Annotated in this window: 214 protein-coding genes, 1 tRNA gene, 1 other RNA gene and 7 pseudogenes (1 of these 223 running past the window's edge); 111 read left to right on the top strand and 112 right to left on the bottom strand. The window is 59.2% G+C overall.

What is annotated here, in order from left to right:
• Positions 1-178, bottom strand: partial view of a YecA family protein gene (locus KBY02_RS18020; RefSeq protein ID WP_003403224.1) — the start only. The gene continues 377 nt to the left of window position 1, outside the view; 178 of the gene's 555 nt are visible here — the first part of the coding sequence; it begins with the start codon at positions 176-178; the stop codon falls past the left edge of the window.
• 150 nt (positions 179-328) lie between these two features.
• Between KBY02_RS18020 and KBY02_RS18015 the strand changes: the two genes are divergently transcribed.
• From KBY02_RS18015 to KBY02_RS18000, 4 genes are all read left to right on the top strand, one after another.
• On the top strand, positions 329-538 hold the full coding sequence (locus KBY02_RS18015; RefSeq protein ID WP_002551573.1) for a TIGR02449 family protein: 210 nt from the start codon (positions 329-331) through the stop codon (positions 536-538).
• Positions 535-864, top strand: coding sequence for a cell division protein ZapA (locus KBY02_RS18010; protein WP_096127434.1), 330 nt, complete (start codon positions 535-537; stop codon positions 862-864). The genes KBY02_RS18015 and KBY02_RS18010 overlap by 4 nt, the downstream gene beginning before the upstream one ends.
• 30 nt (positions 865-894) lie before the next feature.
• Positions 895-1,073, top strand: a non-coding RNA gene (gene ssrS, locus KBY02_RS18005) — 6S RNA.
• 94 nt (positions 1,074-1,167) lie between these two features.
• Positions 1,168-1,779 (top strand): 5-formyltetrahydrofolate cyclo-ligase, encoded by a 612-nt coding sequence (locus KBY02_RS18000; RefSeq protein WP_225650664.1) that lies wholly within the window; start codon positions 1,168-1,170, stop codon positions 1,777-1,779.
• Positions 1,780-1,824: 45 nt separating this feature from the next.
• Here the strand turns inward: KBY02_RS18000 and KBY02_RS17995 are convergent, their stop codons facing one another.
• Positions 1,825-1,977 (bottom strand): hypothetical protein, encoded by a 153-nt coding sequence (locus KBY02_RS17995; protein WP_003317333.1) that lies wholly within the window; start codon positions 1,975-1,977, stop codon positions 1,825-1,827.
• Positions 1,978-2,170: 193 nt separating this feature from the next.
• Here KBY02_RS17995 and KBY02_RS17990 point away from each other — a divergent pair, with 193 nt between their 5' ends.
• Entirely contained in the window at positions 2,171-2,620 is a 450-nt protein-coding gene (locus KBY02_RS17990) for an EVE domain-containing protein (protein WP_103754367.1), read from the top strand.
• A gap of 6 nt (positions 2,621-2,626) precedes the next feature.
• On the opposite strand, the gene KBY02_RS17985 is transcribed toward KBY02_RS17990, so the two are convergent.
• Complete coding sequence (locus tag KBY02_RS17985) at positions 2,627-3,034, bottom strand: flagellar basal body-associated protein FliL (protein ID WP_003403230.1); 408 nt, start codon at positions 3,032-3,034, stop codon at positions 2,627-2,629.
• Between the two features lie 130 nt (positions 3,035-3,164).
• On the opposite strand from KBY02_RS17985, the gene KBY02_RS17980 reads away from it, so the two are divergent.
• Together KBY02_RS17980 and KBY02_RS17975 are read left to right on the top strand one after the other, a co-directional pair.
• A complete protein-coding gene (locus KBY02_RS17980) occupies positions 3,165-4,151 on the top strand; it encodes an NADPH:quinone oxidoreductase family protein (RefSeq protein ID WP_116893992.1) in 987 nt (328 codons plus the stop codon).
• A gap of 115 nt (positions 4,152-4,266) precedes the next feature.
• Positions 4,267-4,644 carry a hypothetical protein gene (locus KBY02_RS17975; protein ID WP_058823249.1) on the top strand — a complete coding sequence of 126 codons (378 nt, stop codon included), beginning with the start codon at positions 4,267-4,269 and terminating at the stop codon, positions 4,642-4,644.
• Between the two features lie 139 nt (positions 4,645-4,783).
• On the opposite strand, the gene KBY02_RS17970 is transcribed toward KBY02_RS17975, so the two are convergent.
• Positions 4,784-4,927: a hypothetical protein gene (locus KBY02_RS17970; protein ID WP_162886611.1), complete on the bottom strand. Its 144-nt coding sequence runs from the start codon at positions 4,925-4,927 to the stop codon at positions 4,784-4,786.
• 330 nt (positions 4,928-5,257) lie between these two features.
• On the opposite strand from KBY02_RS17970, the gene KBY02_RS17965 reads away from it, so the two are divergent.
• Both KBY02_RS17965 and KBY02_RS17960 read left to right on the top strand, forming a co-directional pair.
• A complete protein-coding gene (locus KBY02_RS17965; RefSeq protein WP_058399333.1) occupies positions 5,258-6,355 on the top strand; it encodes an IS630 family transposase in 1,098 nt (365 codons plus the stop codon).
• Positions 6,354-6,760, top strand: a pseudogene (locus KBY02_RS17960) (hypothetical protein); the annotation flags it as partial. The gene KBY02_RS17965 and the pseudogene KBY02_RS17960, both read left to right, overlap by 2 nt.
• A gap of 450 nt (positions 6,761-7,210) precedes the next feature.
• Here the strand turns inward: KBY02_RS17960 and KBY02_RS17955 are convergent.
• Entirely contained in the window at positions 7,211-7,846 is a 636-nt protein-coding gene (locus KBY02_RS17955; protein ID WP_032655409.1) for a hypothetical protein, read from the bottom strand.
• On the bottom strand, positions 7,843-8,508 hold the full coding sequence (locus tag KBY02_RS17950; protein WP_011266308.1) for an energy transducer TonB: 666 nt from the start codon (positions 8,506-8,508) through the stop codon (positions 7,843-7,845). Before KBY02_RS17950 ends, KBY02_RS17955 begins: the two co-directional genes overlap by 4 nt.
• 274 nt (positions 8,509-8,782) lie before the next feature.
• Here KBY02_RS17950 and glpT point away from each other — a divergent pair, with 274 nt between their 5' ends.
• Positions 8,783-10,132: a glycerol-3-phosphate transporter gene (glpT, locus tag KBY02_RS17945; RefSeq protein WP_003403247.1), complete on the top strand. Its 1,350-nt coding sequence runs from the start codon at positions 8,783-8,785 to the stop codon at positions 10,130-10,132.
• Here the strand turns inward: glpT and KBY02_RS17940 are convergent, their stop codons facing one another.
• The 6 genes from KBY02_RS17940 to KBY02_RS17915 all read right to left on the bottom strand — a co-directional run bounded on the left by KBY02_RS17940 (position 10,133) and on the right by KBY02_RS17915 (position 16,239).
• The gene (locus KBY02_RS17940) at positions 10,133-10,801 is read right to left on the bottom strand and encodes a gamma-glutamylcyclotransferase (protein ID WP_054092355.1); all 669 of its coding nucleotides are present in this window, start codon (positions 10,799-10,801) and stop codon (positions 10,133-10,135) included.
• A gap of 208 nt (positions 10,802-11,009) precedes the next feature.
• Positions 11,010-11,978 carry a CDP-6-deoxy-delta-3,4-glucoseen reductase gene (locus tag KBY02_RS17935; RefSeq protein ID WP_058399332.1) on the bottom strand — a complete coding sequence of 323 codons (969 nt, stop codon included), beginning with the start codon at positions 11,976-11,978 and terminating at the stop codon, positions 11,010-11,012.
• The gene (gene ubiD, locus KBY02_RS17930; RefSeq protein WP_003317344.1) at positions 11,978-13,444 is read right to left on the bottom strand and encodes a 4-hydroxy-3-polyprenylbenzoate decarboxylase; all 1,467 of its coding nucleotides are present in this window, start codon (positions 13,442-13,444) and stop codon (positions 11,978-11,980) included. The genes KBY02_RS17935 and ubiD overlap by 1 nt, the downstream gene beginning before the upstream one ends.
• Before the next feature lie 127 nt (positions 13,445-13,571).
• Complete coding sequence (rho, locus tag KBY02_RS17925; RefSeq protein WP_002551560.1) at positions 13,572-14,831, bottom strand: transcription termination factor Rho; 1,260 nt, start codon at positions 14,829-14,831, stop codon at positions 13,572-13,574.
• A gap of 231 nt (positions 14,832-15,062) precedes the next feature.
• Positions 15,063-15,413: a thioredoxin TrxA gene (trxA, locus tag KBY02_RS17920; RefSeq protein WP_003403255.1), complete on the bottom strand. Its 351-nt coding sequence runs from the start codon at positions 15,411-15,413 to the stop codon at positions 15,063-15,065.
• Between the two features lie 121 nt (positions 15,414-15,534).
• Entirely contained in the window at positions 15,535-16,239 is a 705-nt protein-coding gene (locus KBY02_RS17915; RefSeq protein ID WP_024643077.1) for a FadR/GntR family transcriptional regulator, read from the bottom strand.
• A 250-nt stretch (positions 16,240-16,489) separates the two neighbouring features.
• Here KBY02_RS17915 and KBY02_RS17910 point away from each other — a divergent pair, with 250 nt between their 5' ends.
• From KBY02_RS17910 to ppx, 5 genes are all read left to right on the top strand, one after another.
• Positions 16,490-17,275, top strand: coding sequence for a transporter substrate-binding domain-containing protein (locus KBY02_RS17910; RefSeq protein ID WP_011266305.1), 786 nt, complete (start codon positions 16,490-16,492; stop codon positions 17,273-17,275).
• A gap of 31 nt (positions 17,276-17,306) precedes the next feature.
• Positions 17,307-17,972, top strand: a complete 666-nt coding sequence (locus KBY02_RS17905; protein ID WP_003403260.1) for an amino acid ABC transporter permease — start codon at positions 17,307-17,309, stop codon at positions 17,970-17,972.
• Positions 17,969-18,619: an amino acid ABC transporter permease gene (locus KBY02_RS17900; RefSeq protein WP_032608017.1), complete on the top strand. Its 651-nt coding sequence runs from the start codon at positions 17,969-17,971 to the stop codon at positions 18,617-18,619. Before KBY02_RS17905 ends, KBY02_RS17900 begins: the two co-directional genes overlap by 4 nt.
• On the top strand, positions 18,606-19,340 hold the full coding sequence (locus KBY02_RS17895) for an amino acid ABC transporter ATP-binding protein (protein WP_003432251.1): 735 nt from the start codon (positions 18,606-18,608) through the stop codon (positions 19,338-19,340). The genes KBY02_RS17900 and KBY02_RS17895 overlap by 14 nt, the downstream gene beginning before the upstream one ends.
• An 803-nt stretch (positions 19,341-20,143) precedes the next feature.
• On the top strand, positions 20,144-21,646 hold the full coding sequence (gene ppx, locus KBY02_RS17890) for an exopolyphosphatase (protein WP_003403846.1): 1,503 nt from the start codon (positions 20,144-20,146) through the stop codon (positions 21,644-21,646).
• Here the strand turns inward: ppx and ppk1 are convergent.
• Positions 21,633-23,843 carry a polyphosphate kinase 1 gene (gene ppk1, locus KBY02_RS17885; protein WP_024643076.1) on the bottom strand — a complete coding sequence of 737 codons (2,211 nt, stop codon included), beginning with the start codon at positions 23,841-23,843 and terminating at the stop codon, positions 21,633-21,635. The genes ppx and ppk1 overlap by 14 nt on opposite strands.
• A 16-nt stretch (positions 23,844-23,859) precedes the next feature.
• Positions 23,860-24,870: a porphobilinogen synthase gene (hemB, locus tag KBY02_RS17880; RefSeq protein ID WP_058823230.1), complete on the bottom strand. Its 1,011-nt coding sequence runs from the start codon at positions 24,868-24,870 to the stop codon at positions 23,860-23,862.
• Between the two features lie 231 nt (positions 24,871-25,101).
• Here hemB and KBY02_RS17875 point away from each other — a divergent pair, with 231 nt between their 5' ends.
• From KBY02_RS17875 to KBY02_RS17855, 5 genes are all read left to right on the top strand, one after another.
• On the top strand, positions 25,102-25,764 hold the full coding sequence (locus KBY02_RS17875; protein WP_011266302.1) for a DedA family protein: 663 nt from the start codon (positions 25,102-25,104) through the stop codon (positions 25,762-25,764).
• Positions 25,765-25,950: 186 nt separating this feature from the next.
• Entirely contained in the window at positions 25,951-26,619 is a 669-nt protein-coding gene (elbB, locus tag KBY02_RS17870; RefSeq protein ID WP_003403852.1) for an isoprenoid biosynthesis glyoxalase ElbB, read from the top strand.
• Positions 26,620-26,741: 122 nt separating this feature from the next.
• A complete protein-coding gene (locus KBY02_RS17865; protein WP_003403854.1) occupies positions 26,742-27,800 on the top strand; it encodes a PA0069 family radical SAM protein in 1,059 nt (352 codons plus the stop codon).
• 207 nt (positions 27,801-28,007) lie between these two features.
• Positions 28,008-28,748: a carbonic anhydrase gene (locus KBY02_RS17860; protein WP_003414103.1), complete on the top strand. Its 741-nt coding sequence runs from the start codon at positions 28,008-28,010 to the stop codon at positions 28,746-28,748.
• A gap of 104 nt (positions 28,749-28,852) precedes the next feature.
• Positions 28,853-30,385 (top strand): SulP family inorganic anion transporter, encoded by a 1,533-nt coding sequence (locus KBY02_RS17855; RefSeq protein WP_003403858.1) that lies wholly within the window; start codon positions 28,853-28,855, stop codon positions 30,383-30,385.
• Positions 30,386-30,505: 120 nt separating this feature from the next.
• On the opposite strand, the gene KBY02_RS17850 is transcribed toward KBY02_RS17855, so the two are convergent.
• Positions 30,506-31,156 carry a hypothetical protein gene (locus KBY02_RS17850; protein WP_011266299.1) on the bottom strand — a complete coding sequence of 217 codons (651 nt, stop codon included), beginning with the start codon at positions 31,154-31,156 and terminating at the stop codon, positions 30,506-30,508.
• Between the two features lie 248 nt (positions 31,157-31,404).
• Here KBY02_RS17850 and KBY02_RS17845 point away from each other — a divergent pair, with 248 nt between their 5' ends.
• Both KBY02_RS17845 and KBY02_RS17840 read left to right on the top strand, forming a co-directional pair.
• Entirely contained in the window at positions 31,405-31,896 is a 492-nt protein-coding gene (locus tag KBY02_RS17845; protein ID WP_024652633.1) for a cytochrome c oxidase assembly protein, read from the top strand.
• 69 nt (positions 31,897-31,965) lie between these two features.
• A complete protein-coding gene (locus KBY02_RS17840) occupies positions 31,966-32,598 on the top strand; it encodes an SCO family protein (protein ID WP_024652634.1) in 633 nt (210 codons plus the stop codon).
• A gap of 6 nt (positions 32,599-32,604) precedes the next feature.
• Here the strand turns inward: KBY02_RS17840 and KBY02_RS17835 are convergent, their stop codons facing one another.
• From KBY02_RS17835 to KBY02_RS17815, 5 genes are all read right to left on the bottom strand, one after another.
• Positions 32,605-33,090, bottom strand: coding sequence for a hypothetical protein (locus KBY02_RS17835; RefSeq protein WP_080267181.1), 486 nt, complete (start codon positions 33,088-33,090; stop codon positions 32,605-32,607).
• Positions 33,091-33,107: 17 nt separating this feature from the next.
• Positions 33,108-34,340, bottom strand: coding sequence for a DUF6861 domain-containing protein (locus KBY02_RS17830; protein WP_225650663.1), 1,233 nt, complete (start codon positions 34,338-34,340; stop codon positions 33,108-33,110).
• A 546-nt stretch (positions 34,341-34,886) separates the two neighbouring features.
• Complete coding sequence (locus KBY02_RS17825) at positions 34,887-35,660, bottom strand: MetQ/NlpA family ABC transporter substrate-binding protein (RefSeq protein ID WP_003403866.1); 774 nt, start codon at positions 35,658-35,660, stop codon at positions 34,887-34,889.
• Positions 35,661-35,710: 50 nt separating this feature from the next.
• Positions 35,711-36,385 (bottom strand): methionine ABC transporter permease, encoded by a 675-nt coding sequence (locus KBY02_RS17820; protein WP_003317371.1) that lies wholly within the window; start codon positions 36,383-36,385, stop codon positions 35,711-35,713.
• Positions 36,385-37,392, bottom strand: coding sequence for a methionine ABC transporter ATP-binding protein (locus KBY02_RS17815; protein WP_011266296.1), 1,008 nt, complete (start codon positions 37,390-37,392; stop codon positions 36,385-36,387). The genes KBY02_RS17820 and KBY02_RS17815 overlap by 1 nt, the downstream gene beginning before the upstream one ends.
• Positions 37,393-37,699: 307 nt before the next feature.
• Between KBY02_RS17815 and katE the strand changes: the two genes are divergently transcribed.
• The gene (katE, locus tag KBY02_RS17810; RefSeq protein WP_011266295.1) at positions 37,700-39,850 is read left to right on the top strand and encodes a catalase HPII; all 2,151 of its coding nucleotides are present in this window, start codon (positions 37,700-37,702) and stop codon (positions 39,848-39,850) included.
• 152 nt (positions 39,851-40,002) lie between these two features.
• Here katE and KBY02_RS17805 read toward each other — a convergent pair whose 3' ends face one another.
• From KBY02_RS17805 to KBY02_RS17790, 4 genes are read right to left on the bottom strand one after another with little or no spacing between them, the layout of a single operon-like run.
• On the bottom strand, positions 40,003-40,719 hold the full coding sequence (locus KBY02_RS17805) for a PA5502 family lipoprotein (protein ID WP_024643073.1): 717 nt from the start codon (positions 40,717-40,719) through the stop codon (positions 40,003-40,005).
• A 38-nt stretch (positions 40,720-40,757) separates the two neighbouring features.
• Positions 40,758-41,546, bottom strand: a complete 789-nt coding sequence (gene znuB / locus KBY02_RS17800) for a zinc ABC transporter permease subunit ZnuB (protein WP_003341611.1) — start codon at positions 41,544-41,546, stop codon at positions 40,758-40,760.
• Positions 41,539-42,327 carry a zinc ABC transporter ATP-binding protein ZnuC gene (znuC, locus tag KBY02_RS17795; protein ID WP_011266293.1) on the bottom strand — a complete coding sequence of 263 codons (789 nt, stop codon included), beginning with the start codon at positions 42,325-42,327 and terminating at the stop codon, positions 41,539-41,541. The genes znuB and znuC overlap by 8 nt, the downstream gene beginning before the upstream one ends.
• Complete coding sequence (locus tag KBY02_RS17790; RefSeq protein WP_003425978.1) at positions 42,327-42,809, bottom strand: Fur family transcriptional regulator; 483 nt, start codon at positions 42,807-42,809, stop codon at positions 42,327-42,329. The genes znuC and KBY02_RS17790 overlap by 1 nt, the downstream gene beginning before the upstream one ends.
• Before the next feature lie 67 nt (positions 42,810-42,876).
• On the opposite strand from KBY02_RS17790, the gene znuA reads away from it, so the two are divergent.
• Complete coding sequence (gene znuA / locus KBY02_RS17785; protein WP_024643072.1) at positions 42,877-43,818, top strand: zinc ABC transporter substrate-binding protein ZnuA; 942 nt, start codon at positions 42,877-42,879, stop codon at positions 43,816-43,818.
• A 249-nt stretch (positions 43,819-44,067) separates the two neighbouring features.
• Here znuA and KBY02_RS17780 read toward each other — a convergent pair whose 3' ends face one another.
• On the bottom strand, positions 44,068-45,018 hold the full coding sequence (locus KBY02_RS17780; protein WP_011266290.1) for a homoserine kinase: 951 nt from the start codon (positions 45,016-45,018) through the stop codon (positions 44,068-44,070).
• A gap of 36 nt (positions 45,019-45,054) precedes the next feature.
• The gene (locus KBY02_RS17775) at positions 45,055-45,342 is read right to left on the bottom strand and encodes a DUF2782 domain-containing protein (RefSeq protein ID WP_003397794.1); all 288 of its coding nucleotides are present in this window, start codon (positions 45,340-45,342) and stop codon (positions 45,055-45,057) included.
• A 74-nt stretch (positions 45,343-45,416) separates the two neighbouring features.
• Between KBY02_RS17775 and polA the strand changes: the two genes are divergently transcribed.
• A complete protein-coding gene (gene polA, locus KBY02_RS17770; RefSeq protein ID WP_104652544.1) occupies positions 45,417-48,182 on the top strand; it encodes a DNA polymerase I in 2,766 nt (921 codons plus the stop codon).
• 241 nt (positions 48,183-48,423) lie between these two features.
• Here polA and yihA read toward each other — a convergent pair whose 3' ends face one another.
• A complete protein-coding gene (gene yihA, locus KBY02_RS17765) occupies positions 48,424-49,059 on the bottom strand; it encodes a ribosome biogenesis GTP-binding protein YihA/YsxC (protein WP_003341625.1) in 636 nt (211 codons plus the stop codon).
• A 293-nt stretch (positions 49,060-49,352) separates the two neighbouring features.
• Between yihA and KBY02_RS17760 the strand changes: the two genes are divergently transcribed.
• The 4 genes from KBY02_RS17760 to KBY02_RS17745 all read left to right on the top strand — a co-directional run bounded on the left by KBY02_RS17760 (position 49,353) and on the right by KBY02_RS17745 (position 53,826).
• Positions 49,353-49,997 (top strand): thiol:disulfide interchange protein DsbA/DsbL, encoded by a 645-nt coding sequence (locus KBY02_RS17760; RefSeq protein ID WP_003403888.1) that lies wholly within the window; start codon positions 49,353-49,355, stop codon positions 49,995-49,997.
• A 9-nt stretch (positions 49,998-50,006) separates the two neighbouring features.
• Positions 50,007-50,882, top strand: coding sequence for an endonuclease/exonuclease/phosphatase family protein (locus tag KBY02_RS17755; RefSeq protein ID WP_003414076.1), 876 nt, complete (start codon positions 50,007-50,009; stop codon positions 50,880-50,882).
• Positions 50,879-52,951, top strand: coding sequence for a GGDEF domain-containing protein (locus KBY02_RS17750; protein ID WP_011266287.1), 2,073 nt, complete (start codon positions 50,879-50,881; stop codon positions 52,949-52,951). The genes KBY02_RS17755 and KBY02_RS17750 overlap by 4 nt, the downstream gene beginning before the upstream one ends.
• Before the next feature lie 95 nt (positions 52,952-53,046).
• Complete coding sequence (locus KBY02_RS17745; RefSeq protein WP_024638977.1) at positions 53,047-53,826, top strand: N-acetylmuramoyl-L-alanine amidase; 780 nt, start codon at positions 53,047-53,049, stop codon at positions 53,824-53,826.
• Positions 53,827-53,879: 53 nt separating this feature from the next.
• Here KBY02_RS17745 and KBY02_RS17740 read toward each other — a convergent pair whose 3' ends face one another.
• Both KBY02_RS17740 and algB read right to left on the bottom strand, forming a co-directional pair.
• On the bottom strand, positions 53,880-55,667 hold the full coding sequence (locus KBY02_RS17740; RefSeq protein ID WP_024652529.1) for a KinB sensor domain-containing domain: 1,788 nt from the start codon (positions 55,665-55,667) through the stop codon (positions 53,880-53,882).
• 10 nt (positions 55,668-55,677) lie between these two features.
• Complete coding sequence (algB, locus tag KBY02_RS17735; RefSeq protein ID WP_003318895.1) at positions 55,678-57,024, bottom strand: sigma-54-dependent response regulator transcription factor AlgB; 1,347 nt, start codon at positions 57,022-57,024, stop codon at positions 55,678-55,680.
• 197 nt (positions 57,025-57,221) lie between these two features.
• Here algB and KBY02_RS17730 point away from each other — a divergent pair, with 197 nt between their 5' ends.
• The 4 genes from KBY02_RS17730 (at position 57,222) to KBY02_RS17715 (ending at position 59,266) form a co-directional block, all read left to right on the top strand.
• Complete coding sequence (locus tag KBY02_RS17730; RefSeq protein ID WP_003403902.1) at positions 57,222-58,061, top strand: BON domain-containing protein; 840 nt, start codon at positions 57,222-57,224, stop codon at positions 58,059-58,061.
• Positions 58,062-58,289: 228 nt separating this feature from the next.
• Positions 58,290-58,577: a hypothetical protein gene (locus KBY02_RS17725; RefSeq protein ID WP_225650662.1), complete on the top strand. Its 288-nt coding sequence runs from the start codon at positions 58,290-58,292 to the stop codon at positions 58,575-58,577.
• A gap of 54 nt (positions 58,578-58,631) precedes the next feature.
• Complete coding sequence (locus tag KBY02_RS17720) at positions 58,632-58,796, top strand: DUF1328 domain-containing protein (protein WP_002555679.1); 165 nt, start codon at positions 58,632-58,634, stop codon at positions 58,794-58,796.
• A gap of 2 nt (positions 58,797-58,798) precedes the next feature.
• Entirely contained in the window at positions 58,799-59,266 is a 468-nt protein-coding gene (locus tag KBY02_RS17715) for an inhibitor of vertebrate lysozyme family protein (RefSeq protein ID WP_104652540.1), read from the top strand.
• A 254-nt stretch (positions 59,267-59,520) separates the two neighbouring features.
• Here KBY02_RS17715 and KBY02_RS17710 read toward each other — a convergent pair whose 3' ends face one another.
• Positions 59,521-60,831, bottom strand: coding sequence for an ATP-binding protein (locus tag KBY02_RS17710; RefSeq protein WP_003403907.1), 1,311 nt, complete (start codon positions 60,829-60,831; stop codon positions 59,521-59,523).
• Between the two features lie 163 nt (positions 60,832-60,994).
• A complete protein-coding gene (gene ompR, locus KBY02_RS17705; protein ID WP_003318889.1) occupies positions 60,995-61,735 on the bottom strand; it encodes a two-component system response regulator OmpR in 741 nt (246 codons plus the stop codon).
• 299 nt (positions 61,736-62,034) lie between these two features.
• On the opposite strand from ompR, the gene KBY02_RS17700 reads away from it, so the two are divergent.
• From KBY02_RS17700 to gshA, 3 genes are all read left to right on the top strand, one after another.
• A complete protein-coding gene (locus KBY02_RS17700; protein ID WP_096127428.1) occupies positions 62,035-64,353 on the top strand; it encodes a Tex family protein in 2,319 nt (772 codons plus the stop codon).
• Positions 64,353-64,736: a PaaI family thioesterase gene (locus KBY02_RS17695; RefSeq protein WP_003314033.1), complete on the top strand. Its 384-nt coding sequence runs from the start codon at positions 64,353-64,355 to the stop codon at positions 64,734-64,736. The genes KBY02_RS17700 and KBY02_RS17695 overlap by 1 nt, the downstream gene beginning before the upstream one ends.
• 241 nt (positions 64,737-64,977) lie before the next feature.
• Positions 64,978-66,570, top strand: a complete 1,593-nt coding sequence (gene gshA / locus KBY02_RS17690; protein ID WP_032655393.1) for a glutamate--cysteine ligase — start codon at positions 64,978-64,980, stop codon at positions 66,568-66,570.
• A gap of 313 nt (positions 66,571-66,883) precedes the next feature.
• On the opposite strand, the gene argA is transcribed toward gshA, so the two are convergent.
• Entirely contained in the window at positions 66,884-68,182 is a 1,299-nt protein-coding gene (argA, locus tag KBY02_RS17685) for an amino-acid N-acetyltransferase (RefSeq protein WP_003403912.1), read from the bottom strand.
• 144 nt (positions 68,183-68,326) lie between these two features.
• Positions 68,327-69,475 carry an acetylornithine deacetylase gene (gene argE / locus KBY02_RS17680; RefSeq protein WP_003403914.1) on the bottom strand — a complete coding sequence of 383 codons (1,149 nt, stop codon included), beginning with the start codon at positions 69,473-69,475 and terminating at the stop codon, positions 68,327-68,329.
• Positions 69,476-69,638: 163 nt separating this feature from the next.
• Between argE (KBY02_RS17680) and KBY02_RS17675 the strand changes: the two genes are divergently transcribed.
• The gene (locus KBY02_RS17675) at positions 69,639-71,006 is read left to right on the top strand and encodes an inorganic triphosphatase (RefSeq protein WP_024638973.1); all 1,368 of its coding nucleotides are present in this window, start codon (positions 69,639-69,641) and stop codon (positions 71,004-71,006) included.
• 313 nt (positions 71,007-71,319) lie between these two features.
• Here the strand turns inward: KBY02_RS17675 and KBY02_RS17670 are convergent, their stop codons facing one another.
• Positions 71,320-71,790, bottom strand: coding sequence for an Lrp/AsnC family transcriptional regulator (locus KBY02_RS17670; protein ID WP_003305413.1), 471 nt, complete (start codon positions 71,788-71,790; stop codon positions 71,320-71,322).
• A gap of 125 nt (positions 71,791-71,915) precedes the next feature.
• Between KBY02_RS17670 and KBY02_RS17665 the strand changes: the two genes are divergently transcribed.
• The 3 genes from KBY02_RS17665 to KBY02_RS17655 all read left to right on the top strand — a co-directional run bounded on the left by KBY02_RS17665 (position 71,916) and on the right by KBY02_RS17655 (position 74,620).
• Positions 71,916-72,263, top strand: coding sequence for a hypothetical protein (locus tag KBY02_RS17665; RefSeq protein WP_003414052.1), 348 nt, complete (start codon positions 71,916-71,918; stop codon positions 72,261-72,263).
• Between the two features lie 110 nt (positions 72,264-72,373).
• Positions 72,374-74,158: a GspE/PulE family protein gene (locus tag KBY02_RS17660; protein ID WP_004408973.1), complete on the top strand. Its 1,785-nt coding sequence runs from the start codon at positions 72,374-72,376 to the stop codon at positions 74,156-74,158.
• 141 nt (positions 74,159-74,299) lie between these two features.
• Complete coding sequence (locus KBY02_RS17655; protein ID WP_002551535.1) at positions 74,300-74,620, top strand: DUF2388 domain-containing protein; 321 nt, start codon at positions 74,300-74,302, stop codon at positions 74,618-74,620.
• Between the two features lie 69 nt (positions 74,621-74,689).
• Here the strand turns inward: KBY02_RS17655 and gcvH are convergent, their stop codons facing one another.
• From gcvH to KBY02_RS17630, 5 genes are all read right to left on the bottom strand, one after another.
• The gene (gene gcvH, locus KBY02_RS17650) at positions 74,690-75,076 is read right to left on the bottom strand and encodes a glycine cleavage system protein GcvH (protein WP_011266273.1); all 387 of its coding nucleotides are present in this window, start codon (positions 75,074-75,076) and stop codon (positions 74,690-74,692) included.
• A 43-nt stretch (positions 75,077-75,119) separates the two neighbouring features.
• Positions 75,120-76,202, bottom strand: coding sequence for a glycine cleavage system aminomethyltransferase GcvT (gene gcvT, locus KBY02_RS17645; protein ID WP_032657075.1), 1,083 nt, complete (start codon positions 76,200-76,202; stop codon positions 75,120-75,122).
• A gap of 153 nt (positions 76,203-76,355) precedes the next feature.
• Positions 76,356-77,972: an ABC transporter permease gene (locus KBY02_RS17640; protein WP_024638969.1), complete on the bottom strand. Its 1,617-nt coding sequence runs from the start codon at positions 77,970-77,972 to the stop codon at positions 76,356-76,358.
• Positions 77,973-78,243: 271 nt separating this feature from the next.
• Positions 78,244-79,245 carry an extracellular solute-binding protein gene (locus KBY02_RS17635; protein WP_003403932.1) on the bottom strand — a complete coding sequence of 334 codons (1,002 nt, stop codon included), beginning with the start codon at positions 79,243-79,245 and terminating at the stop codon, positions 78,244-78,246.
• Positions 79,246-79,361: 116 nt separating this feature from the next.
• Positions 79,362-80,072: a Crp/Fnr family transcriptional regulator gene (locus KBY02_RS17630; RefSeq protein ID WP_024660280.1), complete on the bottom strand. Its 711-nt coding sequence runs from the start codon at positions 80,070-80,072 to the stop codon at positions 79,362-79,364.
• Positions 80,073-80,153: 81 nt separating this feature from the next.
• Between KBY02_RS17630 and KBY02_RS17625 the strand changes: the two genes are divergently transcribed.
• Positions 80,154-80,678, top strand: coding sequence for a DUF962 domain-containing protein (locus KBY02_RS17625; RefSeq protein WP_225650661.1), 525 nt, complete (start codon positions 80,154-80,156; stop codon positions 80,676-80,678).
• 47 nt (positions 80,679-80,725) lie between these two features.
• Here the strand turns inward: KBY02_RS17625 and KBY02_RS17620 are convergent, their stop codons facing one another.
• From KBY02_RS17620 to dadA, 6 genes are all read right to left on the bottom strand, one after another.
• Positions 80,726-82,657, bottom strand: a complete 1,932-nt coding sequence (locus KBY02_RS17620) for an acetyl-CoA hydrolase/transferase C-terminal domain-containing protein (RefSeq protein ID WP_003403940.1) — start codon at positions 82,655-82,657, stop codon at positions 80,726-80,728.
• Positions 82,658-82,958: 301 nt separating this feature from the next.
• The gene (locus KBY02_RS17615) at positions 82,959-83,282 is read right to left on the bottom strand and encodes a c-type cytochrome (RefSeq protein ID WP_225650660.1); all 324 of its coding nucleotides are present in this window, start codon (positions 83,280-83,282) and stop codon (positions 82,959-82,961) included.
• A gap of 25 nt (positions 83,283-83,307) precedes the next feature.
• Positions 83,308-83,856: a cupin domain-containing protein gene (locus tag KBY02_RS17610; protein ID WP_003314015.1), complete on the bottom strand. Its 549-nt coding sequence runs from the start codon at positions 83,854-83,856 to the stop codon at positions 83,308-83,310.
• 125 nt (positions 83,857-83,981) lie between these two features.
• Positions 83,982-85,055, bottom strand: coding sequence for an alanine racemase (alr, locus tag KBY02_RS17605; RefSeq protein ID WP_225650659.1), 1,074 nt, complete (start codon positions 85,053-85,055; stop codon positions 83,982-83,984).
• 74 nt (positions 85,056-85,129) lie between these two features.
• Entirely contained in the window at positions 85,130-85,483 is a 354-nt protein-coding gene (locus KBY02_RS17600; protein ID WP_003392569.1) for a RidA family protein, read from the bottom strand.
• Positions 85,455-86,756: a D-amino acid dehydrogenase gene (dadA, locus tag KBY02_RS17595; RefSeq protein WP_225650658.1), complete on the bottom strand. Its 1,302-nt coding sequence runs from the start codon at positions 86,754-86,756 to the stop codon at positions 85,455-85,457. Before dadA ends, KBY02_RS17600 begins: the two co-directional genes overlap by 29 nt.
• A gap of 157 nt (positions 86,757-86,913) precedes the next feature.
• Here dadA and dadR point away from each other — a divergent pair, with 157 nt between their 5' ends.
• Positions 86,914-87,402, top strand: a complete 489-nt coding sequence (gene dadR, locus KBY02_RS17590) for a transcriptional regulator DadR (protein ID WP_003314011.1) — start codon at positions 86,914-86,916, stop codon at positions 87,400-87,402.
• Between the two features lie 7 nt (positions 87,403-87,409).
• On the opposite strand, the gene KBY02_RS17585 is transcribed toward dadR, so the two are convergent.
• Positions 87,410-87,763 carry a YkgJ family cysteine cluster protein gene (locus tag KBY02_RS17585; protein WP_104683581.1) on the bottom strand — a complete coding sequence of 118 codons (354 nt, stop codon included), beginning with the start codon at positions 87,761-87,763 and terminating at the stop codon, positions 87,410-87,412.
• Positions 87,764-87,868: 105 nt separating this feature from the next.
• Here KBY02_RS17585 and KBY02_RS17580 point away from each other — a divergent pair, with 105 nt between their 5' ends.
• Positions 87,869-89,182, top strand: a complete 1,314-nt coding sequence (locus KBY02_RS17580; protein ID WP_011266264.1) for an NAD(P)/FAD-dependent oxidoreductase — start codon at positions 87,869-87,871, stop codon at positions 89,180-89,182.
• Positions 89,183-89,184: 2 nt separating this feature from the next.
• Here KBY02_RS17580 and KBY02_RS17575 read toward each other — a convergent pair whose 3' ends face one another.
• Positions 89,185-89,436 (bottom strand): DUF1127 domain-containing protein, encoded by a 252-nt coding sequence (locus KBY02_RS17575; RefSeq protein ID WP_003403956.1) that lies wholly within the window; start codon positions 89,434-89,436, stop codon positions 89,185-89,187.
• 175 nt (positions 89,437-89,611) lie between these two features.
• On the opposite strand from KBY02_RS17575, the gene KBY02_RS17570 reads away from it, so the two are divergent.
• Both KBY02_RS17570 and KBY02_RS17565 read left to right on the top strand, forming a co-directional pair.
• Positions 89,612-91,033, top strand: a complete 1,422-nt coding sequence (locus tag KBY02_RS17570) for a PLP-dependent aminotransferase family protein (RefSeq protein ID WP_024638964.1) — start codon at positions 89,612-89,614, stop codon at positions 91,031-91,033.
• Between the two features lie 72 nt (positions 91,034-91,105).
• Entirely contained in the window at positions 91,106-92,686 is a 1,581-nt protein-coding gene (locus tag KBY02_RS17565; protein ID WP_024638963.1) for a phospholipase D family protein, read from the top strand.
• Here KBY02_RS17565 and KBY02_RS17560 read toward each other — a convergent pair.
• Both KBY02_RS17560 and KBY02_RS17555 read right to left on the bottom strand, forming a co-directional pair.
• Positions 92,683-93,831, bottom strand: a complete 1,149-nt coding sequence (locus tag KBY02_RS17560; protein WP_104683580.1) for an MFS transporter — start codon at positions 93,829-93,831, stop codon at positions 92,683-92,685. The two genes, KBY02_RS17565 and KBY02_RS17560, sit on opposite strands and share 4 nt — an antisense overlap.
• Positions 93,832-94,080: 249 nt before the next feature.
• Positions 94,081-95,574 carry an aldehyde dehydrogenase gene (locus KBY02_RS17555; RefSeq protein ID WP_024661264.1) on the bottom strand — a complete coding sequence of 498 codons (1,494 nt, stop codon included), beginning with the start codon at positions 95,572-95,574 and terminating at the stop codon, positions 94,081-94,083.
• A gap of 239 nt (positions 95,575-95,813) precedes the next feature.
• On the opposite strand from KBY02_RS17555, the gene KBY02_RS17550 reads away from it, so the two are divergent.
• A complete protein-coding gene (locus KBY02_RS17550; protein WP_003403970.1) occupies positions 95,814-96,182 on the top strand; it encodes a cupin domain-containing protein in 369 nt (122 codons plus the stop codon).
• An 81-nt stretch (positions 96,183-96,263) separates the two neighbouring features.
• Here KBY02_RS17550 and rpmG read toward each other — a convergent pair whose 3' ends face one another.
• On the bottom strand, positions 96,264-96,419 hold the full coding sequence (rpmG, locus tag KBY02_RS17545) for a 50S ribosomal protein L33 (RefSeq protein WP_002551515.1): 156 nt from the start codon (positions 96,417-96,419) through the stop codon (positions 96,264-96,266).
• Positions 96,420-96,430: 11 nt separating this feature from the next.
• Positions 96,431-96,664 carry a 50S ribosomal protein L28 gene (gene rpmB, locus KBY02_RS17540; protein ID WP_002551514.1) on the bottom strand — a complete coding sequence of 78 codons (234 nt, stop codon included), beginning with the start codon at positions 96,662-96,664 and terminating at the stop codon, positions 96,431-96,433.
• A 364-nt stretch (positions 96,665-97,028) separates the two neighbouring features.
• Between rpmB and KBY02_RS17535 the strand changes: the two genes are divergently transcribed.
• Positions 97,029-98,615 (top strand): ABC transporter substrate-binding protein, encoded by a 1,587-nt coding sequence (locus KBY02_RS17535; RefSeq protein WP_032657067.1) that lies wholly within the window; start codon positions 97,029-97,031, stop codon positions 98,613-98,615.
• A 133-nt stretch (positions 98,616-98,748) separates the two neighbouring features.
• Here KBY02_RS17535 and radC read toward each other — a convergent pair whose 3' ends face one another.
• Positions 98,749-99,423, bottom strand: coding sequence for a RadC family protein (gene radC, locus KBY02_RS17530; protein ID WP_003403975.1), 675 nt, complete (start codon positions 99,421-99,423; stop codon positions 98,749-98,751).
• Between the two features lie 135 nt (positions 99,424-99,558).
• Between radC and coaBC the strand changes: the two genes are divergently transcribed.
• Genes coaBC through argB form a run of 4 tightly spaced genes read left to right on the top strand, consistent with a single transcriptional unit; the run spans position 99,559 to position 104,800 of the window.
• Positions 99,559-100,767, top strand: a complete 1,209-nt coding sequence (gene coaBC, locus KBY02_RS17525) for a bifunctional phosphopantothenoylcysteine decarboxylase/phosphopantothenate--cysteine ligase CoaBC (RefSeq protein WP_003403978.1) — start codon at positions 99,559-99,561, stop codon at positions 100,765-100,767.
• A 6-nt stretch (positions 100,768-100,773) separates the two neighbouring features.
• The gene (gene dut / locus KBY02_RS17520) at positions 100,774-101,229 is read left to right on the top strand and encodes a dUTP diphosphatase (protein WP_024641395.1); all 456 of its coding nucleotides are present in this window, start codon (positions 100,774-100,776) and stop codon (positions 101,227-101,229) included.
• 51 nt (positions 101,230-101,280) lie between these two features.
• A complete protein-coding gene (locus KBY02_RS26275; protein ID WP_024652152.1) occupies positions 101,281-103,866 on the top strand; it encodes a phosphomannomutase/phosphoglucomutase in 2,586 nt (861 codons plus the stop codon).
• 28 nt (positions 103,867-103,894) lie between these two features.
• Entirely contained in the window at positions 103,895-104,800 is a 906-nt protein-coding gene (gene argB / locus KBY02_RS17510; protein ID WP_002551508.1) for an acetylglutamate kinase, read from the top strand.
• A 330-nt stretch (positions 104,801-105,130) separates the two neighbouring features.
• Here argB and KBY02_RS17505 read toward each other — a convergent pair whose 3' ends face one another.
• Together KBY02_RS17505 and pyrE are read right to left on the bottom strand one after the other, a co-directional pair.
• Complete coding sequence (locus KBY02_RS17505; protein ID WP_111522337.1) at positions 105,131-105,763, bottom strand: DUF4124 domain-containing protein; 633 nt, start codon at positions 105,761-105,763, stop codon at positions 105,131-105,133.
• A gap of 10 nt (positions 105,764-105,773) precedes the next feature.
• Positions 105,774-106,415, bottom strand: coding sequence for an orotate phosphoribosyltransferase (pyrE, locus tag KBY02_RS17500; protein ID WP_003403990.1), 642 nt, complete (start codon positions 106,413-106,415; stop codon positions 105,774-105,776).
• Between the two features lie 82 nt (positions 106,416-106,497).
• Between pyrE and KBY02_RS17495 the strand changes: the two genes are divergently transcribed.
• Positions 106,498-107,277, top strand: coding sequence for an exodeoxyribonuclease III (locus KBY02_RS17495; protein ID WP_002551505.1), 780 nt, complete (start codon positions 106,498-106,500; stop codon positions 107,275-107,277).
• A 69-nt stretch (positions 107,278-107,346) separates the two neighbouring features.
• Here the strand turns inward: KBY02_RS17495 and KBY02_RS17490 are convergent, their stop codons facing one another.
• The gene (locus KBY02_RS17490) at positions 107,347-107,715 is read right to left on the bottom strand and encodes a DUF4870 domain-containing protein (RefSeq protein ID WP_024652647.1); all 369 of its coding nucleotides are present in this window, start codon (positions 107,713-107,715) and stop codon (positions 107,347-107,349) included.
• Positions 107,716-107,736: 21 nt separating this feature from the next.
• Complete coding sequence (rph, locus tag KBY02_RS17485) at positions 107,737-108,459, bottom strand: ribonuclease PH (protein WP_003313989.1); 723 nt, start codon at positions 108,457-108,459, stop codon at positions 107,737-107,739.
• A 312-nt stretch (positions 108,460-108,771) separates the two neighbouring features.
• Between rph and KBY02_RS17480 the strand changes: the two genes are divergently transcribed.
• The 6 genes from KBY02_RS17480 to KBY02_RS17455 all read left to right on the top strand — a co-directional run bounded on the left by KBY02_RS17480 (position 108,772) and on the right by KBY02_RS17455 (position 114,067).
• Complete coding sequence (locus tag KBY02_RS17480) at positions 108,772-109,635, top strand: YicC/YloC family endoribonuclease (protein ID WP_003344441.1); 864 nt, start codon at positions 108,772-108,774, stop codon at positions 109,633-109,635.
• Positions 109,636-109,648: 13 nt separating this feature from the next.
• Positions 109,649-110,293 carry a guanylate kinase gene (gene gmk, locus KBY02_RS17475; protein WP_003392601.1) on the top strand — a complete coding sequence of 215 codons (645 nt, stop codon included), beginning with the start codon at positions 109,649-109,651 and terminating at the stop codon, positions 110,291-110,293.
• 147 nt (positions 110,294-110,440) lie between these two features.
• Positions 110,441-110,704 carry a DNA-directed RNA polymerase subunit omega gene (gene rpoZ / locus KBY02_RS17470; RefSeq protein WP_003320174.1) on the top strand — a complete coding sequence of 88 codons (264 nt, stop codon included), beginning with the start codon at positions 110,441-110,443 and terminating at the stop codon, positions 110,702-110,704.
• 60 nt (positions 110,705-110,764) lie between these two features.
• A complete protein-coding gene (spoT, locus tag KBY02_RS17465) occupies positions 110,765-112,870 on the top strand; it encodes a bifunctional GTP diphosphokinase/guanosine-3',5'-bis pyrophosphate 3'-pyrophosphohydrolase (protein WP_225650657.1) in 2,106 nt (701 codons plus the stop codon).
• Between the two features lie 24 nt (positions 112,871-112,894).
• Positions 112,895-113,275: a RidA family protein gene (locus KBY02_RS17460; RefSeq protein ID WP_003367486.1), complete on the top strand. Its 381-nt coding sequence runs from the start codon at positions 112,895-112,897 to the stop codon at positions 113,273-113,275.
• A 54-nt stretch (positions 113,276-113,329) separates the two neighbouring features.
• Positions 113,330-114,067 (top strand): lipoprotein, encoded by a 738-nt coding sequence (locus tag KBY02_RS17455; protein ID WP_003313983.1) that lies wholly within the window; start codon positions 113,330-113,332, stop codon positions 114,065-114,067.
• A gap of 52 nt (positions 114,068-114,119) precedes the next feature.
• On the opposite strand, the gene KBY02_RS17450 is transcribed toward KBY02_RS17455, so the two are convergent.
• Positions 114,120-114,968: an SDR family oxidoreductase gene (locus KBY02_RS17450; protein WP_225650656.1), complete on the bottom strand. Its 849-nt coding sequence runs from the start codon at positions 114,966-114,968 to the stop codon at positions 114,120-114,122.
• Positions 114,969-115,177: 209 nt separating this feature from the next.
• Between KBY02_RS17450 and exbB the strand changes: the two genes are divergently transcribed.
• The 6 genes from exbB to KBY02_RS17420 all read left to right on the top strand — a co-directional run bounded on the left by exbB (position 115,178) and on the right by KBY02_RS17420 (position 121,899).
• A complete protein-coding gene (exbB, locus tag KBY02_RS17445; RefSeq protein WP_225650655.1) occupies positions 115,178-116,140 on the top strand; it encodes a tonB-system energizer ExbB in 963 nt (320 codons plus the stop codon).
• 3 nt (positions 116,141-116,143) lie between these two features.
• Positions 116,144-116,569 carry a TonB system transport protein ExbD gene (gene exbD / locus KBY02_RS17440; RefSeq protein ID WP_002551495.1) on the top strand — a complete coding sequence of 142 codons (426 nt, stop codon included), beginning with the start codon at positions 116,144-116,146 and terminating at the stop codon, positions 116,567-116,569.
• The gene (locus KBY02_RS17435; protein ID WP_003404009.1) at positions 116,566-117,312 is read left to right on the top strand and encodes an energy transducer TonB; all 747 of its coding nucleotides are present in this window, start codon (positions 116,566-116,568) and stop codon (positions 117,310-117,312) included. Before exbD ends, KBY02_RS17435 begins: the two co-directional genes overlap by 4 nt.
• 92 nt (positions 117,313-117,404) lie before the next feature.
• Positions 117,405-118,328 carry a hydrogen peroxide-inducible genes activator gene (locus tag KBY02_RS17430; RefSeq protein ID WP_002551493.1) on the top strand — a complete coding sequence of 308 codons (924 nt, stop codon included), beginning with the start codon at positions 117,405-117,407 and terminating at the stop codon, positions 118,326-118,328.
• Between the two features lie 11 nt (positions 118,329-118,339).
• The gene (recG, locus tag KBY02_RS17425) at positions 118,340-120,415 is read left to right on the top strand and encodes an ATP-dependent DNA helicase RecG (RefSeq protein ID WP_225650654.1); all 2,076 of its coding nucleotides are present in this window, start codon (positions 118,340-118,342) and stop codon (positions 120,413-120,415) included.
• Between the two features lie 86 nt (positions 120,416-120,501).
• Positions 120,502-121,899: an aminoacyl-tRNA deacylase and HDOD domain-containing protein gene (locus tag KBY02_RS17420; RefSeq protein ID WP_104683575.1), complete on the top strand. Its 1,398-nt coding sequence runs from the start codon at positions 120,502-120,504 to the stop codon at positions 121,897-121,899.
• A 62-nt stretch (positions 121,900-121,961) separates the two neighbouring features.
• Here KBY02_RS17420 and KBY02_RS17415 read toward each other — a convergent pair whose 3' ends face one another.
• Positions 121,962-122,363: a GFA family protein gene (locus tag KBY02_RS17415; protein WP_004408916.1), complete on the bottom strand. Its 402-nt coding sequence runs from the start codon at positions 122,361-122,363 to the stop codon at positions 121,962-121,964.
• A gap of 296 nt (positions 122,364-122,659) precedes the next feature.
• Here KBY02_RS17415 and KBY02_RS17410 point away from each other — a divergent pair, with 296 nt between their 5' ends.
• On the top strand, positions 122,660-123,967 hold the full coding sequence (locus KBY02_RS17410; protein WP_003313973.1) for a CitMHS family transporter: 1,308 nt from the start codon (positions 122,660-122,662) through the stop codon (positions 123,965-123,967).
• Between the two features lie 69 nt (positions 123,968-124,036).
• On the opposite strand, the pseudogene KBY02_RS17405 reads toward KBY02_RS17410, so the two are convergent.
• Positions 124,037-124,462: pseudogene (locus KBY02_RS17405) on the bottom strand (ATP-binding protein); the annotation flags it as partial.
• A 153-nt stretch (positions 124,463-124,615) separates the two neighbouring features.
• On the opposite strand from KBY02_RS17405, the gene KBY02_RS17400 reads away from it, so the two are divergent.
• Positions 124,616-125,233 (top strand): hypothetical protein, encoded by a 618-nt coding sequence (locus tag KBY02_RS17400; protein ID WP_104683573.1) that lies wholly within the window; start codon positions 124,616-124,618, stop codon positions 125,231-125,233.
• Between the two features lie 10 nt (positions 125,234-125,243).
• Here KBY02_RS17400 and KBY02_RS17395 read toward each other — a convergent pair whose 3' ends face one another.
• Both KBY02_RS17395 and KBY02_RS17390 read right to left on the bottom strand, forming a co-directional pair.
• On the bottom strand, positions 125,244-126,401 hold the full coding sequence (locus KBY02_RS17395; protein ID WP_197709717.1) for a DNA-methyltransferase: 1,158 nt from the start codon (positions 126,399-126,401) through the stop codon (positions 125,244-125,246).
• Positions 126,402-126,712: 311 nt separating this feature from the next.
• Positions 126,713-128,206 (bottom strand): YifB family Mg chelatase-like AAA ATPase, encoded by a 1,494-nt coding sequence (locus KBY02_RS17390; RefSeq protein ID WP_225650653.1) that lies wholly within the window; start codon positions 128,204-128,206, stop codon positions 126,713-126,715.
• Positions 128,207-128,604: 398 nt separating this feature from the next.
• On the opposite strand from KBY02_RS17390, the gene KBY02_RS17385 reads away from it, so the two are divergent.
• Entirely contained in the window at positions 128,605-131,997 is a 3,393-nt protein-coding gene (locus KBY02_RS17385) for a toxin VasX (RefSeq protein WP_225650652.1), read from the top strand.
• Positions 131,994-132,677, top strand: coding sequence for a hypothetical protein (locus tag KBY02_RS17380; RefSeq protein ID WP_060406332.1), 684 nt, complete (start codon positions 131,994-131,996; stop codon positions 132,675-132,677). The genes KBY02_RS17385 and KBY02_RS17380 overlap by 4 nt, the downstream gene beginning before the upstream one ends.
• Positions 132,678-132,692: 15 nt before the next feature.
• On the opposite strand, the gene KBY02_RS17375 is transcribed toward KBY02_RS17380, so the two are convergent.
• A complete protein-coding gene (locus KBY02_RS17375; protein ID WP_116829452.1) occupies positions 132,693-133,427 on the bottom strand; it encodes an SDR family oxidoreductase in 735 nt (244 codons plus the stop codon).
• A 235-nt stretch (positions 133,428-133,662) separates the two neighbouring features.
• Here KBY02_RS17375 and KBY02_RS17370 point away from each other — a divergent pair, with 235 nt between their 5' ends.
• Positions 133,663-134,580 carry an AraC family transcriptional regulator gene (locus KBY02_RS17370; RefSeq protein ID WP_225650651.1) on the top strand — a complete coding sequence of 306 codons (918 nt, stop codon included), beginning with the start codon at positions 133,663-133,665 and terminating at the stop codon, positions 134,578-134,580.
• Positions 134,581-134,595: 15 nt separating this feature from the next.
• On the opposite strand, the gene KBY02_RS17365 is transcribed toward KBY02_RS17370, so the two are convergent.
• Both KBY02_RS17365 and KBY02_RS17360 read right to left on the bottom strand, forming a co-directional pair.
• Positions 134,596-135,213, bottom strand: coding sequence for a hypothetical protein (locus tag KBY02_RS17365; RefSeq protein WP_225650650.1), 618 nt, complete (start codon positions 135,211-135,213; stop codon positions 134,596-134,598).
• Between the two features lie 238 nt (positions 135,214-135,451).
• On the bottom strand, positions 135,452-135,727 hold the full coding sequence (locus KBY02_RS17360) for an accessory factor UbiK family protein (protein WP_003401798.1): 276 nt from the start codon (positions 135,725-135,727) through the stop codon (positions 135,452-135,454).
• A gap of 417 nt (positions 135,728-136,144) precedes the next feature.
• Between KBY02_RS17360 and glnK the strand changes: the two genes are divergently transcribed.
• The 4 genes from glnK (at position 136,145) to sutA (ending at position 138,947) form a co-directional block, all read left to right on the top strand.
• Positions 136,145-136,483: a P-II family nitrogen regulator gene (glnK, locus tag KBY02_RS17355; protein WP_002555808.1), complete on the top strand. Its 339-nt coding sequence runs from the start codon at positions 136,145-136,147 to the stop codon at positions 136,481-136,483.
• 33 nt (positions 136,484-136,516) lie between these two features.
• A complete protein-coding gene (locus KBY02_RS17350; protein ID WP_003344468.1) occupies positions 136,517-137,854 on the top strand; it encodes an ammonium transporter in 1,338 nt (445 codons plus the stop codon).
• A 242-nt stretch (positions 137,855-138,096) separates the two neighbouring features.
• On the top strand, positions 138,097-138,522 hold the full coding sequence (locus KBY02_RS17345; RefSeq protein ID WP_003318084.1) for a secondary thiamine-phosphate synthase enzyme YjbQ: 426 nt from the start codon (positions 138,097-138,099) through the stop codon (positions 138,520-138,522).
• Positions 138,523-138,620: 98 nt separating this feature from the next.
• The gene (gene sutA, locus KBY02_RS17340) at positions 138,621-138,947 is read left to right on the top strand and encodes a transcriptional regulator SutA (protein WP_003401790.1); all 327 of its coding nucleotides are present in this window, start codon (positions 138,621-138,623) and stop codon (positions 138,945-138,947) included.
• Positions 138,948-139,017: 70 nt separating this feature from the next.
• On the opposite strand, the gene KBY02_RS17335 is transcribed toward sutA, so the two are convergent.
• From KBY02_RS17335 to lptM, 6 genes are read right to left on the bottom strand one after another with little or no spacing between them, the layout of a single operon-like run.
• On the bottom strand, positions 139,018-139,710 hold the full coding sequence (locus KBY02_RS17335) for an HAD family hydrolase (RefSeq protein WP_104683567.1): 693 nt from the start codon (positions 139,708-139,710) through the stop codon (positions 139,018-139,020).
• Positions 139,703-140,602, bottom strand: a complete 900-nt coding sequence (gene xerC / locus KBY02_RS17330; protein ID WP_003401781.1) for a tyrosine recombinase XerC — start codon at positions 140,600-140,602, stop codon at positions 139,703-139,705. The genes KBY02_RS17335 and xerC overlap by 8 nt, the downstream gene beginning before the upstream one ends.
• Positions 140,603-140,604: 2 nt before the next feature.
• Entirely contained in the window at positions 140,605-141,339 is a 735-nt protein-coding gene (locus tag KBY02_RS17325; RefSeq protein ID WP_011266243.1) for a DUF484 family protein, read from the bottom strand.
• 13 nt (positions 141,340-141,352) lie between these two features.
• Positions 141,353-142,183, bottom strand: a complete 831-nt coding sequence (gene dapF, locus KBY02_RS17320; RefSeq protein WP_003401768.1) for a diaminopimelate epimerase — start codon at positions 142,181-142,183, stop codon at positions 141,353-141,355.
• A gap of 5 nt (positions 142,184-142,188) precedes the next feature.
• Positions 142,189-143,436 carry a diaminopimelate decarboxylase gene (gene lysA / locus KBY02_RS17315; protein ID WP_003401767.1) on the bottom strand — a complete coding sequence of 416 codons (1,248 nt, stop codon included), beginning with the start codon at positions 143,434-143,436 and terminating at the stop codon, positions 142,189-142,191.
• 9 nt (positions 143,437-143,445) lie between these two features.
• A complete protein-coding gene (gene lptM, locus KBY02_RS17310) occupies positions 143,446-143,592 on the bottom strand; it encodes an LPS translocon maturation chaperone LptM (RefSeq protein WP_002555817.1) in 147 nt (48 codons plus the stop codon).
• Positions 143,593-143,830: 238 nt separating this feature from the next.
• Here lptM and cyaY point away from each other — a divergent pair, with 238 nt between their 5' ends.
• From cyaY to rnk, 3 genes are all read left to right on the top strand, one after another.
• Positions 143,831-144,163 carry an iron donor protein CyaY gene (cyaY, locus tag KBY02_RS17305; protein WP_003318093.1) on the top strand — a complete coding sequence of 111 codons (333 nt, stop codon included), beginning with the start codon at positions 143,831-143,833 and terminating at the stop codon, positions 144,161-144,163.
• A 2-nt stretch (positions 144,164-144,165) separates the two neighbouring features.
• Positions 144,166-144,402 (top strand): DUF1289 domain-containing protein, encoded by a 237-nt coding sequence (locus KBY02_RS17300; RefSeq protein WP_060409335.1) that lies wholly within the window; start codon positions 144,166-144,168, stop codon positions 144,400-144,402.
• A 134-nt stretch (positions 144,403-144,536) separates the two neighbouring features.
• Entirely contained in the window at positions 144,537-144,944 is a 408-nt protein-coding gene (gene rnk, locus KBY02_RS17295; RefSeq protein ID WP_003384923.1) for a nucleoside diphosphate kinase regulator, read from the top strand.
• A 131-nt stretch (positions 144,945-145,075) separates the two neighbouring features.
• On the opposite strand, the gene KBY02_RS17290 is transcribed toward rnk, so the two are convergent.
• From KBY02_RS17290 to KBY02_RS17260, 7 genes are all read right to left on the bottom strand, one after another.
• On the bottom strand, positions 145,076-147,922 hold the full coding sequence (locus tag KBY02_RS17290) for a class I adenylate cyclase (RefSeq protein WP_032657544.1): 2,847 nt from the start codon (positions 147,920-147,922) through the stop codon (positions 145,076-145,078).
• A 182-nt stretch (positions 147,923-148,104) separates the two neighbouring features.
• Positions 148,105-148,353 (bottom strand): TIGR02647 family protein, encoded by a 249-nt coding sequence (locus KBY02_RS17285; protein ID WP_003344490.1) that lies wholly within the window; start codon positions 148,351-148,353, stop codon positions 148,105-148,107.
• A gap of 216 nt (positions 148,354-148,569) precedes the next feature.
• Positions 148,570-148,845 carry a hypothetical protein gene (locus tag KBY02_RS17280; protein ID WP_003344493.1) on the bottom strand — a complete coding sequence of 92 codons (276 nt, stop codon included), beginning with the start codon at positions 148,843-148,845 and terminating at the stop codon, positions 148,570-148,572.
• 90 nt (positions 148,846-148,935) lie between these two features.
• The gene (gene gltP / locus KBY02_RS17275) at positions 148,936-150,267 is read right to left on the bottom strand and encodes a glutamate/aspartate:proton symporter GltP (protein ID WP_003401762.1); all 1,332 of its coding nucleotides are present in this window, start codon (positions 150,265-150,267) and stop codon (positions 148,936-148,938) included.
• 454 nt (positions 150,268-150,721) lie between these two features.
• On the bottom strand, positions 150,722-151,627 hold the full coding sequence (gene rimK / locus KBY02_RS17270; protein ID WP_003401760.1) for a 30S ribosomal protein S6--L-glutamate ligase: 906 nt from the start codon (positions 151,625-151,627) through the stop codon (positions 150,722-150,724).
• Positions 151,624-152,067 (bottom strand): ATP-dependent zinc protease, encoded by a 444-nt coding sequence (locus KBY02_RS17265; protein WP_172452248.1) that lies wholly within the window; start codon positions 152,065-152,067, stop codon positions 151,624-151,626. The genes rimK and KBY02_RS17265 overlap by 4 nt, the downstream gene beginning before the upstream one ends.
• 49 nt (positions 152,068-152,116) lie before the next feature.
• Positions 152,117-152,899, bottom strand: a complete 783-nt coding sequence (locus KBY02_RS17260) for an EAL domain-containing protein (RefSeq protein WP_003401743.1) — start codon at positions 152,897-152,899, stop codon at positions 152,117-152,119.
• A 167-nt stretch (positions 152,900-153,066) separates the two neighbouring features.
• Between KBY02_RS17260 and KBY02_RS17255 the strand changes: the two genes are divergently transcribed.
• From KBY02_RS17255 to KBY02_RS17245, 3 genes are all read left to right on the top strand, one after another.
• Positions 153,067-153,474 carry an RNA-binding S4 domain-containing protein gene (locus tag KBY02_RS17255; protein WP_024660786.1) on the top strand — a complete coding sequence of 136 codons (408 nt, stop codon included), beginning with the start codon at positions 153,067-153,069 and terminating at the stop codon, positions 153,472-153,474.
• Between the two features lie 177 nt (positions 153,475-153,651).
• Positions 153,652-154,554, top strand: a complete 903-nt coding sequence (gene hslO / locus KBY02_RS17250) for an Hsp33 family molecular chaperone HslO (RefSeq protein ID WP_104683566.1) — start codon at positions 153,652-153,654, stop codon at positions 154,552-154,554.
• Between the two features lie 179 nt (positions 154,555-154,733).
• Complete coding sequence (locus KBY02_RS17245) at positions 154,734-156,278, top strand: phosphoenolpyruvate carboxykinase (RefSeq protein ID WP_003367573.1); 1,545 nt, start codon at positions 154,734-154,736, stop codon at positions 156,276-156,278.
• 155 nt (positions 156,279-156,433) lie between these two features.
• Here KBY02_RS17245 and KBY02_RS17240 read toward each other — a convergent pair.
• The 3 genes and pseudogenes from KBY02_RS17240 to KBY02_RS17230 all read right to left on the bottom strand — a co-directional run.
• Positions 156,434-156,586, bottom strand: a pseudogene (locus KBY02_RS17240) (T6SS amidase immunity protein Tai4 family protein); the annotation flags it as partial.
• A 62-nt stretch (positions 156,587-156,648) separates the two neighbouring features.
• Positions 156,649-157,101, bottom strand: coding sequence for a hypothetical protein (locus KBY02_RS17235; RefSeq protein ID WP_024660789.1), 453 nt, complete (start codon positions 157,099-157,101; stop codon positions 156,649-156,651).
• Positions 157,077-158,381 carry a DUF6402 family protein gene (locus KBY02_RS17230; RefSeq protein WP_024660790.1) on the bottom strand — a complete coding sequence of 435 codons (1,305 nt, stop codon included), beginning with the start codon at positions 158,379-158,381 and terminating at the stop codon, positions 157,077-157,079. Before KBY02_RS17230 ends, KBY02_RS17235 begins: the two co-directional genes overlap by 25 nt.
• A 506-nt stretch (positions 158,382-158,887) precedes the next feature.
• On the opposite strand from KBY02_RS17230, the gene KBY02_RS17225 reads away from it, so the two are divergent.
• Positions 158,888-159,394, top strand: coding sequence for a GNAT family N-acetyltransferase (locus KBY02_RS17225; protein ID WP_024640782.1), 507 nt, complete (start codon positions 158,888-158,890; stop codon positions 159,392-159,394).
• 17 nt (positions 159,395-159,411) lie between these two features.
• Here the strand turns inward: KBY02_RS17225 and KBY02_RS17220 are convergent, their stop codons facing one another.
• From KBY02_RS17220 to KBY02_RS17200, 5 genes are all read right to left on the bottom strand, one after another.
• Positions 159,412-159,981: a hypothetical protein gene (locus KBY02_RS17220; RefSeq protein ID WP_060400388.1), complete on the bottom strand. Its 570-nt coding sequence runs from the start codon at positions 159,979-159,981 to the stop codon at positions 159,412-159,414.
• A 138-nt stretch (positions 159,982-160,119) separates the two neighbouring features.
• A complete protein-coding gene (locus KBY02_RS17215; protein WP_060400383.1) occupies positions 160,120-160,827 on the bottom strand; it encodes a hypothetical protein in 708 nt (235 codons plus the stop codon).
• A 130-nt stretch (positions 160,828-160,957) separates the two neighbouring features.
• Positions 160,958-161,407, bottom strand: coding sequence for a hypothetical protein (locus tag KBY02_RS17210; protein WP_225650649.1), 450 nt, complete (start codon positions 161,405-161,407; stop codon positions 160,958-160,960).
• Between the two features lie 441 nt (positions 161,408-161,848).
• Positions 161,849-162,562: a cupin domain-containing protein gene (locus KBY02_RS17205; RefSeq protein WP_225650648.1), complete on the bottom strand. Its 714-nt coding sequence runs from the start codon at positions 162,560-162,562 to the stop codon at positions 161,849-161,851.
• Positions 162,563-162,860: 298 nt separating this feature from the next.
• A complete protein-coding gene (locus tag KBY02_RS17200) occupies positions 162,861-163,718 on the bottom strand; it encodes a GNAT family N-acetyltransferase (protein ID WP_060409333.1) in 858 nt (285 codons plus the stop codon).
• 534 nt (positions 163,719-164,252) lie between these two features.
• On the opposite strand from KBY02_RS17200, the gene KBY02_RS17195 reads away from it, so the two are divergent.
• The 11 genes from KBY02_RS17195 to KBY02_RS17145 all read left to right on the top strand — a co-directional run bounded on the left by KBY02_RS17195 (position 164,253) and on the right by KBY02_RS17145 (position 177,287).
• Positions 164,253-164,921, top strand: coding sequence for a haloacid dehalogenase type II (locus KBY02_RS17195; protein WP_003401723.1), 669 nt, complete (start codon positions 164,253-164,255; stop codon positions 164,919-164,921).
• Positions 164,922-164,987: 66 nt separating this feature from the next.
• Positions 164,988-166,262 carry an NAD(P)/FAD-dependent oxidoreductase gene (locus KBY02_RS17190; protein ID WP_003401721.1) on the top strand — a complete coding sequence of 425 codons (1,275 nt, stop codon included), beginning with the start codon at positions 164,988-164,990 and terminating at the stop codon, positions 166,260-166,262.
• Between the two features lie 93 nt (positions 166,263-166,355).
• Entirely contained in the window at positions 166,356-167,993 is a 1,638-nt protein-coding gene (locus KBY02_RS17185; RefSeq protein WP_003401719.1) for an ABC transporter substrate-binding protein, read from the top strand.
• A 31-nt stretch (positions 167,994-168,024) separates the two neighbouring features.
• Positions 168,025-168,981 (top strand): ABC transporter permease, encoded by a 957-nt coding sequence (locus KBY02_RS17180; protein WP_003401718.1) that lies wholly within the window; start codon positions 168,025-168,027, stop codon positions 168,979-168,981.
• Positions 168,978-169,856 carry an ABC transporter permease gene (locus KBY02_RS17175; protein WP_011266231.1) on the top strand — a complete coding sequence of 293 codons (879 nt, stop codon included), beginning with the start codon at positions 168,978-168,980 and terminating at the stop codon, positions 169,854-169,856. The genes KBY02_RS17180 and KBY02_RS17175 overlap by 4 nt, the downstream gene beginning before the upstream one ends.
• A 1-nt stretch (position 169,857) precedes the next feature.
• A complete protein-coding gene (locus KBY02_RS17170) occupies positions 169,858-171,699 on the top strand; it encodes an ABC transporter ATP-binding protein (protein ID WP_096103692.1) in 1,842 nt (613 codons plus the stop codon).
• Positions 171,696-172,007, top strand: coding sequence for a (2Fe-2S)-binding protein (locus KBY02_RS17165; RefSeq protein WP_011266229.1), 312 nt, complete (start codon positions 171,696-171,698; stop codon positions 172,005-172,007). Before KBY02_RS17170 ends, KBY02_RS17165 begins: the two co-directional genes overlap by 4 nt.
• Entirely contained in the window at positions 171,986-173,395 is a 1,410-nt protein-coding gene (locus tag KBY02_RS17160; protein WP_225650647.1) for an NAD(P)/FAD-dependent oxidoreductase, read from the top strand. The genes KBY02_RS17165 and KBY02_RS17160 overlap by 22 nt, the downstream gene beginning before the upstream one ends.
• The gene (locus tag KBY02_RS17155; RefSeq protein WP_024652119.1) at positions 173,392-174,561 is read left to right on the top strand and encodes an NAD(P)/FAD-dependent oxidoreductase; all 1,170 of its coding nucleotides are present in this window, start codon (positions 173,392-173,394) and stop codon (positions 174,559-174,561) included. The genes KBY02_RS17160 and KBY02_RS17155 overlap by 4 nt, the downstream gene beginning before the upstream one ends.
• On the top strand, positions 174,558-175,715 hold the full coding sequence (argE, locus tag KBY02_RS17150; protein ID WP_129450094.1) for an acetylornithine deacetylase: 1,158 nt from the start codon (positions 174,558-174,560) through the stop codon (positions 175,713-175,715). The genes KBY02_RS17155 and argE (KBY02_RS17150) overlap by 4 nt, the downstream gene beginning before the upstream one ends.
• A gap of 114 nt (positions 175,716-175,829) precedes the next feature.
• On the top strand, positions 175,830-177,287 hold the full coding sequence (locus KBY02_RS17145) for an NAD-dependent succinate-semialdehyde dehydrogenase (RefSeq protein ID WP_003401704.1): 1,458 nt from the start codon (positions 175,830-175,832) through the stop codon (positions 177,285-177,287).
• A gap of 838 nt (positions 177,288-178,125) precedes the next feature.
• Here KBY02_RS17145 and KBY02_RS17140 read toward each other — a convergent pair.
• Positions 178,126-179,055: a 2-hydroxyacid dehydrogenase gene (locus KBY02_RS17140; protein ID WP_003401703.1), complete on the bottom strand. Its 930-nt coding sequence runs from the start codon at positions 179,053-179,055 to the stop codon at positions 178,126-178,128.
• 284 nt (positions 179,056-179,339) lie between these two features.
• Between KBY02_RS17140 and gabT (KBY02_RS17135) the strand changes: the two genes are divergently transcribed.
• The 4 genes from gabT (KBY02_RS17135) to KBY02_RS17120 all read left to right on the top strand — a co-directional run bounded on the left by gabT (KBY02_RS17135) (position 179,340) and on the right by KBY02_RS17120 (position 183,737).
• A complete protein-coding gene (gabT, locus tag KBY02_RS17135; RefSeq protein WP_024660334.1) occupies positions 179,340-180,644 on the top strand; it encodes a 4-aminobutyrate--2-oxoglutarate transaminase in 1,305 nt (434 codons plus the stop codon).
• A gap of 81 nt (positions 180,645-180,725) precedes the next feature.
• Positions 180,726-181,382 carry an HAD family hydrolase gene (locus KBY02_RS17130; protein ID WP_060406336.1) on the top strand — a complete coding sequence of 219 codons (657 nt, stop codon included), beginning with the start codon at positions 180,726-180,728 and terminating at the stop codon, positions 181,380-181,382.
• A 47-nt stretch (positions 181,383-181,429) separates the two neighbouring features.
• On the top strand, positions 181,430-181,918 hold the full coding sequence (locus tag KBY02_RS17125; RefSeq protein WP_002555947.1) for an Lrp/AsnC family transcriptional regulator: 489 nt from the start codon (positions 181,430-181,432) through the stop codon (positions 181,916-181,918).
• 322 nt (positions 181,919-182,240) lie between these two features.
• Positions 182,241-183,737: a methyl-accepting chemotaxis protein gene (locus KBY02_RS17120; protein ID WP_225650646.1), complete on the top strand. Its 1,497-nt coding sequence runs from the start codon at positions 182,241-182,243 to the stop codon at positions 183,735-183,737.
• A gap of 9 nt (positions 183,738-183,746) precedes the next feature.
• Here the strand turns inward: KBY02_RS17120 and KBY02_RS17115 are convergent, their stop codons facing one another.
• The 9 genes from KBY02_RS17115 to KBY02_RS17075 form a co-directional block, all read right to left on the bottom strand.
• Complete coding sequence (locus KBY02_RS17115; RefSeq protein ID WP_024641302.1) at positions 183,747-185,330, bottom strand: ABC transporter ATP-binding protein; 1,584 nt, start codon at positions 185,328-185,330, stop codon at positions 183,747-183,749.
• Position 185,331: 1 nt separating this feature from the next.
• Positions 185,332-186,354, bottom strand: a complete 1,023-nt coding sequence (locus KBY02_RS17110) for an ABC transporter permease (RefSeq protein WP_003437297.1) — start codon at positions 186,352-186,354, stop codon at positions 185,332-185,334.
• A complete protein-coding gene (locus tag KBY02_RS17105; protein ID WP_225650645.1) occupies positions 186,354-187,421 on the bottom strand; it encodes a microcin C ABC transporter permease YejB in 1,068 nt (355 codons plus the stop codon). Before KBY02_RS17105 ends, KBY02_RS17110 begins: the two co-directional genes overlap by 1 nt.
• 1 nt (position 187,422) lies before the next feature.
• Positions 187,423-189,306 (bottom strand): extracellular solute-binding protein, encoded by a 1,884-nt coding sequence (locus KBY02_RS17100; RefSeq protein WP_225650644.1) that lies wholly within the window; start codon positions 189,304-189,306, stop codon positions 187,423-187,425.
• Positions 189,307-189,449: 143 nt separating this feature from the next.
• The gene (locus KBY02_RS17095; RefSeq protein ID WP_225650643.1) at positions 189,450-192,275 is read right to left on the bottom strand and encodes a TonB-dependent receptor; all 2,826 of its coding nucleotides are present in this window, start codon (positions 192,273-192,275) and stop codon (positions 189,450-189,452) included.
• Between the two features lie 99 nt (positions 192,276-192,374).
• A complete protein-coding gene (locus KBY02_RS17090) occupies positions 192,375-192,776 on the bottom strand; it encodes an ExbD/TolR family protein (RefSeq protein ID WP_002555939.1) in 402 nt (133 codons plus the stop codon).
• The gene (locus tag KBY02_RS17085; protein WP_003425751.1) at positions 192,776-193,462 is read right to left on the bottom strand and encodes a MotA/TolQ/ExbB proton channel family protein; all 687 of its coding nucleotides are present in this window, start codon (positions 193,460-193,462) and stop codon (positions 192,776-192,778) included. The genes KBY02_RS17090 and KBY02_RS17085 overlap by 1 nt, the downstream gene beginning before the upstream one ends.
• Positions 193,463-193,536: 74 nt before the next feature.
• Complete coding sequence (locus KBY02_RS17080) at positions 193,537-194,361, bottom strand: energy transducer TonB (protein ID WP_412548790.1); 825 nt, start codon at positions 194,359-194,361, stop codon at positions 193,537-193,539.
• A gap of 1,201 nt (positions 194,362-195,562) precedes the next feature.
• Complete coding sequence (locus tag KBY02_RS17075; RefSeq protein ID WP_192875168.1) at positions 195,563-196,717, bottom strand: cysteine desulfurase family protein; 1,155 nt, start codon at positions 196,715-196,717, stop codon at positions 195,563-195,565.
• A gap of 543 nt (positions 196,718-197,260) precedes the next feature.
• Here KBY02_RS17075 and KBY02_RS17070 point away from each other — a divergent pair.
• Together KBY02_RS17070 and KBY02_RS17065 are read left to right on the top strand one after the other, a co-directional pair.
• The gene (locus KBY02_RS17070) at positions 197,261-197,731 is read left to right on the top strand and encodes an Lrp/AsnC family transcriptional regulator (RefSeq protein ID WP_096135499.1); all 471 of its coding nucleotides are present in this window, start codon (positions 197,261-197,263) and stop codon (positions 197,729-197,731) included.
• Between the two features lie 83 nt (positions 197,732-197,814).
• Positions 197,815-198,063: a hypothetical protein gene (locus KBY02_RS17065; RefSeq protein WP_003318137.1), complete on the top strand. Its 249-nt coding sequence runs from the start codon at positions 197,815-197,817 to the stop codon at positions 198,061-198,063.
• A 100-nt stretch (positions 198,064-198,163) separates the two neighbouring features.
• Here KBY02_RS17065 and KBY02_RS17060 read toward each other — a convergent pair whose 3' ends face one another.
• Together KBY02_RS17060 and KBY02_RS17055 are read right to left on the bottom strand one after the other, a co-directional pair.
• Positions 198,164-198,838: an HAD family hydrolase gene (locus KBY02_RS17060; protein WP_096135498.1), complete on the bottom strand. Its 675-nt coding sequence runs from the start codon at positions 198,836-198,838 to the stop codon at positions 198,164-198,166.
• Between the two features lie 228 nt (positions 198,839-199,066).
• The gene (locus KBY02_RS17055) at positions 199,067-199,888 is read right to left on the bottom strand and encodes a helix-turn-helix transcriptional regulator (protein WP_096135497.1); all 822 of its coding nucleotides are present in this window, start codon (positions 199,886-199,888) and stop codon (positions 199,067-199,069) included.
• A gap of 97 nt (positions 199,889-199,985) precedes the next feature.
• On the opposite strand from KBY02_RS17055, the gene KBY02_RS17050 reads away from it, so the two are divergent.
• Both KBY02_RS17050 and KBY02_RS17045 read left to right on the top strand, forming a co-directional pair.
• Positions 199,986-200,873, top strand: coding sequence for an SDR family oxidoreductase (locus KBY02_RS17050; protein WP_096135496.1), 888 nt, complete (start codon positions 199,986-199,988; stop codon positions 200,871-200,873).
• A gap of 94 nt (positions 200,874-200,967) precedes the next feature.
• A complete protein-coding gene (locus tag KBY02_RS17045) occupies positions 200,968-201,858 on the top strand; it encodes a hypothetical protein (protein WP_162886542.1) in 891 nt (296 codons plus the stop codon).
• A gap of 129 nt (positions 201,859-201,987) precedes the next feature.
• On the opposite strand, the gene KBY02_RS17040 is transcribed toward KBY02_RS17045, so the two are convergent.
• The 7 genes and pseudogenes from KBY02_RS17040 to KBY02_RS17010 form a co-directional block, all read right to left on the bottom strand.
• Positions 201,988-202,287, bottom strand: a complete 300-nt coding sequence (locus tag KBY02_RS17040) for a hypothetical protein (protein WP_003413920.1) — start codon at positions 202,285-202,287, stop codon at positions 201,988-201,990.
• A gap of 129 nt (positions 202,288-202,416) precedes the next feature.
• Positions 202,417-202,782, bottom strand: coding sequence for a histone-like nucleoid-structuring protein, MvaT/MvaU family (locus KBY02_RS17035; protein ID WP_003413918.1), 366 nt, complete (start codon positions 202,780-202,782; stop codon positions 202,417-202,419).
• A gap of 228 nt (positions 202,783-203,010) precedes the next feature.
• On the bottom strand, positions 203,011-203,448 hold the full coding sequence (locus KBY02_RS17030) for a GFA family protein (RefSeq protein WP_096135494.1): 438 nt from the start codon (positions 203,446-203,448) through the stop codon (positions 203,011-203,013).
• Between the two features lie 187 nt (positions 203,449-203,635).
• Positions 203,636-204,384: pseudogene (locus KBY02_RS17025) on the bottom strand (SDR family NAD(P)-dependent oxidoreductase).
• 58 nt (positions 204,385-204,442) lie between these two features.
• On the bottom strand, positions 204,443-205,207 hold the full coding sequence (locus KBY02_RS17020) for a hypothetical protein (RefSeq protein WP_225650641.1): 765 nt from the start codon (positions 205,205-205,207) through the stop codon (positions 204,443-204,445).
• Between the two features lie 148 nt (positions 205,208-205,355).
• The gene (locus KBY02_RS17015) at positions 205,356-206,510 is read right to left on the bottom strand and encodes an epoxide hydrolase family protein (protein WP_225650640.1); all 1,155 of its coding nucleotides are present in this window, start codon (positions 206,508-206,510) and stop codon (positions 205,356-205,358) included.
• Positions 206,507-207,427 carry an NmrA family NAD(P)-binding protein gene (locus KBY02_RS17010; protein WP_225650639.1) on the bottom strand — a complete coding sequence of 307 codons (921 nt, stop codon included), beginning with the start codon at positions 207,425-207,427 and terminating at the stop codon, positions 206,507-206,509. The genes KBY02_RS17015 and KBY02_RS17010 overlap by 4 nt, the downstream gene beginning before the upstream one ends.
• A 113-nt stretch (positions 207,428-207,540) precedes the next feature.
• Here KBY02_RS17010 and KBY02_RS17005 point away from each other — a divergent pair, with 113 nt between their 5' ends.
• Together KBY02_RS17005 and KBY02_RS17000 are read left to right on the top strand one after the other, a co-directional pair.
• On the top strand, positions 207,541-208,176 hold the full coding sequence (locus KBY02_RS17005) for a TetR/AcrR family transcriptional regulator (RefSeq protein ID WP_225650674.1): 636 nt from the start codon (positions 207,541-207,543) through the stop codon (positions 208,174-208,176).
• Between the two features lie 228 nt (positions 208,177-208,404).
• Entirely contained in the window at positions 208,405-208,623 is a 219-nt protein-coding gene (locus tag KBY02_RS17000; protein WP_003437240.1) for a hypothetical protein, read from the top strand.
• Positions 208,624-208,811: 188 nt separating this feature from the next.
• Here KBY02_RS17000 and KBY02_RS16995 read toward each other — a convergent pair whose 3' ends face one another.
• The 4 genes and pseudogenes from KBY02_RS16995 to KBY02_RS16980 form a co-directional block, all read right to left on the bottom strand.
• Entirely contained in the window at positions 208,812-210,170 is a 1,359-nt protein-coding gene (locus KBY02_RS16995; RefSeq protein WP_225650638.1) for an MFS transporter, read from the bottom strand.
• Positions 210,171-210,552: 382 nt separating this feature from the next.
• A pseudogene (locus tag KBY02_RS16990) lies at positions 210,553-210,754 on the bottom strand (hypothetical protein); the annotation flags it as partial.
• A gap of 215 nt (positions 210,755-210,969) precedes the next feature.
• Positions 210,970-211,176 carry a hypothetical protein gene (locus KBY02_RS16985; RefSeq protein ID WP_003344664.1) on the bottom strand — a complete coding sequence of 69 codons (207 nt, stop codon included), beginning with the start codon at positions 211,174-211,176 and terminating at the stop codon, positions 210,970-210,972.
• 56 nt (positions 211,177-211,232) lie between these two features.
• Positions 211,233-211,619, bottom strand: coding sequence for a hypothetical protein (locus KBY02_RS16980; protein WP_003344666.1), 387 nt, complete (start codon positions 211,617-211,619; stop codon positions 211,233-211,235).
• A gap of 1,135 nt (positions 211,620-212,754) precedes the next feature.
• Here KBY02_RS16980 and KBY02_RS16975 point away from each other — a divergent pair.
• The 4 genes from KBY02_RS16975 (at position 212,755) to KBY02_RS16960 (ending at position 217,763) form a co-directional block, all read left to right on the top strand.
• Complete coding sequence (locus KBY02_RS16975) at positions 212,755-213,033, top strand: hypothetical protein (RefSeq protein ID WP_225650637.1); 279 nt, start codon at positions 212,755-212,757, stop codon at positions 213,031-213,033.
• Between the two features lie 158 nt (positions 213,034-213,191).
• A complete protein-coding gene (locus KBY02_RS16970; protein WP_225650636.1) occupies positions 213,192-214,370 on the top strand; it encodes a hypothetical protein in 1,179 nt (392 codons plus the stop codon).
• Positions 214,360-216,126 carry an ATP-binding protein gene (locus tag KBY02_RS16965; protein WP_225650635.1) on the top strand — a complete coding sequence of 589 codons (1,767 nt, stop codon included), beginning with the start codon at positions 214,360-214,362 and terminating at the stop codon, positions 216,124-216,126. Before KBY02_RS16970 ends, KBY02_RS16965 begins: the two co-directional genes overlap by 11 nt.
• 164 nt (positions 216,127-216,290) lie before the next feature.
• Positions 216,291-217,763, top strand: coding sequence for an ATP-binding protein (locus KBY02_RS16960; RefSeq protein WP_225650634.1), 1,473 nt, complete (start codon positions 216,291-216,293; stop codon positions 217,761-217,763).
• 44 nt (positions 217,764-217,807) lie between these two features.
• Here the strand turns inward: KBY02_RS16960 and KBY02_RS16955 are convergent.
• From KBY02_RS16955 to KBY02_RS16940, 4 genes and pseudogenes are all read right to left on the bottom strand, one after another.
• Positions 217,808-218,162 (bottom strand): annotated as a pseudogene (locus tag KBY02_RS16955) (histone-like nucleoid-structuring protein, MvaT/MvaU family).
• Between the two features lie 64 nt (positions 218,163-218,226).
• A complete protein-coding gene (locus tag KBY02_RS16950; protein ID WP_225650633.1) occupies positions 218,227-218,424 on the bottom strand; it encodes a hypothetical protein in 198 nt (65 codons plus the stop codon).
• Entirely contained in the window at positions 218,378-219,238 is an 861-nt protein-coding gene (locus tag KBY02_RS16945; RefSeq protein ID WP_225650632.1) for a chromosome segregation protein SMC, read from the bottom strand. Before KBY02_RS16945 ends, KBY02_RS16950 begins: the two co-directional genes overlap by 47 nt.
• 104 nt (positions 219,239-219,342) lie before the next feature.
• Positions 219,343-219,419, bottom strand: a tRNA-Arg gene (locus KBY02_RS16940).
• Positions 219,420-219,442: 23 nt separating this feature from the next.
• Here KBY02_RS16940 and KBY02_RS16935 point away from each other — a divergent pair.
• The 6 genes and pseudogenes from KBY02_RS16935 to KBY02_RS16910 form a co-directional block, all read left to right on the top strand.
• Positions 219,443-220,828: an FAD-dependent monooxygenase gene (locus KBY02_RS16935; protein ID WP_225650631.1), complete on the top strand. Its 1,386-nt coding sequence runs from the start codon at positions 219,443-219,445 to the stop codon at positions 220,826-220,828.
• 45 nt (positions 220,829-220,873) lie between these two features.
• Positions 220,874-221,509 (top strand): LysE family translocator, encoded by a 636-nt coding sequence (locus KBY02_RS16930; protein WP_225650630.1) that lies wholly within the window; start codon positions 220,874-220,876, stop codon positions 221,507-221,509.
• Between the two features lie 286 nt (positions 221,510-221,795).
• Positions 221,796-223,238: an NADP-dependent succinate-semialdehyde dehydrogenase gene (gene gabD, locus KBY02_RS16925; RefSeq protein WP_003367662.1), complete on the top strand. Its 1,443-nt coding sequence runs from the start codon at positions 221,796-221,798 to the stop codon at positions 223,236-223,238.
• Positions 223,239-223,417: 179 nt separating this feature from the next.
• Positions 223,418-224,698 carry a 4-aminobutyrate--2-oxoglutarate transaminase gene (gene gabT / locus KBY02_RS16920; RefSeq protein WP_225650629.1) on the top strand — a complete coding sequence of 427 codons (1,281 nt, stop codon included), beginning with the start codon at positions 223,418-223,420 and terminating at the stop codon, positions 224,696-224,698.
• Positions 224,699-224,857: 159 nt separating this feature from the next.
• Positions 224,858-226,243 (top strand): response regulator, encoded by a 1,386-nt coding sequence (locus KBY02_RS16915; protein WP_225650673.1) that lies wholly within the window; start codon positions 224,858-224,860, stop codon positions 226,241-226,243.
• Positions 226,244-226,276: 33 nt separating this feature from the next.
• Positions 226,277-226,925: pseudogene (locus KBY02_RS16910) on the top strand (urea ABC transporter substrate-binding protein); the annotation flags it as partial.

The raw sequence follows: 226,925 nt of genomic DNA, 5'->3' as shown, positions 1-226,925 counted from the left end.
CTTGCGGCTCGGTTTCCAGCAGTTGCGACGCGTCGGCGAACCAGCCTTCGTTGTCGAAACCGGCAGCTGCGCAACTGCGCCCCAGCAACAGGCCATGCAGCTCGGCAGGAGATACCTGGTGACCGCCACTGTTGAGCAGAGTGGCGAACGCTTTGTACGGAGAATTCTGAATGGGCATGGGTAGCTAGTCGCCAAACGGCGCAATGTCTAGAATGAAGGCCTTGTATCCTAGACTATCCGCGCGACAAGATCACCCGGACGGCGGTTCGAGCTTGAGCACAAGCATCGCTCCCCCTGCCATTCATCAGAAAGTATTCAGTGGAAAACAATGGAAGACACCGACCTGCAAGCGCTGATGAAACGTGTGGAGCTGCTCCTGAAGTATGCCGAGCAACTTAAAGGCCAAAACGCACTCTTATTAGCTCAGGAAAAGACCTGGCGCGAGGAACGTGCCCAACTGATTGAAAAAAACGAAATCGCCCGGCAGAAGGTCGAGTCAATGATTTCGCGCCTTAAAGCCCTGGAGCAAGACTCATGAGCAATGGCAACAGCGTTACCGTTCAGATCCTGGACAAGGAATATTCGATCATCTGCCCTCAGGAAGAGCGCACCAACCTGGTCAGCGCCGCCCGCTATCTGGATGGCAAGATGCGTGAGATCCGCAGCAGCGGCAAAGTCATCGGTGCGGATCGCATCGCCGTGATGGCTGCCCTGAACATCACTCACGACCTGCTGCACAAGGAACATCTGCCTGACGTACAGACCAGCGGTTCGACCCGCGAACAGGTCCGCGATCTGCTCGACAAGGTCGATCTGGTGCTGGCGACAGACACGCCAGGCGCACCGGATTCAACTCGGGGCTGATTATTGCGGGGCATTTCTGTATACTCGCGCTGCTCCCTGGAGTGCTTGCCAGTCGGTCATGTCCCTGAGCCGATACGCACAACCACGGGGGTTGCACGTTGGGGTTGGTGTGCATGTCCGCTCGACGGAAAGCCTTAAAACCTCCTGCAATCTCCACCTTGAACTTTCGGGTTCAAGGGCTAAACCGACAGCGGTTCGTCGGGGAGTCCATATTCGGTCAGTTGCCAGCCCTGTTGTCTGGCAACGACGACCCCGCTCCGGCTTCAACCTCCTTTCCGGATCAGCCTGCATGACCTCCTGCTCATGATCAGCGCCCAATCACTCACACGTCCACAATTGCGCCGCCAGCTACGCAAGGCACGCAAAGCCTTGAGTCAAAGCCAGCAACGCGCAGCCGCACGGGATATTTACCGTCAACTGGCGCAGCACCCGCTGTTTCGGCGTGCCCGACATGTTTCGCTGTACCTGCCGATGGATGGCGAGATCGACCCGCGGCTGTTGCTGCGCGAAGCCCAGCGCCGCGGCAAGGCAACCTATCTGCCGGTGCTCAATGCCTGGCCGCGCACCCGCATGGTTTTTCAGCGTGTGCGTCCCGGCGAGACATTGATCCCCAACCGTTTCCGCATCCCCGAGCCGCGCATCGACCGGGCAAAGCAACGCCCTGTCTGGGCGCTCGATCTGATCCTGATGCCGTTGGTAGGTTTCGATGACGAAGGCGGTCGACTGGGCATGGGCGGAGGTTTCTACGACCGCAGCCTGGCGTACCTGGCGCGCAGAAAGACCTGGCGCAAACCGCTGTTACTCGGGCTGGCTCATGAATGTCAGAAAGTGGATCGACTGGCGCAGGCCAGTTGGGATGTACCGCTGCACGGCACGCTATCGGATAAAGGCTGGTATGTGACGCAGACTCTCTGATCGTTCAGCCAACAAGGCCATCAACGATCAGAGTACAGGCAGGGCTCAATGCCTGCCGGGGACTTTTTGCTGCTGCTGTGTGATCTCGACGGGAGCGTCGTCCTTGGTGGACCACAAGCTCTGTGCATAACCGGTTGTCACGACACCCAAGCCAAACAGAATAACCAGAATCCAGAGTAAATCAGGCTTGCGTTTCATTGACTGCCCTCCTTAGGCAAATCAATACGATGTCAGCATCGGTTTTGTGTAGGCCGTGCAACAGCGTGGAACTTTGAAGGGCGGCATTTTGCGGTAACGTGAACCAGTACGCAAATAGTGGCGCGAACCGATTGTCGGTTTGTCATCAAACTGTTCGAAACACCGTAAACCTTTTGTCTGTGGAGTGAGCACAATGGCCTATTGGCTGATGAAGTCCGAGCCTGATGAATTCTCGATCAGCGACCTGCAACGACTGGGCAAAGCGCGCTGGGACGGAGTGCGCAACTATCAGGCGCGCAATTTTCTGAGAACCATGGCACAGGGCGACAAGTTCTTTTTCTATCACTCCAGTTGCCCCGAACCGGGCATCGCCGGTATCGGCAAAGTCGCCAGGTCAGCTTATCCGGACCCCACCGCGCTGGACCCCCAGAGCCACTATCACGACGCCAAGGCCACGGAGGAAAAGAATCCGTGGAGTGCCATCGACGTCGAGTTCGTGGATATCTTCAAACACGTGCTGGGGCTGGGTTATCTCAAGCAACAAAGCCAGCTGGAGCAACTGCCTCTGGTACAAAAAGGCAGCCGGCTCTCGGTCATGCCGGTGACCGCCGAACAATGGGCGGCGATCCTGGCATTGCGCTGACGAACGTTATTGAACGATGAAGTTATTGAACAGCAAGTCTTCGACAATCGGCTTGCCTTCTTCATCGTTCATGACGCGCTGAACCTGCTTGAGCGCTTCCTGACGAATGTTTTCCTTCGCTTCGGCGCTGCTCATGGAATCGACGGTCTGCTGAGTGAACAGCGACACCAGTTGATTGCGGATCAGTGCGTCATTGCGCTTCACGGCGGCCTCGGCGTCGGCACCGGTTACACGCAAGGCAATGTCAGCCTTGTAGACACGCAGCTTGGGGCCGCCATCGAGTGCGTAGTTACCCACGAACGGAGGCGTCAGCGAGACATACGCCGCTTTTGGCGGGCCGCCTTCTTCCTTGGCTTCCTCTTGCGCCATGACAGGCAATGACAAGGCCAGCAACATCAGAATCCACGCTTTCACAGTCCACTCCTTAATACGGTTTGCCACGTAGCTTACAGCTTATGTGTGCTTATCAGGCAGGGCCATGCTTGTTGACCCGAGAACCCGCTTAACTGACTTTATCGGCCATTACCGGAAAAGGAATAGCCCGATGAAAGCCCTGTTATGCAAAGCCTTCGGTCCTGCCAGCACACTGGTACTCGAAGACGTCCCCGGCCCTGCGATCAAAAAGAACGAAATTCTGCTCGACGTGCACGCCGCCGGGGTCAACTTTCCCGACACCTTGATCATCGAAGGCAAGTACCAGTTCAAACCACCCTTCCCGTTCTCACCGGGTGGTGAGGCCGCAGGCGTGATAGCCGCCGTCGGAGAAAACGTCAGCCACCTGAAACCCGGCGACCGCGTCATGGCGCTCACCGGCTGGGGCAGCTTTGCCGAGCAGGTCGCCGTGCCCCACTACAACGTGCTGCCGATTCCGCAGGGCATGGAATTCACCACGGCGGCCGCATTCAGCATGACCTACGGCACTTCCATGCACGCCCTCACACAACGCGCCCGCCTGCAACCCGGCGAAACCCTGCTGGTACTCGGCGCATCCGGCGGCGTCGGCCTGGCCGCCGTGGAAATCGGCAAAGCCCTCGGCGCCCGCGTCATCGCCGCCGCCAGCAGCGCAGAAAAACTCGAAGTCGCCAGAAACGCAGGCGCCGACGAACTGATCAACTACAGCGAAACCAGCCTCAAGGACGAAGTCAAACGCCTCACCCATGGCAACGGCGCCGACGTGATCTACGACCCGGTCGGCGGCGACCTCTTCGACCTGGCCATCCGCAGCATCGCCTGGAACGGCCGCCTGCTGGTCGTCGGCTTCGCCAGCGGCCGCATCCCCGACCTGCCCGTCAACCTGACCCTGCTCAAGGGCGCTTCGGTGGTCGGCGTGTTCTGGGGCTCGTTTGCGCAGCGACAACCGCAAGACAACGCGGCGAACTTCAAGCAGTTGTTTGCGTGGTTTGAAGAAGGGAAATTGACGCCGCTGGTGTCGACGGTTTATCCGCTGGAAAGGGCTGGGGAGGCGATTGATTTGTTGGGGGGACGCAGGGCTGTGGGGAAGGTGGTGGTGTTGGTTGCGAAGAGTGCCTGATCCTACTCGTCAGCAGGGGAACGGGAACAGACCCTAGTAGATATGAGAGTAGGCAACTGCCTCTATTGGAGAGATTATGCAAGCGCACCATTTTCGGTGCTAAGAGAGGTGTGAAATGTCCCAGAGCTTATATATAGATATAATTAAAACAGCTATCTATGCTCCAATTGCAAACACACCTGGTCTAGATCCTAAAACCGCCTCCAGAATTATGACCGAAATAAGAACTGAAATAAGCAGTGAAACTAAATTCTCTGATCTAACCCGAAAGTACAAGAACATAAGTAAAATAGGCCTAGCCTACGCATCATTTGAAATCATGAGGCAGGACGACATTAAAATCCCTGAAAAACTTAAAGAGAACTATACTAAAGAATGGAACGACAACGACTATACTTACGCCTCCTTAAACCACATCAAACTTAATAGCACACTAGAAGACGAAATCGAAAAAACCAGCACCATTGGTGAGCTTGCCAAATTTCTAGAGTAACATGGAAAAATCAACGCAGTGGGTAAGATACATCTAAAGCCATCTTACTCACTTATATTTACTAACCTCAAAAATATCAGGACCTTTATATAGACATTAAACCCTTAATAGCTTCTACTGAAACTTCAATCAGAAATACCTAAGCTTTACCGACCAACTTACCGCGCATTGACGGATAGCCGGACTTTTCCCGAAATGAGCTAATTTTTTGAAAAACCCATGGGGAATTTATTTTTTTCGCATCATCTTCCCTATCAAACGCGCGCAATTCACCAATGCCCATCAGTGTTTCCGTGCCGTCCACAGATTCGACAACGCGAACAGCGCGGTCAACTGAGCCATGTCTTTCATCACCCCACGGAAGCGCACTTTAAAACAACCTGATACAGAGCACCTGGCGCAAACGGCCGCCCCGAAATAAAAAACACTAAAACCATCGGCGAACTTGCCGACCTTCTAAAGTAAATTTTATAAACCAATGCAGCGAGTGATGATGAACATATTAGTTCATCTTCGCCCGCGTCATCGCCGCCGCTAGTGTGCTGTTCGCGAAATAATTTTCTGTGCATTTCGTCTACACTTCAAACGTTATCCCTGCCTTGGAGAGCTTGCCATGAGCGCTCTGGACATCACACTTAGCCCTGAAGAAAAGACCGAGCTGAAACGACGGGTGCGCTCTGCCACCATTCCTCAGCGAGAAGGCCGGCGAGCACGGATTATTCTACTGGCTGCCGAAGGCGAAACCCGAGACAGCATTGCGCGATTGACCGGTTTTTCCTGCCCGACGATCACCGACTGGTGCCAGCGTTTCCAAGCACATCAGCTTGATGGACTGATCGACAAACCGGGACGCGGACGCAAGTCGCCTTTGCCTGCCGAGACAGTTCGCCGTGTCCTGGAACAGATCACCCGTCCTCGCATCGGAGAACCACGCTGGAGCTGTCGGAGCATGGCAAAGGCGGCGGGTATTTCCTCGACTACCGTCCATAAACTGTGGGCTGCCAATGATTTAAAGCCCCACCTGACGCGCACATTCAAGTTGTCCAACGATCCGCAGTTTGAGGAGAAATTCTGGGATGTGATCGGGCTTTATCTGGCCCCACCGGACAAGGCTTTGGTGTTGTGCTGCAATGAGAAAAGTCAGGTTCAGGCATTGGAGCGAACACAGCCGGGTTTACCTTTGGGCATCGGTCATATCCAGACTAGATCGCACGATTACACCCGCCATGGCACGGTCACGTTATTCGCCGCACTGGATTACCTCCAAGGAAAATTGATCAGCAGCATCGAGCGTCAGCACCGGCATCAAGAGTGGTTGGATTTTCTCAAGAAGATCAATAAAGAAACGCCCAAACACCTCCAGCTTCACCTGATCGTCGATAACTATGCGACCCACAAGCATGCTGCTGTGAAAGCGTGGCTGGCGAAACATCCTCGCTTTCATATTCATTTCACGCCAACCTCCAGCTCTTGGATGAACATGGTTGAACGCTTCTTTCGAGACACCACGGTGTATCTTCGCGAAGGCAGTTTTGCCTCGGTTCGCGAGCTGGAGAGCTCCATTACAGCGTTCATGGCGTTACGTAATGCTCAGCCGACCCGATACGTTTGGAACGCAAAGGGAGAGGAGATTTTGAACAAAATTCAACGGGCGCGTGAAGCACTTGAAACCGCAGGTAAAAAGCAAATTATTTCGAAAACAGCACACTAGGCTAGTAAAACTTGGTCGCCAACACGCAGAGCGCCTTGCCCAGGAAGCCGCACAACGCCAAGCCGAAGAAGCAGCGCGCGTAAGAGCCGACTCGCGGAAGAACAGGCTGCGCAGCAGCGAGCCATAGAGGCAGCGTTCCAGCTTGCACAGCGTCAGGTCGAAGAAGCCGAGCACGCATTGGCCCTACGCAACGCCGAGGAAGCTCGCGCTAAAGAGGCCGAATCCAACCGAGCGATAGAGATGACGTTCGGGCCTGAGGCGTCGCGAGAAATCGATAATGCGATCAAGGTGCTGATAGGCACTATCGAAATCGCGATCACCGACTTCTCGAATACGATCAGCGCTCACGGAGCGCTTGACATGAGTCAGCTTGAAGCGATTCAAAATATGAGCGCTGTTCACTGATCATTTCGCTGGAGGTGCCGGGTCAAGTCAGCACTGCTTTGACACCGGCACCACACGATAGATCTGACATTCTCCGGCAAATAATCCACCTGCCTGAAGGTCGGATCATTTGGTAACTGACGACGATATCCGGTTCAGACCTCCAGACTGAAACTCACTCAAAAGCAGGAGGATTACCTGAACTGTGGGAGCGAGCTTGCTCGCGAAGGCGTATTCACAAGGCAACAAACATTTTCGTTGCCATGCCCGCTCATGCTTTTCTGGAGACTTTACGTCCAATCTTGAATGTGGCTCATGGAGCGAATGGTGACGCGGAGCCTTAAGAAAGGCGCTCCCGCTGACGCGTGCGAAACGAGAGATATCCGTCGGCTGTACCGGCCCCTTCGTGAGCAAGCTCACTCCCACAAGTACGCGGCGCTCACGATGTCCGTAATCAATACCGCTCAACCCTTACAACGCCTTCCTCACATTCTCCGGCAAATAATCAACATACCTGCGCATCGGATTTTTTTGGCATTGAGCGACGATGCCCGGCGTCGCTTCCAGCAGCTCAAGAACCAGGGCCTGACGCTCGTCCGGTGTGAGAAACTGCTCTATGACCGGACTGCTCGACAGGTACAGTTCTGTCCGCATCAGCGCATCCGGCTTGACGTCCTTGCGCCATTTGCGTCCCTCGAACATTTCCGTATTCAGCTGCCAGCACAACACCTGCTTCAGCTCGACATTGGCTGCCAGCGGCGGGTTGGTATGTGGCCGCCCCGTGAAATTGAACGTGACCGTAACTGCTTCGCCCTCGGGATGAGAAGCAGACGGCTGCCAGGGTTCGAAGACCCACTGTTCGACAGCACTTCGGGTCAGGCTGATGAGCCTAGGATCGGGCGCGCCCAGCACTTCGAGGAAGCGCACGCCTCCATCGGCCTGAATGAAAACCCTGATACTGACACTGCGTTTTACGGAGGAACCAAGCATCGATGTCGGATAGCCCGGCTCAGGCATGTGCAAGGGCACAGGATAAGACGGCAACGCCTGTGCTCCCCCCGCCGAAAGCAACCCCGTAAGCATCATACAACCCAGCACGCAGCTCATTCGCTGCCCTCCGCTTGCTCGGCCAGCCCGACGATCAACGCCTTGATCGGCGCTGGCAGATAATCGCCGTACAGACGATCGGGATTGCTTCGGCAATTGCTGACCATCATCGGTATCGCGGCGCCCAGTTGCTCAAGCAGGACCTGGCGTTGGGGCTCGCTGCGCAGGTGGGCAACATGGCTGCCGAACAGCGCCTGCCCGGTGTACCAGAACACGTCGACCTTACTCAGTGGTTCCTTGGGATAGTCCTGGCGGGCGGATTTCACTTCGTGGTTCAGGTAGCCGCAGCGGATGTTTCCCAGGCCCACGGTCACTTCGGTGTTGAAGCGCCGATAGCCGTGGGAACCAAAAATGACGGGCACGGTGATCGTGGTCATGGGCGGCGCGCCGACTGTTCCGACCCAGGGTTTATAGCGCCATTGGCGGAGTGCCTGCTCCACCGCTGCGGCGAGCTGCGGATGCCCGCTCTCGACGGCCCGGACTTCACGAACCTGCCCATCGGACTTGATCCACAACTGGGCGCGGACTTTGCCTGCATAGCGGGTCTTGACCAGCTCAGGCGGAAAAACCGGTGTCGGCGTGTATATCGGCACCAGAAATGGCTCTGCAGCGCCGACGTGAGCGGCCAGTGCTGCGGTAATCATGAACGCGGTCATTCTCATTGTTGTAGGGGCTCATCGTCGTGGTGCACCTCCAGGGCGCGGTGATGACGATGGTATGAACCTGCCGACACATCAGTCAGCACACGACTTCCGATACGCCTGTAGGATCCATCCCAAATACTTGAAACACCTGTAAACATTTACGCAATGTTCGTAAAACAACAGCTGATTGCCTGCATTTCCTACAAAGAATCAGCCCGAAGGCACTGCTTTTTTCTGTAATGAAAATGTAATATTCGCATTCGCAAAAACAACAATAATCAGGAGCTTCTCCATGTTTGGGTTTTTCCGTCCTGCCAGGCATCAGGCACCCCTTCCCGAAGAAAAGGTCGACAGCACCTATCGGCGTCTGCGCTGGCAGATCTTCGCAGGCATCTTTATCGGCTATGCGGGTTACTACCTGCTGCGCAAGAATTTCTCGCTGGCGATGCCGTATCTGATCGACGAAGGCTACACGCGTGGCCAGCTGGGCGTGGCGATGTCTGCCATTGCCATTGCCTACGGCTTGTCGAAATTCCTCATGGGCATCGTTTCGGATCGCTCCAACCCGCGTTACTTCCTGCCGTTCGGCCTGCTGGTCTCTGCCGGGATCATGTTCATCTTCGGCTTCGCGCCGTGGGCGACGTCCAGTGTCACGATCATGTTCGTGCTGCTGTTCATCAATGGCTGGGCACAGGGCATGGGCTGGCCGCCGAGCGGGCGGACAATGGTCCACTGGTGGTCGCAGAAAGAGCGCGGCGGTGTGGTGTCGGTGTGGAACGTGGCGCACAACGTCGGCGGCGGCCTGATCGGCCCGCTGTTCCTGCTCGGCATGGGCTGGACCAACGACTGGCATGCGGCGTTCTACGTGCCGGCGGCGGTTGCGTTGCTGGTCGCGGTGTTCGCCTTCGCGACCATGCGTGACACCCCGCAATCGGTCGGCCTGCCGCCTATCGAGCACTACAAGAACGATTACCCGGAAGGCTACGATGCCAGCCACGAGGAAGAATTCAGCGCCCGGGAAATCTTCGTCAAGTATGTGCTGCGCAACAAGTTCCTGTGGTACATCGCCATGGCCAACGTGTTCGTTTACCTGCTGCGCTATGGCGTGCTGGACTGGGCACCGACCTATCTGAAAGAAGCCAAACACTTCACGGTCGACAAGACTTCCTGGGCGTATTTCCTCTACGAGTGGGCGGGCATTCCGGGCACGCTGCTGTGCGGCTGGATGTCGGACAAGATCTTCAAGGGCAATCGCGGCCTGACCGGCATGGTGTTCATGTTTCTGGTGACCATCGCCACGCTGGTGTACTGGCTGAACCCTGAAGGCAATCCGACCGTCGACATGATCGCGCTGGTGTCCATCGGTTTCCTGATCTACGGACCGGTGATGCTGATCGGCCTGCAGGCTCTGGAACTGGCACCGAAGAAGGCAGCAGGCACGGCCGCCGGCTTTACCGGGCTGTTCGGCTATCTGGGCGGGTCGGTCGCGGCCAGCGCAGCGATGGGCTACACGGTTGACCACTTCGGCTGGGATGGCGGCTTCGTGCTGTTGATCGGCGCGTGCATTCTGGCGATGGTGTTCCTTGCGCCGACGCTGCGGCACAAACAGGTCGCCAGCACATCTCGCGACACCAAAGGCTGATCAGGCAGTCTCTGACTTGCAGCGCTTGAGCCGCGCCTCCAGATTCAGGTCTGGCATGGCGTGGCTACGCAGGGCCTTGGCGGTCTGCTCGACGTACTCGCGGGTGGTTCCATAGCGCCCTCTGGCGCTGGCGAGCACCTGGCTCAGCACGCTGTCCGGCAAGTTGCCTGCGTAGCTGGGCAGATGCCGCTCCAGCACAAAGCCCAGGGCCTGTACCTTCCGGCCATCTTCAAGGCGGCAATTGAGCCAGTGCGGGCGATACGAGGGGTACGGCATCTCGCGCTCCCACAAGGCCAGCAGTGATTTTTCCAGGCATTCATCCGGCAGACGATACGCGAAGCCGGTGCATGAACCGCCACGGTCCAGACCGAATACCAGCCCCGGCACTTCCGGCGTGCCACGGTGTTCGTGCGACCAGAGGTAAAGTCCGCGGTGATAACCGTGCACTCGGGCGCGCTGGCTCTCCACGGCGGTGCACTCGGGACGCCAGATCAGTGAACCATAGGCGAACAGCCAGACCGGGCCGCCATTGTGACGACGCATGGTGGCGTTCATGGATGCGAGCAGTTGCTCGCGGGTAAGCTGTGGGCCCATATCGATAACGGGCGGATACGTCAGGCCAAGACCGTCATGCACTGCAGCGGCCAACTCGTTGATTGGATTCTCCATTTGCCTCCCTGACAGTCTGACTGCCAGTTTTTACCGAGCCCCGCCGACTCGCTCGTGGTTGAGCGGCATCAGGGTGTCGTGGTTCGGTTGTTGCCACAGGCCAAGGGCCTGCCTCTACTAAAAGTTGCCTGGCGACGAACAGGCATCGCCATCGGTTGTAATCAGTTAAAGCAATTTACACTCCACTCCTGCAGCCGTCAGTCCGGCATTACGGACGCGGTGCGTAGGCGAATACGTCTGCGCGCATCTGATGTGCATCCATTCCGGCGTCAACCAGGGCGTCCAGGGTTCCGTAGATCATCGCAGGCGAGCCGCTGGCGTAGACGTGAACGGCCGACAGGTCCTTGATATCCTCGCAAACCGCCTCGTGCAGCAGACCGCAACGCCCCTCCCAACCGCACAGGTCGCTGACGACCTTGTGCAGGAACAGGTTCGGCAGTTTCGCCCACTCATCCCAATGGCTGACCTGGTAGAAATCCTCGGGACGACGCACGCCCCAATACAGGTGCACAGGATGACTGAAGCCTGTGGAGCGACAGTGTTCCAACAAACTGTTCATTTGCGCCATGCCCGTACCGGCCGCGATCAGCACCAGCGGCCCGTCCGGCAGCTCGGCGAGGTGGGTGTCGCCAAAGGGCAGCTCGACCCGCGCCATGCGGTTGCGTTGCAGTTGTTCGATCAGGCTGCGCGCACTGTCTTCACGGGCCAGCACGTGCAGCTCCAGGTCGCGACCGCTGTGCGGCGCCGATGCGATGGAAAACGCCGACTTCTCGCCGTTCTCGCGCTCGATCATCAGGTACTGCCCGGCATGATAACGCGGCGGCTTGCCGGCCGGGGCGCGCAGGCCGACCCGCCAGACATCGCCACCCACCTCGACGCATTCGCTCAATTGGCAGGCAAAACTGCGCACCGGCAGTTCGCCCTTGGCCAACACGCAATCCCACAGCACTAAGCACTCTGTCAGCGGCTCGGCTACACAGGTATGAATTTCGCCGTGATCAAGCGTCTGCCCTGACTGCATCACCCGGCCTTCGACCAGCAGGGCTGAGCAGACATGGCAGTTGCCATTGCGACAGCTCTGCGGGCACTCGTAGCCCAGGCGTTGTGCCGCATCGAGTATCCGCTCGCCCGGCAGGGTTTCCAGCACCGCACCTGATGGCTGCAAGGTTACGCGCATCAGTCTATTCCCAACTGAGTCCAGATCTCGTCCACCCGGCGTGTGGTGGCTTCGTCCTTGACGATCGCCCTGCCCCACTCGCGGCTGGTCTCACCTGGCCATTTGTTCGTGGCATCCAACCCCATTTTCGAACCCAGGCCGGACACCGGCGAGGCGAAATCGAGGTAATCGATGGGCGTGTTGTCGATCATGACCGTGTCGCGCTTGGGGTCCATGCGCGTGGTGATGGCCCAGATCACGTCGTTCCAGTCCCGCGCATTGATATCGTCGTCGGTGACGATCACGAATTTGGTGTACATGAACTGGCGCAAGAACGACCAGACACCCAGCATCACGCGCTTGGCATGGCCGGGATACTGTTTCTTGATGGTCACCACCGCCATGCGGTACGAGCAACCCTCGGGCGGCAGGTAGAAATCGACGATCTCCGGAAACTGCTTTTGCAGAATCGGCACGAACACTTCGTTCAGCGCGACGCCCAGAATCGCCGGCTCATCAGGTGGACGACCGGTGTAGGTGCTGTGGTAGATCGGCTTGATACGGTGGGTGATACGCTCGACGGTCAGCACCGGAAAGCTGTCGACTTCGTTGTAATAGCCGGTGTGGTCCCCGTAAGGCCCCTCGTCGGCCATCTCGCCCGGATGAATCACACCCTCAAGCACGATCTCGGCGCTGGCCGGAACTTGCAGATTGCTGCCACGGCATTTGATCAGTTCGGTGCGCGAGCCACGCAGCAGCCCGGCAAAGGCATATTCGGACAGACTGTCCGGTACCGGCGTCACGGCACCGAGGATGGTCGCCGGGTCCGCGCCCAGTGCGACGGCCACCGGATAAGGCTCGCCGGGATGCTTGACGCACCAGTCGCGGAAGTCCAGCGCGCCACCGCGATGGCTGAGCCAGCGCATGATGATCTTGTTGCGACCAATGACCTGCTGGCGATAGATGCCGAGGTTCTGACGCTCCTTGTTCGGGCCTTTGGTGACCGTCAGGCCCCAGGTGATCAGCGGCGCGACATCGCCCGGCCAGCAGGTCTGTACAGGCAGCATGCCGAGGTCGACGTCATCGCCTTCGATGACGACCTCCTGGCATGGCGCATCCTTGACGACCTTCGGCGCCATGGCGATGACCTTGCGGAAGATCGGCAGCTTGGACCACGCGTCCTTCAAGCCCTTGGGTGGCTCAGGCTCTTTGAGGAACGCCAGCAGCTTGCCGATTTCACGCAGCTCACTGACCGCTTCGGCACCCATGCCCATGGCGACGCGCTCTGGCGTGCCGAACAGGTTGCCCAGCACCGGGATATCAAAACCGACCGGTTTTTCGAACAGCAGGGCCGGCCCCTTGGCACGCAAGGTACGGTCACAGATTTCAGTCATTTCCAGCACAGGCGAGATCGGCATCTGAATGCGTTTCAACTCTCCGCGCTGCTCAAGCTGCTGCACGAAATCCCTAAGATCTTTGAATTTCATTAACCCGGCCATTTATCCAATAGACGCACATCGTACCTGCTCCAGCCCGTCAAGGCAGCTAATCGGCGGCATGCAGGCAAAAAAAATGGTGCCCCGAAGGACACCATTTTTTGTTTCAGCCTGCCAGTTACTTGCGTTTCATGGACAGGAAGAACTCGTCGTTGGTCTTGGTCTGCTTGAGCTTGTCGATGAGAAACTCGATAGCCGCGACTTCGTCCATCGGGTGCAGCAGCTTGCGCAGGATCCACATGCGCTGCAGCTCGTCATCAGCGGTCAACAGCTCTTCACGGCGTGTGCCGGAGCGGTTGATGTTGATGGCCGGGAACACGCGCTTCTCTGCGATCTTGCGATCCAGAGGCAGTTCCATGTTGCCGGTACCCTTGAACTCTTCGTAGATCACTTCATCCATCTTCGAACCGGTTTCAACCAGTGCGGTGGCGATGATGGTCAACGAGCCGCCTTCTTCGATGTTACGCGCAGCACCGAAGAAACGCTTTGGCTTCTCGAGTGCGTGAGCGTCGACACCACCGGTCAATACCTTGCCGGAGCTCGGGATGACGGTGTTGTAGGCACGTGCCAGACGGGTGATGGAGTCGAGCAGGATGACGACGTCTTTCTTGTGCTCGACCAGGCGCTTGGCCTTCTCGATCACCATTTCGGCAACCTGTACGTGACGGGTTGGCGGCTCGTCGAACGTCGAGGCAACCACTTCGCCGCGCACGGTGCGCTGCATCTCGGTCACTTCTTCCGGGCGCTCGTCGATCAGCAGAACGATCAGATGCACTTCCGGGTTGTTACGCGTGATGTTCGACGCGATGTTCTGCAGCATGATGGTCTTGCCCGCCTTCGGCGGAGCAACGATCAGACCACGCTGGCCCTTACCGATCGGTGCGCACAGATCGATCACACGACCGGTCAGGTCTTCGGTGGAACCGTTACCGGCTTCCATCTTCATGCGAATCGTCGGGAACAACGGCGTCAGGTTTTCGAACAGAATCTTGTTCTTGGCGTTTTCCGGACGGTCGTAGTTGATCGTGTCGACCTTGAGCAGAGCGAAATAACGCTCGCCTTCCTTGGGTGGACGGATCTTGCCAACGATGGTATCGCCGGTACGCAGGTTGAAGCGGCGGATCTGGCTGGGGGAGACATAGATGTCATCCGGGCCGGCCAGGTAGGAAGCATCTGCAGAGCGCAGGAAACCGAAGCCGTCCTGGAGAATCTCCAGCACGCCATCACCGGATATTTCCTCGCCACTTTTGGCGTGCCGTTTGAGCAGGGAGAAAATGACGTCCTGCTTGCGCGAACGGGCCATATTCTCGATGCCAGCCTGTTCGGCCATTTCGAGCAATTCGGTAATCGGCTTTTGCTTGAGTTCAGTCAGGTTCATATGGGGAATGACGTAATCATGTATGGAGGGGGAAATTAAGCTTTTGGCTTAATGAGGCCGCGCCGCAGAAAAGGCGACAGGATCGCGTACTAAATCGAAAGGAGAGCGTCGGCGACGGCTAGCAGGGGGCAACGGAGAAGCCGTTGCGGGGCCGAATGTACCACCTGATTTTCCAGGCGTCTAGTACGACACCCGAAAAAAACCCCGCATTTTGCGGGGCTTTGAAACGTCTCAAACAGGTTTAGGAAGGTCGATACCGTTTCCTTCGAGAAACGCAGTCAGCTGCGACTTCGACAGCGCACCAACTTTGGTCGCTTCCACATTGCCGCCCTTGAACAGCATCAGCGTAGGAATACCACGAACACCATGCTTGGCAGGAGTGTCCGGGTTTTGATCGATGTTCAACTTCGCAACCGTCAGCCTGCCTTTGTAGGTGCTGGCGATTTCGTCCAGAACCGGGGCAATCATTTTGCAAGGGCCACACCATTCAGCCCAATAGTCAACAAGCACAGGACCCTGAGCCTCGAGTACTTCGGCGTCAAAGGTGCCGTCGGTGACGTGTTTGATAAGGTCGCTACTCATGGAAGTCTCCGAGGTCATAGGCTAAAAACGACGCTCATCATAGCGGTCCTTATGCTATTCAGGAAGCGAAGCTTCATTGAGTCTTGCTATCGTAGAACATGACTGAGGTTATGGCAGTAGCTCAGTTCGCGGGTGAAACGAAGACGATGCCGGTGCGCAGTGCCGCGCCACGAATATGGTCCTGCATGGCCTTTTGCGCAGGCCCTGACGCATGTCGGGCCAGCGCGCGAAGGATCTTGCGGTGCTCCTGCCAGGTCTCCATGACCCTGGCCGCCCGGATGAACGGCATCTTCTGGCTTTCCAGGAAGATGTCGGCCCCGGCAGTCACGATCCCGAGCATCGCCTGATTGCCGCTGGCGGCCAGAATGTGCCGATGAAACTCGAAGTCCAGCCGCGCCGCAGCCTCGAAGTCACCGGCCCGCAATTCCAGGCGCATGGCTTCGACGTTGTCCTCCAGTACATCGCGCTCGTCGGCGGTCAGGGTCACGGCGGCCATGCCTGCAGCGAAACCTTCCAGTGCATAGCGCAACTGAAAAGTGTCGGCCGGGGAAACCTGAGCTTCATAAGGCCAGGAAAAACCACCCGTGCGCTGTTCTGGTTCAGAAATCGACTGCACGAAGACGCCTTTGCCGGGCTGGACACTGACCACTCCGAGTGCGCTGAGCGACGACAAGGCTTCACGCAAGGACGCACGACTGACCCCCAGCAATACCGCCAGATCGCGTTGCGACGGCAGGCTTTCGCCGGGCTTGTACCCTTGCTCGGCGATCAATTTGCGAATGGCCCGGAGGGCTGATTCGGGTACTGCGAGTGAAGTGTGCGGCATCACTGTTCAGGCCAGTCAGTCCAGTAAAAATCCCTTTTATCCCCATCTCGAACATTCGGCAAGCGACGCCCAGCCCTGGGGCGGCAAGGCTTTAAAGCGCGCCAAAGCAGGGCGCGGCGCCGCTCAACTGGTCAGACCAGTAAGACCATAAACACGCTGCAAACCCTTATTCATGGCAGCTCAAGAGCGAATGGCATGCGCTGTGCACTGGAGACAGGCCAACACCTTTCGTTTCGCCCGGAGACTTCATATGACCAAGCGTTACAGCGCCCTGCTTACTGCATTGTTTGCCAGTCTGATGCTGAGCCAGACACCCGCCCACGCCAACGGCCTGGACGACGTTGTAGCGCGCGGCACCCTCAAGGTAGCCGTTCCGCAGGACTTCCCGCCATTCGGCTCGGTCGGCCCGGACATGAAGCCGCGCGGCCTGGACATCGATACTGCACAGCTGCTGGCTGACAAGCTGAAGGTCAAGCTGGAGCTGACCCCGGTCAACAGCACCAACCGCATTCCGTTCCTGACCACCGGCAAGGTCGACCTGGTGATCTCCAGCCTGGGCAAGAACCCGGATCGCGAGAAAGTCATCGACTTCTCGCGCGCCTACGCACCTTTCTATCTGGCGGTATTCGGCCCACCTGATTCGCCGGTCAAGGACATCGCTGACCTGAAAGGCAAGACTATCAGCGTGACCCGTGGCGCGATCGAGGATATCGAGCTGTCGAACGTTGCTCCCGAGGGCGCGACCATCAAGCGCTTTGAAGACAACAACTCGACCATCGCGGCCTATCTCGCTGGCCAGACTGACCTGATCGCCAGCGGCAACGTGGTGATGGTCGCCATCAGTGAGCGCAATCCCAAGCGCATTCCGGCGATGAAAGTGAAACTCAAGGACTCGCCGGTGTACGTTGGCGTGAACAAAGGTCAGCCGGAACTGCTGGGCAAGGTCAACGAGATTCTGAACGCTGCCAAGGCTGACGGTACGCTGGAAAAAGCGTCACAGAAATGGCTGAAGGACCCGCTACCCGCCGATCTCTGATCACTGCTTTTTTCGGTCACAGGATTCACCCATGGCTTATCACTTCGACTTCACACCGGTCCTGCAGAACCTCGACGTGCTGTTGCGTGGGGCTCTGTTCACGCTGGAACTGACGGCTATAGGCACCTTGCTCGGTGTCAGCCTTGGCATTGTCGGTGCCGTCGTGAGGGCCTGGAAGATCCAGCCCTTTGCGACGATCTTCGCCATCTATGTCGAGCTGATCCGCAATACACCGTTTCTGGTCCAGCTGTTCTTCATTTTCTTCGGTCTGCCGTCGCTGGGCGTGCAGATCACGGAATGGCAGGCAGCGGTGCTGGCGATGGTTATCAACCTGGGTGCCTACTCGACCGAAATCGTGCGGGCGGGTATCCAGGCGATTCCCAAGGGCCAGCTTGAAGCATCGGCTGCGCTGGCGATGAGTCGCTACGAAGCCTTTCGCCACGTGGTGCTGGTTCCGGCGCTGGGCAAGGTCTGGCCGGCACTGAGCAGCCAGATCATCATCGTCATGCTCGGCTCGGCAGTCTGCTCGCAGATTGCCACTGAAGAGCTGAGCTTCTTTGCCAACTTCATTCAGTCACGCAACTTCCGCTCGTTCGAAACCTACATCGTGACCACGCTGATCTACCTGGCCATGGCGCTGTTGATCCGGCAACTGCTGGCCTGGATCGGACGTCGCTACATCTCGAGGAACCGCTGATGGATTTCACCCTCTGGGACATCGTGCGCAATCTGCTGATCGGCCTGCAATGGACCGTGGCCTTGTCGCTGGTGGCCTTCATCGGCGGCGGACTGATCGGCTTGCTGATCATGGGCATGCGCACCTCGGAAAAATCCGGCCCGCGCGTGACCGCGAAACTCTATATAGAACTGTTTCAGGGCACGCCGCTGTTGATGCAGCTGTTTCTGGTGTTCTTCGGTGTCGCCCTGATGGGCCTGAATATTTCGCCCTGGGCGGCGGCGGCACTGGCCTTGACGCTGTTTACCAGCGCTTACCTTGCGGAGATCTGGCGTGGCTGCGTCGAATCAATCTCCAAGGGCCAGTGGGAAGCATCCGCGAGCCTGGCGCTGACCCCGTTCGAGCAGATGCGCTATGTGATTCTGCCGCAGGCGTTGCGCATCGCGGTCGCGCCGACGGTCGGCTTTTCCGTGCAAGTGGTCAAAGGCACAGCGGTGACGTCGATCATCGGCTTCACCGAACTGACCAAGACCGGCAGCATGCTGGCCAACGCTACGTTCGAACCTTTCATGGTCTATGGCTTCGTTGCTCTGGGCTACTTCATCCTGTGCTACCCCTTGTCGCTGTGCGCGCGCCATCTGGAAAGGAGACTGCATGCCTCTGCTTAGAATTTCCGCCCTGCATAAATACTATGGCGATCATCACGTGCTCAAAGGCATCGATCTATCGGTCGAAGAAGGCCAGGTCGTGGCGATCATCGGTCGCAGCGGCTCGGGCAAAAGCACCCTGTTGCGCACGCTCAACGGTCTGGAGTCGATCAACGATGGCGTGATCGAGGTCGATGGCGAATACCTGGACGCCGCACGCGCCGACCTGCGCACGCTGCGCCAGAAGGTCGGCATGGTGTTTCAGCAGTTCAACCTGTTCCCGCACCTGAGCGTGGGCGAGAACGTCATGCTGGCGCCGCAGGTCGTGCAGAAAGTGCCTAAGGCCGAGGCCGCCAAACTGGCGAGGAAGATGCTCGAACGCGTCGGCCTGGGCGAGAAGTTCGACGCCTTCCCGGATCGCCTGTCCGGTGGTCAGCAGCAACGCGTGGCGATTGCCCGCGCGCTGGCGATGTCGCCCAAGGTACTGCTGTGCGACGAAATCACCTCGGCGCTGGATCCGGAGCTGGTCAACGAAGTGCTCAGCGTGGTCCGCCAACTGGCAGCCGATGGCATGACCCTGATCATGGTCACCCACGAAATGCGTTTCGCGCGTGAAGTGGGCGACAAGCTGGTGTTCATGCACCAGGGCAAGGTGCACGAAGTGGGCGACCCGAAAGAACTCTTTGCCAACCCGAAAACCCCGGAACTGGCGAACTTCATCGGCACAGTGGAGCACGCCTGACGCTGAACGCAGAGCGTCCGGAACAGCATGTCCACGCGAAGCGATCAGCGTTATACACAAACCCCGAAGAGCCTGGAAAAGGGCTGAAGCGGCAGTGTCTGGCTGGACAGAAATCTTTGTGGGAGTGAGCTTGCTCACGAAGGCGTTGGTCCAAACACCATATCTCCGGGGGCTGCACCGGCCTCTTCGCGAGCAAGCTCGCTCCCACGAAGACTGTGTATTACGCTGAGCGCGGAGCATGTTGCGGGCACTTATCGTTCCTCACGCTCCGCGTGGAAATGCATTTCGTGACGCTCCGCGTCACAGCTACATGCTGTATCGGGCTGGACAGAAATCCTGGTGGGAGTGAGCTTGCTCACGAAGGCGTTGCTCCAAACACCATATCTCCGGGGGCTGCACCGGCCTCTTCGCGAGCAAGCTCGCTCCCACGAAGACTGTGTACATGCTGTATCGGGCTGGACAGAAATCCTGGTGGGAGTGAGCTTGCTCACGAAGGCGTTGGTCCAAACGCCATATCTCCGGGGGCTGCACCGGCCTCTTCGCGAGCAAGCTCGCTCCCACGAAGACTGTGTATTACGCTGAGCGCGGCGCATAGACAAGATGGCGTTCTTAGGGATACCTCTCGTTCCGCACGCTTTAGCGTGGCAATGCATTTTGGTGACGCTCTGCGTCACATGGCATTGATAGCCATACGCCACGCGCGCGAGTAATACCGGGTATTTCCGGTGCCTGAACAGCTTCGCGTTGGCGGCAGGCATGGATCGTGGCACGATGGTCCGGTTATCGAACCGGATTTCCTGACCATGCCGCACTCAACACCCAAGAATTTTTCACTGATCGCCGCTATCGACCTGGGCTCCAACAGCTTTCATATGGTTGTGGCAAAAGCCAATCAGGGCGAGATTCGCATTCTTGAGCGCCTGGGCGAGAAGGTGCAGTTGGCCGCTGGCATCGACGAAGAGCGCCAGCTGACCGAAGAATCCATGCAGCGCGGTCTCGACTGCCTGAAACGTTTCGCCCAGTTGATCAACGGGCTGCCGCCCGGTGCGGTGCGCATCGTGGGCACCAATGCCCTGCGCGAGGCGCGTAACCGCAACGACTTCATTCACCGCGCCGAAGAAATTCTCGGCCACCCGGTGGAAGTGATTTCCGGCCGCGAAGAGGCGCGCCTCATTTACCTGGGCGTCTCCCACACGCTGGCCGACACCCCGGGCAAACGTCTGGTCGCCGACATCGGCGGCGGCAGTACCGAATTCATCATCGGCCAGCGCTTCGAACCGCTGCTGCGGGAAAGCCTGCAGATGGGCTGCGTGAGTTTTACCCAGCGCTACTTCCGCGACGGCAAGGTGACACCGGCCCGTTACGCTCAGGCGTACACCGCTGCGCGCCTGGAAATCATGAGCATTGAACACGCGCTGCATCGCCTCAAGTGGGATGAAGCGATCGGCTCGTCAGGCACCATTCGTGCTATCGGTCTGGCGCTCAAGGCCAATGGTTACGGCGCTGGCGAGGTCAACGCCGAAGGGCTGGCCTGGCTCAAGCGCAAGCTGTTCAAGCTGGGTGACGTGGACAAGATCGACTTCGATGGCATCAAGCCCGACCGTCGCGCCATTTTTCCCGCAGGCCTGGCGATTCTGGAAGCCATCTTCGACGCCCTCGAACTCAAGCGCATGGATCACTGCGAAGGTGCCCTGCGTGAAGGCGTGCTGTACGACCTGATGGGCCGCCATCATCATGAAGACGTACGTGAACGCACACTCAGCTCGTTGATGGAGCGTTATCACGTCGATCTGGAACAGGCTGCACGCGTCGAAGCCAAGGCGCTGCATGCGCTGGAGCAGGTTGCCGAGAGCTGGGAATTGCAGCACGAGAGTTATGCCGAACTGCTGAGCTGGGCGGCCAAGGTGCACGAGATCGGCCTGGACATCGCCCACTATCACTACCACAAGCACGGCGCGTACCTGATCGAGCACTCCGACCTGGCCGGCTTCTCACGCGAAGACCAGCAAATGCTCGCACTGCTGGTGCGCGGTCATCGCCGTAATATTCCCAAGGACAAGTTCGCCGATTTCGGCGCTGAAGGCATCAAGCTGATTCGCCTGTGCGTGCTGTTGCGCTTTGCGATTCTGTTTCACCACATTCGCGGCACCCAGGAGATGCCGCGTGTGACGTTGCGTGCCGACGGCCCGAATCTGGACGCCGAATTCCCGAAAGGCTGGCTGGAAAACAATCAGCTGACTCAGGCCGACTTCGCGCTGGAAGCGGAGTGGCTGACCCGAGTCGGCATCGTCTTCAGCGTACGCTGAGGACCGGGTTGCTCAGGCGCTCCAAAAGGGTCGCCTGGGCGCTTCGCGGGTTCTGATTACCGGTCGGCGTGCTGCGCACGTAACGCCCGTCCGACTGCAACAGCCAGCTGTGGGTGTTGTCGGTCAGGTAGCTTTCCAGCTCCTTCTTTACACGCAGAATCAACTTCTTGCCTTCCACCGGGAAGCAGGTCTCGACGCGCTTGTCGAGGTTGCGCTCCATCCAGTCGGCACTCGACAGGAACATCTGCTCGTCGCCGCCGTTGAGGAAGTAGAACACCCGCGTGTGCTCCAGGAAGCGGCCGATGATCGAGCGCACATGGATATTGTGCGAAACCCCGGCGATGCCCGGACGCAGGCAGCACATGCCGCGCACCACCAGATCGATGCGCACACCGGACTGACTGGCCTTGTACAACGCCCGGATGATCTTCGGATCGGTCAGCGAGTTGAACTTGGCGATGATGTGTGCAGGTTTGCCATCGAGCGCAAATTGCGTCTCGCGGGCGATCATGTCGAGCATGCCTTTCTTGAGCGTGAACGGCGCGTGCAGCAGCTTCTTCATGCGCAGCGTCTTACCCATGCCGATCAACTGGCTGAACAGTTTACCGACGTCTTCGCACAAGGCGTCATCGGAGGTCAGCAAGCTGTAGTCGGTATACAGACGTGCGTTACCGGCGTGGTAGTTGCCGGTCCCGAGATGCGCATAACGCACGATCTCGCCCGCTTCGCGACGCAGGATCAGCATCATCTTGGCGTGGGTCTTGAAGCCGACCACGCCGTAGATCACCACCGCACCGGCGGCCTGCAGGCGGCTGGCCAGTTGCAGGTTGGACTCTTCGTCGAAACGCGCACGCAACTCGATCACCGCAGTGACTTCCTTGCCGTTACGCGCGGCATCGACCAGTGCATCGACGATTTCCGAGTTCGCTCCGCTGCGATACAGCGTCTGGCGTACCGCCAGCACGTGCGGGTCTTTTGCCGCCTGGCGCAGCAGGTCGACCACCGGCGTGAACGACTCGAAAGGGTGCAGCAACAGGATGTCCTGCTTGCTGACCACGCTGAAAACGTTTTCGCTGTTCTGCAGCAGCTTGGGAATGGCTGGCGTGAACGGCGGGTATTGCAATTCTGGGTGGCTATCCAGGCCGGTGATGCTGAACAGACGCGTCAGGTTGACCGGGCCATTCACCTGATACAGCTCGGACTCGTGCAGGTTGAACTGCTTGAGCAGGTAGTCCGACAGGTGTTTCGGGCAGGTGTCCGCCACTTCCAGACGTACCGCATCACCATAGCGACGCGAGAACAGCTCGCCACGCAGTGCGCGCGCCAGGTCTTCCACATCTTCGGAGTCCAGCGCCAGGTCGGCGTTGCGGGTCAGGCGGAACTGGTAGCAGCCCTTGACCTTCATGCCCTGAAACAGATCGTCAGCGTGGGCGTGGATCATCGACGACAGGAACACGAAGTTATCGCCAGGCCCGCAGACCTCTTCCGGCACCTTGATCACACGCGGCAGCAGACGCGGCGCGGGAATGATCGCAAGACCGGAGTCGCGCCCGAAGGCATCGATACCTTCAAGCTCGACGATGAAGTTCAGGCTCTTGTTGACCAGCAACGGGAACGGGTGCGTCGGGTCGAGACCGATCGGGGTGATGATCGGCGCGATCTCGTCGCGGAAGTAGCGTCGTACCCAGGCCTTGAGCTTGGCCGTCCAGTGACGGCGACGAATGAAGCGGACCTGATGTTTCTCCAGCTCCGGCAGCAGAATGTCGTTGAGGATCGCGTACTGACGATCCACATGACCGTGCACCAGCTCGCTGATCCTGGCCAGCGCCTGATGCGGCTGCAGACCGTCGGCGCCCGCCTGTTCACGGGCAAAGGTGATCTGCTTCTTCAGGCCTGCAACACGAATCTCGAAGAACTCATCGAGGTTGCTGGAGAAGATCAGCAGAAACTTCAGCCGCTCCAGCAACGGGTAGGACTCATCGAGCGCCTGTTCCAGAACCCGGATATTGAACTGCAGTTGCGACAGTTCACGGTGGATATACAGGCTGCTGTCGTCCAGGTTGGGCGCGACGATAGCGGGCACCAGAGCGGCGGGTGCCTCGATGGCCGGGATTACTTCGATGTCAGGTTCGACCACGGGCGTTGCCTCCGGGACATCGACTTGAACAGCGGCTTCGATGAGTGCTTCGGTATTCATGAATGTTCCTGTGAGGCTATTGCCCCTTCAACAGTTGAGCGGCGCGAACAGCAAAGTAGGTAAGGATGCCGTCGGCGCCGGCGCGTTTGAAGGCAGTGAGGGATTCGAGAATCACCCCTTCACTCAGCCAACCGTTCTGGATTGCGGCCATGTGCATCGCGTATTCACCGCTGACCTGATAAACAAAGGTCGGCACTTTGAACTCATCCTTGACCCTGTACAGAATGTCCAGGTAAGGCATGCCTGGCTTGACCATGACCATGTCGGCGCCTTCGGCAAGGTCGGCCGCCACTTCGTGCAGGGCCTCGTTGCTGTTGGCCGGGTCCATCTGATAGGAGGCCTTGTTGGCCTTGCCCAGATTCAGGGAGGAACCCACCGCATCACGGAACGGGCCGTAGTAGGCACTGGCGTACTTGGCCGAATAGGCCATGATCCTGACATTGACATGCCCGGCCAGCTCCAGAGACTCGCGGATGGCCTGAATACGACCGTCCATCATGTCCGACGGAGCGATCACCTGAGCACCGGCATCGGCGTGCGACAGCGCCTGCTTCACCAGCGCGTCGACAGTGATGTCGTTCTGAACATAGCCCTCTTCGTCGAGGATGCCGTCCTGACCATGCGTGGTGAACGGGTCCAGCGCCACATCAGTGATGACGCCCAGCTCCGGGAAACGGTCACGCAGGGCGCGGGTCGCGCGCTGGGCGATGCCGTCCGGGTTCCAGGCTTCGGCGCCGTCGAGGGATTTCTTTTCCAGCGGTGTCACCGGGAACAGCGCCAGCGCAGGGATACCCAGCGCGACCCAGTGCTCGGCTTCCTTGAGCAACAGATCCACGCTCAAGCGCTCGACGCCAGGCATCGAGGCGATGGATTCACGACGGTTTTCACCATCGAGTACAAATACCGGAAGAATCAGATCGTCGACAGTGACAACGTTTTCACGCACCAGCCGACGGGAAAAGTCGTCGCGGCGATTACGGCGCAGACGAGTGAGAGGAAACAGGCGGTTAGCGGGGGTAAAGCTCACGGCGAGACTCCTGAGCCCGCTTACGCGGGCAAGCGCGACAGTTATAAGCCGCCATTATGACCAATGTGTGACAGTCATGGTTCGACCTGCGACTGCACGTCGCGGTCGCGGCCTTTGAAGGGATAGGGCCATTGTGGTTGCAAGAATCTTTAACGTCGAGACACATATGGACACTTTCATGATTGCCTTGGGCGCGTTAGGCTGCGCGTTCATTTCGCCAGCATCCAGACAATGCTCCAGAATTTCTTGAACGAATTCGGCTACTTCGCCCTGTTCCTCGGCACCTTTTTTGAAGGCGAGACCATTCTGGTTCTTGCCGGATTTCTGGCGTTTCGCGGATACATGGACCTCAACATCGTCATCCTCGTAGCCTTTTTTGGCAGTTATGCGGGTGACCAGTTGTGGTATTTCATGGGGCGCAAGCATGGCCGCAAGCTCCTGGCGCGCAAACCTCGCTGGCAACTCATGGGCGACAAGGCGCTGCGGCTGGTCCGCAAGCACCCGGACATCTGGGTGTTGGGCTTCCGCTTCGTGTACGGCCTGCGAACGGTCATGCCTGTGGCCATCGGCCTGTCGGGCTATCCCCCCGGGCGTTATCTCCTGCTGAACGGTATCGGCGCGGCTGTCTGGGCCGCAGCGCTGGGTTCAGCTGCCTACCATTTCGGCGCGGTGCTCGAAGGCTTGCTGGGCAACGTCAAGAAATATGAACTCTGGGTGCTGGGCGCACTGATACTGCTGGGGCTGGCCCTGTGGATACGCCGACGCATCAAGAACGCCCGTATCGCCCGTGAAGAGCGTGAAGAAAGGAGCCGCTTCTGCGCATCGGCAGCGGCCTCCGACCTGGAGGAGCCGATCACCGTGCCCGTCGACCTGACGAAAAAATCCGACGAATAAACGCTCAGTCCCCCTCCCGAGCGCAGGCTGACAGGCCTCGCTCGGCGAAAGCGCGACCACCGCCCTCCCCATGCACCTTTGCACAACCAGCAATGCCTGAACTGAACACTCGGCCCGTTAAGCGATCAACTGAACAGACAAATTAAAACAAGCCTCAGGTTGATCGAGCAAAAGGAGCCGAAATCGATGCAGAAAAAAGTGGCTGTAATCCTCTCCGGCTGTGGCGTCTACGACGGTGCCGAGATTCACGAAAGCGTCCTCACCCTGCTGCGTCTGGATCAGCGCGGTGCGCAGGTTCAGTGCTTTGCGCCCGACATCACTCAGCATCATGTGGTCAATCACCTGACCGGTGAGGAAATGCCCGAGTCGCGCAATGTGCTGGTCGAGTCTGCGCGCATTGCACGCGGCGAAGTGAAGGACATCCGCGAAGCAAATGCCGAAGACTTTGACGCCCTGATCATCCCGGGCGGTTTTGGCTCGGCAAAGAATCTTTCCGACCTTGCCCTGCAAGGCCCGGCCTGCCAGGTCGAAGCCGGACTGCTGGAGCTCGCCGAGGCGTTTGCCGAAGCCGGCAAACCGGTCGGGCTGATCTGCATCACCCCGGCACTCGCGGCCAAGATCTATGGCCCCGGCGTTACCTGCACCATCGGCAACGACCCTGAAACCGCTGCGGCCATCACCAAAATGGGCGGCAGCCATGCGGAATGCGCCGTCGATGATATCGTCGAGGACGAAGCCCGAAAACTGGTCAGCACACCTGCCTACATGGTCGCCAAGAGCATCAGCGAGGCGGCCTCGGGCATCAACAAGCTGGTTGACCGCGTGCTGGAACTGACCCACGAGGGCGATGCCTGATCGGCGCCCTGCCTGCCCAAGGCACCGCCCGTCAGGCGGGCGGTGTTTTGCAGGCCGGCCATGGTGATTCATCCAGGCTTTATACTGTACTGTATGTATGAACAGTATATGAGTAATGCCCGATGTCCAGCCCCTATCCGGTTCGTGGCCGAGGTACTGCCAGCAATCCGCATAACCGCTTCGCACCCAGTCAGTCGGTGGCCGAAGATGATGGCTGGTATCAGGAAGTGCCGCTTACGCAAGGCACCCAGGTCACCAGCGAAACAGCCAAAAGCATCATTACCCGCAACAGCTCGCCGGATATCCCCTTTGACAGGTCGATCAACCCTTACCGGGGCTGCGAGCACGGCTGCATCTATTGTTTCGCCAGACCCAGCCACGCCTACTGGGACATGTCGCCCGGCCTGGACTTCGAGACCAAGCTGATCGCCAAGACCAACGCGGCGGCGCTGCTCGAGCAGCAGCTGTCCAAGCCCGGCTACCGCTGCGCGCCCATCACCCTCGGGGCCAACACCGACCCCTACCAGCCGATCGAACGTGAGTACCGCATCACCCGGGCGACGCTTGAAGTGTTACTGCGCTATCGGCATCCGGTCAGCATCATTACCAAAGGCTCGCTGATCCTGCGCGATCTGGATCTGCTGGCAGAGATGGCCAGGCTACGGCTGGTGTCGGTGTTCATCAGCCTGACCACACTGGATGACGAACTCAAATGTATCCTCGAGCCCAGAGCTGCGGCGCCCAAGGCTCGCCTGCGGGCCATTCGGGTATTGCGCCAGGCGGGTGTCCCGGTCGGTGTGCTGTGTGCGCCGATGATCCCGATGATCAATGACAGCGAGCTGGAGGCACTGCTGAGCGAAGCGAAGGCTGCAGGCGCCCTGAGCGCCAGCTACGTGATGTTGCGCCTGCCGCTGGAAGTCGCGCCGCTGTTCGACGAGTGGCTGAAGACGCATTACCCGCAACGCGCCGAGCATGTCATGAGTCTGATTCGTCAAAGTCGCGGCGGAGCCCTGTACGACAGCACGTTTGGTTCTCGAATGCGCGGCGAAGGACCGTTTGCCGACCTGCTGGCTCAACGCTATGCCCTGGCGATCAAACGGCTCGGATTGAACAAACGGGGTGGATTTGCACTCGATTGCGATGCGTTTTGTCCGCCGGGAGGGCAAATGTCGCTGCTGTGACGAACTTGGTACTATCGTGCAAACCCGCGTCCCAGAGCCATCGCATTCAGTTTCGTTTAAGCTTCGGCGATTAGTCTGTAACTCGGAGTGTCATCAGCGATAGCGCTCAAGGGATTTGTTCGTGATGCCCTTCAGAGAGGGATCACATCCGGCTCTGGTCAAACAGGCATGAAGAATCCACATCAATTCGTCAGAGAGGATGAAGACATGACAGACATCGGTAAACAGCATTCGGCTACGTCGTCCAGCACATCAAGCCATTCAGACAGCGCCGACGTAGCGTTGAAACATATCGTCGATGGCTTTGTACATTTCCGTAAAGAGGTCTTCCCCCAGCAGGAAGAACTGTTCAAGAAGCTGGCGACCGCCCAGTCGCCACGGGCCATGTTCATCACCTGCGCCGACTCGCGCATCGTGCCCGAATTGATTACCCAAAGCTCCCCGGGCGACCTGTTCGTGACGCGTAACGTCGGCAACGTCGTACCGCCGTATGGCCAGATGAACGGCGGCGTGTCCACCGCTCTGGAATACGCAGTGGTTGCACTGGGCGTGCAGCACATCATCGTTTGCGGACACTCTGACTGCGGCGCCATGCGCGCAGTGCTCAACCCTGACAGCCTGGACAAGATGCCTACGGTAAAAGCCTGGTTGCGCCATGCCGAGGTTGCCCGCACGGTGGTCGAGCAGAACTGCAGCTGCAGCGGCGAACTGGAAACCATGCAGGTCCTGACTCAGGAAAACGTGATTTCCCAGTTGCAACACCTGCGCACCCACCCTTCGGTCGCAGCGAAAATGGCCAGCGGCCAATTGTTCATTCATGGCTGGGTCTACAGCATCGAAACCAGCGAGATCCTGGCTTATGACGCCGAGCTCGATCGTTTCATACCGCTCGACGGTACGGGACCGACGCCGATGGCTTCACCGAAAGCACGCTTTTCAGCCGACTGATCACCAGTCCGACTGACGGCAAGCCCTTCTTTATCAGCTGATGGCGGCTGCGCAGGATGCGCGTCGCCCGTCTTGCCTCGTCTGAAGAATCCCGGAGAAGCGTCATGGGTATTACAGCATTGAAAACCGCTTTACCACGGGAGCTGCTCGCTTCCGTGGTCGTGTTCCTGGTCGCCCTGCCGCTGTGCATGGGGATCGCCATTGCATCCGGCATGCCTCCGGCCAAGGGTCTGATCACCGGCATCGTGGGCGGGCTGATAGTCGGCTGGATAGCCGGTTCGCCGTTGCAGGTCAGCGGTCCCGCAGCCGGTCTGGCAGTACTGGTTTTTGAAGTGGTACGCGAGCACGGCATGGCCATGCTGGGTCCTATCCTGGTACTCGCCGGATTGCTTCAGCTGCTGGCAGGTCGATTCAAGCTTGGTTGCTGGTTCCGGGTCACGGCACCTGCGGTGGTCTATGGCATGCTCGCCGGTATCGGCGTGTTGATCGTACTGTCACAGGCACACGTGATGTTCGACAGCGGTCCCAAACCCTCCGGGCTGGACAATCTGATCGCCTTCCCGTCCACACTGATCCAGGCCTTCGGGCCAGGCACCGGCATGCAGGCCGGTATGCTCGGTCTGGGCACCATGCTGATCATGTGGGGCTGGGAAAAACTCCGTCCGCAGTCTTTGCGCTTCGTACCCGGCGCACTGCTGGGCGTGGGTATCGCAACCGGTATCAGTCTGTTCATGGCCTTGCAGGTCAAGCGTGTCGAAGTGCCTGACAACCTGGCCGACGCCATCGACTGGCTTCGCCCGGCTGACCTGATGAACCTGGCCGACCCTGCCATTCTGGTGGCCGCTATCGTCGTAGCGTTCATCGCCAGTGCCGAGACGCTGCTTTCTGCCTCGGCGGTCGACCGCATGCACAGTGGCCAGCGTTCGGACTTCGACAAGGAGCTCAGCGCTCAAGGTGTGGGCAATATGCTCTGCGGCGTGCTCGGTGCATTGCCGATGACCGGCGTTATCGTACGCAGTTCGGCCAACGTCCAGGCCGGTGCCACCACGCGCTTCTCGACGATCTTCCACGGCCTGTGGCTGCTGGCGTTCGTATTGCTGCTGTCGAGCGTGCTGCAAAGCATTCCGGTCGCGAGTCTGGCCGGCGTGCTGGTCTACACCGGTCTGAAGCTGGTCGACCTGAAGGCATTTCGTGGTCTGGGCCGCTATGGCCGGATGCCGATGTTCACGTATGCGGCGACTGCTGTGGCGATCATCTTCACCGACCTGCTGACCGGTGTACTGGTCGGTTTCGGCCTGACCCTGGTGAAGCTTGCGTTCAAGGCTTCGCGTCTGAAGATCAATGTGGTCGAACTGGCGGGCGAGAAGGAATTCGAGCTGCGTCTGGTCGGTGCCGCAACCTTCCTCAAGGTACCGGCGCTGACTCAGGCACTGGGCACTATCCCACAGGGCAGCACGGTGCATGTGCCGTTGGGCAATCTGTCCTACATCGACCACTCGTGTCTGGAACTGCTGGAAGAATGGGGTCGTTCCAATGCCGCTCATGGCACCCGGTTGCTTATCGAACCGCGGGGCTTGAAGCGTCGTCTTGAAGGGCGGATCTACACCACAACGGGGATCGGCTCGGGCGCAGCCTGATAGTCGCCACCCTGTTATCACAGCTCTGGAAACATGGGAGCCGGATGGGTCTTCGCGTAGCAGCGGAGCGATATCCGGCTCCTTCCATTGCCGGCGAAGACAGTGATTCGGGCCTCTGAATCAGACCGCGGAGCGCTCCAGCTCCAGGCCGACGCCCAATTGCCGTGACAGGCTTGGCCAGCGCTGCCAGGCCGCTCCTGTTTCAGGGCTGATCAGCTTCTCGCGGTAGGCCTCGACCGAGTCCAGCGCGAAACTCTCTTCATCAAGCAACTCGTCGACGGCATGGTGAACCGCTTCGTCCAGCTGGTTGGCAAATTGCTCGCCGATCAACTGGTGGGCAATCACGCTGGCAACCGTGGTATTTGACGGTATCAGCGGCTGACCGAAATGCTTGATGTACAGGTCATTCACTTCCTCGACCAACCGGTGGGCCAGATAAGCCTCGTCCAGCAGGCTTTCCAGGCCTTCATGCCCATCCATGATGGAAGGTGGGGCCGCGAAAAAATGCTCGGCGATTTTCAGCACCGGCTTTATCTGACCTTCGATCCCGGCTTCCAGCGCGACCTCATGAGCTGCGTCCAGCAGATCGGGTACCAGATCGATGTAGGCCGTGACGAAGCGCGCCAGAACATCTTTCGCATCGACTTCCGGCAGGTGGATGGCAGGATGGAGATGTGGGAGCTTTTGTGCCAACTGTTGCAGCAAGTGGCCGGTCCGGGCCTCATGTTGATGGGCTAGTTGTATCTGCTCGCGCAATGCGGCGGTATTCATGGCTGCTGGGACTCCTGGAGGCGTCAGGCCCCGTGGTTGGTTGATGGAAAGTCATACGTTAGCTTGCTTAACTAAATGCCTAAGACGGTTTTGCTATATGTGACTCACATTTAGATACATTGGCTATATACCGCTGCCGTGCCCGGCCATGCGGGCGCGCTGCAGCTCGCGTTTTGAATAAGCAGGCTACTCTGAAGTCGCCCGCAGCTCTTTCGACACGCTGTCCGACATAAAAAAGTGAGCCACGCATGAGCCAGCCTCTTTTGTCCAAACGGCTCTTCCTGCGTTTGACGTGCTTAATAGTGATCATGCTGATAGGTGGATTGGCATTGCCGTCGCTCTATGGCGTGCTGACCGGACATGACAATGCCCTGCCGGGTGAGGACGCTTCGCGTCAGGTCGAAGTGCAGTTCACCGCCAGCAACGTTGCCGGGATGACCTGGGCGTTTTATCCACAGACCAGCCAGATGCAGGTCCATCCCGGCACGGTCAACGAGATGATCTTCATCGCGCAGAACCCGACCGACAGACCGATGAAAGCCCAGGCCGTCCCGGGTATTTCACCCGGAAAAGCGGCTGCGTGGTTTCACAAGACCGAATGTTTCTGCTTCACGCAACAGACATTGCTGCCGGGCGAGCGCATCGAGATGCCGGTGCGCTTCATCATCGACCGGGACATGCCCGACGATGTAAAACACCTGACGCTGGCCTATACGCTGTTCGATGTCACCACGCCCTAGACCTAGGCTCGGCGCGCAATATAGGCCATCATCCCCGGCCGCACGCCGATCACTACTCGCACTGACACCATGACCCGTACTCAGAAAAGCGTTTTCATTGCTGCCGCCATCGTCGCCCTGATTCTGGGTGTGATTCTCAGTCAGGTGCTGCCTGGCCGCAGCTCACAGGATCAGGCGGCGCTCAACGACGCCGGTATTGTCCTGCTCCCCAAAAGCCGCCAATTGCCGGCCCTGAGCATGACCGACCAGAACGGCGCGGCCGTGCCCCTTGATGGCTTGAAAGACCAATGGACGCTGATGTTCTTCGGCTACACCTTCTGCCCGGACATCTGCCCCACGACCCTGGCGCAGATCAAGCAGATCAGGTCCGAGCTGCCCGAAGAGACAGTCAAGCGCATGCGGGTAGTGCTGGTCAGCGTCGACCCGAACCGCGACACACCGCAGCAGCTCAAGCAATACCTGGGCTACTTCGACCCGCAGTACATCGGCCTGACGGCACCTGTCGCTGATATCCAGACATTGGCCAATGCCGTGAGCATCCCGTTCATTCCCGCAGACACCAGCAAACCTGACTACTTCGTCGACCACAGCGGTAACCTGGCCCTGATCGGCCCGGACGGCACGCAGCGCGGCTTTATCCGCGCACCGCTGAACAACAGGAAGCTGGTGAAGCAATTGCCGGGGTTGCTGGGAAGGGATTAGACCAGCTCAACCGCCGTGAGGCTTCCAGAGAATGGCATAAGGCAGCTCATTATCGATACTCGTAGGCGACCGAAAATAATAAACAGCCGATGAGCTTTCCAAACTCTTATGAACAAAGGCACCATCAGACATTACACGATAAGATGCGTATTCCATAAATTTCTGAGAGCCTTTGAAGTCTAAAGCTTCTCTTATCTGGCTGTAAGTACTGCCCGCACCAACCGGAAGCAATTCAGGCGGAGGCATACCTTCAGCGTTATCATCACCTTCAACATCTTTATAATAAGCTCTTCGAAATGCACGCTCACTGGCAGCCCAGTAAAAAGACAGCAAACAAAGTTTGCCATCTGTATCATCACTTGAGGCATCAACCAATAAATATTGCTCCTCTGAAACTTTATATGCATCGTCCTCCATCGGTAGAACGGATGCCTCCCGCACGTCGATAATTTCTCCGGCTTTCATCCTGCACAACGATACCCAATTTTGCATTCTCTTATGCCTCACACTTATTGCGGCCATTTTAATAGACGACCTTCAACCCTGCCAGCCTTAAGCGCTTTTTCTGCAGCTACTTTAGCTTGGCCCTCGGGCATGTTTCTGACAGAACTTATGATTTCTGCCTGCCACGCCTGTAACTTTGAAGGTGGTAAAGAAGCTGGATAGCTTCCGCCTGGAGCACGGTATTTTGCATCCCAAACAATCACTGAACGTGATGCTGGATCGTAGGTAATGTAATCTGCGCCTGGTAACGATGCTTTGCCTGGTGCTGATATAGGTATTTGTCCTGACTCAATCACTTGAGCCCAACCACGTGCCTCTCCGATTGCACCGTTCAATTCAGAATACGGACTGCGGCCGCTATTAACTTTTGCAAGGACTTCCGGTTCAGCTTGATTCATCGCATTGGCATTTGCTCCAGGGCGATCAGCTACCTGCTGCAGAGAGGATTCCGGTATATCAAACGGGCCTCGGCGCGGCTCCGGCTTTTGCAAATCATGACGTTTCTTGAGCGCGTCCTCGTGCTCCAGCATCCACTGGGCCAGTCGTTCTCCTTTGGGGCTGGCTCGCATTTCCTGTGCGAGGAGACCTGCGTTGCCTCGGCCACGTGTCAGGTATTCAACCACCGCCCCCAGCAACAGCATCACTACTTCCACGTGGCCTTTTGCAATGTCTTGAGTTGCGCTGTTCTGGGCGTACGGATCGTCACTCATGAACGGGTTATGTCCTCGCTCGCGAGGTCCTCGCCATGCTGTTTTAATGCCGCTCAAGTAATAGCCGATGATGCGCGGGAAGCCATCGACGACGTATTCGGCGATGGACTTAAGACCCAGCACTCCCAAAATGAACGTACTGGCCTGTAATCCCAGCGCAGTACCAAGAGCACCACCGGGATAAGCACCTATCCCGAAGAAAGCCGAGCCAACGCCTGCGCCGATCAAGCCTCCCGTAAACGCACTGCCCACTACAATCATGGCCATTTGCGCAACGACGTCGATCAAGTCCTTGATAATGATGGAGATGTCGAGGTCAGAGAAACGCCTTACCAATACGCGACCAGCCTCCCACTCGGCAAGGACAAACGCCCTTCTGACGCAGTCAAAACGACGAATGATCAGTGATCGCGAAGGTGCAGGTTCGTTAAGATGATTCCGAAAATGGCCGCCGGGCTGATACCCCATGTCGTGGTCCAGCCTCTGTCGCAATTCACTCCACGAAGGCAGCATACGGAAAAAGAACATTCAGCGTCTCCCTGACAACTCTTGATACAGCTAATGCGCAAGCAACCTAACAGAAGAAGTGCAAAAAAATCCGAGGGCCACGTGAAATCCGCAAAACTCGGAAAATTCTTACATTAGCTTGGGTTAATCAAAGGCCTACCTGTGCCCGGGCCTACGCAAGGCGTGCGGTGCAGGGATGAAGGGCACCTTAATCACCGTCCCCGCCTTACGTGCTCATTGTCATACTTGGATCAGAAAAGGCACGAAAAACGGCTTATGCCTGGGGGCGTGGGAGATTCAGGAGATAACGACAGCTGCAACGGGCTGCGAAGCGACTATAAGACCTGCTTCGGATTTGCCTGTCTTCCATCTTGCGAGGTCACGGCATGCAACTCCGCCTGCTCGTGCGGCCCGAAGCAGGCGTAATGGCTGCAATGTGACGCGGAGCGTCCCGAAGGGCGCTACCACGCAGAGCGTAGGAGCGATAGAGCGCTCCAGAATGCACCCGACGCTCTGCGTCGCAAGGGACGCAGAGCACTGGCGCGAGAACCGCAAGGTGCGATCAGATCAGAACGCCGGCAACACCGCGCCTTTGTACTTCTCGGCCAGGAAGGTTTTCACTTCCGGGCTCTGCAAGGCGGCTACCAGCTTCTTCATCGCGTCAGAATCCTTGTTGTCCGGGCGGGCGACGAGAATGTTCGCGTAGGGCGAATCGGCACCTTCGAGGATCAGCGCGTCCTTGGTCGGGTCAAGCTTGGCGCTCAGGGCGTAGTTGGTGTTGATCAGCGCCAGATCGACCTGAGTCAGCACGCGGGGCAGCGTGGCCGCTTCCAGTTCACGGAATTTCAGGTTTTTCGGGTTATTCACCACATCCGAAGGCTTGGACAGGATGTTGCCCGGTTCCTTCAGAGTGATCAGGCCTGCCTTGGCCAGCAGCAGCAAGGCGCGGCCTTCGTTGGTGGCATCGTTGGGCAGGGCGACATTGGCATCATTGGGCAGCTCTGCCAGCGTCTTGAACTTCTCCGAGTAAGCGCCGAAAGGCTCGATGTGAACCTTGGCCACAGCCACCAGATCAGTGCCTTTGCCCTTGTTGAACTCATCCAGGTACGGCTGGTGCTGGAAGAAGTTCGCGTCCATACGGTTCTGCGACACCTGCACGTTAGGCTGGATGTAGTCATTGAAGACCTTGATGTTCAGGTCCACGCCTTCTTTGGCCAGGGTCGGTTTGACGAACTCGAGGATCTCGGCGTGCGGCACGGCAGAGGCCGCGACGGTCAGGGTTTCGTTGGCCTGCGCGGACAAGGCGGTGACAGCGGCGAATATGGCCAATAGTTTTTTCATGCAACAACTCCTTTGGGCCCGCACAGGCGGGCCAATACCAACGGATTCGATCAACGATGTGTGAAATGCGCGACCAGTCTGTCGCCGATGGTCTGCAGAATCTGCACCAGCACCAGCAACAATACGACCGTCACGAACATCACATCGTTCTGGAATCGTTGATAACCATAACGGATCGCCAGGTCGCCCAGCCCGCCAGCGCCCACGGCACCGGCCATGGCCGTGAACGACACCAGCGCAATGGCGGTCACCGTGATCGCCGCCAGAATGCCGGGGCGCGCCTCGGGCAACAGCGCCTTGACGATGATCTGCCGAGTCGTCGCGCCCATGGCCTGCGTGGCTTCGATGATGCCGCGATCCACTTCGCGCAGTGCGGTCTCTACCAGACGCGCAAAGAACGGCGTGGCGCCGGCGATCAGCGGCGGCAAGGTGCCGAGGATACCCAGTGACGTACCGGTAATGATCTCGGTCAACGGCATCATCACGATCAGCAGGATGATGAACGGCAGCGCGCGCAGCATGTTGACGATCACCCCGACCGTCGCATACAGCTGCTTGTGCTCCAGCAACTGACGCGGCGAGGTGAGAAACATCAGCACGCCCAGCGGCAGGCCGAGCAGGATGGTGAAACCGAGCGATACACCGAGCATGATCAGCGTGTCGCCAGTGGCCACCCAGATCTCGTACCAGTCGACATTGGAAAACAGGTTCAGAAAAGCGTCCATCAGCGCAGCACCTCCATATGAACATCAGCGGCGGTGAAGCGCGCGAAGGCAGCGTCCATGTCGCCGCCGGTGACGGCCAGCGTCAACTGCCCGTAAGGGGTGTCCTTGATGCGGTCGATACGACCGGCAAGGATGCTGTAATCGACGCCGGTTTCCCGCGCTACCGTGCCGAGCAACGGCGCGTAGGTGGCCTCGCCCTGAAACGTCAGACGCACGATACGGCCTTGAACGTGAGCGAAGTCGTCACGCTGCTCGTTTTCGTCGATCTGCTCGTCTTCCTGCACAAAGCGCCTGGTCGTGGCGTGCTGCGGATGCAGAAACACATCAGCGACCTTGCCATGCTCGACAATCACCCCGGCGTCCATGACGGCCACCTGATCGCAGACGCGACGAATCACGTCCATTTCATGGGTAATGAGCACGATGGTCAGCTTCAGCTCGCGATTGATCTCGGCCAGCAGTTGCAGAACCGACGCAGTGGTCTGCGGGTCCAGCGCGCTGGTGGCTTCATCGCAGAGCAGGATTTTGGGCTTGGTAGCCAGTGCGCGGGCGATGCCGACGCGCTGCTTCTGGCCGCCCGACAGTTGTGCCGGGTACTTCTTGGCGTGATCGGACAACCCGACCCGTTCCAGCAATTCGGCCACGCGCTGGTCGATCTGCTTGCGCGGCATATCGCCTGCCAGGGTCAGCGGCATGGCGACGTTGTCGGCCACGGTTCTGGACGCCAGCAGATTGAAGTGCTGGAAGATCATCCCGACCTGTTGGCGGAAGCGGCGCAGGCCGTTGGCATCGAGCGCAGTGACGTCTTCGCCATCGACCACGATCTGTCCGCCACTGGGGGTTTCCAGGCGGTTGATCAGGCGCAGCAGGGTACTTTTGCCCGCGCCGGAGTGGCCGATGATGCCGAACACCTGGCCGCTGTCGACGCGCAGGCTGGTGGGGTGCAGGGCCGGTATTTCCTTGCCTGCCACCCGATAGGTTTTGTGGACGTTATGAAACTCGATCACGGAGCGAACCTTGTGGGGCGCGTTAAAAAATCAGCGCAGTGGCTAGAGCACCACCTGCTTCGTTACCTCGGCCGGATAAAGCCGGGCGCGCATTTTAGCCTGTCCGGCCCGCTGTGCTTAGCATTTATTTACCAGCTGTCCTGCGCAACGGGCATAACACGACCGTTGGTGATCGTATGCTGAAAATAAAAGGAACGGCTGTTTTTTGCTCCGGTCACTTCATGGATACCGTGATTTCCCGCTTACGCCAGGGAAGTCGTATTCAGCGAACCCAACTCAATGATTGGGGCGAGATAAGGAGTCTCTGATGGCTAGCAAGAACGCACCACCTGTAACCGAAACGCCCAAGAGCGAAATGGCAGGTACCGACACCCTGGACCGTGGCAACACCAACGAAAAGCTGGAAAGTCTCGAGCAGTTTCGCTCGGACGCGACCCAGCAGGCCCTGCGCACCAACCACGGCGTCAAGATTTCCGATAACCAGAACACCCTGAAAGTCGGCAGCCGCGGCCCATCGCTGCTCGAAGACTTCATCATGCGTGAAAAGATCACGCACTTTGACCATGAGCGTATTCCGGAGCGTATCGTCCACGCCCGCGGTACTGCAGCACATGGTTATTTCCAGACTTACGAAGACCATGGCGCCCTGAGTAAAGCGGGCTTCCTGCGTGATCCGGGCAAGAAGACCCCGGTGTTCGTGCGTTTCTCCACCGTTCAGGGCCCACGTGGCTCGGGCGACACCGTGCGTGACGTGCGTGGCTTTGCCGTCAAGCTCTACACCGACGAAGGCAACTTCGACCTGGTGGGCAACAACATGCCGGTGTTCTTCATTCAGGACGCGATCAAGTTTCCTGACTTCGTGCACGCGGTGAAACCCGAGCCGCACAACGAAATCCCGACTGGCGGCTCGGCTCACGACACCTTCTGGGACTTCGTGTCGCTGGTGCCGGAATCCGCGCACATGGTGCTGTGGACCATGTCCGACCGTGCGATCCCGAAAAGCCTGCGCACCATGCAGGGCTTTGGCATCCACACCTTCCGCTTTATCAACACCGAAGGTAAGTCGAGCTTCGTGAAGTTCCACTGGAAGCCCAAGTTCGGCGTGTGCTCGCTGGTCTGGGACGAAGCGCAGAAGCTGGCCGGCAAGGACACCGATTTCCACCGCCGCGACCTGTGGGAGTCCATCGAGATGGGCGACTACCCGGAATGGGAACTGGGTGTACAGATCGTTGCCGAGGAAGACGAGCACAAGTTCGACTTCGACCTGCTCGATCCGACCAAGATCATCCCGGAAGAACTGGTACCGGTTACCCCACTGGGCAAGATGGTCCTGAACCGTAACCCGGACAACTATTTTGCCGAGACCGAGCAGGTTGCCTTCTGCCCGGGCCACATCGTGCCGGGTATCGATTTCTCCAACGATCCGCTGCTGCAAGGTCGCCTGTTCTCCTACACCGACACGCAGATCAGCCGTCTGGGTGGGCCGAACTTCCACGAAATCCCGATCAACCGTCCGATTGCGCCGAACCACAACGGTCAGCGTGACGCACAGCATCGCACCACTATCGACAAGGGCCGCGCGTCCTACGAGCCGAACTCGATCGATGGCGGCTGGCCGAAGGAAACCCCTGCCGGCCCGGTAGATGGCGGCTTCGAGACCTACCCTGAGCGTGTTGAAGCGCACAAGGTGCGTGAGCGCAGCGAGTCGTTCGGCGATCATTTCTCGCAGGCCACCCTGTTCTTCCAGAGCATGAGCCACCACGAGAAAGAGCACATCATCGCGGCCTACAGCTTCGAGTTGGGCAAGGTCGAGCGCGAATACATTCGTGCCCGTCAGGTCAACGAGATTCTGGCTAACATCGATATGGATCTGGCCAAGCGTGTAGCCGCCAACCTCGGCTTGCCAGCACCGGCTGCCGGTACCGTACCTGCGCGTCAGACTTCGGTAAAAGAGTCGCCGGCGCTGAGCCAGGTCAACCTGCTGTCTGGCGATATCGTTTCGCGCAAGGTTGCCATTCTCGTGGCTGACGGCGTTGACGGCAAAGCGGTCGAAGCCATGAAAGCCGCGCTGACTGCCGAGGGCGCACACGCCAAGGTATTGGGCCCGACCTCCGCACCGGTCAAGACGGCTGACGGCAAGAGCCTGCCAGTGGACGCATCGGCTGAAGGCCTGCCTTCGGTCGCGTTCGACGCAGTCTTCGTGCCGGGTGGCAAGGCTTCGATCGAAGCGCTGAAAGGCGACGGCGTGGCATTGCACTTCATCCTCGAAGCCTACAAGCACCTCAAGGCCATCTCCTTTGCCGGAGAAGCCAAAGAGCTGCTGAGTCTGCTACGCCTGGAAGAAGATGCGGGCCTGCTGGAGGTATCCGATAGCACATCGTTCAAGCCGTTCTTCCACGCGATTGCTCAGCACCGTGTGTGGGATCGTGAAGCGAAAGCCAAGGCTGTTCCGGCTTGATCTGACGCTGCTACATCGCTCCCACGCTCCGGCGTGGGAGCGCCTTTCCGGACGCTCTCTCCGCCCGCTTATACTCCCGAACACTTGTCGTTCCTCACGCTCCGCGTGGGAATGCAGTTCTGGACGCTCTGCGTCCGCCTTCAAGGATCGACTCAGGACTTCGCTGGCGTGAGGATGATTTGAGCTTTTTCATTGCGCTCGATCTGTCGACGCAATTGCAGTTCGAAATCCGGATTGGCCTTGACCACCCGCTTGGTCAGCAACGTAGCCAGCCACGGATAGTCTTCGGTACGCGGCACCACCATCAGCACTTCACAGTTGAACGCTACGGTATCGGCTGCGATATCGTCGAGTTGACGACGCAATGCAGGCATATCGCCGATCTTGAGCTCAATCGTCGTGCTTTCTGCCGACGGGTCAATCAGTCTGGCAACCCTTCTGGCTTCGGCCGCTTTCAAATCCGCTTCGGCTTTTTCCAGCTCGGCCTTGCGCGCATGGGCAATGGCGCCGTTGACGCCACTGGTCAGCGCCGGTGCCTTGGGCATCAGGGCGCGTGCACGGCTCAGCGCAGAGGCCGCCGCGTTCATGTCGCCCTTCTGCAGGCTTATCTGACTGCGGCTCAGATAGGCTTCGGCCAGACGACGCTGAAAAGGCTCCAGACGGATGTCGGCAGGATTGGCAGTCTGCAACGCCGCCAATTGGTCCTCGGCCGTTGCCAGCTCATTGCCGGCGATGTTCTGCTCAAGCTGAGCGAATGCATCAGGCTGGGCCTCGGAGGCAGGCGTCTCGACAGTGGGCGCACTCTGGCAGGCACCCAGCAGGATGGAAAATGCGACAAGCAGCAGATAGCGTGGGGCGAACGGCTTCATTCCTGCGATTCTCTAGTTTGCGCAAAAAACGAGCAAGTCTACACCGCTCGCCTGGGTAGAACAAAGCTGAGCAAGAACAACGCCGCAGCCGATACCACTATAGACGGTCCGGCAGGGGTGTCCTTGAACCAGGACAATGATAGCCCGGCACACACGGCTATCACGCCCAACAGGCTCGCGCCCAGCGCCATTTGCTCCGGCGAACGGGCGTGACGCTGTGCCGCAGCTGCCGGGATGATCAACAGCGACGTAATCAGCAGAACACCGACGATTTTCATCGCAACCGCGATCACCACGGCGATCAGCAGCATCAAGGTCATGCGCAGTGTAGCAACCGGCAGGCCTTCGACCCGCGCCAGCTCTTCATGCACGGTCATTGCCAGCAGTGGGCGCCACAGCGCGACGATCAGCACCAGCACCAACGTGCTGCCGCCCAGAATCCAGCCCAGATCAGCCGGGCTGATGGCCAGCAGATCGCCGAACAGGTAGGCCATCAGGTCGATGCGCACTTCGTGCATGAAACTGAGCACCACCAGCCCCAGCGACAAAGTGCTTGGCGCGAGAATCCCCAGCAGCGTGTCCGACGCCAGCGGTTGGCGCTGTTGCAACGTGACCAGCAACACCGCCAGCAGCAGGCAGCCGACCGTCACCGCGATGGTCGGGCTGATGTCCAGCAGGAAGCCCAGCGCGACGCCGAGCAGCGCGGCGTGGGAAAGTGTGTCGCCGAAATACGCCATGCGCCGCCAGACCACGAATGATCCCAGCGGGCCAGCGACCACGGCCAGCGCAACGCCTGCGAGCAAGGCATACAGTAGAAAATCAGCCATGCTTACAGCTGTCTCCGTGAACGTGAGTGTGAGAGAGGGGTGCAGCGTCATTCACCACCGCGCCATGCAGATCGTGGGCGTGATCGTGATGGTGGTGATAGATCGCCAGGCTCTGTGCGTTCTTGCCGAACAGTTCGACGAACGCCGGGTCATGGCTGACCTGCTCGGGATGCCCGGAACAGCAGACATGGCGGTTCAGGCACACCACCTGATCGGTGGTGCTCATGACCAGATGCAGATCGTGGGAAACCATCAGCACGCCGCACCGGTGGCGGTCGCGCAGCCGGGTAATCAGGCTGTACAGCTCGGCCTGTCCCGCTACATCGACCCCCTGCACCGGTTCGTCGAGGACCAGCAACTCAGGCTTGCGCAACAACGCACGCGCCAGCAGAACACGCTGCATCTCGCCACCGGAAATGCCCTGAATCGGGCTGTCGATGACTTTCCCGGCGCCGACTTCTTCCAGCGCCGACGCTGCGGCCGTGCGATCCACACCGGGAACCAGACGCAGGAAACGCAGCACCGACAGCGGCAGCGTCTGGTCCACATGCAGCTTTTGCGGCATGTAGCCGACACGCAGTTTCGGCTTGCGCCAGACGGTCCCGGAGTCAGGCTTGAGCAGCCCCAGCACCGCACGCACCAGCGTGGTCTTGCCGGCACCGTTGGGGCCGATCAGGGTGACGATCTCGCCGGGTTTGACGCTCAACTGGATATCATCCAGGACGTTTTGTCCGGAAAGCGTAACGGCAACCTTGTCCAGACGTATCAATGCATCCGACATCAGGCGGCCTTGCAACCAGCGCATACGCCGACGATCTCGACCGTCTGGCCTTCGACCGCGAAGCCGACGCCTGCGGCGGCATCGACCACGGCATTGCTGATGGCCGGGTGCTGCAGCTCGATCGCCGCATGACACAGGCGGCAGATCAGGAACTGGCCCTGATGCGCATGAGTGGGGTGGTTGCAGCCCGTGAAGGCGTTGAGCGAGGCAATCCGGTGCACCAGACCGTTTTCCAGGAGGAAATCCAGCGCACGGTAAACCGTTGGCGGGGCCGCACGGCGACCGTCTTCATCACTCAGCACCGCAAGGATGTCGTAGGCACCCAGCGGCTTGTGGCTTTGCCAGACCAGTTCCAGCACACGACGGCGCAAGGTGGTCAGGCGCAGACCCTGTTTGGCGCACAGCGCATCGGCTTCGGCGAGGGCCGAATGCACGCAGTGAGAGTGGTCATGGGGGCGACTGGCCAGGGGAGTATTGGGCATGAGCAGCGACGATATTGGCTAGAGACGTTATTATGTTACCCGTTCCTGGCTGATATGAGTGATTCGAGTGCGCCGTCTTTTAAATCTTGCTGCTGTTTTCTGGGTCAGCCTGCTGATCATCTCCCCTGCTCAGGCCGAGGTCCGAGTGCTGACCAGCATCAAGCCTCTGCAGCTGATTGCGGCGGCTGTACAGGATGGCGTCGGTACACCGGAAGTGCTTCTGCCACCGGGCGCCTCACCGCATAACTACGCGCTGCGCCCGTCCGACGTACGGCGTGTACAGGAAGTCGAGTTGCTCTACTGGATCGGCCCGGACATGGAAACCTTCCTGCCGCGCGTCATTCAGGGCCGCAAACTGCCTGCGGTTGCCGTACAGACACTGCCGGGCATGCACTTGCGGCACTTTGGCGAAGACAACGCCTCGCATGATGACCACGAGCATGATCACGACAACGACGCAGACGAACATGACCACGACCACCGCCCCGGCAGTCTCGATTCGCACCTGTGGCTGTCGACCGTCAACGCGCGGGTGATCGCCGCAAAAATGGCCACTGACCTGAGCGCTGCCGACCCCGCCAACGCAGCCCGCTACGCCAGCAACGCCGAGGCGTTCAGCAAACGCCTCGATGCACTGGACGCCCGTATCAAGCAGCGTGTCAGCACAGTGGCAGGCAAGCCTTACTTCGTATTCCACGAAGCCTTCGATTATTTCGAAGAGGCCTATGGGCTCAAGCACGCCGGGGTATTCGCCATCGCCGCCGAGATCCAGCCCGGCGCCCAGCACGTCGCCGCCATGCGCGAACGCCTGAAAGCTGCAGGCAAGACCTGCGTATTCAGCGAACCACCCCTGCGCCCGCGCCTGGCCGAAACCCTGAGCGCCGGCCTGCCGGTCAAACTGGCCGAACTGGATGCACTGGGCGGCTACACCCCGGCCACCGCGCAGGGTTACGAGCAAGTCTTGCAGAAGCTGGCTGATGATTTGGCAGGTTGCCTGAGCAGTCTCTGACTGCCACCGCCCACATAGCAGCACTGCTGTGTGACGCGGAGCGTCACGAACTGCATTCCCACGCTGGAGCGTGAGGAACGATAGTCGTCAGGGATAACACTATCGTGCCCATGCTCCGCGTGGGCATGCCGGTCTGGACGCTCCGCGTCCTCTTGCGACGCAGAGCGTCACCAACTGCATTCCCACGCGGAGCATGGGAAAGAGAGTCAACCGTCCGACTAGTTCAGACTCGCGAAGACAGGTCTGGTCTCAGAGCGCAAACGGCAACGCAATATGCGCTTCCTGGCGCTCGGCCAGGCGGCGCTCGAACTCCGCAGGATCATGAATCAGCACATCCTGACCGGCGAAGGTTTCAGCGGCGATCAAACGTGACAGCCAGAAACGCACACAAGCGATACGCAACATGGTCGCCCAGAGCTTCGACTCCGCAGCCGTGAACGGTCGCAAGCCTGCATAGGCCCCCAGCAAGGCGCGCGCGCGGACAGCATCGAGCTGACCGTTTTCGCGGGAACACCAGTCGTTGAGGGTAATCGCCAGGTCGTACAACATCGGACCCGAGCAGGCATTGTAGAAATCGATCAACCCGGTCAGGTGCGTCCCTTCGAACAGTACGTTGTCGCGGAACAGATCGGCATGCAGATTGGCGCGCGGCAGCGCCATGATCTGCGGTTTGCACGCCTCGATCTCCTGAAGGCTCTTTTCAAGCAGCGCTCGCTGAGTCTCGCCCAAGTGCGACAGAAAATTGCGCCCCTCGCTCAGCATCCAGTCCAGACCGCGATCAGTCTTGCGCTCGACGATCTGCCCGCGGGTCGCCAGATGCAGGTTGGCCAGCAACTCGCCAATCTGTACACAGTGCTGGGTGTTCGGCTCGCTGATGTGCTTGCCTGGCAGACGCGGCTGCAAAAGCGCCGGTTTGTCTGCCAGCTCGCGCAGCGCCTGACCGTCGGTGGTGCGCAGCGCATAAGGCACCGGCAGATCGGCCTCATGCAGCACGTCGAGCAGTTCGATGAAGAACGGCATTTCCTGAACCGGACCGCGCTCGACCAAAGTCAGCACGAACTCGCCCTGCTCCAGACTGATGAAGTAATTGGTGTTTTCACTACCGGCAGCGATGCCCTGATAGTCAAGCAGACGGCCGAGCCCGTAAGGGGCGAGAAATGTTTCCAGCTCGGGCCGAGCCAGTGGGGTAAAAACGGACATATCAGGACTGCCAACGATTGAAGTGAATGTAGGGTGCTACCAGCTGAATATTTCCCACTGCGGGATCAGCATGTCCGGTTGGTCCGAACGAATGAAATTGGGGCTTGTACCATCGGCGCGCACCAGAAAATAGGGTTTGCCGTGTTTCGGGGTGATTTTAACCGCATACAGAAAGCCATTCTGGCGGTATTCCTGAATGGTTCTGTCACCGTCAGTGCGAATAGTAACGTCCGGCGCCGCTGAAGGTGGATCTTCTGCTGCAACAGCGAGCAAAGGGCAAAATGCCAACAGGCCGGTCAATATCAGTCGATTTACCTTGCACATGATAACCTTGTCCCTTTGTCGTCAATGGTCCGCGCATTCTAGCGCCGACCCCGCCGAAAAGGTTGATTCTGCTCATGACCCAAGCGCCACTCGTCCTGGTAGACGGTTCCTCCTACCTCTACCGCGCCTTCCACGCACTGCCACCACTGGCCACCTCCAAAGGATTGCCGACCGGTGCCGTCAAGGGCGTGCTCAACATGCTCAAAAGCCTGCGGCGCCAGTACCCGGACAGCCCGCTCGCCGTGGTGTTCGACGCCAAGGGCGGGACGTTCCGTGATGCGCTGTACAACGACTACAAAGCCAACCGGCCGAGCATGCCGGACGATCTGCGCGTGCAGGTCGATCTGCTGCATGCCTGCGTCAAAGGCATGGGCTACCCGTTTCTGTGCGTCGAAGGCGTCGAAGCCGATGACGTGATCGGCACGCTGGCACGCAGCAGCGCGGCGGCCGATCGTCCAGTGGTGATCTCCACCGGCGACAAGGACATGGCGCAACTGGTCGACGGCCACATTACCCTGGTCAACACCATGACCGGCAGCGTGCTGGATGTGGCGGGCGTGAAAGAGAAATTCGGCGTCGGTCCGGAGCACATCATCGATTACCTGGCGCTGATGGGCGACAAGGTCGACAACATTCCCGGCGTGCCCGGCGTTGGCGAGAAAACCGCGGTCGGTCTGCTGGTTGGCATCGGCGGTGGCATCAAGGAGCTTTACGAGAACCTCGACAAGGTCGCTTCCCTGCCGATCCGTGGCGCCAAGACCCTGGCCGCCAAACTCGAAGAACATCGTGAGATGGCCTTTTTGTCTTACGAACTGGCGACCATCAAGATCGACGTCCCGCTGGACATCGAGCTGGATCAATTGCATTGCGGCGAGCCTGACCGTGACACATTGATGGAGCTATACGCCGAGCTGGAATTCAAGAGCTGGATCGAAGACCTGCAACGCGACGCCAAGCGCGCCGGCCAGGAGCTGACCGTCGAAGAGCCGACCGCCGAAGCCAGGGAAGCCGCCTATGAAGTCATTCTTGAACAGGGCCAGTTCGATGCCTGGCTGAAGAAGCTGCAGGCCGCGCCGCTGTTTGCCTTCGTCACCCAGAGCAACGGCACTGATGCCCAGCGTGCGCAACTGGTCGGCCTGTCCTTCGCCATTCAGACCCACGAAGCCGCTTACATTCCGCTGACCCACTCCTACATGGGCGTGCCGCAGCAACTGGACCGCGACACGGTGCTCAAGGCGCTCAAGCCGCTGCTGGAAGACCCGGACAAAATCAAGGTCGGCCAGCACGCCAAGTTCGCCATCAACCTGCTTGCCAATTGCGCGATCGACGGCGATCAGGCTCAAGGCATCGACCTGCAGGGCGTCCGCTTCGACACCATTCTGGAATCCTACGTACTGGACTCCACCGCCACTCGTCACGACCGCGACAGCCTGGTGGCCAAGTACCTGACGCACACGCCGATCAATTTCCAGGAGATTGCCGGCAAAGGCGCCAAACAGCTGAGCTTTGACCAGATTGCCCTTGAACAGGCGGGCAATTACGCCGCCGAAGAAGCGGACCTGACCCTGCGCCTGCATGAAGTCTTCGACGCGCGGCTGGCCGCGATTCCGACCCTGCAGCCGGTATTGAACGATATCGAGATGCCGCTGGTGCCTGTCCTGGCGCGTATCGAGCGCCAGGGCGCGCTGGTCGATGCCAACCTGCTGGGCATCCAGAGCGTCGAACTGGGCGACAAGATGACCGCGCTGGAGCGCGAAGCCTTCGCCATTGCCGGCGAAGAGTTCAACCTCGGCTCGCCCAAGCAGCTGGGCGTGATTCTCTACGAAAAACTCGGCATGCCGATTCTCAGCAAGACCGCCACCGGCCAGGCATCGACTGCCGAAGCGGTGCTTGCCGAACTCGCGGAGCAGGATTTCCCGCTGCCCAAGGTGCTGATGCAATACCGCTCGATGAGCAAGCTCAAGAGCACCTACACCGACCGCCTGCCGGAGCAGATCAACCCGCGCACCGGACGTATTCACACCTCCTATCATCAGGCGGTGGCCGTTACCGGGCGCTTGTCCTCCAGCGATCCGAACCTGCAGAACATCCCGATTCGTACCGCTGAAGGCCGGCGCATCCGTCAGGCATTCGTGGCGCCGAAGGGCTACAAGCTGCTGGCCGCCGACTATTCGCAGATCGAACTGCGCATCATGGCGCATCTGGCCCAGGACGAAGGCTTGCTGCATGCATTCCGCAATGACCTGGACGTTCACCGCGCCACGGCGGCGGAAGTCTTCGGCGTCGAGCTGGAAAACGTCACCACTGACATGCGTCGCAGCGCCAAGGCGATCAACTTCGGCCTGATCTACGGCATGAGCGCGTTCGGCCTGGCCAAGCAGATTGGCGTGGACCGCAAGCAGTCACAGGCTTACGTCGACCGCTACTTCGCCCGCTACCCCGGCGTGCTGAACTACATGGAACGCACCCGCGCCCAGGCTGCCGAGCAAGGTTTCGTCGAGACCATCTTCGGTCGTCGCCTGTACCTGCCGGACATCAACGCCAAGAACCAGTCACTGCGCAAAGGCGCGGAACGCATGGCGATCAACGCGCCGATGCAGGGCACCGCTGCGGATATCATCAAGAAAGCCATGGTGGCGGTGAACGGCTGGCTGGACGAGTCCGGCCTGGATGCACGGGTAATCCTGCAGGTACACGATGAACTGGTGCTTGAAGTGCGCGAGGACCTGGTCGAGCAGATCAGTGAACAGATCCGTCCGCACATGAGCGGCGCAGCAGAATTGGCCGTGCCGTTGCTGGTAGAAGTGGGGGTTGGCAACAATTGGGACGAGGCTCACTGAGCCTGAAATGGCGAACCTGTACGCAGGTTCGTCAAATATTGTAGGAAATGTGAACTTTTCTTCACTGCTGGAACTTAACCGTTTGGACAGGAGTCAGACGTGTCGATTGGTTGAAAAATCGATCGTGCTCCTAGTTGTGTTAAGTGTTGGCAGTTATCCAGATCCCACCCTAAGGTCTGGACCTTAAGCCCCGGAACTTCCCCCTCCCCATGCGAAGTCCGGGGTCTTTTTTGCCTGCGATTTACTCCGCAGGTGCCTTGTCTTCCAGTTCCATCCAGTCGGCCAGCACGGTGTAGGCCTCTTCCAGCCCCATGCGCTTGGGGGCCGAGAACAACTGGATGCTCACTGCATCGCCCCAGCCTTTGCGAATCTCGGCCTGAACCTTGAGCAGCGTGTTCTTGGCCGCGCCGTAGGTCAGCTTGTCGGCCTTGGTCAACAGAATGTGCATCGGCATGTTGCTGGCGATGGCCCAATCCAGCATCAACACATCGAAGTCAGTCATTGGATGACGGATATCCATCATCAGGATCAGCCCCTTCAGGCTTTCGCGGCTGCCCAGATAGGCTTCCAGGTGACGCTGCCAGTGCAGTTTGAGCGGGATGGGCACCTTGGCGTAGCCGTAACCGGGCAGGTCGACCAGACGCCGATCTTCGTCCAGACCGAAAAAGTTCAGCAACTGGGTACGCCCCGGGGTCTTCGATGTACGCGCCAGGCTGGCGTGGGTCAGGGTGTTCAGCGCGCTCGATTTGCCCGCGTTGGAGCGCCCGGCAAATGCGACCTCAAAACCTTCGTCGTCGGGGCATTGGTCGACCTTGGCGGCGCTGAGCATGAACGTGGCCTGTTGGCACAGACCGAGGATGGGGTTTTTGAGTTGCATGTGATTTCCGGTGAAGACCTGCCTGCAAGGGGTGCGGCAGGAGGTGTCGGTTTCGTTTGGATGCGTGCGCATATAATGACACACCTGTCCCCCGGCCCACACTCACACCGTATCAGCCCGCCCTGACGGACGTGCTGGAACATTCAGACATGACCTGCTTCACTGCTTATGCAAAAAGGCCGTCCTCGGTCGCCCATTTTTACAACCTCAGCGTTACACTAACGAACTCAGGCTTTCGCGTCCGGTCGAAACACCGTCGCTTGAAGGCGATTCAATCTGCTCAGGAGTAAAGCATGCGTAATCTGATCATCAGCGCCGCTCTGGTTGCCGCCAGTCTGTTCGGTATGTCCGCCCAGGCCGCCACGCCCATCGAGGCCGGCAAGCAATACGTCGAGCTGGCAAGCGCTGTGCCTGTTGCCGAGCCAGGCAAGATCGAAGTCGTCGAGCTGTTCTGGTATGGCTGCCCGCATTGCTACGCATTCGAGCCAACCATCAATCCGTGGGTTGAAAAACTGCCGTCCGACGTGAAGTTCGTACGCATCCCTGCCATGTTCGGCGGCCCTTGGGACGCTCACGGCCAGCTGTTCATCACCCTGGACACCATGGGCGTCGAACACAAGGTTCACGCAGCCGTATTCGAAGCCATCCAGAAAGGCGGCAAGCGTCTGACCGACAAGAATGACATGGCTGATTTCGTCGCCACACAGGGCGTGAACAAGGAAGACTTCCTGAAGACGTTCGACTCTTTCGCAGTCAAGGGCAAGATCGCCCAGTACAAGGAACTGGCCAAGAAGTACGAAGTGACCGGCGTTCCGACCATGATCGTCAATGGCAAATACCGCTTTGACCTGGGTTCTGCCGGTGGTCCGGAAAAGACCCTGGAAGTTGCCGACCAGTTGATTGCCAAAGAGCGAGCGGCTGCCGCAGCCGCCAAGTAAGCGCACATCATGCGCCGCTGGGGCAAAGGCAGTACCCGTATCGTTGGCCTGCATGATCCGCAGGTCAACGAACATCATCTGCTGCAAAACGGCCTGCCGGAAGACGGCAGGCTGCGTTTGCTCAGTTTCAATATCCAGGTGGGTATCAGTACCCAGCGCTACCATCATTACCTGACGCGCAGCTGGCAGCACTTGCTGCCGCATGGCGGCAGGGCTGGCAACCTGCAGAAGATCGGCGACCTGATCAACGACTTCGATCTGGTGGCACTTCAGGAAGTCGACGGTGGCAGCATGCGCTCCGGCTTCGTCAATCAGGTCGAGCATCTCGCCCAGTTGGGTGGCTTTCCGTACTGGTATCAACAACTCAATCGCAATCTCGGGCGCCTGGCGCAGCACAGCAACGGTGTCTTGAGCCGTCTGCGCCCGACCAAGATCGAGGATCACCCGCTGCCAGGCCCGGCCGGGCGCGGGGCGATTCTCGTGCGTTTCGGTGAAGGCGAGGATGCCCTGGTCGTGGTCATGATGCACCTGGCGCTGGGGACCCGAACCCGAACCCGGCAGCTGGCGTACATTCGCGAACTGATCGGCGGTTATCGCCATCAGGTGCTGATGGGCGACATGAACACCCACGCCAATGACCTGCTGGAACACTCGCCGCTAAGGGATCTGGGCCTTTTGGCCCCGCAGATAGAAGCGACCTTTCCGAGCTGGCGGCCACAACGCTGCCTCGATCACATTTTGCTCAGCCCGACCCTGACGCTCGAGCGCGTGCAGGTGCTGGCGCAACCCATTTCCGATCACCTGCCTGTCGCTGTCGAGATTCGCCTGCCTGACTCACTGCGTGGGGACTCACTGCCTGTGCCCTCTGGTGGAAGCCTTGCATGAGCGACGACGCGGAGCGTTGGAAAGAAAAATACCTCAAAGGGATCGAGCAACAGGACACGCTCGAAAAGCGCTGGGATGCGCGGCTCGATTTGTTGCGACGCGGTCTGGTGCGCAGCAGTCTGGCGGCAGAGGGCTCTGACCGCGCCGTCGATGAATGCATGAAGGAAATGCGCGAAATCGTCCGCAAGGACGATATGGACGCGGGCCTGGCAGCCTTGATCCCGCGCCTCGAAAAAGCCGTACTGGACTCTGAACAACGCCGTGAAGTCAGGGCCGCGCAAATCAGTTCGGCACTGACCGCACTGGTTGCACAGCTGCAGTCACTGCCGCTGCCACGCGACGTACGCAAGCCGCTCAAGCGCTTTGCCAAGGAGCTTGAAGAGCGCGCCTCCCAGGCCCGTGAGCTGCCCCTGCTGCTTGGCGAGTTGAGCAATTTGCAGGGCCAGGCCCTGACCCAGATTGAAAAACCTGAAGAAGGTCCCCGTCAGGGGCTGCTGCAACGCCTGTTCGGTTCGCGCGAGGGTCACGGCCACGAGCCTCATCCTGAGGCGGCTCATCCCGAAGACGCCGCCTCCTCGGCGCCGGAATCGCATGAACCCGACGTCGCGCCGCAAGCAGCGAATACTTACGCCCCGCCAGACGCGTCTCCTGTCGAAGCCGAGGCCGTTGATTCCACTGCCGCAGCCGCCGTTGCCGCAGACAGCACGCCGCCAACGCCGGCCCCGGAAACCGATGCGCCTGCCGCAGTGATACCCGCCGTTGCGACGCCTGAAGAACCTGCGCCATCGACCACCGCTGCGGACATTGCTCCAGCACCAACAGAGGCCGTCGCCGAACCTGCACCGATCACTGTCGAACCCATCGATTTCGCGGATCTCCTGGCGCCTGTCCCATCAGTGCCCTACCAGCAGCGACCCGCGCCAATCGACGTGCCAGTTGAAGAACCCGACGCAGAGGCCGAGCAGCAGCCCGAGTCGGCAGAAGGCGAAGAAGGTTACGCGCTACCCTCCTCACCAGAGCCCAGCTATAGCTCGGTGGCGGCACACATTGAACAGACCCTGCTGGGCCTGCTGGACGACCTGACCCTGTCAGAGCACTTTCGCCCGCAGGTCGAGGACATGCAGTTACGCTTGAAGCATGGGCTTAACTGGTACGAATTGCTGCCGATCCTCGACGATCTGGCAGTGTTGATGCTGGCGATCAACAACGGCGGCCAACAGGAGTTCGGCACTTACCTCAAGCAGCTCAATGAACGGCTCGAATCGTTTCAGAGCCACCTGCAGGCCGCCAGTGAAGATCACGCCGAGGACCAGTCCACCGCGCGCGACCTGAACGAACAGTTGCGCGAACAGGTGGGCGGCCTGCAAAGCAGTGTTCAGGACGCCTCCGATCTGCCCAGCCTCAAGCGGGTGCTCGACAATCGGCTTGAGGCCCTGCTCGGCACCATGGATCACTACCAGCTCAAGCGCGATGCCCGCGAGCGCGAAGTGGCCTCGCGCCTGCAAGGTCTGGCGGCCCGCGTCGCGAGCATGGAGCAGGAGGCCCTGGGTTTCAGGACTCACCTGGAGGAACAGCGTCAAAAGGCCCTGATCGACCCGCTTACCGGACTGCCCAATCGTGCCGCCTGGGGCGAGCGCCTTGAACGGGAGATGGCCCGCTGGCACGAAGAAAAAAACAGCCTGCTGGTGTGCATTCTGGACCTGGACCATTTCAAACGCATCAACGATGGCTACGGGCACCTGGCTGGCGACAAGGTATTGAAGATCGTCGCCAATGTCCTCAGCAAACGCCTGCGCGCCGATGACTTCATGGCACGGTTTGGCGGCGAAGAATTTGTCATGCTGCTGCCTGCGACACCTCCTGCCACCGGGCTGAAACTGCTCGATGAACTGCGCGCCGCCGTCGAGTCATGCCCTTTCCACTTCAAGGGCGAACGAGTCACCATCACTGTATCCATCGGCATGACGGCCTTTCGTCCGTCAGAGCGGAGCGACACCGCCATCAAACGTGCCGACCAGGCGCTTTACAAGGCCAAGGAGAACGGTCGCAACCGCATCGAACAGGGCTGACTGAAACATTTTGACCTGAACAAATGGCTGGTGCCCCATGCTATTTGTATACATTTTGTTATGATGTTTCATTTCCTGCCGACGCTGCCGACCTCATGAAGCTGTATTTATCCGCCTTTCTCATGCTCCTCCTCACTGCCTGTGCCAGCGGCCCAAGGCTGGACACCAGCCATCCTTCGGTAAATTTCGATGGCCGTGCTCAGTACGTGGTGATGCATTACACCTCGACGTCGCTGGAACACTCGCTGCAATTACTGACGCATGGCGAGGTCAGCGCCCACTACCTGATCGGTGACGACAGCAAAGCCACCATCTACAAGCTGGTCGATGAAAACGCGCGTGCCTGGCATGCCGGCGAAAGCGAGTGGGAAGGCCGCACCTGGCTCAACTCCAGCTCGATCGGCATCGAGATCGTCAATCCGGGTTTCAAGGAAACGCCGACAGGGCGCCTGTGGTATCCGTATACCGAAGCGCAGACCCAGTCGATCATTGTCCTGCTCAAGGACATCGTCAAACGCAACAGGATCGACCCGAAACACATCATCGGTCATAGCGACATCGCCCCATTGCGCAAGCAGGACCCGGGGCCATTGTTCCCGTGGAAACGCCTCGCTGCCGAAGGTCTGGGGAACTGGCCGGATGAACGCCAGGTTGCCCAGCGTCAGGCACTGCTGGCAACTAACCTGCCGAGCATCACCTGGTTCCAGCAGCAGTTGGCGCGCCTGGGCTACAGCACCCCGCAGACCGGTGAGCTGGATGTCGCGACACGTCAGGTACTGGCCGCCTTCCAGATGCACTATCGCCCGGCACGCTTCGACGGCGAGCCGGACGCACAGAGCGCGGCCATCCTGCAGGTGCTCAATCACTCGAATTGAAACGTATGAAGGCTGATACTCAGTCAACCGATGAGGGCCTGGTGCTCAAGCCCTCAGAGCGGTAACGCCATATAGAACTGCGTGCCCTGCCCCGGCCGTGAATAAACGCCCATGCGTCCGCCGTGCAGCTGGACAATCTCCTTGCACAGCGCCAGCCCGAGCCCGGCGCCGCCTTTCTTGCGGCCGACCTGGACGAAGGGCTCGAAGATCCGCCCCTGCTGCCCATAGGCAATGCCCTCGCCGTTGTCTTCGACACTGATGATCGCCCGCTCGCCGTGGCGCCTGGCCTGCAAGCGAATCAGGCCGTTCGGCGGCGTGTGCCGCAACGCGTTGTCCAGCAGATTGTCCAGTACCCGCTCCAGCTGAGACTGATCGGCATGCAGGCGCGGCATCGGCTCCTGCATATCCAGCATCAGCACAATATCCTGCTCCTGGGCCTGATCCTCGAAGCGCGCCTTGGCTTCCTGCAGCAACGTTTCGATGGAGCACGGCGCGAGTTTGAGCTTCTGCAGACCGTTCTGGTAACGCGAGAAATTCAGCAGGTCATTGATGAGCTGCATCAGGCGCTGCATTTCTTCGGTGACCGTATTGAGCAGGTCGGCCTCGCGGGACTCAGGAGCGAAATGCAAACGCTCCTGAAGAAGGCCGAACGCCATGTGCATGCCCGTGACCGGGGTGCGCAACTCATGCGAGGCGCGCAGGACGAACTCGCTGCGTACCCGCTCGAAAGCACGCTGCTCGGTCACGTCGTGCAGCACCATCACCGCACCCAGGATGTGGCCCTTGGTGTGGCTGACCGGTGTCATGCTGTAGGTCAGCAGTCGCGACTCGCCGTCGATCTCGATGGCCAGGTCTTCCGGCGCGCGCTCCAGCGTTCCGCCCCGCAGCACCAGATGCAATTGCTCATCCAGCTCGGGACGGCCCAACGCCTCACCGAGACTGTGCCCGAGGCGACTCTCGTCCCATCCAAGCTGGCGCTGCGCAACAGGGTTGAGGTGCTCCAGGTGGCCCTGGCGATCAATCATCAACAGGCCATCGTCGATACTGTCGAGGACCGCCTGCAGGCGCTGCTGGCCCGCCAGAAGCTCATCGACGTTGGTCGCCTGATGCTGACGCAGGGCTTCGGCCATGATGCCGAAGCGCCGGGTCAGCAGGTTCATTTCGGCAGCCGAGGAAATGGGCAGCGTGACCTCGTAATCACCCTCGCCAATGCGATCGGCGGCCTTGGCCAGCGCCTCGATCGGCGCACCGAAACGGCGGGCGATGCCATGTGCGGTCACAAAGCCTATGCACAGCACCGCCAGCCCGACCAGGCCCAGCAAGCCGGCGATCCACAATGCTCGATCCCTGGAATTGATCTCGGCGTTGCTGATGTTCTCCAACGCCTTGCGATGCACATCCATCAGACCGTTACGCAGCGTGTCGAAACTTTCGCTCAATTGCGGGTTGCCGCGTATGCCTCGCGGATCATTGCCATACTGCTGCCAGGCGGCAATGAATCGCTGATAATCGCCCCGGGTCTTTTCAAAACCGTTGCGTACGTTTTGCTGGGTGTCCTGCACCGATCCTTGCTCCAGCAGCTCTTCGAACTGCTTCTGGATTCTGTCCAGCTCAACGTCATTGCGATTGGAACCGGTCATCAACACCAGTTGATCACCCATGTTCTGGCGCAACTTCAAGCCCAGATCGAGGATGGCGAAGTTATGCTGAATCAGTGATTCCTGAGTCCGGGCCATCTGCATGACACTGACGAGCCCCAGCAGCAGCCCGAGCAAAGCGACCGTGATAAGCGCCGAAATACTCAGAAAGAGACGGGTGCGCAACTTCATGGCCAGCTTCATTTGAGGTATTTCATAGGTTGTACTGTTTTCGTTTGCGGTAAAGCGTCGAAGCATCGATACCCAGCGTCTTGGCGGCCTGATCAAGGGTTTCACTGGTTGCCAGTACGGCCCCGATGTGTGCCTTTTCAAGCTCGTCCAGACTCAAGGCTGCCCCCACCCGCGGTGCGTTGTTGGTCGGTTGCTCAGCCATGCCCAGATGACTGACCTCTACGCGCTCCTGTGGACAGATGATGCTGGCACGCTCGATCACGTTGCGCAGCTCACGAATGTTGCCCGGCCAGCGGTAATTGAGCAGCGCCGCGCGGGCCTCCTCGCTGAAGCCGCGAGCCGGACGAGCGTACTCCTTGACGAAGCGCGCCAGAAAGCGATCCGCCAGGGTCAGAATGTCTTCGCTGCGCTCACGCAGGGCGGGCAGATTCAGGGTGATCACGTTCAGGCGGTACAGCAGATCCTCACGGAAACGTCCGCTGCGCACCATGTCCTCAAGGTTGAGGTTGGTGGCGGCCAGGATGCGCACGTCGGCACGTCGAGTCACCGGGTCGCCGACGCGCTCGTATTCCTTGTCCTGAATGAAGCGCAGCAGCTTGGGCTGCAGCGTCAGCGGGAAGTCACCGATTTCGTCGAGGAACAGGGTGCCGCCATCGGCCTGATTGACGCGACCCAGCGTGCTTTCGCTGGCACCGGTAAAGGCACCGCGGCTGTGGCCGAACAGCTCGCTTTCCATCAGTTCTGCGGTCAGCGACGGGCAGTTGATCGTGACGCAGGACTTCTTGGCCCGCTTGCTCCAGCCATGAATCGCCCTGGCCAGCTCGCCCTTACCGGTACCCGACTCACCCAGAATCAGGATGTTGGCATCGGTTACAGCAACCTGACGGGCCGTTTCCAGAATGGCCATCATCGAAGGGCTGTGGGAATCCAGACCATCCTTGGGCTTGCGAACCTCGCCTTCCAGTGCTTCAAGACGTGCAGACAGTTGCCTGACTTCAAGCTGCTTGGCCGTCGCAAGACGCAACTGGTCAGGACTGCACGGCTTGACCAGATAATCGGCTGCGCCAGCCTGAATGGCATCCACAGCCGTATCCACCGCCGAATGGGCAGTCACGATCACCACACGCATCCACGGCGCCTGAATCCGCATCTGCGCCAGCACGTCCAGGCCGTTGTCTTCGCCCAGACGCAAATCGAGAAAGCACAGATCGAATACTTGACGCTGCATGAGCGTGTCGGCCTGGGCTGCGCTGTTGGCAGTGGCGACACTGTAGCCTTCGTCTTCCAGACAGTACCGGAAAGTGCGGAGGATGGCGGACTCGTCGTCCACAAGCAGAATACGGCCCTGATTCTCAGTGGCTGCTTCCATTTTTCCTACGCTCCTTAATGAATTGTCTCAGTTAGTCTCGGAATCATCGGGCAAGTTGCATGGTCAATTCTGATTGATTCTTCGGCATGCATGGTAGCTTTCTGATCAGCTAATGGCGAACAGCCTGATTAATCCGCGTTTATGCCGTTAAAACCGTCTATTCGGAGACGAAATCTCACCGCAAAAGGAACGCTTCTATGTTTTCACTGAAAAAGATTGCTCTGATCACGGCCGCCGCTGCGCTGCTGGGCAGCGGCCCGGTACTCGCCCAGCCTGACCTGCCTGCTCAGCTCACCGAGGCGCGTCAGGAAGGTTCGATCTGGACAGCTTTCGCGCTGAACAAGCATCTGAGCCCGTTCAAGATCGATGTGGGTGTCGAACAAGGCACTGCGACACTCAAGGGCAAGGTTGAAAACGAGGTGGACCGCGAACTGGCCGAGCGCATCGCGCTGGATACCAAAGGCATCGAGAAGGTCGACAATCAGCTGGAGGTGGACCCTTCTGTCGCCAGCGAGCCTGGCACCCGGACCAACATGGCTCAGCGGTTCGAAGATGCGACGCTGGTCGCGACGGTGAAATCCAAGCTGCTGTGGAGCAGCGTGACCGAAGCGCTGAATATCGAAGTCGACAGCAAGGACGGCGTCATCACCCTCAAGGGCCGAGCGCAAAGCCCCGAAGCGAAGGAGCTGGCCGGTAGCCTGGCCAGCAACACCGATGGCGTGGTCAGCGTCAACAACCTGATCAGCCTCAGCGCGGCCGACTCGATTGCCGCCAAGACCCAGCCACAGTCTCTGACCCCGACCGAGGAAATGAGTGACGCCTGGATCACCAGCAAGGTCAAGGCAAGCCTGATCTACAGCCGGACGCTGGATGGGCTGAACATCAAAGTGGATACCAAGGCCGGTGTTGTCAGCCTGAATGGCGTGGTTGCCAACTTCGCCGAGAAAGAACTGGCGGTGGAAATCGCGAAAAATATTCGTGGCGTCAAAGGCGTCAACGGCGACGCGTTGAAGGTCATGGCGCGCAGCGCAGGCTGACGGTTCAGAGCAAAGCGTCTAACGCTTCGTGCAGAACGCACGATTACAAAGGGGTAATCGTGCAGCTTGCTGGTAACATGCCCTTACCAAACTTATTAAACCATTGATTTTAAAGGAATTTATATCGATCAAAAAACTGGCATGCAGTCTGCAATAACCCATTCAACAAAGGTCGGTACACAACGACCCATCAGATTGAATGCCCACTCAGGCCAGGGGATTTTGCAGATGAACAGCCAGCGTATTGCACAATTGCGTATCTCTCCCCTGCACATTCAGCAAGGTCTTTTTCTGCTCCTTGCCTTGCTCGTCACTCTGATCGCCATTCAGCAGTTCCAGCGTTGGAATCAAGCCAACGAGGCAGCTCAACCGAAACAGCAATTCATCCAGACCAGCAGCATCTCCTACCGCGGTGTTAGTGCACCAGCGGTCAATGACATGTCCTCAAGCCTGCGTAATGTCGACGGCCTGGTTTCTGTAGATGAAGTCGCTCAACAGCAAAAATGGGTTTTCTGACCCGACCTTAAAAGCAGCACCCCTTATTAAAACGGCATCAAAAGGAGTATCACCATGTTGAGTTGGGCAATCACGTTTCTGATCATCGCTATCGTCGCTGCAGTACTGGGCTTCGGTGGTATCGCGGGCACGGCTACCGGTATCGCCAAGATCCTGTTCGTCGTCTTCCTGGTGATGTTCGTTGTGTCGTTCTTCTTCGGTCGTCGCGGTCGAGGCTGATAATGCACACGTCATTTCGCACACTGGCCGCCGCCCTGTTGATGGGCGGTAGTGCCATGGTCATGGCAGCCAATGATGGACAGTCTCGGGTCAATGAGCTTCTGAGCTCCGCGCCCGAGTACCGCACCACCTGGGCGAAGGTCGTCAAGAAGGAAGAGCGTTTGCCGGATTGGGTGATCAACCTGTCCGGTGCTTCCGGGCAGCAGATGACAGCGGCCACTGAAGACGGTGACAACTATCTGGTTGGACCGCTTTGCGAAACGGCCGATACGTGCAAAAGCAAGCGCCTGATCGTGGCTTTCAGCCTCGACAAGGAAGATGCTTACGCCATGTTGGTTGAAGTGCCTGCCGGTCTTCCTGCAGAAAAATCGCCAACACGTCACGCGACTTACCGTTACCTGGGTAAGCCTGACGAGGGTATGCAAAAGCTCTTGAATGAAGAGCTGCGCAAAGACCCGAACTGGTATTGATCCAGAAGAAAGGTGTCGGCTCCAGGAGTCGACACCTTTCGGCTTTGTGCGGCCTGAGGAAGGTGCGCGCATGACCAGGGGGCCGGGACGCGTTGATCATATGATCGGCGTGACCTAGGGGTACAGGGAGTACCTCCGCCAAGGGCCGGGTCAGGCAAGCCGCCGTGCAGGTCCACGAGAATGCGTCAACCTTTCGCACGCCTCCCGTGACCCTGTACGGCGCTTTATATTTACTCTCTCGCTTTGCCCTCTTCTTAAATTGCATCCCTCGGCAGCATCAGCCCCAGCGGCAGCCTTACACGTGCTTCCAGTCCGCCTCCCGAACGATTTCTCAACTCGACGTTGCCGCCGTGCATGGCAGCGATACGCTTGACGATGGCCAGGCCGAGGCCGGTGCCCTTGCCACTGCGTGCGCGATCACCGCGAATGAACGGGTTGAAGATGGTGTCCAGCTCGGACGGATCGATGCCCGCCCCCCGGTCCAGCACGCTCAACACCACGTAGGGCGCGTTTCGGTCGCCGGATACGTAGGCGGCGACTTCGATACCGTTACCGGCATGGTGCTTGGCATTGCCAATCAGGTTGGTCAGCAGGCGCTTCATCGACACGCGGCGTAACGGGAAGGGCGGAATGGGCTCCAGGCACAGACGGATGCTGTCTTCATCGTCATTGAAAGGTGCAACCACATCGCGTACCAGATGCCCCAGATCGACCTCTTCGATCTCTTCGTCGCGCCCATCGCGGATGAAGGCCAGGAACTGATCGAGAATGGCGTCCATGTCCTCGATATCGCGCACCATGCCTTCGGAGAACTCATTGTCGTTCATCAGCTCCAGAGACAGGCGCAGGCGCGTCAGCGGCGTGCGCAAGTCGTGGGAAACACCGGCCAGCATCAACTCGCGTTCCTGCCCGGCCTGCTCGACGTCTTCGGCCATCTGATTGAAGGCCCGGTAGACTTCGGTCATCTCGCTCGGCGTGTCACTCACCGGCAGCCGTACGCTGCGCCCCTGCCCCAACTGGCGCGCCGCAAACACCAGACGCTTGAGCGGCTGATTCAACTGGCGTACGAAAATCCAGGCTGATGCCGTGGAGAGCAATCCGATGGCCAGGAACCAGCCCAGCACGTTCCAGATTTTCTGACCGCGCAACGGGTGCGGATACAGCGGCACTTTCAGCCAGCCGTCACCCAGGCTCGGCGCTCGCACCCACAGCGCGGGCGGCGCGTGTACGCGCAGACGCACTTCCGTATCGGCACCCAGCTCGGCCTGCATCTGTCGCTGATAGATCTCACTGTAGGGCCAGTGCTGCTCGCCTTCCGGCACGCCACCGCCCACTACCCGAATCAGGCCCGCCGCCTCGGCAATCGCCTCGCGATCGTTTTCACCGGCGGCCCAGTACGCGCGCAAGGTCAGAGCAACACCGTGGCTGTATTGCCTGTCGACCAGCACGTCTTCGTTCATCAGCAGATAAACCAGCGTCAGGGCCTTGGAAAACAGCACGACGATGAGCACCAGCCAGAGCGTGCGGGAGAAAAAGCTTTGCGGGAACCAGAGCGGAGTCTTCATAACTGCAGCCATACACTTTGCAGGGCGAGCGAGGCTCGCAGGTTTGCCGAACGCGGGCCGGACCCGATGGACGAACGCAAAAAACCAGTACGTCGATAAACCTGTAAAAGATTATCGACGTAACTGGCAGCAATGACGGATGTCTGTGCCGACAACCGGGTTATCAGCGACTTCCGGCACCGTCCGGAACGAATACATAGCCCACGCCCCAGACCGTCTGGATATAACGGGGCTTGGAAGGATCCGGTTCGATCAGGCGACGCAGACGGGAGATCTGTACGTCGATGGATCGTTCCAGCGCATCCCACTCCCGGCCACGCGCCAGGTTCATCAGTTTGTCGCGGGTCAGCGGCTCGCGAGCGTGCATGACCAGCGCTTTCAGTACCGCGAACTCCCCGGTAGTGAGCATGTGCACTTCTTCACCGCGCTTGAGCTCGCGGGTTGCCAGAGACAGCACGTAGTCACCGAAACTGACAGACTCGTCTTCGCTGCCGGGTGCGCCGGGCACCGGTGCCGCCTGACGACGTAACACCGCCTTGACCCGCGCCATCAGCTCGTCCGGGTTGAACGGCTTGGCCAGATAATCATCAGCACCCAGTTCGAGCCCCTTGATGCGGCTCAGCTCATCGCCCTTGGCGGTCAGCATGATAATCGGCACCTGATTGTTCGCGGCACGCAGACGACGACAGGCTGAAAGGCCGTCTTCGCCGGGCAGCATCAGGTCCAGCACCACGAGGTTGAAAACCTCACGGGCCAGCAGCCGGTCCATTTGTTCCACATTTGCCACGGCGCGGGCACGATAGCCCTTGCTGGTGAAAAAACGTTCCAGGAGACTGCTCAGCCCCGGATCGTCATCGACAATAAGGATTTTTTCGCCTTCGGCATTTTGTGCGGTGCTGCTCATCGGATGCTCCTCTGATCTCGGGGCGCATTATGGCGTAGCTGCGGTGATGCGCACCTTGTGCATTGTTAGCAGATTTTACTGGAGGCGACACTTGTGCCTGCTTTTTCGCCGAAAAAACACCACATTTGTCGGCCGATCCCCTAATCCGGCTTCGCTGGGTATAATGCGCCGCCCTCGAAGTCAGGCAACGCCGGACTCATGGCGGTTCGCCAGCCCTGAAAATAAATGCTGGCGCACGATACCCAGGCAAGGCAATTCGTACATAGCCCAGTTTTTTGCTCACAACTCCAGGTGGTTTTATGGACAGCATCAACAGCCGCATCGCCGAAGAACTCGGCGTACGCCCACAACAGGTCGCAGCGGCCGTAGCACTACTGGATGAAGGCTCGACCGTGCCCTTCATTTCCCGCTACCGCAAGGAAGTGACCGGCAGTCTTGATGACACGCAACTGCGCCATCTGGAAGAGCGCCTGCGTTATCTGCGTGAACTGGACGAGCGGCGCGTCAGCATTCTTGCCAGCATCGAAGAGCAAGGCAAGCTGACCCCGGAGCTGGCGCGCGACATCAAGCTGGCCGACACCAAGACCCGCCTCGAAGACTTGTACCTGCCTTATAAGCAGAAACGCCGTACCAAGGGCCAGATCGCTCTTGAAGCCGGGTTGGGCGAACTGGCCGACGGCCTGTTCAATGACCCGAGTCTGGCTCCTGAAGCAGAAGCAGCCCGCTTCGTCGACGCGGATAAAGGCGTGGCTGATATAAAGGCTGCGCTGGAAGGCGCCAAGTACATTCTGATGGAGCGCTTTGCCGAAGATGCCTCGCTGCTGGACAAGCTGCGCAGCTTCCTCAAGCAGGAAGCGGTGATCAGCGCACGCGTGGTGCCGGGCAAGGAAGAGGAAGGCGCCAAGTTCCGCGACTACTTCGAACACGACGAACCGCTCAAGAGCATGCCGTCGCACCGTGCGCTGGCGATTTTTCGCGGTCGCAACGAAGGCTTCCTGAGCTCGGCGCTGAAAGTCGGTGAAGAATTGCCGGGCGCCATGCACCCGTGCGAGCTGATGATCGGTGAGCGCTTCGGTATCCAGAACCAGAACCGCCCGGCAGACAAATGGCTGGCCGAAGTGGTGCGCTGGACCTGGAAGGTCAAGCTGTACAGCCACCTGGAAACCGATCTGCTGGGCGAGCTGCGTGACGGCGCGGAAACCGAAGCGATCAATGTCTTCGCCCACAACCTGCACGACCTGCTGCTCGCCGCCCCGGCCGGCCAGCGCGCCACGCTGGGGCTCGATCCTGGCCTGCGTACCGGCTGCAAGGTCGCCGTAGTCGATGCCACCGGCAAACTGCTCGACTACGCCACCGTCTATCCGCACGTTCCGAAGAACCAGTGGGACCAGACCATCGCCGTACTGGCCGCACTGTGCGCCAAGCATTCGGTCGACCTGATTGCCATCGGCAACGGCACCGCCAGCCGCGAAACCGACAAGCTGGCTGCCGACCTGATCAAAAAATACCCAGACCTGAAAATGACCAAGGTCATGGTCTCCGAAGCAGGCGCTTCGGTGTACTCGGCATCGGAACTGGCCGCCAAGGAATTCCCGGACCTCGACGTGTCGATCCGTGGCGCGGTGTCCATCGCCCGTCGCTTGCAGGACCCGCTCGCCGAACTGGTGAAGATTGATCCGAAATCCATCGGGGTCGGCCAGTATCAGCACGACGTTTCGCAGCTCAAGCTGGCGCGCGGCCTGGATGCAGTGGTGGAAGACTGCGTGAACGCCGTGGGCGTGGACGTGAACACCGCCTCCGTGGCGCTGCTGGCACGCATTTCCGGCCTCAACACCACGCTGGCGCAGAACATCGTTGCGCATCGTGATGAAAACGGCGCGTTCAAGACCCGCGCGGCGCTGAAGAAAGTCAGCCGCCTGGGCGAAAAGACCTTTGAACAGGCCGCCGGCTTCCTGCGCGTCATGACCGGTGACAACCCGCTGGACGCGTCCGCCGTTCACCCGGAAGCCTACCCGCTGGTGCAGCGCATCGCGGCTGAAACCGACCGCGATATTCGCTCGCTGATCGGCGACGCCAGCTTTCTCAAGCGTCTGGACCCGAAGAAATTCACCGACGAGACCTTTGGTCTGCCGACCGTGACCGACATCCTTCAGGAGCTCGAAAAGCCGGGCCGCGATCCGCGTCCAGAGTTCAAGACCGCAGAGTTCCAGGACGGGGTCGAAGACCTCAAGGACCTGCAACTGGGGATGATCCTCGAGGGCGTGGTCACCAACGTCACCAACTTCGGTGCGTTCGTCGATATCGGCGTGCATCAGGACGGGCTGGTGCACATCTCGGCGTTGTCCGAGAAGTTCATCAAGGACCCGCGTGAAGCAGTCAAGGCCGGTGATGTGGTGAAAGTGAAGGTCATGGAAGTCGATATCCCGCGCAAACGCGTCGGCCTGTCGATGCGCATGAGCGACACGCCCGGCGAGAAAATCGATGGCGCGCGCGGTGCCCGTCCGGGTTCTTCGCCTCGCCAGAACAACGCCCCGCGCAAGGAAACCAATGCACCAGCGCCCGCCAACAATGCTATGGCATCGCTGTTCGCCAATGCCAAGCAACTGAAGAAGCGCTGATGGACATTCCTGAAGATCTGACCCACAGCGCCTACTTCAAGATGCTCGGCTGTGAGCTGCGGCGTCTGGACGAGGGCGTTGCCGAAGTTGCGTTGCCGCTGGAGGCGCACCTGCGCAATCGCGGCAACGTGATGCACGGCGGTGCAATCTTCAGTCTGGTCGATATCGCCATGGGCCTGGCCTGTTCCAGCGTTCACGGTTTCGACCAGCGCAGCGTGACCATCGAGTGCAAGATCAACTACGTGCGTGGCGTCTCCGAAGGCGAAGTCCTGTGCATCGCCAAGGTGCTGCACGCGGGTCGCCGCACGCTGGTGGTCGAGGCCGAAGTCGTTCAGGGCGACAAGCTCGTTGCCAAAGCCCAAGGCACATTTGCGGTCATCTAGACCCGAAAAGAGGCGATGAACACAATCACTGCAAACTGAACCTAGCCGTATCGACATCATTTGGGTTAATTTCGGCACCATTAGCGTGGTGCCGAGTCCATTTGGGTAGTACGACAAAGAGCAGTGATTGTGAACGGGCGTTACAGACCAACCAGGCGACTACGCCAGTTCCTTTCTTCACCCTTGTAGACCGTCAAGTCCACCCCCATATCGGGGCGACCGATGCGTGAAGGATTACACCTTGAGCGAATTTTTGAACCGCCGTCTTGCCTTGCTCGGCGAGCGCAACAACCTCTCTTTGCTGGAGCAATGCCTGCACGGTATAGAGCGTGAGTGTCTGCGCGTTACTGCAACGGCAGAACTGGCCTGCACGCCTCATCCACAAGCTCTGGGTGCCGCACTGACCAATGGCCAGGTCACAACCGATTATTCCGAATCGCTGCTGGAGTTCATCACGCCTGCGCTGAAGAACCCGGCCGAGACCATCGACAACCTGGACCGTATCCATCGCTTCGTTTACAGCAAGCTGGGCGACGAGCTGCTGTGGAGCCCGTCGATGCCCTGCCCGTTGCCCGACGAAGAGCACATCCCGATCGCGTATTACGGCACGTCGAACATCGGCAAGCTCAAGTACGTCTATCGCAAGGGTCTGGCGCTGCGTTATGGCAAGACCATGCAGTGCATTGCCGGCATTCACTACAACTTCTCGTTGCCGGAAGACGCCTGGGCGCTGCTCAAGCAGACCGAAGACTTTGCAGGCGATGCGCGCGACTACCAGTCGCATTCCTACATCGCGCTGATTCGTAACTTCCGCCGCTACAGCTGGCTGTTAATGTACCTGTTCGGTGCTTCACCGGCACTCGACGCGGGGTTCCTGCGCGGCCGCAAGCACCAGTTGGAGCAACACTTCGACGCCGATACCCTGTATCTGCCGTACGCCACCAGTCTGCGCATGAGCGACCTGGGTTATCAGAGTGACGCCCAGGCCGACCTGACCCCATGCTACAACGATCTGGTCAGCTACACCGACAGCCTGCGCAAGGCCGTGGCCACGCCTTACAAGCCTTACGTCGAGGTCGGCACTCATGACCAGAACGGCGAGTGGGTGCAGCTCAACACCAACGTGCTGCAGATCGAGAACGAGTACTACTCCAACATTCGCCCCAAGCGTGTGACCTATAGCGGCGAACGCCCCATTCAGGCGCTGGTGGCCCGTGGTGTGCAGTACGTCGAAGTGCGCTGCCTGGACATCAACCCGTTCCTGCCGACCGGCATCAGCCTGGAGCAGTCGCGCTTCATCGATGCGTTCGTGCTGTATTGCGCCCTCGAGGAAAGCCAGCAACTGGCCCGCCACGAGTGCTCCAACGCAAGCTCGAACTTCCTGTCAGTGGTCAAGGAAGGGCGTCGCCCGGGCCTGAGCCTGATGCGTGACAACCGCCCTGTCGATCTCAAGATCTGGGCAACCGAGCTGATGGAGAAGATCACACCGATTGCCCGCTTGCTCGATCAGGCGCAGGGCACCGATGAGCACCTCAAGTCGATTGCCGTGCAACAGGCCAAGATCGACGATACCGCGCTCACACCGTCTGCTCAGGTGCTGGCCAGCATGGAAGCGCATAACGAGGGCTTTACCGCGTTCTCCCTGCGCCAGAGTCAGGTCCACGCCGAATACTTCCGCACTCACCCGCTGAGCGCTCAGGAACAGGCAGACTTCGAAGCCCAGGCCAAAACCTCGATTGAGGAACAGGCCGAGCTGGAAGCAACGGAAGAAGTGGTGGATTTCGACACGTTCGTGGGTTCGTATCAGGCGAGCATTCTGTCGATCAGTAACTGATCGTGCAATTACTGTGGGGAGATTGCTCACGAAGGTGCCGGTGCAGGCGCGACTATCGTGCGGCGCTCTGCGTCGCATGCCTTTCTGGACGCTCCGCGTCCTCTTGACGACGCAGAGCGTCGAGAACTGCATTCCCACGCTGGAGCGTGAGGAACGATCATCTCAACTATCGTGCCCAATGCTCTGCGCTTCTGCCCGAAGGGCGTGGGTGAGCTTGCTCACGAAAGGGAGGTTCAAACGCCCCTTTCTGGGGGCTTGTTCCAGCCTCTTCGTGAGCAAGCTCACTCCCACAAAATATAGTCCGCCCCCAGGCTTATATCGCCTTTTCGAAGATCTTCGAATTACGCTGGTAGTTGTACAGCGAGGCGCGAGCGCTTGGCAGGCGGTCGACGCTGCTGGGTTCGAAACCGCGTTCGCGGAACCAGTGTGCGGTGCGGGTGGTGAGGACGAACAGGGTCTTGATACCCAAAGCCCGGGCGCGGTTTTCAATACGCTCCAGCAACTCGTCGCCACGGCCACCGTGCCGGTATTCCGGATTGACGGCCAGACACGCCAGCTCGCCCGACTCCGAATCGGCAATCGGATACAGCGCAGCACAGGCGATGATCAGCCCTTCCCGCTCGACCACGCTGAACTGGGTGATCTCGCGTTCCAGCACTTCGCGGGAACGACGCACCAGAATGCCCTGCTCTTCCAGCGGCGTGATCAGGTCCATCAAACCGCCGACATCCTCGATGGCCGCTTCGCGCACCAGTTCGAACTGCTCCTGCGCGACCAGCGTGCCGCCACCGTCACGGGTAAACAGCTCGGTCAGCAGCGCGCCGTTCTCGGCATAACTGACGATATGGCTGCGCGCCACACCGCCACGGCAGGCCTCGGCCGCAGCGTCCAGCAATTCCGCCTGATAGTTGGCACCCAGACGCTGCAGGTGCGCGGGCACCTGTTGCGGACGCAGTTCGCGCACCAACCGGCCCTGCTCGTCCAGCAAGCCGGTTTCGGCGCCGAACAGCAGCAGTTTGTCAGCAGCCAGATCGATGGCCGCGCGGGTGGCGACGTCTTCACAGGCCAGGTTGAAAATCTCGCCGGTCGGCGAATAACCCAGTGGCGACAGCAGCACGATATGGCGCTCGTCCAGCAGGCGATTGATACCCTTGCGGTCGACGCGGCGCACTTCGCCGGTGTGCTGATAATCGACCCCCTCAAGCACGCCGATAGGCCGTGCGGTGACGACATTGCCGCTGGTCACTCGCAAGCGCGAGCCCTGCATGGGCGAGGCGGCCATGTCCATCGACAGACGCGCCTCGATCGAAATACGCAACTGACCCACGGCATCGATCACGCATTCCAGCGTTTCGGTATCGGTGATCCGCAGGTCGCGGTGGTAACGCGGCGTAATCCCGCGCTGGGCCAGGCGGCTCTCGATCTGCGGACGGGAACCGTGAACCAGCACCAGACGCACGCCCAGGCTGTGCAGCAGCACCAGATCGTGGACGATATTGCCGAAATTGGGGTGCGCAACGCCGTCGCCGGGCAGCATGACGACGAAGGTGCAATCGCGGTGAGCATTGATGTACGGAGACGCGTGGCGAAGCCAGTTGACGTATTCGGGCATGACAACAAGAGCCTGTAGAAAAAATGGACGAAGAAAAGAAGCACGCACAACGGTGTGGTGGTTATCGTCGGAACAGGCTTGGCAGCACGCGCAGTCTCCTTTTACTCAAGATGCTTTGATTAACAAACACGGGGTATGCCTGACTCACTGGGGCGTCAGGCAGTAATGTTCGATCAGTTGACGTAACAGACGCACTGTAGGGTCAAGACGTGACATTTCGAGGTATTCCCCCGGCTGATGCGCACAGGCGATGTCGCCCGGGCCGAGCACCAGTGTCTCGCAGCCGAGGCGCTGAAGATAAGGCGCTTCGGTGCCGAATGCTACTGCGGCAGCGGTATGACCGGTCAGACGTTCAGCGACACGCACAAGTTCAGCGTCAGCGATCTGCTCGAACGGCGCACATTCGGGGAACAGCGGTGCGTAGTCGATCTGTACCTGGTGCAGCTCGGCCAGCGGCTGCAGCTTCTGCCGAATCGCCGAGCGCAGCATCTCCGGGTCCATGCCCGGCAGCGGACGCAGGTCGAACTCCAGCGAGCACTGGCCACAAATCCGGTTCGGGTTGTCGCCGCCATGAATACAGCCCAGGTTCAGCGTCGGCTGCGGCACCGTGAATTGCGGGTTGCGGTACTTCGCCTGCCACTGCGTGCGCAGGCCCTTGAGTTCGCTGATGGCGTCGTGCATGGCTTCGAGTGCGCTGTGCCCGAGGCTCGGGTCGGAGGAATGACCGCTGCGCCCGAGAATATCGATGCGCTCCATCATCACGCCCTTATGCAGGCGGATCGGCTTGAGCCCGGTCGGCTCGCCAATCACTGCCGCACGACCCAGCGGGCGTCCGGCGTCGGCCAGCGCGCGGGCACCGGCCATCGAGCTTTCCTCGTCGCAGGTGGCGAGGATCAGCAGCGGCTGCTTGAACGGCTGGTCAAGAAGGCCACGCACCGCTTCGATGACCAGCGCAAAGAAGCCCTTCATGTCACAACTGCCCAGCCCGACCCAGCGGCCATCCACCTCGGTCAGCTTCAAGGGGTCGGTTTTCCACAGTGCCTCGTCGAACGGCACGGTATCGCTGTGCCCCGCCAGTACCAGGCCGCCCGGGCCTGTACCGTAGGTCGCCAGCAGATTGAACTTGCCGGGGGAAACTTGCTGGATGTCGCAGGCAAACCCCAGATCGCCGAGCCATCCGGCCAGCAGATCGATGACGGGGCGGTTGCTCTGGTCCAGGGAAGGCTGAGTGCAGCTCACCGAGGGTACGGCGATCAGCGCGGCGAACTGGTCTTTCATGGACGGCAACGGCATGGACGCTTCCTGTAATCGAGACGGAACACGGCCCATCATAGGGCCATAACAACCCAGGAATAAACCGTTTCGGGCCATGTCCTGTACACTGACGGCCTCGGCAGCCGTTCAATCATGGGCTGCGCTCCCGTTTATCCGTATCAGCGTTTGGATTCCCCCGGCCATGCAAAAAGAAACAGAAATCAAACTCCGCGTCAGCCGCGAGACCCTCGCTGCACTGCGTGAACACCCGTTGCTCAAGAAGCGCAACAAGAGTGGCTGGGAGCGCCTGGAACTGTCGAACCAGTATTTCGATACCCCCGAAGGTGAGCTGGCGCAGGCCAAAGTCGCCCTGCGCATCCGCCGCGACGGCGATCAGATCATCCAGACCATGAAAACTCGCGGGCAAAGCGTGGCCGGCCTGTCCGAGCGCAATGAGTACAACTGGGACCTGAGCAAGGCCAAGCTGGACCTGAAGAAGCTCGAAGGCGATTGCTGGCCTGAGCAACTGGCCGATCTGGACAAGAAAACCATCAAACCGCTGTTCACCACCGATTTCGTGCGTGAGAAAGCCGAGATTGCCTGGGGCCGTGGCAAGGCCAAAGTGGTGATCGAAGCCGCACTGGACCTGGGCCAGGTGGTTGCGGGCAAGCAGAAGGAAGAAATCTGCGAGCTGGAACTCGAGCTGCGTGAAGGCGAGCCTGCCGCGCTGCTGGAACTCGCCGCCGAGCTGGCTGCAACGCTGCCGCTGATGCCGTGCGATATCAGCAAGGCCGAGCGCGGCTACCGTCTGCTCGATGCCAGCAGCTACTCGCTGAGCCTGCACGCGCCCGCCCTGAATGCTGAAACGCCGCTGGACGACGCTTATTCCGCGCTGGCCTGGCATCTGTTGGGCAGCAGCCAGCGTCTGGCCGAGCAATACCGTTTCAACGGCCACTGGCGCCTGCTGCAGGACTGGGTCGAGATGCTCGCCGAACTGCGTGCTCTGACCAGCAGCCTCGGTCAGGCCGCGCCACGCACTTCGACCGCACAACTGCGTACTGCGCTCGACGCCTTGCTGGAAGACTGGCGACCGCTGGTTCAGGCCGGGCAGGACGATGCCGATGTACGCGGTGCCGCCCACGAGCAATTCCTCGAAGAATTGCAGGACACGCGCTGGGGCGAGTTCTCGCTGAATACCTCACGCTGGTTGCTGGCCCGCAACTGGACCACCGAACGCAACACCCGCGGCAATCGTCAGGGCGCCGCGCTGTTGAGCAGCTGGCTGCCACGCCTGCTGGGCGAAGAAGCCACGTCCCTGCAACTGAGCCGTTATCAGCAGCAGCCGGAAGACCTGGCCGAGCAACTGCCGCGCATCGAGCGCATCCAGTCCTGGCTGCACTGGGCACGCGGCGCGCTGGACCTGCCGGAGCTGGACCGTCTGTACGGCGAACTGCGCAAGCTGGAAGAACTGGCGCACCTGGACATCAGCGACGAAGTCCTCGATGCCCGCGTGCAACAGGCAATCACCGTCTTCCAGAGCCGTGCCTGGAAAACCCTGCTGCGCTTGTAAGGCTGGATCAGAAGGCCGTAGAAGCCTGAAACGTTTTAGGGCCGCTTCGCAGCCCATCGCGGACAAGTCCGCTCCTACGCCCTCCGGGCAGAAGCACTGCTGCAGGCCAGATCATTCAGCGTCATACGCAAGTCCGCTTTTGATTCTGCCCGAAGGGCGTGGGAGCAGACCGGGCGACGCTGCGCTTGTACATGATCTCCCGTTTTTTGTAGGAGCGGACTTGTCCGCGAACTGCCGGGAACCGGCAGCAAAACCAGCCACCTCGGTGCACGAGGCACAACCGAGGCGGGCGCAACTCCGGGCACCAGCCCCGTCAGCGCAACAGCGGCAGGCTGGTCGTGGATTTGATCTCGGAGAGGGCCACTGTCGAGTTCACTTCCTGAATACCGGGTACCAGCGACAGTTTTTCGAAAAAGAACCGCTCGTACGCCTCGATATCCGGGGTCACGATGCGCAGCAGAAAATCCACCGATCCCATCAGCACATAGCACTCCAGCACCTCCGGGAAGCCACGAATCGCGTCGGTGAACTCGGTGAAGTTGGAGCGCCCGTGGGCGTTGAGTTTCACCTCGGCGAATATCTGCGTGTTCAGACCGATTTTCTTGCGGTCCAGCAACGCCACCTGACGGCGAATCACCCCTTCATCCTTGAGCCGCTGTATGCGGCGCCAGCAGGGTGATTGCGACAGACCGACCTGCTCGGCAATCTGCGCACTGGAAAGCGAAGCATCTTCCTGCAGCAGCGCCAGAATCCTGCGATCGTAACTGTCCAGCTCGATTTGCATAATTAATTTTCCGAAATAGCCTGCAGCGCATTAACAAGTCTTATAAAGACTAATCCACCCAATGATGGACCAGAAATTTCTTTTCACGCATGCAAAGATTTCCAGCATCCTTGTGGAGTATCAGCATGCCCAATCTCGAAGCCGTCACCCTCCCTTCGCAGCGTCCAGATAGCTGGTCGTCCAGCAATGCGCAGTGCTGCGCACGCTACCGTGTCTGCGCCGAAGCCGAGCCTGCCTTGCTCTGTCAGGTGTTGAACCTGTTTGCCATGCAGTACCTGATTCCCGACCAATTGAGTGCTGTGCAACAAGAGAGCCTGCTGCTCATCGACCTTCAGGTTTCCAGATTGAGCTGGCATCGAGCACAGGTGATTGGCGAAAAAATGCGCAACCTGATCGACGTCTGCTCAGTGGAAGTCGAGCAGGTCGACGCCCGGAACACCGCGCAATCCCGTGTCGCCCTGGCGACGGGCTGAATCAATTCGCCTGCTCCGGCAATTCCCGGTCGCATAGAACCCATAACGCTGTCACGCTTGGCGTCTACTCTTGTTCATCGTCCAATGACGAATTGCCTCAAGGAGCGCACATGGCAGCCCTGGCCCCCTCTTCACAGGATCGCTGGCTCGATCTGAATGATGTGTTGCGTGATCTGGTTGCCGAAGGCTATCTCGGCCAGGACGACGCGGAAACGGCACTCACCCAACGTCGCAGTGCGGTGAACATTCAGCTGCACCCCCTCGAGTTTCTCGCTTCGCTGCAATTTGACGACCTCAAGCGGCCGGGCAAGAAGCTGGACGTGGAAACCCTGACCGCCTGGCTGGCCAAAGCCTGTGGCCAGCCTTACATGCGTATCGACCCGCTGAAGATCAACGTCGCGGCGGTCACGCCACTGATGTCCTACGCCTTTGCCCAGCGCCACAAGATTCTCGCCGTGGCGGTCGATCGCGAATCGGTGACCATCGCCAGCGCGCAGCCGTATGTGCGCTCATGGGAAGCCGACCTGGCGCATGTGCTCAAACTGCAGATCAAACGTGTGGTCGCCAACCCGGCAGACATCCAGCGCATGGCGATGGAGTTTTTCAGGCTGGCCAAGTCGGTCAGCGGCGCCAGCGCCTCCGAGCAAAAAATGAGCAACATGGGCAACTTCGAACAGTTGCTCAAGCTCGGTGCCAGCGATCAGGAGCCTGACGCCAACGACGCGCACATCGTCAATATCGTCGACTGGCTGTTCCAGTACGCCTTCCAGCAACGCGCCAGTGATATTCACATCGAGCCGCGCCGCGAGCAGGGCACCGTGCGCTTTCGCATCGACGGGGTGCTGCACAACGTTTACCAGTTTCCGGCGCAGGTGATCATGGCGATAGTCAGCCGCCTGAAAAGCCTGGGGCGGATGAATGTCGCCGAAAAGCGCAAACCACAGGACGGGCGGGTCAAGACCACCACGCCGGAGAATCGCGAAGTGGAGTTGCGCCTGTCGACCCTGCCGACCGCGTTCGGCGAAAAAATGGTCATGCGGATCTTCGACCCCGAGGTGTTGCTCAAGGACTTCGATCAACTGGGCTTTTCCAGTGACGACCTGCGGCGCTGGCAGGAAATGACCCGCCAGCCCAACGGCATTATTCTGGTCACCGGCCCGACCGGTTCGGGCAAAACCACCACGCTTTACACCACCCTCAAGAAGCTGGCGACCTCCGAGGTCAACCTGTGCACCATCGAAGATCCCATCGAGATGGTCGAACCGGCCTTCAACCAGATGCAGGTTCAACACAACATCGACCTGAGCTTTGCCGCCGGCGTGCGCGCGCTGATGCGCCAGGACCCGGATATCATCATGATCGGCGAGATTCGTGACCTGGAGACCGCTGAAATGGCGATTCAGGCGGCACTCACCGGCCACCTGGTGCTGTCGACGCTACACACCAACGATGCGCCCAGCGCCATCAGCCGGATGCTCGAACTGGGTGTACCGCATTACCTGCTCAAGGCGACCATCCTCGGCGTCATGGCCCAGCGTCTGGTGCGCACCCTGTGCCCACACTGCAAGGCGCCCATCAACCTCAACGAGACCGACTGGCAAACCCTGACGCGCCCCTGGCAGGCACCGGTGCCGCCTGGCGCGCATCAGGCGGTCGGCTGCGTGGAGTGTCGCGATACCGGCTATCGGGGCCGGGCAGGTGTCTACGAGATCATGGTCATGTCCGACAACATCAAGGCATTGATCTCGGCGGACCTGGACCTGACCGCCATGCGTCGTCAGGCCTTCAAGGAAGGAACGCGCAGCCTGCGTCTGTCCGGCGCGCAGAAAGTCTCGGCAGGCCTGACTACACTCGAGGAAGTGCTGCGAGTGACACCGCAGAGCGAACAACGCTGATCAGGGTTGAAAGCGTTGTTTCTGGAGGCTTGGCGGCATGCCGAGCCAGCTAAAGTGAACTATGCGGTACACCTTGATTGAACTAGTTCGTGGCTTTGGCTATCCAACCCCTCAGAACAACCACAGCTGGAGTAATTCATCATGCGTCTCAAGTTCGCTGTCGCCACCGTAGCCTTGCTTTCCATCCCAATGGGTTCAGCGATGGCTGACACCTTCTGGCGTAATGTGCTGTCTTCCGGTGCAACCACCGGCTCGACTTACCTGACCTTCAAGGATCACAAACTGATCGTCGCCGCCCAGGACGACGCAGGCAGCTTCGTCGCCAGCGACGGTGGCATCCGCGGTCCGTTCCTGGAAGCGGCCATCGAGCAGGTACGCAAAGACAATCCAGGCCTGAAAGCCACCGACATGGAACTGGCCAATGCGATCCTGGATAAGAATCTGGTCGCTGAAAACCAGTAAGTCTTGCCGGTTAGCTTCGCGCATAAAAAATGCCGCTCCATGAGCGGCATTTTTGTGAGCGGTAATCGGTTATTCGCCGATAGCGCTCTTGTACCCGGCTGCATCCAGCAGCTTGGCCAGATCACCGCTGGCGTCGCTTGGCTTGAGCTTGAAGATCCAGGCACCGTACGAATCACTGTTGAGCGACTCGGGGGCATCGCCCAACGCTGTGTTGACTTCGATCACCTCGCCCGCAACCGGCGAGTAGATATCCGAAGCGGCCTTGACCGACTCGACAACACCGGCGGTGTCACCGGCAGCGAACGCTGTGCCGATTTCCGGCAGTTCGACGAAGACCACATCGCCCAGTGCTTCCTGTGCATGGTCCGAGATGCCGACGGTCACGGTACCGTCTGACTCCAGACGTGCCCATTCATGACTTTCGGCGAAACGCAGCTCGGCGGGAATATTGCTCATTTAGTCATCCTCAACATCGGGTCAGCGGAAAACCCGCCATAGGTTAGATCAAGGTTTTGCCATGGCGCACGAACGCAGGCTGCACCACCCGCACCGGGTACCATTTGCCGCGGATTTCTACCTCGGCCCGGTCAGCGGTCGCCATCGGAACGCGAGCCAGTGCAATGGATTTGCTCAACGTAGGAGAGAAACTACCACTGGTGATCTCTCCTTCGCCAATTTCTGCGACACGTACCACCTGATGCGCCCGTAAAACGCCGCGCTCTTCGAGCACCAATCCGACGAGCTTGAAGGCAGTTCCTTCAGCCCGTTCGCTCTCCAGCGCCTTGCGACCGATAAAATCACGGTCGGCAGGCTCCCAGGCGATGCTCCAGGCCATATTCGAGGCCAAGGGCGAGACATGCTCGCCGATGTCCTGGCCATACAGGTTCATACCGGCCTCAAGGCGCAGCGTGTCGCGAGCGCCCAGGCCGATCGGGGAAATACCCGCGCCAACCAATTCATTGAAAAAGCTTTGGGCCTCTTCGGCAGGCAGCATGATCTCCAGGCCGTCCTCACCGGTGTAGCCGGTACGCGCGATAAACCAGTCGCCATCATCGAGCCCTTCGAACGGCTTGAGCTGGTGAATCAGTTCGGCGCGGGTGCTGGAAACCAGCTCGGCAATACGGGCTCTGGCCTTGGGGCCTTGAATGGCGAGCATGGCCATTTCACTGCGCTCGACCAGTTGCACGTCGAAGTCACCCAGTTGCGCCTGCATCCAGGCAAGATCCTTGACGCCGGTCGCCGCGTTGACGACCAGCCGATAACCTTCAGGCGTGAGGTAGACGATCATGTCATCGATCACCCCGCCGCTCTCGTCCAGCATGGCGCTGTACAAGGCACGACCGGGGGTTTTGAGCTTGTCTACATCATTGGCCAGCAGACGACGCAGCCAGACTCGGGCCTGAGGGCCGAGCACATCGATCACGTTCATGTGAGAGACATCGAAGACCCCACAGTCGCGACGCACCTGATGGTGTTCCTCGACCTGCGATCCGTAATGCAACGGCATGTCCCAGCCACCAAAATCGACCATTTTCGCGCCAAGGGCGAGGTGCAGGTCGAACAGGGGGGTACGCTGTCCCATGGGTTTCTCCTTCCGGGCGTGGCGAAGGTGCGGGCAGACGAGATCGGCAAGCCCCCCATGAACCGGAGTTTGCAGCACGTAACAGCTGACCGAATTATCTGACAGACCGCACCAATTGCGGCGCATTGTAGCCGCAAGGTGAGGCCCCCGCACCTAGCCAATCTGACGGGCAGAGCGACGAATCAGCCCAACGACGGGTAATAATCCTACAAGCACCAGCGACAAAGCTGGCAACGCAGCCCGCGCCCACTCGCCCTCGCTGGTCATTTCGAAGATGCGAACCGCCAGCGTATCCCAGCCAAACGGGCGCATAAGCAGGGTTGCCGGCATTTCCTTGAGCACATCGACAAACACCAGCAGCGCCGCGCTCAGCGCCCCTGGCACCAGCAACGGCAGATACACGTTGAGAAACAACTTTGGCCCGCTGACCCCCAGACTGCGCGCCGCTTCAGGCAATGACGGGCGGATGCGCGACAGGCTGTGCTCCAGCGGACCGAAGGCGACGGCGATGAAACGCACCAGATACGCCAGCAGCAAGGCCGAGAGGCTGCCCAGCAGCAAAGGCTTGCCTGCGCCGCCCAGCCAGCCGGACAGCGGAATGACCAGTTCGCGGTCCAGGTAACTGAACGCCAGCATGATTGAAACGGCCAGTACCGAGCCTGGCAATGCGTAGCCCAGGTTGGCGAGGCTGACGCCGGAGCGGATCGCAGGCGTGGGCGCCATACGTCGGGCAAACGCCAGAATCAGCGCCACGCTGACAGTGATCAACGCCGCCATGCCACCCAGATAGAGCGTGTGCAGAATCAGACCGGTGTAGCGCTCATCCAGATCGAAGCGACCACGCTGCCAGACCCAGACGATCAATTGCAGCATCGGCACCACGAAGGCACAGAGAAACACCAGCCCACACCAGAAGCTCGCGGCCCATGCCTTGATGCCGCGTAACCGGTAAAGCGCAGCGCCACGCGGACGCTCGTTGGCCGGTCGACTTGCCCCCCGGGCGCGGCGTTCACCGTACAGCAGCACCAACACGGCCAACAGCAACAGGCTGGCCAGTTGCGCGGCGCTGGACAGGCTGAAGAAGCCGTACCAGGTCTTGTAGATGGCAGTGGTGAACGTGTCAAAGTTGAACACCGACACCGCACCAAAATCGGCCAGGGTCTCCATCAGCGCCAGCGCCACCCCCGCGCCGATGGCCGGACGCGCCATTGGCAGCGCCACTCGCCAGAACGCCTGCAGGGGCGTGTTGCCCAGCACTCGCGCAGCTTCCATCAGGCCCTTGCCCTGCGCCAGAAACGCCGTGCGCGCCAACAGGTAGACGTAGGGGTAGAAAACCAGCACCAGGACGATGATCACCCCACCGGTGGAACGCACCCGGGGCAGGCGCAGACCGGAGCCGAACCATTCGCGCATCAGGGTCTGCACCGGGCCGGAAAAATCCAGCAGCCCGACGAACACGAACGCCAGCACGTAGGCGGGAATCGCGAACGGTAGCATCAGCGCCCAGTCCAGCCAGCGGCGGCCAGGGAATTCACACAGGCTGGTCAGCCACGCCAGGCTCACCCCCAGCAGGGTCACGCCCACGCCGACACCCAGCACCAGGATCAGCGTATTGCTCAGCAGACGCGCCATCTGGGTTTCGAGCAGGTGCGACCATATCTGCTGGTCGACCGTCTCCCACGACAGCAGCAGAACGCTCAGCGGCAGCACGACCAGTGCAGCGATGGCGAAAACCAGGGGGTACCAGCGGCGTTGCACAGGATGGGCCACGGAGGTTCTCGACATGAGGGGGTTCAAGAGGGTAAGCAGAGCGTGCGCACAGGTCTGCTTCTGATTCTGGCTGAAAGCCGTAGGAGCGGACTTGTCCGCGAAAAGGCCGGTACATTCTCAGAAAATGCACTATCTGAACTGACGGCTTCGCGGACAAGTCCGCTCCTACGCCCTGCGGGCAGAAGCCTGAAAACCACGCTTTTCGGGCTATTTCAAGATTTGTGTAATGAGCGCGAAGCGTATCAACGAGAGTCAGGCACTGGGTATTAAATCAATTCCAGCCCGCGCGATCCATCATGCGTATCGCTTCTGCCTGACGCTTGCCTGCCACTTCGACCGGGAGGGTGTCGGCCTTGAACGGCCCCCAGCTGGCCACTTCTTCTGAAGGCGCCACGTTCGGGTTGGCCGGGAACTCCTGATTGACGCTGGAGAAAATCTTCTGCGCCTCGGGGCCGGTCATCCACTCGACCAGCGCCTTGGCGGCTTCAGGATGCGGGGCGTACTTGGTCAGACCGATACCCGACAGGTTGACGTGCACACCGCGATCAGCCTGGTTCGGCCAGAACAGCTTCACCGCCAGGTCCGGTTTTTCCTTGTGCAGGCGACCGTAGTAATAGGAATTGACGATACCCACGTCGCACTGCCCGGCATTGATCGCCTCAAGCACCGCGATGTCATCGGAGAACACGTCGGTGGACAGGTTGTTGACCCAGCCCTTGAGGATTTTCTCCGACGCTTCGGCGCCGTGGGTTTCGATCAGCGTAGCGGTCAGCGACTGGTTGTAGACCTTCTTCGCGGTACGCAGGCACAGACGGCCTTCCCAGTTCTTGTCGGCCAGCGCCTCGTAGGTGCTCAGCTCGGCAGGCTTCACCCGGTCGGTGGAGTAGGCGATGGTCCGCGCGCGAAGGCTCAGACCGGTCCAGCCGTGGCTCGACGAGCGATACTGCGGTGGAATGTTGGCTTCGATCACCGGGGAGGTAAACGGCTGCAGGATACCCATCTGCTCGGCCTGCCAGAGGTTGCCCGCGTCGACCGTCAGCAACAGGTCGGCGGTGGCATTCTCGCCCTCGGCCTTGATGCGCTGCATCAGCGGCGCTTCCTTGTCGGTGATGAATTTGATCTTCACCCCGGTACTGGCCGTGTACGCATCGAATACCGGCTTGATCAGTTCGTCGATCCGGGACGAATACACCACCACTTCATCGGCAGCCTGAGCGGTGCTGCCCAGTAAAGTCAGTGTCAGAGCAGCCAGAAGACGCTTGCTTGCCTGCATCGGGGTATCTCGCGTTCGCAAAGGAGGCGAAATGGTAGTGAATCCCATTTGCTATCTCAATCGAAGCGACAGCGGAGCCGTTACCGGATGTGTCCAGGCCCGATCATGACCGGTGATCAGCACACAGCCCTGGCTCTGGAAAAGTTCGCCACCCTGCGCAGCCTGTCCACATCGAACACCTCCAGGTGCCCCTCTCCCAGGCGCACGATCCTGCGCTCATGCAGGTCCTGGAGTACTTCCAGCAAGGCCGGCGAGGCAAGCGCAAGACGCTCCGCCGCCTGAATGTCATCCAGCGCAATCAGGCGGCGTGCGTGGCTCAACGGGCCATACCCCTCGCTGAGCATCAACAGCCGCCAGGCGACCCGCGCCCGCGGCGGCAGCTGACGCATTTTCTCGGGGCTCTGCAGTGGCAAGCCGACCTTCTGACTGAGCAGTGCGGCAAACCAGCGCCAGTACTCGGGGTGCCTGTCGAGCAGCCGGGCCAGGAATGGCTGGGGGATGTGCAGGAAGATGCTCTGCTCAAGCGAGCAGACTTCGAAACGGCGCGGCAGCCCGTCAAACAGCGAGACTTCGCCAAACCAGCACGGCGCGCTTGCAGGTTCCACGTTCGTCAGCAGCCGCTGCTCGTGGGCGGCGCCGATCCGCACGCTGCCCTCCAGCAGCACATAAACACCGCACGGCAGATCGCCCTTCTCGAACAGCCGCCTGCCGGGCGTCTTGCGGCGCTGGTGGGAAGCGTCCAGCAGGCTATCCTGCAGATCGGCAGGCAGATGGGAAAACCAGTAATCGGATAGCAATCGTGACCGCCACGACACTCCATTTGTCATTTTTGCTCCCTTCTCTTTCAGCCATGCATGTTGTACAAGAAATCAGGCTCACGCCGGCCATCGTCTCAGGCAGGAATAATAATGAAAACCCTTGTCGATCATCTCAGCCAATACGCGGCTTATCACCGTGATTCACGCAATATCGTGACGCACTTCGTGGGTATTCCACTGATCGTGCTGGCCGTGGCGGTGCTTCTCTCGCGACCGGGCTGGGCGATCAGCGGGCTGTGGCTTTCACCGGCGGCGCTGCTGGCGCTGGGCTCGACGGTGTTTTACCTGCGACTCGATCGCGCCCTCGGCATGGTCATGGCGGTGTTATTGGCGCTGTGTATCTGGGCCGGGGCCAACCTTGCGCAGCAGGCAACCATGGTCTGGCTGAGTGTGGGCGTCGGGCTGTTTGTGATTGGCTGGATCATCCAGTTCGTCGGCCATTACTACGAGGGGCGCAAACCGGCCTTCATCGATGACCTGACCGGGCTGATCATCGGCCCGCTGTTTGTGGTCGCGGAGCTGGCGTTCCTGATGGGCCAGCGCAAAGCTCTGCAGCACGCCATCGAAGAGCGCGCGGGCCCGGTGGGGCGTGCGACCCGCAAGGCAACGACCTAGACGCCGGAAACCGATCCTCGCCAACGGCAACGATCAGTGCCCGCGTCTTAACCGGCAAGCCCGGTGCTGTTCTGCAACCCGGCCAGCAACAGCCGCTGATACAACTCTTCGCGCAAGCCCTGCGGCGCGTCGAGCTGCATGCGCTGCAAGTGCGCGAGGAAGGCTTCGGGGTCGGGAGCGTCGAGGGTCGCCTTGCCCAGCTCGAGGATTTCAGTGAGCTTGAGCTTGCTCTTCAGCCAGTTCAAGGCTCTCAGCAGGTCGCGCTCCTCGGCGGTAAAGTCGCAACCCAGCGGGTATTCGGTAAACAGTGACGGGTAGCGTGATGCGGTGTCCTTGAGGCGCTCGGGTGTGTTGTCAGTGAAGCGCGGATCGAGACGGAAGTCCTTGGGTAGCTTGCCAGCCTTTTGCGCCTGCTCGATCAGGCCCGATTGAAACCGCGAGTCGGTGATGTTCAGAATCCGCTCGATCACCGTCGCATCGGTCTGCCCACGCAGATCGGCGATGCCGTATTCGGTCACGACAATGTCGCGCAAGTGTCGGGGAATGGTGGTGTGGCCGTACTGCCAGACGATGTTGGAGCTGACCTCGCCGCCCGACTCGCGCCAGCTGCGCAGCATCAGAATCGAGCGGGCGCCTTCCAGTGCATGGGCCTGCGCCACGAAGTTGTACTGACCGCCCACGCCACTGAGCACCCGGCCGTCTTCCAGCTGATCAGCCACTGCCGCGCCCATCAGGGTGACGGTAAACGCGCTGTTGATGAAGCGCGCATCGCGGCGTTGCAGGCGCTTGAGTTCTTCCTGGCCGTAAAGCTCGTTGATGTAGCTGATGGCGGTCATGTTGAACTGTGCCAGCCGCTCGGCGGGCAGCTCGCGCAGCCGCGCGTAAAAACTGCGCGGGCCGAGGAAAAAGCCGCCATGCACGACAACGCCACCGGGATGGGCATCCTCATCCAGCGTGCCCATGTTGGCCAGCCGTTGCAGTTCTGCATCGGCATACACCTTGCGCCGCACGACGCCCGCGTCGGCGAGTACCAGCAGGCCGTTGACGAACATTTCGCTGCAACCGTAAAGGCCGCTGGCGAACGGCTGAACGCCACCTTCCCGATCTATCAGGGTCTGCCAGTTACTCATGTTCAACTCGGCCAGCAGGCCGCGCCAGGTTTCGTTATCGGCCTGGCGAGCCAGCAGCGCGCCAGTCAGTGCATCGCCCATCGAGCCGATGCCGATCTGTAACGTGCCGCCGTCACGCACCAGCGTGCTGGCGTGCAGGCCGATCAGGTGGTCCTGATAGCCCACCGGCATATTGGGAGTGGAAAACAGCGTACTGCGCTCGTCTTCGTCAATCAGCACATCGAAGGCGTCGACATCCAGTTCCGAATCGCCCGGCATGTAAGGCAGGTCGGCGTGCACCTGGCCGAGCATCAGAATGGTCTCCCCGGCGGCCCGGCGCTTGGCGATCATGGGCAACAGGTCGAGGGTCACGTCCGGGTTACAGCTCAGGCTCAACGTGCCTGGGCGCTGTTCGTCACGGGCCACCAGTTGCGCGACCAGATTCAGGCCATTGGCATTGATGTCGCGGGCGGCATGGCTGTAATTGCTGCTGACGTAGTCTTGCTGGGCTGAATGGCTGTTGAGCAGACTGCCCGGCTGCATGAAGAATTGCTGCACACGGATATTGGCAGGGAGTTTGTCGCGGCGCAGTGCAGCGAGGAAATCGAGCTCCGGATAGTCAGCGAAGACGCGCTCCAGAAACGGTTCGAGAAACCGCGCCTGCAAACCCTCCCCCGGCGTCGGCCGCCCGAGTGTCAGCGCGGTGTAGATCGTCAGCCGTCGTTCGGGCAACTCGCTGATGCGCTGGTACAACGCGTTGACGAACCGGTTGGGCTTGCCCAGACCCAGCGGCATCCCCAGGTGGATATGCTCGGGTAGCTGCGCCAGAACGTGATCGACGGCATGCTCGATGGAACAGGAATACGGCATCCCAGCTCTCCTGAATTGTTATTGGGTGCAGGTTGGACAGGCGACAACGTCAAAGTGCTGCATGCTCGCCACGCAGAGCATCATCGTTATACACAATCCCTGGAACGCCCGGAACAAAAGGCTTCCAGGCTTCTGCCCAAAGGGCGTAGGAGCGAACTTGTTCGCGAAAAGGGCGTGTAATATCGCCAAAAATGCATCGATCTAAACATCATCTTCGCGAGCAAGCGAAGCGTCGCCCGGCTCGCTCCCACAAAACGTATGCACAGCGCCGGGCGCTCAGGCACGGGAACGAGGGTGCACCTCACTTCAGCCCGGACATGCTCTGGATGGCGCTCTTCAGTTCATCGTTTGTGCAATCGCCGCAGTTGCCTTTCGGGGGCATGATGCCGAGGCCTTTGATGGTGCTGGCCAGCAGTCCATCGAGGCCGCCTTTTTGCTGGGCGCGCTGTTCCCAGGCCGCCGTGTCACCGATCTTCGGCGCGTTGAGCAGACCGACGCTGTGACAGGCAACACAATGCGCCGCGATGATGTCGTCAGGCGCTCGGGCGCTATCGGCGGCTTGCGCATTGAGCGCCCACAACGTCAGAACGCCTGCGCTGCTCAGAATCTTCCAGGTCAGTTTCACGCGTCACTCATCGCAAGGGGGCGGGTCAGAAATTGGCCGGGGTGGCCGCACTGATCAATCGTGCCGGGACGTCGAACGGGTTACGAAAGCGATGCGGCCGGGTGCTTTCGAAATAATAGCTGTCACCCGCTTCGAGCACGTAGGTATCCAGCCCGACCACCAGTTCCAGCCGCCCCTCGACGAGGATGCCGGTCTCTTCGCCTTCGTGGACGAGCATCTCTTCGCCGGTATCGGCACCCGGTGGATAGGTTTCGGTGAGAAAGGCGATGGCACGGCCCTGATGCGATTTGCCGACCAGCTTCATGGTCACGGCACCGTCCGATATATCAATCAGCTCGCTGGCCTTGTAGACCACTTGAGCCGCGTTTTCGGGCACGGACTCTTCCGAGAAAAATTCGACCATGGACATGGGGATGCCGCCGAGCACCTTGCGCAGCGAACTGATCGAAGGGCTGACGCTGTTTTTTTCGATCATGGAGATGGTGCTGTTGGTCACACCTGCGCGCTTGGCGAGTTCACGCTGGGACAAGCCTTTGAGCTTGCGAATCGATTGCAGTCGTTCACCCACGTCCAATGCGATATTCCCCCAGGTTTTGTCAGGTCTAGTCGATGTGAACGCCATCATGGCAACAGCGTTCGATATTTACAACACTTCGACAGACACCTGACCCACCGCGGCCTGGAGCACAGAGGGCTGAATCAGTCCTCGGAATAGATGCGCGGAACGCGACGCAGATTGCAGAAGATTTCGTAGGGAATGGTTTCTGCGCGCTGGGCCACTTCACTGGCGAGCACCTGCTTGCCCCACAGCTCGACGCGGCTGCCGAGCCCGGCCTGCGGCACCTCGGTGAGGTCCACGCAGAGCATGTCCATGGACACGCGTCCGAGCAGCCTGGATGGCTGGCCATCGATCTGCACGGGCGTGCCGGTCGGCGCGTGACGCGGATAGCCGTCGGCGTACCCCATCGCCACTACACCGATACGCAACGGCCGGTCACAGACAAATGTCGCGCCATAGCCCACGGGCTCACCAACGGGCAGTTCACGCACGCTGATGATCTTCGATTCCAGGGTCATCACCGGTTGCAGGCGATCCGCCAGCGGGTGCACCTGATCAAACGGCGTAGTACCGTAGAGCATGATGCCCGGGCGCGACCAGTCACTCGGAATCTGTGGCCAGCCCAGCACCGCCGGGGAGTTTTTCAGACTGGTTTCTGCTGCCAGCCCCTTGCGAAAGGTCTCGAATACGGCGAGCTGCTCATCACTGCAGCCGCTGTTCAGCTCATCGGCGCGGGAGAAGTGGCTCATCAGCACGATTCTGGCCACTTTGCCGGTTGCCAGCAGACGCTGATAACCCGCCTGGTACTCGTGAGGATGCAGGCCGACCCGGTGCATGCCGGTGTCGAGCTTGAGCCAGACGGTTATCGGCTTGCCCAGGCGCGCCTGCTCGATAGCTTCCAGTTGCCAGGTCGCGTGTACAACGGTCCACAGGTCATGCTCGACAATCAGCGCCAGCTCGTCGGCCTCGAAAAAACCTTCGAGCAGCAGGACCGGCGCACGGATACCTGCCGCACGCAGCTCTAGCGCCTCTTCGATGCAAGCCACTGCAAAACCGTCGGCCTGCGCTTCCAGTGCCTGCGCGACGCGCACCGCGCCGTGACCGTAGGCATCGGCCTTGACGACGGCGAGCGCTTTGCCGCCGCTGCTTTCACGGGCCAATTGGTAGTTGTGACGCAGTGCCTGAAGATCGATAAAGGCGCGGGCTGGACGCATGATGACGTTTACTTGCCTGAAAGGATGGAAGGGGAAGATCAACCCGACGCAGGGACGCGCCGGGCAAAAGGGAGTCAGGGCAGCGCGGCAACCACCGACAGTTCAACGAGGATTTCCGGCTCGCACAGCTTGGCCTCGACCGTTGCGCGTGCAGGCGCGAAACCCTTGGGCAGCCATTTGTCCCAGACGCTGTTCATGCCGGCGAAGTCGGCGTCGATGTCTTTCAGGTAAATGGTGACCGACAGGATACGCGTCTTGTCGGTGCCGGCCAGGTCGAGCAGGCGCTCGATGCTGTTCAGAACCTCTCGGGTCTGCTGCTCGACACCGGCGGTCATGTCATTGCCGACCTGGCCCGACAGATAGACGGTGCCATTGTGGACAACGACCTGACTCATGCGCTCATTGGTGAGCTGGCGCTGGATGGACATGCTGTGCATTCTCCTGGGTATTGCCGTAACGAGAGATATCAAGGCCTTCAGCACTGATACGAGGTGTCTTGCGGGCAATGAGGTCTGCCAGCAAACGACCGGAACCACACGCCATCGTCCAGCCCAGGGTGCCATGGCCGGTATTGAGGAACAGGTTACGGAACGGTGTCGCACCCACAATCGGTGTACCGTCGGGCGTGGTCGGACGCAACCCGGTCCAGAAATCGGCCTGGGTCAGGTCGCCGCCCTGAGGATAGAGGTCACCGACGATCATCTCCAGTGTTTCGCGTCGACGCGGATTGAGCGACAGGTCAAAACCGGCGATTTCCGCCATGCCGCCGACGCGGATCCGATTGTCGAAACGGGTGATCGCGACTTTATAGGTTTCATCGAGAATGGTCGAAGTCGGTGCCATGTCCGGGTTGGTGATCGGCACGGTCAGCGAATAGCCCTTCAGCGGATAGACCGGTGCCTTGATGCCCAGCGGCTTGAGCAACTGCGGCGAGTAACTGCCCAGCGCCAGCACGTAACGATCGGCGGTCTCCAGCTTGCCGTCGATCCACACGCCATTGATGCGGTCGCCAGCGTGATCGAGGCGTTCGATGTTCTGCCCGTAGCGGAACTCGACACCCAGCGCGACGGCCATTTCCGCCAGGCGCGTGGTGAACAGCTGACAGTCACCGGTCTGGTCGTTGGGCAGGCGCAAGGCGCCGCTGAGGATGCCGGTCACGCCTGCCAGCGCGGGCTCGACACGGGCAATGCCGTCGCGATCGAGCAGTTCATAGGGCACACCGGACTGCTCGAGCACAGCGATGTCCTTGGCAGCGTTATCCAGCTGGGCCTGGGTACGGAACAACTGTGTGGTGCCCAGGCTGCGTCCTTCGTAGGCAATGCCGGTCTCGAGGCGCAGTTCATCCAGGCAATCGCGGCTGTATTCGGACAGGCGTACCATGCGTTCTTTATTGACGGCATAGCGGCTGGCCGTGCAGTTGCGCAGCATTTGCGCCATCCACAGGTACTGATCGATATCTGCCGTTGCCTTGATCGCCAATGGCGCATCACGCTGCAGCAGCCATTTGAGCGCTTTGAGCGGAACACCCGGCGCAGCCCATGGCGACGCATAGCCCGGAGAAACCTGGCCGGCATTGGCAAAACTGGTTTCCATGGCAGCAGCAGGCTGACGGTCAACGACGGTCACCTGGAAACCGGCACGCGCCAGATAATAAGCACTGGTTGTACCGATGACGCCACTACCCAGGACCAGAACGCGCATGTCGATGACCTCATCGCGGATATCCGCTGACAATTCGAAGTTTTAAGCAAGAATGTGCGCAGTATATTGAGCAATGAGCAGTGCTTCTCACTGTATAAAGATTTATATTCAGTGTTTATTCGCGGCGATAAACGCTTTGCTAGAGGGGAAATGACCCGTGCGCACTCAACACCAGTCAAATCGTGAACTGGACAAGATAGATCGCAACATTCTGCGCATCCTGCAGGCCGACGGGCGCATCTCGTTCACCGAGCTTGGCGAGCGGGTCGGCCTGTCTACCACGCCCTGTACCGAACGGGTGCGCAGGCTGGAACGCGAAGGGATCATCATGGGCTACACCGCCCGACTGAACCCGCAAAGCCTCAAGGCCAGCCTGCTGGTATTCGTCGAGATCAGCCTGGACTACAAGTCTGGCGACACCTTCGAAGAATTCCGCCGTGCCGTGCTGAAGCTGCCCCATGTGCTGGAGTGCCATCTGGTGTCCGGCGACTTCGACTACCTGGTCAAGGCGCGGATTTCCGAAATGGCCTCCTACCGCAAACTGCTGGGCGATATCCTGCTCAAACTGCCGCATGTGCGTGAGTCCAAGAGCTACATCGTCATGGAGGAAGTCAAAGAGAGCCTGAATCTGCCGATTCCCGACTGATTGCCTGCTATACGAGTACCTGGCGGGTCGAGGCCATATATTCGTGTATCTGCTTTTCGACCCGTGGATGAATCAGTTCGACCGGGCGACGGCCATTCGGGCAGGGCAGGATTGCGGTGGTGCCGAACAGGCGGCAGATCAGCGGGCGCTCGTCATACACGGTGCAGCCTTGCGGCCCAAGGTGAACGCAATTGAGTTCATCCAGCGCAGCTTCCTGCTCGGCAGCCGTCTTGCGCGGCAGACGCGACATTTCTTCGGGCGAGGTGGTCACCGGCCCGCAGCAGTCGTGGCAGCCGGGCACACATTCGAACGAAGGAATCTGGCGACGCAGATCCGCTATTTTCTGACGGTTGCAGCTCATTGACTCGACCACTCATGCACAAGGCCGAGAGTTTGCCTCAGTTGGCAGGCTCATGACAGCGGCTTATCCTCCCGACACGCCATCCGCCACCAACAGGACACGCTCATGAACGCCCGCGTTCAGAACACGCCCCGTCAAGATCAGCACGTTGCCTCCTATTACGCCGCCAGCAGTCATGCACAAGCGGATCATCCTGCGCTGCAAGGTGAGGTGAAGGTCGATGTGTGCGTGGTCGGCGGTGGATTCTCCGGCCTCAATACCGCCATCGAACTGGCCGAGCGCGGGTTCAGCGTTGCGTTGCTCGAAGCGCGCAAGATCGGTTGGGGGGCCAGCGGGCGCAATGGCGGCCAGTTGATTCGCGGGGTCGGTCATGGTGTCGAACAGTTCGCCAATGTCATCGGCAGCGAAGGCGTGCGGCAGCTCAAACTGCTGGGCATCGAGGCCGTCGAGATCGTGCGTCAGCGCATCGAGCGGTACGCTATCGATTGCGACCTGAAGTGGGGTTATTGCGATCTGGCCAACAAGCCCCGCGACCTGCACAGCCTTGCTGAAGATGCAGAAGAGTTGCGCAGCCTGGGTTATCGCCATGCACTGCAGTTGCTGCAACCGGAAGAGATGCACAGCGTGGTGGGCTCCTCGCGCTATGTCGGCGGCCTGATCGACATGGGCTCGGGGCATTTGCATCCGTTGAACCTTGCCTTGGGCGAAGCGGCGGTAGCGCAGTCGCTCGGCGTACGGCTGTTCGAACATTCAGCGGTGACGAGCATCGACTACGGCCCGCAGGTCAGGGTGCATACGGCTGCCGGTTCGGTGCAGGCGCAGACCCTGGTGCTGGGTTGCAACGCCTACCTCAATGACTTGAATCCGGAAATCAGCGGCAAGGTGTTGCCTGCCGGCAGCTACATCATCGCCACCGAGCCGTTGAGCGAAGCGCAGGCCCGTGAAGTGTTGCCGCAGGACATGGCGGTATGTGATCAGCGGGTGACGGTGGATTACTACAGGCTGTCTGCCGACCGCCGCTTGCTGTTCGGCGGTGCCTGCCATTACTCGGGGCGTGACCCTCAGGACATCGCCGCGTACATGCGGCCGAAGATGCTCGATGTGTTCCCGCAACTGGCCGCCGTGAAGATCGATTACCAGTGGGGCGGGATGATCGGCATCGGCGCCAATCGCCTGCCGCAGATAGGCAGGCTCAAGCAGCACCCCAACGTATTTTATGCGCAGGCCTACTCGGGCCACGGTCTGAATGCCACGCATCTCGCGGGCCGGCTGCTGGCCGAAGCCATCGCCGGGCAACACAGCGATGGTTTCGAGTTGTTCGCCAAAGTGCCGCACATGACCTTTCCCGGCGGCAAGCACTTGCGCTCGCCTCTGCTGGCATTGGGCATGCTCTGGCACCGTCTCAAAGAGCTGCGCTAGGCTCAGGGCCTCCAGAACGGCTTCATGGCCTCGACCCGCGCCTGGCGGAAATCCAGGCCAATGTCGCGCAACTGATCGTCGGTCAGTGTCAGCAAGCTGCGGCGCGATGCCCAGCGATGGCGATACAGTGCCCAGCGCCCCATGCCTGCCAACAGATCGGCCTTGTTCGAGCGAACGGTTCTGACCGTCGCTGGCCGATATTCATTCAGTTCCTGGCTGTGAAGCGCAAGGCGCACATCGCTGAACCCGTTCATGTCCTGTTCCCTCATCCTGGGTGGCTGTGGGTTCATGATGAAGCGAACGGCAAAACCAATACAGATTCAAAAGCCTCTTATATTTTCCATACAGATGATTCAAAAACGCCACTGAATGCTATATTTCCGGCCAATCTGTATTGCTTTACCGCATTCGAATTCCTGAGAGTACGCCATGACGCTCTACGTCAACCTCGCCGAACTGCTCGGCTCGCGCATCGAAAACGGCTTCTACCGCCCCGGCGACCGCCTGCCCTCGGTACGCGCGTTGAGCGTCGAGCATGGCGTCAGTCTTAGCACCGTGCAGCAAGCGTATCGGGTGCTGGAAGACCATGGCCTGGCCGCGCCGAAACCCAAATCCGGCTACTTCGTCTCGGTCAGCCGAAAAGCCCCTGCGCTGCCAGCGGTCGGCAGGCCTGTGCAGCGGCCTGTGGATATCTCTCAATGGGATCAGGTGCTGGACCTGATTCGCGTGGCGCCCCTTGAAGCCGTCACGCAACTGGGGCGCGGCATGCCGGATGTCACCAGCCCGACCCTGAAACCTTTGATGCGCGCGCTGAGTCAGTTGAGTCGCCATCAGGACATGCCGGGGCTGTATTACGACAACATCTACGGCGTGCGCAGGCTGCGCGACCAGATTGCCCGGCTGATGCTCGACTCGGGCTGCAACCTGACCGCCAATGACCTGATCGTCACCAATGGCTGTCATGAAGCGCTATCAGCCAGTGTCCGGGCCATCTGCTCGCCGGGGGACATCGTGGCGGTGGACTCGCCAAGCTTCTTCGGCGCCATGCAGACGCTCAAGGGCGTGGGCATGAAAGCCATGGAAATCCCTACCGACCCGTTGACCGGCATCAGCCTCGAAGCGCTGGAACTGGCGCTGGAGCAATGGCCGATCAAGGTTATTCAGCTGACGCCCAACTGCAACAACCCGCTGGGTTATGTCATGCCCGAAGCGCGCAAGCGGGCGCTGCTGACCCTGGCACAGCGCTTCGACGTGGCGATCATCGAAGATGATGTGTATGGCGACCTGGCCTACAACTACCCTCGCCCGCGCACCATCAAATCCTTCGACGAAGACGGTCGCGTGCTGTTGTGCAGTTCGTTTTCCAAGACCCTGGCACCGGGGCTGCGAATCGGCTGGGTAGCGCCGGGCCGCTATCTGGAGCAGGTGCTGCACATGAAATACATCGGCACCGGCTCCACCGCCCCGCAGCCACAATTGGCCATCGCCGATTTCATCGAAGGCGGCCATTACGAGCCCCACGTGCGACGCATGCGTAGCCAATACCAGCGCAGTCGCGACCAGATGATCGACTGGGTGATGCGCTATTTCCCCGAGGGCACCCGCGCCAGCCGGCCGCAAGGCGGTTTCATGCTGTGGGTGGAGCTGGCCGAAGGCTTCGACACCCTGCGCCTGAACCGCGCCTTGCTGGGCAAGGGTGTGCAGATTGCGGTGGGCAGCATCTTTTCGGCATCGGGCAAATACCGTAACTGCATGCGCATGAACTTCGCGACCAAACCCAGCCGCGAAATCGAGAGCGCGGTGCGTATCGTCGGCGAGACAATTGCGCTACTGAATGCGCAAACTGACTGATGCGGACAAATCTTTCCCGGTTTTGCGGGTCATATCGCCAAGTCGAGCCATGTCCAGACGCGGAAGATCAATTTGAATAACTCATGGGCCTTGCCCTTTTGCTTGCTGGTTGCGTTGTGCGTCAGCGGTTGCGCGCATCAACAGGTCGCCAGTGAGCCAAGCCAGGCCATGCCGTCTTCAGGTTCCGCGTTCGGCCGTTCGATCCAGGCCATGGCCGTGCCGCATGAGGGACGTTCTGGCTTCCGCCTGCTGCCTGACAGCAGTGACGCGTTCAAGGCTCGCGCCGAACTGATCCGCAACGCCAAAAGCAGCCTTGATCTGCAGTATTACATCGTCCACGACGGCCTGAGTACGCGCGCCCTGATCGACGAACTGCTCAAGGCGGCTGACCGTGGCGTTCGTGTGCGCATCCTGCTGGACGACACCACCAGCGACGGTCTGGATCAGGCCATCGCCACCCTCGCCGCTCACCCGAACATCCAGATTCGCCTGTTCAATCCGCAAAACCTGGGGCGCGAGACCGGCATCACCCGCAGCCTCGGGCGCCTGATGAACCTGTCGCGCCAGCACCGGCGCATGCACAACAAGCTGTGGCTGGCCGACAGCAGTGTGGCCATCGTCGGCGGGCGTAACCTGGGCGATGAATACTTCGATGCCGAGCCGAACCTGAACTTCACCGATATCGATATGCTCAGCGTAGGACCGGTGGCCGAGCAGCTTGGCCACAGCTTCGACCAGTACTGGAACAGCACGCTCAGCAAGCCCATCGATGAGTTCATGTACTTCCTGCCCGACGGCGAGGATCTGGCCGAGGCCCGGCGCAAGCTGGACGATTCTCTGGAGCAGGCGCACCAGCAGCACAAGGCGCTGTATGAGCGACTGATGGCCTACAAGACCCAGCCGCGCATGAAAACCTGGCTCAACGAGCTGGTCTGGGCATACAACCAGGCGCTGTGGGACGCACCGACCAAGGTTCTGGCGCAGGGCGAGCCTGATCCGCACCTGCTGCTGACCACGCAACTGGCGCCTGAACTGCTGAACACTCACAAGGAACTGATGCTGATCTCGGCCTACTTTGTACCGGGCCAGGAAGGCTTGCTGTACCTCACCGGCCGGGCCGATGCCGGCGTCAATGTCAGCCTGTTGACCAACTCCCTGGAAGCCACCGACGTGCCCGCCGTGCATGGCGGCTACGCACCGTACCGCAAGGCACTGCTGGAGCATGGCGTGAAGCTGTTCGAGCTGCGCCGACAGCCTGGCGATACCGAGACGATGCGCGGCAGCGGCCCGCATCTGTTCAAGAAAAGCCATTCCCTGGTCAGTTCCGAATCAAGCTTGCACAGCAAGGCGATGATCTTCGATCGGCAGAAGGTCTTTGTCGGCTCATTCAACTTCGACCCGCGCTCTGTGCTGTGGAATACCGAAGTCGGCGTGCTGGTCGACAGCCCGCAACTGGCTGAAGAATTGCGCGAACTGACCTTGCAGGGCATGGCCCCGTCGCTCACCTATGAAGCGCGGCTGGAGGACGGCAAAGTGGTGTGGGTGACCGAAGACAACGGCCAGATCCACACTCTGCATACCGAACCGGGCGACTGGTGGCGGCGTTTCAACGCGTGGATGAGCCGCGCCATCGGCCTGGAAAGAATGCTTTAAGCGGGCACAGCCTGGGCATCGCCGAACGCGCCACGTCGCCGGATCAGTATCAGCAGGCCCAAGGCACCGGCAGCCATCATCAACGGCAAGGCCTCGCCACTGACCCACTGGCTGCCCGCGCCGGCTATCAACGGGCCGAGCAGGCAGCCGATGCCCCACAGTTGCGCCACATGCGCGTTGGCGCGGACCAGCGAATCATCGCGATAGCGTTCGCCGATCAGAATCAGCGACAGGGTAAACAGCCCGCCGGCACTGGCACCGAAGACGGTCCACAGTGGCCAGATCAGAACGGTGTCGATCAGCAATGGCACCAGCAGGCTCGACGCCAGTAGCAAGGCGGCGCAGCCGGTGAACATCGCGCGACGTGAAATGCGGTCGGCGAGCATGCCGATCGGCAGTTGCAGCAGCGCGTCACCGACCACCACCACGCTGACCATGATCAGGGCGATTTCCGGGGTGAAGCCGTGGCGTATGCAGTAAAGCGGCAACAGGGTGAGGATCAGCGCTTCGAACGCAGCGAACAGGGCGACCGCCCAGGCGATCGCAGGCATGCCGCGACAGAAGCCGGACAGATCGGCAAACGTCACGTTGCAGGCTTCGGTAGACGGCGCGCCGGTACGCCCCAGCAGCAGAAACGGTGAGCCGACCAGCAGCGCTACGCCGATCCAGAAACCATAGTCGGCCTGGGTGCCGATCACGCCCAGCAGCAGCGGACCCGCCAGTTGGCTCAATGCGTAGGTGCTGCCATACAGCGCCACCAGACGCCCGCGCAGGCGCTCGATGACCAACTGATTGATCCAGCTTTCACCCAGCACGAAGACGATGGTCAGAATCACCCCGAGCGTCAGGCGCAAGACCAGCCAGATCCAGTAATACGGCAGCAGCGCCAGCGCGCCGACCGAAACCGCCCCGGCCCATAAGCACAGGCGCATCAGATGGGCCGTGCCGAAGCGCGCCGCCAGACGACTGGCCAGCGCCGCGCCGAGCAGCACACCCACCGCCGGCATCGCCGCCATGATGCCAATGGCAAACGAGCCATAGCCCCAGCCTGCCAGCCGCAATGAAACCAGCGGCATGCTGACGCCCATTGCCAGACCGACACCCAGCACGGACGCCAGCACAGCAAAATAAGTACCCCAACGCATTTCCACGCTCCTGCCCGGCGCCACGCTACGCGCTCATCGCCTTGTACAAATCCTGTGTGGCGCGATGATCAATCTTGAGATGACCATCATGCCAATGCTCCGCGTTGGCATGCAGCCCGTGACGCTCCGCGTCACACATCCGTGCCGCTACGCACATCAAAGCCAGGACGCGGAGCGTGGGGGCGATGATCTTGAGACCCCATCGTGCCAATGCTCCGAGGGCAGAGCCTCGGAGCGATAGGCAAATGACTACAGCTTGATCCAGGTCGACTTCAGCTCGGTGTATTTGTCGAACGCATGCAGCGACTTGTCACGACCGTTGCCCGACTGTTTGAAGCCACCGAACGGTGCGGTCATGTCGCCGCCGTCGTACTGGTTGACCCATACGCTGCCTGCGCGCAAAGCCTTGGCGGTCAGGTGCGCCTTGGAGATGTTCGCGGTCCATACGGCAGCCGCCAGGCCATACTGCGTGTCGTTGGCGATCTGGATCGCCTCTTCGGCAGTATCGAACGTCAGCACCGAAAGCACCGGGCCGAAGATTTCTTCCTGAGCGATTTTCATCGCGTTGTTCACGCCGTCGAAAATGGTCGGCTCGACATAGGTGCCGCCGGTCTCCTGCAGAATGCGCTTGCCGCCCGCAACCAGTTTGGCGCCATCGGTATGGCCCGCTTCGATATAAGACAACACGGTATTCATCTGCTGGGTATCGACCAGCGCGCCCACAGTGGTCGCAGGGTCAAGCGGGTTGCCGGGCTTCCAGGCACTGAGCGCCTCGATCACCATCGGCAGGAAGCGATCCTTGATGGAGCGCTCGACCAACAGGCGTGAACCGGCGGTGCAGACTTCGCCCTGGTTGAAGGCAATCGCGCTGGCGGCTGCGCTGGCGGCGGCCTGCAAATCAGGCGCGTCGGCAAAGACGATATTCGGGCTCTTGCCGCCGGCTTCCAGCCAGACGCGCTTCATGTTCGATTCGCCCGCATAGATCATCAGTTGCTTGGCGATTTTGGTCGAGCCGGTGAACACCACGGTGTCCACATCCATATGCAGGGCAAGTGCCTTGCCGACGGTGTGGCCATAGCCAGGCAACACATTGAGCACGCCCGCAGGAATGCCAGCCTCAATGGCCAGTTGTGCGATACGAATGGCCGTCAGCGGAGATTTTTCCGAGGGCTTGAGGATGACCGAGTTGCCGGTGGACAGGGCAGGCCCCAGCTTCCAGCAGGCCATCATCAGCGGAAAATTCCACGGTACGATGGCGGCGACGACACCCACCGGCTCGCGTGTTACCAGGCCCAGTTGGTCATGAGGCGTTGCCGCGACTTCGTCATACAGCTTGTCGATGGCCTCGCCGCTCCAGCTCAGGGCCCGGGCGCCGCCGGGTATGTCGACACCCAGCGAGTCGCTGATCGGCTTGCCCATGTCCAGCGTTTCAAGCAGGGCCAGTTCTTCAGCATTCTGCTCAAGCAACCCCGCGAAACGGATCATGGTGGCCTTGCGTTTCGCCGGGGCCAGTCGTGACCAGACGCCGGAGTTGAAGGCGCTGCGCGCGCTGTCGACGGCGCGTTGCGCGTCAGCGGCATCGCAACTGGCGACCTTGGCAAGCAACCGGCCATCGACCGGACTGATGCAGTCAAACGTCTCGCCGGAGGAGGCTGCGGTGTATTCACCTTGAATGAAGGCACGGCCTTCGATCTTCAAATTCCGGGCGCGTTGCTCCCAGTCAGCACGAGTCAGGGTGGTCATTTGCATGTCCTCCTCTTGTTGAATGTGGGTGTGTCATGGTTGATTGAAGACACAATCTGAAATTTTTCAGGACGGCCGTTACCCTAAACCAGCGGCCCGACAAAACCAATATATTTGACATAAATAGCCGCCACGGTGCTTTTATGTTGATTTTATTAAACAGCTGCGCACGCGCGCCGAGGCACTAACGCGCTGCACGCACGTCAAACCTTCAACGCATTCAGGACAAGGGGCCCATCATGAGCATCGAAAGCATCGTCGACTTCAGTGAAGCCAGCACCGCCGCCGAGCACTATCGCCCTGCACCGGAAAAAGTCTTCAAGGGCGACCCGGCACAAACCCTCTACAACCACTACAACAGCCCCTGCGGACAGATGAGCGCGGGCGTCTGGAATGGCGAGCCCGGGCAGTGGCAGGTGAATTATTCAGAGCATGAGTATTGCGAGATTGTGCAGGGTGTTTCAGTCCTGCGCGACGAGCAGGGCCACGCGAAAACCCTGCGCGCAGGCGACCGTTTCGTGATCCCGGCAGGCTTCAAGGGTACCTGGGAGGTGCTGGAAACATGCCGCAAGATTTATGTGGTGTTTGAGGCGGCTGCAGATAAATAAATACCACCCTGGCAGCGACGCCAGGAGCGCAGGCACAAAAAAACCCGCCAGAGCGGGTTTTTTTGTAGCCGACAGAATCAATTACTTGATTTTGCCTTCTTTGTAGATCACGTGCTTGCGTACAACCGGATCGAATTTTTTGATTTCGATTTTATCCGGGGTAGTACGTTTGTTCTTGTCGGTGGTGTAGAAATGGCCTGTACCAGCGCTCGACACCAAACGGATCAATTCACGCATGATTTTCTCCCTTAAATTTTGCCGTCGCGACGCAGTTCAGCGAGCACAACTTCAATGCCACGCTTGTCGATGATACGCATGCCTTTAGCAGATACGCGCAGACGAACAAAACGCTTCTCGCCTTCAACCCAGAAGCGATGATGCTGCAGGTTTGGCAGGAAACGACGACGGGTTTTGTTGTTTGCGTGGGAAATGTTATTCCCAGTCACCGGACCCTTACCGGTAACTTGACATACTCTCGACATGCCTCAGCCCTCTAAAACCACATGCCCAACCCGGCATGGGTTGGCCGCTTAATCTCTCAGTCATTTGGCGCCAGGCGCCGCGTTTCTTTAAGGGTCTTACCGGCTACACCTACAGTGAAGGAACCGGGCCCCTAGAAAAGAGCGCTGCTTTATACCAGAAAGCCTTGGGCACAACAACAGGCAAAGCACTTTGACCCGAATGATCACGCCTCGCGAGGCGGTATGCTCAAGCACTGCGGGGGCACAGGCAAATCGACCGCTCGTCGCGCCGTGACGATTGTTCTGCGCCAGCACATGGTCTAGGGTTAGTCCCTCACCAGACTGCGCCGGCAGATGGGGCCCTTTCTGAACAGGAAATAACGCCATGCGCCTAGCTGCACTCCCTTTTTTACTCGTTCCACTCCTGCTTCCCGTCGCTGCCCAGGCATCGAACCTTGTGGTCTGCACCGAAGCCAGCCCCGAGGGCTTCGACGTTGTACAGTACAACTCGCTGACCACCACCAACGCATCGGCCGACGTGCTGATGAACCGCCTTGTAGACTTCGATGCCAAGAGCGGCAAGCTGGTGCCGAGCCTGGCAGATAGCTGGACCGTGTCCAAAGACGGCCTGACGTACGACTTCAAGCTGCACCCCGGAGTGAAATTCCACACCACCGACTATTTCAAGCCGACTCGCGAGCTGAGCGCGGATGACGTGCTGTTCAGCTTCCAGCGCATGCTCGACCCGCAGAACCCGTGGCACAAGATCGCCCAGAGCGGCTTCCCGCATGCGCAGTCCATGCAGTTGCCCGCGTTGATCAAGAGCATCGAAGCGCCTGATGCACACACCGTGCGCTTCACGCTCAACCATGCGGACTCGACCTTCCTGGCCACGCTGAGCATGGGTTTCGCCTCCATCTATTCAGCCGAATATACTGCGCAGCTGTTGAAAGCGGGCACGCCGGAAAAACTCAACAGTCAGCCGATCGGCACCGGGCCGTTCGTGTTCAAGCGCTTCCAGAAAGATGCTGTGGTGCGCTACGAGGCGTTCGACGATTACTTCGCCGGCAAATCTGATATCGACACGCTGGTGTATGCCATCACCCCGGACGCCAATGTGCGCCTGCAGAAAATCCGTCAGGACGAATGCCAGATAGCGCTCTCGCCCAAGCCCCTGGATATTCAGGCAGCCAGCAAGGACGACTCGCTCAAGGTGGAGAAGACTGAAGCGTTCATGACCGCGTTTGTCGCGATCAACAGCCAGCACCCGCCGTTCGACAAGCCGGAAGTTCGCCAGGCCATCAATCTGGCGTTCGACAGGGACAATTACCTGAAAGCCGTGTTCGAAGGCACCGCTGAAAAGGCCAACGGCCCTTACCCGCCCAACACCTGGAGTTACGCCAAGGACCTGCCCGGCTATCAGCACGATGTTGCCAAGGCCAAGGCGCTGCTGGCCAAGGCCGGTGTAAAAGAGGGTTTGAAGACCACCATCTGGACACGACCTTCCGGGAGCCTGCTGAATCCGAACCCGAGCCTGGGTGCTCAATTGCTGCAGGCTGATTTGAAACAGGTCGGCATCGATGCCGAGATCAAGATCATTGAGTGGGGCGAGCTGATTCGCCGCGCCAAGGCTGGCGAGCATGACCTGCTGTTCATGGGCTGGGCGGGCGACAATGGCGACCCGGATAACTTCCTGACCCCGCAGTTCTCATGTGCGGCCGTGCAATCGGGCACCAACTTCGCCCGCTATTGCGACAAGACGCTGGACAAGCTGATCGCAGACGGTAAATCCGTCAGCGGCCAGGCCGAGCGCAGCAAGCTGTATCACCAGGCCCAGCAGCAGATTCAACAGCAGGCACTGTGGATCCCCCTCGCCCACCCGACAGCCGCTACGCTGGTGCGCAAGGACGTCACTGGCTATCAGGTCAGCCCGTTCGGCAGGCAGGATTTCTACAAGGTGCAGGTCAAGTAAGTCGCCAGACTGACCTCGGCCTCTCTGGGTGATGGCGTGCCAATGCATGCTGCATTGGCACGCCCCGTCTGAAGACCGGACGCAGAGCGTGAGAACGATAATCCGAGTGCCACCCTATCGCTCTGCGTGGGCGCTACATCAGCCCGCGCTCCACCATCGACAGTGGCTCGCCGTCCCCCACGATCACGTGGTCAAGCACATGAACGTCCACCAGCAGCAGTGCTTCCTTGAGGCGCTTGGTCAGGTCGATGTCGGAACGGCTGGGCGTGGTGATACCGGAAGGATGGTTGTGACAAAGGATCAGGCTGGCAGCGTTGTGCGCCATCGCGCGTTTCACCACCTGGCGCGGGTGTACATAAGACGCGTTGATCGTCCCGCGAAACAATATCTCGAAGGTCATGACCCGGTGCTTGTTATCGAGAAACAGGCAGCCGAAGACTTCGTGCGGCTCATGCCGCAGCAGGGCCTTGAGATAGCTGCGAACCTGGGTCGGGTTTTCCAGCGCTGATTCACGGCGCAGGGACTCGGCCATGTGCCGACGCGCCATTTCCATCACGGCCTGCAACTGAGCGAACTTGGCAGGCCCGAGCCCCAGTTGCGAGGTGAATGCCGACAGATCCGCATCCAGTAACGGTCTGAGCCCGTCAAATTGATTCAGCAGATGACGCGCAAGGTCTACAGCGCTTTTTCCGGCCACGCCGGTGCGTAAAAAGATAGCCAGCAACTCGGCGTCGGAAAGGCTCGCCGCCCCCAACTCCAACAAGCGTTCCCGGGGGCGTTCAGCCGCGGGCCAACTGCGAATACTCATAGCACCTCCATGTGATTGGGCACCGCTGTTCCGGTGCGGTCGCTGTGCTATCTTAGCCCATCTTTTTTGCACGACGATCTGGCCTGGGGAGGCGTCATGGCCGTCGTGTGTTCACTCGACCAAAAAGGCAGGTCTATGCAGCGGCTGTATCGAAAACGCATCGTTCTTGGCGTCGGCGGCGGCATCGCGGCCTACAAGAGCGCTGAACTGGTCCGCCGCCTGCGCGATCAGGGCGCTGAAGTGCGTGTGGTCATGACCAAGGGCGGGGCCGAGTTCATCACCCCGCTGACCATGCAGGCGCTCTCCGGGCACCCTGTGCACCTGGACCTTCTCGATCCGGCTGCCGAGGCCGCGATGGGCCATATCGAACTGGCCAAATGGGCCGACCTGATCCTCATCGCACCGGCCACCGCCGACCTCATCGCGCGCCTGGCGCAAGGCATCGCCAACGACCTGCTGACCACCATCGTGCTGGCCACCGACGCGACTGTCGCCATCGCCCCGGCGATGAACCAGGCGATGTGGCGTGACGCCTCCGTGCAGGCCAATACCCGCCTGCTCGAAGAGCGCGACTTTCGTGTGTTCGGGCCGGCGTCCGGCAGTCAGGCGTGTGGCGACGTCGGCTTCGGGCGCATGCTGGAGGCCGACGACCTGGCCCAGTGCGCGGCCGACTGCTTCCAGCGCCTGACCCTGACCGGCAAGCATGTGCTGATCACCGCAGGCCCGACCCAGGAAAACATCGACCCGGTGCGCTACATCACCAACCACAGCTCCGGAAAAATGGGCTTTGCCCTGGCCGAAGCGGCGGTGGAAGCCGGCGCCCGCGTCACGCTGATCACCGGCCCGGTCAACCTGCCTACGCCTGATCGCGTCTCGCGCATCGACGTGGTCAGCGCCCGCGACATGCTGGCAGCGTGCGAGGCGGCGATCCCCTGCGACCTGTTCATCGCCTCGGCAGCCGTGGCCGACTACCGCCCGGAAGTCGTTGCCCCGCACAAATTGAAGAAAGATCCTTCGAACGGTGACGGCTTGCTGCTGCAGATGGTGCGCAATCCGGATATTCTGGCGACCATCGCAACCCGCCCGGATCGCCCCTTCAGTGTCGGCTTTGCCGCCGAGACCGAACACCTGCTCGACTACGCTGCCCGCAAGCTCAAGGACAAGAACCTCGACCTGATTGTCGCCAACGATGTCGCGAACCCGAGCATCGGCTTCAATAGTGAGGAAAACGCCTGCAGCGTGATTGACCGAGGGTTGCACGCAACGCTTTTCGCCCAGACCAGCAAGGCCAAGATCGCTCGCCAGCTGGTCACTTTTATCGCCGACCGCATGAATCAGGTTTAACTACGAATGCACGCTCTACAAGCCAAGATCCTCGACCCTCGCATTGGCAACGAATTTCCGCTGCCGGCTTACGCCACTACCGGCTCGGCTGGCCTGGACCTGCGCGCCATGCTCAAGGAAGACACGCTCCTTGAGCCGGGCCAGACCCTGCTGATCCCTACCGGCCTGTCGATTTACATTGGCGATCCGGGTCTTGCCGCGCTGATCCTGCCGCGCTCCGGCCTGGGCCACAAACACGGCATCGTGCTGGGCAATCTGGTAGGCCTGATCGACTCCGATTACCAGGGCGAACTGATGGTCTCCTGCTGGAACCGCGGCCAGACGGCTTTCAACATCGCAGTCGGCGAGCGCATCGCCCAATTGGTCCTGGTGCCGGTCGTACAGGCTCATTTCGAGCTGGTTGAAGCGTTCGACGAAAGTCAGCGTGGCGCTGGCGGCTTCGGTCATTCCGGCAGTCATTGATCGCCATTCGGTACATAATCCGGGTTCGGAACAAGGCTCAGGGAGAGGTCGGTGAAAGGTAGTCAGCACAGCGCTTCACAGCACGCCATACCCACCGACAACTCGCCTCCGGCTGCGAGCCTCACAGGCCTAGCGCCCGGCCTGGTGCCTGCCGCCATCGGCCTGCTCATCGCTGCGGCGCTGGTCTGGATGGCTCTGGCCACCGGCCCGCAGCAACAGGACCAGCTGGTTCAGGCCTGGGGCGGCAATCAGGCGGCAGCGGTGGGTCTGGCGCTGCGCCAGATCAACGCGGACACCCAGTCAGCAGCATCCGGGGCGGCGCTTGTCCAGACATTGCAAAGCAATGATGCCGCTGCCCTGCTGGCCGCTCAGGATCGATTCACCCGTTGGGACGGCCTCGCAGGCGCTCGGCTTTACCCCAAGGGGCTGGCCGATGTGGATACGCAAGGCGCACTGCCCGTCAGTTTCGCCACCCTGGATATGCTCAACAAGGCCGCACAAGGTGAGGCCGTCGCCCCGGAGGCGCGCAAGGTCGGCGAGCGCTGGTTGATCTACAGCGCTGCGCCGGTGCGTGCCGCTGCCAGTCAGCCGGTGGTGGGTACGCTGCTGCTGGTCTTTGACCTGCAGCGCTTGCTCAATGCCTTGCCGGCGCTGCCTGCCGACGCCGGGCAAGTGGTGCTCAGCCAGCAATTCGGCAGCGGACCTGCTCAGGTGTTCCTGCAACGCGGTCAGGCCGATGAAGGCAAAGCCCAGGCTTTCGATACCGGTTATCCTGGCTGGAAACTCGAGTTCACGCCCGGCCCCGGGCTGAAAACCTCACCGTCCGTGATGCTTCTGCTGCTGGCACTGATTATCGCTGCAGCGGGCGTGCTGCTTGGCTTGCACCGTAACGAACGGGCCCTGCAGAAGCGTATTTGCGCCGACGCACGGCAACTGGATCAGCTGCTCCAAGAACTCTCACGCGGAAAAGCCGTCAAACCCTTCGGTTTGAGCCTCCCGGCCCTTAGTGGTCTGGCTCAGGTCCTTGCTCGTGTCTCGCTTCGTAGTCAGCCTCAGGCAGCGCCTGTCCTGGCGGCGGGCGAGCAGCGCGATGCAGATATTGCCAAAGGCAGTGCTTCGTCCACCGTGGCTGCATCACGCACCGACTGGACCGATCCGCTGTTTCAAGATACCGATATCCTTGATATCGACCTTCTCGACGAAAACCAGGACTTCCTGAGATCGGAGCATAACCTCGCTATGAACAGTCCAGCATCCGTGGCACCCAACCTTCCCGAGACTATTTTCCGTGCCTACGACATCCGTGGCGTGGTCGGGGACACCCTCAACGCTGAAACGGCTTACTGGATCGGCCGCGCCATCGGCTCCGAAAGCCTGGCGCAGAACGAACCCAACGTCAGCGTTGGCCGCGACGGTCGGCTTTCCGGTCCTGAACTGGTACAGCAACTGATTCAAGGTCTGCACGACAGCGGCTGTCACGTCAGCGATGTAGGCCTGGTGCCAACGCCTGCGCTGTATTACGCAGCCAACGTGCTGGCCGGCAAGACCGGCGTCATGCTGACCGGCAGCCATAACCCGAAGGACTACAACGGCTTCAAGATCGTCATCGCCGGCGACACCCTCGCCAACGAGCAGATCCAGGCGCTGCACGAGCGCATCAAGACCAACAACCTGACGTCGCAGAAAGGCAGCATCACCCAGGTCGACATCCTTGAGCGCTACTTCCAGCAGATCAAGAATGACATCGTCATGGCGCGCAAGCTGAAGGTCGTGGTCGACTGCGGTAACGGCGCGGCAGGCGTGATCGCTCCGCAACTGATCGAAGCGCTGGGCTGTGAAGTGATTTCCCTGTTCGCGGAAGTGGATGGCAACTTCCCCAACCATCACCCGGATCCGGGCAAGCTGGAAAACCTGCAGGACCTGATTGCCAAGGTCAAGGAAACCGGTGCCGATCTGGGCCTGGCCTTCGACGGTGACGGCGACCGTGTCGGTGTCGTGACCAACGCAGGCAACGTGGTGTACCCGGACCGCCTGTTGATGCTGTTCGCGCTGGACGTGCTCAAGCGCAATCCGGGTGCCGACATCATTTTCGACGTCAAATGCACACGCCGCCTGACTCCGCTGATCAGCGAGCATGGCGGCCGTCCGGTGATGTGGAAAACCGGTCACTCGCTGATCAAGAAAGAAATGAAGAAAAGCGGTGCGCTGCTGGCAGGCGAAATGAGCGGCCACATCTTCTTCAAGGAACGCTGGTTCGGTTTCGACGACGGTATCTACAGCGCAGCACGCCTGCTGGAGATCCTCAGCCAGGAGTCGGCCAACGCCGAAGACCTGTTCGAGACCTTCCCGAACGATATTTCGACGCCTGAAATCAACATCAAGGTGACGGATGTCACCAAGTTCAGCATCATCAAGGCCCTTGAAACGGATGCGCAGTGGGGCGACGCCAAACTGACCACAATCGACGGTGTCCGTGTGGACTATCCGAAGGGCTGGGGTCTGGTTCGCGCTTCCAATACCACGCCGGTACTGGTGCTGCGCTTCGAAGCCGAGACCGAGGCCGAATTGCAGCGTATCAAGGACGTGTTCCACGCAGAACTGAAGAAAGTTGCGCCGGACCTCGACCTGCCATTTTGATTGTTTTTCCTTTTGACTGGAGCCCTGAATGACCCTCGAACGCGATGCCGCCTCTAATGTAGCCAAGGTCCTTTCCGAAGCGCTGCCTTACATTCGCCGCTTTGTCGGCAAGACGCTGGTTATCAAGTACGGCGGCAACGCCATGGAGAGCGAAGAGCTGAAAACCGGCTTTGCGCGCGACATCGTGTTGATGAAAGCGGTGGGCATCAACCCGGTAGTGGTTCACGGCGGCGGGCCGCAGATCGGCGATCTGCTCAAGCGCCTGTCCATTGAGAGCCACTTCATCGACGGCATGCGTGTGACCGATGCGCAAACCATGGATGTCGTGGAGATGGTACTGGGCGGCCAGGTCAACAAGGACATCGTCAACCTGATCAACCGTCATGGCGGCAGCGCGATCGGTCTGACCGGCAAGGACGCTGAGCTGATTCGTGCGAAGAAGCTCACCGTCACGCGCCAGACGCCGGAAATGACCAAGCCCGAAATCATCGACATCGGTCAGGTCGGTGAAGTCGTCGGGGTCAACACCGGGCTGCTCAACATGCTGGTCAAAGGCGATTTCATTCCGGTCATCGCGCCTATCGGCGTGGGCCCGGACGGCGAGTCGTACAACATCAACGCCGACCTGGTAGCAGGCAAGGTTGCCGAAGCCCTCAAGGCCGAGAAGCTGATTCTGCTGACCAACATCGCCGGCCTGATGAACAAGCAGGGCGAAGTCCTGACCGGCCTGACCACCGAGCAGGTCGACGGCCTGATCGCCGACGGCACCATCTACGGCGGCATGCTGCCGAAGATTCGCTGCGCGCTGGAAGCGGTTCAGGGCGGCGTCAACAGCTCGCACATCATTGACGGTCGAGTGCCCAACGCGGTCCTGCTGGAGATCTTTACCGACAGCGGTGTAGGTACCCAGATCACCAACCGCAAGCGGCACTGATTCAGGCGTAACACCCAAAGGCCCCGTGAGCTAACCCTCACGGGGCCTTTTTGTTGGCTGATGATTGAGAACAGCTCCGCGTGGGTATCCTGTTCTGGAAGCTCTGCGTCCTGTCCTGAGGCGTGGCGCGGCGCAGATGTGTGACGCAGAGCGTCACGACCGGCATTCCCACGCTGGAGCGTGAGGAACGATAGGTGTCCGGGGGCGGCCCCTTTCGCGAACAAGTTCGCTCCTACGGCCTTCGGCCAGAATCAAAAACAGACCCGGGCATGACGATAGTGTCCGACCAAACTTCGCGCGGGCACGCCGCTCTGGACGCTCTGCGTCCGGTCACTGAGTCAGCCGCTGGACGCGGGCGCGATCGACGGCGAAGTCTGCTTCGGCCTTTACGCGTGCGGCCTGATACCCGGTGATATCGGCTTGCAGTTTCTGCTGCTGATCGCGAAGGTCGTTCAGTTGATCGACAAGTGCCTGCTGAACCGGACGCCCTGCGCGCTCAAGGTCGGCGGCCTGGCCTTGCAGACTGCGCTGCTGCGCCGCCAGCCCCTGAATGTTGCCCTGGGCAACGCCAACCAGTGCATCGAGCTCAGCCAGTTTGCGGGCCTTCATGCGGTCCACTTCAGCGACGCTGCTGTACAGGCTCAGCAGTTGTGCATCGGCGGCGGCCTGGCGCTTGTCCGCTTCGGACTGACGAATCTGCTCGGCCGTAGGCGCAGGTGGCACGATTTGAACCACCCGGCCACGACTGTTGAGCACTTCATAGCCTTTGGCAACGTAGTCGGGCGGCACGCCTTGCGTGTCGATCACTGTCACCCCGCGGCTGTCGACGTAGCGATAAAGCCGTGGCTCAGGTGCGTCGGCCGCTTGGGCGAGCATGGGCGCAAGCATGACGACAGCCAGCAAGGCCCGAAAAACGCTCAGCGCGTCTGAAACCGATCCCCAAGACCTGCCGCCGGCCGCCATAGGCTCGTCCTCAGATTCCGAATTGCGCGCGATAGGCTTCGACAGCAGGCAGATGCTGCTTGAGCTGCGGGTCGTCGGCCAGGAACTCGAGCACCTGATTCAGCGACACGATACTCACCACCGGAATCCCGAAGTCACGTTCGACTTCCTGAATCGCCGACAGCTCGCCATTGCCGCGCTCCTGACGATTGAGCGCGATCAGCACGCCCGCAGCTGTCGCATCCTGGTCCTTGATGATCTGCATGACCTCACGGATCGCGGTGCCCGCAGTGATCACGTCGTCGATAATCAGCACATTCCCCGCCAGCGGCGAGCCCACCAGACTGCCGCCCTCGCCGTGCGCCTTGGCTTCCTTGCGGTTGAAACACCACGGCAGATCACGGTCATGATGCTCGGCCAGCGCCACGGCAGTGGCCGATGCGAGCGGAATGCCCTTGTAGGCCGGACCGAACAGAACGTCGAAGGCAATACCGCTTTCAACCACGGCGGCTGCGTAGAAACGCCCCAGTTGTGCCAGTGCGGAACCGGTGTTGAACAGCCCCGCATTGAAGAAGTACGGGCTGGTGCGCCCGGACTTGAGAGTGAACTCACCGAAGCGCAGAACACCGCGATCGATGGCAAAACGAATGAAATCGCGTTGATACGCCTGCATGAAAAAAGCTCCGAATACCACGGATTTAGCTAATTAGGTAGAGCTCGGGTATCATACACGCACGTGATTTTTGGGGCCATTTATGCGGATCATCAGTGTGAACGTAAATGGCATTCAGGCTGCGGTCGAGCGTGGTTTGCTCAGCTGGCTGCAAGCTCAGAATGCCGACGTCATCTGCTTACAGGACACCCGCGCCTCCACCTTTGAACTGGACGATCCAGCCTTTCAGCTGGATGGTTACTTCCTCTATGCCTGCGAAGCCGAGGTTCCCGCTCAGGGTGGTGTGGCGCTGTATTCGCGGTTGCAGCCGAAGGCGGTAATCAGCGGCCTCGGCTTCGAGACAGCCGACCGCTACGGGCGCTACCTGCAAGCAGATTTCGACAAGGTCAGTATCGCTACCCTGCTCTTTCCGTCGGGGATGAATGGCGATGAAGACCTGAATCAGAAATTCAAGCTCATGGACGATTTCGGCAAGTACATGGACAAGCAGCGCCGCAAGCGTCGCGAATACATCTACTGCGGATCGCTCTATGTGGCGCAGCAGAAGCTCGATATCAAGAACTGGCGCGACAGCCAGCAGTCACCCGGCTTCCTCGCGCCCGAACGCGCCTGGATGGACGAAATCGTCGGCACCATGGGCTACGTCGATGCCCTGCGTGAAGTCAGCCGTGAAGGCGACCAGTACAGCTGGTGGCCGGATAACGAACAGGCCGAGATGCTGAACCTGGGCTGGCGCTTCGATTATCAGATCCTGACCCCTGGCCTGCGCCGCTTCGTGCGCAGCGCCCGTCTGCCACGCCAGCCGCGCTTCTCGCAGCACGCGCCGTTGATCGTGGATTACGACTGGACCCTGACTATCTGATAGCCAGGCAAGGCAGCGAACACGAAAAAGCCGACTTGAAGTCGGCTTTTTGCGTTGCCTGAAGTGATGCTACTTGATCAGGCGCAAGGTGAACGGATAGCGATAATTGACGCCGTCATTGGCTTTTATCCCGGCAATGATCGCCAGCACTGCGGCACCGATGCCCACCAGCGTCAGTAACGCAAAGCCGATGATCAGCACCACCAGCAGCATGCTGACGGTGGCCGCGATGGCGACTGTGATCTGAAAATTCAGCGCTTCCTTGCCTTGCGCGTCGATAAACGGATCGGAGTCTTTCTTCAACTGCCAGATAATCAGCGGGCCCAGCAGATTGCCGAACGGAAACATCAGTCCGGCAAACGCTGACAAGTGACAGAACATCGCCCACTGGCGAGCGCTTTGCGGCGGTTTGCTGAACGGTTGCAAGCTGTCACTCATTATCGGACCCCCTTCTGGGTATCAGTCGGCCAACGCGGCGCGCTGCAATTCAAACAATTCGGTCATGCCTTTCTGCGCCAGCGCGAGCATCGCGTTCAGCTCTTCCGGCTGGAATGGCGCGCCTTCGGCAGTGCCCTGAACTTCAATGAAACCGCCTGCACTGGTCATGACCACGTTCAGGTCGGTCTCGGCAGCCGAGTCTTCGAGGTAGTCCAGGTCGAGCACCGGCTCGCCCTGATACATGCCGACCGAAACAGCCGCGATCATCTGCTTGAGCGGGTCGCCGCCTTTCAGGCCGCCGCGCTTCTTGATCACCTTCAGCGCATCGGCCAGGGCCACCATCGCACCGGTAATGGACGCGGTGCGAGTGCCGCCGTCAGCCTGAATGACATCGCAATCGACGTACAGGGTGACGTCGCCCAGCTTGGACATGTCCAGCGCAGCGCGCAGTGAACGACCGATCAGGCGCTGGATTTCGAGTGTACGGCCACCCTGCTTGCCACGGCTGGCTTCGCGCTGGTTACGCTCGCCGGTAGCACGTGGCAGCATGCCGTATTCGGCAGTCAGCCAACCCTGGCCCTGGCCTTTGAGAAAGCGTGGTACGCCGTTTTCGACGCTGACGGTGCAAATCACCTTGGTATCACCAAACTCGACCAGTACAGAACCCTCGGCGTGTTTGGTGTAGTTGCGGGTGATGCGGATCGAGCGGAGCTGATCGGCGGCGCGACCACTTGGACGTTTCATCTGGGATACCTGTACTGAGACGGAAAACTGCTGGGCATTATAGAGGCCACAGCTGCCGCTGGGCATCTCTAAAAGCCGTCAATGCCGATCCCGCGCAACCAGAAGGCCCTGGATCAAGGCTTTCGACGCGCAGATACGGGGTAAAACAACGCCTTGCGTCACCTGTCACACTGTCGGATTGGGAGCCTGCGCCGCACTGCGCTACAATCCTGCGCCTCTACAGCCAGCCGGCTTTCACGACGCCCATGACCGCCATTTCTGCGCGTTCATGAACCGAACCACGCTTTGAAAGCGAACCAAGAGGTATTTCCCATGGTGCACAGCATGACTGCCTTTGCCCGAGTAGAGCGGGCCGGTGCCCAGGGCACACTGAGCTGGGAACTGCGCTCGGTCAACCACCGCTATCTTGAGCCACACCTGCGCCTGCCGGAGTCGTTCCGCGATCTGGAAGGCGCGATTCGCGAAGCGCTGCGTCAGGGCCTGTCGCGCGGCAAGGTCGAGTGCACACTGCGCTTTGTCGAGGAAACCGCCGGCAAGCCGCTGCAGGTGGATCTTGAACGCGCAGGCCAATTGATCGCCGCAGCCGAGTCGGTTGCCGGCTTGATCAAACAGCCTGCTGCCTTGAACCCGCTCGAGGTGCTGGCCTGGCCGGGCGTGCTGGTCGCCGATGCCAACGATCCGCAGGTGTTGAACACCGAGGCCCTGAAACTGTTCAATGATGCGCTGACCGAATTGAAAAGCGGGCGCGGGCGCGAAGGCGCAGACCTGGCGCGGCTGCTCGACGAGCGTCTGTCCTCCATCGTCGAAGAAGTCGCCACCTTGCGCACGCTGGTGCCACAGATGCTCGCAACCCAGCGGCAGAAGGTGCTGGATCGCTTTGCCGACATGAAAGCCGAGCTCGACCCTCAGCGTCTGGAGCAGGAGATGGTCCTGCTGGCACAGAAAAGCGATGTCGCCGAAGAACTGGACCGCCTCAGCACCCACGTCACCGAAGTGCGTCGCGTACTCAAGGCTGGCGGCCAGGCAGGACGCCGTCTTGATTTCCTGATGCAAGAGCTTAACCGCGAAGCGAATACACTGGGCTCCAAGGCCTTTGACCCACGCAGCACGCAGGCTGCCGTCAACCTCAAAGTGTTGATCGAGCAGATGCGTGAGCAAGTGCAGAATATTGAGTAAGGCTAAACCTGACATGACCCATATCACTGGCACCCTGTACATCATTTCCGCTCCGTCCGGCGCGGGCAAGACCAGTCTGGTCAAGGCGCTGATGGACGCTCAGCAAGAGCCTCAGCACGGCGCGCAGGCAAAGATTCGCGTCTCTGTCTCGCACACCACGCGCGCCATGCGCCCCGGCGAAGTGGACGGTGTGAACTACAACTTCGTCGATCGTGCCACGTTCCTGAGCATGATCGAGCACGGCGACTTTCTCGAGCAGGCCGAGGTCTTCGGCAACCTGTATGGCACGTCGCAGAGCCACTTGCAGCAGACGCTGGACGAAGGCCACGACCTGATTCTGGAAATCGACTGGCAGGGTGCGCGCCAGGTTCGTGCGCAGATGCCGCAGGCCCGTTCCATCTTCATTTTGCCGCCGACCCAGCAGGCCTTGCGCCAGCGCCTGACCAATCGCGGCCAGGACAGTGACGAGATCATCGAAGCCCGCATGCGTGAAGCCGTCAGCGAAATGAGCCACTACAGCGAGTATGAGTACGTCGTGGTCAATGACGACTTTGCCGGCGCGCTGGAAGACCTCAAGGCGATTTTCCGCGCCAATCGCCTGACTCAACAGCACCAGCAAGAGCAATACAGCGAGCTTTTTCAGGAGTTGCTGGCCTGATCGAATCGTTTCCAGACATCAGGCAACAGGTTAAAAGCATGCCGTTGGTGGCATGCCGCTTGATGACTGGTGCTGTACGCTTGTAAACTACCGAGTCCGCTCGCCCATCCGGGCATCGCGCATCCGCATTTGCTACGAGGAATACCCATGGCCCGCGTAACCGTTGAAGACTGCCTAGAACACGTGGATAACCGCTTTGAGCTGGTCATGCTCTCTACCAAGCGTGCCCGTCAACTGGCAACCGGCGGCAAAGAACCAAAGCTGGCCTGGGAAAACGACAAGCCTACCGTTATGGCCCTGCGTGAAATCGCGGCTGGCGTAATGGATTACTCTGTAATCGCAGAAGCTGAAATCGTTGAAGATGAGCCATTGTTCGCAGCGTTCGAGGACGAGTCCAACGAGGCCGTCTAAGCCTATGCCAGGTCGACGTAGTACGGCGCAGGGTAAAAGCCATTGGCAAGGGGTAGCGCCTTGCCGAGCATAGACGCCCTCGCCGACAGACTGTCGGCCTACCTCGGCAAGGACCAGGTCAATCTGGTCCGCCGAGCGTATTTCTACGCCGAACAAGCCCACGATGGCCAACGCCGTCGCAGCGGTGAAGCCTACGTCACCCATCCTCTCGCGGTGGCGAACATTCTTGCCGATATGCACATGGACCATCAGAGCCTGATGGCTGCGATGCTGCATGACATCATCGAGGACACCGGGATTGCCAAGGAAGCGCTCAGCGCCCAATTTGGCGAGACCGTCGCGGAACTGGTCGACGGGGTCAGCAAACTGACCCAGATGAATTTCGAGACCAAGGCCGAAGCCCAGGCGGAAAACTTCCAGAAAATGGCCATGGCCATGGCGCGCGACATTCGCGTCATCCTGGTCAAGCTCGCTGATCGCCTGCACAACATGCGCACGCTGGAAGTCCTGTCCGGCGAAAAGCGTCGGCGCATCGCCAAGGAAACCCTTGAAATCTATGCGCCCATCGCCAATCGGCTGGGCATGCACAGTGTGCGCATCGAATTCGAGGACCTGGGCTTCAAGGCGATGTACCCGATGCGCTCCTCGCGAATCAACCAGGCGGTCAAGCGCGCCAGGGGCAATCGCAAGGAACTGGTCAACAAGATCGAAGAGTCCCTGAGTCATTGCCTGGCCGTCGATGGCATCGAAGGCGACGTCAGTGGGCGGCAGAAGCATCTGTACGGCATCTACAAGAAGATGCGCGGCAAGCGTCGCGCCTTCAACGAGATCATGGATGTCTACGCGTTCCGCATCATCGTCGACAAGGTCGACACCTGCTATCGCGTGCTCGGCGCTGTACATAATTTGTACAAGCCGCTGCCCGGTCGCTTCAAGGATTACATCGCGATCCCCAAGGCCAACGGCTATCAGTCCCTGCATACCACCTTGTTCGGTATGCATGGCGTGCCTATCGAGATCCAGATTCGCACCCGCGAAATGGAAGAAATGGCCAACAACGGCATCGCGGCACACTGGCTGTACAAATCCAGCGACGACGAGCAGCCAAAGGGCACTCACGCCCGAGCCCGACAGTGGGTCAAGGGCGTGCTGGAAATGCAGCAGCGCGCCGGCAACTCCCTGGAATTCATCGAAAGCGTCAAGATCGACCTGTTCCCGGACGAGGTTTACGTCTTCACGCCCAAAGGCCGGATCATGGAGCTGCCCAAAGGCTCCACAGCGGTGGATTTCGCCTACGCGGTACACACCGATGTCGGCAACAGCTGCATTGCCTGCCGGATCAACCGCCGGCTGGCGCCGCTTTCCGAACCGCTGCAAAGTGGCTCGACCGTCGAGATTGTCAGCGCGCCCGGCGCACGTCCGAATCCGGCCTGGCTGAACTTCGTCGTCACCGGCAAGGCGCGCACCCACATTCGTCACGCACTCAAGCTGCAACGCCGTTCCGAGTCGATCAATCTGGGCGAGCGCCTGCTGAACAAGGTCCTCAACGGCTTCGAATGCAGCCTCGACAAGATCGGTCAGGAGCGCATTCAACTGGTGCTCAACGAATACCGGGTCGAAGTGCTGGAAGACCTGCTCGAAGACATTGGCCTGGGTAATCGTATGGCCTATGTCGTTGCCCGCCGCCTGCTGGGCGAAGGCGATCAGTTGCCAAGCCCTGAAGGCCCGCTGGCGATTCGTGGCACCGAAGGTCTGGTGCTCAGCTACGCCAAGTGCTGCACGCCAATCCCGGGCGACCCGATTGTCGGCCACCTGTCTGCAGGCAAGGGCATGGTTGTGCACCTGGACAACTGCCGCAACATCAGCGAAATCCGCCACAACCCGGAAAAATGCATCCAGCTGTCCTGGGCCAAGGACGTGACGGGCGAATTCAACGTCGAACTGCGCGTCGAACTCGAGCATCAGCGCGGCCTGATCGCGCTGCTGGCCAGCAGCGTCAACGCGGCGGACGGCAATATCGAAAAAATCAGCATGGACGAACGCGATGGTCGCATCAGCGTGGTCCAACTGGTGGTCAGCGTGCACGATCGCGTGCACCTGGCTCGTGTGATCAAGAAACTGCGCGCCCTGACCGGTGTCACACGCATCACCCGGATGCGCGCGTAGGCCATCCCACTATCAGGAGTTCTCATGACCAAGACTGTCATCACCAGCGATAAAGCCCCTGCGGCCATTGGCCCTTACTCACAGGCCATCAAAGCTGGCAATACCGTCTACATGTCCGGACAGATCCCGTTGGACCCGAGCACCATGGAACTGGTCGAGGGCATCGAAGCCCAGATCACTCAGGTCTTCGAAAACCTCAAGTCGGTTGCCGAAGCAGCGGGCGGATCGTTCAAGGACATCGTCAAACTGAACATCTTTCTGACCGATCTGGGCCACTTCGCCAAGGTCAACGAGCTGATGAGCACCTACTTCACTCAGCCTTATCCGGCTCGTGCAGCCATCGGCGTTGCGGCCCTGCCGCGTGGCGCCCAGGTTGAAATGGACGCGATTCTCGTCATCGAATAAATCCCCGACGGAGCGTGCCTTGCGCTCCGTTCTCCCTGAAGGAAGGAATCCGTTATGCGCTCCGCGCTCGCCATCTCGCTGCTCGCCGTCATTCTGGGCGGCTGCGCCAGCCACGCCGACCGCAATCCGGACGGCACCTGGATCAACCAGACCGCCATCGACGCCGCCGTCAAGCAAGGCAACTTGCGTCAGGCGCTGCTCGCCAATGGCCCCAATCTGGAGTGGAAAATCAACTCCAAGGCCAATCAGGCCATTTACTCCAATGGCTTCGAGCTCGGCGAAGGCAAGATCGTCAGCGCTGCCGAAGGCAAGCTGCATGTCGATTTCTATGGCAACTTCTTCGAAGACCTGAGCGTCAAGGGTGACGAACTGGTCCAGGCGGCCAGCGAGTCAGGCCCTGAACAGCACTTCCAGAAACCCGAAGATCCGGCCCCGGACGGCGCTCAGCCAGGCAGCAGCTTCGAGAAAGCTCTGTATGGCGCCTACATGGGCGGTAAGTGGACAGTCGTAGAGGGTGATGGTCAGGGCAGCACCGTGCAATTCATGCCTGACGGCAGTGTGCAGGGTCTTCCGGAAAACGATCGTTACGCGCTGTGTCTGGCTGGCGATTGTGCAGCCATGAGCGGCGAATACGACAGCATGTGGCTGGAGAAAGCCGAGAAAGGCAACCCGTGGATTTTTGCCCGCAAAGGCAAGCAGCTGGAAATATTCCAGGCGGTGAACAACGCTGGTGCGGACCAGATGCCCGAGCTGCGTCCCGGCCCACGTCGCTGGTTGCTCGAACAGCAGTAAGCGATTCAGGCATCAGGAGCGCCCTTTACGGCGCTCCTGATCGATCACTGCTCTAGCCCAGTAAAGCCGCATAACCTGCCCTAAAGTCCGGGTACATCGGCGCCCATCCCAATGCTCGCGCCCTGGCATTACTGCAACGCTTGCTGCCCACGCGCTGCACGCTGACCTCCTCTGACCATTCGGTCACGCCCAGATACTCACGGATCCACGCCACCACATCGGCCAGCGCGGCCGGATCGTCGTCGACGCCCAGGTAGCAACTCTCCAGCGCAACGCCGCGTTGATCCGCCAGCAGCAGGTGCTCCAGCAGACCGGCCGCATCGTCGGCATGAATACGATTGGCGTAAACCGGCGGATCGATCCTCACGCTGTGCCCCTGGCGGACGCGGTTCGACAGGTCACTGCGGCCCGGGCCGTAAATACCGGTCAGTCTCACCGCCGTGGCCGGCAGCCCGCTGTTCAGCGCGACCTGCTCGGCCTCCAGCATCACCGTGCCGGTGTAGTTGCCAGGCTCGGTGGCGGAGGTTTCATCCACCCATTCCCCATTCTGCTGACCGTAAACACCGCTGCTTGAAACGAAGATCAAGCGCTTTGGCCGCTGCCCGGTCTGCTCGAGCCAGCTCAACACATTACGCAGGCCCTCGACGTAAGCCATCCGGTAACCCGATTCGTCACGTTGTGAGGGGGTCGCGCAATACACCACGTAATCCAATGCTGCAGCAGGCCATTGGGCAGGTTTTTGCGTCTCGAACAGATCGCCCGCCACACCGTGAACACCGGCAGGAAGCTCGGAAACAGTGCGCCGCAGCCCATGCACGGTCCAGCCGTGAGGCAGCAGGCGGTTAGCGAGTCGCGAACCAATGTCGCCACAGCCGGCGATCAGAAGCGAAGGAGCAGTCATTCGGTATCTCCAGAAAAGGCGGTGTCAGTATCGTTAAAAACGCTCATCGACAGGCAAGCATTCGGCCGAATATGTAAAAAAGATACTGTATTACTTTTGTTAACAAGAACGATTTGCAATAATGGCGGCCCATTCGTTCCGCGTAAGCGTCGACAGCACCGAGCGACGCATTGGAACCATCCCCTTTTTTCCTCTCAGGTCCGGCCAGCATGAAACGCATTCAATCAATCGCTTCGCCTACCCAGATGCCTCGCCTGCCTCGTGCATGGCGCAGTATCGCAGCCCTTGTCTTGAGCCTGATGTTCGTCCCCATGGCGCTCGCGGACCAATCGGCTCCGACCGCTGCCCCTGCGGCTTCCACAGCACCTGCATCAGCTGCGGCAACGGCACCTGCCGCACCTGACGCAGCAGCCCCGGTGCAGGCCATGGAGCCCGCCACCGAAGACAACAGCCTGGGCATGGCGCATGACCTGTCGCCGTGGGGCATGTATCAGAATGCCGACGTCGTGGTCAAAGCGGTGATGATCGGTCTGGCCATCGCCTCGATCATTACGTGGACCATCTGGATCTCCAAGGGTTTCGAGCTGCTGGGTGCCAAGCGCCGGTTGCGCGGCGAAATTGCCAACCTGAAAAAAGCCCGCTCCCTGACTGAAGCGAGCGCCACGGCCAGCACGGAAGGCACCCTCGCCCACCTGCTGGTGCATGACGCCCTCGAAGAGATGCGCCTGTCCGCCAACAGCCGCGAGCGCGAAGGGATCAAGGAGCGTGTCAGCTTCCGCCTCGAGCGTCTGGTCGCCGCCTGTGGCCGCAACATGAGCATGGGCACCGGCGTGCTGGCGACCATCGGTTCGACTGCGCCGTTCGTGGGTCTGTTCGGTACGGTCTGGGGCATCATGAACAGCTTCATCGGCATCGCCAAGACCCAGACCACCAACCTCGCCGTAGTCGCACCCGGCATCGCCGAAGCCCTTTTGGCCACCGCGCTGGGCCTGGTCGCGGCGATCCCTGCGGTAGTGATCTACAACGTCTTCGCCCGCTCCATCGCCGGTTACAAGGCTCAGGTCTCCGATGCGTCGGCACACGTCCTGCTGCTGGTCAGCCGCGATCTGGATCATCTGCCAGAGCCGTCCGAGCGCAATCAACAACAACCGCAAATGGTCAAGGTGGGCTAACACGTGGGCCTGCATCTTAACGAAGGCGGCGACGATCTCGCCGAGAACCATGAAATCAACGTGACGCCGTTCATCGACGTCATGCTGGTGCTGCTGATCATCTTCATGGTGGCTGCGCCGCTGGCGACCGTAGACATCAAAGTCGATCTGCCAGCGTCTACCGCCACACCGCAGCCCAGACCCGAGAAGCCGATCTTTCTCAGCGTGAAAACCGACAAGAGCCTGTACCTGGGCGAAGAGAAGGTTGCTCGCGAGCAGATCGGCCAGGTGCTGGACGCCCGCACCAAGGGCAAGAAAGACACCACGATCTTCTTCCAGGCCGACAAGGGCGTGGATTACGGTGATCTGATGGAAGTCATGAACACGCTTCGGGGTGCGGGTTACCTGAAGGTCGGTCTGGTAGGTCTTGAGACGGCTGGTAAGAAATGATCAGTACGCGCCAAAAACTGACGCGCTATAGCGGTAGTCTGTTGTTGGTGCTGGCCGTGCACGCCATCGCAATCATTGTTGCCGTTCGCTGGCCTGCCCCTCAGCCTGTCGAATTGCCACCGGCCGCCATGATGGTCGAACTTGCGCCAGTGCCCGAACCCGCTCCACCGCCACCGCCCAAGGTCGTTCAGCCGCCCCCGCCGCCAGCCCCGGAGGAGCCGACACCGGTGCCGGAAGTCGTGCAGGCGCCGAAGCCGGAAATCGTCGTGCCCAAGAAGGTCGAGAAGCCCAAGCCCAAACCGCAGCCGCCAAAGCCGCAGAAGAAGCCTGAGCCGCCCAAGGAAAAGCCTGCCGACGAAAAGCCGGTCGATACACCGCCGACCACGGCGCAACCGGCAAAGCCGGTGGCTCCCAAGCCTGCTCCTGCACCTTCGCCACCCAGCAACGCATTGCCGAATTGGCAGGGCGATTTGCTCGGTCATCTGAGCAAGTACAAGAAGTACCCTGAGGATGCACGCCGTCGTGGCATGCAGGGTGTTGCTCGCTTGCGCTTCGTGGTGGACGCTGACGGCAACGTGCTTTCCTACTCGATTGCCAACAGTTCAGGCAGCCCGGCGCTGGATCGAGCGACCATGGAAATGATCCGTCGCGCTCAACCGTTGCCCAAGCCGCCGAAAGAAATCCTCAACAACGGCACTATCGAAATCCTCGCACCGTTCGTTTATTCGCTGGATAAACGCTGAATTGTACTTTTGTTACCCATAAGTACTTCTGATAACGTGCGTCTATCGATCGCACCCGCTATGCTGGGGTCGCAACTTCATGGACGCACGTTATGACTCTTACAGAATTGCGCTACATCGTTACGCTCGCCCAGGAGCAGCACTTTGGCCATGCAGCGGAACGCTGCCATGTCAGCCAGCCAACGCTGTCGGTGGGTGTCAAAAAACTCGAAGACGAACTCGGTGTGCTCATTTTCGAGCGCAGCAAAAGCGCTGTGCGCCTGACACCGGTCGGTGAAGGCATTGTCGCGCAGGCGCAGAAAGTGCTGGAGCAGGCCCAGGGTATCCGCGAGCTGGCCCAGGCCGGCAAGAACCAGCTGACCGCCCCGCTGAAAGTCGGCGCGATCTACACCGTTGGTCCTTACCTGTTTCCTCACCTGATCCCACAACTGCACCGGGTCGCCCCGCAGATGCCGTTGTACATCGAAGAAAACTTCACGCATGTGCTGCGCGACAAGCTGCGTAACGGTGAGCTGGATGCCGTCATCATTGCCTTGCCGTTCAACGAAGCCGACGTGCTGACCCTGCCGCTTTACGACGAACCGTTCTCTGTGCTGATGCCGGCCGACCATCCCTGGACTCAGAAAGAGACCATCGATGCCTCGGCGCTCAACGACAAGAGCCTGCTATTGCTGGGCGAAGGTCACTGCTTCCGTGATCAGGTCCTGGAAGCCTGCCCGACGCTGGGCAAAGGCAACGAAGGTGCCAAGCACACGACAGTAGAATCCAGCTCGCTGGAAACCATTCGGCACATGGTCGCCTCCGGGCTGGGCATTTCGATCCTGCCGCTGTCGGCAGTCGACAGCCATCACTACGCGCCCGGCGTGATCGAAGTCCGCCCGCTGACGCCGCCCGTGCCTTTCCGCACGGTCGCCATCGCCTGGCGTGCAAGCTTCCCGAGACCCAAAGCCATCGAAATCCTCGCTGACTCTGCACGTCTGTGCTCGGTGGCACGTCCGAAAACAGTCGCTAGCTAGGCAGAACAGAAATGAGCGAGCTTTCCAGGGTCTCGGTCACGGCGCTCAAGGGTGTCGGCGAAGCGATGGCAGAAAAGCTGGCCAAGGTCGGCCTGGAAACCCTGCAGGACGTGCTGTTCCATCTGCCGCTGCGTTATCAGGACCGCACGCGCATCGTGCCGATCGGTGCGCTGCGTCCTGGTCAGGATGCCGTCATCGAAGGCGTGGTCAGCGGTGCCGATGTGGTGATGGGCAAGCGCCGCAGCCTGCTGGTCCGGCTGGGCGATGGCACCGGCGTCGTCAGTCTGCGCTTCTACCATTTCAGCAACGCCCAGAAAGAAAGCATGAAGCGTGGCACGCACCTGCGTTGCTTCGGCGAAGCGCGCCCGGGTGCTTCCGGACTGGAAATCTATCACCCGGAATATCGGGCGATTACCGGTGATGAGCCCGCGCCCGTCGAACAGACCCTCACGCCGATCTACCCGACGACCGAAGGCCTGACCCAACAGCGTCTGCGCCAGTTGTGCCAGCAAAGCCTGGCGATGCTCGGCCCCAAAAGTCTGCCGGACTGGCTGCCTGAAGAGCTGGCCCGCGATTACCAACTGGCCCCGCTGGATGATGCGATCCGTTACCTGCATCACCCGCCTGCCGATGCCGACGTGGAGGAGCTGGCCCTCGGGCATCACTGGGCGCAGCACCGACTGGCCTTCGAAGAACTGCTGACTCACCAGCTTTCCCAGCAGCGCCTGCGTGAGAGCCTGCGTTCACAGCGCGCACCGGCGTTGCCCGTTGCGAAAAAACTGCCGAAACAGTTTCTCGCCAACCTCGGCTTTGCCCCCACCGGCGCGCAGCAACGTGTCGGCAAGGAAGTGGCCTATGACCTGAGCCAGCCTGAGCCGATGCTGCGGCTGATTCAGGGTGATGTGGGGTCGGGCAAGACGGTGGTTGCCGCGCTGGCCGCCTTGCAAGCGCTGGAAGCGGGTTATCAAGTGGCGCTGATGGCGCCCACCGAGATTCTCGCCGAGCAGCACTACATCAACTTCCAGCGCTGGCTCGAGCCCTTGGGCGTGGGCGTGGCATGGCTGGCAGGCAAGCTCAAAGGCAAGGCGCGCGTCGCGTCTCTGGAGCAGATCGCCGGCGGCACACCCATGGTGGTCGGCACCCATGCGCTGTTTCAGGACGAAGTGCAGTTCAAGAACCTGGCACTGGTGATCATCGACGAGCAGCACCGGTTCGGCGTGCAGCAACGCCTGGCGCTGCGCAAAAAGGGCGTTGGCGGTCTGATGTGCCCGCATCAGTTGATCATGACCGCCACACCGATCCCGCGCACGCTGGCCATGAGCGCCTACGCCGATCTGGACACTTCGATCCTCGACGAACTGCCGCCGGGGCGGACGCCGGTCAACACTGTGCTGGTTGCCGACAGTCGCCGCCTGGAAGTCGTGGAGCGGGTGCGCGCCGCGTGCGCAGAAGGTCGCCAGGCCTACTGGTTGTGCACGCTGATCGAAGAATCCGAAGAGCTGACCTGCAAGGCCGCTGAAACCACCTACGAAGAGTTGAGCAGCGCGTTGGGTGACGTGCGCGTCGGGCTGATTCACGGGCGCATGAAGCCTGCAGAAAAGGCCGCGATCATGGCCGAGTTCAAGCAAGGTGCACTGCAATTGCTGGTGGCAACGACGGTCATCGAAGTCGGTGTCGACGTGCCGAACTCCAGCCTGATGATCATCGAGAACCCCGAGCGCCTCGGCCTGGCGCAATTGCACCAGCTGCGCGGCCGCGTCGGGCGCGGCAGCGCGGTGAGTCATTGCGTGCTGCTCTACCATCCGCCGCTTTCACAGATCGGACGGCAGCGCCTGGGCATCATGCGCGAAACCAACGATGGTTTCGTCATCGCCGAAAAAGACCTCGAACTGCGCGGCCCCGGCGAAATGCTCGGCACCCGACAAACGGGCCTTCTGCAGTTCAAGGTTGCCGATCTGATGCGCGACGCAGACCTGCTACCGGCCGTACGCGACGCGGCTCAGGCCCTGTTGGAGCGCTGGCCGCAACACGTCAGCCCACTGCTCGACAGGTGGCTGCGTCATGGCCAGCAGTATGGCCAGGTGTGATGCAGACTATGCTTTGCAAACCGCGTGCGACCCAAATCGAATAACGTGGTTATACTTCAGAAAATGTAGGAATTTGGACATAGCTCATGACAGAAGTCGCCCACGTCAATGATCCGCACCATGCGCCGTCGGTAATCCGGCAGTTGCTTGAAAAATTGGCTATCAGCTACAACGAAGTCGTGGACGAAAAAAACCTTCCTCCAGCGCGCAAGGTGCAGGCTGTGCTGGTCGAGGACGCTGTCGGTGCATTGCTTATCCTGTTTCCGCAAAGCCAGTTGCTCGACCTCTCCCGCATCACTGAGCTGACCGGCCGCAAACTGACCGCCGTGCCGCACGAGCGGCTGGAGCGCATGCTCACCAAGCACAACCTGCGCATACTGCCAGGTCTCCCGGCGCTGACCAGCTCACCGTGCCTTTACGACGAGCGCCTGCTTCAGGAGCCCACCCTGCTGGTGGGTTCGGGCGAGCCAGGTGTCCTGCTGGAAATCAGCAGCGACGACTTCAAGGGCATGCTGAGCAAGGCCAGCGCCGCGCACTTTGGTCAACCGGTGGCGAAGATCCGGCCGAACCTCGATCGTCCTGACGACGATCCTGCAGAAATCACCCAGGCCATGCATGCCTTTACGGCGCGCCGCATCCAGCAGCGTCTGGAGGCGACTCTGGAGATTCCGCCGCTGGCCGGCACTGCGCAGAAAATCATCAAACTGCGTGTCGATCCCGATGCGACTATCGATGACATCACCGGCGTCGTCGAGACCGATCCTGCGCTGGCCGCTCAAGTCGTCAGCTGGGCGGCTTCGCCGTATTACGCGTCGACCGGCAAGATTCGTTCGGTCGAAGACGCAATCGTCCGTGTACTGGGCTTCGATCTGGTGATCAATCTGGCACTGGGCCTCGCACTGGGCAAAACCCTGAGCCTGCCCAAGGATCAGCCACAACAGACCACGCCGTACTGGCAGCAATCGATCTACACCGCTGCCGTCATCGAAGGCCTGACCCGCGCCATTCCGCGCGCCAGCCGGCCGGAGGGTGGTCTGAGCTACCTCGCCGGTTTGCTGCACAACTTCGGTTACCTGCTGCTGGCGCACGTGTTTCCACCGCACTTCACCCTGATTTGCCGGCAACTGGAAGTGAACCCGCATTTGCACCACAGCTTTATCGAGCAGCACCTGCTGGGTATCAGCCGCGAGCAGATCGGTGCGTGGCTGATGCGCTATTGGGACATGCCGGATGAGCTGTCCATCGCATTGCGTTTCCAGCACGACCCGCACTACAAGGGTGAGCATCACGTCTATGCCAACCTGGTCTATCTGGCAGTGCGCCTGCTGCGAGCCAACGGTATCGGCTCCGGTCCCGAGCAGGACATCCCGGACGAACTGTTCGATCGCCTGGGTCTGACGCGCGAAAAAGCCAACGAATCAGTAAAAAAAGTGCTCGAGGCCGAAGTGCTGCTGCGTGAACTGGCGTCGCAGTTCAGCAAGTAACCTGCGGATCTAGTATGCGAATAGTGCCGACGGCTATGGCCTTGGCGCTCCCCCCTCGAGCCTTAGAAAGGCTCGCCTTCAACTCCCGGCAGGTGCTCATCCAGGCGTAGCCACGGAAGCCGATTCTCTATCCAGATGTGTCGAGAGGGCGCGGCCAGCTCCGATTGGTCAAGTGTTGCAATGGTGACATCGATCTCGTCAGGGCTGTTGCGCGTGAACAACGCCAGGTGAGCGCCGCACTTGCCGCAGAAATAGCGGACGCAGCTGGGTGCAGAGTCATAAGCGCAGGGGCTGCCCGTCAGCCACGTGAACGAAGCCAGCGGCACACTTATCCAGGTGACGACCGTTGCACCCGAGGTGCGTCGACAGATGGAGCAATGACAGTGAGCGATGTCCCGCAACGGCGCATCGAACTGGTAACGCAGCCCGCCGCAATGGCAGCCACCCGAGTGTATCTCGCTCATCCGTGCTTCTCCTGTTCATGCCCATAATCCCTGTGACAATAAAATTCCGGCAACTGCCGAATGAAAGCTCGGTGAAAGCTTGGCCAATTAGCATCAACCCACTTCCGGCAAAAAGACCGGTTAGCCAGGAACGGATTCCGAGGTGTTTCAGGCTCAATTAACAACAATAATGGTGATTCCGATGCTTCCTGACTTCTCGTTCCACACTCTCCTTGCGCCCCCACTCCACGTACCGATCTGCTGAGCTGACTCGTTCATTTCACGTTCTGTAGCCGTATTACGTCTGGAGTATTCCCATGCTGACTTTCCTTGGCTTTGCCATGGTTATTGCGTTCATGTACCTGATCATGAGCAAGCGCCTGACTGCGCTGATCGCCCTGATCCTGGTGCCGATCATCTTCGCCCTGTTCGGTGGCTTCGCGTCGCAAATCGGCCCGATGATGCTGGCAGGTATCACCAAGCTGGCGCCGACCGGCGTGATGCTGATGTTCGCCATTCTGTACTTTGCGCTGATGATCGACTCCGGTCTGTTCGACCCGGCCGTGCGCAAGATCCTGAAAATGGTCAAGGGCGACCCGATGCGCATTTCGGTCGGCACCGCCGTACTGGCGCTGGTGGTGTCCCTCGACGGTGACGGCGCGACCACCTACATGATCTGCGTTGCCGCCATGCTGCCGCTGTACAGCCGCATCGGCATGAGCCCGCGCATCATGGCCGGCCTGATCATTCTGGCCGGCGGCGTGATGAACATGACGCCCTGGGGCGGCCCGACCGCTCGTGCGGCCAGTGCCCTGCATGTCGACGCCTCCGATATCTTCGTGCCGATGATCCCGGCCATGCTGGCAGGTGTGATCGCGATCCTGGCGATTGCCTATTTCTACGGCAAGCGCGAACGTGCCCGACTGGGTGAACTGCACCTGCAGGGCGATGAAGTCGACCACAGCGAAATCAGCGTCTCGCAATTCCCTGATGCGCGCCGTCCAAAGCTGATCTGGTTCAACGCTGCCCTGACCCTGACCCTGATGGTCGCCCTGATCATGGGCCTGCTGCCCCTGCCGGTCCTGTTCATGATCGCGTTCAGTATCGCGATGATCATCAACTACCCGAACCTGCAGGACCAGAAGGACCGCGTATCGGCCCACGCCGGTAGCGTGCTGGCGGTGGTCGGCCTGATCTTCGCTGCGGGCATCTTCACCGGCATCCTGTCCGGCACCGGCATGGTCGACGCGATGTCGAAAAGCCTGCTGGCCGTGATCCCTGACGCGCTGGGCCCGTACCTCGCGGTGATCACCGCGCTGGTGAGCATGCCGTTCACCTTCTTCATGTCCAACGATGCGTTCTACTACGGCGTACTGCCAGTGCTGTCCGAAGCAGCTGCCCACTACGGCATCAGCCCGGTGGAAATGGCCCGTGCGTCGATCGTCGGTCAGCCGGTCCACCTGCTCAGCCCGTTGGTGCCTTCGACCTACCTGCTGGTGGCACTGGCCGGTATCGAGTTCGGTGACCACCAGCGCTTCACCCTGAAATGGGCGATTCTGGTGTGCATGTGCATCCTGGTTGCCGCACTGCTGATGGGCATCTTCCCGTTCTATAGCAGCATGTAAGCTTCTTTGGCTGACCCAAGGCTCGCCGTCGACTTGATCGTTGACGGCGAGTTTTTGCGTTTGCGGCCATCAATTGGTTGAAGGCCGATACTGCAAGGCCTCGGCCAGATGGCTGCGGTTGATCGCGTCCACCTGCTCCAGATCCGCCAGGGTTCGCGCCACCTTCAGCAATCGATGCGCCGAGCGTAATGAGAGGGTCAGACGCTCACACGCCGTCTCCAGCCAGCTTTCATCGACACTGGACAGCGCGCAATACTCGCGCAGCCCCGGCAGATCGAGAAACGCATTGGCACAGCCCTGACGACGTTGCTGACGGTCTCTCGCCTCAGCGACCACGGCTGCGGCACTGGCAGTGTTTTCACTGGTGGTCGGGTCAGGGTTGAGGGCGGTGGCTTCGCGAGCGACGGTCAGGTGCAGGTCGATCCGGTCCAACAGCGGGCCGGACAACTTGTTGCGATAGCGCTGCACCTGCTCGGTGGAACAACGGCAGCGCCCGGGAAATCACGATATGCCCGGACTCCAGCATAAGAAGGATAAACCACAAATTTCATGAATATTTCAGATAACGCTCGGGATTTGGTATGGTTCCACAGCTAACTGGCGTTCAGCCATGCACCCCATAAACTAGGTCAGGGAAAAAGGTTCTTAATGAAAAGGAATGTGATTGACCGGGATGCGTTCAATAAGAATATTGAACTACCCTATGATTTGCGGCTTATTGATTTTGAGCACGCGATGCAAGATGTATATGACTTCTTTTCCGATGTGAACACAACGCTTGCGGGCAAAGGCTTGCAGCGCATGGACGACATGACGCGGCCGGCAATCATGTCGGGGTTCATTTCCGACATGATTACTGCGACTTTGGCAAAGTCTTCAAGAACACTCGTAGAAAATAACTATTTTAATGGGCATCCCGATTTAGTAGTTCGGGGCATCTACGAGAATGACGCTGTAAAATCTGGTAGCGAAGGCGTCGAAATTAAGAGTACGCGCAAAGAAGGTGGGGCGGTAGACACGCACGGAGCTCGTGCTCAGTGGATGTGCGTCTTTGTATATGAAATTGACAATATTTCCCAGCCGGTTAGAGAACGTTTTCCTATGCAATTTACGGAGGTCTACCTTTCCTACGTGACAGTAGATGATTTTCGAAGAAATGACCGAGGCGAGCTTGGCACGCGAACCGCAACTCTACACGCAGAAGGCGTTAAAAAATTGCGGAAGGGCTGGGTTTACAAAATCCCGTCGCACGGCCTTAAAAAGTAAACGGTCAGAATTATGTTGGCTTGATAATCAGAGACGCTAATTTTGGAACCGCGTCAGTGGCCAAGCCATAAAAGCCTTCATCTATTTCAAGACCGATGCTGTCATACCCCGTCACATTTGCAGCGGCGAGGGTTGAACCTGCCCCCATAAATGGGTCCAGTATGACGCCTTCGCCCAAGGGTAAAACGCCCCTAACCAATTGACGCATGAACGCTTGAGGCTTTAGAGATGGATGCGGTGCAATTTTTTTCTCTGCACTTGGGGTGGGGTGAGACCGAATCACATCTCCGAATGGCTGATCAGCATTTGGTCGTCGGAAACCACCGGTCTTCCATTTTCGAAGGTTATCCTGCACTCGACCTTCGAGCGGTTTACGCAAAACAACCCAAGGCTCCCATTGAGAACGCGGCATTACCGAGACACCTTCAAATTCATGATGTGCATTCTTGGGACGATCGCCACCGCGCATGGTCATCACCTGACGGGCAATATAACCTCGAAGTTCAAGGCCAGAAGAGCTCAAAGCATCCGCAACGATGTGTGATAGCAATGGATTAGAAGCAATGACTACATTTGCGCCAGGAACCAAAACATGCTCAATTAAACGTCCGAATTTTGTGAAGAACGCCCTCAATGCTTTCAGGTCTTGCTCACTCAAAACGGTAAAGCGTGGAAGTGGCGAACGGGTGTGCCCATCAAATGATGGCGGAATACGCCAAATTCCTCCTTGACCGGAGCGAAGCTTTTGCGTTTCTTTCGCAGTGTATTCAACTAAACCATAAGGCGGGTCTGTAACTACCGCATGAACAGAAGCCGGAGGTTGGGATGCAAGCCAGTCAAAGCAATCTGCATTGAAGAGAGTAGCTTGCCCTATTTTTGTCGATGAGACAGGTAGCTGGGACTGGTGCGCAGCGTCAAAACCTAGCTGGTTCAAGCGATAACGGCCAGGTGCAGTACGAGAGAAGGTCCTAGGGGTGTTAAGGCTCAGATATGATCGCACAGACGACGAGGAAACCCCGCCTAAACTTGGTGAAATCCCTCTGACAATTTCAGCTGGGGAGGCGTCTCCTTCACACGTATTCAGGTAGGAAATGATTTTGTCTCTTACAGCACCCGGCGCGACTGACATTTTCTTTAAATCCTTAATGAGCGTGATCAGGCTATACACCTGACGTCTGGACGTCAAGCATATCCGACGTCTGGACGTCGATTGAGATTACAGGTTCAGCTGTTCGACCCAAAAAGCCATCTACGCAAGCTTGAATCTGAGCTGATCTGATCTGATCTAGCCGCAAACCCGAACATACAGTAGAACCCGCTATGTTACCTCCTCGAAATTGGTAGCCTGAGATGCTCCTAGAAGCCAAGACGTTGTCTTGCGGCAAGTGAGTTTCGTCACAAACTCACTCTCTGCGTAAGCGGCAGTACGTACCAATATTAAGTGTCGATATAGACGAAAAATTTTGGCTTGGCCACTCATCAATTGGTTGAAGGCCGATACTGCAAGGCCTCGGCCAGATGGCTGCAGTTGATCGCGTCCACCTGCTCCAGATCCGCCAGGGTTCGCGCCACCTTCAGCAACCGATGCGCCGAGCGTAACGACAGGGTCAGACGCTCGCACGCCGTCTCCAGCCAGCTTTCATCGACACTGGACAGCGCGCAATACTCGCGCAGCCCCGGCAGATCGAGAAACGCATTGGCACAGCCCTGACGACGTTGCTGACGGTCTCTCGCCTCAGCGACCACGGCTGCGGCACTGGCAGTGTTTTCACTGGTGGTCGGGTCAGGGTTGAGGGCGGTGGCTTCGCGAGCGACGGTCAGGTGCAGATCGATCCGGTCCAACAGCGGGCCGGACAACTTGTTGCGATAGCGCTGCACCTGCTCGGTGGAACAACGGCAGCGCCCGGTCGGCTCGCCAAGATAGCCACAGGGACACGGGTTCATCGCCGCCACCAACTGGAACCGCGCCGGAAAGCGCACGCGATCCCGCGCCCGGGAAATCACGATATGCCCGGACTCCAGCGGCTCACGTAAAACCTCCAGCACGCGGCGATCAAACTCCGGCAGCTCGTCCAGGAATAAAACGCCGTGATGCGCCAACGTGATCTCGCCAGGTTGCGGACGACTGCCACCACCCACCAACGCAGGCCCGGACGCCGAGTGATGCGGCTGCCGAAACGGCCGCTGCGGCCAACTGGTCAGCGGCACCTGACTGGCGACCGACTGAATCGCCGCCACCTCCAGCGCTTCGTGCTCGTCCAGCGGTGGCAACAAACCCGGCAGGCGACTGGCGAGCAGCGTCTTGCCGGTGCCGGGCGGCCCGCTGAACAGCAGGTTATGCGCCCCCGCAGCGGCAATCACCAAGGCACGCTTCGCGGCGGTCTGGCCCTGCACTTCGCTAAGGTCCGGATACGGCTTGGGCTGATGCAACAGACCACTGGATTGATACGGCGCAATCACCGTGCGCCCGTTGAAATGCGCGACCAGCTCCAGCAAGTGACTCACCGCAATCACCCGCAGCCCCGACGCCAGGCAGGCTTCCTCGGCGTTTACCGCCGGAATGATCAGCGTCCGCTCCGCCGCACGTGCCGCCAGCGCAGCAGGCAGCACACCCTGAATCGGCCGAATCGCCCCCGACAACGCCAACTCGCCCAGGCACTCAACATCCTGCAACGCAACCAACGGCACCTGCCCGCTGGCGGCCAGCAACCCCAGCGCAATCGCCAGATCAAACCGCCCGCCATCCTTGGGCAAATCAGCCGGCGCAAGGTTGAGTGTGATGCGCCGCGCCGGAAAATCCAGCCCTGAATTGAGAATGGCACTGCGCACCCGGTCCTTGCTCTCCTTGACCGCCCCCTCCGGCAACCCCACCAGCGTCAGAGCCGGCAGGCCGTTGGCCAGATGCGCTTCAACAGTAACCGCAGGGGCTTCCACCCCGACCTGGGCACGACTATGGACGATAGCCAGCGACATGGATCATTCCTTGATATGAGCGATGGGCGGGTATCGTGCTTTATTTGCGGGGTAGGTGGTGAGGGGGGAATGGATACAGGGTGTGAGTGGGGTCGACAGGCACGACACTTAGTCGGCTAAAGGCTGCATGCAAAACATAGGTGCGCAATTTTCTGCGCACCATAAGCCCGGGCTTAATGACCCAGGCTCTATATTTAAAGCGATGCAACACACATTCACGAGTCAGCGCATGTGCGCAGATGTTTGCGCACTATTTCATGTTTTTTTTGCTCGATATCTTTGCTTTAAATCTCTATCTCTTTGTTTTATATCGATAAATAGACAGTCGGCACATATCTTGGAATGCACCTCTGTATACAGCGGGCGATATCGCCCGTTTCTGCGCAGAGATTCCATGCATGACCGACAAATCCGGCACCCATACTCAACGACGTGCTGCAACGTTCGCCAAGACACCCGCCACGGCCACCAGCCTGTGCCCTTTCCGCGGCCCTGACGTTGCCATCGTGCCAGTGCGCTATGCGCTGGACCGCTCCCGCTACGATGCCGCGCCCGAGAAGCTGAAACCGCTACTCAAGGGCAGCCGCTGGGCGGTGATGCCGAAGCTGAAAACACGCAGTTATACCCTTCGCCAACTGTATGACGGCTATGTGTATGTCTACGACGAAACAGCCGAGACGTTGCATGAGTACGCGGTGTCAGCCGCCACAGGCAACCTGAGCCGTATTGTCTGGACCGATGCGCAGCTTGGCAGTGACCAGCGCAGTGGCGGCAGCGATGCCAAGCCTTTTCTGCTCTATCCGCGAAACAACCTGCTGCGCATCGCCTTTTCAGCGCAGCAGTGGTCCTGGCGAATCTGCGAACACCTGCGTTCGAACCCGGCAAGCCGCGATTCATGGATGAAAGCGCTGGATCTGAAACGCTACTGCATAACCATGGCCGAGCCGGATACCTTGCCGTTGAACTGTATCGCCGAAGCGGTGGCGGACATCGACAACGAGTATGTGGTCGATGATGACCGCTTTGCAGACTCGGCGATTCCTACATCCAAGGCCTCCAGCGAAGAAACCCAGCCGCTGTTTTCACCAATCGGCGCTGACGTTTTCTGGCAGGGTAGCGTTGAAGACAAGAACAGCTCCCTGCTCATCGCCCTTGATGACCCTCTGGCCATTTTCAACGATCTGGGCATGCAACTGGCCGCCGATCAGGCCGCTTACCGCAACTGGCAAGCCGAGCACGAACACAAGATCCAGATCGCCCAGACTGTCACCGCACTGTGTGGCGCTGAAGGCGAACCGGAAAAATTGCCGGCATCAGTGCGCGGCAATGCGGCGCTTACCCACCAGTACCTGAGCGACGTCGAAGCCTATTTTGAACAATGCATGTTTGAACAAGAGCAGATCGGCAACAACACCGCTCCCGGTGGCGTGCTGTTGCTGCCAGATATTTTCAAGAGTCCGCAGATGCGCAGATCGCTTGAAATGCGTTATGGCAGCGCGCCCTCTGAAGAGGCCCTGCAAGCCTGGAAGGATCGCCACAAATGGCGGCGCGAGGTCGATCTGAGTGGTGCGCGTGCGTACCTTCAGCAGCACCTGCCAACCGGCGACACACTGCTGCAACAGGTGCGTGACACGCAAAGCGACTTTCGGCAATGGTCGACCCATCTGGGCACGGAACCGCTCAAGCTTTTTGTCGACACCACCCACCCTGAAAGTCTGCTGTACCTGCAAACGGTCATGCTCAATCTGCAGATCATTTACGCTCAGGACAGCGCCGCCAGCGCCTGGCTCGCCGAGCAGGAAGCCAACGACAGCAGCCTGTTTGGCACCTTGCGCTACGGCTTCTCACCGGCGCTCAAACACGCCCTACACCAGGAAGCTAACGCACTGCTGAACGGCCTCGGCGACATCACCAACCTGGCCACCCGCATCGGTGAACTCAACGGCACGCTCAATCATCAGGGCTTTGCCGACAAGCCGTGGATGAAGGCGCTGAAACAACCTGTTCAGGACACCTTCAAAGCTCTCGGCCAACTGGCCAGCAGCGCAGGCAAGGCGACGTTCGAAAGCATCCTGCTGGCCTGGGTGCCTATCGACAGCCGCATGGCGGTGGGCAAGCAGCAGAACATCGTCGCACTGATACGCACGCTGTTGATCGGCCAGATTTTGCTCGATTCAAAGGCGCGTATCGCGATCGATCACAACATGCTCGCGAAGCTGAAAAACTGGATCAGCGAATGGCGGGTACTCAACAAACAGATCAGTGATACCCGTCGCAGCTGGCTCTACCCAACCGCTTACAACCCCCGCAAAAGCATCGCCAGCCACCTGCGCGCCCTCGAGCAAAAGCTTCGCCTGCACGAACTGAGCATGCCCGCCCTGCTCGACTTTCAAAACAACCAATACGCCAGGCAGTTGCAGGACGAGATTCGCCTGCACTTCCAGTCCGGCAAAGCCATCACCAAAGAGTGGCTGACCAGCGCCAGGCGCTGGCTCGATGGACTGGGAGGGATTGCCGGCTCGATCACCTGGGGCGTGATCATGCTCAACTTCATCAACACCGCCTTCACCTATCGCGACCTTACTCGGGACGGAAACTTCAGCACCAAGGACATTGGCAAGGTGACGTATGGGTTGGGGTATAGCTTTAACCTGTTGATGGCAGTGTTTGTTGAAGCGCCGTGGGCAATTATCAGGGATGCGACGCCGGTGCTGATCGATGGCAAGAATGTGGGGATTCTGGATCGCTCTGCGGGTTATTGGAGGGCGAAGGGAAATCTTGCATGGGGTGATGCCATACGTGGGTTCAGGGTTTCGATGGTGGCTATGGGGGCGTTTGGGATAGCGGCGGCAACGCTGGAGCTATTGGATATTATTGATGATTCAGCCGGGGTTGGTACTTCAGAAGAAAAATACTGGATAACCTTAAAAGGTATTTCTGTAGGCTTAATGGGCATCGGCTCAGGTGCTCAGTTAGTGGCGGGTTTATTTCCCGCTGGTACCTCTACCGCTATTGTGATGAATCCATGGTTCAGTGTGGCCCTGCTAGTGGCTGGCCTTATTTATCTTTTCGCTACCATGGCTTTGAATTATTTCAAGCGAGACAGCATCGGTTTGTGGTTGAGCAGGTGCTGCTGGTCGAAAACCATGGATCAACGCTACCTCGAAACTGCAAATGGCAGGAATGAAGAAATCAGTGCCTTGATGGAAATTCAGTTATCTCCACAGATCCATGTAAAAACCACTGTCAATTACGAGGATCGTTATCTTGGTAAAGGCGATCACATGAGCGTAGCCGTACAAAATGGCGCAGGAATTCAGGTGCGCTTGCCGAACCTAGTACGCGGTGAGTCTGTGCACTTTAACATTGTCAGTAGCAAGCGCCCGTGGGGCGTCCTGCCTGTAGAGAAAATAGCGACTTCAATACATGAGGCTTTTTTAAACCGAGGGCAATTCAGGAAGGTGGAGCAGTTTGGAATGCTCACTAATAAACCAACTATCAAGGCCAGTGAAGACTGTACCTACCCTCGAATGCCTCCTGAGAAAGAAGACCTCATATGGGAAACATGGGTGCCGCTCGACGAGGACGCAATATATCTTGAGTTGCAAATCTGGTACCCGTACAGCTTGGTGAACGCCCGCGAAGACGATAAAGGCTATCTGTTTCAGATGGAACTGAGTACAAGAGGCGATACTGCGATCGACGGCCTGACCGCGATAGAACTTGAAGTCACAAAGTCAAGCAGAGCTGGCGCGCTGACCCTAGAAATCGCAGCGGATACGCCTTCATGACTAAGCAAGAAAAAGCGTTGAACCTGCTAGTGAGTAAAAACATTCTAAGCTGGAAAATCAAAACACTGGCGAGACCACCTAAGGAAATAATGACCACGCAGCTTATATTCACCACTATGCATTTAGTCGTCTGCTCACTCTTTATCTGGGGAGGCTTGGATAGCTTCTTGGAAACCCCCTACTTGCTAACTACTGTAATATTAGCATTCGTAGGAAACCTCGCTTACTACATAGGCCTCCTCATCCGCCAAAAAACCATCTACAACTACACCATCACCACCCACCACGCCCTCGTAGAGTACCACCTCCACTACCCCGACTTCGCCTCATCCCTTTTCAAGGGCATCGCCATAGCCGTCATCCTGATATTCGTTTTTGTAGCACTCTTCACCGGCTCGTTGCTGTTCCTGATCGGTCCCGTGGCCATGGCTTTTATCGCAGCCATCAAGCTACTCAACTGGGAAAACCCCATCCACCATGAACAAAGCCTGCCATGGGCCGAGTACAACTTCGTCACCGTCGACCGAAAGCGCCTCATGATCATCACCCATCGCACCGACATCACACTTGGCTTCGAGGCCCGCTTCCAGCACGAGGTCCTGTTCAACAAATACCTCGCGTTTCTCCGTGGCGCGCTGCCTCCAACGGCCGAGTTCACCGAAAGGGCCTGGAAGTGGTAGTCCTCATTACCGGTCTCAATAAGCACTCCCCGTAGGCCGCACCACAATCTCGCTCACATCCACCCCGTCCGGCTGCTCGATCGCGTAAACAAGCGCGCGTGCGATCGCATCCGGCTCCAGCGCAACCTTTCGAAACGCTTTCATCGCCTCGCGCGCGGTCTCGTCGGAAATCGAGTCGGCCAGTTCTGATTCGACCACGCCGGGGCAGACGACGGTGACGCGGATTTTGTCGGTTTCTTGCCGAAGGCCATCGGAGATGGCTCGAACAGCGAATTTGGTGGCGCAGTACACTGCGGCGGTCGGGGAAACGGCGAGGCCGCCGATGGACGAGATGTTGATGATCTGGCCGTGCCCTTGCGCTTGCATGCCCGGCAACACGGCGGCAATGCCGTGCAGTACGCCGCGCACGTTGACGTCGAGCATCTGGTTCCACTCTGCGATTTTCAGCGCGGCGAGCGGCGACAGGGGCATGATGCCGGCGTTGTTGATGATCACGTCGATCTTGCCAAACGCGTGTTTGGCGAAGTCGGCAAAGGCCTGCATGTCGAGCGCATCGGTCACGTCCAGCGCGCGGAAGCGTGCCGAGCCGCCCTGCGCTTCGATGTCTGCCGCCAGCGTCTGCAGACGCTCGCTGCGCCGAGCGCCTAGTACTACGTGTGCGCCCTTGGCGGCGATGAGTCGGGCGGCAGCTTCGCCAATGCCACTGCTGGCGCCGGTGATCAGTACAACCTTGCCTTGAATGTTCGACATGACTGGCTTTCCTCGTGAAGTCATCGTTGGCTCAGTTTCAGCGCGCGGCTCAAACTGATTGCGATGGCCATGCTACGAGTCGCTGATCACTGCGTGCATGCCGATACCTGCGCGACACTTGCCTATTCCTGTCTGTGGGTCTGCCGCACGCAGAATCGCTGCGCAATGGCCGCTATGATGGAGTTCGATGCAAAGGATGGGCGTGCAGCAACACTGACTTGAGACGGGGTGCTTCATGGATACACCTAATGCTGCGAGCGCTCCGGGCACCGATGTTTGCCGGAGTGAAATCATCCAGTTGCTGACGCAGCGCTTTGCGGCACCCGGTGTTTATGAAACCGCTGTTGCGCCGCTGCACGTTATCCGCTGCGACGCCCCGTCAGAGTTGATTCATGCGCTGCATCGGCCAGCCCTTTGCGTGATCGTTCAAGGTCGCAAGGAGGTTGCGCTGGGCGATGAGCAGTATGTGTACGACCCGCTCAGCTACCTGGTCGTCGCGGTGACAGTGCCGGTCGCCGGGCGCGTGCTGGAAGCGAGTGGCGAGGCGCCCTATCTGTGTATTCGTCTGGATTTCGAGCCTGCGCACATTGCCCAGCTCATTGCGGAAGCGCCATTGAACGGCGTTCCGGACGAGCCGCAGCGGGGCCTGTTTCTTGAGCAAATGGATCAGCCATTGCTGGAGACGGTGTTGCGGCTGGTGCGCCTGCTCGACACGCCTCGCGACATCGCTATGCTCGCGCCCCTTGCACTTCGGGAGCTCTACTACCGGCTGCTGCGCGGCAACAATGGGCGGCGACTCTACGAAATCGCGGTCGGGGATTCGCAGACGCATCGCGTTACGCGGGCGGTCGACTGGCTGAACAGTCATTACACCGAGCCGCTGCGCATCGACGAGCTGGCGCGCCTGGCCAACCTGGGCAATTCGACGCTGCACCACCGATTCAAGGCGCTGACCGCCATGAGCCCGTTGCAGTACCAGAAAAAGCTGCGCCTGCAAGAAGCTCGACGGCTGATCATCAATGAAGGCCTGGACGCCTCCAGCGCCTGCTATCGCGTCGGCTATGAAAGCCCTTCGCAATTCAGCAGGGAGTACAGCCGCCAGTTTGGCTGCCCGCCCTCGACAGATCTCAGCCGAGTGCGGCAGATTGGCTGACCTCCCCGTCCGACATCAGCGGCCGGGCGCGGCCAACCGCGCATATTGGTCCTGACTGATCCACCCGGTAAACGAGCGATCATCGGCATTGATGAACTCGACCTGAGCCGCGCCATCCTTGAATGCCAGAACCCCGACAACGTCATCCTTGACGATATAGGCGCCTCGGGTGCCTTTGGCATTCGGTGTTTTTTGCAGCCAGGCCTTGTCCGCCGTGACGGTCACCAGACCGACCCACTGCCTGCTGGCGGTCCGGGTCAGCTCCAGGCCGGTGGCGATGTCCGGCGCCAACACGTTCATGCAGCCGGGGTGCTGCCGGCCTTGCTCGATCGTCAGCACCACGCCATCAGCCGAGGCCTTTAGTGTTCCCGGATAGACGTCATCCAGCCAGGACGACACCGCTGCGCCCTCCCCGGCCTCGACCTTGCCTTGCAGATAGAACGCACAGCTGAATGTTTCGCCGCGCGTCTCCGAGTAATAACCCTCGACCTGATGATCAGGCGTCACGGCCAGCATCAACTGCTCGTACTTGCCGGAATGCAGTGCCGTGTCCTGAGCGAAAACCGACGTGCCGACACACAACCACAGGGTTGCGGCCAGGGAGCAGTGAATAAGGGGACGTTTGTCAGTCATGCTTCCATCCATAGAACGTTCGAATAGCCGGGAGGAGTGGCCAGCCCATGACTGGCGCGCCGAGACGTTAGCGTATTTCGGCGCGAAACTGTATCACTGAAATCCGGAGCGATTCATGGCTGCGACGCGAAGGCCAGTACACGTTTGAGCATCTCGCTTCGCGAGCAGGTCAGGTGCCTGCCCCGTTGTGCATGACAACGTTCAGCGCTGCAGCGCACTGAGTAAAACAAGGAAACCCTTATTCGGCTTTTTCAGTCCCTGCGGCCCCGCCAGCCTTCTCTTCCAGCTCGGCCATCTTGGCCTCCAGCGCTTCCAGGCGGGCGCGGGTGCGGGCGAGGACGGCCATCTGGCTGTCGAACTCTTCACGGCTGACCAGATCCAGTTTGCTGAAGCCGCTTTGCAGCAGGGCCTTGAACTGGGTTTCGAATTCGTTGCGCGATACAGGCGTTTCGCCATTGAACAGGCGAGAGGCGTGGCCGCTGAGAGCGTCGAGAAAGGCTTTGGGCGCGAGCATGGTTATTTTCCTGAATCAGAGGGCGGCAGTGTAACACGCAGTGTCTATAGTCAATCCCGAGGGCGCAATGCACGCTTATGGAGCGCAGTGACGGGCACATGAGCACCATTGCTGTGCATTAGCTCCATGATAGACCCTGCAAGGTTGTGCAAAACCAGCCCAAGAGCCTGTATTCAATGAATATTCGCGAGATGGCAAGCTTTCTGCTTAGTGGCTTATGACCCATGCACTGATGCAGTCGCTGTGACGAATGCAGTGCGGCAGGCGGAGCGGGGAAGTGTTTCGTCAGAAGCGGTTTTCTGGAGTGGGTCTGGCCTGATCAGGCGGCCGACACGTTACAAAGCCAGACACTGCGCTTAGACTTGAGTCGGGTTTGTTTTCCTGGGGCAAGTCCACCAAATTCGGGAGAAAGTTTTCATGAAGCTAGTCACTGCCATCATCAAGCCGTTCAAACTGGATGACGTTCGCGAGTCGTTGTCTGAAATCGGCGTGCAGGGCATCACCGTCACTGAAGTCAAAGGCTTCGGGCGTCAGAAGGGTCACACTGAGCTTTATCGCGGTGCTGAATACGTCGTCGACTTCCTTCCCAAAGTGAAGATCGATGTCGCCATCGATGACAAGGATCTGGATCGTGTCATCGAAGCCATAACCAAGGCCGCCAACACTGGCAAGATCGGTGACGGCAAGATTTTCGTGGTCAATCTGGAACAGGCCATCCGCATCCGTACCGGCGAGACCGATACAGACGCTATTTAAGCCGCCAAACCCAACGCCCCAGGAGAAAACAATATGACTCTGCGTCAATTCGCAGGGCTCGGTGCCCTGTTGTCCCTCGCATTACCTGGTCTTGCCCTGGCGGCTGATCCAGTGGCCGAGCCGGTGCTGAACTCTGGCGACACTGCATGGATGCTGACCTCGACCGCTCTGGTCCTGTTCATGACCATCCCCGGTCTCGCGCTGTTCTACGGCGGCATGGTTCGTTCCAAGAACATTCTGTCGGTGATGATGCAGTGCTTCGCCATCACCGGTCTGATCAGCATCCTGTGGGTCGTCTACGGCTACAGCATCGCGTTTGACACAACCGGTATGGAAGCGGGCGTCGTCAACTTCAATTCCTTCTTTGGCGGTATGGGTAAAGCGTTCCTGGCAGGCATCACGCCGGCAAGCATTACCGGTCCTGCTGCGTTGTTCCCTGAGGCGGTGTTCGTCACCTTCCAGATGACCTTCGCGATCATCACCCCTGCCCTGATTGTCGGCGCCTTCGCAGAACGCATGAAGTTCTCCGCGATGCTGGTGTTCATGGGTATCTGGTTCACTCTGGTCTACGCGCCAATCGCCCACATGGTCTGGGGCGGCGTCGGTGGCCTGTTGTGGGACTGGGGCGTTCTGGACTTCGCTGGCGGTACCGTCGTACATATCAACGCCGGTGTAGCCGGTCTGGTAGCGTGCCTGGTACTGGGCAAGCGCAAAGGCTTCCCGACCACGCCGATGGCGCCGCACAACCTGGGTTACACCCTGATCGGCGCAGCGATGCTCTGGGTCGGCTGGTTCGGCTTCAACGCCGGTTCCGCCGCTGCAGCCAACGGTACTGCCGGTATGGCCATGCTGGTCACTCAAATCGCTACCGCGGCCGCCGCATTGGGCTGGATGTTTGCCGAGTGGCTGACTCACGGTAAGCCAAGTGCTCTGGGTATTGCCTCTGGTGTGGTTGCCGGCCTGGTTGCCGTTACCCCTGCGGCCGGTACCGTCGGCCCGATGGGCGCGCTGATCATCGGTCTGGCAGCAGGCGTGATCTGCTTCTTCTGCGCGACCAGCCTCAAGCGCAAGCTGGGCTACGACGACTCCCTGGATGCGTTCGGCGTTCACGGCATCGGCGGTATCGTCGGCGCCATCCTGACCGGTGTATTCGCAGCACCTGCACTGGGCGGCTTCGGCACCGTGACCGACATCGGTGCTCAGGTCTGGATTCAGTTCAAGGGCGTCGCGTTCACCGTTGTCTACACCGCAATCGTGACCTTCATCATCCTCAAGGTGCTGGATGCGGTGATGGGTCTGCGCGTCACCGACGAGGAAGAGTCTGTCGGTCTGGACCTTGCGCAACACAACGAGCGTGGCTACAACTTGTAAGCTTTGGCCTACGCAAAAAAGAATGCCCGGTCTCCGGGCATTTTTTTTGTCTGACGTTTGTGGATATACCGCCGCTTTTTGCTGTCATTGATCTTGCCCGTGTCAATGATCTCGGCACCGTGACACAGCGCAGGTAACGAGGTTGCCACCGTCTTCGTCAACTTGCAGGGAAGCCGGTTTATTGCGCGCTTTGCTTTTTTCTCAGTCGAGTTAGAATGCGCGCCGAAGGTGCGGAGAACGGTATGTGGCATCAATCCAGGATTGCCTTGCGGGCCAGGCCCCGCGGGTTCCATCTGGTGACTGACGAGATAGTCGCGGGGTTGCCCCCGTTGCGCGGTTGTCGTGTCGGGCTACTGCATGTATGGCTGCAACATACCTCGGCTTCGTTGACCGTCAACGAAAATGCCGACCCGGCGGTACGTCGCGACTTTGAGCGTTTTTTCAACCGTCTGGTGCCCCAGGGCGTGGACGGCTACGAACATGACGACGAAGGCCCTGATGACTTGCCAGCGCATTTCAAGGCCAGTCTGCTGGGCTGCCAGTTGCTGTTGCCGGTTACGGCAGGGCGGCTGGCGCTGGGCACCTGGCAAGGTATTTACCTGGGCGAACATCGAGACGCTGGTGGGTCTCGTAACGTCCTGGCCACCCTTCAGGGTGAGTGGACATAACCGCTGAGGTCAGCGGTTGTTGAATTTTTCCGGTTGCCTTAGCAATTCTGGGCGGTTGGGCTATAACTAATCAGCTTTCGCAAGTCATGAGGTACAACATGAGCGACGACGACGATATTAAGGACGATCTGGAAGACGACCTGGAAAACGAAGAGGACGGTGAGGAGCTTGCAGCTGCTCCCGGCGACGACCCGGTCGAAGTAGACGATGACGTTCCGGCACCTGCCGCAAAAGGCAAGGCCAAGGCTGCAGTCTCGGTCGATGAACTGCCCAGCGTGGAAGCCAAGAACAAGGAGCGTGATGCTCTGGCACGTGCCATGGAAGAATTCCTGGCGCGTGGCGGCAAGGTGCAGGAAGTGGAGGCCAACGTGGTCGCCGATCCGCCCAAGAAGCCTGACAACAAATACGGTAGCCGCCCTATCTGAGGCTGCATGACTGTATGAGAAAAGCCCGCCGTCGCTGCGGGCTTTTCTATGCGCGCCTGTCAGTGTGCTTTCAGGCCCAGCGCGCCAGCACCTCGGGCAGTTGCGACAGGTTGTGGATCTCGGCATCCGGCAGTCGATCCGCATCCCAGACCTTGCCTTGCGGGTTGTACCAGATGGCGCGCATGCCGGCCTGCTGGGCACCTGCGATATCGTCCTTGGGATGGTCACCGACATGCACCGCCGCGCCGGCATCGACCCTTGCGCGGCGTAGCGCCTCCACGAACGGTGCCGGATCAGGCTTGCCGATGCCCAGGTCTTCGGCGCACAGCGCGAAGGCAAAGTAGTCCGCCAGCCCCAGACGGCGCACATCGGCATTGCCATTGGTAATCACGCCGAGCGTGAAGGTCTTGGCGAGAATTTCCAGCATCGGTTGCACCTCAGGGAAAATCTGCACCTGATGACGGCCCTGCAGGAACACTTCAAAGCCGCGGTCGGCCAGGTCCTGCGCCTCGTCCGGGTCGTAGCCGGCATCTTCGAGCGCATGGAACAGCACGCGGCGGCGCAAGGCGCTGATGCGGTGCTTGAAGGACGGGTCTTCGGCCACCAGACGCGAGCGGATTTCCCACAGGTGTTCGACAGGAACCGCTCCCAGCCTGGGCGCGTGTTCGCCCAGCCAGTCACGCAGCGTGACTTCGGCACCGGCAATGGCAGGGGCGGTGTCCCAGAGCGTGTCGTCAAGATCAAACGTCACCAGCTTAATCATCTGCAGCTCCTTTACGTTTGGCTCGGGGATGGGCGCTGTCATAAACAGTAGCCAAATGCTGGAAGTCCAGGTGTGTATATATCTGCGTGGTCTTGATATCCGCATGACCGAGCAGCTCCTGCACGGCGCGCAGGTCCTGTGACGATTCGAGCAGATGACTGGCGAAGGAGTGCCGCAACATGTGCGGGTGCAGATTCTGCCCCAGCTCTCGCTCACCGGCTGCCTTGAGTCGCACCTGAATGGCGCGCGGGCCGAGGCGCTTGCCTTGCTGGCTGACAAATACCGCGTCGTCCTGCGGATTGGTGAGGGCGCGCAGCGGCAGCCAGACTTCCAGTGCCTGGCGTGCCTTGCTGCCCACAGGCAATACGCGGGTCTTGCTGCCCTTACCCAGCACCTGCACCAGTCCGTCACGCAGGTCCAGCTGGTCCAGATTCAGACCGGTCAGTTCGGAGAGGCGCAAGCCTGACGAGTACAGCAGCTCCAGGATGGCTTGGTCGCGGTGCGCCAGGAAATCATCTTCAACGCCGCCATCCAGCAATTGCGCGGCACGGTCGGTGTCCAGGGTCTTGGGCAGACGCCGCTCGCCCTTGGGCGGTGACAGGCCGTTTGCCGGGTCGTGCTGGCAGATGCCTTCGCGATTGAGGTACTTGTAGAAGCCGCGCACCGCCGACAGCATCCGCGCCAGGCTGCGTGAAGACTGGCCCTGCTGGTGCTGGCGGGCAGTGAAGCTGCGCAGGTGCTGGATATCCAGGTCACTCCAGCTCGACACCTGTGCCTTCTGGCAATACGCCAGGACCTTACCCAGGTCGCGTCGGTAGGCTTCCAGCGTGTGAGGCGACACCTGGCGCTCACTGCGCAGGTGCATGCAGTAGGCGTCCAGATGCTGATCCATGGCTAGCGAACCGAGCGTAATGAGTGGGCGAAGCGCGGCAGCAGGCGGCTCAGCACATCGGCGATATAACTGAGGAACAGGGTGCCGACCGAGCTTTTGTAATGCTGCGGATCACGGCTGCCGATGGCCAGCACGCCATGCAGGCCCAGATGATTGAGGCTGGCGATGGCAGTCGAACCGACCTCCTTGCCCTGCTCTGCACCGAACAGAAACGCCAGTTCATGCTCACGCAGCGCGCCGCAGATGATCTTCTCGCCAATCAGGCCGCCGATGGCTTTCTGTGCGTCGGCACCGCTGACCCAGCGCCCCACGGGCATCGGGCTGTCGCTGAACAGGATCAGGCTGACAAAGGGCACCTGGAAGTCCTGACGCAGGCTGTCTTCGACGGCGATGACCAGCTCTTCCAGGCTGGTCGCATCCATCAGCGCGAGGTTCAGGCGGCGGGTCTTTTCGAACAGGCGGTCGTTGTCCCGTGCGACGTCCATCAATTGCGACAGGCGATGGCGCATTTCGATATTACGCTCGCGCAGCAGCTTGAGCTGACGCTCGACCAGCGAAACGGTGTCGCCACGCTGGTGCGGGATGCGCATCGACACCAGCAGCTCGTCGTGCTCGGCGAAGAAATCCGGGTGCTCGAGCAGGAAGGCGATGACCGCCTCTGCTTCAAGGTCTGGCGCTGCGCTATCGACAGGCGATTCGCAGGGTGTGCCTGTTGAAGCGGGAGGTTGATCGGTCATGGTACTTACTCACTCAAAGACGGACTTGGCCTTCATAGACCCGGACTGCGGGGCCGGTCATCATGACAGAATGTCCCGGCCCAGCCCATTCGATGGACAGGCGCCCTCCGGGCAGGTCGATCAGCAACGGCGAGTCCATCCAGCCCTGACTGATGGCAGCGACAGCCGCCGCACAAGCGCCGGTGCCGCACGCCTGGGTTTCCCCGGCACCGCGTTCCCAGACACGCAGCTGTGCCCGCTGACGGTCCACGACGTGGAGAAAGCCGACGTTGACCCGGGCCGGAAAGCGCGGGTGATGCTCGATCTTCGGCCCCAGTTCATGCACCGGTGCGTTATTGATGTCATCGACCCGCAGCACAGCGTGCGGATTGCCCATGGACACAGCCGCCATGTCGACATGCTGACCGTCGACGTCAACGGTGTAACAGGTAGCCTGCTCCGCTGCTTCGAAGGGAATCTCTTCAGGGACAAACCTGGGCGGCCCCATATCGACGCTGATCTGCCCGTCGCTGCGGATATCCAGTTCGATGATGCCGCTCTTGGTCTCGACGCGTATCTGCTTCTTGGCCGTCAGACGCTTGTCGAGCACAAAGCGGGCAAAGCAGCGCGCGCCGTTGCCGCACTGTTCGACTTCGGAGCCGTCGGAATTGAAGATTCGATAGCGAAAGTCCACATCCGGGTTGTTCGGCGCCTCGACCAGCAAAAGCTGATCGAAACCGATACCGGTGTGGCGGTCGCCCCATTGTTTGGCGTGCTTGGGCAAGATATGCGCGTGCTGACTCACAAGGTCCAGGACCATGAAGTCGTTACCCAGCCCGTGCATCTTGGTAAAACGCAGCAGCATGGGGATTACTCCGGCAGCAGGCTTTCGCCAGCGAACAGCTCGGCCACGGTTTCGCGACGACGCACTTCAAAAGCCTGGGAACCGTCGACCAGTACCTCGGCGGCACGGCCACGGGTGTTGTAGTTCGAGCTCATGACGAAGCCATAGGCACCGGCTGAATGAACGGCCAGCAGATCGCCCTCGGCCAGCGCCAGCTCGCGCCCCTTGGCGAGGAAGTCGCCGGTCTCGCAGATCGGCCCGACGATATCGTACGCACGAGGTTCGCTGTCACGCGGACGCACCGCTGTGACATCCATCCAGGCCTGATACAGCGCAGGCCGGATCAGATCGTTCATCGCCGCATCGACGATGGCAAAATCCTTGTGCTCGGTATGCTTGAGGTATTCGACACGGGTCAGCAACGCGCCTGCGTTGGCGACGATGAAGCGTCCCGGCTCGAACAGCAGCCCCAGGTCGCGACCGGCCAGACGCTCGCGCACGGCCTTGATGTAGTCGGCCGCCAGCGGAGGCTCTTCGTCGCGATAACGCACGCCAAGACCGCCACCCAGATCGATGTGATGCAGATGAATGCCGCAATCGCCCAGACGATCGACCAGGGCCAGCAGGCGATCCAGCGCATCAATGAACGGTTCGAGCGTGGTCAGTTGCGAGCCGATATGGCAGTCGACCCCGATCACTTCCAGGTTCGGCAGTTGCGAGGCGCGAATGTACACGTCTTCGGCGGCGGCAATGGCGATGCCGAACTTGTTTTCCTTGAGGCCGGTGGAGATGTAGGGGTGAGTGCCTGCATCCACATCCGGATTGACCCGCAGCGATATCGGCGCCCGAACGTTGAGTTCGGCAGCCACTTCCTGCAGGCGCTCCAGCTCGTCGGTGGATTCGACGTTAAAGCAGTGCACGCCGACTTCAAGGGCGCGCCGCATGTCTTCGCGGGTCTTGCCGACACCGGAAAACACGATCTTTTCGGCTTTGCCACCCGCCGCCAGCACACGCTCCAGCTCGCCACGCGAGACGATGTCGAAACCGGCGCCAAGGCGCGCCAGGACATTGAGCACGCCCAGGTTGGAGTTGGCTTTTACGGCGAAGCAGACCATGTGCGGCATGCCGCTCAGCGCATCGGCGTAGGCACGGTATTGCGCTTCGATGTGAGCGCGCGAGTAGACATAGGTCGGCGTGCCGAAGCGCTCGGCAATGGCAGACAATGCTACCCCTTCCGCGAACAGCTCACCGTCGCGGTAGTTGAAGGCGTCCATTGGAGTCCCTTAAAGGTGCTTGTGCGATTGCGATTTGGCTTGTTCGTCCGGAGTTTTGGTGTCATCCGGCAGATACAGCGGGCCTTTCTGGCCGCAGGCTGTAACAAGGCAAGCGACCGCGACAAGCGCAGCAAGCGAAGAGATCAGGCGCTTCATGGCGAAATCCTTTGTAAGAGCATTAATTGCGCCCGAGTATACCGACCACCCGGCACCTTGCCTATGCGAGCAGCGTCCAGTCTGGCGGGCCTTTGGCGCGAAAGCCGCAGCAGAGCTATGGTTGATCGGGATTAAAGTGCTCGTGCATCGTCAATGATGAGTAAGCTTTGCATTTGCCTGGCAGCGTCCGTATCTTGCCCCTCTGCGCTATCTGCAGACACTTATCGAGGTTCCCGCAATGAGTTTGACCGAAGCCCGTTTTCACGACCTCGTCGATGCGACGCAGCAGAATATCGAAGACGTATTCGATGACAGTGGTCTGGATGTGGACCTGGAAAACTCGGCCGGTGTACTGACGGTCAAGTTTGAAGGCGGCACGCAGCTTATCTTCAGCCGTCAGGAGCCCCTGCGTCAGCTCTGGCTGGCGGCCAGATCGGGTGGTTTTCACTTCGACTACGACGAAGAGAATCAGTGCTGGGCCTGCGATTCCAGCGATGAACTGCTGAGCGAGATGCTGGAGCGCTTTACCGTCGAGCAGGCCGGTGTCGAACTGGACTTCTCCGAGATCTGATCGTGAGCCAGTCCCCCGTTCGACCGCCCAAGCCGCTTTTCAACAATGTCAGCCCGGCAGTAGCCTCGCCGTGTATCAGCCTGTGTCGGCTCGATGAGCAGAAGGTTTGCCTGGGGTGCTTCCGTCATGTCGAAGACATCCGCGAATGGCGCTCGGCCGATGACGACCGGCGCCGCCAGATTCGCCACGAGGCCGATCAGCGTCGAGCCCGCGCCGAGGTTGACCAGGCGGCAGGCTGAAACCGCGTCGGGTTGTGTATTTACTGCGCTGTGTTAGTGTCAGGCCTTGCCTCTGCAGACAAGAGGCTCGTCAAACCCCGCCAATTGGTGGGGTTTTGTTTTATTCATGGAGAATAAAGGAGTCTGCCCAGACCATGACCACAGCACCTTCGATCATCCTCACTCGGCTCGACGTACAGCGTCTTGAAAAGTTTATCGCCGACCAGAATGAAGACACACCTGGCATCCAGGCATTGCAGGCCGAACTGGACCGCGCCGACCAGGTGGTTGGTCACGATGAAGTGCCTGCGGGCGTTGTGACCATGAATTCGCGCGTGCATTGCCGCGAAGAAGTCAGCGGCAAGGACTATCACCTCAAGCTGGTTTATCCACAGGATGCGGGCGCAGACGGCACCGTCTCGGTCCTGGCACCAATGGGCTCGGCGCTGCTGGGCCTGCAAATCGGCCAACACATCGACTGGCCTGCACCGGGCGGCAAGACCCTGAAACTGACCTTGCTGGCGGTGGAGTATCAGCCGGAAGCGGCGGGCGAATACGAGTAATCGAAGACGCCGCATCCGCAGAGCGCTTCCGCATTCAAGAGCGGACGCAGAGCGTCCGGAACTGCATTCCCACGCGGAGCGTGAGGAACGATAGGCGCACCAGAGAACGCCTATCGTGCCAATGCAGCAGGTCAGGCCTGATCCATCGCCTCGTTCAGCAGCTTTTCCAGTTCGGCCTTGTGGCGCAGGAAGAGGATGCTTTGCCCGTGCTTGCCGTCCAGCAGCCCGGACAGGTCCAGGTCGGTGATGTAACAGCGGTAGCGCTGAAGCTCCAGGCGTTTGCCGAGGATTTGCTGCGCGACGGCGGCGTAGAGTCGATCACCGTATTCCAGTTCGGAAAACTCGCTGTTGTCGCAGTACAGGGTGGCGTTCAGTTGCCCTGGCGAGGTTTCCTCGATGATTGCCTGTACGTCGTAAAACGCCTTGTCCGCTGCAGTCGGCGCCGGTCGATGCTCAACACGTCGGGCAGGCCCCGCGCCAGAGGGCAGCATCTGATAGTAAAGGGTTTCCAGCGTAACCGGCGCGGACGGATCATCCAGCGGTAATGAGGCGCCCCGGCGATAAACCAGCGCGTGAAGAAAGCGCTGCAGCGGCACCAGCAGGCTTTGTTCATCGTGATACGGCAGACGCTGATGCCAGAGCGAATTGTGTTCATCGAGCACGTACAGGTCAGCGTCCGGCTCGTTGACCCGGTAGAACACCTGAATGCATTCCGGCTGACCAAGCGGCAGGATCAGGGCCAGATCGTGGTCATCGAGTGCCTGCGGGTCCAGGTGCAAGGGGCTGTACGACGACAGCTCTTCACCCAGGTACTTGAACAACCCCGGCAGACTGTTGACCACCACATGACCGATCTGACCCGGCTTCATCTCCAGCACGTGATACTGCTGCTGCACCTGAATCAGATAACGGTGATTGAGCCGCCTCTCCAGCAACAACCGCGCCGTGCCGATCAGCTCTTCAACACGCTGGGCAATGGCGGGCGCGCGGTTATGGCAGAAGCAGCGCACGTGAATCTGCGGCTGTTTACCGCGCTGCGGCAGGCTGCCGAGCAGTTCGCTCATGCAGTCGAGCAGGGCGTGCGGGCCGTCGTAGCGGCTGACCAGTGTTTCGTTCCAGGTATTGAGGGTGATCTGGTCCAGCGTCAGCACCAGATTTTCCCGGACACCCGCGTAGCTGAGCGAGTCGGTGCGCTCGGTGGTCATCAGAATATTGAGGTCGCGATGATGGCTGAGCGGATCGACGCCGACATTGATCAACAACAGTATCTCACTGGGCGTGCTGGGCATCAGCAACGCCTCATCGCTGACCTCGGGCAGTGGCAGCTGAATGCTCTGCTGCAAGGCGCCCATCAGGTTGAACAGCTCGAACTCGCTCAGGTCACTGGCGCCCGGGTGCAATGCCACGCGGGTAGTGCTGTCGATCACGGTATTGCGGTGGCACCAGGTCAGCAACTCAAGCAATTCACGGCTGCGTTTGAGCGGTGAGAAATTCGGCCACTCGTGAATGCCCAGATTGCCGTTGTACAAGGCCCACTGGTGCTTGCCGGGCTCGCGCTTGTCGGGGGAATGCACCAGCGTCAGCGTATCTTCGGCAAGGTCAGGGGCGATGCCCGGGTTGATGAACTCGACCTTGCCCGCCTTGCGTTCAAAAGCCGCATACAGACGCCGACCCAGAATGGTCAGGTCGCGAGTGTTGAGGGCGTCGGCAGTGCTTTGCGTTTTGGCGAAGCGGCTCTGAAAGCGATAGCTGTAATTCAGCTCGTTGACCAGTGCGCGGCGCTCGCCGGCCACCTGGCGGACTTTCCACTGGCTGCGGCTGTCGAGCAGCGCCAGTTGTCGCTCATCCCAACCCCACTCCGTTGTCAGGCGTTCCAGCAGTTGGCGCTGCCAACCGACGTTGCGCTGGCGGGTCGACCCGGTGAGCTTCTTGTTGACCTTCAGGTACAGGCTGCGGCGCACCAGCTCCAGGCGCTCCGGCTCGTTGCGTGCCTGCAGATGCTCCTCGATGCGCCGGTACACGACCACATAGGGGTCAAGCTCATCCGGGTCCAGCTGATTGGCGAACACCGCTTGCTTGAAACGCAGGCTCAGGCACTGCACGCGGGGATGCTCGCTGGAATAGACCTCGATCAACAGCAGCTTGAGCACAGACTTGTAGGGCGACTCGATGCCTTTGAACAACTGCCATAATCCGGCACCGATAAACTCGGCCGGGGGAATGTGCGACATCGGGCCGAGGTCGAGCACCTCGCTGGCGCGAATGAAGCGCTTGCTCAGCAGGGTGTGGGTGTAATCCTCATAGTTCTGCTCTTCATAGACCGGCACCAGCCACCACATCGGGGTGCGCCCGGCGAGCCAGATAGCGGTCCGATAGAACTCGTCGAGCAACAGGTAATGCTGGGTAGTCCCGCAATCGTCCGAGCTGAGCTGCGAATCGCGCTCACCGCTCTTGAAACGCTGCGGGTCGATCAGAAAAAAATGCGCCTCTGCGCCCATCGTCGCCGCCCAGGCTTCAAGTGCCTGGCATTTCTTGCGCAGTTCGGCGATGGCCTCCGGCTCCAGCTCGCTGTCGTGGCAGACCCAGACATCCATATCGCTTTGTTCAGCCTGGGCCAGCGTGCCGAGGCTGCCCATCAGAAACAGGCCATGAATCGGCTGGGGCGGGTTGCCGTGCCGGGCCTTGTAGGAAAAGGAGCGCGTCAGCCGCTGCGCCTCGACCAGGGCCAGTGTGTCCGGTTCGTAATGCGAGACACCGGCAGGCGTGCTGCCGGAAACATAACCGGGCAACAGCGGATGGTTGACGTGAAAGAACAGCGGCAGCAGGGTCAACACGCTCTGCTGGCGGGTCGACATACCTTCCAGCGCACGCGCGTACCGCCCGTCATTGAGCGACAGGAAACGGTTACGCAACTGGCTGAGAACCTTGCGGTCGATGCCCTCATCCAGGTCGGGGCGAATTTCAGGATTACGCGTCATCGCAACTCAAGGCATCTGGCCTGTGCAGGCGTGGAATTACCGAGAAAGATGGCGGAGAAGGTTTGCAGCCGAGAGAAGCGGATTCGGTCGGATGGTTATTCTGGCGCCAACGTCCTGTATCGACTGGCGCGCGGATAAGTGAAGGGCCTGCCACGCTTTTTTGTGCGCAGGCCCTGCGACATTCAGGCGGCTTGCCTGGAGACGTTGAGGATGGTCAGCAAGGATTGGGCATGCTGGGCGGCCTCGAGCCCGAGGCTGGTCAGGTAACCGCCATCGACCTGGGTCGTCAGTCCTTTATCGAAGAGTCTTTGTGCGGCTGCAACGGCCGTGGGCGCCGCTACATGGTGGACTTTGAGGCCTTCCTGGGTGTTTCCCAGATTGAACAGTGCAAGGATTTCCAGTTCGGCAACCAACTCAGGGGTATACGACATAGGTACTCCAGACTTTTTGTAGTAATACGACCTCGCCGGCTGGCGGGTGTGCTCTGGAATCGACGTGTCCGATCTGCGCTCGTCGGTTCTGGATGACCGTTAAAGCCGGTTTGGCGTGTGGCCCCGGAGGATCAAGCGGCAGCGGGGCATTTGCAGTGTAGTCAGCGTCTGAAGTGTTTGCAGCATATATCTTGCTGGCCTGCTCTGACCGCAGGATCACTTTTCCGGCGGCAGGTCGGGCAGGGCGCGCAGCGCTGCTTCATACCATTGCGTGTCGAACGGACGGTCCTGCTCCAGCAAGGCATCGATCTCGATGGCCAGCACATGGGCCATCATTTCAAGAATATCTTCACGCTCATAGTTCACCAGGGTCAGCATGTTGAACACCGCTCTGGCTGCGGGCGGGTTACCGGCTTCGATCTGGTTTTCGATAGCTTCGATCAGCGTCGAGGCAGCAAAGTCTTCTTCGTCATTATCGATGTCGTCGGTCATGGTCACTCCTCAGGTAAGGCAGGCAGTCTAACCGGCGACCTGAAAACAACAAACCCCGGAGGTCCGGGGCTTGTCAGCACATAGCGAAGATCAGTCCGCCGTCGGTTGCCCCATCGGCACGGGCTCTTTGCTGCGCCAGTGCGGCAGGGAGTTCCAGTAGCGCTCGCCCTTGGCATCGTCGTACATGCCTTCCCAGCGCGAGATGACCAGCACTGCCAGCGCATTGCCGATCACGTTCAAAGCGGTGCGCGCCATGTCCATGATGCGGTCGACGCCAGCGATGAACGCCAGGCCTTCCAGTGGAATACCGGCGCTGCCCAGGGTCGCCAGCAGCACAACGAAGGAAACGCCCGGTACGCCCGCGATGCCTTTGGAGGTGACCATCAGGGTCAGCACCAACATCAATTGCGCGCCAATCGACAGGTCGATGCCGTACAACTGAGCGATGAAGATGGCTGCGATGCTCTGATAGAGCGTCGAACCGTCAAGGTTGAACGAGTAGCCCGTGGGCACCACGAAACTGCAAATCGCCTTCGGTGCGCCATAGGCTTCCATCTTCTGGATCACCCGTGGCAGCACGGTTTCAGAGCTGGCCGTGGAGTAGGACAGAATCAGCTCGTCCTTGAAGATACGCATCAGCCTGATGACCGAAAAGCCGAATGCACGAGCGATCAGCCCCAGCACCACGAAGGCGAAGAAGGCGATGGCCACGTAAACCAGAATCACCAGCTTGGCGAGCGGCAACAGAGAGGCGAAGCCGAAGTTGGCGACAGTCACCGCAATCAGGGCAAACACACCAATCGGCGCGTAGTTCATGATCATGTGAGTGACCTTGAACATGGTCTCCGAGACGCCCTGAAACAGCTTCACCAGCGGTTCACGGACCTCGGCTTGCAGGCTGGAAAGCCCCAAGCCGAACAACACCGAAAAGAAGATGATCGGCAACATCTCGCCACGCGCCATGGCGGCGAAGATGTTGGACGGGATCAGGTTGAGAATGGTCGCGATAAACGCATGATCGTGCTGAACTTCAGCCGTAGTCTGCTGATACTTGGAAATATCGACGGTGCCCAGTGTGCTCATGTCGATGCCGGTGCCCGGATGGAACACGTTGGCCAGCACCAGCCCCACCAGAATCGCGATAGTGGTCACGACTTCAAAATAGAGAATGGTCTTGAGACCGATACGTCCCAGCTTCTTGGCATCGCCCACGCCCGCGATGCCGACGATCAGCGAGGCGACAACGATGGGAATAACGATCATCTTGATCAGACGAATGAAGATATCGCCTGCGGGCTGCAGGATGTTGGTGATCCACCAGGCCTTTTCTGCGCTGAAATGATTGAGTAGCGCCCCCACAGCGATACCCAGTACCAGTCCGATCAGAATCTGCCAGGCCAGACTCAGCTTTGCCTTCTTCATATTATTACCCTTGTTCAAAGTGGCTTGGGCAAGTCCAAAACCCGTGCACCGAGCATGCTTTTTCACAGCAGTTTCGAGGCAGGAGCTCCCTTTGGAAATGTCCCGAGAAGGTCACCGCAGACGAGCATCCCAGCTCTGTAGCAGGCGAAAAAAGTCGCAACTATTCCCATGGCGCGCGTATACGTCTAATGCCGTAAACGACTACCTCATGCATGATCGGCATACAAATACGGGAGAAATGTGTTGATTTATGTCGCGCGGGAGGATGGCTATTCGGCGCGAAGCTGGCTATTACGTCGCCTTAAGCTGAACGGAGGGATGCGGGACTAATGCCGGGATACTGCCACGAGGACTCGACTGGCAGGCCTGTTTACCTGATGTACGGTAGCTCAATGCCCTGGCCGGCGTCCGCAGACAGGACGCCGGCCTGAGCAATCGAAACGGGGGCGGGCAGTCAGCCTTTACCTTTGGTACGGGTCATGTGCGGGCCGCTGTTTTTCTCCAGGTACCCAATGATCATCCCGGCCACGTCCTTGCTGGTGGTCACTTCAATGCCTTCCAGGCCAGGCGAAGAGTTGACCTCCATCACCAAAGGACCGTGATTGGAACGCAGGATATCCACACCCGCCACGCTCAGCCCCATGACCTTGGCTGCCCGCAATGCAGTCATGCGTTCTTCAGGCGTGATCTTGATCAGGCTGGCGCTGCCACCGCGGTGCAGGTTGGAGCGGAACTCGCCCGGTTTGGCCTGACGCTTCATCGAGGCGATAACCTTGTCACCGACCACAAAGCAGCGAATGTCGGCACCGCCTGCTTCCTTGATGTATTCCTGAACCATGATGTCCTGCTTGAGGCCCATGAAGGCTTCGATCACCGATTCGGCCGCCGTGGCCGTTTCGCACAGCACCACACCGATCCCCTGAGTGCCTTCGAGCACCTTGATGACCAGCGGCGCGCCGTTGACCATCTGGATCAGGTCGGGAATGTCGTCGGGCGAGTGAGCGAAACCGGTGACCGGCAAGCCGATCCCCCGGCGTGACAGGAGTTGCAGCGAACGCAGCTTGTCCCGCGAGCGGGCAATGGCGACCGATTCATTGAGCGGGAACACGCCCATCATTTCAAACTGACGCAACACCGCACAGCCATAGAAAGTCACCGAAGCACCGATACGCGGGATCACCGCATCGAAGCCCTCCAGAGGTTTGCCGCGGTAGTGGATCTGCGGCTTGTGGCTGGCGATGTTCATATAGGCGCGCAGGGTGTCGATCACCACCATCTCATGGCCACGCTCGATGCCAGCTTCGACCAGACGACGGGTGGAATACAGACGCGGATTACGCGAAAGCACAGCGATCTTCATGCAACACCTGAGGAAGTAGAGGCCGGGAACACCGGCTTGTCTTGTACGTAAGTTATGCCCGGATTGACCACCAGCTGGCCGTCGATCAGAGCCTTGGAACCCAGCAGCAGTCGATAACGCATCGACTTGCGGCAGGCCAGTGTGAATTCCACCGGCCAGATACGATCACCCAGGGCCAGCGTAGTGCGAATGACATAGCGCACCTGCGCCTGACCGTTGGAGCTTTTAATGGTTTTCATGGCAACCAGTTGCGCTTCGCAGCGACGATGCCGCAACTGAACCACCGTGCCCAGATGCGCGTTGAAGCGCACCCATTTCTGGCCATTGCGCTCAAAAGGTTCGATTTCCGTGGCATGCAGACTCGACGTGCTCGCACCGGTATCGATTTTTGCCCGCAGGCCTGCCACCCCCAGGTCGGGGAGCGCCACCCACTCGCGCAGGCCGATGACTGTCAGATGATCGAATGTCTTCAATGCGATTCCGTACTTCTCAAGACTTCTGCCAGGCCTCGGGGGCTACCTGAGCCAGGGCTTTGAATGCAGGTTTGGCGAACAAATAGCCTTGCATCAGGGATATGCCGCAATCTGCCAGAAAATCCCGCTCTTCAATATGTTCGATACCTTCTGCGATGACTTTAATCCCCAAGTCCGAACACATTGTGACAACCGCGCGAACAATCGCCTGACGCGCGCGATTGCGATGAACATCGCGTACCAGGTTCATGTCGAGTTTGATCAGGTCGGGTTGAAAATCGGCCAGCAGCGTCAGGCCTGAATACCCGGCGCCGAAGTCATCGATGGCGGTCATGAAGCCGAACTCCCGGTACTCGCGCAGGATATTGCTCAAATGGCCTTTGCTGCACACATGTTCGCTTTCGATGGTCTCGAAAATCAACCGCTCGATGGGAAAGTCATGCCGCTTGGCCGCTTCCAGCGTGCTGCGGATACACAGCTCGGGACGATACACGGCATTTGGCAGAAAGTTGATCGATAAACGCTCGGTCATGCCCAGTTTCGCAGCGCCGGCGATGGCCGTGGTCCGGCAGGTCTGATCGAAGCGATAGCGGTTCTGGTCGGTGACCTGACTCAGGACTGACATTGCGCCCTCGCCATTCGGGCCCCGGACCAGCGCTTCATGGGCAAAGATCGACTGGTCGTGCAGGTTGACGATGGGTTGGTAGGCATAATCAAACGAAAAGCCCAGTTCCGGACTGCCGGTGCAGCCCTCACACCCCTTTTTGGGGGCGGTCAACGAGGTTGGAAAGTCTGTCACATCGCACTCCATGTGAGGTCAGGGCCATAAAATGATGAATAGCGGATTTTGACAAGCAAGGATCGGTTACTTCATGTTCTTGATAGCGACAGATCGGCAACGGCAGGCCGTCACGTTTCCTCATTAGCCGGATAACGTTCAGACTGCCATACGGATGAGGAATTCAAATGGCACAAAAGATGGAAGAAGACGATAAGGTCCGCCTGGATAAATGGCTGTGGGCTGCGCGCTTTTTCAAAACCCGTGCGCTGGCCAAAGCGGCTATCGAAAGCGGCAAGGTGCACTGTCGCGGCGAGCGTTGCAAGCCCGGCAAGGAGCCTCGTATCGGTGACGAGTTCCAGATTCGCATGGGTTTCGACGACCGCACCGTAGTGGTCGAGGCGCTGTCCGTCGTTCGGCGTGGCGCACCGGAGGCACAGACGCTGTATCACGAGACACCCGAGAGCATCGCCAGGCGCGAGAATGCCGCGGCTCAGCGCAAGGCCGGCAACCTGGGTGTGACCACTGACGGAAAGCCGACCAAGAAGCAACGCCGGGAGCTTTTCGGCTTCCGCGCCAGCCACAACAACGACTGAAACACAGCACCGGGCAGCTCCGGCTATCAGTCCGACGTGCCATTCAGCTTGGAAGCGCACCGCATAGCTCCTAAAATGCCGGTCAATCCGCATGGCCCACGGCGCTTTCGAGTGCCGGACGGCGCTTTTTCAGCCGCGTGCCATCCATTGTCATTACTTCAGATACCTTGCCTACCTATGCATGATTTCCCGGACATCGATTTCACCCAACGCTTCATCTTCGACGAAAGCGACGTTCGCGGAGAACTGGTCGCCCTGGAGCGCAGCTACGCCGAAGTGCTCGCCAAGCACCCCTATCCGGAGCCGGTCGCGCAGTTGCTTGGCGAAATGATGGCGGCTGCCGCGCTGCTCGTCGGCACCCTCAAATTCGACGGCCTGCTGATCCTGCAGGCACGCTCCAGTGGCGCAGTGCCGTTGCTGATGGTCGAGTGCTCCAGCGAACGCGAGCTGCGTGGCATCGCCCGTTATGACGAGGCACTGGTCACAGCAGGCGCAGGTCTGCAGGACCTGATGCCCGATGGCTCGCTGGCATTGACCATCGACCCGAACAAGGGCAAGCGCTATCAGGGCATCGTTGCCCTCGACGGCGTCGACCTGTCGGAAAGCCTCTCCAACTACTTCGTGATGTCCGAACAGCTGGGCACGCGTTTCTGGCTCAAGGCCGACGGCCATCGCGCCCGCGGTCTGTTGCTGCAACAGCTGCCCATCGCGCAGATCACCGATCCGGAAGAGCGTGACGCCAGCTGGGAGCACGTCATCACCCTGGCCAACACCCTCACGGCCGAGGAAATGCTCGGGCTGGACAACCAGACCATCCTGCATCGCCTGTATCACCAAGACCCGGTTCGCCTGTTCGACGAGCAGCCCATCTGCTTTCGCTGCAGTTGCTCGCGTGAGCGCTCTGCCAATGCGCTGGCCAGCCTTGGGCTGGAGGACGCGCAGCAACTGGTTATCGAGCACAACGGCACGATCGAGATCGACTGCCAGTTCTGCAACCAACGCTATCTGTTCGATGCCACTGACGTCGCGCAGCTGTTTGCTGGCGGCGGTGTCGATTCGCCATCTGACACGCGCCATTAATGATCGCGTAAAGGGCCTCAGAAAACGGTGTGGGCCCCTGTAATGCTGTTCTGACAGGAGGGTCCTACCATTTCCGGGCATTTCTGGCATAATCCGGCCCACTTTTACGCTGTAGTAGTGGTTGTTTTTTTACTACAAAACCGTTTGGAGCACTCGGCCACAGGCCGACGGGGAACCTCATGACGCAAACCAACAACGCTGTGTACACCGATCTGAGCACCGACGAACTGGTCAAGGAAGCCCTTGCCCGCAAAGAAGGCGTACTTTCCGATACTGGCGCACTGGTTGTGGAGACAGGCCATCGTACTGGCCGTTCGCCGGTCGATCGTTTCATCGTTGAAGAGCCGAGCACTCAGGACGCCATCGCCTGGGGCCCGATCAACCGCAAGTTCCCGGCCGAGAAATTCGACGCCCTGTGGAACCGTGTCGGCGCGTACCTCGCCGAGCGCGAGCGCTTCGTTTCCCACGTTCATGTAGGCTCCGATCCTGCGCACTACCTGCCAGTCAAGATGACCACCGAGACTGCGTGGCACAATCTGTTCGGCCGTTGCCTGTTCATCAACCCTGAACAGTACAACCCGGCTGGCAAGGACGAGTGGGAAATCCAGAACGCGCCATGGTTCGTCTGCGACCCTGAGCGTGACGGCACCAACTCCGACGGCACCGTGATCATCAACTTTGCAGCCCGCAAGGTGCTGATCGCCGGCATGCGTTATGCCGGCGAAATGAAGAAAGCCATGTTCTCGGTGCAGAACTTCCTGCTCCCGGCGTCCGACGTTCTGCCGATGCACTGCGCGGCCAACATGGGCGAAGAGGGCGATGTAACCCTGTTCTTCGGCCTGTCCGGCACCGGCAAGACCACCCTGTCCGCCGACGAAAGCCGTTACCTGATCGGTGACGACGAACACGGCTGGGGCGAAGGCGTGGTGTTCAACATCGAAGGCGGTTGCTATGCCAAGTGCATCGACCTGTCCGAGAAGAACGAGCCGGTCATCTGGAAAGCCATCCAGCACGGCGCCGTACTGGAAAACGTCGTACTCGACCCGGTCACCAAAAAAGCCGACTACGCCGACAGCAGCCTGACCCAGAACAGCCGTGCGGCCTACCCGCGCGAACTGATCGAAAAACGCGCACCGAAAAACCTCGGTGGCGAGCCGAATGCCGTTATCTTCCTGACCTGCGACCTGACCGGCGTACTGCCGCCTGTGTCGATCCTCAGCGAAGAACAGGCCGCCTACCACTTCCTGTCGGGTTACACCGCACTGGTCGGCTCGACTGAAATGGGTTCGGGTTCGGGCATCAAGTCCACCTTCTCCACCTGCTTCGGCGCACCGTTCTTCCCGCGTCCGGCGGGCGAATACGCAGAACTGCTGATCAAGCGCATCCGCGGCTTCAAATCCAAGGTCTACCTGGTCAACACCGGCTGGACCGGCGGTGGCTACGGCGTCGGCAAGCGCTTCAACATCCCGACCACCCGTGGCGTGATCGCAGCGATCCAGAGCGGCGCACTGATCGGTGCCGAAACCGAACACCTCGACACCATCAACCTCGACGTACCGAAGTCGGTACCCGGCGTCGATACCGGCCTGCTCAACCCACGCAACACCTGGGCTGACAAGGCTGCCTACGACGAAGCCGCAAAAGCACTGGCTGGCCTGTTCGTGGAGAACTTCAAGAAGTTCGACGTGAGCGACGCCATCAAGGCTGCGGGTCCGAAGTTGTAAGACGTTGTAATTAGCCTCCACTAAAAAAACCGCCTTCATCAGGCGGTTTTTTTGTACTCGTTTTACGAATCTGAAAGCCTGTTGCCTATCTTGCCAGATGACAAATCGACTATATCGGCGGCACACCTACATGGAGATATCGACTTTGGCATCTGTCATTTATTGTCTTGGATATAGGTATAATCCGGCTTTATCAGAATTTCTTTTAGCCACGCGCTGAGCGCTTTACTGTAATAGAGATCCAAGCATTTCAACAAATCAAACTTTACACCCTTTATTTCAGATTCAACCAAGGGGGTTTTATAGTCTATAGATACCGCTCCACTGAACCAGTCTTGCTCGAGACACATTCCTTTGACGACCACCATAGTTACAGGGGAAGCCTTGCCCTAATCCATTCCAAGCGTGTGGGAGGCATAGTGATTGCGTGATCTTTCTGCTCTTTATCATCTTGATAGATAATACCGTTTTCGGACACCTTAAGCGGCTCATGCCCTGGCTGGCCGTCCCAAAAAACTTTATAGTATCTCCTGGCTAACAGCTCGCCTTGATTGTCGAAGATAGTCAGCCGGACCCTCTCCATACCATCTCCATTAAAAAGACTATTGTTCACCCCGGCTCCGCAAACAGTTATTATAAAACCTTTACTGCCAAAACTCTTTGCACCTCCATCTAATGCCTCAGTGTGGTTATAGCGTTCACAATCAGTGTTGTCGAACAGGTTGAAAGCAATGGAATAAACAACCAAAGCAATCAACATAAAAATAAAGAAGAAAAAAGAGCGGAAATACATTTTTCTTACATGGGCTCTGAAGGTTTGCATAATGTATCCAGCTTTATAATGATGGGCTTTTTCAGTTTGTGGATTTTCGGTCTGCTGTAGATCATAAAATCGCCACCCCGGCCATGCTTTTCTCTCCACTCACTATAAGAGCTGTTGTAAACAGGCCAGTAAACATCTTTCTCCATAAATTTTCTTACCAAACCTGTTCTTTTATCCACTGGCTTGTCAATCTGGCCTCCAGGCAAATAGTCCCAATTGATTTTAGTTTCAGTTATCGGGGTACTTCCCATACGGGTATGAATTTTCTTACCGTCAACCAGATCACTGACAACGGCAGAGTAAGAAAGAATCATATCATTTTTGTTCCAGTGGCCCAGATATTGGCTGCTACCATCATTTTTGTCATTAAAAGAATAGTTATCTTTCAGGTAGGTATACACACAGGTAATAGCCGCCGTTGCGTCGACGCAAAATGTTTTGGTTCTGGCTTGATCGTCATATTTGTAAAACTTTTCCACAGCAACTTCAACCACGCCAATAGCCGCATAAATATTAAAACTCCCTAGCGTCGCGGTGAGATCAGTTAAACTCAGGCCGTCAAGCGTGTTGCTTGTTGATATTGCCTGAAACTGAATTTGCCAATCAATATGAAACTGCCTGATATCACCTATCCAAGGAGCTGTATCAAAGGAAAGATTTGCTGCCGACCTAGATTCATCAAATTTATTTTTTACTCGCTTGAGAATTTTATGTCTAGCGCCTGCAATTGCTTTTTCAGAGTAAATCTTTTCCTCAATCAACTCGTTGAATTTCTCTGCGACGCTCCCATACTTCAACGCCCACTTTAACGTCACGGTTGCGTCATCAATGGGCTGAATTGAATTGGGTCGATCATTATAGATATGCTTAGGGCTGGCGAACCACTGTCTGGCAATCTTGGCAGCTATCGGCCAACCAATATTGTCCATGGCCAAAGGAATATCCTGAAGATCAAACTCTGGAAGCTTTTCTTTATCTTCTGCATCAGCCTCTAGAGCATCAGACACTGAAGTTTTAGATTCCACGGAGAATGGCTTATTTTTTCTAACCTCAGCAGTTGATTTCTGACCTCCCGCTTCTGTTTGCGGCACCATGAACTGCTCTTCACCAGGCTCAGCAGACTTTAAGAACACTTGACCAGGCGCACAACGATTGTAAGAGATTTTTTGTGGAGTATTGATGGGTACTGCGCCATCTAAACCATCATTCTCTTTCCATACCTTCTCTCGAAATATTGATCGCTCCATAGTGTAGTAAGGTATTTTTCTAACTTTTGCCATAACCATTTCCTTGGAAAACAACCAAATCCTAAATCTACTCAGCACCTATCACGCAGCGGTAGGAACGCTGGGGCGAAGCAACGGAGGTTTGCATTGTTTAGCTTGAGGACCCCGGCCGTCAATTTCGTTGCGCGCCCAAGCATCGATTTCCTCCCCCAATGTGACTCGATTAACGTTGTGAGCCGTACCTCCAAGACGTTTGCCCACTCAATGGGCAGGGCCGAGACCTCACGCTAACTGTCGTCTATTTACTTGATATGGCGCAGACATTGCTCGAGCCATCGATCGCGGGTATCGGAAGCTGCTCACTGCCTGGGTTTGAAGGGCAAGCTCACAGACAAATACCGTAACCGTCAGGTCGTCGGAGCGATGTCGTAATTAAACATCTTCGCATCCGCACCTGCACGCGACCCTCGAAAATGCTCAAGCAAACGCCTCGACTTGTCGTGGCGTTTGCTTGTCTGGAATACTGATTTCCACTGAGGACGATGGCCAGGAGGTGTGTTGTGGGCGTAAACGGGATTCAGATACGGCGTTTCGTGCCGAGCGACGAGTCAGGTGTATCGGCGATGATCCTGCCGATCCAGCGTGAAGAGTTCGGTATTCCCATCACCGCCGAAGACCAGCCTGACCTGAAGGCGATTCCGGACTTTTACCAGACCGGCACAGGGGACTTCTGGGTCGCGGTACAAGACGATCAGGTCATCGGCAGTATCGGTCTCAGAGACATCGGCGCAGGGCAGGCAGCACTGCGCAAGATGTTTGTCGCCGCCCCGTTTCGCGGCCGGGAATTTTCCGTTGCAGCCAGACTGCTTGAGCGCCTGATCGAGGAATCAACTCGCAAGGGCGTCAGCGAAGTATTCCTGGGCACGACCGACAAGTTTCACGCTGCGCATCGTTTCTATGAAAAGCACGGCTTTCGGGAGATCACGAAGGAGGACCTGCCTGCGAGCTTTCCGTTGATCGCGGTGGACAGCAAGTTCTATGTGCTGGGCCTCGGCAGTGAGCAATAGCGTGATCGCCGCGATGCTCAACCCAATGGATTGAAGCCACTCGCCGCGCTGCAGTAGCGTTGGCGAGTCGCGGACTCGGCAGAACGCTTGCATTGCTCCTTGAAGTACACCTTGGCGCCCTTGCGGCATTCCCGATATTCGATCGACCCTCTGCGCCAGTTACGGCATACGCTGGTGCCATCAATCTGGTCGTCGTCAACGACCCATTCAGCACGATAGGTACGCTTCCGGTCCCACTGCCACACAACAGCAGAATCAACAAATTGCGCCATTGCGTAGTTGCGGTGCCGTATAGGCTGTCGCGCCTTGTACTGGCTCATGTACTGAGCAGACACCATGCCTTGGGCGGTCGATCGAGGAACCGTCTTGTGGCTTTTTCCAAATCGACAGTCAGCGACAGCTTCGTCGATGAGATTGTCCGGCCCCATGCATTCAGCCAGCGATTGAGGGGGGGTCGAGACCTGGGGTAGCGGTGGCGGCGCAAGGACAGGAGCCTCGGCATCAGCGGCAGGAGGCATGGCAGGCGTGGCATCGGCTGTTTTTGACTGATGGGTGTAATGAAACAGGCCATAGCCACACAACACCATGACTATCAGCGCCACCAGTAGATTACGGTGGAACGTCGAAGCGTTCCTTGACGTGCGCAGAGGGGCACGCGCAATTGCGTCCTCCTCGTCGACACTCAAGTGATCCCTCACCTTATGACCACCCCTCATATCTGTCACTCAAGCCTCCAAGGTATTGGACGGGCTTTTCAGTGCGGCGAAAATGTCCATGGCTGAGCTGTCCCCCGATGTAATGTTGGCGGCGTAATTGGCGGGGTATTGGGCTTTTTCTATAGGTGGCAGCTGGTCGTAGTGGGCGAGAAGCATGACCAGTGTTTGCGTGCTTTTGCCGGTTTCGTTGTATTCGTCGACATAGCGTTTGCCCATCGCTCTATTCCAGGCTTCCTGCTGAAGATGGTTTTCGGACGAAGCAGCACTACGCTCATTAATGGTGAATTCGCCACCTTCGTCATACATGATCAATTTGAGTTGATCCTGAGATAATCCTGAGAACGGGTTTGCTCCCCCGCCATTCTTGAACAGCGTAGCCTGTCTGGCTCTTTCGAGCAGCGCTGGATCGTCGGTATCGGGGACCTCCGCATCGTGCAGTGCTCTGTTGGCGTAATAGTGTGTACCCGCGATCTTGTCGTTAATGGATGTTGCCACCGCACCCAGCTCTTTGAAGCCTAGACGACTATCGCGGATCTGAGCGCGCATCGCGCTGCTGTTTAATTGACTGGACAACGTGGAGAGAGTTGCACTATCAGCGGCGCGCTCAGAAGATAGTTCACTTATGGCCGACGTGCTACTGGTTGAGGAAACCTCTTTTGCAACAGTCGTTAGGGTAGCGCTGCTGGTAAGGGCCGTGATGTGAGAAATGTCGAACATGCTGCGTCCTCGCGTCAGTTGCCAATCCATGGCGTTATATTCGCTATCTATATCGGCACGATCAGATTCAGCTTTAGTTTTCCTCCGAAGGCAGGCGCGCGCGTAATTTTGTAACGCGCACGCCTTGAGATTATTTCATGGTGAATTCAGCAGTCCATGCATGGGTAGAGAGGTCGGTGACCCTGGAGGTAGCTGTGCAAATCGCACCACCTTCAGGCGTTGCAGTACGGTTCCACTTTGGAACCTTGACTCCACCCGCACCTGCCAGCCTTACAAAAGTGGTCGAGAATGCACATACCTTGGAACCCATCACATAGCGAGCACTGGCGTAGCTGGCATCAGGTGAGAGCGTGCTTTGCACCGTATAAAAGTTTGAATCGCCGGGTTGAACGGTAGAGCCAATGGCTGTTCTGGCGTTGCGTAGCGTCGATAACTCGTTACGCGTAACAGGCTTATGCTTCGCGACCTCTGTTCCCAGATTTTTGAACGTCACCGTAACCGGTGGTCCCGCGTGCGCAACAACAGTGGCGCACAGCGTGGCGAGAGCAAGAGAAGTCAGCAAGACGCTTTTTGTTTTCATGATCGGTAGTTCCTGAGTTAATTAATTAAATTCGTATTACATTAAGCAAGGCGAACGCAGGACAGCAGTGAGCCGCCTGTATTGACGTGCACGCGCTATCGCCCGATTAAGATCCGCCATGTATCAGCGCACAGAAAGTGCGCCGTCCACCTGAAGGTGTTTATGTCGATGACAGTCGGAGGATGGCCCTATACTAAAAAGCAGGGGTGACTCCACTGAACGGGTTAGAAGAAAAGATTAGTTTCCTGCAATCCGTTGAGATGTTTTAGCACGTGAGAGGGGAAAGAAAAGTAGGAAACTTCTGATTCTTTGCAAATCAGTTAATGACGATGAATGTTCTTGTCTTTTAGTATCGAGTTGGATTAACTGCGCTGGCAGAAATTGTAAGTGTGCAGATTAAAGCGCCCCTCAGAGCTGAAGGGCGCATCCCCTACTTCACGTTCACGTCACCGCATAAAACTTGCGCACATACGCCGTACTGGTCCATTTGCAGGGCGCGCCCTGTGCGACGAATACGGTATCGCCGGTATTCACGGTCAGGCTCGGGCCGTTTTCCAGGCTCAGCTCGACGCTGCCTTCGATCAGGTTCATCAGTTCATGGATCTTGTGCGGCCGCGAGATGCGTTCGTAGGGGGTGGAGTCCCATACGCCGATGCGCAGGGTGCTGGCGCTGTCTTCGAAGAGGTTGTTGCTGCGGCATTGCGGCAACGCGCTGATCATGATCGCCGGGTCTGGTGGTGAAGATGGCGTGAGCATGGCCAGGCGGTCGAGCGCGGTGATGCCGGGTTTGTCTGGCCCGCTGGCCTGGGTGGACGCGCAGAACGCCCAGAGGCTGTCCGGTTGCGCGTCGATACGTACTTGAGTGCCGCGACCGATCACTGCACTTTCACCGGTCTTGATCGTGAGGCTCTCGGTACCGGAGGTCAGGGTGACGGACCCGCGATGCATCACCAGCATTTCGGTGTAGGAGTAGGCTGCCACTGACAGCGACGTGCCGAAATGCACGAGGCCGGCCGCAATGCCCTGATCATCGATGAACGCTGTGCGACGCTCATTATCGAGCGAGTCATGCGCATCGATGGGGCCAGTGGTGAATTCGGTGTCTACCGGGCTGAGGTCAGCGCGGGCCAATAGCAAAACAGTGGGTTGGGGCATCGGGTCGGGCTCCTGAAGTTGAAGCGTTGATGATCGTTCCCACGCTCCGGACTCGGCGTTATACACAAATCCGCTTTTGCTTCTGGCCGGAGGCCGTAGGAGCGAACTTGTTCGCGAAAGGGCCGGTATGATCGCCTGTCTTCGCGAACAAGTTCGCTCCTACGCCCTGCGGGCAGAAGCCTGAAAAGCACGTATTCGGGGCTCTCCAGGACTTATGTATAACGATGAGCGCTCTGCGTGGTAATGCATTTCGTGACGCTCTGCGAGAGCATTGGCACGATGAGGTGCTTACGGGCGATCAGCCGATCGCCTGGGTAATCAGCGCAAACTGGCGCACGCCCTGGCTGGCTTGCGGGACTGCGCCCATGCTCATGCAGGTCACGCTGTCGACGCGCTTGAGGCCGGCTTCCTCCAGCCAGTCGGCCAGGCCGCTGTCGGTCGGGATGTCGATACGTACGAAGGCATAAGGCACGCGGGCCAGCAGTTGCTCGATCATGTGCCTGGCCTGGTCAACGCTCTGGGCGACCACAGGGCCGATGCACAGGCCGCGGCCGAACGGACGCAGCAGGGCAAAGGCCTGCAACTGGCCGTCGCGCTCGATGCCGACGGCGTGCTCAAGGTTGTTCAGCACATCGCCGAGCGTCACCGAGCGGTCCATGCCCGAACCGGCGTTGGCCAGTTCCAGCACGCGAGGGTGGTCAGCCTCGCTCAGCCCGCGGCAACGTTCCTGTGCCTTCAATTCGGTCGTGCCGGTCGGTTGCGCCTGCCCCTGACGCTGCTGGATCTCGCCAAAACTGACAAACCCCATCTTCGCGTAAAGCGGCGCACCCGCCAGCGTGGCGTTGAGGACCGCCGTGCGCGGCGCGACGCAGCCGACCGCCAGTTCCATCAGCTTGCGACCAATGCCCTTGCCCTGGTAATCGTCACTGACGATCACCAGACCGATGGTGGAAAACTCGCCCTGATGACAGGCGAAGGCACTGCCGATCAACCGCCCGTTGTGTACCGCGACGAAGCCTTGGGCGACACGTTGCAGCATGGCCCAGTCTTCAAGTCGATGCGGCCACTTCAAGGCGATGGATAACTCATGAGCGTTGCCGACGTCGGCGACGGTCATGGGGCGAAATTCAAAGTCGGGGCGTTGCTGAGCGAGCATGACGTGTCTCCGTCCAGAAGGATGCACAGGCAATAAAAGGATGCGTCAGGCGTGTTGTATCCCACCTGCTGCGGGCGGTGACAAGAGGGCTGCGCGCATTCGGCAGATTCCACAAAGCGCCGCTCGCCAGACCACAGTTACTGCTTAAATCGGCCGGGCCTCCGGCAGCAAATGCTTAGGGTTTTTACCCCGTGTTCAAGCTCTTTATATAGCTGCCGGCATTTGTCGCCAGCCAAGCACTGGCGCGGCGCAGTTTCTGCGGCGCAAACCCGCGTGTTTGAGCCCGAGCGCCCTGAAAAGGGTCATAAAAGCGCCGAAAACCGGGCTCTGCCCAAGGCTGGAGCGCCCCGCAAAGTCTGCTGAGCGCGCACCTCAAAACGGTGGTTTCTATCAAGCAGCCATCACTTTTAACGCCATCTGCTGATTTCACGGTGTTGTAATGAGGTTGTGCTGCAGCGTGCATCACCGCCCCTGAACATCAGGCCGGACTGCTCGTCATGCCATGACCTCAACGAACTTTCAGGACCGCACACAATGAGCTTTCTTCGACCAAAATTCATTACGTTCGACTGCTACGGCACGTTGACCAATTTCCACATGGGCACCATGACGCGCGAGCTGTTTGCCGACCGCGTTGCGGCTGAACAGATGGATCAGTTCGTCAAGGATTTTTCGGCGTATCGTCTGGATCAGGTCATGGGTGACTGGATGCCATACGACGAAATCCTCAAGGTTGCACTGGCGCGCACCTGCAAGCGCTGGAACGTTGAATACCGCGAAGAAGGCCAACTGTATTACGACGCTGTGCCGACCTGGGGCCCACACGCCGATGTGCCCGCCGGCCTGTCGAAAATCGCCGACAAGATCCCGCTGGTGATTTTCTCCAACGCCAGCGACAGTCAGATCATGTCCAACGTCGAAAAGCTCGGCGCGCCATTCCACAAGGTGTTCACCGCTGAACAGGCCCAAGCCTACAAACCGCGTCTGGCTGCTTTCGAATTCATGCTCGACAACCTGGGTTGCGGCCCGGAAGACATCTTGCATGTGTCTTCAAGCTTCCGTTACGACCTGTTCTCGGCGCATGACATGAAGATCAGGAACAAGGCATTCGTGGCGCGTGGTCATGAGCAGCCGGCCAACAGCAGCTTCGAATACCACCAGATTCCCGATATCGGCGGACTGGCCGGGCTGGTCGGCCTGTAAACCAGGCAACCCGCGTGACACCGGCATTTTTCAAGGTGCTCTTCGATGAGTGACAAGGGGAACGAGATGCGCAGTGAGTCTTACTGGCTCGATACGGCTCCAGGCTTTACCGGCGCACAGGACGGCGCAGTGGAGGGGCAGGCTGACGTGGTAGTGGTCGGTGGCGGTTTCACCGGCCTTGCGGCGGCGCGTGCATTGGCCTTGAAAGGTGCCAGCGTGGTGGTTCTGGAAGCGGGCCGGGTGATCGGCGAAGCGTCGGGCCGCAATGGCGGACAGTGCAATACCGGCGTGGCCCAGGACTATGCGTCGTTGAGCGCAACCCTGGGTGCCGATCAGGCACGCGAGTATTACAAGGCTTACGAAAGTGCGGTGCAGAGCGTCGTGAGCGTGATCGACGAGGAACACATCGCCTGCGACGTCAAGCGTAACGGCAAGCTCAAGCTGGCGGCCAAGCCAGGACATTACGAAGGACTGGCGCGCACCTGCGAGCTGATCCGCCGTGAAGTCGATGCTGACGTCGAGCTGCTGTCCGCTCAGGACCTGCGCGCTGAAATCGATTCGAACGAGTTTCACGGTGGCCTGCTGCAGCGCAACGGCATACAGATGCATGTCGGACGCTTCGGTGTGGGTCTCGCCGACGCAGCAGTGCGTCATGGCGCAAGGGTGTATCAGAACGCGACGGTAAAGGACTGGAAAGCCAACCGTGGCGGCTTTGTGGTCAACACCTCGAAAGGCTCGATCCAGGCCGGACAGCTGCTGTTGGCGACCGGTGCCTGCCAGCATGGCGGGCTGGGCTGGTATCGCCGGCGCATCGTGCCGGTCGGCAGCTTCGTCATCGTCACTGAAGTGTTGCCGCAGGCGCTGATCGACCAACTGTTCCCCCACCAGCGCGCTTACGTGACCAGCCGTTTGATCGGCAACTATTTCCGCCTCACGCCGGACAACCGCCTGCTGTTCGGCGGGCGCGCGCGCTTCGCCATGTCCAACAGCAGCTCCGACGCCAAGAGCGGCAAGGTGTTGCAGGCGGCCATGGTGCAGATGTTTCCGCAACTGGCACACGTCAAGGTCGACTACTGCTGGGGCGGGCTGGTGGACATGACCTCCGACCGTCTGCCACGTGCAGGCGAACACAACGGGGTCTTCTACTCGATGGGTTACAGCGGCCACGGTGTACAGATGTCGGTGCACATGGGGCGGATGATGGCCGAAGTCATGGAAGGCAAGGCACAGGCCAATCCCTGGAAGGACCTGAGCTGGCCAGCCATTCCCGGCCATTTCGGCAAGCCATGGTTTCTGCCGCTGGTAGGCGCGTATTACCGCTATCAGGACAGCCGCCACTGAGTGTTTGTCTGACCGTCGTCGTGTGTGCTTGAAGGACGCTCCGGCCAACCGTGAGCAATTCGGAATTTCCCCTTTTCGACAGGTAGAACTGATATGACTGACAAAAAAAACGACTCCACGTTGATCACAGGTGAAGACAGCCTGCGGGTTTTCGAAGGACTCAATCGCGGTCTGTCACGTCGCGATGCGCTACGCATGCTGGGCGTTGCAGGTGTGGTCGCGGCCGGCTCCACCAGCCTGTTCGGCGCGGCCGGTAAGGTGTTTGCCGATGACGCGGATGCCCCTGTCAAAGGCAAGCCGGGCGGCCGTATCCGGGTCGCCGGCATGTCCAGTTCTACCGCCGATACGCTGGATCCGGCCAAGGGCGCGCTGTCTACCGATTACGTGCGTCACTTCATGTTCTACAACGGCCTGACCCGTTTCGACAGCCATCTGGTGCCGCACATGGAGCTGGCCGAGAAGATCGAAAGCGACAACGCCACGGTTTGGACAGTGACCCTGCGCCAGGGCGTGACCTTCCACAACGGCAAGGCGCTGACCGCTGGCGACGTGGTGTTCTCCCTGTCGCGCCACAAGGACCCGGCCACCGGCTCGAAAGTCCTGCCATTGATGGCGCAGTTTTCCGAGATCAAAGCCACCGGCCCGCTGGAAGTGCAGATCACCCTCAGCTCGCCAAACGCCGAGCTGCCGTCGATCCTCGCGGTTTCGCACCTGCTGATCGTGCCCGAAGGCACCACCGATTTCAGCAAAGGCATCGGTACCGGGCCGTTCACCGTCAAGGAATTCAACCCTGGCGTGCGCTCGGTCAGTGCGCGCAACCCCAACTACTGGAAACCGGGCCTGCCGTACCTGGACGAAATCGAATTCATCGCCATCGCCGACGAACCCTCGCGGGTCAACGCGCTGCTCTCCGGCGACGTACACATGATCAACGAGGTCAACCCGCGCTCCACCACGCGTATTGCCGCCAGCGCCAAACACCGCGTGGTCGATGCACCGTCCGGCAACTACACCGACCTGATCATTCGTCAGGACCAGATGCCCGGCAAGAGCCCGGAATTCACCGAGGCCATGAAGTACCTGCTGGACCGTGAACAGGTCAAATCGGCGGTGTTCCGTGGCTACGCCCGCGTCGGTAACGACCATCCAATCTCGCCAGGCTCGCGCTACTTCAACGCGGACCTGCCACAGCGCGCCTACGACCCGGAAAAAGCCAAATTCCTGCTCAAAAAAGCCGGCATGGAAAAGATCACCATGGCCGTGGCGGCATCGCCTGCTGCCACCGGCTCGGTGGACATCGCCGTGCTGCTGCAACAGTCCGCCAAACAGGCCGGTCTGACCCTCAACGTCAACCGTCTGCCAAGCGACGGCTACTGGTCCAACCACTGGATGAAGCACCCGCTGAGCTTCGGCAACATCAACCCGCGCCCGAACGCCGACGTGATCTTCTCGCAGTTCTTCCAGTCCACAGCGCCGTGGAATGAATCCGGCTGGAAAAACGACCAGTTCGACCAACTGCTGTTGCTGGCCCGTGGCGAAACCGACGATGCCAAGCGCGGCAAAATGTATGGCGACATGCAGGCTCTGGTCAGCCAGAACTGCGGCATCGGCATCCCTGTGTTCATCAGCAACATCGACGGTGTGGACAAGCGTATCCAGGGCTATTCCAGCAACCCGCTGGGCGGCTTCATGGGTTACATGTTCAGCGAGCAGGTGTGGCTGGACGCGTAAATGAAACGCTGAACCGAGCAGGAGGACGCAGATGAATAGCAACACACTCTGGTTGATCGTGCAGCGCTTCGGCGCAGCGATCGTGACGTTGTTGATCGTTTCCATCGTGGTCTTCGCCATAACGGCGGTGTTGCCTGGAGACGCCGCACAACAGGCCCTTGGGCAATTCGCGACGCCTGAACAGGTCGCGGCACTGCGTACCCAACTGGGCCTCGATCAGCCAGGTGTGGTGCGTTATCTGCATTGGTTGACCAACCTGCTCGGCGGCAACCTCGGCGAATCGGTCTCCAACGCGATGCCGGTCTCGGAGCTGATTGCCGGACGTTTCCCGAAAACCCTGATGCTGTCGGCCACCACCGCGCTGGTATCGGTGCCGGTCGCGCTGGCACTGGGGATTGGCGCAGCGATGTACCGCGGCAGTCGCCTGGATAGCGCGCTGAATTTCATCACCCTGTCACTGGTCGCCGTGCCCGAGTTTCTGGTGGCGACGCTGGCGGTGCTGATTTTCGCCGTCAATCTGGGTTGGTTGTCGGCGCTGTCCTATGGCGCCGATGTCAGCTCGCCGTGGCAGTTCATGCGTACTTACGCGTTGCCAGTGATGACCCTGTGCTGCGTGATCGTGGCGCAGATGGCGCGCATGACCCGCGCTGCGGTCATCGACCAGCTGGACAGCCCGTATGTGGAAATGGCGCGCCTCAAGGGCGTCAGCCCGGTGCGTATCGTATTGCGCCATGCCTTGCCGAACGCCATCGGGCCGATCGTCAACGCCGTGGCACTGAGCCTGTCGTACCTGCTCGGCGGCGTCGTCATCGTCGAGACCATCTTCAACTATCCCGGCATCGCCAGCCTGATGGTCGATGCCGTGACCAACCGTGACATGGCCCTGGTGCAGGGCTGCACGATGCTGTTCTGCTCCGCTTACCTTGGGTTGGTGCTGATGGCCGACCTGTGTGCAATTCTTTCCAATCCGAGGCTGAGAACCCAATGACTCAATTCATTGCGAAATCGACGCCCGCAGCGCCGCAACCGGTGCTTCGCAAAAAAGCGTCCCTCCCGACCTCATGGCTTGGCCTGCTGGGCGCTACGGTGTGCTTCATCTGGCTGATGGTCGCCCTGTTCGGCCCCTGGCTGGCACCGCATCCGGTGGGCGAAGTGGTCTCCGACAACATGTTCGAAAACATGAGCGCAGCCTATCCGTTCGGTACGGACTACCTGGGCCGCGACATGCTCAGCCGCGTGCTGGTCGGCGCGCGCTTCACCGTCGGCCTGGCATTGATTTCTGCCGTGCTGGCCAGCGGCATCGGCACCCTGTGCGCGCTGCTGTCGGTGGTCGCGCCAAAATGGCTGGACGAAATCATCAGCCGCCTGATGGACGCGTTCATCTCGATCCCCAGCAAAATGCTGGCGCTGATCATGGTCTCGGCGTTCGGCTCGTCCGAGGTGCTGCTGATCTGCACGGCGGTGCTCAGCTACACCCCAGGCGCGTTTCGCATCGCGCGCAGTCTGGCGGTGAACATCGAGGCGCTGGAGTACGTGCAGGTTGCACGCACACGCGGCGAGGGCCGTATCTACATTGCCTGCCGGGAAATCCTGCCAAACATGCTCAACCCGGTCATGACCGACCTGGGCCTGCGTTTCGGCTTCATCGTCCTGCTGCTCAGCGGCATGAGCTTTCTGGGGCTCGGTGTACAACCGCCTGACGCCGACCTTGGCTCGCTGGTCCGCGAGAACATCGGCGGGCTCAGCCAGGGCGCGCCGGCCATCGTGATCCCGGCCCTGGCCATCGGCACCCTGACCATCGGCGTCAACCTGCTCATCGACCGGCTGGCCTCGCGACGCGGTCGTCGTTCGGGAGGGCATTGAGATGAGCCAGTTGATTCGTGTGCAAGACCTGCGCGTGGTTGCCGATGGCGACCACGGCGAGCTGGAGATCGTCAAAGGCGTCAGCTTTGCGCTGGAAAAAGGTGAAGTGCTGGCACTGATCGGCGAGTCGGGCTCCGGCAAGACCACCATCGCGCTGGCCCTGCTCGGTTACGCCCGACGCGGTTGCAAGCTGGCCGGAGGGGTGGTTCAAGTGGGCGAGCACGACATGCTCAGCCTGCCCGAAAGCCAATTGCAGGGCCTGCGTGGCAACCGCGTGTCCTACATTGCGCAAAGCGCCGCAGCGGCCTTCAACCCGGCGAAAAAGCTGATCGATCAGGTGATCGAGGGCGCGCTGATTCATGGTCTCGGCAGCCGTGCGGAACTGGAAGCCAAGGCCGTCGAGCTGTTCCGCGACCTGGCCCTGCCCAATCCGGAAAGCATCGGCCGGCGTTACCCGCATCAGGTCTCGGGCGGCCAGTTGCAGCGCGTCATGGCGGCCATGGCGCTGATCAGTGATCCGTTGCTGGTGATCCTCGATGAGCCGACCACCGCACTGGACGTCACCACGCAGATCGACGTGCTGCGCGCGTTCAAGCGGGTGGTGCGCGACCGGGGTGCCACCGCGGTCTATGTCTCCCACGACCTTGCGGTGGTGGCGCAGATGGCCGATCAGATCGTGGTGCTCAACGGCGGGCGGATCATCGAACAAAGCAGCACCGCCGCGCTGCTCAAGGGGCCAGTGGACGCCTACAGCCGCAGCCTGCTGGCGGCGGCACGTCCGGATAAAGTGCTGAGCCCGGCCAGCGAGGTGGTCAAGGACAGCACGCTGTTGACCATCAAGGGCCTGACAGCGGGTTACGGCAAAAAGAACCTGCAGGGCATGCCGATGATTCGCGTGCTGGAAGACATCGACCTGACCATCCGCCGCGGTCAGGCCATTGGCGTGATCGGCGAGTCGGGTTCGGGCAAATCAACGCTGGCCCGTGTGGTCGCCGGTCTTCTGGACCCGGCGCTTGGCAGCCTGACCTTCGACGGTGCCGACTTGTCCGGCACCCTGGCGGGTCGTACCGAAGAACAGTTCCGGCGCATTCAGATGGTGTTCCAGAACGCCGACACTGCGCTCAACCCGATGCACAGCATCAGCGCAATTCTGGCGCGCCCGCTGAAGATGTATTTCGGTCTGAAAGGCAAGGCCCTGCGCGAGCGCATCGATGAGCTGATGGACCTGGTGCGCCTGCCCCGCGAGCTGGCCGAGCGGCGCCCCAACGAACTTTCGGGCGGGCAGAAACAGCGCGTCAACCTGGCGCGCGCGCTGGCGGCCAAGCCGGACCTGATCCTCTGCGATGAAGTGACCTCGGCGCTGGATACTGTGGTCGGTGCCTGCATCCTCGAGCTGCTCGGCGAACTGCGCCGCAAGCTCGGGGTTTCCTACCTGTTCATCAGCCACGACATCTCCACCGTGCGCGCGCTGTGCGACGACATCGTGGTGATGTACAGCGGCCACAAGGTCGAAGAGGGCAGCCGCGAAGCCTTCAGCCGTGTGCCGTTCCACCCTTACACCGATCTGCTGGTGCATTCGGTGCCGGAACTGCGTCAGGGCTGGCTGGAAACCTGCGGTGTGACCAGCGGCAACCTGCCGCCCATCAGCGCACCGGCCAACAATCCGGAGCTGTGCACCTTCCTCAATCGCTGCCCGGCCCGCATCGAAGGCCTGTGCAACAAGACCGCGCCGGGCCGTCGCCTGATCGCAGGGGGCAGCGAGATCCTTTGCCACCGCGACAGCGACGAGCTGCAGGCCGTGCAAGAAAACCTGAATCCTGAAACCGTGGGAGCTTACGCATGAATGGTCGCTTTGTGAGGCTGGGCGAGCGCGATCGCCCGGTCGTAAGCCTGATGGTCGATGGCGCGCCCATCGAGGCATTGCAGGGCGATACCCTGATGGTGGCGTTGCTGACCCGCAAGGCGACATTACGCCAGTCCGAGTTCGACCCGGGACGCCGTGCAGGTTTCTGCCTGATGGGCGCCTGTCAGGATTGCTGGGTCTGGAGCCGCAGCGGCGAGCGGCTGCGCGCCTGCTCCAACGAAGTCCGCGACGGACTCGACATCGTCACCACCCAACCGGAGGCGAAATGGCCACTTCTTCACGGTTAGACGTTCGCAACCCTGGCAGCCCCAGAGTGGTCATCATCGGCGCCGGCCCAGCAGGCACCCGCTGCGCCGAAACCTTGCTGGCTGCGGGCATCAAACCGATCCTGATCGACGAAAACCGACGTGACGGCGGGCAGATCTATCGCCGTCAACCAGAAGGCTTCAAACGCGATTATTCGGCGCTGTATGGCACTGAAGCGGCCAAAGCGCGTGACCTGCATGAAAGCTTCGATCGCTTGCGCCCGCAGATCGACTACCGCCCCGACACCCTGGCCTGGAACCTGACCTACGGCGAGCTGTGCTGTGCCAGTCAAGGCGTGCACACCGTGGTCGAATACGACGCACTGATCCTGTGTGCCGGGGCCACCGACCGCCTGATGCCGATCAAGGGCTGGCAGCTGGCAGGCACCTACAGCCTGGGCGGCTCGCAGATTGCGCTCAAGTCGCAATCGGTGTCGATTGGCAGTCGCGTGGTGTTCATGGGCAGCGGTCCGCTGCTGTACCTGGTCGCCAGCCAGTACGTCAAAGCCGGCGCCGACGTCGCTGCAGTGCTAGACACCTCACCGTTCGGCAAACGCGTCAGCGCGATGCCCAAATTGCTGGCGCGCCCCGGTCTGCTGCTCAACGGCATGAAACTGCTGGGCCAACTGTACAGCGCCGGGGTGCCGGTGCACCTGGGCGTGCAGCCCGAGGAAATCATCGGCAGCGAACAGGACGGCGTCACCGGCGTGCGTGTGAAGCTGGCCAATGGCAACGCGCTGGACGTCGATTGCGATGCCTTGGCGCTGGGTTACCACCTGCGTCCGGAAACCCAGTTGGCTGATCTGGCCGGCTGCCAGTTACGTTTCGACGAAGCGTCCGGGCAATGGGTGCTGGCGGTCGATGAAGAGGGGCGTACTTCGGTCAAGGGTTTTTACGCCGCGGGCGACGGCGCGAAGATTCGTGGCGCCGATGCCGCTGAACAGGCCGGTCGACTGGTGGCGATGGCGCTGCTGGAGGACCTCGGCCGGCCTGTGGATAACTCGCGCCAGGCAGAGGTGCGCAAGAGCCTGGTGGCGATGGATCGCTTTCGGGTCGGGCTGGCCGAGGCGTTTCCGTGGCCTGCGGCCCAGGCGGCGGTCTTGCCCGATGACGCCATTGTCTGCCGCTGCGAGATGATCAGCGCCGGTGAACTGCGCGGCGTCGTACGAGAAAAGGGCGCCTGCGAAGTCAACCGCGCCAAGGCCTTCAGTCGCGTCGGCATGGGCCGCTGCCAGGGCCGTTACTGCTCGCAGGCCGGGGCCGAGGTGATCGCTGCCGAAGCCGGTGTGCCGGTCGAACAGGTTGGTCGTCAGCGCGGTCAGGCACCGGTCAAACCGTTGTCGATGCTGATCGACGAGGTGGCATCATGAAGCAGCCAAAAGTGGACGTACTAATTGTCGGCGGCGGCTTCATGGGCTCGGCATCAGCGTTCTTTCTGCGCCAGCGCGGCAAGTCAGTGACGCTGCTGGAGCGCGACGTGATCGGCCAGTACGCCAGCGGCGTGAACTTCGGCAACGTGCGCCGTCAGGGTCGGCATCTCGGTCAGCTGGAACTCGCCAACCGCTCCAGAGCCCTTTGGCAGCGGCTGCCGGAGCTGATCGGTGAAGACCTGGAGTTCCTGCCCAGCGGCCACATGCGCGTCTGCTATCGCGAGGACGAAATCGCCGAGCTGGAAGCCTACGCAGCAGCCCCGGAAGCCCGTGAGCTGGACCTGAAAATCTATAGCGGGAAAGCGCTGCACGAGCGCTTTCCGTTTCTTGGCCCCGACGTTAAGGGCGGCTCTTACGCGCCACACGATGGCCACGCCAACCCGCGCCTGGCAGCACCTGCCTTTGCCCGCGCAGCGATTCGGGCCGGGGCGCGGATCGAAGAGCGTACCGAAGTGGCTCATGTGGAAACGGTCGGTAACGAATTCGAAGTCACCACCACTGACGGGCGCATTTTCAGCGCTGATCAATTGCTGATCACCGCTGGCGCCTGGGGACAGAAACTCTCCACGCAGTTCGGTGAATCCGTGCCGCTGGACACCCATGGTCCGCAGATGGCCGTCACCGAGCCGGTGCCGTATGCACTGCCGACAGTCATCGGCGTGTTCACCAAAATCCCTCACGAAGTGATCTACTTCCGGCAGATCGCCCGCGGCAACATCGTCATCGGCGGTGGTTTTCGCAGCAAGCCGGACATGATCAACCGCCGCGCCTACGTCGAACCGCGTAGCATCATCAATCAGGTGCAGCAGATGCGTCGCCTGTTGCCCGGCGTCGGCAACCTGAACATCATCCGCGTATGGAGCGGCATCGAAGGCTACACGCCGGACTCGCTGCCAGTGATGGGCCGCAGCGGCAAGGTCGACGGCCTGTTCTATGCGTTCGGCTTCTGCGGCCATGGCTTCCAGCTCGGTCCGGGCGTGGGCGACGTGATGGCCGAACTGATCAGCACCGGCACGACCAGCACCTCGATCAGCCCGTTCGACATTCGCCGGTTTGATGTCAGCCTTGTGGACAACCTCACTGAACAGACGAGTAAAGCCTCATGAGCCCCCGCGCACTGGAAATCCTCAAGCGTCTGATCGCTTTCGACACCGTGTCGTCGGAGCCGAACATGGCGCTGATCGAATACGTCCGCGAACTGCTGGCCAGCAAAGGCATCGAGTCGCTGATCGTCAAGGACGAGACCGGCAAGAAGGCCAACCTGTTCGCCAGCACCGGCCCACGCGATGTACCGGGCGTGCTGCTGTCCGGCCACACCGACGTGGTTCCTGCGGCCGGTCAGGCGTGGACTATGCCACCGTTTCAGGCAACCCTGCGTGACGGGCGCATCTACGGCCGTGGCACCTGCGACATGAAGGGCTTTATCGCCCTGGCTATCGACGCGATGCTCGATGCTGCGGACATGCCCCTGATGCGACCGCTGCAACTGGCGCTGTCCCACGACGAAGAGATCGGCTGCGTCGGCGTGCGGCGGCTGCTCGATGTCCTGCATCTGGCACCGGTACGTCCGTTCCTGTGCGTGGTCGGCGAGCCGACCCTGATGCAGTTCGCCGTCGGTCACAAGGGCAAGGCGTCCTATCGCACCTTCTGTCGAGGTCAGGAGGCGCATTCCTCGCTGGCCCCAAGAGCGGTCAACGCGATTCACCTGGCCAGCGACTTCATCGCCGAACTGCGCAAGAGCCAGAAGCAGATCGAACAGCAAGGCGCGCGTGACGAGGGTTACGACATCCCTTACAGCACCGTACACATCGGCCGTATCGATGGCGGCAAGGCGCTGAACATTGTGCCCAACCTGTGCACCATGGAGTTCGAATACCGCAACCTGCCGGGCGACAACCCCGATGCGTTGCTGGAGCAGTTACGCGAGCGTGCCGAGGTGCTGGTACGTGAAGCGCGACAGCTGTCGGGTGTGGCAGACATCGAGATCGAGGTCATGAACGAATACCCGGCGCTGGAGACCCATCCAAGCGTTGAGGCGGTGCGCCTGCTGCACGCGTTTGCCGAGCCGGGCACACAGCACATCAAGGTCTCATATGGCACCGAGGGCGGCCTGTTCGCCGGGCGCCTCAACGTGCCGGTCGTGGTTTGCGGTCCGGGTTCCATCGAGCAGGCACACAAGCCGGACGAGTTTATCGACGAGAGCCAGATGGACGCAGGCGAGCGCTTTCTGCAGAGCCTGCTGGGCTCGCTGAAGCAGTAGAGGCTGCCGTCCGCAGACAAATTTCAGCATCGGACGCTGCCGTTATCGCGCTTTCAGCATCCTGGACTGTGGCGTCTGCCTAGACTGGCAATCATCCCGGAACAGGACTCGACCATGCTCAAGAATCAGTTGAAAGACCCCAGCCTGCTGGTAGACCGCGCCTACGTCGACGGGCAATGGATCAGCGCTGACGATGGTGCCACCCTGACCATCAGCAACCCGGCCACCGGCGAGGCGCTGGCGCAGGTGCCGGCCCTGCAGGGCGTCGAAACCCGGCGTGCCATCGAGGCGGCTGATCGCGCCTGGCCCGCGTGGCGTGCACGTCCCGCGGCCGAACGCGCGGCGCTGCTGGAGCGCTGGCATCAGGCGATGCTCGACAACGTCGAAGACCTGGCGCTGATCATGACCTTTGAGCAGGGCAAGCCGCTGAATGAGTCGCGCGGCGAGATCCGCTACGGTGCCAGCTTCGTCAAATGGTTCGCCGAGGAGGCACGCCGCTCGTACGGTGAAACCATTCCCGCGCCCAGTGCAGACCGTCGTTTGATGACCCTCAAGCAACCAGTGGGCGTCTGTGCCGCGATCACACCGTGGAACTTCCCCAACGCCATGATCACCCGCAAGTGTGCGCCGGCCCTGGCTGCCGGGTGCCCGATCATCGTCAAACCATCGGACCTCACGCCCTTGTCAGCCCTGGCGCTGGCGGTGCTGGCCGAGCGCGTGGGTATTCCTGCCGGGGTGTTCAACGTCATCACCGGCATGCCCACCGGCATCGGTGAAGAGCTGACCGGCAATCCGGTGGTGCGCAAGATTTCCTTCACCGGTTCGACACCGGTCGGCCGTCTGCTGATGCGCCAGAGCGCCGAACACATCAAACGTCTGAGCCTGGAACTGGGCGGCAACGCGCCCTTCATCGTGTTTGACGACGCGGACCTGGAACAGGCGGTGACGGGCATCATGCTCAGCAAATTCCGCAACGCCGGGCAGACCTGCGTGTGCGCCAACCGGATTCTGGTGCAAAACGGCATTTACGACCGTTTTGCTGCACGGCTGGTGGAAGAAGTGAGCAAGCTCAAGGTCGGCAACGGTCTGGAAGAGGGCGTGACCATCGGCCCGTTGATCAACCCGGCAGCGGTCAGCAAAGTCGCCCGGCATATCGACGATGCGCTGAGCCAGGGGGCGAAACTGCTGCACGGCGGTTCTCCCGACGGCACCAGCCAGTTCGTCCAGCCCACGGTATTGGGCGATACCCACGCAGGCATGCTGCTGGCCAACGAAGAAACCTTCGGCCCGGTCGCGCCACTGATGCGCTTCACAGATGAAGCCGAAGCGCTGGCACTGGCCAACGCCACGCCCTATGGCCTTGGCGCGTATTACTTCACCCAGGACCTGCGCCGCTCATGGCGTTTCGGCGAAGCGCTGGAGTTCGGCATGGTCGGCCTCAACACCGGCATCATCTCCATGGAAGTCGCCCCCTTCGGCGGCGTCAAGCAGTCCGGCCTGGGCCGCGAAGGCTCCAGCTACGGACTGGATGAATACCTGGAAGTGAAGGCGTTTCATGTGGGTGGGTTGTAGAGGCGGAGAAAACAGCGAGTCCCCTTCGCGAACAAGCGAAGCGTCGCCCGGTTCGCTCCTACGGCCTGCGGCCAGAATCAAAAGCAGACCGTATTCGCCTTGGCTTCTGCCCGAAGGGCGTAGGAGCGAACTTGTTCGCGAAGACTGACGTTCACACAACCTGGCTTCCGGACATAAAACGCCCGTTTTCGAGGATCAAAGCACGAAGCGCGCAACCATGCCGTTGAGGTCGATTGCCAGGCGTGGCAGTTGAGGCAGCTTTCGCGAACAAGCGAAGCGTCGCCCGGTTCGCTCCTACGGCCTCAGGCCAGAATCAAAAGCAGACCGTATTCGCCTTGGCTTCTGCCCGAAGGGCGTAGGAGCGAACTTGTTCGCGAAGACTGACGTTCACACAACCTGGCTTCCGGACATAAAACGCCCGTTTTCGAGGATCAAAGCACGAAGCGCGCAACCATGCCGTTGAGGTCGATTGCCAGGCGTGGCAGTTGAGGCAGCTTTCGCGAACAAGCGAAGCGTCGCCCGGTTCGCTCCTACGGCCTGCGGCCAGAATCAAAAGCAGACCGTATTCGCCTTGGCTTCTGCCCGAAGGGCGTAGGAGCGAACTTGTTCGCGAAGACTGACGTTCACACAACCTGGCTTCCGGACATAAAACGCCCGTTTTCGAGGATCAAAGCACGAAGCGCGCAACCATGCCGTTGAGGTCGATTGCCAGGCGTGGCAGTTGAGGCAGCTTTCGCGAACAAGCGAAGCGTCGCCCGGTTCGCTCCTACGGCCTCCGGCCAGAATCAAAAGCAGACTTGTGTATGACGCGGGGTGCGAGCGTGGGGGCGATCGTCAGTTAATAACCCTGGCCGCGATCCACCTGTCCTTGCATCGCTTCACCACGCTCAAAACGGCGGATGTTATCGAGCAGGCCAGGAAAGGCGCTTTCCGGCTGGGTCATGGCCGCCACATGCGGGGTCAGCAGGATCTTCGGGTGTGTCCAGAACGGATGGTCGGCTGCTGCCGGTTCCTGCTGCAGCACATCCAGCACTGCAGCGCTGAGTTGACCGCTGTCCAGCGCTTCAATCAGCTCCGCTTCCACCAGATGCCCGCCACGGCCCATATTGATCAGCGCGGCGCCCTTGGGCAATTGTTCGAAAAGCCGACGATTGAGGATGCCTTCGGTCTGCCCGGTCAGCGGCAGCACACACAGCAAAATGTCGCACTGCCCCAGAAATGCGTCCAGTTGCTCTTCTCCGGCATAGCACTGCACAGCGTCGATTCGATGCTCGCTGCGCGCCCAGCCCGACAGCTCGAAACCGAACGGTTTGAGGCTCGACAGAATATGCTGCGCCTGCAACCCCAGCCCCATCACGCCGACTCGGCGTTGGTTCGCCGGTATCAGCGGGTGAGCTTTCCAGACGCCTTCAACTTGCTGCTGCCGATAACGCAGCATTTCCCGGTGCAGGCTCAGCACGGCAAAGGTTGCGTACTCACACATCGCGTGACTGATGCCGGGGTCCAGCAGACGCACCACCGGCAGCGATTTCGGAATACGGCTCAGGTCCAGCTGGTCCACACCTGCCGACAGGGCAAACAGCACTTTCAGGTTGGGCAGCAGTTCCTGCAGATCATCGGGCGCCAGCCAGGCGCCCAGATAGTGGATGTCGGCCGGGTCGCCGATGTCCGGCCATACCCGCCACTCGATGTCCGGCGCGTGCTCGGCAAACAGGACGCGCCAGCGTTCGGCACGTGCGGGATCGGCTTTGTAGAGCAGGGCGGGCATGGGCGTTTCCTGAGCATGAAAGGGGAGCCCCATCATGCCGCAAATGCAAAGCATGATCTGTCGAAACGCCTGCTTCCTGGCCGCTCCAATGTCCGAAAAGCGCGGCTGTCCGGCAGATTGCATGGTGATGTGCGGGCATGAAGGAATCTGCCGTTTGCAAGGCGAAAAACAGTCGATATGGACATCTGAGGGGGCAAGTTCGGCGTAGATCATTTCGCTGAACGCTTAACCTGAACAGCATCGCAGCCACCCCGCCGGCTGCCTGGCCCACGACAGGTATAACCATGAACAGCAAAGTCGACGAAACCCCTCATCTGCTCCGCCAGCGCGATCAGTTCGTGCCGCGCGGGATTGTCACGGCTCACCCGCTGGTCATCGACCGCGCGCAGGGTTCTGAGCTGTGGGACGTCGATGGCAAACGCTATCTGGATTTCGTCGGTGGTATCGGCGTGTTGAACATCGGCCACAACCACCCGAACGTGGTCAAGGCGATTCAGGCACAACTGACCAAAGTTACCCACGCCTGCTTTCAGGTGGCGTCCTATCAGCCCTATCTGGATCTGGCCAAACGCCTGAGCCATCTCATTGCGGGGCAGAGCGGCATCGATCACAAGGCGGTGCTTTTCACTTCCGGCGCCGAAGCGGTCGAAAACGCGGTGAAAATCGCCCGCGCCCACACCAATCGCCCGGCAATCATCTCGTTCCGTGGCGGCTTTCATGGCCGTACACTGCTTGGCACCACGCTGACCGGCATGAGCCAGCCGTACAAACAGAATTTCGGCCCCATGGCGCCTGAGGTGTTCCACACCCCGTACCCGAACGAGTATCGCGGCGTGACCAGCGAAGTCGCGCTGGCGGCGCTGCATGAACTGCTGGCGACCCAGGTTGCCCCGGAGCGCGTGGCGGCGATCCTGATCGAGCCGATGCAGGGCGACGGCGGCTTCCTGACTGCGCCGGTCGAATTCATGAAGGCACTGCGTGCCCTCACCGAACAACACGGCATCGTGCTGATTGCCGATGAAATCCAGTCCGGTTTCGGGCGTACCGGCAAATGGTTCGGTTTCGAGCATTCGGGCATCCAGCCTGATCTGGTGACCGTGGCCAAGAGCCTCGCGGGCGGCATGCCGCTGTCGGGCGTGGTCGGGCGTGCCGAGATCATGGACGCACCGCTTCCGGGCGGCCTGGGCGGCACCTACGGCGGTAATGCGCTGTCCTGCGCCGCGGCACTGGCAGTGATCGACACCTATGAGCAGGAAAACCTGCTGGCACGTGGCGAACAGCTGGGCGAACACCTGCGCGCCGGTCTGCTCAAGCTCAAGGAGCGTTACGCCTGCATTGGCGACGTGCGCGGCACCGGTTTCATGCTCGCCATGGAGATGGTCAAGAATGACGCGGCACGCAGTCCGGACGCTGATCTCAACCAGAAGGTGATCGATCAGGCGCGTCTTGGCGGCCTGCTGGTGATCAAGTGCGGCGTGTACCGCAACGTCCTGCGCTTCCTGGCTCCGTTGGTGACTACCGAGCAGCAGATCGATGAAGCGCTGGGCATTCTCGACGCGGCGTTGGCACGAGTATTGAAGTCCAGCTGAGCGCAAGCGTGATCGCAGCTGTCGCGAGACGCTGCGATCACCCGCGCCGGGAATCATTGTTGAATGGAGACGTTGCCTGCCATGGGGCTTATTGATTACCGCGCACTGCTGATCGATTGTGATGAAGTGCTGGTGGACCGTGATTCGGGAGTCTGGTCGGCGTTGCAGCCGTTGCTGGACAACAGCCTGAGCACGCCGGCGAAAGACCAGGTGCTGACCGAATTCAATGACGTGGTCCGCACCTTGTACCCACGCTTTGACGAACTGGGCTTCAGCGGCCTGCTGTGCTTCGCGCACCGCCAGCTGGCCGAACGCCTGGGCATCAAGGCCAGTTGGGAAGAGGGCATGACCTTCGCCCGCTCCGTCCCGAACTGGACGCTGTTCGAAGATGCGCCCGGTGCGATGCTCTACCTGCGCAAGTTCTATCGATTGCTGGTGTACGCCGACCGCGACCTGCAGGATCGCGGCCTGCTGTGCGAGCGACTGGGGCTGGAGCCCGACAGCCTGCTGTCACTGACCACCCACCCGCTGGACGACACGGGCTGGCTTGCCGATATGGATCTGGAGCCGCGCGAAACCCTGTTTGTCTCCCGCCCCCCGGCCTCGGCGCTGGCGAGCGGTGGGTTGTGCCTGATCCGGCGTGGTCGGGAACAGCACAGCCAGCCCTGCACGGCGGATATCTGTATCAACAGCATGGCTGATCTGGTCGCTCAGCATCAGCTGTCTTTACGGCGCTGATTTTGCTAGAAGGTAGGCACCGTGAATGGCAATACATGAGGTAGGTAATGGAAGGCTTGGTCAAACTGGATCGGATTGATATCAATATTTTGGTAGAACTCCAGAAAGACGGGCGCATGACCAACGTCAGCCTGGCCGATGCCGTCGGACTTTCCGCGAGCCCTTGCCTGCAACGCGTCAAACGCCTGGAGTCGGCAGGTTACATTTCCAGCTACAAGGCGCACCTTAATCTGGCCAAGATCACCGAATCGGTCACTGTGTTCACGGAAATCTCCCTCAGCGACCACAAGCGCGAAGACTTCGCCAAATTCGAAGCCAATATCCGTCACGTCGACGAAGTGCTGGAATGCCACCTGATCAGCGGCGGCTACGACTATCTGGTGCGCTTCATGACCCGCAGCATTCAGCATTATCAGGAAGTGATCGAAGAGCTGCTGGACAAGAACATCGGCATCTCCAAGTACTTCAGCTACATCGTCATCAAATCCCCGGTCATGAAAGACGGCGTGCCGCTGCGCAAACTGTTGCGCCACTGAAGCTCTAGCCCGGAGAGGACGCAGAGCGTCCAGAACGGCATACCCACGCGGAGCATGGGCACGATAGCGTTCGCCGGTTCCGCGATCTCCCTGACGACTATCGTTCCTCACGCTCCAGCGTGGGAACGCCTTGCGTGACGCTCCGCGTCACAGATCTGCGCCGCTCCGCACACGTAGCCCTGAGTGCCGGCAAAGAATAGGTATGTCTGAAATTCTGGCATAGCGCTACTATCCGGACGGCACTTTGGCCGGGCTTTTGCTCGTGCAGATTTGAAAACCGGCAGGAGCTCCTGTCGCCATGGATTTCAAAAGGATGTGTTCGATGCCCGTAGCCCCTCGTTTCCTGGACCATTACCGCAAGGCCGACCGGATCATGCTGGGTCTGATCTGGCTGTTGTTCATCTACGCGCTCGGGTTGGCGTTCTGGTTCGACACCTTCACCCAGGCCGTCGTCGTCGGTGGTGGCACCGCGGTGGTGCTGACCGGGCTGTATCGGGCCATCGGCGGCACCCGATTGATGCGTTGCTGTTTCGGTGTAGGCCTGATGGTCATGACCGCGCTGCACATCAATCAGACCCACGGGCAGGTCGAGATACATTTCGGCATCTTTGTCCTGCTCGCTGTGCTGACCTTCTACCGCGACTGGCTGCCGATTCTGGTCGCTGCCGTCACCATCGCCCTCCACCACATCGGTTTTCATGCCCTGCAGCATTCCGGCTTCCCGGTGTACGTCATGCAACACGGCTTCGGCTGGAGCATGGTGCTTGTGCATGCGGTGTATGTGGTGGTTGAAAGCGCGATTCTGGTGTACCTGGCGGTGCAGAATCAGGCCGAGGCGGTCGAGAATCAGGACATGCTCGATCGCATGCTGGCCACCACCAACCAGTTCTCTACCGATAGCCAGTCCAGCCAGCAGTCGGGCAAACATGTCTCGCTGGCGCAACGGTTCGAGCAGTTCCTGGCGCAGATCACCGGCCTGGTCGATGGCGTAGTGCGTGACACTCGCGGGCTTGGCGAGCTGGGTCATGACCTCGCCAAGGCCAGCGGTACGCTGGAAACCGGTGCACAGCATCAGCTCAGTGAAATCGCCCGCATGACCGGCGCGATGCAGCGCATGGGTGATGCCATGAACGATATCTCCAGCCACGTCGCGCAAGCCGTGCAGCGCGCCGGTGACGCCAGCGATCAGGTCGCTCATGGGCGCGACAGTGTCGACCGTGCGCAGAGCGAAATCACCCAGCTTGCCGCACGCATCACGACCACCGATGAAACCGTGCAGGCCCTGGCCAACCAGTCAGAACAGATCGGCAAGGTGCTGGACGTGATCGGCAGCATTGCCGAGCAGACCAACCTGCTGGCCCTCAACGCTGCAATCGAAGCCGCCCGCGCCGGTGAGCAGGGCCGAGGCTTTGCGGTGGTGGCCGATGAGGTACGCAACCTGGCGCAGCGCACAGCAGCCTCGACCAAGGAAATCCAGACCATCATCGAAGACTTGCAAAAAGGCAGTCGTCAGGCCGCTACGGCCATGAGCGACAGCCTGCAGGGTGTCGGGCGTTGTGTCGAGGACAGCCAGCGCGCTTCGCAATCCCTGCGCGCAGTCGGCGAAGGCATCGGCCATATCACTCAGCTCAACGGCCTGATTGCCACGACGACCGAACAGCAGTCCGCCGTCAGCCGGGAAATGGCCGATCAGTTGCGCTCGGTGCAGACCATCGCCGAACACACCGCCGCCAATATCGGTGTGCTGGCGACCAGCAGCCAGAGCCTGTCGCCACTGGCCATTCGCCTGGAAGCGCTGGGCAAGAGCTTTCACGCGTAGTTTTCGGGCTCAGGCGAACACCAGCCCCGACGAACGCAGCAGTTCCTGAGTGTAGGCCTGCTGCGGTGCGGCGAAGATCTCGCGGGACGGGCCCTGCTCGACCACCTTGCCGTCCTTGATCACGATCAGGTCATGGGCCAGGGCGTGAACCACCGCCAGGTCATGGCTGATGAACAGGTACGTCAGGCCATGCCGGATTTGCAGGTCGCGCAGCAGGGCGACGATCTGCTTTTGCACGGTCCGGTCGAGCGCCGAGGTCGGCTCGTCGAGCAGGATCAGGTCCGGTTCAAGGACCAGTGCCCGTGCGATGGAAACACGCTGGCGCTGACCGCCGGAAAACTCGTGCGGGTAACGATGCCGGGTGGCCGGGTCCAGGCCGACTTCCTGCAACACGCGGATCACCGTCTGTTCACGCTCTTTCGGCGTACCGATGTTGTGCGTCACCAGGCCCTCGGCAATGATCTGCTCCACGGTCATGCGCGGGCTGAGGCTGCCGAACGGGTCCTGAAACACCACCTGCAACTGGCGGCGCAACGGGCGCATCAGGTGCTGGCTGTGCAGGCTCAGCTCCTTGGTGCCGAAGCGGATGCTGCCTTCTGAATCGACCAGGCGCAAAATCGCCTGGCCCAGGGTCGATTTCCCCGAACCCGACTCGCCGACAATGCCCAGGGTCTTGCCCTTGAGCAGCTCGAAACTCACCCCGTCCACCGCCTTAACATACTGCGGTTCACGCTTGAACCAGGCCTTGCCCAGCGGGAACCAGACCTTCAGGTCCTGTACCGACAGCAGCGTGTTGCTGTGCGTGGACGGCACCGGTTCACCATCCGGCTCGGCATTGATCAGCAGACGGCTGTACGGGTGTTGCGGGCTGTCGAACAGGGTCTGGCAATCGGCCTGCTCGACGATCTCGCCCTCACGCATCACGCAGACCCGCTGGGCGATGCGCCGCACCAGATTGAGGTCGTGGCTGATCAGCAGCAGCGACATGTTCAGCCGCTGTTGCAGAGACTTGAGCAACTCCAGAATCTTCACCTGCACGGTCACATCCAGTGCGGTGGTCGGCTCGTCGGCGATCAGCAGATCCGGCTCGTTGGCCAGCGCCATGGCAATCATGATGCGCTGCCGTTGCCCGCCCGACAGTTGATGCGGGTACGCCTTGAGACGTGACAGCGGATCACGAATGCCGACCAGTTCCAGCAGCTCCAGGGTGCGGCTCAGCGCGGCCTTGCCCTTGAGGCCCTTGTGGGTCACGAGGATTTCGCCGATCTGTTTTTCGACCGTGTGCAGCGGGTTCAGCGAACTCATGGGCTCCTGAAAAATCATCGCCACCCGGTTGCCGCGCAGGCTGCGCAACTGCTTGTCGCTGGCAGTCACCAAATCCAGCCCGTCGTAACGAATCGAGCCCTGGGTGCTGACGGTTTTCGCCGGCAACAGACGCAGAATCGAATGCGCCGTGACCGACTTGCCCGAGCCGGATTCGCCCACCAGCGCCAGGCACTCGCCACGGCGGATGTCGAGGCTGACGCCATGCACCACTTCGTGGCCGTTGAAGGCGACCCGCAGGTCGCGAATTTCAATCAGGTTGTCGTGCATGTCAGCTCCGAGGATCGAACGCGTCGCGGCAGGCTTCGCCGATGAACACCAGCAGAGAAAGAATCAGGGCCAGCACCACGAACGCCGTCAGCCCCAGCCAGGGCGCTTGCAGATTGCGCTTGGCCTCGCCGATCAGCTCGCCCAGCGACGCACTGCCCGCCGGCATGCCGAAGCCGAGAAAATCCAGCGCAGTGAGGGTGGCGATGGCGCCGGTGATGATGAACGGCAGGTAAGTCAGGGTGCTGGTCATCGCGTTGGGCAGGATGTGCCGCCACATCAGCGCGGCATCGGTCAGGCCCAGTGCGCGGGCGGCCTTGACGTATTCCAGGTTGCGCCCGCGCAGGAACTCGGCACGCACCACGTCCACCAGCGACAGCCAGGAGAACAGCGCCATGATCCCCAGCAGCCACCAGAAACTCGGCGACACAAAGCCGGACAGAATGATCAGCAGGTACAGCACCGGCAGCCCCGACCAGATCTCCTGAATGCGCTGGCCGATCAGGTCGGTCATGCCGCCGTAGTAACCCTGAATCGCCCCGGCACACACGCCGATCACCGTGCTGATCGCGGTCAGCAGCAGCGCGAACAGAATGGAAATCCGCGCGCCGAACAGCACACGCGCCAGCACATCACGGGCCTGCTCGTCGGTGCCCAGCCAATTGATGTGGTCCGGCGGGCTAGGCGATGGCGCGTCCAGGTCGTAGTTGATGGTGTCGTAGCTGAACGGGATCGGCGCGAACAGCATCCAGCCGTTTTTCGCCGCGATCAGCTTGCGCACGTAGTCGCTGGCATAGTCCGGCTCGAAGGGCAGCTCGCCGCCGAAATCGGTTTCCATGTAGGTGTGCAACACCGGGTAATACAACTGCCCGTCGTAGCGGATCAGCAGCGGCTTGTCGTTGGCGATCAGTTCGCCGCACAGGCACACCAGCAGCAGGCCGATGAAGATCCACAGCGACCACCAACCGCGACGGTTGGCCTTGAACAGGTCGAAGCGGCGCCGGGTCTGGGGAGAGAACTCGAACATCAGGCGCTCCTCGCGGAAAAGTCGATGCGTGGGTCGACCAGCGTGTAACACAGGTCACCGATCAGCTTGATCAGCAGGCCGAACAGCGTGAACAGAAACAGCGTGCCGAACACAATCGGGTAGTCGCGCGACACCGCCGCTTCGTAACTCATACGCCCCAAACCATCGAGGCCGAAGATGGTTTCGATCAGCAACGAGCCGGCGAAAAACACTTCGATCAAGGCCTGTGGAATACCGGCGATCACCAGCAACATGGCGTTGCGAAACACATGGCCGTACAGCACGCGATGCTCGGTCAGGCCCTTGGCGCGCGCCGTGACCACGTACTGGCGGCTGATCTCGTTGAGAAAGCTGTTCTTGGTGAGGATGGTCAGCGTGGCGAACCCGCCGATCACCAGCGAACTGACCGGCAGCACCAAGTGCCACAGGTAGTCCTTCACCTTGCCCCAGGTGCTCAGGCTGTCGAAGTTGTCCGAGAACAGCCCCTGCGCCGGAAACCAGCTCAGGTAACTGCCTCCGGCGAACACCACGATCAGCAGAATGGCGAACAGAAACGCGGGCGTGGCGTAACCGATGATCACCAGCGTGCTGCTCCAGACATCGAACGCACTGCCATGCCGCACCGCCTTGCGAATGCCCAGCGGGATGGAAATCAGGTACGTGATCAGCGTCGCCCAGAGCCCGAGGGACAGCGACACCGGAAGCCTTTGCGCGATCAGTTCGGTGACTGGCGCGCCGCGGAAGAAGCTGGTGCCGAAGTCCAGTTGCGCGTAGTTCTTTAGCATCAGCCACAGCCGTTCGTGCACCGGCTTGTCGAAACCGTAGTGTTGCTTGATCTGCTCGATCAGCGCCGGGTCCAGCCCGCGGGTGCTGCGGCTCGCAGTGCCGGAGGCAGCCACTTCGCCCCCGCCGCCGCCCACGCCGTTGGGGCTGAAGCCCTGAATGCGCGCAATGGCCTGCTCGACCGGTCCGCCGGGGGCGGCCTGCACGATCAGGAAGTTGACGATCAGAATGGCCAGCAGCGTGGGAATGATCAGCAGCAGGCGTCGAATCACATAAGCCAGCATCTCAGTACTCCTTGGCGGCGGCAGGTTTGCCGGTCAGCGCAGTGGCCTGAGCATTGGTCAGCGGCGTCGGGCTGATCTGCCACCAGGTTTCCAGGCCCACGTCATAGATCGGTGCCACATCCGGCATGCCGAACCGGTTGGCGAACACCAGCGGCGTGCCCTTGGAGTAGTAGTTGGGGATCATGTAGTAACCCCATTGCAGGACCCGATCCAGCGCCCGCGCGTAGAGCACCATGTCGTTGCGCGTATTGGCGCTGACCAGCCCGTCGATCAGCGTGTCCACCGCAGGATTGCGCAGCACCATGGCGTTGGAGCTGCCCACTTCGGTGGCGCTTTGCGAGCCGTACAGGTTGTACAGCTCACGGCCCGGGGAAATGATCGGATTGCCGTTTTTCGGCAGGCTGACCACGATCATGTCGTAGTCCCGCGCATTGAGCCGGTTGATGTACTGCGCCGAATCGATGCGCAGGAAATCCAGGGTGATGCCGATCTGCGCCAGCGTGCGCTTGAAGGGCAGAATCAGCCGGTCGAAGCCGCCCTGACCATCGAGAAAACTGAACACCATCGGCTCGCCCGCCGCGTTGACCAGCTTGTTGTCTTTCGGGTGCCAGCCGGCCTCGGCCAGCAGCTTGAGGGCCTGCAACTGCTTGTCACGGATGTAGCCGCTGCCGTCGGTTTTCGGTGGCTGGTAGACCTTGCTGAACACCTCGTCCGGCACCTGGCCGCGCAAGGGCTCGAGGATCTTCAGCTCGGCCGGGGTCGGCAGCTCGGTGGCGGCCATGTCGCTTTTCGGGAAGTAGCTTTGTTCGCGCACGTAGAAATTGCGCATGACCCGGCGATTGATCCAGTCGAAATCCCACAGCAACGACAGCGCCTCGCGCACGCGGCGGTCCTTGAACATGGGCTTGTCCAGATTGAACACAAAGCCCTGCGCGGCGACCGGACGCTGCCGGGCGAGGATGCGCTTTTGCAGACGCCCGTCGTCAATCGCCGGGCCGCTGTAGCCGACCACGAAGCCTGAAGAGGAGAACTCGCGGTTGTAGTCGAACGTCCCGGCCTGCAGCAGCTGGCGGGCGATCTCGGTGTCGCCGTAGTAGTTCACGGTAAGCATGTCGAAGTTGTACAGGCCACGGCTGACCGGCAGGTCCTTGCCCCACCAGTCCTTGACCCGTTCGAAGGTGACGCTGCGTCCGGCGTCGACCCTGGCGACCCGGTACGGCCCGTTGCCCAGCGGCGGTTCGAAACCGCCGCCGTTGGCGAAGTCGCGGGTCTTCCACCAGTGTTCGGGGAGGATGTGCAGGCTGGCAATGTCCAGCGCCAGCATGCGATTGAGGTTGTTCTTGAAGTCGAAGCGAATCTGCAGCGGGCCTTCGATGGTCACCTCTTTGACGTCGGCGAACATCGGTCGATAGCTGAAGCTGCCCTTGGTGGTTATCAGCTCGAAGGTGTAGCGCACGTCTTCGGCGGTGACGGGCTTGCCGTCCTCGAAACGCGCCTTGGGGTTGAGGAAAAAACGAATCCACAGACCGTCGGGGTCCATCTCCATCCTTTCCGCGATCAGGCCATACACCGTGTACGGCTCATCCAGTGAGCGATAGGCCAGTGGCGAGTACACCCAGCTGTCGACCTCGCGCACATTGATGCCCTGATCGACGTAGGGATTGAGGTAATTGAACTGGCCGATTTCTTCCGCCGACCGGGTCAGCGAACCACCCTTGGAGGCGTTCGGGTTGACGTAATCGAAGTGCTGGAAGCCGGCAGGGTATTTCGGCGCCTCGCCATAGACGGTCAAGGCGTGGGTCGGCGTCGCCAGCACTGTCTGCCAGCCACTGCACAGCGCAACACCCAGAAGCAGGCGCCGCAGAAAACGGTTAAGACGCGACATGGTGGGGCTTTCCTCGTACGCACTGAATGAAGGAACACTGCGAAAAAGCCCCCGGCCGGGGAAGGCGGATGAACCTGGGCCGGAGGGGGCGAGCTCGCAATCTGACGTGGCCCACGGAGCGTGTATGGGCCACGTCGTCACACTCAGAAGTGGTAAGTCGCGCGGGCGAACAGGGTGCGGCCCAGCGGGTCGGCGTAGCGAGGGTCGTAGCCGGACTGGAAGTTGTAGGCCTGGTTGGAGAACGGCGGGTTGCGGTCGAACATATTGCGCACACCGGCATCGATATCCAGCACCTTGTCGAAGGTATGACCCACCGACATGTCCCACAGTGCATACGACGCGACCCGCGCATTGGTGGTGTGGTCGTAGTCGTTGTAGCCGCTGGTGAAGCGGTTGGTGATGGAGGCGCGGGTATCGCCCAGTGCCCAGGTACCGGTCAGCACGTGTTTCCAGCGCGAAATCACCCCGTCGCCCTGGAAGTCGCCGACCTTGTCGGTGTATGGGCCGTCGATGATGTTCTGGAAGTCGTAGCGGGTGACGTAGGTGCCGGTCATGCCCAGACCGAACTGGCCGTAAGGCGTGTTCGGGAAGCGATAGTCGAGGGTTACGTCGACACCGCTGGTCTTGACGATGCCCAGGTTGGCGTTGCCGGTGACGATGTTGGCGATCGAACCGTCGGCGGCGCGCACGTAGCGGTCGGCGTAGGTATTCGGGTCATCGAACACGGTCGACTCGGGGAACGCCTGGATCTGGTTGGAAATGTGAATCCACCAGAAATCCAGGCCCATCGACAGGTTGTTGACCGGCTGATAGACGAAGCCCAGGGTCATGTTGCGGGCTTTTTCCGGGGCCAGCTCGGTGTTGCCTCCGCCATTGTTGAGGAACTGCTGCTGGCAATCACGACCGGCGTTACCACCAGGCTGGACGACACCACCGGCACACAGCACCGGGTCGTTGTAATAGCCCTGGGTAAAGGTTGTGCTACGCGGGGCATACAGTTCGTACAGCGAAGGTGCGCGAAAGCCTTCGCTGTAGGCACCACGGACCACCAGTTGCTTGAACGGCTGGTAGCGGAACGAGTATTTCGGGTTGGTGGTGCTGCCGAAGTCGCTGTATTTGTCGTGACGAACGGCGGCGGTCAGTTCAAGGCTGTCCAGCACGGGGACATTCAGTTCGGCGTATTCCGCCTTGACGCTCCTGTCACCTTCGACGCTGCCTGCGGCATCTGCGCCCAGACTGCTGACGTCGTTGACGAACGCTTCGTACTCCTGATGCATTTTCTCTTTTCGGTATTCGCCACCTAGCGCAATGCCGGCAGGCCCTGCACCGAACCAGTCACCGATTTCCCGGCTGATGCGCGCATCCAGCCCGGCCACCCGGCCCACGGCGCTTGAGTACTGGCCATGGTATTGACTGGCGTCAATCAGCGCCTGACCTGCAGCGGTCTGCGGACCAAACGGATTGAGGGTGCCGTTGGCGAGGCCATTGAGCATTGCAGCATCGCTGATGTAACCATCGGTGAGTGATGACAACACTTTGTTCTGGTTGTAAGACGCGCCAACGTTGTAGTCCCAGCCACCCACCAGACCGTCGAAATTCAGCAGAAAGCGCTGACTGGTATTTTGGTCGCTTGATCCGCGTGGGCCTGCTGCCGTTTCTCGCCAGGCGGTGCTGACCGGTTGCGTCGGGTCGAGGGTGAAATCGGTGGGGGCCGGAGTGATGCCGTTGCCGGGATAGAAGGGTGACGACGAGTCCAGTGACAGCCCGGTGAGAGGCGCTGGCCCGATATCGGTGTGGTTGTTGTTGCGGGCCCAGAAGTATTCGAGGCTGACGTTATGATCGTCGGCCAGCTTGCCGGTAGCCCTGCCGAAAAAAGAGGTCTTTTCGGTTTGCGGGATCAGGTCGATGTATTCGCGAGTGCTGAATCGGCAGATGCCGTTGCTGGCTATCAGGCTGGGGCCGCTGCAGTTTCTGCCCAGCGGGTTGGCGGAGTTGTCGCCCTGAAAATAATTGCCGGGATATGCCGTCCCGGAGGTCTGGTTGAGACCGCGTCCCGGTACGTAATCCTTTGCAAACGAACGATCATTGGCGTCCAGATTCTGCTGCTTGTTGTAGTTGAAGACGCCCATCACGTTAAAGCGGTCTTCTTCCAGATCACCGAAGCCCCAACTGGCACTCATGTCTTTGGTCGCACCGCCGCCACTGGCGGTCGGCGTCTCGCCGCCGAGGGTCAGGCTGCCGTCAGTCAGGGATTTCTTGGTGATGAAGTTAATCACGCCGCCGATGGCGTCGGTGCCGTACAGCGCCGAGGCACCGTCACGCAGCACTTCCACGCGGTCGATGGCAGCGAACGGGATCATGTTCAGGTCAATGGCGCTGCCGTTGGGCGTACCCACACCGGACAACGCATTGTTGGCCAGACGTCGGCCGTTGAGCAGCACCAGCGTCTTGTTCGCACCGATGCCGCGCATGTCGGCGAAGGAGGCGCCTCCTGTTCCGGCTCCGACCGAGCCTGCGCTGTTGTTGATCGACTGGCTGCCGGTGATGCGCTGGACCATTTCCTGGGTGGTGGTCACGCCCTGTTTCTTCAGGTCGTCGGCGCGCAGGATGGTAATCGGCACGGCGGTTTCGGCATCGACCCGGCGGATCGCCGAACCGGTCACTTCTACACGTTGCAGCTGGGTCGTGGCAGGCACAACCGCTGCGCTGGTGGACACGGCCGAGCCGCTGGTGTCTGCATCGACGGCGTCTGCCGCCTGGGCACCGCTCATGCCCATGGCCAATGCACAGAGCAGGGCACGTGGATGACGCCGGACCGCGAGGGCCAGTGGTTTGAGGGTGCAACCGGGAAGATTCATCAGCATGGTTAGTTCCGACTTGATCCAGACATTATTGAAATGGCCTTGTGAGCCCTCTGTTCCCGACGCGGTTGTGCCGAGCGGGAGTTCCACTTCTTCTTTTTCCAGCAAGCCGCTCCCCTCCAGGGGCTTTTCAGCCCACGGACAACCGCATTCACGGGGGTCGGGTCAGACGGCTTCGCGAGGCGAAGCCACCCGGTCAGTCGAGCGTCATTTCGCTGTCATGACGGATATCTTGGTAATGCCAGAGCGTTCGATGGAGGCCATGGCCTTGGCCACCTGGCCATAATTCACGGCGGTGTCGGCCTGCAACTGGACGCGGATTTCCGGGTCCTTGGCCTTTTCGTCCTGCAGGCTTTTTTCCAGCAGCTCCGGGGCGATTTCCGATTTGGCGAGGTAGAACTTGCCGTCCTGATCGACGCTGACCACCACCGGGTTTTTCTTCTCGGCGGGGGCGACTGCGTCGGTCTTGGGCAAGTTGACCTTGATCGCATTGGTCATCAACGGCGTGGTGACGATGAACACCACCAGCAGCACGAGCATCACGTCGACCAGCGGCGTGACGTTCATTTCGCTGAGTACTTCATCGCTGTCCTGAGTGGAGAAAGACATTAGCTGGCCTCCCGAACGGCATGGCCATTCTTGCTGGCGATGGGCTGGCGCGTGACGGCAAAGGCGCTGCGCTGGGCGAGGGCGTCGAAGTCGTGGGCGAAGTCATCCATGTCGGCCACGGCGAGCTTGAGGCGGCGCAGGAAGAAGTTGTAGATCAGCACTGCCGGCACGGCGACGGCGATACCCACGCCGGTGGCGACCAGCGCGTGACCGATAGGCCCGGCGACCGCTTCAAGGCTGGCCGAGCCGGTCACGCCGATGCTTTGCAGCGCTTCCATGATCCCCCAGACCGTACCGAACAAGCCGATGAAGGGCGCGGTGCTGCCGATACTGGCGAGAATCGCCTGGCCACTTTCCAGCGCGCGCCGCTCTTTTTGTATCTGCTGGCGCAGGTTGCGCTCCAGGCGGTCCGAGCGGTTGATGGTGTGCGCCAGTTGTTGCGTGGTGCGCGGCGACTCATCGACCGCCATGGCTTCGAAGCCGCTGTTGGCAATACGTGCCAGCGCGCCGGGGTATTGCGCAGAATGCTCGGCAGCGGTGAGCAGGTCCGGCGCGCTCCAGAACACTTTGGTGAATTGTTTGTTCTGGGACTTCTGGCGGACGTACTGCGCCGACTTGATCAGCAACAGTGCCCAACTCAATACGGAAAACAGAATCAGTGCCCAGAGCACGGCCGGGACGATCATGGAAGAGAGCGATGCGTTCATGGTTTAAACCTCACCAGCTTTGATAATTGAATAGTCGGTTGTCATGCGCCGGATCATTCCGGCAACTTGAAGTCGATGGTCTGCGTCGCGAAGCCTTCTATCGGCGTGTCACCGCGTTTGGCCGGTATGAACTTCCAGTTGCGCACAGCCTCCACGGCCGCTTCGTCCAGTACCGGTTTGCCGCTGGATTTGGTCACCTCTACAGCCCCGGCGCGGCCGTTGGGCAGCACCTTGATGCGCAGAATCACGCGACCTTCCCAACTGCGTCGCAACGCCAGCCCCGGGTATTCCGGCGGTGGATTGCCCAGGCTGGCGAGTCCGGATACCGCAGCGCTTTCCTTGACCGGAGCCGGTGGCGCAGCAGGTGCCGGCGGCGCGGGCGCAGGTGTTGGCGGCGCGGGCGGGCTGGGCGCAGCGGCAGGCTTGGGCGCAGGCGGCGTCGGCTTTTTCACCGGCTCGACCTTCTTGACCGGCTTGGGCTTCTCGACCTTGGGTTTTTCCACCAGTTTGGGCGGCGGTTCGACCGCGTCCGGATCCTCGACCGGTTGTTCCGGTTCGGGGGGAGGCGGTGGAGGCGGCGGCGGAGGTGGTGGCTCGGGCGGCGGCGGTTCCGGGGCGGGTGGTGTCGGGCTGGTCAGTTCAATGGTCATTTCCGGAACTTGTGGCGCAACTTCCGGCACGTCTGGCTGGGCCGCTTGCATGTACCACCAGATCACACCATGAATAAGTACCGACGCAGCAATCAACACCATTACTTGCGGCTTGTTAAGACCGCCCGGGCGTGATGTATTGGCGCTGAAAGGAATACCCTGCCACGCCGTCGAAGTGTCATCGGGCGAGGGAGAGGGAACCGCTTTCATTATTACCGCATCATTCATTAACGCTCCCTCGGGTAGTTAAAGGGCAATAAAAATCCGCTCGAACAATGGGTAACTGTTCGATTGATGAAGACCTGCACATTGTTGATGGGCAGGGCAACGCGGTGGGTGCGCACACGGCGAACTCAAACGGTTAAAGGACGTCTTGAATCAGGGCACTGACATTGCAGATCCTTGCTTTCTTATCGTCATGTACGGGGACGTACAGCGATGTTCCTGAATGCTTACATTGCAACCGCTGTGCCAGAACGCCCTAGCTGGAACCATTGATGCAGAGCGGGTGTCGCATTCGTATAACTATTTATCGATTCCCGACTTCATTGACTTCAAAACCGCACAGATGAATAAAAGGTCGAACAAAAAAACAGACAAACAATGACCCTCTGCTTGAGCAGACGCGTTCGAAAATCATGACCTGCAAGTCACTTTGTTTGATGCACCAATACTGTGTCACGAGGATCATGTTGGTGCGTTAGTTGATCAGCGCTTCATAAAAACAATGCTCCGTGTAGGTACGCGGTTGTGTGGACAGTTATCGTTGTTGAAATAAAAGCCATTCCATAGGTGATGGCAAAATGAAACCACTTAAAATAAAGTGTCGGACACTCTTTATAGGTCGACCGTCTTTTAATTAAAAACAGCCCCTTGTGTACTTATTACGCGCACGGGCGCACACGGCCCTGATTCATCATCAGAACTTTCAAGGCACACGCAAAATGTCTTAAGTCCAGACGTGCAGGGCCGTCGAATAACAACACGCAGATCGGGACAAGGGTGAAGCGACCGTGCAGGCGTCGCTTGAGGCAGGTGCTGCCCAAGGTGTGGATTGCCAACGTAACGGTGGTCTGACGCAAGACTGATAGGGCACAGCTAGATTCCTTTCCTGGCGGGCAGCGAGACTTGTGGTCTGCTCCCCTGCACTGTTTGTGGACGCTCTGACGTCCGTGAACTGCACTTTGGTGCGTGTAGGCACCCCATGAATGCAGCGTGCACCATTGGTTTATGGCACGACCGTTCCACTTGAAAGAACTGTGCCAATTTGTGTCTTTTTGTATCTGGAGGAGTACATTTTCATCTGGAGACGAGTTTTTGCGGCTGCAGGGCGCAGTCACTGACCCCGGCGGGTATCAACTCGGCAGATTGGCGCGGGTGCGCCGGGAGAGAGCCGCCCGAGATTCGGGCGGCCTGTAGGTGTCGTCAATTACCAGAACGCAGCAGGTGCGCTGAGCGCCTTGCTGAACACCTCGATGGCGCGCTCGACATCTGCCTGCGTGGTGTAGCGGCCAAGGCTGACGCGCACGCTGGCCAGGGCCTTGGCAGAGTCCATGCCCAGAGCAAGCAGCACATGCGAGGGTGCATTGCTGGCCGAATTGCACGCGGACGTCGAGGACAACGCCAGGCTGTGGGACAACTGCGAGCTGGTGAAGCCGCTGCGGGTGATGCACAGGTTCAGGGTGTGCGGTATGCGTTGTTGCGGACAGCCATTGAGTTGTACATCCGGCAGGCTCAACAGGCCTTCGCGCAGGTGACGACTCAGCCCTTCGATACGACGGTTTTCAGTGTCGGCCTGGCTGATCGCCAAGGCAAAGGCCGTCCCCATGCCGACGATCTGATGGGTGGCCAATGTGCCCGAACGAAAGCCGCCTTCATGTCCGCCGCCGTGGATCTGCGCTTTCAACAGTGAATGCGCACGCGGGCCCACGTACAGCGCGCCGATACCCTTGGGGCCGTAAGCCTTGTGCGCCGAGAACGACATCAGGTCGACGGCCAGACTCGACAGATCGACCTTCACCTTGCCGACGCCCTGCGCAGCGTCCACATGAAACAGCGCACCGTGCTCGCGCACCAAGGCGCCAATGCTGGCGATATCGGTCAGCGTACCCAGCTCATTGTTCACCAGCATCAGCGACACCAGCAGCGTGTCTTCGCGCAAGGCAGCCTGTACGGCTTGAGGCTGGATCAGGCCTTGAGCGTCCGGTTTCAGCCAGGTGACGGGAAAGCCCTGACGCTCCAGCGTGCTGACGGTGTCGAGCACGGCCTTGTGTTCCAGGACGCTGGTGATGATGTGGCGACGTTGCGCGCTGACATCATGGGCGATGCCCTTGATCGCCAGGTTGTTGGACTCGGTAGCGCCGGAGGTCCAGACGATGGTATCCGCAGGCGCACCCACCGCATCGGCCACCTGTGTGCGCGCCTGTTCAACGGCCTGCCGCGCCACCTGCCCATAACCGTGCCCGCTGGAAGCCGGATTACCGAAATGACCTTCGCGCCCCATACAGGCAACCATGGCTTCGATGACCTGTTCATCGACAGGTGTGGTGGCGGCGTAATCCAGATAGAGCGCAGAAGTGGTCATGGGCAATTCGCTTTGTAATCGAGTCAAAATCAAGGACTGGCATTACCAGACCGACTGCTTGAAAGATTACTGATCCGCACGCGAAAATTTATTGATATTTGCACGGGCATGGGCAACCAATGCGAAAAATTATTCGCTTAAACTTGGATTTTTACGATTAAAAATTCTAGGATGCTGCATCAGGCGCAGAATCGCAGCCAGACATCCGCTGTTCCGCACGCTACGCGTGCAAGGTACAAGGTGCTGCACAGTCGTGTGACGCAGAGCGTCACGAAAGGCATGCCAACGCGGAGCATTGGCACGATAGTCATGCTGAGTAAGGCGCGGAATCAGAGCCGGACACCTATCGTTCCTCACGCTCCGCGTGGGAATGCAGTTCTGGACGCTCCGCGTCCAATCCGGGGTGCGAGGTGCTGCACCGCTGGGTGACGCAGAGCGTCACGAAAGGCATGCCAACGCGGAGCATTGGCACGATAGTTACCGCAGTCAGACCTCCATCGTTCCTCACGATCAGTGTAGAGCGACTAACGCAGGAAACCGCTAATGGACAAATTCGACCGGGCAATCCTCGACATCCTGCAAACCGACTGCACCCGTTCGGTGGCGGACATCGCCGAGCGTATCGGCCTGGGCAGTACCGCGTGCTGGCGACGTATCCAAAAGCTGGAAGAGGCCGGCATCATCGACCGCCGGGTCGCGCTGCTCAATCCGCAACGGCTGAACGTGTCAGTCAGCGTCTTCGCCGCCATCCGCACCAACCAGCACAACGCCGCCTGGCTCGAACAGTTTCACGCCGCCGTCGGCGAGCTGCCTGAAGTGGTCGAGTGCTACCGCATGGCAGGCGACACCGACTACATGCTGCGCATCGTGGTGGCCGACATTGCAGGGTACGACGAGGTGTACAAGCAACTGATCAGCATCCCCGGCATCAGCGACGTGAGCTCGAGCTTCGCCATGGAACAAATCAAATTCACCACCGGCCTGCCCTTGCAATACGCATCGTTTGGCGGCTGAGCGCAGCCACGCTCATCGATTGAATCGAACCCTCAGCCCGATGCCACGTCCACTTTCTTTGGCAAACGAAAAAGGTGGCTGACATGACAACCGATCACATACTCACAGACAGCGTACCCAAAGAAGACCCCGCCAGCCCGCAACTCGGCCAGTACGACCGCGAAGCAGACCCGGTCCTCGCCATGAACGCGAACAGACCCGGTGTCGGCCCGAAAAAAGGCGACGAGGTGAAGAAGCGTACGGAACACGACGAAACTTACGATGAAGGTGAGCCGGAAGTGGACGACGCCGATAGCGTCTCGGATGAGGGCGGCGGCACTCTGCCGGGCTGAGGGAGCACAAATATGGCGCTGAGGTGGTGTAACAGCTCAAACGTGTTTCTGCAGGTACGTTGAGCTGCTCACATGGATTGGAAACGATGAATCCGTAGATTCAAGGCCGAGAAGCAATCTCGTCCAGATGATTCAGCAGATCCAGCGGGTCTTCATACACCCTCAACGCGCCAGCGCGCTCAAGCTCGCCAATGTCGTAGCCACCCGACAGCAAGCCAACGCCGGTTGCCTTGCAGCGACGCGCCGCCAGCATGTCCCAGATCGCATCGCCGATCACCAGACACTCGCCGATCGGAGCGTTTATCTTCTTTGCAGCCGCCAGGAACAGGTCGGGGTCAGGCTTGCCGTAACTCACATCATCGCGCGTAACGATGTTGATCTTGTTGATGTCCAGTTTCAGCGCTTTGAGGTTGATCGTCGCCGTATCGATCCCGCCGCTGGTGGCGATGCACCACTTGAGGTTTTCCTTGTCGAGCGTCTCCAGCAACTCGACGGCGCCGGGCAATGCGATGATCTGTCCTTGTAGCCGCTCGTAGGCCTGAGCATGTTTCTCGCTGAGCCGTTCGGCTTGTTCTTCGCTGATGTTCAAGCCGGTTTCACGCGACAGTGATTTCAACATCAGCCCGCCGCTCATGCCGATCTTGCGGTGAATACGCCACATCGCAAGCGAGATCTTTTCTGCATCCAGCGCTTCTTTCCAGGCGGCGACGTTTTGATAAACGCTGTCGGTCAGCGTGCCGTCCAGGTCGAAGATGAAGGAAGTCTGGGGTCTCATAGGGTTACTCTTTTTGAATGCGGATTGACCATCTGGCGAGGTCCGGAGCGTTGTGAGTCGATACCTGTTCGGCGGTACCGGGGGGCTTCAATACGGCGTTGCCAAATGGCGGGAAAGGGTTGGTTTTTTGAGGTCACACACTTTCGAGTACGTGATGGAATGACGGTTCGATCTTTCGGGCGGGAGGGCGATCTGGTAGCAGATAAGCCTGATAGTTCTAAAGCCGCATTAACGCTGTATGTAACCCTCCACCAGCGCCTGAATCCGCGCCGCGTCATCCTCGGTGACCGGGTTATAAACAATCATCGACAGATCGGGCCGGCCATCCACTGCGAACCCCGAATACTCCAGTTCAATCAGCCCATGAACCGGATGCCGCAGGCGCTTGGTGCCTTCGCCCTGTGAACGCACATCGTTGTCGCGCCACAACGCAGCAAAATCGGCGCTGAGCGTGCAGAGTTCGTCAGCAAGTTCGCGGAGTTCCGAGGCAGCACCGGCACGGGTCGCGTCGGCTCTGAATGCGGCGACGATAAAGCGCGCGACGGCCTGCCAGTCGTCCTGCTTTGCTCGTGTGCCAGCGTTGCAAAACATCAGGCGCAGGATGTTGCGCTGCTCTACGGGCAGCAGGCTGTAGTCAGTAAATACAGCTGCCGCAGCGTTGTTCCAGGCCAGAACATCCCAAGTGGCAGTCTTGATAAAAGCAGGGCTGAACGCGAGCGTATCCAGAATGCGCTGCAAGCGCGGCGATACGCCTTCGGGCGCGCTGTAGACCACTTCGGGCAGGTGACCAAAAGCGAGCATGAACAGGTGTTGCCGCTCGGGCTCGGTCATCAGGAGACTTTGCGCGATCCGGTCCAGAACCTGAGCAGAAGGCGCGCCACCGCGACCTTGTTCCAGCCACGTGTACCACGTCGCGCTGATATTGGCGCGCTGGGCAACTTCTTCACGACGCAAACCTGGCGTGCGTCGACGCGTGGTGGAAAGCCCCAGACTCGCAGGGTCCAGACGCGCCCGACAGTCCTTCAAATATGTTCCCAGCGGGTTGGCCATGATGATCCTGTTGGTTTCTATACCCTGATAACGTCACGTCTTTTACGGGATAAACGTTACGCGCACTCTGCCGACTTCAGCAAAGAGAGATTTGACTATGCGCGTATTTATAACCGGCGCCACAGGCTTTATTGGCACTCGCGTCACTGGGGAACTGATCAACGCAGGCCATCAGGTAGTAGGTCTGACACGTTCGCAAGAGGGGGATCGAGCTCTGCTTGCCATGGGAGCCGAACCGCATCGCGGTGATATCGAAGACCTGTCCAGCCTTCAGCGTGGCGTAGAGAAGTGCGACGCGGTGATTCACACGGCGTTTGATCACAACTTCGCGCACTTCGTCGCCAACTGCCAGAAAGACGCTCGCGTTATCGACGCATTGGGTTCTGCACTGGCAGGTTCCGAGCGACCACTGGTTATCACCTCCAGCACCGCGATGGGCTCGTCAGCACCTGGGCAGGCCGCAGACGAAGATCATTTCGACCCGGCGCACCCCAACCCTCGCGTTGCATCGGAACTCGCCGGGCAGGCGCTGTTGCAACGCGGCGTCAACGTAGTCGTGATGCGACTTTCGCAAATTCACAACCCGGCCAAACAAGGCCTGGTCAGCGAAGTGATCAAACAGGCGCAGGAAAAAGGCTGCTCACCCTATATCGACCAAGGCCTCAATCAGTGGTCTGCAGCGCACCTTGAAGACACGGCGCGCCTGTATCGTCTGGCTCTGGAGAAACATCAGCCGGGGGCTCGTTATCACGCGACTGCCGAATCAGGCATTACTTTCCGCCTGATTGCCGAAACCATCGGAGAACACCTCGGCCTGCCCACCTTGGCCGTGCCCCCCCATGAAGCCACCGCACACTTTGGCTGGCTGTCGACATTCGTGGCCAAGGACATGAGCAGCCTGAGTCACAAGACACGCGAGCGCTTGGGGTGGCAGCCCAAGGGCCCAGGTTTGATTGAGGATTTGGGAAGGTGTTTGAAGCGGTAGTGTTTGCAGGCACGCTGCTTTTTACAATTTGTTTAATTACGTTACCGAACAGGCGACCTAAAATCGTGCGTTTGCCATGCAAGGGAAGCAAACCATGAGCATCCACCAGTTGCGTAAGGATGTAGAAGAACACTTTCAGCGATTTGAGCGTGCGCCTTTCAAAGAGGCTTGGCGTCGGCGTGATGCTCGTATCTGTCTGATCTGGATGATCGCATGGATATTGGCACTCTCCGCGACGCTAATATTTTTGCCTTGGACCAAGCTAGCTGACTACATGCCGGCATTGGTTCCTGTGCTTCTGATATCCATGATCTGCGCAGTTCGATTGGCTGAGATCTATGAGTTGGTCCGTGCAGATCAGATGGGCGCTGGACCGCTCACGACAACTTTGGTGCGTTCGCAATTGCGGCAACAATGGTTTTGCACCCGTTATAGCTGTAGTTCTGCCGAGCTCGTCGATAAGGCAAGGGTGATGAGACACTTGTGGGAAGAACGTCAAGAACTCAAGCGGCTGGCCAGCAACGATACGATGGGGCCACGCATCGCTGCTTTCTTTCGTCTCCCAGACCCTGCCCGATTCATCGGGACGCTGTTTGCCATCGCCGCGATCTTTACAACAATGATCACCTTGGGCAGCAACATCGACGCCATTTTCGCCGCCGTACAAGACTGGAGAACAATAGGCTTCAATATCCTACTCGGCACGTTCTTGTGCGCCGAAATCGTGTGGCTTTGGATCATGGTCACCGGCATGATCAGTGAGATAGGCCCTTCATTGCTTGAACAGCTTGGACTGCTGCCCATGAGCAGCCGTCGAGTTTATCGGTATTTGCTTGCAGTGCATGGTGCGAGTGAGCCTGTAACGCCTGTTCCCAAGGCAACGCGTGGATTGCTGAAGATGAGCTCTTTGTTCTTTATGCCCGTTGGCGAGGTATGGGCAAAGGTGCGGACGCGTTTTTTAACAGGCTCAGCGGTCGGGGCCTGAATGAGGTGCTGAGATGACCATCGTGCCAATGCTCCGCGTTGGCATGCAGTTCGTGACGCTCTGCGTCACAAAGCTACAGTCTGGCAAGACGGCCCCAAGGCCTACAGAATCGCGTGAAATCAGAACGATTTACTGGTGAGTGTCCGCATTCTCAGCCGGATAAAACTCGCCCTGGCTCCCCATCCTTTCCAGCCGCTCGCGAACGAGTGCTTCGACGTTGGCTACTGCAGCCTTATCGTCGGGGTCGACCAGTTGCAGGCACAGGCGCCGGGCGTTCTGATCGTGGGTGCCCTCGCTGAGCATGTCGTGGGTAGGGACTTGTTTGCCACGCCACAGACATAGCTCGGTATGAGTACCGCCGAGCCATATTTCGTTGACTGATCTGAGGTCAGTGGAAGCCAGTTGGTCCACAGTGATCGTCTTGTCCATTGCGCTGTACCTTTTCAGTGAGTCGATACAGGTCAGACGAACAGCCGCCGCGGATCGTTCCCGGCGTCGGCTGTTCAACAGCGCCAACGGTGAAGAGTCGACGCCCTGAATCAATCGACAGGCAAGGCTTTACTTCTTTAGCCAACCCTCAACAACATCGGAACCATGCTCCGCTTTCCATTCCTTCAGAATCTTGTGATTCCCACCCTTGGTCTCGATCACTTCACCGGTTTTCGGATTTTTATAAACCTTGAGTTCGCGCGGTTTGCGCTTGCCCGCAGGCTTATCAGCGGTCTGTCCACGAGCCGAAGTCTGTGGGTCCAGAAGATTGATGATGTGCTTCAGGCTGAAGCCATAGTGCTCAAGCAGCTTGCGCAGCTTGGTTTCGAACTCGATTTCCTTCTTGAGCCCCTGGTCGCCTTTCATCGTCTCCAGTGCTTTGAGTTGCTCGGCGAGATGCTTTTCCAGCTGACGGTATTCTGCGAGTTTAGACATGGTATTTTCCTTATAAACAGGTGTGCGTAGTTAGTGAGAGAGATCGTGCCCGTTACAAGTTCAGCCTATTTTCCGTAGAGGCGCAGTGGCTTCCAATACGCTGTAGTAACACGATAAGCCAGATTGCCCGGGCTTCCAGTTATTTTCAGAAAATGCGATTTTCCGGGCGCGCGTCAGTAGCTTTCGATCAGAGCGGTCACTGAGGTCGCTTGAGCGATTTACCTCATCTCAGGAAGTAGTAATAGGGATGTAGCGTAGGTATCCAGCGATGTCCGACCCGCTTCCAGCAGCTTTATCCTTGGGATGAATTCGCCCTTCGTTGACTGGCACCTGTTCAAAATCAAATGGACTGACTCCTTCGAGACAAGCCACATTAACTCCGTACTGGGCCGGGTTGGAGCGGCGTTGGTGATGTGTATATATCCCGCATTGTGAGCAGAAATAATGCTTCGCTTGCAGGGTGTTGAACTGATAGAGCTTGAGCATCGTCTCGCCAGAAGTGATCTCAATATCCTCCAGGGCTGCTGAAACCGCGACCGCACCGCGCATCCGGCAATAGGAGCAGTTGCAGCGCCGGACGGTCTTGAATCCGTCAGTAAGCCGAACTTGAAATCGTACAGCGCCGCAATGGCAGGTGCCTTGTAACGTTCCGTCAGAGGTGTCCATATAAAACAGTGACTCCGTCTATGGGCTGTGCCGCGAATCGGTCCCGACAGTGACGTCCGTTAGCGCGGAAGGAAGCATTTCCGCCAAATCTGCATCACTTATCATCATGCCATGCTCTGTTCATACCCGTGGATATCGAAAATATCATAGGCCTGAATAGGTTCTAAATTTTCAAAAGTGAAATAAGTCACCAAACAATAGGCTTATCGTCCCAATCCCAAAAGGTCCCGCTGTCGGCCGGTCCATGTGCGCCTACCACCTCAATGATGCGATCCGCCGAGAAAGCCGGTTCGAACAGTTGGCCTTCGGGCACGTTCGCCTGGAATGGCTGAGACAGCTCCGTGTCAGTCGTGCCTGGGTGTATTGCCAGGACAGTAGAGGCCGGGTTAAGGCGTTTCAATTCGATACTGGCCGTGTGCAGCAACTGGTTGAGCGCCGCTTTGCTGGCTCTGTAGCTGTACCAGCCACCCAATCGGTTATCGCCAATAGAGCCAACCCGCGCGGAGAGCGCCGCGAAGGTAGAAGGTTGTTTGCGCAATAAAGGGAGTAGGTGCTTGAGCAGCAGGATCGGCGCAAAGGTGTTGGTTGCGAAACTCGCTTGCAGGCTCGCAAGTGTCAGTTGTGCCAGACCCTTTTCTGCTTTCGCACCGTCCTGATGAAGAATGCCTAGCGATCACATCCAGCAAGCGTCTCGTTCACGAGTGCTTCGAGGGATTGTTCATTGCGCGCGTCGCAGTCGACGCGTTTGATGCGTTGGCCATATTGCTCTGCAAGCGTTGCCAGTTGTGTGGAAGTGCTGGCTTGTCGCGCGACCGCCCATACCTGAGCCACATCATCGCGAGCAAGCAACGCCGCGCACAGTGCCAAGCCGATACCGCGGCTGGCCCCGCATATCAGCACGTTGGCCTCGCTGTTCAGTTCGGGTATCAAACTCATAAGGCACCTTGAGGAGCATGGTTGAAGTGTTTTTGACTTCTTTGAGGCAACTATAGCCCTACCGCCTCGCCAACAACCGCGCCAACCCAGCCGTCACCACAACCGCCAGCAAAACGGCAGCCGCGATAGACAGAAGCGCGCCCCATTGCAATATGGAGTACCTGAGGGTCAGGTAGAAACTCACCACCCCAACGGCGCCAATGGCATTGCCGCGGATTATCGCCGCCAGCTCATAACGCCCGCCTTGCACGTGGACGAACACTGCAAGCGGCCAGGCGATCACCGGGATCGGCGCCAGCAGCCCACTGACCACCGGCCCGAGCCAAGTGGCACTTGCGGTGATCGCCAGCAGCAGAAGAGTGGCGGTCAGCATGCGCATCGGGATGACCCAGCGCGGCAGTGTCACGTATGACGCTACGTCCGGCGGTGTCTGTTTCGAGGTGGCAACGATGATCAACGCAACCATCAGCAGCGTGAAAATGATCGACAGCGCCAGTAAGCCCAACAGGTTCATCAGAAAGGCTGTCGCGCCATACACCGCGAGCGCCAGGACGCATCCCGTCAGCGCTGAAACGCGTCGAGTGATCAGGAAATAAAACAGGTAAGTCGCCTGAATCGCCGCCAGCCCGGCCAATGCCCCAGGCACCGCCATTGAGGCGAATTGGGTGCCTTGCTCGAGGCTGAGAAACAGCATGACCAGCGCCGAGGTCATCGGCAGGCCGGAAAGCAGCCCCGCCACGCCGGTACCCCAGCGCCTGGCCGCCAATGAAATGGCCAGCATGAGCGCGGGGGTGATGAGTAACTTGAGGTAGAAGGCCGTCATGCAGAAAACTTCACATCCGAAGGTGGGCTGAATGCTAAACCTTTTGGCGGTGGGTAACGATGCATGTCAGCGCTTACTCCGTCGCCCGATAGCGCATGTTGTAGCGAGTCGCTCCACCTCCGAGATGTTCAGTACGCCCGCAAAAGTATCAACGCTGCAAGCGGAAGGTCTCACGCACATGCTCGGTGAGCGTTTTCGGGTTTTCCATGGCCGCGAAGTGGCCGCCGTGCTCGGCTTCCGCGAAGAACCGCAGATCGTCGAAACGCGCCTGCGCCCAGCGCCGTGACAGGCGCAGCAGCTCGCCCGGGAACATGCTCACGCCGGCAGGGATTGGCATCGCAGGGGCAGGGCCTTGCTTGTGCATTTCGCGCATCCCTTCCCAATAGAAACGGATTGAGCTGGGGCCGGCATTGGGCAGCCAGTACAGCATGATGTCGTCGATCAGCGCGTCGAGCTCGATTACCCGCTCAGGCTCGCCGCCGCTGTCGGAGGCATCCTGAAACAGCGCATAGACCCACGCCGCCAAGCCAACGGGTGAATCCGACAGGGCAAAGCCTACTGATTGCGGCCGGGTGCTGTGCACTTTCATGTAGCCGGAAAGCTCTCGGTCGTAGCGTTGCGCGTCGGCCAACATGCGCTGTTCTTCAGGCGTGGCCTGGGCGATTTCTGCCTCGGTGGCTTGGTACATCACCATGTTCAGGTGAATGCCGATCAGGCCAGGCGGGCGCATGTGCCCAAGGGCGGTTGTCACGGCCGCGCCCCAATCCCCACCCTGAGCGGCCCAGCGCTGGCCATAGCCCAAACGGTCCATCAACTGCGCCCAGGCCGCCGCCGTTTTGCCCACGCCCCAGCCTGTAGAACGCGGCTTATCACTGAAACCAAAACCCGGTAGCGCCGGGATCACCAAATGAAACGCATCGCTGGCCTGGCCACCGTGGGCGACAGGGTCGGTGAGTGGCCCGACCATCTTCCTGAACTCAAGAATCGAGCCCGGCCAACCGTGGGTCATCAGCAAGGGCAAGGCGTCAGGATGAGGCGAGCGGATGTGTAGAAAGTGAATACCAAGGCCGTCGATCTCGACCCGGCTGCTTTTCCACTGATTGAGCTGGGCTTCGGTGGCCCGCCAGTCATAGCCATTACGCCAGCGCTCGACCAGCGCGCGCAGACGCTCGAGCCGTGGTCCCTGACTGTTGTCGGAGACCGTTTCAGGATCAGGCCAGCGGGTTTGCGCCAGGCGCTGAGCCAGATCGTCGAGCTGCACCTGGGGGATTTGAATAGGAAAGGGTTCGATAAGGTAGGTCATTGTTTGCTCCCTTGCACATGGGTACGGGCCAGCGTGTCACGCACGGACGCCCATTCACGTTGACCATAGCGGTCGTTATCCAGATTGAGCAGCTTGCCGCGCCCGCTCATCATGTCGCGCAGGTATTGCATGCCCTGCCAAGCCGGGAACGGCTTGTCACTGGCAGGCGTGAGCGCGCGCACCACGCCGATAAGGGTGGACAGCGTGCCGATATTGCCGGGGCGCAGGGTACGGTAGCGCCGCCCGGTCAGCTCGGTGAGGAGGCTGGCGATCTGCGCAGGCGACAGGCTGTTACCGGCAATGCGCAGAAAGCGCGGCGTGTGGGGATCCAGCGCGGCATCGGCGGTGAAGGCGGCTACGTCGTCCTTGGCCGTGAAGTCCAGCAACTGTTGTGCATCACCGAAATGCAGCACCCGGCGTCCGGGCAGCATGATCGGCGCATCGCCTTCGAGCAACTCCAGAAAGCCACCGTTGAGGATCGAGGTCACGCTGATGTCGGCCGCATCAAGCTGGGTGAGAAAGCGTCGCCGAAGGTCCAGGTTGCGATTATCGCCAGGCCGGGTACGGGTGTAGTCGAGCGAATAATCCGAGGGAATGAACCTGGGCACGCCAGCGGCTACCGCAGCCTCCAACAGCCTGCCCTGCTGTCCGATGATCACCTCTTCGAGGCCGTTGAGCGTAGACACCACACAACCCGAGCCGGCAATAGCACGGCGCAGGCCCTCAGCGTCATCCAGTGAAACAGGCGTGATCGTCGTGCTGCTGTTGCGCAGGCCATTCAGCCTGGCTGGTTCAGTGCCCGGCCGAACCAGCGCTATGACATGGGCACTGCGCTCTGCCAAGGCCCGCACGACGCGGCGACCCAAATCTCCCGTAGCGCCGGCAACCACAATGGGTAAAGCAGTCGCGTCATTCACAAAGCGCTTCCTTGGTCGTTATGAATAGGTAGAAACGGCGTTTACCTGCTTCCATTTAACTGAACGTTACCGTTTAGTTGACGAACAAACAAGCGGGCTGTAAGTTGCCGGCCATGACAGCGATCAAGACCAAATCCAAAGGCGGCAGGCCCAGGCAAGACCAGGCGGGCGAGGCCGAGCGTCGATTGCTGGATGCCGCGCTGCAGCGCTTTCTGGCCTGTGGTTTCGAAGGCACCTCATGCGAAGACATCGCCCGCGCGGCCGGCGCCAGCAAAGCCACCCTCTATGCCCGTTACGCCAACAAAGAAGCGCTGTTCGAAGCCGTGGTGCGACGTCACGTAGCCACCTTGCTGGTGCCCGCCGAAACAATCCCCGCGCTCCCACTCGAAGGCCGCCTGCGGCACGTGGGCCACGGCATCCTCGAACATGCGCTGCAAGCCGATACCCTGGCCATGATGCGCCTGGTGATCGCCACCTCCAACCGCACCCCGCTGCTGGCGGCTGAAGTCAACCGCATCGGGTGGGAAGGCGGTTTCATCAGAGTACGTTCGGCGATATTGGCGGGCCCGGACCAGCCCAAGGATCCTGACGCACTGGCCCGCCAATTTATCGACCTGGTGTTCGCCCCGCATCAGCTTAGAGCGCTGCTGGGGGAGGATCGGGGGATGTTGATTCAAGGTATTCCGGAACGGGTGGAGTGGGGGGTGAAGATGGTTGGGGTTGCTGGGTTGTTGGGGTTGGGCTTCTAAAGGCTGGTGAGGCAATTGGCCTGAACTGTGAAGCCCGCGGGCATTGGGTGAAGGCCGATTTGTGCTGGCGCCTGAAGGCATTGCTGATGACTGGGTCTCGCATCAGGGCCGCCACTACGCACTCGGGCTGCTCAACCAAGACGGTACCCCGCATATAAAGACAGTCTCGCCCTCTGAAGTCCGCATGCGTATGATCGCATTCTGCCACCAACCAACCAAGGATCGATCATGGCTAAGCACGAAATAAACCTCACCTTGCACACCAAGGTAGTGCAGCGAAAGGACGTTGAAATTGAGGTGCGGAAAGACGATGCGAAGCTTGGAGAACTACTGATCAGCCAAGGAACCATTGACTGGAAACCGCGTGGAGCTCAACACAAGCTGAAGCTCAGCTGGACGCAGTTCGCAGAGCTGATGGTCCAGCACGGGCGACGAGTCAACGACTGACACCCGTTACGAACAACAAAGCCCGCAAAAGGCGGGCTGTCCAATGTCCTCTTAGACTGCCCACTGTCCAAAACACATCTAGATTTCAACAGGGTGCCCAAGCGTGAATCACACAAATAAAACCAAGCCACCGCAGAGTGCGTGTGCAGTCTGCGGCGGCTCTTTTCTGCAAAGCTTGGGGCTCTGAATCAGCTTTGACCTTGCTTCGGATCCTCAGCGTGAGCCCAACGATAATCCAGACGCGGCGCGAACACTTTGATCCGACGCTTGATCTTGATCAGAATCGGGTCATGCACCGGCTCCGGATCTTTCAGGAATACGGTCAGCACAGCACTCAGTGCGTACAACCCGGAGAACGCCCAGACCACGCCTTCAATGCCGTAGCTTTCATTGAAGATCGCAACAACAGCCGGGCCAACCCACGTCGACGCGCCTGCACCCAGGCTCAACACCGATAAGGCAGCCGCTTTGTTGTTCGGTGCCAAAGCAGGGGCAAGCGCCGACAGCGGCACGAAGCACGCCAGGGTCAGGCCGTAGAAGGCGCCGAAGATCGAGGCGATCAGGAAGTCGTTCGGAAACGCCTGCGGCATGAAGAAGAACAGCGGCGTGCTAATCGTGCTGCCCACTGCGCCAAACCACAGGATCGTGTTGCGATAACCGATCTTGGTGCTGATGACGCTGGAGCCCAGGTTGCCGATGATGTTGAACACAAAAACGATGGTCAGCAGGCGCAACCACTCTTCCAGGGTGAAGCCAACGGTTTGCATGAAGAACCCTGGCATGACCACCAGAAAGCCAAACATCGACGAGGTGTTGATGACGCGGACGATACCGGCCAACGACACTTTAGGACGGGTCCACATGATGGTGATGTTCTTGGCCATCGACACCAGCGGACGCTCGCCTTCCGGTGCCAGTCGGCGCATGCCATGAGCTTCGCGCATCCCGACCAGACCAATCACACCACCGATGACCACCAGGGCGAAAGACAGCCAGAAGGTCAGCAATGCACCAATCAACGGAATAGCGATGCTCGCCACCAGAGAGCCCAGCATTGGCAGGCCCGCGGCGTAAGCCACCCAGAACCAGCCCACGGCCATGCCCATCTTGCGGGACGGCGTAGAAGCCGCGATCCAGACCAGGAAACCGTAGGCGAAGAGCGGATAACCGAAACCGCGCAAACCATAGGTCAGCAGAATCATGGAATAGCTCAATTCCTGCAGGCCGTAGACCAGGAAGAGCACTTCGAACACGCTCCAGATGATCAATCCCAGAAACATCACCCGTTTCGGGCCCCAGATATTGGAGAGCGCGCCGGCGAGCCACGATGAAATACCGACCGTGACGCCATAGACGGTGAAGATCATGGCGACTTCATCGCCGGGCATGCCGCGTTCACTGAGGAAGGGCGAGAGGTATCCGAGTTCTACGCCATCGCCGATCATGAAGATCAACAGGCCGACAAAACCCCAGAACATGGGATAGGGAATACCAACTTTGTCGCAGAATCTAACGAGTGGAGTGTTCGGAGTGGATTGATCGCTCAATTTTCCGGTCCTTTTTGTTGCACGACGTTTGGGCGCGCCGTAGGAATGGCCTCGATGAGGTTGAAAGGCAGACTGGATAGCACAGGCATCCGCTTCGGGCAGCGAGCAAGACTGGCTTGATTATTTGACGCGTGGGGGTCAGACATTGGAGCAGCTATCGTCGACCCATTAATCTATGTTTTTCTAGATTTTCGAGCCCGAAGCCATCCTTTTATGCCAGATGAAACGATTCATCACAACCGCGAGCCATTTTTTTGGGTGCGACAATATGTCCGGTTGTATTGCCTGAGGGGTTCGGATTTAGGGGGATGAGGTGTTTCGAATTGTGTATGAAAATAAATACATCTTTTTCCTGGGGTTGTGAGAAAGGCGGTGAGCGGTGTGCCAGTGCTGCCGCATCTTCGAAACCGTTCAGGGCGTCGAACATACCGAGGCCTTTGCTGACATCGGTTGGGGGGGGGGGCGAGCATGCGTACCTCGATGCCCGCTTTCAGTTCCTTGTTCGCTTGGGCCATTTGCTGGGCCAACATCTTCTCGCCGATGACGTGCGGAGCGCACATAACGATCTCATCCAGCACCAAAAGCCAGAAACAACAAAGCCCGCACAAGGCGGGCTTTCGGAGTTCTTTGTAGACTGTCCACGACATGTCCAGATTTCAATATCCAGGCGTCGTTTGAACTGGAGGCTGTGATGCCCGTTTTATAAGGGTGCGGCAGGTAGTATTTTGGTTAGGCATACATGTGGGCATACAAGGTGCATCGCACTGCTGCCTTTGACGTTCTTTGAAAGGCTCGATTGTTAGTCACCGTGACGCACGGTTGTGGGCTCGTCCTGGTGATTCTCTAGCACGGCATATTCACCTCTCTTCGTAACAAGAGAAATGAGCTGCGAGGATTCGCCTCCATCAATGGAAATGCGAACCTCCAGACTCTGATCCTCGAACGAACGAAGCTCTTCTATCAACTGTGCGACGGTTTTGCCGCGACCGATCCATTCTGGGGTCATAAATATTCCAACTGAAGGTATGCGCTGCTGGGGATATCAGCTGTTGAGCGAAGGTTTTACCGGGGCTCACAGGATTGGGTGGGAAAAATACCATTATCCTCGGCCCACTTTCCGTACGCGCTCGCACCCATATTCACAAAATCTGGAAAAGCACCGATCTCGACAGATTGAAAATAGGCGAGGCAATGGCTCCAGTCGGAGTCGATCGGATCGTCCACGACCCAGCACTCGTAACCTAACGACTTCCAGTCAAGATTATGGTCTGAGTTGGATGCCCGCAGGAGTTCCTCTGCAATACGCTCTGCCCATGCAATTGCTTCACCTGCAGTGGCAGCCTCGACGTAAATGCCTGTAGATGACTCGCAGTCTTCAATGATGCCTTTTTGAAACAACGCCCAGCGTTCCGGCTCGTGGTAGGTAAATCCTATGAGGAATTTAGTCATGTTGAATCCTTGTGGTGCTGTCACTGCCAGCAACGTTACCGTGCTTTCGCGGACCTCAGTAATCGGGTAAAGCTGGAAATCGCGAGATGTATGTCATCTTGGGTATCTCCGTCCCACTCCTCCACCGTTTCCAGCTCTGCTCGTAACCTGGTAATACGCTGTTCGATCTCTTCGAATTCAGGAGCTCCACATTGCCTGGCGATTGCCTGCCAACCTTCATCAGAGATTTTTTCCTGCACAGACAAGCCGAACCGGGCATTCACGATTAGATTCTGGAGGTTACTCATCTGAGATCTCGGCTGGGTTGTAGAAGGCGCTAGGGACCCTGAGGATATCCTGAGGACACGGGGTCGGAAACCCGCGACATCGTGGTAGCGACAGCCTTCCCAGCTTACTGAAATTTCAACGTTGAAATTGAAAGATCTTGAAGAAAAAAGGTCATCGTTACCGTGCTGGTAAAGATGCCCTTTTGTGTTGCTGATAACGCACGCATGGCGTTCGTCAACCGGGTCAACTCCGTCAACCTGTCAACCAACTTTAAAAATCCATCCGCTAACACGAACGCGCGGGTTCTTCGTCCCGTATCCTTCCGAAACACTCAGGGTCCCCGCCAACCTACCGGACGATGGGAAAAGTCAGGGGTGAACCGTCGTTCACCAGGTTCACCTGTTCACTAAGCTGACGAAACGTTAGCTACTCAAGATGCGCGGGTTCCCTGCCCCGTGTCTTAATGAACGCCTCAGGGACCCCGGCGTGCTTTGGACCATCCACGTGGCAATCGCTGGAGGGAATGATGCTTCCGGGGAGTGGGGGCTACGTTTCCTCTTAAAGCTGTGTTACCCATGTTACGGGTGTAACGGTGTTATCTAACTAGCTGTATTTATTGAATATTTATTGAGTAACACTGTCGTTGCGCATCAGTAGTGGCAGTGTTACTAGGCTAACTGGTGTAACGCTTTAGAAGAATGAATGAGCGCTTTGATGTATGCCCTTCGGATCATTATCTGCCCAGCAGCCCAGCAGCTCCCTTTTGTGCCAAGCAGCTATCAGCCAAAAAAAAGCAGACATTCAAAGCGTCTACTAAGCTGGGGTCGATACAGAACGTAGGTCGCATCAGAAAGCGAGGAGGAAAATATTGGATTTTACTGTCGTCACTCATTCTTTTCGTAAAGGGCTTGATGCACAAAAATTACGAGGCCAGCTCCCGACGCACCTGCAGGCGTTCCCACGGGGCTGTTGTGGTGTCGTTTCGGAGCTGCTCGGGTACTATCTCAACACTCAGCTAGGTTTGCGGGTTGAATACGTGTGTGGCGAGCGTGGCGGCGGCTCCCATGCGTGGCTTGAGCACGACGGTGTAGTTATTGACATTACCAGCGACCAGTTCGATGGCCGCCCCCCGTATTCATCGCTGTAAAAGATGATTGGTATGCGTCCTGGGAGGAGGCAGCGCGGCACATTGCAATTCATCATCCAAGTGCCTGGACCTACAGCGAGGAGCGCAACATCCTTCGAGCAGTGCTCAGCGAGGCCGGCCTCCCGAATTTAACGGAATAGAAAAATGCAGAGGTCAAGATGGGACGTTCGGCCGACTACACAATCCAGGGTTTCCTGTACCAGTTTAATCAGACGCTCGCTGAACTTCTGAAAGCGGCGGATGAAGCGGAAATTACTATTGAAGGTATTGTCGAAGATATTGAAGTAGCAACATTTTCGGGTACCAAGGCGATTCAGTGTAAATATCACGAGACCCAGGACAAATATACTCCAAGTATTCTGTATGATCCTTTGCTTCAGATGATGAAGCACTTTAAGTCCAATTCAGTCGCGAAAATAAAATATCATCTGTTTGCACACTTTCCAAATAATCCAGAAATTGTCATCTCCGCTGTCGAGTTGAAGAGTGCGCTCAGCTCGAAAAACAAAGACTTAAAAACGTTGGTTGCAGAGGTTGCTGGTGTTGATGTTGATGAATTCCTGAAAGTATTTGCAATTACGGTAACGCCAAAGTACGACGATTTGGTGGAGGAAAACTCAAATCTGCTTGAGGCTCTTGGCTTCAATAAGGGTGAAGTGGTAACACTGTTTTATCCAAATGCCATTCAAATCATAGCTGATCTAAGTATCAAGCATCAGGAAAAGCTTAGAAAAATCACCAAGAGGGATTTTTTGGAAGCATTGCGCCGGATTAGATCTACTGCGGTTTCTCAATGGACACTTGCGTTAAAGACGCGACAGAAGGTTTTGGAGACGCGACGTAAACAGCTAAAAGAAAATTTTAGTGCAAACGTTCGTCTGCGCTTCTTGGTTGTATTTCCTGCGTTCCTAGAGCAGTTCGATGAACAGATTGTCCTATTTATCAAGTCATTTATTGATAAGTACCATTTTAAGCAGGCACATACGCACACGCCCCTCTTTGCGCTGGACGTTCCTCAAGATTTATTTGATGAAATTGCGGAACGATTAATCGGGAAGGATGTGGTGCCAAACCTCGGGCGACCAGTGAAGGCGTTTTCCGAGATCAGTTTTTTCCGTGAGCCGATGGTTCTAAAGGATAAAAAAGAGTTTGTTTTGCGGTTTGTTCGTTGGGAGGATTACAAAAATCTTAAGCTTAAAATTAAGGCGGATGATTTTTTTGTAATTGGAGATGGAGATATTACAAGTCTAGACCTTCAGGATGTGAATCTTGAAGCCCTAGGTGCCGAAAAATTTGATGAAATCAGATATATGATGGGGATGAGCAATGCCTATTAAGATTGGAGCTGTGCTTTCGTGTGCGCCAGAAGCCGTCATAGTTGCGGTGGATAGTCTTGACGCGTTCGAGAAAAATAAGGAAGGACTGCAGGTTGGCCGGTTTCTGAAGATTGCACAAGGCAACCATGATTTTACGATTGCCACCATCCGAAACATCAAAGGCACAAACACGACCACTCTAGACGGAAAGCCGACCTGGAACTTTCAGATTGAGTGCCAGGCGATAGGAACCCTGGTAGATGACAAAACGTTTGATCGTAGTAGTCTCCTCTTGCCGGTACCAACGGAACATGCATTCATTGCGGAAAACGATACCTTAGACAAGATATTCTCGGCGGATGGTGATCACGATTTCCCTCTTGGCAAACTTTCAATGAATAAAGCCATTGATCTTATGATCAACGGCAATAGATTCTTCAGTAAGCATATTGCCGTTGTGGGCTCCACCGGCTCTGGTAAATCATGCACTGTTGCGAGCGTGCTACAGGGTATCGTTGGGATATCTCAACGTAAAAACAGTAACAAGGATATGCAAAATAACTCACATGTTGTTATATTTGATATCCATGATGAATATACCGCTGCGTTTACTTTGCACGCGGCAGAGTCTTTCACTCTGAGTCGCCTAGATATAGATTCCCTCCAACTTCCCTACTGGTTGATGAATTCGGAGGAGCTCGAAAGCATGTTTATCGAGAGTAACGAATCTAACTCTCACAACCAAGTTAGTCAGTTCAAGTATGCTGTTGTTTTGAATAAAGAGATGCATAATCCAAATGTTCCAGAAGTGACTTACGACACTCCTGTTTATTTCGCAATTAAGGAGGTTTACAATTTCATCGAAAACCTGAATCGAGAGGTCATTGGTCGGTTGCCTGGAGAAGACAAGCCTAAGCTAGCCAATGGTGATTTAGTGTCTGACCGGAAAATTTATTTCGAAAAAATCCACGATTTTGCAGCCAACTCGACTGCGGCAGCGACCAAGGCGACCAATGGGCCATTCAATGGAGAGTTCAATAGGTTCGTTTCGCGGTTGGAGGCGAAATTGGCTGATAAGCGCCTCAGGTTTCTTTTGAACTCAAAGAAAGCTGATGGGCAGGCGCATGTTACTGACGACTTTGAGGCGTTGATGAAGCAATTCATCGGCTACGTCCACAAGGCGAACGTTACCATTGTGGACTTGAGCGGAGTTCCGTTTGAAGTTCTTAGCGTCACGGTAAGCCTGATCTCTCGCCTCATCTTTGACTTTTGCTTTCATTATTCCAAACTGCAGCATGCCGAAGGCAAGCTCAATGACATCCCTGTTATGCTCGTGTGCGAAGAGGCGCACAACTATGTACCGCGGGACAGTCACGCAGCCTATCGCGCATCCCGAAAATCTATAGAACGCATCGCAAAGGAAGGACGGAAATACGGCTTGAGCCTGATGGTTGTGAGCCAACGACCCTCGGAAGTATCGGAAACAATATTCGCCCAGTGCAACAATTTCATTTCCTTGCGCCTGACGAACGACGCAGATCAGAACTATGTGCGACGGCTATTTCCCGACAACGCCAATGCGATCACAGAGATTCTCCCCAACCTGGCTCCCGGCGAGTGCGTTGTGGTCGGTGACGCCGTGTTGCTGCCAGCTGTGATCAAGATGCCGTTACCGGTTCCAGAACCACATTCCCAAAGCGTCAAGGTTCATAGTGAGTGGAAAACTCCATGGCGCGATGTTGTCTTCGCTCAGGTCATTGAGCGTTGGAGAAAGTAAGAAGTGGAATTGCTCTTAATTTCATTATCTCATTGAAAGGGCTACATTAGGTCGGTATCAGCTATTGCAGTTCAATCGAATCCCGACCCTGACCTCGGATGGCCAGGGTCGTTGGATTAAGAAAAGGGAGTTAAATTTTTAATGGGACTTTGCCGGGGTATAGCGTGAACTACATAAACATCCTGTCTTTGGTACAAGCAAAGACCTCGTTAACACCCCCTATGTTTAACGAGTATTTAACGCACCATAATATAAAAATAAAACCAGCAGAAATAGAAGATCTGAAGGGGCTGGTTGGCGGGTTGTATGATTTATCAAATAATGCTAATGCCTTTTCTGCGTTTTACGTTGGTTATCAAATTCCCCAAATAGGTAAAGAGTTTGACTTGTTAAGGTTTGGGAAGAATAATGTTATCAATATTGAGCTTAAGAAAACATGTTCAGAAGAAAAAATAAAAGATCAGCTAGTAAGAAATAGATATTATCTGTCTTGCGTTGGTAGATATGTATATTGCTTTACCTATGTGTCGGATGTGGCGATGCTGTATTATTTAAAAGATGACAACTGCCTAGTAAAGGTTGATCTTAGTTCTTTGAGAGACTTGCTTGCTTCTCAGGAAATAAATCACGAAGAAGTTATTGATGATCTTTTTAATCCCTCTGATTATTTAGTTTCACCCTTCAACTCTACTCAGAAATTTTTGCGTGACGAATATTTTCTAACTCATCAGCAGGAAGAAATTAGAAATCGAGTTTTGCAGTATTTAGCTGGGCCGAAAATGGTGAGATTTATTTCGGTAATAGGCAGTGCGGGTACAGGCAAGACTCTGCTTGTATATGATATTTCGAAACAATTTACAAAAATGAAGAAAAATAATCTTATTATCCACTGTGGGCAGTTGAATGAGGGGCAGCTTGAGCTAATGAGGTGTGGTTGGGATATTATTCCTATAAAAAACTATTTATCCTATGATTTGGCGAGATATGATTTGATTGTTGTTGATGAGTCGCAGCGTGTTCGCCCTCATCAGTTGAAGGATATTATTGCTAAGGTTGAGGCGTCGAGCGGGAGTTGCATTTTCTCCTACGACAAGCTTCAGACGTTAGCCAACTGGGAAGAAACAAGCGATATTGATGCTTCCATAAATGGCATAAAAAACTTGGTCCTTCACAAGTTGTCCGAAAAAATCCGTACAAACAAAGAAATTGCAAACTTTATAAGGGTTCTTTTTAATAGTAAAAGAAATCTACCCTTGTCAAACACGAACAATATTAAGCTTAGTTATTTTAATAGCTTAGAGGATGCGAAATGCTATCTTGATTCGTTAGATGAGTCCGGGTGGGAAGTGCTGCGATTTACTCCATCGCAATACGGAAATGAACATCATGAAAAATATTGTGCAATTGCCAAAAAGACATCGCATCGGGTTATTGGTCAAGAGTTTGACGGTGTTGCAATACCGATTGATCAGTATTTTTCTTATAACGCAGCTGGCGAATTATATTATAAGGGGGCGGCGTATTATAATATGACTAAAATGCTATTTCAGAACATTACCCGCGCAAGGAAAAGGTTGAACGTTGTGATTATAGGCAATGAAGAGGTATTAAGCAGGTGTATATCTGTCTTACGATGATCCAATAAAAAGGGCCCGTTCGGCCCCTTTCTGATGAATCGTTTTTACATTTTAAGCCAGCTTTCCACCTCGTTAGAGCCGTGCTTCATTTTCCACTCTTTTAGCGTCTTGTGATTACCGCCTTTGGTCTCTACGACTTCACCAGTGTGAGGGTTTTTGTATGTCTTCAGCTCTCGAGGCTTACGCGTACCGGGCGTCGGGGTTGGCGCTTGGCTACGCTTGGTGCTCTGTGGGTCCAGCAAATTGATGATGTGTTTCAAGCTAAAGCCGTACTGATCTAGAAGCCCACGGAGCTTCGTCTCGAACTCGATCTCTTTCATCACTCTTCATTTTTTCCAGTGCCTGGAGTCGCTCGGCAAGGTGTTTTTCGAGGTGGCGGTATTCTGCGAGTTTGGACATTGTGTTTCCTTATTTATGACTGTATTCGGTATTAGGATATATAGCGCTGATGACATGTTTCGTACTATTTCCGGCTTATCAGCTGGCTTTCAATGTGCGCCATTTCCGCTTTGATTGCCTTGATCGTCAGCATTTGTATTTGACTGACTTTGGCTGAGGTCGCGTTGATGGTTTTCACCAGTGCAGCCAGATGAGCTTTCCGAGCCTTGAGCATGTCAGCCCAGCTCGTGCTGTTTTGTAGTGGCTTGTTCACTGCTTTCATCCGTTCGTTGTTCCAGTTGGCTCACGAGTGCAGCCTGTTGAGGTGTCGAAATATCGTCGACCTGGAGCAGATCCTGCGCGCCGTAGTTGCGCGCTCGGCCGGATAGTTCATGCCAAGTCCAGTTTCCGACCCGTTCGCCAGCTTGTGGAACGGCCAATTTCAGCAGGCTCACTTGATCAATGCCGAGCAGGTTGTAATTCGCCCATAGCCTTCCGCCCACATCGAAGAATGCCTTAGCGGCCTCGTTCCATTTCTCTTCCAGTACTGTCTGTGACAGCCACAGGGCGTTGCGTTCTATGCCCTTGTGCTTTTCCTGTGCTTCGGCGACGTACCGATCTACGGTGATCAGCTCCTGCTCCAGCACGGATATGATCAGGCCTTGTCGACGATCATGTTCGGCAGCTGTTGCCAGGCTCTTTGCGGCTTTTTGCGCATCGGCGTTCGCGGTCTTTTCGCCTTCGGTGTCGCCCCATGCGACGGCCTGTGCATAAGCAGTCGCAGCGTCCGTTTCGGCCGGCCGGGCTTTGGCCATGTCCTCTACGGCCTGTTGTTTGATCTGTTCAAGACGGGTGCTGTGGCTCTGACGTTTCTCATTCAGCTCCTGCTCATCGGCTTTCCAGTTGTTCATGGCCTCGGTGTAACCGGGCATCAGGGAATAGCTGTTGACTAGGGTCTCGCGGCGATTGATCTGCTTATCTAACAAATCCGCATTGTGCTTGCGCGAGTCGAAGCGCCTTTTCAGCTCGTTGTACTTGTCGCGTAGCTCGTACTCCTGGGCGGCAACGGACTGCTCACAGATGATGGATGCCGACATATCTTGAGAATTGCTAAAGCCAGAAACAAAAAAGCCCGCACAAGGCGGGCTTCGGGCATTTCATAGACTGTCCACAACTCAAGACACATCCAGACTGCAAAATATGGTGCACCAGGCGGGATTCGAACCCACGACCCCTGCCTTCGGAGGGCAGTACTCTATCCAGCTGAGCTACTGGTGCGACGCGGGCGCCATGATACTCACATGGGTACGGGGCGTCCAGTTGCGGGCGGTGTGCGACACAAATCATCCGCCTTCGATCCCCCCACACCCAGCTCCACCCACAAAGGAACAGCCCACCGCTACCGGCACAACCACCAGCTGGTGCATGATGCTCCCCATACCACTCCGTCAGTTCGTTCCCACCGAGGGCCTCTTATCAATCAGTTCAAAAGCATCGAGCGCAGCCCGTGCCGCGTTCTTATTACCGGGGCCAGTATCGCGGGGTGTGCCGCGGCCTGGTGGCTGACGCAGCGCGATTGCGATGTCACGGTTGTCGAGCAGGCGCCTGCCTTTCGCGATGGCGGGCAGAATGTAGATGTGCGGGGTGCGGCTCGGGAGGTCTTGCGCCTGATGGGGCTTGAGCAGGCGGTGAAGGATCTCAATACCGGCGAGACGGGGCTTGCGTGGGTCGATGAGGATAACCGCACGGCGGCGCGCATCGATCTGGCCGGTCTGGACGGGGACGGCCCGACGGCTGAGCTTGAGGTATTGCGCGGTGATCTTGCGCGTCTGCTGTATGAGGCGTCATCTGCTGATGCGTTCTATCGCTTCGGTGATCGCATCGTCTCGGTCGAGCACGACGATGAGGGCGTGTCGGTCACGTTCGAGGGCGGTGGCGAGGAGCGTTTTGATCTGTTGATCATTGCCGAGGGTGTCGGCTCGCGTACGCGGGAGCTGGTGTTCCCCGGCGAGAATCAGCCGCGACGGATGGATTTGGCGTGCGCGTTCTTTACCGTGCCTCGTGCGCCGACCGATAGCCAGACTGCGCGCTGGTATAACGCGGTGGGCGGTCGCAGTGCGGGTGTTCGTCCGGACAATCGCGGTACGACGCGTGCGTTCTTTAATGTGCAGGGCCGAAGCCACCTGACGGTAGGCAATAGCGTTGCCGAGCAGAAGGCGTTTCTTCGCGCGTCGTTTGCAGGCGCCGGCTGGGAGGTGCCTCGTCTGCTGGAAGGGATGGAGGCTGCGGAGGATTTCTGGTTCGATGACTTGCGTCAGGTGAAGATCGATCGCTGGTCGAATGGCCCGGTGGTACTGCTGGGCGATGCGGCGTGGTGTGTCACGCCGCTGGGCGGGGTCGGTGCTTCGTTGTCGCTGATTGGCGCGTACGTGCTGGCGGGCGAACTCACCAAGACCGATACGATTGCCGAGGCGCTTGCCTCGTACGAATATGTCCTGCGCCCTGTGGTGAAAAAGTCGCAGAGCGTGCCGAAACTTGTCCCGCGTCTGGTCCATCCTCGCAGTCAGACCGGGGTGAAGATCCTGCGCGCCGTACAGCGGTTGGTGGCAACGCCCTTTATCAGCAAGCGTGCTGCCAGGGCGCTGACCCCGGCGGTGCAGTCGTTCACGCTTCCGGATTATCGATAGCGCTACAGGCGTGGGTTTATGCCTGCGCCACAGGGAGAATAAAAAATGGAATCGCTACAACAGTGGCTCAGCTTCGCGATGATTGCCTTGTTCGTTACGCTCACGCCGGGGCCTGCGGTGATCATGGCGCTGTCGAATTCAATCACCCACGGCCCGGCGCGGGCGATGGTCGGTTCGCTCGGCAACGCTCTGGGCTTGATCGTGGTTGCCACGGCGGTAACGGCCGGGCTGGGCGCGATCCTGGTAGCGTCCGCGAGTGCCTTTCTGGTGCTGAAAATCGCGGGCGCGGGGTATCTGGTTTATCTGGGGATCAAGCAGTGGCGTAGCGCGCGCAGTGCATTTGATGCGCTGGCCAACGTGCCCAAAGCGGTGTCCACAGGGGGCCTGTTTATCAAAGGCATCTCGGTGGCGCTGACCAACCCCAAGGCGATCCTGTTTTTCATCGCGTTTCTGCCGCAATTCATCCAGCCCGGCAACTTTCAGGTGGAGCAGACGGGCGTGCTGATCGTGACCTTCGCCGGCTGCTCTGTGGTTGCTCACATCTTTTATGTGCTGCTGGCACAGACGCTCAAACGCCACCTCAATTCGGCCCGCAGGCGCCAGAACGTCAATCGGGTGTTTGGCGCGTCGTTTATTGGTCTGGGGTTGAGCCTGTTCACGTTGAAGGGCAGGGCCGCCTGATCGCATTGCGGTTGCAAGATGCCTCTGCGTCGCGGCTCGACGCTGATCAGAAAACCACACACCTCCCTGCGCCCGTTCTTTTTTTCGAACGGGCTATTGTCCTTTCCCCCCGCAATGCCTAGGATTCGTTTGAGATTTCAAACGCTCTTGTTCGGTCTTCCTGCCTTCATGCGTTGCGCAGCGCTGGAACCCGATGGAATGTTTTCCTGACGATGGCTTCCAAATGGGGTGCATCGATATCAATTGTTCGCGTCGCCTCTCGGGCGATGCTGTTTAGGAGGCCGACATGCAGCTCAAAGATTCCACACTGTTCCGCCAGCAAGCCTACATCAACGGCCAATGGCTGGACGCGGACGGTGGTCAGTCGATCAAGGTCAACAACCCGGCCAACAATGAAATCCTCGGCACTGTGCCAAAAATGGGCGCAGCCGAGACGCGTCGGGCGATTGAGGCGGCGGACAAGGCGCTGCCGGCCTGGCGTGCGCTGACCGCCAAGGAGCGTGGCAACAAGCTGCGCCGCTGGTTCGAGCTGATGATCGAGAACCAGGACGACCTGGGTCTGCTGATGACGCTGGAGCAGGGCAAGCCACTGGCCGAAGCCAAGGGCGAGATCACCTACGCCGCGTCGTTCATCGAGTGGTTCGCTGAAGAAGCCAAGCGTGTGTATGGCGATGTGATCCCTGGTCATCAACCAGACAAGCGCCTGATCGTGCTCAAGCAGCCGATTGGTGTGACGGCGGCGATCACCCCGTGGAACTTCCCGGCGGCGATGATCACGCGCAAGGCCGGCCCGGCACTGGCGGCGGGCTGCACCATGGTGCTCAAGCCTGCGTCGCAAACGCCGTTCTCGGCACTGGCCCTGGCTGAACTGGCCGAGCGTGCGGGTATCCCGGCTGGCGTGTTCAGCGTGGTAACCGGCAGCGCAGGCGATATCGGTGCCGAGCTGACCGGTAACCCGATCGTGCGCAAACTGTCCTTCACCGGCTCGACCGACATTGGTCGCCAGCTGATGGCCGAATGCGCCAAGGACATCAAGAAAGTTTCTCTGGAGCTGGGCGGTAACGCGCCTTTCATCGTGTTCGACGATGCCGACCTCGACAAGGCGGTCGAAGGCGCGATGATCTCCAAGTACCGCAACAACGGCCAGACCTGCGTGTGCGCCAACCGCATCTATGTGCAGGACGCGGTGTATGACGCGTTCGCCGAGAAGCTCAAGGCGGCGGTCGGCAAGCTGAAGATCGGTAACGGCCTGGAAGAAGGCGTCACCACCGGCCCGTTGATCGACGACAAGGCGGTGGCCAAGGTCAAGGAGCACATCGCCGACGCCGTCAGCAAGGGCGCAACCGTGCTGACCGGTGGCAACAGCCTGGAAGGCTCGTTCTTCGAACCGACCATTCTGGTCAACGTGTCGAAAGATGCCGCCGTAGCCCGGGAAGAAACCTTTGGTCCGCTGGCCCCGCTGTTCCGCTTCAAGGACGAGGCCGAAGTGATCGCGATGGCCAACGACACCGAGTTCGGTCTGGCGTCGTACTTCTACGCGCAGAACATGAGCCGCGTGTTCCGTGTCGCCGAGGCGCTGGAATATGGCATGGTGGGTATCAACACCGGCCTGATCTCCAACGAGCTGGCACCGTTCGGCGGTATCAAGTCGTCCGGCCTGGGCCGTGAAGGCTCCAAGTACGGCATCGAAGATTATCTGGAAATCAAATACCTCTGCCTGTCGGTCTGACCGACACGTGGGTATTGCAGCCGATGGCGCGCGAGAGCGACGTGTCATCGGCTTTTGTTGCACCGCAGTTTCCTGGTGGCCTGAAGGCTGCTGCAGTCGATCATCGTATGCTGCCGCAGTTGATCCGGTCCGCTTGATCCTTGACCCACGCCGACCGATGAGCGGCGAATGAGGAATACATGAGCAAGACTAACGAATCCCTGATGCAACGCCGCCATGCAGCCGTCCCGCGTGGCGTTGGTCAGATCCACCCGATCTTCGCTGCTTCGGCGAAGAACGCGACCGTTACCGACGTGGAAGGTCGTGAGTTCATCGACTTCGCCGGCGGTATTGCCGTTCTCAACACCGGTCACCTGCACCCGAAGATCATCGCCGCGGTGCAAGAGCAGCTGACCAAGCTGAGCCACACCTGCTTCCAGGTACTGGCCTACGAGCCTTACGTCGAGCTGTGCGAAAAAATCAACGCAAAGGTGCCAGGCGATTTCGACAAGAAGACTCTGCTGGTGACCACCGGTTCCGAAGCAGTGGAAAACGCTGTGAAGATCGCCCGTGCTGCGACGGGTCGTGCGGGCGTTATCGCCTTCACCGGCGCTTACCACGGCCGCACCATGATGACCCTGGGTCTGACCGGCAAGGTCGTGCCGTACTCGGCCGGCATGGGCCTGATGCCAGGCGGTATCTTCCGCGCGCTGTACCCGTGCGAACTGCATGGCGTGAGCGTGGATGACTCCATCGCCAGCATCGAGCGCATCTTCAAGAACGACGCCGAGCCCAAGGACATCGCTGCAATCATCATCGAACCGGTACAGGGCGAAGGTGGTTTCTATGTGGCGCCGAAGGCCTTCATGCTGCGTCTGCGCGAGCTGTGCGACAAGCACGGCATTCTGCTGATCGCTGACGAAGTGCAGACCGGCGCTGGCCGTACCGGCACGTTCTTCGCGATGGAGCAGATGGGCGTTGCGGCTGACCTGACTACTTTCGCCAAGTCCATCGCAGGCGGCTTCCCGCTGGCGGGCGTGTGCGGCAAGGCTGAATACATGGATGCCATCGCACCCGGCGGTCTGGGCGGCACGTATGCCGGTAGCCCGGTGGCCTGCGCTGCGGCACTGGCGGTGCTGGACATCTTCGAAGAAGAGCACCTGCTGGAACGCTGCAAGGCGGTTGGCGAGCAGTTGGTGACCTCGCTCAAGGCGATGCAGGCCAAGTACCCGGTTATCGGTGAAGTGCGTGCGCTGGGTGCGATGATCGCTGTCGAGCTGTTCGAAGGCGGTGACTCGCACAAGCCTAACGCCGCTGCTGTGGCTCAGGTGGTTGCCAAGGCGCGTGACAAGGGTCTGATTCTGTTGTCCTGCGGTACTTACGGCAACGTGTTGCGCGTGCTGGTGCCGTTGACCGCCGAAGACGAATTGCTCAAACGCGGCCTGGCCATTCTTGACGAATGCTTCGCTGAAATCGCGTAAAAAGTGTGAAGTCATGAATTGATTAATTTATGACCAAACAGACAAAAAAAGCCCGTTTCGACGGGTTTTTTTTGCTTTGGAGCGGGGTATTTCGCTGTTTTGGGTATATCCGGACGTTTGCATTGGCTAAGGTGGTCGCATTGACATCGGAGAGTCATGATGACCGCTGTAGTTTTGCCCGCCGTTCCTCGCGTACTGATAGCCGAGTCTGATCCGTGGGTTCGCGAGACGCTCAGCGACCTGGTGCTGGGCGTGCGTGCGGATATCGAGCTGGAGATGTGCACCGATGGTAAACAGGCCGTCGAGTGGATGAAAAAACACCTGCCGGATTTGATCATCGCCGCCCGCGAGCTGCCGGGGATCGATGGCCTGAGCCTGCTGCGCGGCGTGCGCAATCTGCGTCGTCAGCCCGCCATCCCGTTCATTCTGATCAGTAATCGCAATGACAGCGCCAGCGTGCGCGAAGTCGTGCCGCTGGCACCGACTGCCTACCTGACCAAACCGCTGAACACCGAAGGCCTGCGCCAGCGTCTTGAAGGCCTGTTGCTGGAACGCAGCGCCCCGGTTGCGGGTGCGGTGCCCGCGCTGACGCCGGGTCTGACCCTGACCAAGTTTCTCGACAAACGCCGCGACATCGCCGATGGCGCGCCGCTGTTCGTCGATGTCGCCACGGCGGTGACGCTCAGCCAGACCGCCAGCGGCATCGACGCCGCCCTGCTGGAGCAGGAACTGCGCAACGATCCGCACATCACCGCAGTACTGATCGCCGCCGCCAACACGGCGGCGCAGCACCTGGGCAAGCCGATTCAGACCATGGGCGGGGCGCTGGCCATTCTCGGGCCAGTGCAGGTCGCCAATATCGCGTCCGGTCTGGGCAAAAAGCGTATGGCAGTGCTGACCGACGACGCGTTGCTGGCCAAGGCCCATGAGCTGTGGACCCTGTCGCAGCGCACGGCTGATTACGCGCGCATCCTGGGCGGCATGCTGGAGCTGGATGCGGAGCGCTGTTTTAGCGCCGGACTGCTGCAGTCGCTGGGCGATCTGGCGGTATTGGGTTGTCTGCAGGAGTGGCTACTGGCTGGCGGCCAACTGGATGAGCAGGTGATCGGGCAGTCTCTGGAGCAATACTCCGCTGCCTTCGGTTCTGCTCTGCGCACCCGCTGGCGTTTGCCGCTGGAACTGCGTGAGCTGATCGCTGCGGTGTATCAGTACAATACCGGCATCTACACACGCGAAGTGCTGGCAATGAACCTGGCGGGGCAGATGGCGCGCCTGGGCGAGGAAGAAAGTGTCACCACGCTGATCAAAACCAAGTCGGCCAAGCTGTTGAAGCTCAGCGTCGGTGACTTGCAGCGCCTGCGCAAGAAGCTGACAGGGGTGACGGATCCGAGTTTGCTGAGGCCGCTGTCTAGCGAAACTGAGGTGGCTGCCGAGGCGGTCGACGACGAGCCTGATCTGCTCGACCTGGCACCTGAGGCACCTGCTGAAGCGCCTGCTGCACTTGAGGATCAGGCAGACGCTGTTCAGGGTTCACCCGAAAAGTAAAAACCCCACTGACGCCTTCGCGAGCAAGGTACCGCGTACTCCTGTAGGAGCGAACTTGTTCGCGAAGGCGGTATTCCTGACGCAGAAAATCCATCGACTGTAACGGCCTCTTCGCGGACAAGTCCGCTCCTACAGGGCACCGCGTACTCCCGTAGGAGCGAACTTGTTCGCGAAGGCTATATCCCAAACGCAGCCAATGCATTGAATGTACCGCCCTCTTCGCGGACAAGTCCGCTCCTACAGGGCACCGCGCACTCCCGTAGGTGAACTTGTTCGCGAAGGCGGTATTCCTGACGCAGAAAATCCATCGACTGTACCGGCCTCTTCGCGGACAAGTCCGCTCCCACAAGGCACCGCGTACTCCCGTAGGAGCGAACTTGTTCGCGAAGGCTATATCCCAAACGCAGCCAATGCATTGAATGTACCGCCCTCTTCGCGGACAAGTCCGCTCCTACAAGGCACCGCGTACTCCCGTAGGAGCGAACTTGTTCGCGAAGGCGGTATTCCTGACGCAGAAAATCCATCGACTGTAACGGCCTCTTCGCGGACAAGTCCGCTCCTACAGGGCACCGCGTACTCCCGTAGGAGCGAACTTGTTCGCGAAGGCTATATCCCAAACGCAGCCAATGCATTGAATGTACCGCCCTCTTCGCGGACAAGTCCGCTCCTACAGGGCACCGCG

Origin of the sequence: Pseudomonas sp. P129 (genome assembly GCF_020312195.1) — a bacterium.
In the GTDB taxonomy this organism is placed as follows: domain Bacteria; phylum Pseudomonadota; class Gammaproteobacteria; order Pseudomonadales; family Pseudomonadaceae; genus Aquipseudomonas; species Aquipseudomonas fragariae.
This window is presented reverse-complemented; position numbering and strand designations above follow the sequence as displayed.

Excerpts from the sequence above, each read along its gene's own strand:
- KBY02_RS18015 (WP_002551573.1), top strand. The coding sequence starts at position 329 with ATGGAAGACACCGACCTGCAAGCGCTGATGAAACGTGTGGAGCTGCTC.
- KBY02_RS18010 (WP_096127434.1), top strand. The coding sequence starts at position 535 with ATGAGCAATGGCAACAGCGTTACCGTTCAGATCCTGGACAAGGAATAT.
- KBY02_RS18000 (WP_225650664.1), top strand. The coding sequence starts at position 1,168 with ATGATCAGCGCCCAATCACTCACACGTCCACAATTGCGCCGCCAGCTA.
- KBY02_RS17995 (WP_003317333.1), bottom strand. The coding sequence starts at position 1,977 with ATGAAACGCAAGCCTGATTTACTCTGGATTCTGGTTATTCTGTTTGGC.
- KBY02_RS17990 (WP_103754367.1), top strand. The coding sequence starts at position 2,171 with ATGGCCTATTGGCTGATGAAGTCCGAGCCTGATGAATTCTCGATCAGC.
- KBY02_RS17980 (WP_116893992.1), top strand. The coding sequence starts at position 3,165 with ATGAAAGCCCTGTTATGCAAAGCCTTCGGTCCTGCCAGCACACTGGTA.
- KBY02_RS17975 (WP_058823249.1), top strand. The coding sequence starts at position 4,267 with ATGTCCCAGAGCTTATATATAGATATAATTAAAACAGCTATCTATGCT.
- KBY02_RS17970 (WP_162886611.1), bottom strand. The coding sequence starts at position 4,927 with ATGGGCATTGGTGAATTGCGCGCGTTTGATAGGGAAGATGATGCGAAA.
- KBY02_RS17965 (WP_058399333.1), top strand. The coding sequence starts at position 5,258 with ATGAGCGCTCTGGACATCACACTTAGCCCTGAAGAAAAGACCGAGCTG.
- KBY02_RS17955 (WP_032655409.1), bottom strand. The coding sequence starts at position 7,846 with ATGAGCTGCGTGCTGGGTTGTATGATGCTTACGGGGTTGCTTTCGGCG.
- KBY02_RS17950 (WP_011266308.1), bottom strand. The coding sequence starts at position 8,508 with ATGAGAATGACCGCGTTCATGATTACCGCAGCACTGGCCGCTCACGTC.
- glpT (WP_003403247.1), top strand. The coding sequence starts at position 8,783 with ATGTTTGGGTTTTTCCGTCCTGCCAGGCATCAGGCACCCCTTCCCGAA.
- KBY02_RS17940 (WP_054092355.1), bottom strand. The coding sequence starts at position 10,801 with ATGGAGAATCCAATCAACGAGTTGGCCGCTGCAGTGCATGACGGTCTT.
- KBY02_RS17935 (WP_058399332.1), bottom strand. The coding sequence starts at position 11,978 with ATGCGCGTAACCTTGCAGCCATCAGGTGCGGTGCTGGAAACCCTGCCG.
- ubiD (WP_003317344.1), bottom strand. The coding sequence starts at position 13,444 with ATGAAATTCAAAGATCTTAGGGATTTCGTGCAGCAGCTTGAGCAGCGC.
- rho (WP_002551560.1), bottom strand. The coding sequence starts at position 14,831 with ATGAACCTGACTGAACTCAAGCAAAAGCCGATTACCGAATTGCTCGAA.
- trxA (WP_003403255.1), bottom strand. The coding sequence starts at position 15,413 with ATGAGTAGCGACCTTATCAAACACGTCACCGACGGCACCTTTGACGCC.
- KBY02_RS17915 (WP_024643077.1), bottom strand. The coding sequence starts at position 16,239 with ATGCCGCACACTTCACTCGCAGTACCCGAATCAGCCCTCCGGGCCATT.
- KBY02_RS17910 (WP_011266305.1), top strand. The coding sequence starts at position 16,490 with ATGACCAAGCGTTACAGCGCCCTGCTTACTGCATTGTTTGCCAGTCTG.
- KBY02_RS17905 (WP_003403260.1), top strand. The coding sequence starts at position 17,307 with ATGGCTTATCACTTCGACTTCACACCGGTCCTGCAGAACCTCGACGTG.
- KBY02_RS17895 (WP_003432251.1), top strand. The coding sequence starts at position 18,606 with ATGCCTCTGCTTAGAATTTCCGCCCTGCATAAATACTATGGCGATCAT.
- ppx (WP_003403846.1), top strand. The coding sequence starts at position 20,144 with ATGCCGCACTCAACACCCAAGAATTTTTCACTGATCGCCGCTATCGAC.
- ppk1 (WP_024643076.1), bottom strand. The coding sequence starts at position 23,843 with ATGAATACCGAAGCACTCATCGAAGCCGCTGTTCAAGTCGATGTCCCG.
- KBY02_RS17875 (WP_011266302.1), top strand. The coding sequence starts at position 25,102 with ATGCTCCAGAATTTCTTGAACGAATTCGGCTACTTCGCCCTGTTCCTC.
- elbB (WP_003403852.1), top strand. The coding sequence starts at position 25,951 with ATGCAGAAAAAAGTGGCTGTAATCCTCTCCGGCTGTGGCGTCTACGAC.
- KBY02_RS17865 (WP_003403854.1), top strand. The coding sequence starts at position 26,742 with ATGTCCAGCCCCTATCCGGTTCGTGGCCGAGGTACTGCCAGCAATCCG.
- KBY02_RS17860 (WP_003414103.1), top strand. The coding sequence starts at position 28,008 with ATGACAGACATCGGTAAACAGCATTCGGCTACGTCGTCCAGCACATCA.
- KBY02_RS17855 (WP_003403858.1), top strand. The coding sequence starts at position 28,853 with ATGGGTATTACAGCATTGAAAACCGCTTTACCACGGGAGCTGCTCGCT.
- KBY02_RS17850 (WP_011266299.1), bottom strand. The coding sequence starts at position 31,156 with ATGAATACCGCCGCATTGCGCGAGCAGATACAACTAGCCCATCAACAT.
- KBY02_RS17845 (WP_024652633.1), top strand. The coding sequence starts at position 31,405 with ATGAGCCAGCCTCTTTTGTCCAAACGGCTCTTCCTGCGTTTGACGTGC.
- KBY02_RS17840 (WP_024652634.1), top strand. The coding sequence starts at position 31,966 with ATGACCCGTACTCAGAAAAGCGTTTTCATTGCTGCCGCCATCGTCGCC.
- KBY02_RS17835 (WP_080267181.1), bottom strand. The coding sequence starts at position 33,090 with ATGCAAAATTGGGTATCGTTGTGCAGGATGAAAGCCGGAGAAATTATC.
- KBY02_RS17830 (WP_225650663.1), bottom strand. The coding sequence starts at position 34,340 with ATGTTCTTTTTCCGTATGCTGCCTTCGTGGAGTGAATTGCGACAGAGG.
- KBY02_RS17825 (WP_003403866.1), bottom strand. The coding sequence starts at position 35,660 with ATGAAAAAACTATTGGCCATATTCGCCGCTGTCACCGCCTTGTCCGCG.
- KBY02_RS17820 (WP_003317371.1), bottom strand. The coding sequence starts at position 36,385 with ATGGACGCTTTTCTGAACCTGTTTTCCAATGTCGACTGGTACGAGATC.
- katE (WP_011266295.1), top strand. The coding sequence starts at position 37,700 with ATGGCTAGCAAGAACGCACCACCTGTAACCGAAACGCCCAAGAGCGAA.
- KBY02_RS17805 (WP_024643073.1), bottom strand. The coding sequence starts at position 40,719 with ATGAAGCCGTTCGCCCCACGCTATCTGCTGCTTGTCGCATTTTCCATC.
- znuB (WP_003341611.1), bottom strand. The coding sequence starts at position 41,546 with ATGGCTGATTTTCTACTGTATGCCTTGCTCGCAGGCGTTGCGCTGGCC.
- znuC (WP_011266293.1), bottom strand. The coding sequence starts at position 42,327 with ATGTCGGATGCATTGATACGTCTGGACAAGGTTGCCGTTACGCTTTCC.
- KBY02_RS17790 (WP_003425978.1), bottom strand. The coding sequence starts at position 42,809 with ATGCCCAATACTCCCCTGGCCAGTCGCCCCCATGACCACTCTCACTGC.
- KBY02_RS17780 (WP_011266290.1), bottom strand. The coding sequence starts at position 45,018 with ATGTCCGTTTTTACCCCACTGGCTCGGCCCGAGCTGGAAACATTTCTC.
- KBY02_RS17775 (WP_003397794.1), bottom strand. The coding sequence starts at position 45,342 with ATGTGCAAGGTAAATCGACTGATATTGACCGGCCTGTTGGCATTTTGC.
- polA (WP_104652544.1), top strand. The coding sequence starts at position 45,417 with ATGACCCAAGCGCCACTCGTCCTGGTAGACGGTTCCTCCTACCTCTAC.
- yihA (WP_003341625.1), bottom strand. The coding sequence starts at position 49,059 with ATGCAACTCAAAAACCCCATCCTCGGTCTGTGCCAACAGGCCACGTTC.
- KBY02_RS17760 (WP_003403888.1), top strand. The coding sequence starts at position 49,353 with ATGCGTAATCTGATCATCAGCGCCGCTCTGGTTGCCGCCAGTCTGTTC.
- KBY02_RS17755 (WP_003414076.1), top strand. The coding sequence starts at position 50,007 with ATGCGCCGCTGGGGCAAAGGCAGTACCCGTATCGTTGGCCTGCATGAT.
- KBY02_RS17750 (WP_011266287.1), top strand. The coding sequence starts at position 50,879 with ATGAGCGACGACGCGGAGCGTTGGAAAGAAAAATACCTCAAAGGGATC.
- KBY02_RS17745 (WP_024638977.1), top strand. The coding sequence starts at position 53,047 with ATGAAGCTGTATTTATCCGCCTTTCTCATGCTCCTCCTCACTGCCTGT.
- KBY02_RS17740 (WP_024652529.1), bottom strand. The coding sequence starts at position 55,667 with ATGAAGCTGGCCATGAAGTTGCGCACCCGTCTCTTTCTGAGTATTTCG.
- algB (WP_003318895.1), bottom strand. The coding sequence starts at position 57,024 with ATGGAAGCAGCCACTGAGAATCAGGGCCGTATTCTGCTTGTGGACGAC.
- KBY02_RS17730 (WP_003403902.1), top strand. The coding sequence starts at position 57,222 with ATGTTTTCACTGAAAAAGATTGCTCTGATCACGGCCGCCGCTGCGCTG.
- KBY02_RS17725 (WP_225650662.1), top strand. The coding sequence starts at position 58,290 with ATGAACAGCCAGCGTATTGCACAATTGCGTATCTCTCCCCTGCACATT.
- KBY02_RS17720 (WP_002555679.1), top strand. The coding sequence starts at position 58,632 with ATGTTGAGTTGGGCAATCACGTTTCTGATCATCGCTATCGTCGCTGCA.
- KBY02_RS17715 (WP_104652540.1), top strand. The coding sequence starts at position 58,799 with ATGCACACGTCATTTCGCACACTGGCCGCCGCCCTGTTGATGGGCGGT.
- KBY02_RS17710 (WP_003403907.1), bottom strand. The coding sequence starts at position 60,831 with ATGAAGACTCCGCTCTGGTTCCCGCAAAGCTTTTTCTCCCGCACGCTC.
- ompR (WP_003318889.1), bottom strand. The coding sequence starts at position 61,735 with ATGAGCAGCACCGCACAAAATGCCGAAGGCGAAAAAATCCTTATTGTC.
- KBY02_RS17700 (WP_096127428.1), top strand. The coding sequence starts at position 62,035 with ATGGACAGCATCAACAGCCGCATCGCCGAAGAACTCGGCGTACGCCCA.
- KBY02_RS17695 (WP_003314033.1), top strand. The coding sequence starts at position 64,353 with ATGGACATTCCTGAAGATCTGACCCACAGCGCCTACTTCAAGATGCTC.
- argA (WP_003403912.1), bottom strand. The coding sequence starts at position 68,182 with ATGCCCGAATACGTCAACTGGCTTCGCCACGCGTCTCCGTACATCAAT.
- argE (WP_003403914.1), bottom strand. The coding sequence starts at position 69,475 with ATGCCGTTGCCGTCCATGAAAGACCAGTTCGCCGCGCTGATCGCCGTA.
- KBY02_RS17675 (WP_024638973.1), top strand. The coding sequence starts at position 69,639 with ATGCAAAAAGAAACAGAAATCAAACTCCGCGTCAGCCGCGAGACCCTC.
- KBY02_RS17670 (WP_003305413.1), bottom strand. The coding sequence starts at position 71,790 with ATGCAAATCGAGCTGGACAGTTACGATCGCAGGATTCTGGCGCTGCTG.
- KBY02_RS17665 (WP_003414052.1), top strand. The coding sequence starts at position 71,916 with ATGCCCAATCTCGAAGCCGTCACCCTCCCTTCGCAGCGTCCAGATAGC.
- KBY02_RS17660 (WP_004408973.1), top strand. The coding sequence starts at position 72,374 with ATGGCAGCCCTGGCCCCCTCTTCACAGGATCGCTGGCTCGATCTGAAT.
- KBY02_RS17655 (WP_002551535.1), top strand. The coding sequence starts at position 74,300 with ATGCGTCTCAAGTTCGCTGTCGCCACCGTAGCCTTGCTTTCCATCCCA.
- gcvH (WP_011266273.1), bottom strand. The coding sequence starts at position 75,076 with ATGAGCAATATTCCCGCCGAGCTGCGTTTCGCCGAAAGTCATGAATGG.
- gcvT (WP_032657075.1), bottom strand. The coding sequence starts at position 76,202 with ATGGGACAGCGTACCCCCCTGTTCGACCTGCACCTCGCCCTTGGCGCG.
- KBY02_RS17635 (WP_003403932.1), bottom strand. The coding sequence starts at position 79,245 with ATGCAGGCAAGCAAGCGTCTTCTGGCTGCTCTGACACTGACTTTACTG.
- KBY02_RS17630 (WP_024660280.1), bottom strand. The coding sequence starts at position 80,072 with ATGACAAATGGAGTGTCGTGGCGGTCACGATTGCTATCCGATTACTGG.
- KBY02_RS17625 (WP_225650661.1), top strand. The coding sequence starts at position 80,154 with ATGAAAACCCTTGTCGATCATCTCAGCCAATACGCGGCTTATCACCGT.
- KBY02_RS17620 (WP_003403940.1), bottom strand. The coding sequence starts at position 82,657 with ATGCCGTATTCCTGTTCCATCGAGCATGCCGTCGATCACGTTCTGGCG.
- alr (WP_225650659.1), bottom strand. The coding sequence starts at position 85,055 with ATGCGTCCAGCCCGCGCCTTTATCGATCTTCAGGCACTGCGTCACAAC.
- KBY02_RS17600 (WP_003392569.1), bottom strand. The coding sequence starts at position 85,483 with ATGTCCATCCAGCGCCAGCTCACCAATGAGCGCATGAGTCAGGTCGTT.
- dadA (WP_225650658.1), bottom strand. The coding sequence starts at position 86,756 with ATGCGCGTTCTGGTCCTGGGTAGTGGCGTCATCGGTACAACCAGTGCT.
- KBY02_RS17585 (WP_104683581.1), bottom strand. The coding sequence starts at position 87,763 with ATGAGCTGCAACCGTCAGAAAATAGCGGATCTGCGTCGCCAGATTCCT.
- KBY02_RS17580 (WP_011266264.1), top strand. The coding sequence starts at position 87,869 with ATGAACGCCCGCGTTCAGAACACGCCCCGTCAAGATCAGCACGTTGCC.
- KBY02_RS17575 (WP_003403956.1), bottom strand. The coding sequence starts at position 89,436 with ATGAACGGGTTCAGCGATGTGCGCCTTGCGCTTCACAGCCAGGAACTG.
- KBY02_RS17570 (WP_024638964.1), top strand. The coding sequence starts at position 89,612 with ATGACGCTCTACGTCAACCTCGCCGAACTGCTCGGCTCGCGCATCGAA.
- KBY02_RS17560 (WP_104683580.1), bottom strand. The coding sequence starts at position 93,831 with ATGCGTTGGGGTACTTATTTTGCTGTGCTGGCGTCCGTGCTGGGTGTC.
- KBY02_RS17555 (WP_024661264.1), bottom strand. The coding sequence starts at position 95,574 with ATGACCACCCTGACTCGTGCTGACTGGGAGCAACGCGCCCGGAATTTG.
- KBY02_RS17550 (WP_003403970.1), top strand. The coding sequence starts at position 95,814 with ATGAGCATCGAAAGCATCGTCGACTTCAGTGAAGCCAGCACCGCCGCC.
- rpmG (WP_002551515.1), bottom strand. The coding sequence starts at position 96,419 with ATGCGTGAATTGATCCGTTTGGTGTCGAGCGCTGGTACAGGCCATTTC.
- rpmB (WP_002551514.1), bottom strand. The coding sequence starts at position 96,664 with ATGTCGAGAGTATGTCAAGTTACCGGTAAGGGTCCGGTGACTGGGAAT.
- KBY02_RS17535 (WP_032657067.1), top strand. The coding sequence starts at position 97,029 with ATGCGCCTAGCTGCACTCCCTTTTTTACTCGTTCCACTCCTGCTTCCC.
- radC (WP_003403975.1), bottom strand. The coding sequence starts at position 99,423 with ATGAGTATTCGCAGTTGGCCCGCGGCTGAACGCCCCCGGGAACGCTTG.
- coaBC (WP_003403978.1), top strand. The coding sequence starts at position 99,559 with ATGCAGCGGCTGTATCGAAAACGCATCGTTCTTGGCGTCGGCGGCGGC.
- dut (WP_024641395.1), top strand. The coding sequence starts at position 100,774 with ATGCACGCTCTACAAGCCAAGATCCTCGACCCTCGCATTGGCAACGAA.
- argB (WP_002551508.1), top strand. The coding sequence starts at position 103,895 with ATGACCCTCGAACGCGATGCCGCCTCTAATGTAGCCAAGGTCCTTTCC.
- KBY02_RS17505 (WP_111522337.1), bottom strand. The coding sequence starts at position 105,763 with ATGGCGGCCGGCGGCAGGTCTTGGGGATCGGTTTCAGACGCGCTGAGC.
- pyrE (WP_003403990.1), bottom strand. The coding sequence starts at position 106,415 with ATGCAGGCGTATCAACGCGATTTCATTCGTTTTGCCATCGATCGCGGT.
- KBY02_RS17495 (WP_002551505.1), top strand. The coding sequence starts at position 106,498 with ATGCGGATCATCAGTGTGAACGTAAATGGCATTCAGGCTGCGGTCGAG.
- KBY02_RS17490 (WP_024652647.1), bottom strand. The coding sequence starts at position 107,715 with ATGAGTGACAGCTTGCAACCGTTCAGCAAACCGCCGCAAAGCGCTCGC.
- rph (WP_003313989.1), bottom strand. The coding sequence starts at position 108,459 with ATGAAACGTCCAAGTGGTCGCGCCGCCGATCAGCTCCGCTCGATCCGC.
- KBY02_RS17480 (WP_003344441.1), top strand. The coding sequence starts at position 108,772 with ATGGTGCACAGCATGACTGCCTTTGCCCGAGTAGAGCGGGCCGGTGCC.
- gmk (WP_003392601.1), top strand. The coding sequence starts at position 109,649 with ATGACCCATATCACTGGCACCCTGTACATCATTTCCGCTCCGTCCGGC.
- rpoZ (WP_003320174.1), top strand. The coding sequence starts at position 110,441 with ATGGCCCGCGTAACCGTTGAAGACTGCCTAGAACACGTGGATAACCGC.
- KBY02_RS17460 (WP_003367486.1), top strand. The coding sequence starts at position 112,895 with ATGACCAAGACTGTCATCACCAGCGATAAAGCCCCTGCGGCCATTGGC.
- KBY02_RS17455 (WP_003313983.1), top strand. The coding sequence starts at position 113,330 with ATGCGCTCCGCGCTCGCCATCTCGCTGCTCGCCGTCATTCTGGGCGGC.
- KBY02_RS17450 (WP_225650656.1), bottom strand. The coding sequence starts at position 114,968 with ATGACTGCTCCTTCGCTTCTGATCGCCGGCTGTGGCGACATTGGTTCG.
- exbB (WP_225650655.1), top strand. The coding sequence starts at position 115,178 with ATGAAACGCATTCAATCAATCGCTTCGCCTACCCAGATGCCTCGCCTG.
- KBY02_RS17435 (WP_003404009.1), top strand. The coding sequence starts at position 116,566 with ATGATCAGTACGCGCCAAAAACTGACGCGCTATAGCGGTAGTCTGTTG.
- KBY02_RS17430 (WP_002551493.1), top strand. The coding sequence starts at position 117,405 with ATGACTCTTACAGAATTGCGCTACATCGTTACGCTCGCCCAGGAGCAG.
- recG (WP_225650654.1), top strand. The coding sequence starts at position 118,340 with ATGAGCGAGCTTTCCAGGGTCTCGGTCACGGCGCTCAAGGGTGTCGGC.
- KBY02_RS17420 (WP_104683575.1), top strand. The coding sequence starts at position 120,502 with ATGACAGAAGTCGCCCACGTCAATGATCCGCACCATGCGCCGTCGGTA.
- KBY02_RS17415 (WP_004408916.1), bottom strand. The coding sequence starts at position 122,363 with ATGAGCGAGATACACTCGGGTGGCTGCCATTGCGGCGGGCTGCGTTAC.
- KBY02_RS17410 (WP_003313973.1), top strand. The coding sequence starts at position 122,660 with ATGCTGACTTTCCTTGGCTTTGCCATGGTTATTGCGTTCATGTACCTG.
- KBY02_RS17400 (WP_104683573.1), top strand. The coding sequence starts at position 124,616 with ATGAAAAGGAATGTGATTGACCGGGATGCGTTCAATAAGAATATTGAA.
- KBY02_RS17390 (WP_225650653.1), bottom strand. The coding sequence starts at position 128,206 with ATGTCGCTGGCTATCGTCCATAGTCGTGCCCAGGTCGGGGTGGAAGCC.
- KBY02_RS17385 (WP_225650652.1), top strand. The coding sequence starts at position 128,605 with ATGACCGACAAATCCGGCACCCATACTCAACGACGTGCTGCAACGTTC.
- KBY02_RS17380 (WP_060406332.1), top strand. The coding sequence starts at position 131,994 with ATGACTAAGCAAGAAAAAGCGTTGAACCTGCTAGTGAGTAAAAACATT.
- KBY02_RS17375 (WP_116829452.1), bottom strand. The coding sequence starts at position 133,427 with ATGTCGAACATTCAAGGCAAGGTTGTACTGATCACCGGCGCCAGCAGT.
- KBY02_RS17370 (WP_225650651.1), top strand. The coding sequence starts at position 133,663 with ATGGATACACCTAATGCTGCGAGCGCTCCGGGCACCGATGTTTGCCGG.
- KBY02_RS17365 (WP_225650650.1), bottom strand. The coding sequence starts at position 135,213 with ATGACTGACAAACGTCCCCTTATTCACTGCTCCCTGGCCGCAACCCTG.
- KBY02_RS17360 (WP_003401798.1), bottom strand. The coding sequence starts at position 135,727 with ATGCTCGCGCCCAAAGCCTTTCTCGACGCTCTCAGCGGCCACGCCTCT.
- glnK (WP_002555808.1), top strand. The coding sequence starts at position 136,145 with ATGAAGCTAGTCACTGCCATCATCAAGCCGTTCAAACTGGATGACGTT.
- KBY02_RS17350 (WP_003344468.1), top strand. The coding sequence starts at position 136,517 with ATGACTCTGCGTCAATTCGCAGGGCTCGGTGCCCTGTTGTCCCTCGCA.
- KBY02_RS17345 (WP_003318084.1), top strand. The coding sequence starts at position 138,097 with ATGTGGCATCAATCCAGGATTGCCTTGCGGGCCAGGCCCCGCGGGTTC.
- sutA (WP_003401790.1), top strand. The coding sequence starts at position 138,621 with ATGAGCGACGACGACGATATTAAGGACGATCTGGAAGACGACCTGGAA.
- KBY02_RS17335 (WP_104683567.1), bottom strand. The coding sequence starts at position 139,710 with ATGATTAAGCTGGTGACGTTTGATCTTGACGACACGCTCTGGGACACC.
- xerC (WP_003401781.1), bottom strand. The coding sequence starts at position 140,602 with ATGGATCAGCATCTGGACGCCTACTGCATGCACCTGCGCAGTGAGCGC.
- KBY02_RS17325 (WP_011266243.1), bottom strand. The coding sequence starts at position 141,339 with ATGACCGATCAACCTCCCGCTTCAACAGGCACACCCTGCGAATCGCCT.
- dapF (WP_003401768.1), bottom strand. The coding sequence starts at position 142,183 with ATGCTGCTGCGTTTTACCAAGATGCACGGGCTGGGTAACGACTTCATG.
- lysA (WP_003401767.1), bottom strand. The coding sequence starts at position 143,436 with ATGGACGCCTTCAACTACCGCGACGGTGAGCTGTTCGCGGAAGGGGTA.
- lptM (WP_002555817.1), bottom strand. The coding sequence starts at position 143,592 with ATGAAGCGCCTGATCTCTTCGCTTGCTGCGCTTGTCGCGGTCGCTTGC.
- cyaY (WP_003318093.1), top strand. The coding sequence starts at position 143,831 with ATGAGTTTGACCGAAGCCCGTTTTCACGACCTCGTCGATGCGACGCAG.
- rnk (WP_003384923.1), top strand. The coding sequence starts at position 144,537 with ATGACCACAGCACCTTCGATCATCCTCACTCGGCTCGACGTACAGCGT.
- KBY02_RS17290 (WP_032657544.1), bottom strand. The coding sequence starts at position 147,922 with ATGACGCGTAATCCTGAAATTCGCCCCGACCTGGATGAGGGCATCGAC.
- KBY02_RS17285 (WP_003344490.1), bottom strand. The coding sequence starts at position 148,353 with ATGTCGTATACCCCTGAGTTGGTTGCCGAACTGGAAATCCTTGCACTG.
- KBY02_RS17280 (WP_003344493.1), bottom strand. The coding sequence starts at position 148,845 with ATGACCGACGACATCGATAATGACGAAGAAGACTTTGCTGCCTCGACG.
- gltP (WP_003401762.1), bottom strand. The coding sequence starts at position 150,267 with ATGAAGAAGGCAAAGCTGAGTCTGGCCTGGCAGATTCTGATCGGACTG.
- rimK (WP_003401760.1), bottom strand. The coding sequence starts at position 151,627 with ATGAAGATCGCTGTGCTTTCGCGTAATCCGCGTCTGTATTCCACCCGT.
- KBY02_RS17255 (WP_024660786.1), top strand. The coding sequence starts at position 153,067 with ATGGCACAAAAGATGGAAGAAGACGATAAGGTCCGCCTGGATAAATGG.
- hslO (WP_104683566.1), top strand. The coding sequence starts at position 153,652 with ATGCATGATTTCCCGGACATCGATTTCACCCAACGCTTCATCTTCGAC.
- KBY02_RS17245 (WP_003367573.1), top strand. The coding sequence starts at position 154,734 with ATGACGCAAACCAACAACGCTGTGTACACCGATCTGAGCACCGACGAA.
- KBY02_RS17235 (WP_024660789.1), bottom strand. The coding sequence starts at position 157,101 with ATGCAAACCTTCAGAGCCCATGTAAGAAAAATGTATTTCCGCTCTTTT.
- KBY02_RS17230 (WP_024660790.1), bottom strand. The coding sequence starts at position 158,381 with ATGGCAAAAGTTAGAAAAATACCTTACTACACTATGGAGCGATCAATA.
- KBY02_RS17220 (WP_060400388.1), bottom strand. The coding sequence starts at position 159,981 with ATGGTGTTGTGTGGCTATGGCCTGTTTCATTACACCCATCAGTCAAAA.
- KBY02_RS17215 (WP_060400383.1), bottom strand. The coding sequence starts at position 160,827 with ATGTTCGACATTTCTCACATCACGGCCCTTACCAGCAGCGCTACCCTA.
- KBY02_RS17210 (WP_225650649.1), bottom strand. The coding sequence starts at position 161,407 with ATGAAAACAAAAAGCGTCTTGCTGACTTCTCTTGCTCTCGCCACGCTG.
- KBY02_RS17205 (WP_225650648.1), bottom strand. The coding sequence starts at position 162,562 with ATGCCCCAACCCACTGTTTTGCTATTGGCCCGCGCTGACCTCAGCCCG.
- KBY02_RS17200 (WP_060409333.1), bottom strand. The coding sequence starts at position 163,718 with ATGCTCGCTCAGCAACGCCCCGACTTTGAATTTCGCCCCATGACCGTC.
- KBY02_RS17195 (WP_003401723.1), top strand. The coding sequence starts at position 164,253 with ATGAGCTTTCTTCGACCAAAATTCATTACGTTCGACTGCTACGGCACG.
- KBY02_RS17190 (WP_003401721.1), top strand. The coding sequence starts at position 164,988 with ATGCGCAGTGAGTCTTACTGGCTCGATACGGCTCCAGGCTTTACCGGC.
- KBY02_RS17185 (WP_003401719.1), top strand. The coding sequence starts at position 166,356 with ATGACTGACAAAAAAAACGACTCCACGTTGATCACAGGTGAAGACAGC.
- KBY02_RS17180 (WP_003401718.1), top strand. The coding sequence starts at position 168,025 with ATGAATAGCAACACACTCTGGTTGATCGTGCAGCGCTTCGGCGCAGCG.
- KBY02_RS17175 (WP_011266231.1), top strand. The coding sequence starts at position 168,978 with ATGACTCAATTCATTGCGAAATCGACGCCCGCAGCGCCGCAACCGGTG.
- KBY02_RS17170 (WP_096103692.1), top strand. The coding sequence starts at position 169,858 with ATGAGCCAGTTGATTCGTGTGCAAGACCTGCGCGTGGTTGCCGATGGC.
- KBY02_RS17165 (WP_011266229.1), top strand. The coding sequence starts at position 171,696 with ATGAATGGTCGCTTTGTGAGGCTGGGCGAGCGCGATCGCCCGGTCGTA.
- KBY02_RS17160 (WP_225650647.1), top strand. The coding sequence starts at position 171,986 with ATGGCCACTTCTTCACGGTTAGACGTTCGCAACCCTGGCAGCCCCAGA.
- KBY02_RS17155 (WP_024652119.1), top strand. The coding sequence starts at position 173,392 with ATGAAGCAGCCAAAAGTGGACGTACTAATTGTCGGCGGCGGCTTCATG.
- argE (WP_129450094.1), top strand. The coding sequence starts at position 174,558 with ATGAGCCCCCGCGCACTGGAAATCCTCAAGCGTCTGATCGCTTTCGAC.
- KBY02_RS17145 (WP_003401704.1), top strand. The coding sequence starts at position 175,830 with ATGCTCAAGAATCAGTTGAAAGACCCCAGCCTGCTGGTAGACCGCGCC.
- KBY02_RS17140 (WP_003401703.1), bottom strand. The coding sequence starts at position 179,055 with ATGCCCGCCCTGCTCTACAAAGCCGATCCCGCACGTGCCGAACGCTGG.
- gabT (WP_024660334.1), top strand. The coding sequence starts at position 179,340 with ATGAACAGCAAAGTCGACGAAACCCCTCATCTGCTCCGCCAGCGCGAT.
- KBY02_RS17130 (WP_060406336.1), top strand. The coding sequence starts at position 180,726 with ATGGGGCTTATTGATTACCGCGCACTGCTGATCGATTGTGATGAAGTG.
- KBY02_RS17125 (WP_002555947.1), top strand. The coding sequence starts at position 181,430 with ATGGAAGGCTTGGTCAAACTGGATCGGATTGATATCAATATTTTGGTA.
- KBY02_RS17120 (WP_225650646.1), top strand. The coding sequence starts at position 182,241 with ATGCCCGTAGCCCCTCGTTTCCTGGACCATTACCGCAAGGCCGACCGG.
- KBY02_RS17115 (WP_024641302.1), bottom strand. The coding sequence starts at position 185,330 with ATGCACGACAACCTGATTGAAATTCGCGACCTGCGGGTCGCCTTCAAC.
- KBY02_RS17110 (WP_003437297.1), bottom strand. The coding sequence starts at position 186,354 with ATGTTCGAGTTCTCTCCCCAGACCCGGCGCCGCTTCGACCTGTTCAAG.
- KBY02_RS17105 (WP_225650645.1), bottom strand. The coding sequence starts at position 187,421 with ATGCTGGCTTATGTGATTCGACGCCTGCTGCTGATCATTCCCACGCTG.
- KBY02_RS17100 (WP_225650644.1), bottom strand. The coding sequence starts at position 189,306 with ATGTCGCGTCTTAACCGTTTTCTGCGGCGCCTGCTTCTGGGTGTTGCG.
- KBY02_RS17090 (WP_002555939.1), bottom strand. The coding sequence starts at position 192,776 with ATGTCTTTCTCCACTCAGGACAGCGATGAAGTACTCAGCGAAATGAAC.
- KBY02_RS17085 (WP_003425751.1), bottom strand. The coding sequence starts at position 193,462 with ATGATCGTCCCGGCCGTGCTCTGGGCACTGATTCTGTTTTCCGTATTG.
- KBY02_RS17080 (WP_412548790.1), bottom strand. The coding sequence starts at position 194,361 with ATGAATGATGCGGTAATAATGAAAGCGGTTCCCTCTCCCTCGCCCGAT.
- KBY02_RS17075 (WP_192875168.1), bottom strand. The coding sequence starts at position 196,717 with ATGACCACTTCTGCGCTCTATCTGGATTACGCCGCCACCACACCTGTC.
- KBY02_RS17070 (WP_096135499.1), top strand. The coding sequence starts at position 197,261 with ATGGACAAATTCGACCGGGCAATCCTCGACATCCTGCAAACCGACTGC.
- KBY02_RS17065 (WP_003318137.1), top strand. The coding sequence starts at position 197,815 with ATGACAACCGATCACATACTCACAGACAGCGTACCCAAAGAAGACCCC.
- KBY02_RS17060 (WP_096135498.1), bottom strand. The coding sequence starts at position 198,838 with ATGAGACCCCAGACTTCCTTCATCTTCGACCTGGACGGCACGCTGACC.
- KBY02_RS17055 (WP_096135497.1), bottom strand. The coding sequence starts at position 199,888 with ATGGCCAACCCGCTGGGAACATATTTGAAGGACTGTCGGGCGCGTCTG.
- KBY02_RS17050 (WP_096135496.1), top strand. The coding sequence starts at position 199,986 with ATGCGCGTATTTATAACCGGCGCCACAGGCTTTATTGGCACTCGCGTC.
- KBY02_RS17045 (WP_162886542.1), top strand. The coding sequence starts at position 200,968 with ATGAGCATCCACCAGTTGCGTAAGGATGTAGAAGAACACTTTCAGCGA.
- KBY02_RS17040 (WP_003413920.1), bottom strand. The coding sequence starts at position 202,287 with ATGGACAAGACGATCACTGTGGACCAACTGGCTTCCACTGACCTCAGA.
- KBY02_RS17035 (WP_003413918.1), bottom strand. The coding sequence starts at position 202,782 with ATGTCTAAACTCGCAGAATACCGTCAGCTGGAAAAGCATCTCGCCGAG.
- KBY02_RS17030 (WP_096135494.1), bottom strand. The coding sequence starts at position 203,448 with ATGGACACCTCTGACGGAACGTTACAAGGCACCTGCCATTGCGGCGCT.
- KBY02_RS17020 (WP_225650641.1), bottom strand. The coding sequence starts at position 205,207 with ATGACGGCCTTCTACCTCAAGTTACTCATCACCCCCGCGCTCATGCTG.
- KBY02_RS17015 (WP_225650640.1), bottom strand. The coding sequence starts at position 206,510 with ATGACCTACCTTATCGAACCCTTTCCTATTCAAATCCCCCAGGTGCAG.
- KBY02_RS17005 (WP_225650674.1), top strand. The coding sequence starts at position 207,541 with ATGACAGCGATCAAGACCAAATCCAAAGGCGGCAGGCCCAGGCAAGAC.
- KBY02_RS17000 (WP_003437240.1), top strand. The coding sequence starts at position 208,405 with ATGGCTAAGCACGAAATAAACCTCACCTTGCACACCAAGGTAGTGCAG.
- KBY02_RS16985 (WP_003344664.1), bottom strand. The coding sequence starts at position 211,176 with ATGACCCCAGAATGGATCGGTCGCGGCAAAACCGTCGCACAGTTGATA.
- KBY02_RS16980 (WP_003344666.1), bottom strand. The coding sequence starts at position 211,619 with ATGACTAAATTCCTCATAGGATTTACCTACCACGAGCCGGAACGCTGG.
- KBY02_RS16970 (WP_225650636.1), top strand. The coding sequence starts at position 213,192 with ATGGGACGTTCGGCCGACTACACAATCCAGGGTTTCCTGTACCAGTTT.
- KBY02_RS16965 (WP_225650635.1), top strand. The coding sequence starts at position 214,360 with ATGCCTATTAAGATTGGAGCTGTGCTTTCGTGTGCGCCAGAAGCCGTC.
- KBY02_RS16950 (WP_225650633.1), bottom strand. The coding sequence starts at position 218,424 with ATGAAAGCAGTGAACAAGCCACTACAAAACAGCACGAGCTGGGCTGAC.
- KBY02_RS16945 (WP_225650632.1), bottom strand. The coding sequence starts at position 219,238 with ATGTCGGCATCCATCATCTGTGAGCAGTCCGTTGCCGCCCAGGAGTAC.
- KBY02_RS16935 (WP_225650631.1), top strand. The coding sequence starts at position 219,443 with ATGGGTACGGGGCGTCCAGTTGCGGGCGGTGTGCGACACAAATCATCC.
- KBY02_RS16930 (WP_225650630.1), top strand. The coding sequence starts at position 220,874 with ATGGAATCGCTACAACAGTGGCTCAGCTTCGCGATGATTGCCTTGTTC.
- gabD (WP_003367662.1), top strand. The coding sequence starts at position 221,796 with ATGCAGCTCAAAGATTCCACACTGTTCCGCCAGCAAGCCTACATCAAC.
- gabT (WP_225650629.1), top strand. The coding sequence starts at position 223,418 with ATGAGCAAGACTAACGAATCCCTGATGCAACGCCGCCATGCAGCCGTC.
- KBY02_RS16915 (WP_225650673.1), top strand. The coding sequence starts at position 224,858 with ATGACCGCTGTAGTTTTGCCCGCCGTTCCTCGCGTACTGATAGCCGAG.